We start from the raw sequence: 228,629 nt of genomic DNA on the forward strand, positions 1-228,629 counted from the left end.
GTTCCTCGGCAGAGGGTGGGTCGCTGAGCGGCCGGCGACACGAGTGGAGCACCATTGACGGTGTTGTGGACGACAGCGAGCATCGCCACTCTCGTCGCCGTCGCCCGTTCCCACCGCCTGACCGGAGGTCCTGGTGCCGCAGCACGATCCGTCGGCCGAGGGTCCGGACCGCAGCTCCGACCATCCGCCGGCCGGGAGCCCGTCCGCCAGGGACTCCGATGCGAGCACGTCTGCCGAGCGTCCGCAGGCGACCCCCGATGATCCACCGGTGCAGACGCCGCCACCGGTGCCGGTTCCCGCCCCGGGATTCGACCCGGACGAGCCTCCGGCGGTTCCGTCGGGGAAGTTCGGCACGCCGGGGCGTCCGCTGCGGCGCAGCAGTTTCCTCGTCGGCTTCACCGGCGCGCTGGGCGTGCTGCTGGCGTACACCCTCTATCTGGGGATCCGGAATGCCGGCGGCATTCTGGTGCTGGTGGTGATCGCGCTCTTCCTCGCGGTGGGCCTCAACCCGGCGGTCGTGCGCCTGCGCACCTGGGGTGTGCCCCACGGCCTGGCGGTGGCGGTGGTGGCGTTGACCGTGGTGCTGCTGCTCTGCGGCGGCATCGTGGCGCTGGTACCGCCGATCGTGACGCAGTCCGGGCAGTTCATCGACCAGATCCCAAGTCTGCTCGACGAGTTGCGCCGCAATCCCACGGTCAACGACCTGGTGGAGCGGTACGACGTGGTGGAGCGGGTGCAGGGCGCGGCCAACGCCGACACCATCGGCCGGGCGCTCGGCGGGGTGCTCGGTGGTGCCCAACTGATCTTCGGCACGGTGTTCCGGACGCTGACCGTGCTGGTGCTGACCATCTACTTCCTGGCCTACTTCGACAAGCTGCGTTCCCTGGGCTACGCGCTGGTGCCCCGGTCCCGCCGCGAGCGGGCGGCGTTGATCGGCGATGCCATCCTCACCAAGGTGGGCGCGTACATGGTCGGGGCGCTCAGCATCGCGGTGCTGGCCGGTGCGACCACGTTCGTCTTCGCGCTGATCGTCGGGCTGCCGTACCCCTTCGCGCTGGCCGTGGTCGTCGCGGTCACCGACCTGATCCCGCAGATCGGCGCGACTTTGGGCGCGGTGATCGTGAGCCTGGTCGGCTTCGCCGCCGACCTGCCCACCGGGATCGCCTGCGCGGTGTTCTTCCTGGTCTACCAGCAGGTGGAGAACTACCTGATCTACCCGAAGGTGATGCGGCGCTCGGTGGAGGTCAACGAGGTCGCCGCCCTGCTGGCGGCGCTGCTCGGCGTGGCGCTGCTGGGCGTGGTGGGGGCGCTCATCGCCATCCCCACGGTGGCCGCGCTGCAACTGATCCTGCGCGAGGTGGTGCTGCCCCGCCAGGAACGCAACTGAAGCCGCCGGGAGCGCAGCTGAAGCCGCCGGGAGCGGAACCGAGCAGGCTCAGTCGGCCGGGCCGGGGACGGGCGTGTCGGCGAAGGCCGCCACCGTCCGGTCGGCGTACGCGCTGACGTCGCCGGCCTCCATCGGCCCGTCCCAGGTCGTCGGCAGGGGCACCTCGACCGCAGGGTTGACCCGCTTGACGATCTCGTCGAGCACCGTCTCCGCGTCACCCACCCACAGGTGCTTCGCGCCGGGCACCCCGACCACCTCGGCCTGCGGCACCGCCCCGAACCGCTCCCGCGCCTCGGCCGGGCGCAGGTAGTCGTCGAACTCGGGTACCAGCGCCACCAGCGGTCGACCGGAGGTGGCCCAGGTCGTCAGGTCGTCCGGCGTCGAGAAGCGCAGCGGCGGGGAGAGCAGGATCGCGCCGGCCACCGCCGGATCGCAGCCGTACTTGAGGGCCAGGTCGGTGCCGAACGACCAGCCGACCAGCCAGATGTTGGGCAGTTCGGCGAACTCCGCGTACTCGATCGCGGCGGCCACGTCGTACCGCTCGCCCACCGCGCCGTCGAAGGTGCCCTCGCTGGTGCCGCGCACGCTGCTGGTGCCCCGGGTGTTGAACCGCAGCACGGCCAGGTCGGCCAGCGCCGGCAGCCGCCAGGCCGCCTTGCGGAACACGTGGCTGTCCATCATCCCGCCGTGCGTGGGCAGCGGGTGCAGGCAGACCAGGGTGGCCACCGGCGGCCGGTCGGCCGGTAGGGCCAGTTCGCCGACCAACCGCAGCCCGTCGGCGGTGTGCAGCTCGATGTCCTCCCGGCGGCCGGGCAGGATCGACGACGCGCGGATCGCTGTGCTCACCGCCCCAGTCTGTCGCGAAGTCACCACCGCCGCCCACCGAGGCACGAACAGGGTGATCCAGATCGCTCAGCCGTGGCGCGGGGCACCAGGGCGGACCGCTCAGTAGCGGGGCGCGCCCCGGCCGCGCTGCACCGCCGGGCCGCGCCGCTCCCGGGCCCGCCAGCAACCGCTGTGCCAGTGCCGGCGGTCGGTCAGGTCACCCAGGCCGTCGGCCGGCCAGGCCACCAGGTGCGCCACCCCGGGTCGGATCTCCTGGTCACAACCGGGGCAGCGGTACGTCTTGACCGACGCGCCCGCCCCGATCCCGCGTACCTGCCAGGCGCCGTCGGTCCACTGCTGCACCGAGGCGACGCCCTGGCGGACACGGTCGGCGTCCAGGTTGGCGTTCTCGTCCCGGCGAGGGCGGTTGCGACGGGGGCTCACAGTCACCAAGCGTACGGTCACCTCGGGCGGGGTGGTCCTTCGGCCGGCCCCGCCTGAGCCGGGGTCATTTCCAGCTCTCCGGCCGCGTCGGGTCCGCGGTGACCTGTGCCCCCGCCAGCACGGTGGTCGCGTCCGCCTCGGTGAAGATGTGCGCCGGCGGTTCCCCCTGCCAGGGCCAACCGAAGTCGGCGAGGACCATCGTCCGGGGAACGCCGACCAACTCCAGCCTCGTCCCGTTCGCGGTCAGCAGCGCCGGTTTGCCGGCGATGGTCCGGTCCGACGTGGTATAGGTACCCGCCGAGCTCGCGTACCGGTAGTCCACCGTCATGATCTCGGCCTCGGCACGTTTGACGGCGAAACGGGCGGTGATCAGTCGGGGATACGAGGCGATGTCGACCGCGCAGCTGGTGACCCGCGCGCCCTCGGGCAGGGAGGTTAGCCGAAGGGGCCCCGGGCACCGTCGGGCCTTGTTCCAGCGCAGGGCCTCGACCGTCCGCTCGAGCACTGCCGCGTTGCCCTGCGGCATGACGGCACGCGCGTAGAGGCCCTGCGCGGGCTGCCACATCTTGACCAGGCTGCGGGGCATACCGGTCGTCGGTCGGACCGTGCCGTCGAAGTGCTGCGGACCCGCTTCGGTCACGTCGAAGGACACGCCGTCGATCACGACGCTGGCGGGCAGCTCGGCTGTCCTGCTCACGTCGACGCGCACCTCCCCGCCGCCCGGCACAGCGACCCGTATGGTCTCGACGTAGCCCTGAATCACCTCCCAGCCCAGGTAGTGAGCCCGAGCCGGGTCGACGCCGACGTGCAGCACCTCCGGGTCAGCGCTCACCAGCGTCGGATCGGAGGCCGCTCCGGGCACTCCGTCGGCGCGCGGTGGCACTGGCGGAACCACCCTCGGCGTCGCGGTGGTCCAGGGCATACGGCCCGTCAACGCGTCGAAACGCGCCTCCGTCACCCCGACGAAGCCGAGGGCTCCCACCAGGGACAAAGCGGTGCCGGCAGCGACCCGGCGATGCAGTTGACGGCGCCGGCCCCGGGCGCGGGAGACCCGCACCAGCCGGTCGGTGTCCACGCGGCCCTCGGCGCGCTGGCGCAACGTCTGGTTGATCCGCTGATCGAGGTCGGTCACGGTCGGCTCCCGTTCGTCGCCGGTGCGCCGCAGCGCTCCCGCAGGTTGGCGAGCGCCCGCATCGCGTGGGTGCGGACGGTGACCGGCGAGCAGTCCAGGATCTGGGCGATCGTCGCGTCGTCGAGGTCCTCGTAGTAGCGCAGCACCAGCACCGCCCGCTGACGGTCGGGCAGGGCGAGGATCAGCCGCCACATCTCGTCCCGGTCGGCCGTCTCCCCGCCCACGTCGACGCGGAGCGGCCGATCTCCGACGGTGTCGACGACCAACTCCCGATTCGACCGGCGGCGCCACCAGGAGTTGTTGGCGTTGACCAGCATCCGTCGCACGTACACGTCGGGCCGGTCGGCGCGGGAGATCCGCTTCCACTGCACGTACGCCCGGGACAGCACCTCCTGGGTGAGGTCCTCGGCCCGGTGTTCGTCACCGGTCAACAGCCGGGCCAGCCGCATCAGGGCCGGGCCACGACTGCCGACGTACTCCTCGAAGGTCACATCCTCCTAGACGCGGCCGGGACCCTTCGGCGTTGACCCGGTCAGCGGTGCGAGTGGTCGCGGAAGCCGCGACGGGTCTTGCGGCCCAGGTAGCCGGCGGTGACCAGGTGTTCCAGCAGCGGCGCGGGCGCGAAGCCCGGCTCGCGCAGCTCCAGGTACAGCTCCCGCTGGATCGCCAGCGAGACGTCCAGCCCCACCACGTCGAGCAGTTCGAACGGGCCCATCGGGTAGCCGCAGCCCAACTTCATCGCGTGGTCGATGTCGTCGGCCGTCGAGTAGCTGGCCTCCAGCATTCTGACCGCGTCGTTCAGGTACGGGAAGAGCAGCGCGTTGACGATGAACCCGGACCGGTCGCCGCAGACCACACCGGTCTTGCCCAGCGCGGCGCAGACCGCCCGGGCGGTGGCGGTGGTCTCCGGGGAGGTGCGGATGGTCCGGACCACCTCGACCAGCGGCATGACCGGGGCCGGGTTGAAGAAATGCAGGCCCACCACGTCGGCCGGCCGCTGGGTGGCCATCGCCACGTCGATCACGGGCAGCGACGAGGTCGTGGTGGCCAGCACCACGCCCGGCTTGCAGATCTCGTCGAGGCTGGCGAAGAGCGCCTTCTTGACGCTCAACTCCTCGACGACCGCCTCGACCACCAGGTCGACGTCGGCGAGGTGGTCGAGGGTGGCCGTCCAGGTGATCCGGCCGAGCGCCGCGTCCCGGTCGGCTTCGGCGAGCTTGCCCCGGACCACGCCCTTGTTCAGCGACGTCTTCACCGCCTCGCACACCGCCGCCGACTTCTCCGCGCCCCGGGTCACCGAGACGACCTCGTACCCGGCCTTCGCGAACACCTCGATGATCCCGGTCGCCATCGTTCCCGAGCCGACCACGCCGACCTTGGTGATGGCGCGCGCGCCGTCGGCGAGCGCGGCGTCCGTCGCCGGCGGCGTGTTCTCGTCGGGTACGACCTTCGGCGAGCCGGGCCGCTCGTAGGTGTAGAAGCCGCGGCCGGACTTGCGGCCGAGCAGTCCCGCCGTGACCATCTGCTTGAGCAGCGGCACGGGGGCGTGCCGACGGTCCCGCCCACCGCGCCGGTACATCGTGTCCAGGATCTCGTACGCGGTGTCCAGGCCGATCAGGTCCATCAACGCCAGCGGGCCCATCGGCAGACCGCAGCCGAGCTTCATGGCGGCGTCGATGTCCTCCCGGGTCGCGTAGTGCGACTCGACCATCGCGACCGCGTGGTTGAGGTAGCCGAAGAGCAACGCGTTGGCGATGAAGCCGGCCCGGTCGTTGATGGTGACGTCGACCTTGCCGAGCCGGGCGCACAGCGCCTCGACGTCGGCCACCACCTCGGGCGCGGTGACCACCGTGCGGACGACCTCGACCAGCTTCATCACCGGGGCCGGGTTGAAGAAGTGGATGCCGATCACCTGGTTGGGCCGGCTGGTGGCCACGGAGATCTCGGTGACGCTCAGCGACGAGGTGTTGGTGGCGAGGATGGTCTCCGGCTTGCAGACCCGGTCCAGCTCCGCGAAGATCCGCTGCTTGAGGTCCAGGTGCTCGGGCACCGCCTCGATGACCAGGTCCACCGAGTGCAGCGCGTCCAGCCCGACCGCGAAGTGCACCCGCTCGTGCAGCGCGTCCCGGTCCGCCACGGCGAGCTTGCCCTTGGCGACCGCGCGGTCGGTGGAGCCGGCGAGGGTGGCCCGACCGCGCTCCAGCGCCGGCTCGGAGATCTCGACCGCGACGACGTCGATGCCGTTCCGGGCGAAGACCTCGACGATGCCGGCACCCATGGTGCCCAGCCCCACCACACCCACGGTGCTGAACTCGCGCGCCACGACCGGCCTCCCCAGACACTCCGCACGGCCCTGAACGGCCGCTAAGGCTTTGCGCGCGAGTCTGCCACGTGCCGCAGGCTTGTCGAGACGCCGTGGGATATTTCACCCACCGTGCGGCCTATCCGGCCTGCGCGTCGGTCAGTGCCAGCAGCTCCGCCACGAACTCCCCCGGACGCTCGATGTGCGGGCTGTGCCCGCAGCCGGGCAACACCACCTCGCGGTACGTCCCGCCGGCCGCCGCGTACCGCTCCAGCACCGCCCGGGTCTGGCCGACCATCGGCTGCGGCGGGCAGGACTCCGCACCCGGCCAGCCCGGTACGACACCCAGCGAACCCAGGTACGGCAGATCGAACAGCGACGTGTCCGACACGATCACGTCGGCGTCCCCGCGCACCCAGGCGATCTCCGGCTTCTGGGCGACGGCCACCAACTCGTCGGCGATTCGGAACCAGCTCGGGGCGAGCGCGTTGAGGACGCCGCGTTCCCCCGGCGCGGTACCCGGCCAGTTCGCGGAGGGCACCGCCGTACCCGGATAGTTGTCGTCGCCGGTCGCCGTGGACAGCACGCTGTCCAGCAGCAGTTCCTCGTCGACGCCCAGCGAGGCCGGATCGGCCACGTACGCGGCACGCAGCACAGCGCGCGGGCTGGCCGGCGCGTCGGCGCCCCGGTCGCCCTCGACGAGCCGCGCGACGAAGTCCCGGTTGGCCGTGCCGGCGCCGGTACCGGCGAAGTCGGGCGTGGTCGGCGTGCCGACGAGGTCGCGCGTGCCACCGAAGCCGTACGGCGACACCGGCGCGGACAGCAGCAGCGCGCCCACCCGGTGGGGATGGTCGACCAGCAGCCGCATGGCCACTCCCCCGCCGAGGGAGTGCCCGACCACGACCGGTCGGACCGCACCACCGGCGTCGGCACTGCCGCTGGCGTCGACGCTGCCGCTGGCGTCGGCACTGCCGCTCGTGCCGGCCGGGAACAGCGTCGGGTCGTCCAGCAGGGCGGCGACGTCGTCGGCGAAGTCCCGCAGGCCCCGGGTGGCGTCCACCGCGGCGGTCGCCGAGTCGCCGAACCCGCGCAGGTCGGGCGCGACGACCCGCAGCGTCGGTGGCAGTCGCCGGATCAACGGCTCCCAGAACAGCGAGGAGGAGCAGTTGCCGTGGACCAGCAGCACCGGGGTACCGTCCGGCGGGCCGCCCACCCGTACCGCCTGGCGTATGCCGTTCGCCGTCACGATCCGCTGCTCGGTCTCCATCCGCGGCATGCTGCCACGCCGGTCCACGCCGGTCCAGGTGTCGGACGGCCACCCGCCGGCACCGCCGGAGTGTGGTCGACCGCCAGGATCGCCCCGGTGGAGTCAGCGGCGGGCGCCGGGTGGTGTGGCCAGCGGCAGCGGCAGCGTCGGTCGGACGTCTCGCCGGGACACCCCGAAGCTGAGCCCGACCGGATCCGTGTGGGCCACCCCCGGATCGAACAGGCGCAGCTCGGTACGGCCGAGCCGGATCACGTCACCGTCGCTCAGGCGTTCCACCTCGGTGATCCGGCGGTCGTTGAGCCAGGTGCCGTTGGTCGAACCCAGGTCGCGCAGCGACGCGCCCTCGGGGGCCAGCCACACCTCGGCGTGCCGGCGACTCAGATGCGGGTCGTTGATCACCACGTCGCCGGTCGGCGCCCGACCGATCACCTGTGGCTCGCCCCGCAGCCGAAAGCTCGCTCCGCGCATCGGCCCACCGGCGACCGTCAACAACGGCATCAGTTCCGGATGTTCCTCCATGGACAGTCAGCCCTCCACCCCACACCGTTACTCCGCGCGTCAGCTTGCCATCAGACAGTAATCGTCAATACCGACCAGCCGGTCAGCTCCTCGTCACCTCCCGGCCACCCGGCGTTCGACGATTCGGCCGGCCGCCCCCTGACATCCGGCACCTGACCTGCACTGATCAACGAGCGGGCCGACGGACCCGACGCCCACCCCGGCGACCCGAAATCGTGGCCTACCGGTGAGTAATGTTCGGGTCTAGACTTCCGCCATGACGGCTGTGCATGTCCCCGGCACCCCCCTCATCAAGGCGCACGAGCTGGTCTCCACCAGTCCGGCCACCGGCGTCGAGGCCGGCCGCCTGCCGGTCGCCACCGACGCGGACGTACGACAGGCCGTCGAGCGGGCCCGTGCCGCCGGCGAGTGGTGGGCCGGTCTGGGCTTCGTCGGCCGTCGCCAACGGCTGCTGCGCTGGCGCGCGCTGCTCGCCCAACGCGTCGAGCAGCTCGCCGAGTTGATGCACGTCGAGGGCGGCAAACCGGTCGCCGACGGCATCGTCGAGATCGCCAGCGCGCTCGAACACATCGACTGGGCCGCCCGCAACGCGCGCCGGGTGCTCGGCCCGCGCCGAGTGCGGTCCCGGCTCGTCCTCGCCGAGTTCTCCGCGCACCTGGAATACCAGCCGCACGGCGTGGTGGGTGTGATCGGGCCGTGGAACTACCCGGTCCTCACCCCGATCGGCTCCGCCGCGTACGCCCTGGCCGCCGGCAACGCCGTCGTGCTCAAGCCCAGCGAGTACACGCCCGTCGTCGGTCAGTGGCTGGTGGACACGTTCGCGGAGGTGGTGCCGGAGCAGCCGGTGTTCACCGCCGTACACGGGCTCGGCGACGTCGGTGCCGCGCTGTGCCGCTCCGGGGTCGACAAGGTGGCCTTCACCGGCTCCACCGCGACCGCCCGCAAGGTGATGGCCGCCTGCGCCGAGACGCTGACGCCCGTGCTGATCGAGGGCGGCGGCAAGGACGCCATGATCGTCGACAGCGACGCCAACCTGGACGCCGCCGCCGAGGCGTGCGTCTGGGGCGCGATGACCAACGCCGGCCAGACCTGCATCGGCATCGAGCGCGTCTACGCCGTCGAGCCGGTCTTCGACGCCTTCGTCGACAAGGTGGTGGCCCGCGCCGGCCGGCTGACCGTCGGGCCGGAGGGCGCCGACATCGGCCCGATCACCATGCCCGGCCAGATCGACGTGATCCGCCGCCACATCGAGGCCGCGGTCAGCTCCGGCGGTCGCGCCGTGCTCGGCGGCCCGGACGCGGTGCAGCCACCGTACGTACATCCGACCGTGCTCGTGGACGTACCGGAAGAATCGGCCGCCGTCCGCGAGGAGACCTTCGGCCCGACGGTGACCATCGGCCGGGTCCGCGACGCCGACGAGGCCGTCGCCCGCGCCAACGCCCTGTCGTACGGCCTGGGGGGTTCGGTCTTCGGCCGCCGACGTGCCGTGTCGATCGCGCGGCGCCTGCGCTCCGGTATGGCCTCGGTCAACTCCACGCTGACCTTCGCCGGCATGTCCACCCTGCCGTTCGGCGGCGTGGGCGACTCCGGCTTCGGGCGGATCCACGGCGCGGACGGCCTCCGCGAGTTCGGGCGTGCCAAGGCCATCACGCGACGTCGGGCGCGGTCGCTGCTGCCGTCGATGACCTTCGAACGCAGCCCGGCCGACGTGGCACGCCTCGTCAAGGCCATCAAGGTGATGTACGGCAGATGAGTGTCGGATAGCCGATCTGCGCCCGGATCGGTGTATCCACATGTTTAGCAGTTGTACGCGCGGCGGTACATTGCGTTAAATGGGCCCCAATCGATTGCGCCACCGCCTTGTCGACAGTGACCAGTCGTGGAGCGCTCGGCAGCGGCGCCGTCGTTCGGAATGGCTGGCGCGCACCTTTCCCGACATCGCCGACATGCACGTCGTCGACCTCGGTGGCCGGCTCGGCACCTGGCAGCGCGCCAGCGTCCGGCCGGCCCGCGTCACGGTGGTCAACCTGGAACAACCGCCCGCTGCAGTACCCGAGTGGGCCCATGTCGAGCAGGCCGACGCCTGCGACCTGCCACCCCAGGTCACCAAGGGCGCCTTCGACCTGGTCTTCTCGAACTCGGTGCTGGAGCACGTCGGCGGGCACGAGCGACGGCTGCGGTTCGCCGCCGCGGCCCGGTCGCTGGCCGACCGGCACTGGGTGCAGACGCCCTACCGTTACTTCCCCATCGAGCCGCACTGGATCGCGCCCGGGATGCAGTTCCTGCCGATCCGGATGCGCACGGCGCTCGCCCGCCGTTGGCCCCTCGGCCACAAACCGACCCGCAGCCACGAGGCCGCCATCCACCAGGTGCTCTGGACCGAACTGCTGGACCGTTCGCAGATGCGCCACTACTTCCCCGACTCGACGATGCTCGTCGAGCGGGTCTTCGGCCTGCCGAAGTCGTTGATCGCGGTACGGACCGGGCGGTGAGCCGGGGTCAGAAGAGGGTCAGCTCGTCCTTCTCGATCCCCCGCAACCGGTCGTAGTTGACCACCACGCACCGGATGCCCCGATCGGCGGCGAGCACCCGGGCCTGCGGCTTGATCTCCTGCGCGGCGAACACACCGGTTACCGGGCTGAGGAGCGGGTCACGGTTCATGAGTTCGAGGTAGCGGGTCAACTGCTCCACGCCGTCGATCTCGCCACGCCGCTTGATCTCGACGGCGACGGCGGCGGAGTTCGCGTCCCGGCACAGCAGGTCCACCGGGCCGATCGCCGTCATGTACTCGCGGCGGACCAAGGTGAACCCCTCACCCAGCACGGTCGGGTTGGCGGCCAGCAACTCCTGCAGGTGTGCCTCCACCCCGTCCTTGCGCAGGCCGGGATCCACACCCAACTCGTACGAGGTGTCCTGGAAGACCTCCTCCAGGGTGATCCGCAGCTCCTCGCCGGCCTTGTTGACCACCCGCCACACGCCGGGGGCCTCCTCCAGCCGGCACGGCGGACTCATCCAGTTCAGCGGCTTGTACGCCCGGTCGTCGGCGTGAATCGACACCGACCCGTCCGCCTTCACCATCAACAGCCGGGTCGCCGGCGGCAGGTGAGCCGAGAGCCGTCCGACGTAGTCCACCGAGCACTTCGCAATGACCAACCGCACCCGACGAGGGTAGCCGAGCAGCCCGCAACCGCCACCGAGCGGCACTGGCGCGTCGGTGCGATGCTGAGACCGTGTTCGAAGTACTCACCGGCACCGGCCTCGCCGCCTCGGCAGGGCTGAACGCCTACATACCCCTGCTCGTCCTCGGCCTGCTCGGCCGCTACACCAACCTGATCGACCTGCCCAACGGCTGGACCTGGCTCGGCAACGGCTGGGTCATCCTCATCCTGGCCGTCCTGCTCGCCGTCGAGATGGTGGCGGACAAGGTGCCGGTGGTCGACCACATCAACGACGTGGTGCAGACCGTCGTCCGACCCACGGCCGGTGGCCTCGCCTTCGGGGCCGGCTCGTCGTCGGAGACCGTGACCGTCAGCGACCCGGGGAGCTTCTTCACCTCGCACCAGTGGGTGCCCGTGGCCACGGGCGTGCTGCTCGCCTTCGGCGTACACCTGCTGAAGTCCGCCGCGCGGCCGGTCGTCAACGCCACCACCGCCGGGTTCGGCGCCCCGGTCGCCAGCACCGCCGAGGACGCGACGAGCGTAGTCATGTCCCTGGTCGCGGTCATCCTGCCGGTGCTCGTACTCGCCTTCCTGGTGGGCCTGGTCGTCTTCGTCTACTGGTTCCTCCGTCGACGCTCCGAACGCCGCCGGGAACGCGAGGCGGCCCGCGCCGCCGGCTTCCGCGTCTGACCTGCTTTTCTGTGCAGACGGCGATGGCCGGCACCCCGTGGTGGGGTGCCGGCCATCGGTGTGTTCGTCAGCTGTTCCAGTACTGGGCGACCAGGTCGGTGGCCTGCTGCTCCCACTGGGCGTACGCGTCGGGGTACGCGGAAACCTGCACGGTCTGCGCGGCGTCGGTCAGCGGCATGTCCTGCCAGCCGTCAACCTGCTTGAGGCCCTTGAGGAACGCGGTGGTGGAGTACTCGGGGTTGGTGATCTGCTCCGGGGTGCCCCAACCGCTGGACGGGCGCTGCTGGAACAGGCCAAGGGAGTCGTGATCGTTCATATCGCCGAGGTGGCCCAGGTTCTCCAACTTCGACTCCTGCAGGCTCGTCGCGATCGAGATGACCGCCGCCCGCTCCGGCAGACCCGCCTTCTTCGTGGCCGCGATGATGGCCTTGACGTTGGCGGTCTGCTCACCGTTGAGGGTGATGTGCGACTGGTCGCCCTGCGGCTTCGGAGCGGTGCTCTGCACGGCAACAGCGGCGGGCTTGGCGTCGACGGCCGGGGTGGCGGCGTGGGCGGCGATGGGGCCGGCGAAGACGCCACCGGCGAACGCGAGACCAGCAACAGACAGCATGCTCTTACGGAAGATCGTGTTCATCAGGGGTTGCTCCTTCGGGGGTAGGAAACACCCACGCGTTTCAGGGGGATGCGCGGGTGTTCAGCACCTCGTCCGGGCGCTTGCACAAAGTCTTTGAGGGGGGCGGCGGCCGGCGAGCCGGAGGGGCTCGGGCGCCGCGGACCGGGTTCAACGACCCGATGGCCGGGGTCATTCCCGGGGGCCGGGCGGCCTGCGGGCGGTTGCTCGTGGCGGCCGGTCCGGGTGTAACGACCCGACGGCCGGGGCCATTCCCGCAGGCAGGCGGCCCGGTGGGCTCGTCGCGCCGGGGCCGGGTGCAACGACCGGCGGCCCGGGGTCATTCCCCGGGGTTCGGTGACCGCCTGGTGAGGCGGTGCTCGTGCGGCCAGGCCCGGGTCCGGGTCCGGGTGGCGGTGCGGGGTCACTCCCCGGGGTCCTTTGCTCTGCTTCAACCCGCGCAACACCCGGTGTCCGGATATCGGACGCTAGCTGGTGCGTCCGTTGAAGCAGAGCAAAGGACCACGACGCCAACAGGCACGCCCCGCGGATGGGCATCGACCCCCGACCCGCGATGATCACGCGCCCACCCGCTCACCCCACATGACCCATCACCGGACACAGCGCCCAACCGGGCCGTCGGCGGCGGTCTGCGGGGTGCGTCCGAGCGGTGATCCACACGAGATCGCCGAAGTCGCGGTATCCGAGGCCGGTTGACACCCCCAGATCGGCGAAGTCGAGTCGATCACGCCGAGCGCGGCGCCACAAATGCCTAATATCGGGGCAAGACACTAGAGGAGGTCGACGTGACCGCTGCGTTGGAGATGCCCCGGGTGCAGGAGTGCGTGGTGGCCGCGTGCGCGTACAACCAGGGCGGTGACTGCCACGCCTTCGCGATCACCATCGGCAGCCTGGACCACGCGCACTGCCACACCTTCGTCGAGTCGCCCGTGCGGGGCGGGGTGGACGGCCTCACCGCGCAGGTGGGCGCCTGCCAGCGTGCCGACTGCCGGCACAACGAACAGTTGGAGTGCCACGCCTCCTCGATCAAGGTCGGGCCGGACAACGACCTGGCCGACTGCATGACGTACGCCGGTCGCTGACCCCGGCGACCACCCGTTCAGGGCAGGTCGTTGGCCTGCCGGATGACCGTCACCAGGTCGTCGATGATCCCGGTGAGGGCGAAGTCCTTCGGGGTGAAGACCCGGGCCACCCCACCGGCGAGCAGGGTGTCGGCGTCACCGGCGGGGATGATGCCGCCCACCACCACGGGCAGGTCCGCGCGGCCGGCGGCCCGCAGCCCGTCGAGCACCGCGGGCACGGCCGCCAGGTGCGAGCCGGACAGCACCGACAGCCCGACCAGGTCGACGTCCTCCTCGACGGCGGCGGCCACGATCTGCCCGGCGGTCAGCCGGATGCCCTGGTAGACGACCTCGAAGCCGGCGTCGCGGGCGCGTACGGCGATCTGCTCGGCGCCGTTGGAGTGGCCGTCCAGGCCGGGCTTGCCGACGAGCAACCGCAGCCGTCCGCTGCCCAGCTCGCGGGCGGTGGCGGCGACCCGTTCGCGTACCGCCGCGAGACCCGCGTCGCCGCCGCTGCCGGTGGCGCCGGACAAGCCGGTCGGCGCCCGGTACTCACCGAAGACCTGGCGCAACGCGCCCGCCCACTCCCCGGTGGTCACCCCGACCCGCACACAATCCAGGGTCGCCGGCATCAGGTTGGCGGTGGTCGCGGCGTCCGCGCGGAGCCGGGCCAGTGCCGCGTCGACCGCCACGTCGTCCCGCCCGGCACGCCATTCGCGTACGGCGGCGACGGCGGCCGCCTCGACCATGGGATCGACCTGTTCGACGGCCTCGGCGCCCGCCGCCGTCAGCGGGGACGGTTCGGTCTCGGCGAAGCGGTTGACGCCGACCACCACGTCGACGCCGGACTCCATCCTGCGTCGGCGCTCGGCCAACGAGGCGACAAGCGCGCTCTTGAGATAGCCGGTCTCCACGGCGGCCACCACGCCGCCCATCTCCAGCACGGCGTCCAACTCGACCCGCGCCCCGGTGACGATCTCGTCGACGAGCGAGGTCATGACGTGCGAGCCGGCGAAGAGGTCCGGGTATTCGAGCAGGTCCGACTCGTACGCCAGGACCTGCTGCATGCGCAGCGACCACTGCTGGTCCCAGGGACGGGGTAGACCGAGCGCCTCGTTCCAGGCGGGCAGTTGCACGGCCCGGGCGCGGGCGTCGCGGGACATGGTGACGCCGAGCATCTCCAGCACGATGCGCTGGATGTTGTTCTCCGGCTGCGCCTCGGTGAGGCCGAGCGAGTTGACCTGTACGCCGTAGCGGAACCGCCGTTGCCGGGCCTCGCGCACGCCGTACCGGTCCCGCGTGATCTCGTCCCACAGCACGCCGAACGCGCGCATCTTGGCGATCTCCTCGACGAAACGCACGCTCGCGTTGACGAAGAACGAGACGCGCTGCACCACGTCGCCGATCCGCTCGACGGGCACCTGACCGGAGTCACGGACCGCGTCCAGGACGGCGACGGCGGTGGCCAGCGCGAAGCCGACCTCCTGCACGGGCGTCGCGCCGGCTTCCTGGAGGTGGTACGAGCAGATGTTGACCGGGTTCCACCTCGGCATCGTGCTCAGGGTGTGCGCGATGACGTCCGCGGTCAGCCGCAGCGAGGCCGCCGGCGGGAAGATGTACGTCCCCCGCGACAGGTACTCCTTGATGATGTCGTTCTGGGTGGTGCCGGAGAGCAGGTCGGCGGTCGATCCCTGTTCTGCCGCCACGGTGCCGTAGAGGGCGAGCAGCCACATCGCCGGTGCGTTGATGGTCATCGAGGTGTTCATCTCGGCGAGCGGGATGCCGTCGAACAGCGCCCGCATGTCACCCAGGTGGGCCACCGGCACGCCGACCCGCCCGACCTCACCGGCGGCCAACTCGTGGTCGGGGTCGTACCCGGTCTGGGTGGGCAGGTCGAAGGCGACCGACAGGCCGGTCTGCCCCTTGCCGAGGTTGCGGCGGAAGAGCGCGTTGGTGGCGGCGGCCGACGAGTGGCCGGCGTACGTGCGCATGACCCACGGGCGATCTCGCTCGGGCAGCCGGCTCGACGTCTCATCCATGGCCGGAGTCTAAGTTACCGTTCAGTAGAAAGGGTTGTGGAAAACCACACAGGTCCATGTCGGGGACGCCCGGATGCGAAGCGCCCGCGGTGGCGCGGACCGCCACACCCCGGGCACCCGCCGCTTGCCGCCAGGACGCACACTTGACGTCATGGATGATGAGCTGGCCATCTCCGTCCGTGGGCTGCGCAAGGCGTACGGCGACAACGTGGCCGTGGCGGGTGTGGATCTCGACGTCCACCGGGGCGAGGTGTTCGCGTTGCTCGGCCCGAACGGCGCGGGCAAGACCACCACGGTGGAGATCCTGGAGGGCTACCGGCACCGGGACGCCGGCGAGGTGGCCGTGCTCGGCGCGGACCCGGCCCGCCCGGACGCCGACTGGCGCTCGCGGGTCGGCATCGTGTTGCAGGGCACCGGCGAGTTCGACGAGCTGACCGTGGCCGAGGTGGTCCGACACTTCTCCGGCTTCTACCCGGACGCGGACGACCCCGCCAAGGTGATCGAGCGGGTCGGGCTGGCCGCGAAGGCCAAGGCCCGTACCCACACCCTCTCCGGTGGGCAGAAGCGCCGCCTCGACGTGGCGCTGGGCATCATCGGCCGTCCCGAACTGCTCTTCCTCGACGAGCCGACCACCGGCTTCGACCCGGAGGCCCGCCGCGAGTTCTGGGAGCTGATCCGCGACCTGGCGGCCGCCGGCACCACGATCCTGCTCACCACCCACTACCTGGACGAGGCGGAGGCGCTCGCCGACCGGGTCGGCGTGATCGCCGGCGGCCAACTGGTCGAGGTGGCCACGCCGGACCGGCTGGGCAACCGGCAGGAGGCCCTGGCGACGGTCTCGTGGCGTACCCCGGAAGGGGCTTGGGAGAGCGCGCAGAGCGCGACGCCGACGGCCCTGGTGGCCGACCTGGCCGCGCGCTACGGCGGCGAGGTCCCCGGGCTCACGGTGACCCGGCCGACCCTGGAGGACGTCTACCTCACGATGATCGGACACGCGCGATGACGACCACGACGAAGCCGGCGACGCCGGTCGCCGCGACCCCGGGCCGGCGGCCGGGCGCGGGCGCGCTCGCCCTACGCCAGGGCCGCCTGGAGATCACCCAGTTCCTGCGCAGCCGGGAGTCCGTGGTCTTCACGATGGGCTTCCCCATCATCATGATCCTGATCTTCGCGTCGATTTTCGACGGGGCGATCGGCGGCGGGGTCAAGTTCACCCAGTACTTCATCACCGGCATGATCGCGACCGGCCTGATGACGGTGAGCTTCCAGAACCTGGGCATCTGGATCCCGGTCGAGCGGGACCGGGGAATGCTCAAGCGCTACCGGGGCACACCGATGCCGAAATGGGTCTGGTTCGCCGGCAAAGTGATCATGGTGGTGGCGATCGGCATCGCCGAGACGGCCGTGCTGCTGGCCTTCGCGGTGGCGCTGTTCGACCTGGACCTGCCCGGCACTGCCGCGAAGTGGATCACCTTCGGCTGGGTGTCCGTGCTCGGGGTGACCGCGTGCACCCTGTCCGGCATCGCCATCTCGTCGTTGGCCCGCACCGCCCGCAGCGGTTCGGCCGTGGTCACCCCGGTCTCCCTGGTGCTCCAGTTCATCTCCGGGGTGTTCTTCGTCTTCACCGAGCTGCCCACGTGGATGCAGCAGGTGGCGGCACTGTTCCCGCTCAAGTGGATGTGCCAGGGACTGCGGGCGGTCTTCCTGCCGGAGAGCTTCGGGGCGCAGGAGCCGGGCGGCTCGTTCGAGCTGGGCCGGGTGGCGCTGGTGCTGGCCCTGTGGTGCGTGATCGGCCTGGTCCTCTGCCTGACCACCTTCCGCTGGACCACCAAGCGCGACGGCTGAGCGGACGACCGGGGCGGGCAGCCCGCCCCGGTCGCCGTCACCACTCAGTACGTGTAGAAGCCCTTGCCAGTCTTGCGGCCCAGGTCACCGGCGGTGACCATGCGCTGGAGCAGCTCCGGCGGGAAGAACTTCTCGTCGGCCGTGTCGGTGTAGATGTTCTTCGAGGCGTGCAGCAGCACGTCCACCCCGGTCAGGTCGGTGGTGGCCAGCGGACCCATGGCGTGCCCGAAGCCGAGCCGGCAGGCGGTGTCCAGGTCCTCGGCGGACACCACGCCGGACTCGACCAGCTTGACCGCCTCCATCACCAGGGCGGAGATCAGCCGGGTGGTGACGAAGCCGGCGATGTCCCGGTTGACCACGACCACGGTCTTGCCGATCTCCTCGGCGAAGGTCCGTGCGGTGTCCAGCGTGGCGTCGCTGGTCTTGTAACCACGGACCAGCTCGCAGAGCTGCATCATCGGCACCGGGGAGAAGAAGTGGGTGCCGACGACCGCCTCCGGCCGCTCGGTGACCGCCGCGATCTGGGTGACCGGAATGGCCGAGGTGTTCGTGGCGAGCACCGCGTCGGACCTGCAGATCTTGTCCAGGGCCCGGAACACCTCGTGCTTGATCTCCAGCCGTTCGAAGACCGCCTCGACCACGATGTCCGCGTCCGCCGCGGCCTCCAGGTCGGTGGTCGGCGTGATCCGGGCGAGGGTCGCCTCGACCTCGGACGCCTCGATCTTGCCCTTCTCGGCGAACTTCTCCAGCGACTTCCGGATGCCGCCAAGTCCCCGGGTGGTGGCCGCGTCGTCCAGGTCGCGCAGCGTCACCTGCCAGCCCGCCTGCGCCGCTACCTGGGCGATGCCGGAGCCCATCAGCCCGGCTCCGACGACCGCGAGTCGACCCGCCATCTGCTTCTCCCTCGCTGCGATTGAGTGCCTGCCTGCACCCTAGGGGTCTGTATGAAACAGACCCTAGCCGCGAGACTGAACGATGGCTAAGTCGGTGGTCAGATCTCCAGTGCCGGCTCCTCGGGCGCGGTCCCCCGCTCCACCGCCACACCGAGCGCGCGCAGGTCGGCCACGAAGTCCGGGTATCCCCGGTCGACGTGGTGCACGTGCGACACCTCGGTGGGTCCGTCCGCGCAGAGCGCGGCGATGATCAGCCCCGCCCCGGCACGGATGTCGGTGGCCCGTACCGGCGCCCCGGACAGCCGCTCCCGCCCCCGGACCACGGCGTGGTGCCCGTCGGTCTTGATGTCCGCTCCGAGCCGCATCATCTCGTTGGCGAACATGAACCGGCCGTCGAAGATGTTCTCCGTGATCAGGGACGCGCCGTCGCTCACCGACGCCAGCCCGATCGCCATCGGCAGCAGGTCGGTGGCGAAACCGGGGTACGGCAGGGTCACCACGTCCACCGCGCGGGGCCGGTCGTCCATGCGTACCCGGAAGCCGTCTCCCCGCGTCTCGACCAGGCCGCCGGCCGCGACCACCTTGTCCAGCGCGACCTCCAGGTAGGCCGGGTCCAGCCCGGTCACCGTCACGTCGCCGCGGGTCATCGCGGCGCCGAACGCCCAGGTGCCGGCGACGATCCGGTCCCCCACGGTGGCGTGCCGCACCGGTCGCAGCCCGGCCACGCCGGTGATCCGCAGGGTGGACGTGCCGGCGCCGGAGATCCGCGCGCCCATCTGGTTGAGCATCGTGCAGATGTCGACGATCTCCGGCTCCCGGGCCGCGTTCTCGATCGTCGTGGCGCCCTGGGCCAGCACCGCCGCCATCACCAGGTTCTCGGTCGCCCCCACGCTGGGGAAGTCCAGCATGATGTCGGCCCCGCGCAGCCCGTGCGGGGCCTCGGCGATGACGAAGCCGTGCTCACCGGAGATCTCCGCGCCCATCCGGGTCAGCCCGGAGATGTGCATGTCCAGGCCACGCGAGCCGATCGCGTCGCCGCCCGGGTGGGCCACCCGCACGTAGCCCCGGCGGGCCAGCAGGGGGCCGAGCACGCAGATCGACGCGCGTAGCCGCCGAACCAGGTCGTAGTCGGCCTCCGCACCTGGCTGCTCGGGTACGTCGATGGTGACCGAGCGGGACCGGGCGACCCCGCCGTGGGCCACCATCGGGTCGACCGGATCGTCCGCGTCGAACCGGACGTCGCAGCCCAGCCGCCGCAGCACCTCCCCCATGATCGCGATGTCGGTGATCCGCGGGACGTTGGTGATCACACTGCGGCCGGGCGCGAGCAGCGCGGCGGCCATCAGCTTCAACGCCGAGTTCTTAGCACCGACGACGTGCACGGTGCCCGCCAGTCGGGCCGCACCGCAGACCCGGATGACGTCGACGTCGTTGACCGCCGGGTCACCGGCGTCGCCCGGACCCACCACCGCCGGCCAGCCGGGTGTCGGGTCCGGCCGAGCGGGGATCGTCAGTTCCGGTATCCGTAGGCTGTGCGTCATGGCCGTCCACCTCACGCGCATCTACACCAAGGCCGGCGACGCCGGCATGACCAGGCTGAGCAACAACGAGCAGGTCCCGAAGACCGATCCACGGATCGCCGCGTACGCGGACGTCGACGAGTGCAATGCGGCGATCGGTGTCGCACTCGCCCTCGGCCAGCTCGACGAGGAGCTGCGGGCCGTCCTGGCGTCGGTGCAGAACGACCTGTTCGACGTCGGCGCCGACCTGTCCACCCCCGTCGAGCCGGAGCCGAAGTATCCGCCGCTGCGGGTGACCGAGGAGTACGTCGAGCGCCTGGAGGGCTGGTGCGACGAGTACAACGCGCGCCTGAGCAAGCTGGACTCCTTCATCCTCCCGGGCGGCACCGCCGGGGCGGCGCTGCTGCACGTGGCGCGGACCATCGCCCGACGAGCCGAGCGGGCGGCGTGGGCGTTGGTCAGCCACGATCCGGACCGGACCAGCCCGCTCCCGGCAAAGTATCTCAACCGGCTCTCCGATCTGCTCTTTATCCTGTCAAGAACGGCAAATCCGGCAGGTGACGTGCTATGGGTCCCAGGCGGCAAGCGCTAAGCCTCGGCTTTCCCGCTCTCGCCGTCGTCACGCGTCCTGGAGGCGGGCACCTCGGCCGCCCGGCCAGCCTTGACCGACTCGGGTCCCAAGAAGTCGGCGTGTCCGAAGCCCTCGGACACCCCGACGTCAAGAAAGCCGAGTCGATCACCCCGAAGGCGAGACTCCGCGAAACCGGTAACGGCAGGTGATCAAAAACCCGGACCGGACCGACGCACCGCGCCGCAGACGGGTTTCCGGGGCAGCCCGCCCGGCGCAGGGATCAAGCCTGACCGCCCGGAGCCGGGTGGGCTGCCCCGGAAACCCCGAAGAGCGACCAGAAACAGACAGAGGCCTCAGGCGGCCGGCCAGTCCTGGGAGGCCAGACGCGGCGAGACCGCCCCCGGAGGGGCGGCCTCGAGCCAGGAAAGGAAACCGGTCACGGTCGACCGCGCCATGGCGATCTCCACCGGTGCATGGTGACTGGTACAGCGGAGGATCACCCAGTCGGCCGGCATGGAGAGCCGTTCCTGCCCCTCGGGCAACCGTCGGCGCTCGACCGCGAGACCCTTGCGGGACAGGACCCGCTTGGGACGGAGCGCGAAGCTGAACATCCGGTACCAGCGCAGTTCGTCACCGGCGAACCGGCCGAAACCCGGGGACCAGCCACGCCCGTCGAGCATGGTGGTCACCCGGACGCTGAGCCGGATGATGCCGCCGCTGCGGGTGACGACGGCCCGCCGGACGAAGAGTACGAGAAGTGCGACGAGGATGACGGCGACGCCGATCCCGATCCCTTCGACGATCTCCATCCCCGGTGTGGCTCAGCGGCTCTGCGCGGAAACCGGGGTAGCGCTCTCGGCCAGCACGGTGACGCCCTGGGCGCTCACCGAGAGGAAGCCGCCGGCCACCTCGTACGCCACCTGCTCGCCACCGGCGAGCTTGATGCGGACCTGGCCGGGCTCGGCGAGCTGGCCGAGCAGCGGCGCGTGACCCGGCAGGACAGCGAGCTCGCCCTCGGTGGTCCGGGCGACGACCATTTCGGCCTCGCCGGACCAGACCTTCTCCTCGACGGCGACGAGCTCGACGTGAAGCTGCTGTGCCACGCTGTCTCCTTGCTGCGGCGACGGATTGCCGAAAGTCTAGTCGTGCCGCTGGACCGCCCCCAACGCGGGTGGCGAGAGCTACGCCACGACTACTTGGTCTTGTTCTGGAATTCCGGGTGCTCGAGCAGGAACGGGTCCAGTTGTTCATTGTGCAGGGCGGTGAAGAAGTCCGAGACGCCTGCCTGGAACTGCTCACCCTTGTATGCCTTGCCATCGAAGACCGGGCCGCCCGGCAACTTGATCATCTGGATGGTGTTGGGCCGGATGTTCTTCAGGGCGAGCCCGAAGTCGACCACGCTGTTGCCCCGACCGTTGAAGATCAGCGACTGGCCGGCCGCACGGAGCACCTTGTCCAGCTTGATCGGGTTGGCCACGACGTCGGCGCTGAACGCCTGGCCGACCATCGCCTTGACGAACTGCTGCTGGTGACGCTGCCGGCCGTAGTCGGCGTCCGGGACACCGTTCTTCGGGTAGCGCTGCCGGACGTAGTCCAGGGCCTGCCATCCCTTGAGGTGGTGGTTGCCCTTCTTGTAGATCGCCTGCGGGCCGATGTAGCCCTCCCCGCGCGGGTTGCCCGGGCGGGGCTTGCCGTCGGGCTGCTTGTGCTCGGACTTCACGTCCCGTTCGACGTACATGTCGACGCCGCCCATCGCGTCGACGATCTTCTGGAAGCCGGTGAAGTTGATGATCGCGCCCGCGTCGAAGCGCTTGATGCCGGTCACCTTCTGCACGGTGCTGGCCAGCAGCTCGAAGCCGCGCGCCGCGTCCGGGTTGCCCCCCTGCACCCGGCTGCCGAACGACATGGCAGCGTTGATCTTCGTCGTCTCGCCGGGGAAGTTGGCCTTCTTGAACGCCGGGATGTCGACGTAGAGGTCGCGCGGCAACGAGAAGAGGTAGGCCCGGTCCATCGACGCCGGAACGTGCAGCACCATGATCGAGTCAGCCAGCGGCGCGGCCGTCGGCGTACGCGGGTCGATGCCGACCAGCAGGAGGTTGAGCGGACCCTTGATGTCGCTCTTCTTCTCCTTGGCGCCCGCCGCCTGGTCACCGAAGAGGTCGGCCTTGCCGACGGCGCCCTCGTAGCGGGCCATCAGCACCTCGGTGCCGACGAGTACGCCGCCGCTGAGCATGGTCAGCACCAGACCGAACACGGTGCAGAGCTTTGCCCAGCGGGGCACGCCCCGCCACATGGACGACTTGCGGCCCTTCTTGCCGGCCTTACCCACGCTCATCTCCGTTCGCTACGCCCACGCAGTGGAGACGGGCTCACGTCGTCGAAAGGTTGCACTCGTCGGCGTTCGTGAAAGGTGAACGCGCCGACCGACCGTATCTCGGCTGCCGCCCGAGCGACGACCACCAGTAACGGACCGCGACGATGGTAAGACGCGAAGATGAACAAAAGACTGCCCCGACATTGCCGGGGCAGTCTTTTGCGGTACGGATTCGATGCGGGCTGTCAGCCCTTCATCAGCTCCTCAGCCTTCTTCTCCAGGTCCTCGAGACCGCCGCACATGAAGAACGCCTGCTCGGGGAAGTGATCGTACTCACCCTCGCTGATCTTCCGGAACGCCTCGATGGTCTCCTTGATCGGGACCGTCGAGCCCGGCACGCCGGTGAACTGCTCCGCCGCGTAGGTGTTCTGCGACAGGAAGCGCTCGATCCGCCGGGCCCGGGCCACGGTGATCTTGTCTTCCTCGGAGAGCTCCTCGATACCGAGGATGGCGATGATGTCCTGCAGGTCCTTGTAGCGCTGCAGGATCCGCTTCACCTCGGTGGCGACCTGGAAGTGCTCCTGGCCGACGAACTCCGGGGCAAGGATCCGGGACGAGGACGCCAGCGGGTCCACGGCCGGGTAGATGCCCTTGTCGGAGATCGACCGCTCCAGGTTGGTGGTCGCGTCCAGGTGGGCGAACGTGGTGGCCGGGGCGGGGTCGGTGTAGTCGTCCGCCGGCACGTAGATCGCCTGCATCGAGGTGATGGCCTGGCCCCGGACGGAGGTGATCCGCTCCTGGAGCTCGCCCATCTCGTCGGCCAGGGTCGGCTGGTAACCCACCGCACTCGGCATCCGGCCGAGCAGGGTGGAGACCTCGGAACCGGCCTGGGTGAAGCGGAAGATGTTGTCGATGAAGAGCAGCACCTCCTGCTTCTTCACGTCCCGGAAGTACTCGGCCATGGTCAGCGCGGAGAGCGCCACCCGGAGCCGGGTGCCCGGCGGCTCGTCCATCTGGCCGTAGACCAGGGCGGTCTTGTCGATGACGCCGGACTCGGTCATCTCGGCGATGAGGTCGTTGCCCTCACGGGTGCGCTCACCCACGCCGGCGAAGACCGAGGTACCACCGAAGTTGCGGGCAACACGGGTGATCATCTCCTGGATGAGCACCGTCTTGCCCACGCCCGCGCCGCCGAACAGGCCGATCTTGCCGCCCTTGACGTACGGGGCGAGGAGGTCGATCACCTTGATGCCGGTCTCCAGCATCTCGGTCTTCGGCTCCAGGTCGGCGAAGGCCGGCGCCTTGCGGTGGATGCCCCACCGGTCGTCGGCGTCGATGGTCTCGCCCTCGGTGAGGTTGAGGCACTCGCCGATCGCGTTGAACACGTGGCCCTTGACCGCGTCGCCCACCGGAACGGTGATCGGCGAGCCGGAGTCACGAACCTCCGCGCCGCGGACCAGGCCGTCGGTCGGCTGCATCGAGATGGCGCGGACCAGGTTGTCACCCAGGTGCTGGGCGACCTCCAGGGTCAGCGTCTTCTCACCGCCGGACAGGCTCACGTCCACGTTGAGGGCGTTGAACAGGGCCGGCATGGCGTCGCGCGGGAACTCGGCGTCGACGACCGGGCCGATGACCCGGACCACGCGACCCGTGGCCGTCTTGGTCTCTACTGGGGCAGTCATCACACTTCACTTCCCGACGCGGCCAGCGCGTTCGCGCCGCCGACGATCTCGCTGATCTCCTGGGTGATCCCGGCCTGGCGGGCCGAGTTCATCTCACGCGTGTACTTCTCGATCATCTCTTCGGCGTTGTCGGTGGCGCTCTTCATCGCCCGCCGCCGCGCCGCCGACTCACTCGCCGCCGACTCGATCAACGCCGCGTAGATCCGCGTGTTGATGTACCGCGGCAGGAGCGCGTCGAGCAGCGCCTCCGCCTCCGGCTCGAACTCGTACGCCGGCAGTAGCCCCTCGGAGCGCGGCCGGTCCTCCACCTGCATCGGGCCGACGATCTTGGTGACCGGCGTCTGCGTCATCAGCGAGTGGAACTCGGTGTAGACGATGTGCAGTTCGTCGACGCCGAGCACCCCGTCCGCACCGGGACCACCGTCGAGGTCGTCCGCGCCGGCGGTGAACGCCTTGATCAGCGTCTCACCCACCGTGCGGGCGTCCTCGAACGACGGCTGCTCGCTGAAGCCCGTCCAGTTCGCCTCGATCGGCCGGTTGCGGAACCGGTAGAACCCGACGCCCTTACGTCCGATGACGTAGAGCACCGGCTCCTTGCCGTCCGCCTTGAGCCGCGCGATCAGTGACTCGGCCATCCTGATCGCGTTGGAGCTGTAACCGCCGGCCAGGCCACGGTCGCTGGTGACCAACAGGACGCCGGCCCGCCGCACCCGCTCGCGCGGGGTGAGCAGCGGGTGGTCGATCCGCGCGTTGGACGCCAGCGCCGTGAGCACGCCGGTGATGGCCTGGGCGTACGGCAGGGACGCCTCCACCCGGGCCTGGGCCTTGGCGATCCGGCTCGTCGCCACGAGCTCCATCGCCTTGGTGATCTTCTTCATCGACTTCGCCGAGCGGATCCGTTGACGAAGAACGCGAACCTGGGCCGCCATCGGATCAGCTCTCGGCCGGGCGGTCGGTCGCGCCGTCGCGGAAGCGGGTCACCGTCTCGCGGTTCTGCTCGCCCTCGAGCGGGGCGGCCGGCGCGTCGTTGATCGTGCGCTCGTCCTCCTTGCCGAGGAAGACCTGCTTGAACTCGCCGATCGCGGTGTCCAGCGTGTTGATGATGTCATCGCCCCACTGGTTGTCGGCGATCGCCGCGAGGACACCCTCGTGCTTGTGTCGCAGGTACTGCAGGAACTCCGCCTCGAAGCGCCGGATCTCGCCGACCGGAACGTCGTCCAGCTTGCCCTCGGTGCCGGCCCAGACGGAGACGACCTCCTCCTGCACCGGGTACGGCGAGTAGTTCGGCTGCTTGAGCAGCTCGACCAGCCGGACACCGCGGTCCAGCTGCGCCCGCGAGGCCTTGTCCAGGTCGGAGGCGAAGGCGGCGAACGCCTCCAGCTCGCGGTACTGGGCCAGGTTCAGCCGCAGCGAACCGGCGACCTTGCGCATCGGCTTCACCTGCGCGGCGCCACCCACCCGGGAGACCGAGGTACCGACGTTGATCGCCGGACGGACGCCCTGGTTGAACAGGTCGGTCTCCAGGAAGATCTGGCCGTCGGTGATCGAGATGACGTTGGTCGGGATGAAGGCCGAGATGTCGTTGGCCTTCGTCTCGATGATCGGCAGACCGGTCATCGAGCCGCCACCCAGCTCGTCGGAGAGCTTCGCGCAGCGCTCCAGCAGGCGGGAGTGCAGGTAGAAGACGTCACCCGGGTACGCCTCACGGCCCGGCGGGCGACGCAGCAGCAGCGACACGGCCCGGTACGCCTCGGCCTGCTTGCTCAGGTCGTCGAAGACGATCAGGACGTGCTTGCCGCCGTACATCCAGTGCTGCCCGATGGACGAGCCGGTGTACGGGGCCAGGTACTTGAAGCCGGCCGGGTCGGACGCCGGCGAGGCGACGATGGTCGTGTACTCCATCGCGCCCGCCTCCTCCAGCTGCCCCTTGATCGAGGCGATGGTGGAGGCCTTCTGGCCGATGGCGACGTAGATGCAGCGGACCTGCTTCTTCGGGTCGCCGCTGCGCCAGTTCTCCCGCTGGTTGAGGATGGCGTCCAGCGCGACGGTGGTCTTGCCGGTCTTGCGGTCACCGATGATCAGCTGACGCTGGCCGCGGCCGATCGGGGTCATCGCGTCGATGGCCTTGATGCCGGTCTGCAGCGGCTCGAACACCGACTGCCGGGCCATCACGTTCGGAGCCTGGAGCTCCAGCTCGCGGTAGCCCTCGTCGGCGATGTCGCCGAGCCCGTCGATCGGCTGGCCGAGCGCGTTGACCACGCGGCCGAGGAACGCGTCGCCGACCGGCACGGAGAGCACCCGGTCGGTGCGCTTGACGCGCTGCCCCTCCTCGAGCTTGGCGGAGTCACCCAGGACGACGACGCCGATCTCCCGGACGTCGAGGTTCAGCGCCACGCCGAGCGTGCCGTCCTCGAACTCCAGGAGCTCGTTGGTCTTGGTCGAGGGCAGGCCCTCGACGTGGGCGATGCCGTCACCGGTGTCGGAGACGGTGCCGACCTCCTCGCGGGAGACGTCGGACGAGTAGGAAGAGACGTAGCGCTCCAGCGCGCCGCGGATCTCCTCCGTCGAGATGGTCAGCTCGGCCATCCTCTGCTTCCTTAAAATTCAGGGGCCCGGGATACCTAGTACCAACCGGTCCGAATGGCGTCTGTCAATCCGGGCGCTGCGGCGGCGGAGCCGCCCAATGGTGAGGCGGCGGAACCACCGCATTGCTGGCGGCGAAGCCGTTCAGCGCTTCGCGAGCGCGTTGCGGGTCTCGTTGAGGCGGCGCAGGATAGTGCCGTCGTACAGGTCGGAACCGACCCGGACACTCACACCACCGAGAACGGCGGGGTCGACCGTCTGCTTGACGGAGACCTCTCGACCGTATATCGCGGCGAGGCTCGCACCCAGTCGACGCTCGTCCTCGTCACTCAACGGGGCCGCGACGGTCACGTACGCCACCTGCCGGTCACGCCGGTCGGCGGCCAACTCGACCAGCCGGGTGAGCGCTCCGCCGACGGAACGTCCGCCGAATCCGGCGAGCGCCGCCTCGACGAGGCCGACGGTGACCGGCCGGGCCTTGCCGGCCAGCAGCTCGCGGGCCAGGGTGGCCCGCTGCTCGACCGGGGCGACCGGGTCGGCGAGCGCGTTGCTCAGCGCCGGCTGACCGGACACGACCTGACCGAAGCGGAACAGCTCGTCCTCCACCTCGCCCAGCTCACCGGCGGAGTCGGCGCTGGCCAGCAGCGCCTCCACGCCGAGGCGCTCGGTGCCGTCGAGCAACTCCGACGGTGCCGACCACCGGCCGGAGACCAGCGTGACGAGCAGGTCGAGCGCGTCCGCGCCGATCCGCCCACCCAGCATGTCGCCGAGCAGCGCGCCGCGGTCCTCGCCGGACCGGGCCGGGTCGGAGAGCGCCCGACGCAGCCGCGGCTCACGCCGCAGCAGGGTCGCCACGGAGAGGATGGCGTCGGCGGTGGCGGCCACCGCCGACGGCTCCGCGCCGCGGACGTACGCGTCGAGGCGCTCGGCCGCGACCTTGTACGACTCCCGGCTGGCGGCCTGCATCAGCGGGCCCCCGTGCTCTCGAGACCGCTCAGGAACCGGTCGACGGTGCCCTTGCGCCGCGCCTCGTCGGCCAGCGACTCGCCGACGATCTTGCTGGCCAGGTCCACCGCGATGGTGCCGACCTCCGCGCGCAGCTCGCGCACGATGGTGGCCCGCTCGGCGGCGAGTGCGTCCTTGCCGGCCTGGATGACCCGGTCGGACTCCTCGCGCGCCTTGGCGAGGATGTCCTGCCGGATGCCCTCGGCGTCGGCCCGCGCGTCGTCACGGATCTTCGCGGCGTCGGTCCGCGCCTCGGCGAGCTGGGCGCGGTACTGCTCGAGCAGCTGGTTCGCCTCGGCCTGGGCGGCCTCGGCGCGCTTGATGCCGCCCTCGATCGCGTCGACACGCGCCTGGAACGTCTGCTCCATCCGCGGGAAGACGAACTTCATCAGCACGAAGCAGAGCACGGCGAAGGCGACCGTGCCGACCACGATCTCCTGCCAGATCGGAATGATCGGGTTGTGGTCTGACTCACCACCCTCGGCGGCGAGGAGGAACAACATGGGTGACCTCCCGGTCGGAAGGGGCGGAATCAGCCGGCCCAGATGAAGCCGAAGGCGATGCCGAACAGCGCGAGCGCCTCGATGACGGCGAAGCCGATCCAGACGTACGGCAGGGTCATGCGCGACGACTCGGGCTGCCGGGCGGTCGACTGGATGTAGGCGGCGAAGACCAGGCCAACGCCGATGCCCGGGCCGATGGCCGCGAGGCCGTAGCCGATGGCGGCGGTGCTGCCCTCTACCGCGGCGACGTAATCCATTAGTGGTTCCTCCTGGTTATCACGCGTGACTCTCACGCGGGACGACAACGGTTGGTGCGTAGATCAGTGCTCTTCGGCGAGCGCGCCCTGGATGTAGCTGGCGCTCAGGACGGTGAAGACGTAGGCCTGCAGGACGATGACGAGCGCCTCGAGGAGGGTCAGCGCCACGGTCATCACCCAGGAGACCACCGAGACCGGCGCCAGCCAGGCGTTGGCGTTGAGCATCGCGAAGCCGCCCAGCGTGAAGACCAGCAGGAGCATGTGGCCGGCGAACATGTTCGCGAAGAGACGAACGGCCAGTGAGAACGGCCGGATGATGAAGGTCGAGAACGCCTCGATCGGAATCAGCAGCGGCAGGATGTACCAGGGTGCCGGCGGGATCAGGGCGTGCTTGAAGTACTTGCCGAAGCCGTGGTGCCGGATGCCGATGTAGTTGAACAGCACGTAGCTGATCACGGCGAGGATCGCCGGGAAGGCGATGTGCGAGTTCGGCGAGATCTGGAAGAACGGGATGATCGCGAAGGCGTTCGTCAGCAGCACGAAGCAGAACAGCGTCGTGAAGTACGGGGCGAAACGCACGCCCTGGTGCCCGATCATGTCGACCGAGATGTTGTTGCGCACGAAGCCGTAGATCGACTCGGCGAACCACTGCTTCTTGGTGGGCACCAGCTTCGGGTTCCGGTAGGTCGCCAGGAAGAAGATGATCAAGGCGCCGACCGCGATCCAGACCATCAAGGTGAACTTGGTGAACCACGGCGCGTTCTCCGCGCCCCAGGGCACGATCGCGGGCAGGTAGAAGTCCTCCACACTGGGTGGGAATGCCGCCTGGCCCGCTGCCAGGACGTTCGCCTGTCCGAACACCGCGTCCCTTCCTAAGTAGGCGTGCCGAGTCGGCGGATGACCAGGATGACTCCCCCAGCCATGCCGAGCACGAAGCCGATCCCGGTGGCGACGCCACCGGTGTCGAGCCACTGGTCGACCAGCCAGCCGATGAAACCCCACACGAGCATGCCTCCGATGAGGTAGCTGAGCGCGGTCCAACCCTGACCGGCGCCGGACGGATAGTCGTCCGGTGAACCGGCGGGACGGGGGTTTTGGTCATCAGCCATGACGGGGCGAACGATATCAGCCGGGAAGACGAGGCTGTGCCTCACCCCCCGCACAACCGTCGTTGTGTGGGCTTCTCGTGGGCGCCGTCGTCTGTGGGCACGCTACTCCCCTTCCGCCCGTCGGAAAATGACCGGAGGCCGACACGTTGCCGCGCGTCCGATAGGTGGGACACCCCGGCCGATGACCAGGTCAGCCGGAGCGACGGGCGTGCACCGTGGTCAGCCACCATAGGTGCGCCGCTGTCCACACTGCCACCCCGGCGACGATGCCGAGGCAGAGCGGGATCAACCCCGCCCAACCGGTCGACGCCACGGCCACCAGCACGACACCCAACAGGGTGAACTTCAGCACGTAGAGCCCCAGCCCGAGCGGCAGCAGCAACTGCGGGTTGACCTTGTCGGCCCGCGCCAGCACCACGGTCGTGAGGGTGTAGCTGAAGACCGTCACAGCCACGCCGGCCGCCGCGCCGAGCGCGGCCGGCGTGCCGCCGGTCACCCCGCCCACCACGGCCGCGACCACGGCCAGCGCCGCCGACGCGGCCAGCAGCACCGGCAGGTGCCGCAACCGCCACCGTCCGTCGGCGGCGGGCTCGACCACCCCGGGCTCAGCCACGGGGGTACGCCGGGAAAGCCGCCGCCAACTCGGCCACCTCGGCGCCGATCGCGGTCAGCGCGTCGGCGCCACCGGGTTCACCCGGGTTCGTACGGACCGCGCGGGCGATCAGGGCGGCCACCTGGCGCAGCTCACCCTCGCGCATGCCCTGGGTGGTGACGCTGGGCGTGCCCACCCGGATACCCGAGGCCACCAGCGGCGGCTGCGGGTCGTACGGAATGGCGTTCTTGTTGAGCGTGATCGAGGCGGCGTCGCAGCGGGCCTCGGCCTCCGCGCCGGTCACCCCCAGCTCGCGCAGGTCGATCAGGGCGAGGTGGGTGTCGGTGCCACCGGAGACCGGGCGCATGCCCTCGTCGGCCAGCCCGGCGGCGAGCGCCTGCGCGTTGCGGACCACCTGGGCGGCGTACGTCTGGAACTCGGGCTGGGCCGCCTCGCGCAGCGCGACCGCTTTCGCCGCGACGGCGTGCATCAGCGGGCCGCCCTGGGTGAACGGGAAGACCGCCTTGTCGATCCGCTGGGCCAGCGACTCACGGCAGAGGATCATGCCGCCGCGCGGACCGCGCAGCACCTTGTGGGTGGTGGCGCAGACGACGTCGGCGTACGGCACCGGAGACGGGATGGCCCGCCCGGCCACCAGGCCGATGAAGTGCGCGGCGTCCACCATCAGGTACGCGCCGACCTCGTCGGCGATCTCCCGGAACCGCTTGAAGTCGATCAGCCGGGGGTACGCGGTGGCCCCACAGATGATCAGCTTGGGCCGGTGCGCGCGGGCCAGATCGCGTACCTCGTCGTAGTCGATCAGCTCGGTGTCCGGCCGGACCGGGTAGCCCACCGGGTGGAACCACTTGCCGGAGAAGTTCACCCGGCTGCCGTGGGTGAGGTGCCCGCCGTGCGGCAGGTCCATCGCCAGCACCGTGTCGCCCGGCTGCACCAACGCGGCGTACGCGGCCAGGTTGGCGCTCGCCCCGGAGTGCGGCTGGAGGTTGGCGTGCTCGGCCCCGAACAGCTCCTTGGCCCGGGCGATACCGATCTCCTCGGCCCGGTCCACCTCGGCGCAGCCGCCGTAGTAGCGCCGCCCCGGGTAGCCCTCGGCGTACTTGTTGGTCAACGTCGAGCCGAGCGCGGCCAGCACCGCCGGCGAGGTCAGGTTCTCGCTGGCGATCAGTTGCAGGCCACCCCGCAACCGGTCCAGCTCGCCGAGGACCACCCCGGCGATCTCCGGATCGGTGGCCCTGAGCTGGGCGAAATCCGGCCCCCAGAAGGTGCTCGTCTCGGTCTCCACAGCGAACGAGTCTAGGCGGACGCACACTAAGAGCCGTGAGATGCCTCGTCACCGGTGCCACCGGATACATCGGCGGGCGGCTGACGCCGCTGCTGCTCGCCAACGGGCACACCGTGCGCTGCCTGGCCCGCAAGGCCGTCCGCCTGCGCGACGTGCCGTGGGCGGCGGCGGCCGAGATCGTCGAGGGCGACCTGAGCCGGCCGGAGACGCTGCCCGCCGCGTTCGCCGACGTCGACGTCGCGTACTTCCTGGTGCACTCGCTCGGCCGGGCGGACTTCGAGGCGGCCGACCGGACGGCGGCCACGAACTTCGCGGCGGCGGCCCGCGCGGCCGGCGTACGCCGGATCGTCTACCTCGGTGGTCCGGAGCCGGCGGCCGACGCCGAGGTCCCGTCGCCGCACCTGCGGTCCCGGGCCGAGGTGGGCCGGATCCTGCTGGCCAGCGGCGTACCCACGGCGGTGCTGCGCGCCGCGGTGATCATCGGCTCCGGTTCGGCGTCGTTCGAGATGCTGCGCTACCTGACCGAGCGGCTGCCCGCCATGGTCACGCCGCGGTGGGTCCGCAACCGGATCCAACCGATCGCGGTCCGCGACGTGCTGCGCTACCTGGCCGGTTGCGCCACCCTGCCACCCGACGTCAACCGCGGCTTCGACATCGGCGGACCGGACGTGCTGACCTTCCGCGACATGATGCAGCGCTACGCCCGGGTGGCCGGGTTGCGGCGGCGGGTCATCGTGCCGGTCCGGCCGCTCACGCCGTCGCTCTCGTCGCACTGGGTCGGCCTCATCACCCCGGTGCCGAACAAGATCGCCCGGCCGCTGGTGGAGAGCCTGATCCACGAGGCGGTGGCCCACGAACACGACATCGCCCGGTACGTGCCCGATCCGCCGGGCGGCCTCACCGGCTTCGACGAGGCGGTGCGGCTGGCGCTGGCCAAGGTGCGCGACGCCCAGGTGGAGACGCGCTGGTCCACCGCGAGCGGCCCGGACGCGCCCGCCGAGCCGCTGCCCAGCGACCCGGACTGGTCCGGCGGCACGGTCTACACCGACGTACGCGAACGGACGGTGCACGCCTCACCGGCGGCGCTCTGGCGGGTCATCGAGGGCGTCGGCGGCGAGCACGGCTGGTACTCGTTCCCCCTCGCCTGGTCGGTACGCGGCTGGCTGGACCGACTGGTCGGCGGGGTGGGGCTGCGCCGGGGCCGACGCGACCCGCACCGCCTCCAGGTCGGCGAGGCGCTGGACTTCTGGCGGGTCGAGGAGATCGTTCCGGGTGAGCTGCTGCGGCTGCGCGCCGAGATGCGACTGCCCGGCCGCGCCTGGCTGGAGATGCGGGCGCTGCCGGACGACGACGGCCACAGCCGCTACCAGCAACGCGCCGTCTTCCTCCCCCGCGGCCTCGCCGGCCACGCCTACTGGGGCTCGGTGACCCCGTTCCACGCCGTGATCTTCGGCGGCATGGCCCGCAACATAGCCCGCAACGCCGAACAACCCCCCTAACCCCGGCCCGCGGTCCCCACCCCCTCCGCCGCGCCGATCTTGCACTTTGTGTTGACGATTCACGGCCTTTGCACCCAAAAGTTCCAACAGAAAGTGCAAGATCGACGGGGCGTGGCGTGGGCGTGGGCGTGGCGTGGGGGTGGGGTGGGGTGGGGTGGGGGTCAGTTTGTGGTGCGGGCGCCGGTTGGTTGGAAGGCGGCTCGTTCGCTGGGGGGGACGAAGTCGCGTACCGGCTGGTCGCGTAGGGCCACGCCGAGCACTTGGCCCACCGCGGTCACCATCCGGGCCTGCACGGCCTGACCGACCGCGTCGCGCGGGTCGTCGGGGTTGGCCGCCATCGAGGCGACCACCAACTGCGGGGTGAAGGCCACCACCGTCTCCGTCTCGTACCGCTCGGAACTGCCGGTCTTGCCGGCCACCGGACGGCCCAGCCGGGCTCGCAGGTCAGGAGCCGTGGCACCGTCGCACCGCCCGTACATCGACTGGTCGCCCACCGGACAGCGGGCCGCGTCGGCCGCCGCGCGGGCCACGTCGGTGTCGAGCACCTGCCGGCAGTCCGGCTTGGCGGCATCAACCGGACGACCGGTCGAGTCGTTGATCGAGACCACCGGCAGCGGGGCACACCACGTTCCCTCGGCGGCCACTGTGGCGTACGCCCCGGCCAGGTCCAGCGGGGTCGTCGCGGCGACCCCCAGGGTGAACGGGCCCCAGTCCTTCGCACCGTAGCGGGCCAGCCGCTCGTCGGAGTCGGCGCGCAGCACGATGCCCAGCCGCTCGGCCATCTCCACCACCCGGTCGGCGCCGACCCGCTCGGTGAGCCAGGCGAAGTACGTGTTCACCGACCGGCCGAATCCGGTCCACATCGTGCGGGGGCCGTCCATCGACGACGGGCTGGCGTTCGCCGGGCACCAGCGACCGTCACAGCTACCCGCGCCGGTCGCCGGGAAGCGGGTGAGCAGTTGCGTGGGCGCGGTGAACTCGGTCGACAGCGGCATGCCGGATTCCAGCGCGGCCAGCATGGTGAAGAGCTTGAACGTCGAACCCGCCTGGTACCCGTCGATGGCCCCACCACCGGCCACCAACTGGTTGACCGTGTTCGGGTAGTTCTTCTGCCCGACCGGGTTCTCCTTGACGCTGTAGTTGCGGTTCACCGACATCGCCAGCACCCGGCCGGTGCCGGGCTGGACCACGGCGGTGGGTACCGCCCGCGCCTCGGTGGGCCGGTAGATGCGCAGGATCTGCTCGGTGGTGGCCTGCTGCACGGCCGGGTCCAGCGACGAGACGATGGAGAAGCCGCCCCGACGCAGGGTGCGCTGCCGCTCGTCGGCGCTCGTCCCGAACGCCGACTGGCTGCTCCACCAGCGGGTGAACCAGTCGCAGAAGAAACCCCAGTCCTGGTGCCCGTCGGGCACGCCCGTGCAGTCGTTCGGCGTCTCGCTGGGCCGCAACTGCAACGGCTCGGCCCGCGCCGCCGCCGCCGCGTCGGCGGGAACCTGGCCCGTCTCGACCAGGCGTTCCAGCACGTACGTCCGCCGGCGCAGGGCGCTGTCGGCGTCCCCGTTGATCGGGTCGTCGCTGTCCGGCGACCGGACCAGACCGGCCAGCAGCGCGGCCTGGGACAGGGTCAACTCCGCCGGCGAGACGGAGAAGTAGCGCTTGCTGGCCGCCGCGATCCCGTACGCCCCGGCGCCGAAGTAGGCGATGTTGAGGTACCGGGTGAGGATGTCCTCCTTGCTGAGTTCCCGCTCCAACGCCAGCGCGTACCGCATCTCCTGGAGCTTGCGGGCGGTGGTGACCTCGGTGGCCGCCTGGCGCTGCCGCTCGGTGAGCCGGGGATCGCTGCTGAGCACGTTGCGGACGTACTGCATGGTCAGGGTGGAGGCGCCCTGCCGGGTCCGGCCGTCGCGCTTGTTCACCGTGAGGGCGCGCACCACGCCGCGCAGGTCGACCCCGCTGTGCTGGTAGAACCGGACGTCCTCGGCGGCCAGGATGGCCTGGCGCATCACCGGGGCGACCTCGCGCAGCGGCACGTCCACCCGGTCCTCCTGGTAGAAGGACGTGATCAGGGTGGTGCCGTCGTTGGCGTAGAGGTTGGAGCGCTGCGCGGTGGGCGGCGTCCGAAGCGTGTTGGGCAGCTCCGAGTACGGCGTGGAGAGGGCGCTGAAGCCGATCCCGAAGACCAGGGCGGCGGGTAGGGCGGCCCCGGCCAGCACCAGTCCGGCCAGCACGCCGGCGATCACCACGGTCAGCAGTTTGTCGAGTCGGGCCCGGATCATCAGCTCTCCCCGCAGGAGCCGGTCACACTAGGACCCGTTCAGAATGACCCGGAACACCCCTTTCGCCCCTGGTTTTCCCCAAACCCGGAGGAAACTCGCACGGCGCTCAGGGCAACAGCGCGGCGGCCAGCGGGTGGACCGTCTCCTCGATCTCGTCCGCGACCCGGGTGAAGCACTGGTCGCCCCGCCCCCACGGATCGTCGAGATCGTCGGTGGGCAGCGGCGAGGCGCCCAGCCGGTGGTCGTGCGCCGCCGCCACCAGGGCCACGCCCCGCGCGTACACCGCCTCCGGGGTCGCCTCGGCCGCCGGCAGCGCGGACACGTCCACCGCGCCCAGCAGCCGACCGAACTCGCCCAGCACGAAGGTGCGGGCCGCCGCGTCCGGGCGCAGCGCCACCACGTACTCCTGCTGGTCGGCGGTGGCCGTCAGGACCAGGTCCGCCGCGTCGATGTGGTCCGAGCGCAGCTTGCGCGCCGCGAACCCGTCGACGTCGCCGCCACGGTCGACGACCTGCCGGGCCGCCGGCGGATTCATCTCCTCGCCGGCGTGCCAGCCCCCGGTGCCGGCGCTGTGGCTGTACAGCAGCCCCTCGGCGCCGGCCGTGTCCTGCGCACGCCGCGTCAACCGCTCCCGCACCGCGAGGGCGAGCAGCCGCTCGGCCATCGGGGAGCGGCAGATGTTGCCCATGCAGACGTGCAGGACGGTGAACGGGGGCACTCAGGCCCCCTGGAGGTCGAGGAGGTCCGGTACGACGTCGCGCAGCTTCTCCAACGGGATCGCCCCGGCCCGCAGCAACTGCGGCACCTCGCCGGTCAGGTCCACGATCGTGCTCGGCACCGGATCGGGACAGGGCCCGGCCTCCAGGTAGGCGCGCACCGAGTAGCTGAGCTGGTCGCGCGCCTCCTCGGCGGTCACCGCCGCCGGCTGGCCCGTCTTGTTGGCCGAGGAGACCGCCATCGGGCCCGTCTCACGCAGCACCTCCAGCGCCACCGGGTGCAGCGGCATGCGTACCGCCACGGTGCCGGTCTTGTCGCCCAGGTCCCACTGCAGGCTCGGCGAGTGCTCGACCACGATGGTCAGCGCACCAGGCCAGAACGCCTCCACCAGGTCCCGCGCCGCCGAGGGCAGCGAGAAGACCAGGCCGTCCAGGGTGTGCCGCGAACCGATCAGGACCGGCGGCGGCATCTGCCGGCCCCGGCCCTTCGCGTCCAGCAGCGCCTTGACCGCGTACGGCGTGAACGCGTCCGCGCCGATCCCGTAGACGGTGTCCGTCGGAAGGACGACCAGCTCGCCGTTCTTGACCGCCTCGATGGCCGCAGCGATGCCGCGGTCCCGATCGGCGGGCGATCGGCAGTCGTAGAGCATCACGAGGAGTCAGTCTGCCACGCCGGCCCGGACGCGGTGTGCTGGCCGTCCGCCCGTCGGGACGCGGTGGCGTAGCGGGGCCGACCGGTGAGGTCCGGATGCGCCACGACGGCGTCGAAGCGGCCGTCGAGGGCGAACAACTCCGGCACCGCCTCGCCGTGCGTGTCGTCGTGCTCGACCCCGATCACGCCGCCGGGTCGCAGCAGCGCCGCCGCCCGGTCGATCACCGGCCGGATCACCGCCAGACCGTCGAGGCCACCGAAGACCGCCTCCGCCGGATCGTGCGCGGCCACCTCCGGCGGCACCACCACGGCCACCGGAACGTACGGCGGGTTGCAGAGCAGCACGTCCACCCGACCCACCAGGTCGGCGAGCAGGTCGGGCGCGGTCACGTCGGCCTCGACCACCTCGATCGGCCGGTCCCCCGCCGCCGCCCGCTCGGCCGCGTTGCGGCGCAGCCACGCCAGCGCCGCCGGGGACCGCTCCACCGCGACCACCCGCGCCCCGGGCAGCTCCTGCGCCACCGCCAGGGCGATCGCGCCGGTGCCGCTGCACAGGTCCACCACCAGCGGCTCGGATCTGCCCCGGCCCTGCTCGACACCCCAACCGGCCAGCAACTCCGTCTCCGGGCGAGGCACGAAGACGCCCGGGCCGACCGCCAGCTCCAGGTGCCGGAAAGCCGCCCGACCGGTCAGGTGCTGCAACGGCTCCCGGCCGGCGCGCCGAGCGACCAGCTCGTCGAGCCGGGCCAGTTGGGCGTCGTCCAGGTCGTCGGCCAGGACCAGCCGCCCCCGGGGCACGTCCAGCACGTACGCCACCAGCAGCTCGGCCTCCACCCGCGCCGGGCCCACGCCGGCCTCGGCGAGCACGCGGGCCGCCCGGGCCACCGCGGCGGACGGACGGGTACGGCCTGTCCCTTCGGGGGGGTGTTGCGGCAGAGTGGTCACACGATAATCATGGGGCGTCGCGGGGCGATGCCATGAACGGGTGCGTCGAGGCGCACACGACAGGAGGTTGTGGGTGGGCTGGCTCGACCGGGTCCATGACCAGGTTGACACTCTCTCGCACGCCCGCGCTTTGCAGGAAGCAAGTCGCTCCGCGGAGTCGTACACCCTGCTGGAACGTGTGATCCGCACCACGTCGGACCCGGCGGCCCGCGCGGATGCCATGGTCCAGCGGCTCTCCGCGCTGATCAATCTCGGTCGGACGGCGGAGTTCACCCGGGCCATCGAGGAGGCGTCGGCGGCCGTCCGGGACCTCGCCGAGCCCTACCTGCACGGGCACCTCAACGCGCTGGCCGCGCTCGCCGCCCACCACCAGGGCGCGCTGGACCGGTGCGTCACCCACCTCGTCAAGGCGGCCCGGGCGCTGAACGCCGTGGAGGACCCGGACCGGGACACCGCCTGGGGCTGGCACGACCTGGCGATGGCCTACAGCTACCTCAGCTTCCACGGGTACGCACTGGGCGCGATCGAACGCGCACGGCAGCTCGGGTTGACCGCCGGGATCCCGGAGGAGACGTTCGCCGCCCCGGGCATCCGGCTCCGCAACGCCGTGGCGCTGGACCACAACGGCGACAGCGACGGGTGCCTGCGCGTGCTCCGGGACGTGGCGGCCGACCTGGCCCAGTTCGTCCAGAGCGGGCGGGCCGGCCGGCTACGGCCCAGCAGCCTCGCCGCGTACGGGTACTCGGCGGCCCGGCAGGCAGCGCTCGGCGACACCCTGGAACCGAACGGCGACGCCGTACCGTCCCGGCTGCTCACCCACGGCGGTGACAGCGCCCGCGCCCGGGACCTGCGGCAACTCGGCATGGTCTGCCTGGCCGTGGCGGACGGTCGGCCCATCGAGGCGGTCGCCCGGCTGGACACCATCCGGGTGTCCACCGAGACGCTCGGGGCGGCCGAGCCGGCCCGGCTGCGCAGCATCGCGCTCGCCCGCGCCGGTGACCATCCCGCCGCCCACCGGGCGGACCGGCTGGCGTTCCGGCTCGCCGCCCAGCGCAACGACCGGCTGCGCGACGTCTACATCGACGGCATCGCCGCCCGGATCGACCACGAGGAGATGCGCCGGGAGGCGGCACGGTACGAGGGCGAGGCGTTGACCGACCCGCTCACCGGGCTGCCCAACCGGCGTCGTCTGGAGCGGTACATCACCGCCGTCGTCACCCGGGGCGAGCGGGTCGTCATCGGCGTCTGCGACCTGGACGGCTTCAAGGCGGTCAACACCCGGCACGGCCACCACTCCGGTGACCTGGTGCTGCAACGCATCGCCGGAGTGATCAACCGGGTGATGCGCCGGGGCGACTTCGTGGCCCGCTACGGCGGCGACGAGTTCGTGGTGGTGCTCCCGGACACCGGCATGGCCGAGGCCGCCGAGGTGGCCCGCCGGATCGAGACGGCGGTACGCAACGAGGACTGGGAGTCGCTGGTGCCGGGCACCCCGGTCGGGGTGAGCATCGGCTTCGCCGAGGTCTCCGGCGGTAGCGGGTTGCGCGACGCGCTCAGCGTCGCCTTCGAGCAGGCCGACCGGGAGATGCTGCGCGCCAAGACCCGCCCCCGCGCAAGCTGACCCCCAGCGGGGTCAGCGGCGGGTCAGTTCGGTGTCGCCGGCCAGGCGGGCGGCGCGGTCGGCCTCGGCCAGGGCGTCCAGGACACCGTCGAGGTCGCCGGCGAGCGCCAGGTCCAGGTTGTACGCCGTGTAGCCGATCCGGTGATCGGTGATCCGGTTCTGCGGGAAGTTGTAGGTACGGATGCGCTCGGAGCGGTCCACGGTGCGTACCTGCGCCTTGCGGGCGTCCGAGGCGGCGGCGTCGGCCTGCTCCTGGGCGGCGGCGAGCAGCCGGGCCCGCAGGATCCGCATCGCCTGCTCCCGGTTCTGCAACTGGGACTTCTCGTTCTGGCAGGACACCACGATGCCGGTCGGTACGTGCGTGATCCGGACCGCCGAGTCGGTGGTGTTCACCGACTGGCCACCCGGGCCGGACGAGCGGAACACGTCGATGCGCAGGTCGTTCTGGTCGATGGTGACGTCGACGTCCTCGGCCTCCGGCAGCACCAGCACCCCGGCGGCGCTGGTGTGGATCCGGCCCTGCGACTCGGTCACCGGGACGCGCTGCACCCGGTGCACGCCGCCCTCCCACTTGAGCCGCGACCAGACACCGTTGCCGCCGTCCGGCACGCCCTTGGTCTTGATCGACAGCGAGACGTCCTTGACCCCACCGAGGTCGGAATCCTGCGCGTCGATCACCTCGGTGACCCAGCCGTGCCGCTCGGCGTACCGGGTGTACATCCGCAGCAGGTCGCCGGCGAACAGCGCCGACTCCTCACCGCCCTCGCCGGCCTTGATCTCGACGATCACGTCCTTGGCGTCGTGCGGGTCACGCGGGATGAGCAGCTCGGCGAGGCGTTCCTCCAGGGCCGGCAGGGACGCCGCGATGGCGTCCGCCTCGGCGGCGAACGACGGATCCTCGTCGGCCAGCTCGCGGGCCGCGGCCAGGTCGGCACGCGCCTGCTCCAGCTCACCGGCGGCCTTGTGCAGCGGCACCAGCTCGGCGTACCGGCGACCCACCCGGCGCGCGGTGCCCTGGTCGGCGTGGATGGCCGGATCGGCCAGCCGCTTCTCCAGCTCCGCGTACTCGTCGAGGAGTCCGGCCAGACGCTCGCTGCTCATGCTGCGGATGCTCCTTCGACGATGCGGCACCGGGAGGGCCAGAGGTGTTGCCGGGCAAAACGCGGACGGCGCCCGCGTCCGGTGGAAAACCGGACACGGGCGCCGAACGGGGAGTTACTTGGCCTTCTTGGCCTGAACCTTGGCGTACTTCTGCTGGAACTTCGCGACCCGACCGGCGGTGTCGAGAACGCGCTGCTTACCGGTGTAGAACGGGTGGCAGGCGCTGCAGGTCTCGACGTGGATCGCGCCGCCCTTGGCGGTGCTGCGGGTCGTGAACGTGTTACCGCAGGAGCAGCTGACCTCGGTGGTCACGTACTCCGGGTGGATGTTTGCCTTCATCTCGCCTCGGTCCTCTCGTTGGTGGTCGCCGGGTCGCCGTCATCGCTCGTCGCGCCGTACGCGACGGGCTCGGGCGTGAACCGGAACCGGTGTGGCCGATTGACCAGTGTGCCATGGGCCTGGGCCGACCCGGTAAGCGGGCCGCACACCTCGTCCGGCATCGTCAACACAGGTCTCCCTGTCCGCATTCCCGCCGTCCGGGCCGGCATTCGTCCGGGCCGGCGTGCCCGCCCGGAGCACGGCTGTGCCCTCACCGGCCCCACCAGCCTCCCCTTCGCCACCGTGTGGCGCACAGACGGGGTGGGACGGGGTGACGTCCGGCTGAGGCGGGGAACGAGAAGAGGCGCGGCCGTAACGGCCGCGCCTCTTCTCGTCGGCTGGTCAGCGACGGAGGTTCACTCCCCCGGCGTCGACTTCGCGATCTGCATCAGGAACTCGATGTTGGTTCGGGACTGCTTGAGGCGGTCCAGCAGCAGATCCATCGCCGCCTGCGAGTCCAGCGAGTGCAGCACCTTGCGGAGCTTGTGGATGATGGCCAGCTCCTCGGGCGCGAGCAGGACCTCTTCCTTACGGGTACCGGACGGGTTGATGTCGATGGCCGGGAAGGTCCGCTTGTCGGCGATCTTCCGGTCCAGCTTCAGCTCCGCGTTACCGGTGCCCTTGAACTCCTCGAAGATGACCGTGTCCGCCATGGAACCGGTCTCCACCAGCGCCGTGGCGATGATGGTCAGCGAGCCGCCGTTCTCGATGTTGCGGGCCGCGCCGAGGAAGCGCTTCGGCGGGTAGAGCGCGGTGGAGTCGATACCACCCGACATGATCCGGCCGCTGGCCGGCGCCGCCAGGTTGTACGAGCGGCCGAGCCGGGTCACCGAGTCGAGCAGCACGACGACGTCGTGCCCCAGCTCGACCAGGCGCTTGGCCCGCTCGATGGCCAGCTCCGCCACCGTGGTGTGGTCCTGCGGCGGACGGTCGAACGTGGCCGCGATGACCTCGCCCTTGATCGACCGCTGCATGTCGGTGACCTCTTCGGGCCGCTCGTCGACCAGCACCACCATGAGGTGGCACTCCGGGTTGTTGCGGGTGATCGCATTGGCGATCGCCTGCAGCACCATCGTCTTACCCGCCTTCGGCGGCGACTGGATGAGCGCCCGCTGGCCCTTGCCGATCGGCATGACCAGGTCGATGACCCGGGTGGTCAGGATGTGCGGCTCGGTCTCCAGCCGCAGGCGCTCCTGCGGGTAGAGCGGCGTGAGCTTGTAGAACTCGGGCCGACGCCGCGCCTCCTCCGGCTCCATCCCGTTGATCGTGTCCAGCCGCATCAGCGGGTTGTACTTGTCCCGCCGCTGGTCGCCGCTGTTGCCGCCCTCGCGGGCCGCCCGCACGGCGCCGGTGATCGCGTCACCGCGACGCAGGCCGTACTTCTTGATCTGGGACATCGAGACGTACACGTCGTTCGGGCCGGCCAGGTAGCCGGTCGTCCGGACGAAGGCGTAGTTGTCGAGCACGTCGATGATGCCGGCCACGGGGACGAGCACCTCGTCCTCGCCGACCTGCGGCTCACGGCCGCCGGTGTCCCCGCCGGTCTCGCCACGCTCGCCCCGACCACGCCGACGGTCCCGGAAGCGGCTGCGCCGGCCACGCCGACCGCCGCCCTCGCCGTCCTCGTCGTCGCTGTCGCGCTCGACCCGCTGACCACGGTCGTTGCGGTCGGCACGCTCCGAACGGTCGTTGCGGTCGCCCCGGTCGTTGCGCTCGGCACGCTCGTTGCGGTCGCCCCGCTCGGCGCGATCGCCCCGGTCGTTACGGTCGGCACGCTCACCGCGCTCGGCACGCTCGCCCCGGTCGTTACGGTCGGCACGCTCGCCCCGGTCGTTACGCTCGCCCCGGTCGGCACGCTCGCCCCGGTCATTGCGGTCGCCCCGGTCGGAACGCTCACCGCGCTCGCCCCGGTCGTTGCGCTCGGCCCGGTCGGAGCGGTCGTTGCGCTCGGCCCGGTCGCGGCGGTTCTCGCCACGTTCGGACCGCTCGCCGCCCTCGACCTCGTCGGTACGGGCCTCGGCGGCACGCGGCTCGGCGGTAGCGGCCTCGGCGGTACGGGCCTCCGCCGCAGCGGTACGGCCACGCCGCGAACGACCACGGCTCTCGGTCTCGGTGGCCGGCTCGGCCGGCGCCTGGTCGGTGCTGCGACCCTCGGCCGCCGGGCGGTCCACGGTCTCCCGCACCTCCTCACGGGCCGGAGCGGCCGCGGCGGCGACCTCGGCCCGCGGTCGAGGGGTTCCGGCGGCGTTGCCGCCCTGCCGCTCGGAGATCGCGGCGATCAGCTCACCCTTGCGCATGCGAGCAGTGCCGGAGATGCCGAGCGACGCAGCCAGGCTCTGCAGCTCTGGCAGCAGCATCGCCGACAGCCCGGTACCGCTGCGCCGACGACGGGCGGGAGCGGCAGCGGTGGCATCGCCAGCGACGTTGGAAACATCCGACGTCACGTCGGTGGTGTCGCTCAATGGATTCCTTCCCTCGATAAGGCCGGGACTGCCCGGAGTCGGAGCTCAGGTGGCCGGGCGGCCTCGGTGCACCCGCCTCGCAAGGACGCGTCGCGGGAGTCTGTGACACAGCAGCCGGTGGTTTCCCGACCCACCAAACGTCGGTGAGCAGGTCTCGCCGTCTGCGGCGACCTGTGGAGACTGCGGTGCGGCGTGGGCCTTGGCAGGGGTGACGGGCTGACCGCCGAGAGCTTCGGGGGTGCGCCGCCCCGCAGGAGATCGCGTGCTTCGCGGCTGTGCTAGGTCTAGAGCGTAATCAACTCTTCCGACCTGCGGCAACAGGGTCCCGCTCGGCGTGTCCCAGTCTACCCCGGGCGACCCGGGCACCGCTGACGTCTATCGGTAACTTCCAAATCTGCCAGTCTGTTCCCGCGTCGAGGCCCACGGGCGGCTCCCCGAATGCCAGCACACTCGGCCCGGCACCGGAGACCACAGCCGCCACACCCGCCTCTCGCAACGCGCTGACCAGCGCCGATGTGCCTGGCATCCCGGCCGCGCGGTAATCCTGGTGCAGCCGGTCGACGGTGGCCGGCAAGAGCAGCGCCGGGTCCGTGGTGAGCGCGTGCACCAGCAGCGCGGCCCGTCCCGCGGTCAACGCGGCGTCGGCGTGCGGCACGGTGGCCGGCAGAGCGGCCCGCGCGGTCGCGGTCAGGCCGCGCTCGGCGGGCACGAAAACCGTGGGTCGTACGGCGTCGGCGACCGGCAGGGACACCGCCCGGGCACCGTCCGGCTCGGTCCAGGCCAACGTGAAGCCGCCCAGCAGGCACGGGGCGACATTGTCCGGATGGCCCTCGATCTCGGCGGCCAGCTGGAGCACGGCCGACTCGTCCAGCCGCCGTTCGCCGTCGGCGACCAGGGCACGGGCGAGCAGGACCCCGGCGACGATGGCAGCCGACGACGAGCCGAGGCCGCGCGCCTGCGGGATCCGGTTGACGCAGTCGACGATCAGGCCGGTGGGCTGCGCGCCGAGCACGTCGAACGTGGCCCGCATGGCCCGCACCACCAGGTGCTGGTCGTCGTCCGGCAACTCACCGGCGCCCTGACCGGCTACCGCCACCCGGACCCCGCCGGAGGACACCTCGGCTGCCAGGTCGTCGTAGAGCCCGAGGGCGAGCCCCAGCGCGTCGAAGCCCGGACCGAGATTGGCGCTCGTCGCGGGGACCCGGACCCGGACCGGCCCGGCGGTGAAGTTCGTCGGCACGCGCTCATGCTAGGACCCGACACCGACGATCCGGCCGCTCGCCCGCACCGTGGGACCGGCCGGGTCTCAGCCGGTGGCGCCGGGGACCGGTTCGGCGGTCGGGTCGGTCAGCGAGAGACGGCGGGTGGCGATCCGCCAGCCGATCGCGTACACGACCGTGACCAGTCCGCAGCCGGCCAGCACCACCCGCTCGTCCACCACGTCCACGACCAGGGCCACCGCCAGTTGACTCACCGAGATGGCAAGCGTCGCGAGCATCATGTCGGTGGCGAACACCCGCCCGCGCAGCCGGTCCGGCACCTCGCCCTGAAGGGCGAAGTTCGACATCACCCAGTTGCTGCCGCCCGCGAAGTGCGCCACGAAGACCAGCAGCAGCACCAGCGGGAACCAGCGGACCACCGACGTGCCCACATAGGACAGACCGTAGAGCGACATGGAGAGCGCGAGCCCGGGCAGCAACCAGGACCGGTTGGTCAACACCCGGCGCATCAGGATGGGGCCGACCAGCGCACCCGCTCCGCGTACCGCGAAGAGCAGACCCGCGCCCAGCGAACCGACCCCGTACACGCCGGCGAGCAGCGGAAACACGGTCAGTACGCCGTTGCCCAGGCCGACCGCCGACTTGACCGTGACCAGCGCCAGCACCCGAGGCCGGTGCCCGATGTAGCCGAGCGCCTCGCGGACCGCCGTCCACGTCCGCTGCGCCGGCGCCAGCGGGTCGCGGGCCGCCTGCAACGGCCGGCGGATCCGGGTGGCGAGGCCCGCGGCCAGCGCCAGGCCCACCGCCGCCACCCAGAAGCAGGCGTACGGGCCGGCGGCCGAGCTGAGCACGCCGCCCAGGGACGCGCCCACCACCGTCATGGTGCCCCAGGCCGAGCCGGCCACGGCGTTACCGGCGGCCAGCTCGTGCGGCTCCAGCACGTTGGGCAGCGCGGCCTGCGCCGCGGGCGAGTAGAACGCCTTGGCGACCGCGACCGCCCCGATCGCCACCAGGGCCAACCAGGCCGTGCCGCGGTCCCGGACGCCGAGCAGCAGCAGCACACCGGCCAGCGCGGCCAGGTTCGCGGCGATCATGATTTTGCGCCGGTCGAAGCGGTCGGCGATGGTGCCGGTGTACGGCAGCAACAGCGCCACGATGCCGGTGTCCACCGCCAGCACCAGGGCACCCCAGACGCCGCTTCCGGTCAACTGCGGCAGCAGCACCAGCAGCGGCACCATGACGAACCAGTCGGCGCCGAAGACCACCAACTCGGCGAGGAAGAGGTTGCGGAAGCTCCGATTGCCGGTAAGGACCGAAAGGGTGGACGCCACGGACCGGCACCCTACCCGGTCGGCATGCCGGCCACACCCGCTGCCAGCAGCGCCGAGACGGTGACGAAGGTGTACCCGCGCGCCCGGAGGCCGGTGATCATGTCGGGCAGACCGCGCAGCGCGACCAGCCGCCGCCGCTGACCGACGTCGTGCCCGAGCAGGATCGTCCCGGGCCGGACGCCGTCCACGATCCGGCGGGCATGGCCGGCCGGGTCGCCGGGGAACTCCCGCTCGACCATCTGCAACGACCAGAGCACCAGCCGATAGTTCAACCGGGAGGCCGCGTGCAGCACCGCACCGCCCAGGTGGCCGTACGGCGGACGGACCAGCCGGGGCGCACGGCCCGTCACGTCGGTGATCACGTCGTGGGTGCGGCTCAGGTCGTCGTACACCGCGGCGGCGTCCAACTGCGCGAGGTCTCGGTGCGCCCAGCTGTGATTGCCGACCTCGTGCTCGCCGAGCCGGTCGCGTACCAGGTCGGCGTGCTTGCGCACCTGGGTACCGACCAGGAAGAAGGTGGCGGGCACCCGGTGCTGGGCGAGGGTGTCCAGCACCATGGGTGTCCACTGTGGCGCCGGACCGTCGTCGAAGGTGAGTGCGACCAGCCGCTGGGTGGTCGATCCCGACCACACGACCGGCAGCGCGCCGGTGCCGACGTCCTGCGCGCCGTTGCCGACCGTGGCGCTGGCCGGGCCGCCGGCCAGCGGGAGTCGCCGGTGGGTCAACCAGATGTCCGTGACACTCGCCCCGGCGGCCGCTCCGGTCACCACCAGGGCACCCCGGCGCAGCAGGTCGCGTCGGGACCACCCGCGCGCGCCCTCGCTCATCCGCCTGCCCCGCTCCTCAAACCTGACCTCTACCAGGAGTATGCAAGAGGCGACACAAAGTCGAGGTCCGGTCGCGCGATCGGTGTGTTCACGGGCGCGACGGGCAGCGCCCCCGGCAGGCGATCCTGCCGGGGGCGCTGTGTGTGATCCGTGCGACTACTCGGTCGGCTCCGACGGCGGCAGCGGAGAGGTGCGGCTACGGGGCAGCCGCAGCACCTCGAACTGGTCCGTCCCGTCCACCAGCGCACCCGACGGCGCGGGGCGCGTCGCCGACGGTTGCGCGCTCTCGGCCGACGTCGCCGCCGGTGCGCTCGCCGGCACCGACACCTGGTTGGGACCGTCCGGCTCGACGGTCTCCGACCCGCTCGGCGCGGCGTCGCCGGAACGCCGGCGGGTACGGCGTCCCCGCAGCGACTCCTTGGTGTGCTCCACCATCGAGTAGAGCGTCGGCACCAGGATCAGCGTCAGCAACGTCGAGCTGAGCAGGCCACCGATCACCACGACCGCCAGCGGCTGCGAGATGAAGCCGCCCTCGCCGGTCAACCCGAAGGCCATCGGCAGCAGCGCGAAGATCGTCGCGACCGCGGTCATCAGGATCGGACGCAGCCGCCGCCGGCCACCCTCGACCACCGCCTCCTGGACCCCCATGCCCCGTGCCCGGTACTGGTTGATCAGGTCGAGCAGCACGATGGCGTTGGTCACCACGATGCCGACCAGCATCAGCACACCGATCAGCGCCGGCACGCCCAGCGGCGTCCCGGTGATCAACAGCAGACCGATCGCGCCGGTCGACGCGAACGGGATGGAGATCAGCAGGATCAACGCCTGGGTGAGGCTGCGGAACGTCGCCACCATGATCAGGAACACGATGGCGATGGCGACGAGTACGGCCAGGCCCAGGTCACCGAAGGCATCCGACTGGTCGGCGCTGACCCCACCGATGGTGAAGGTCGCGCCCGGGACGTCGATGCCGTCGAGCCGCTTCTGCAGCTCCTTCGTGGTCGCCCCCAGGTTGGAACCGGTCGCGGCGCCGGTCACCGAGACGCTGCGCTCACCGTCGATCCGGGTGACCTGCTGCGGCCCTTCGGCCTGCGTGACGTCCGCGATGTCGTCCAACTTCACCGGTCCGACCGGAAGGGCCCGCAGCTCCTCCACCGACACCGGCGCGGTCGCGTTGAGCCGCAGCACCACGTCCTGCTGGCGGCCGTCGAGCGCCACCTGCCCCAGCGGAGCGCCACGGAACGCCTGCGACACGAGCTGACCGACGGCGGCCTCGGTGAGGCCGACCCGGCCGGCCGCGACCCGGTCGACGGTCACGTCCACCCGCGGCACGCGCGCGGCGAGGCTCGTGGTGACGTCCTCGACGTCCGGGACGTCGTCCATCGCCGTACGGGCCGCCTCGGTCGCGCGGGTCAGCACCTCCGGGTCGCTGGCCTGGACGATCACCTCCAGCTGACTGGTCGACGCGTCCTGGCCACCGCCGAACTTGACCTCGCCCACGCTGGTGCCGAGCTTGTCGAACTCCCGCCGCAGTTCCTCGCGTACCTGCTTGGCGTCCTTGTCGCCGCCGAGCGCCAGCGACCAGCTCGCGACGTTGTTGCCGCCGCCGCCCGCCCACGGCGTGTCGCCGCCGCCGGCCGTCACCTGGTACGTGTCGATCCCGTCGATCCGCCCGAGGACCGCCTCGACCTGCTTGGCCGCCGCGTCGGTCGAGGCCAGACTGCTACCCGCCGGCAGCTCCTGCCGGAAGCTGAGCGTGTCCTGGCCGGAGTCGTCCAGGAAGTTCGTCTCCAGCTTCTGTGCCAGCCCGAAGGTGGCGAAGAGCACCAGCAGCCCGAGCCCCACGGTGATCCAACGGGTCGACCGCTTGCGGGTGGCGAAGCCGATGACCGGCAGGTACGCCCGCTGCAAGGGGCTGCGCAGCTCCTTCTCCTCGGCCTCGCGGCGCACCGCCTCGTCGTCGACGGTGCCGCCGCGCGGCTTGAGGAACCAGTACGCCAGCACCGGGATCACCGTCAGCGAGACCAGCAGCGAGGCGAGCAGGGCCACCGTCACGGTGATCGCGAACGGCGCGAAGAGCTGCCCCACGAACCCGCCGACCAGCGCGATCGGGGCGAACACCGCCACCGTCGTGAGGGTGGACGCGGTCACCGCGCCAGCCACCTCACGGACACCGGTGATGATCGCGTGCTGCTTCTCCTCGCCGTACTCCAGATGCCGTTTGATGTTCTCCAACACCACGATCGAGTCGTCCACCACCCGGCCCACCGCGATGGTCAGCGCGCCGAGGGTCAGCAGGTTGAGCGAGTAGTCGCCGATCCACAGGGCGATCAGCGCCACCAGCACCGACAGCGGGATGGAGACCGCGGTGACCACCGTCGAGCGCACCGACAGCAGGAACACCAGGATGACGATGACCGCCATCAGCAGACCCAGCAGGCCCTCGGTGGTCAACGACTCGATCGACTTCTCCACGAACGGCGCCTGGTCGAAGACCACGGTCAACTCCGCGCCGGAGGCGTCCTTCAGGTCGGCCAGCCGGTCACGGATCTCGTGGGAGATCTCCACCGCGTTGCCGTCCGGCGCGGCGGTGACGGCGACGCCGAGGCTGTCCTTGCCGTTGGTGCGGGTGATCGCGGTGGCCGGGGCGAGCTGCTGCTCGACCGTCGCCACGTCGCCGAGGCGGACCGGGGTCGCGCCGGGCGCGACGATGATGCCGCGCAGGTCGTCCAGGGTGGCGACCGGCGTTCCGACCTGCACCGGCAGGGCCAGGCCGCCCGAGGCCACCGCGCCGGCCGGCACGGACACGCCGTTGGACTTGAGGGCGGTCCCGATCGCGGTCGGCGCGAGCTTCGCCGCGGCCAGCTTCGCCGGGTCCGGGGTGACCACCACGACGTCGTCGCGGGTGCCGGTCACCTCGACCGTGCGGACGCCCTCGATGCCCTCCAGCTCCGGCACCACCGTGGCGCGCAGCTTCTCGGCGAGCGCCCGCTCGTCCGCACCGCCGGCCGCGGCCAGCACCACCGCCGGCAGGTCGTCGGTGCTGCCCGCGATGACCTGCGGGTCGACGCTGTCCGGCAACTGGGCGTCGATCCGGCTCAGCGCGGTCTGCATCTTGTTGACCACGTCGTCCAGGTCGGTGCCGAACTCGTACTCCACCTGGACGGTGGCCGAACCCTCACGGGACGTTGAGGTGATCTTGTCCAGCCCGGGGATGCCCTGGAGGGCGTTCTCGATCGGCTCGGTCACCTGCGACTCGACGATCTCGGGTCCGGCGCCGGGGTAGGCGGCCACGATGAAAGCGGCCGGGAACTCGAGCGACGGCAGCAGTTGCTGCTTCAGCGACGGCACGGCGAACGCTCCGAACGCCGTGGTCACCACCGCGATGAGGGCGACCAGCCCTCGGTTGGCGAGGCTGAATCTGGCGAGCAGCGACATCGGCCTGGCTCACTCCTGGAAGAGAATGCGGGCGGGGATACGTGAAAGTGTGCCGGACTCGATCACCGGAACCCCCGCCGCCCCCAGGGGCGGCCCACCGCGCGGTGGCGCGCTCAGGCCAGGTCGAGGGCGCGGGCCGCGGCCAACGGGTCGTTGCCGATGGTCAGCGGGGCGGGCGCGGTGGAGATCGCCCACTCCGGGTCCTTGAGGCCATGGCCGGTCACCGTGCAGACCACCGTCGAACCGGCCGGCACCGCTCCCGCCGCGGCCTGCTGGAGCAGACCCGCCACACTGGCCGCGCTGCCCAACTCGACGAAGACGCCCACCTCACGGGCGAGCAGCCGGTACGCCGACAGGATCTCCCGGTCGGTCACCGCCGCGATGAGGCCGCCGGAGGCCTCCCGCGCGTCGAGCGCCTTGGTCCAGCTCGCCGGGTTGCCGATCCGAATGGCGGTGGCGATGGTGGACGGTTCCGGCACCACCTGACCGGTCACGATCGGCGCCGCACCGGACGCCTGGAAGCCGTACATCTTCGGCGCGCGCGTGGTGGCGCCGGCGGCCTGCTCCTCTGCATACCCCATCCAGTACGCGGAGATGTTGCCGGCGTTGCCGACCGGCAGGCAGTGGATGTCCGGGGCGTCGCCGAGCGCCTCGACGATCTCGAACGCGGCGGTTTTCTGCCCGTGCAGCCGGTCGATGTTGACCGAGTTGACCAGCGCGACCGGGTGGTCCTGGGCCAGCTTGGCGGCGAGCGCCAGGCAGTCGTCGAAGTTGCCGCTGACCTGGAGCAGCTTCGCGCCGTGCACCAGCGCCTGGGCCAGCTTGCCCAGCGCGATCTTGCCCTGCGGCACCAGCACCGCGCAGGTCAGCCCGGCCCGGGCCGCGTACGCCGCGGCGGAGGCGCTGGTGTTACCGGTGGAGGCGCAGATGATCGCCTTGTTGCCGGCCTCGACCGCCTTCGACACGGCGAGGGTCATCCCCCGGTCCTTGAAGGAGCCGGTCGGGTTGGCGCCCTCCACCTTCAGGTAGACGTCACAGCCCAACCGGGCCGAGAGCACCGGCGCCGGCAACAGCGGGGTGTTCCCCTCGTGCAACGTGACGACCGGCGTGGCCGCGGTGACGGGCAGCCGATCCCGGTACGCCTCGATCAGACCCCGCCACATGTCGCTCTCCTCGCCTCTCTACCGCCGCCTCGACCCGAGCACCTGGTCACCCTGGACCACCCTGCCGGAGCCATCGATGGCACACCCCGGGTTACCCACCTGGCGGGACGCCCGGGCCGTCTGATGGCCCAACGACTCAGGCGCCGCCCTCGACCCGCAGAACGCTCGTCACCGACCGGACGATGTCCAGGCCACGCAGCTCCTCGACGGTCGCGGCGAGCGCGGCGTCCGGCGCGACGTGGGTGACGATGACCAGCTCGGCGTCGCCGTCCCGACCGGGAGCACCACCCGCCGAGCCCTGGCGCACGGTCGCGATCGACACGTCGTGCCGGGCGAACACGCTCGCCACGGCGGCCAGCACACCGGATCGGTCGGCCACGTCCAGACTGACGTGGTAGCGGGTCAGCGCCTCACCCATCGGCCGCACCGACAGGTCGGCGTACGCGCTCTCGCTGGCCGCACGCACGCCGGCGAGCCGGTTGCGGGACACCGCCACCACGTCGCCGAGCACCGCGCTGGCGGTCGGCGCGCCGCCCGCGCCCCGGCCGTAGAACATGAGCTGCCCGGCGGCGTCGGCCTCGACGAAGACCGCGTTGAACGCGTCGCCGACGCTGGCCAGCGGGTGGCTGCGCGGGATCATCGCCGGGTGCACCCGGACGCTGACCGTCTCCTGACCGGCCGCGTCGACGCCCCGCGCGGCGATGCAGAGCAGCTTGATCGTGCAGCCCATCGCCTGGGCGCTCGCCATGTCCGCGGCGGTCACCTCGGTGATGCCCTCGCGGTGCACGTCGGCCGCGCCGACCCGGGTGTGGAAGGCCAGCGAGGCGAGGATGGCGGCCTTGGCCGCCGCGTCGAAGCCCTCCACGTCGGCGGTGGGGTCGGCCTCGGCGTACCCCAGCTCGGTGGCCTCCTCCAGGGCCTCGGCGAAGCCGGCGCCGGTGGCGTCCATCGCGGACAGGATGAAGTTGGTGGTGCCGTTGACGATGCCGGTGACCCGGTTGATCCGGTCGCCGTGCAGCGACTCGCGCAGCGGGCGCAGCAGCGGGATGGCACCGGCGACGGACGCCTCGTAGTAGAGGTCCCCGCCGCCCTCGGCGGCGGCCTCGTGCAGCGCCACGCCGTCCTCGGCGAGCAGCGCCTTGTTGGCGGTGACCACGCTCTTGCCGGCGCGCAGCGCCTCGACCAGCCAGCTCCGGGCCGGCTCGATCCCGCCGACCACCTCGATCACCACGTCCACGTCGTCGCGCTTGATCAGCCCGAGCGCGTCGGTGGTGAACAGGTTCTCGTCGATCGGCAGGTCACCGCGGTCGCGGCCGAGCCGGCGGACGGCGATGCCGGCGATCTCCAGTGGAGCGCCGATCCGGGCGGCCAGGTCGGCCGACTGCTCGTGCAGCAGCCGGACCACCTCCTGGCCGACCGTGCCGCAGCCGAGCAGAGCCAAGCGCACAGGTGACGTCATCCCACATCCAATGCCAGCAGGTCCTCTTCGGTTTCCCGCCGGACGATCAGGCGCGCCTGGCCGTCGCGTACCGCGACGACCGGCGGCCGGGGCACATGGTTGTAGTTGCTGGCCATGCTCCGGCAGTACGCGCCGGTGCCGGGCACCGCGACAAGATCTCCGGGCTGCACGTCGGCGGGCAGGAATTCATCCTTCACCACGATGTCCCCGGACTCACAGTGCTTTCCCACCACGCGGGCGAGCAACGGCTGCGCGTCCGAGGCGCGCGAGGCCAGCGTCGCCGAGTACGAGGCGTCGTAGAGGGCGGTACGGATGTTGTCGCTCATCCCGCCGTCCACGCTCACGTACGTCCGGATGCCGTCGAGGTCCTTGACCGTGCCGACCTCGTAGAGGGTGAACACGGCCGGCCCGACGATGGCCCGGCCCGGCTCGATCGACAGGTGCGGTACGGCCAGGTTCTCCGCGGCGCACTCCGAGTCGACGATCTTGCGGAGCCGCTTGGCCAGGTCCTGCGGGGCGGCCGGGTCGTCCTGGGTGGTGTACGCGATGCCGAAGCCGCCGCCCAGGTCCAGCTCGGGCAGCTCCACCCCACGGGCGTCGCGGATCTGCGCCTGGAGGGCGAGCACCCGTCGGGCCGAGACCTCGAAGCCGCTGGCGTCGAAGATCTGCGAACCGATGTGCGAGTGCAGGCCACGCAGCTCCAGCACGTCCTCGTCGAGGATCTTGAAGGCGGCGTTCGCGGCGGCCCCACCGGCCAGCGAGAAGCCGAACTTCTGGTCCTCGTGGGCGGTCGCGATGAACTCGTGGGTGTGCGCCTCGACGCCCACCGTCACCCGGACCAGCACCCGGGGCCGGACACCGCGCTCGCGGGCCAGGGCGGTGAGCCGGTCGATCTCGGTGAACGAGTCGACGATGATCCGGCCCACCCCGGCGTCCAACGCCCGGCCCAGCTCGGCGACCGACTTGTTGTTGCCGTGGAAGCCGATGCGCTCCGGCGGCATCCCCGCCGACAGCGCGGTGGCCAGCTCACCGCCGGTGCAGACGTCCAGGTACAGGCCCTCCTCGGCGATCATCCGGACCACCGCCCGGCAGAGGAACGCCTTGCCCGCGTAGTAGACGTCCTCGGTCGGGAAGGCCGCCCGGAAGTCGCGGCACCGCGAGCGCAGGTCGGCCTCGTCGAGGACGTACACCGGGGTGCCGAACTCGGCCGCGATGTCGCGCACGCTCAGGCCCGCGACGGTGACCGCGCCGTCCGCGCCGCGCCCCACCGACCGCGGCCACAGCGCCGGCACGAGGGCGTTGACGTCGACCGGGGTACGCAGCCAGGCCGGCCCCTGGTTGCTGATGTCCGCGTGCAGCGCGCCCGCCTCGTGAGCCCGCATGTCACATCCTCTCGGGGGCGGAGACGCCGAGCAGGCGCAGACCGTTGGCGATCACCGTGCGGGTGGCGTTGTTGAGCCAGAGCCGGGCCCGGTGCAGGTCGGTGACCTCCTCGTCGCCCAACGGCAGCACCCGGCAGTTGTCGTAGAACCGGTGGTAGGAGGCCGCAACGCTCTCCTCCAGGTAGCGGGCCACCCGGTGCGGCTCGCGCAGCTCGGCCGCCGTGGCCACCACCGCCGGGAACTCGGCGAGCGCCTTGAGCAGCTCGTTCTCCTTCTCGTGGTCCAGCAGCTCGGGGCGGAACGCGTCGGCGTCGCCCGGGACCAGGCCCACCTCGGCGGCGTTACGGGCCACGCCCGCCGTCCGGGCGGCCACGTACTGCACGTAGTAGACCGGGTTGTCGCGGGTCGCCCGGGTCCACAGCTCGATGTCGATGTCGATCGGGGAGTCGCTGGAGTAGCGGGCCAGCGCGTACCGGGAGGCGTCCACGCCGATCGCGTCGACCAGGTCCTCCAGAGTGATCACGGTGCCGGCCCGCTTGCTCATCCGCATCGGGGCGCCGTCGCGCAGCAGGTTGACCAGCTGCCCGATGAGGATCTCCAGGTTGCGGTCCGGATCGTCGCCGAAGCAGGCCGCCATCGCCTTCATCCGGCCGATGTAACCGTGGTGGTCGGCGCCCAGCATGATCACGACCCGCTCGAAGCCGCGCTCGCGCTTGTCGAGGTAGTAGGCGCAGTCCGCCGCGAAGTAGGTCCACTCGCCGTTGGACTTGCGCAGCACCCGGTCCTTGTCGTCACCGAAGTCGGTGGTCCGCAGCCAGGTCGCGCCCTCGGACTCGTACAGGTGCCCCTGCTCGCGCAGCCGGGCCAGTGCGAGATCCAGCTCGCCCCGGTCGTGCAGATCCTTCTCGTTGAAGTAGGTGTCGAACTCCACCCCGAAGTCGCGCAGCGACGACCGGATCTCGTCGAACATCAGCGCGACACCCTCGACCCGGAACACCTCCTGGGCCGCGGCGTCGTCGAGGTCGAGCACGTCCGGCCGGCGGGCCTGCACCTCATTGGCGATCTCCGCGATGTACGCGCCGCCGTAGCCGTCCTCCGGCACGGCCTCGCCCTTCGCGGCGGCCAGCAGCGACCGGGCGAACCGGTCGATCTGCGAGCCGGCGTCGTTGAAGTAGTACTCGGTGCCGACGTAGGCACCGGTGGCCCGCAGCAGCCGGCTCAACGCGTCGCCGACGGCCGCCCAGCGGACGCCACCGATGTGCACCGGGCCGGTCGGGTTGGCCGAGACGAACTCCAGGTTGATCCTCTCGCCCGCGAGCCGGTCGCTGCGGCCGTACTCCGGGCCGGCCTCGACGATCGCCCGGGCGAGCTGGCCGGCGGCGGCGGCGTCCAGCCGGATGTTGAGAAAGCCCGGCCCGGCGATCTCCACCGACTTGATCCCGGGCGCCCGACCCAGCTCGTCGGCCAGGGCGGTGGCCAGCTCACGCGGCGGAACGCCCACCTTCTTGCTCAACTGCAGGGCGAGCGTGGAGGCGTAGTCGCCGTGCTCGGGGTTGCGCGGTCGCTCCACCACCGTGCGCTCCGGCAGCGCGGCGTGATCCAGGCCACGGTCGGCGAAGACGGCGTGGGCGGCGGTGAGGACGACCGAGGCGAGTTCTGCAGGAGTCACCCAACCATGTTATCGGGGGTAGACTCGGGCACTCGGCGGCTACCCTGCGCGTCAACCGGCCCGCCATCTCCCCTGACCGACCGACTTGACGAGGCACGATGAGCATCAGCACCCCGGGTGGCCCAGAGCGCCGCCCGACCGTGGTCAGCACCGGCAAGAAGCCGGCTGCGGGCCGGCCGGCGTCCGGCGCCAAGGCCGGTTCCGGCAAGCCGGCGGGCTCCCCCCGGGCCGGCGGCAAGGGCCCCCGCAAGCCGGTGGCACCGGTCAAGGTGAGCCAGGGCCGGGCCTGGGGTCCGATCGCGCTCTTCGTCGCCGTGGGCGTCATCGCGGCCGGCATCATCGGCTACGGCTCCTGGGCGGCGTTCCAGGGCTCCAAGCCGTGGGACAAGCGGGCCAACGCCATCGACGGCATCACCAACATCCGCAAGTCCGACCCGGAGAGCCTCAAGTACGAGGCACACAAGGCCGGCCCGCTGACCTACAAGTACTCGCCGCCGGTGGGTGGCGTGCACAACGCGGCCTGGCAGAACTGCATGGGCGACGTGTACGACGCCCCGATCGCCAGCGAGCACGCCGTGCACAGCCTGGAGCACGGCGCGGTGTGGATCACCTACCGCCCGGACCTGCCCAAGGACCAGGTCGACAAGCTCGCCGGCAAGGTACGTGGCGTCGAGAAGATGCTGATGAGCCCGTACGAGGGCCTGGACAAGCCGATCTCCCTCCAGGCGTGGGGCTACCAGCTCAAGGTCGACAACGCCGACGACTCGCGGATCGACGACTTCATCAAGGACCTCCGGGTCAACGCCTCGGTCGAGGGCCCCACGGCACTCTGCAACCAGGGCGTCACCGCCACCGGCACCACCCCGCGTGAGCTCCAGCAGCAGCCGCCCACCCAGTAAGGACGCCGATGACAGCCCCCGCCACCACCGACAGCGAGTACGACGAGGCCCAGGCCGTCCCGGACGAGGACGGCCGGGCACCGGCGCGGCGTTACGGTGTGCTCGCGCTGGCCGCCCTGCTGGTGGTGGGGCTGTTGCTCGGGTACGCCGGCGGTCTGCTCACCCCGCGGCTCACCCGCCCGGGTGACGCCTCGGTCGAGGCCGGCTTCGCGCGGGACATGACGACCCACCACACCCAGGCCGTGGAGATGAGCCTGATCGCGTACCGGTCGGCGACGCTGCCCGAGGTCCGGCAGATCGCCGTCGACATCGCCACCGGCCAGCAGGGCGAGATCGGTGCCATGCAGACCTGGCTGCGCGAATGGGGGCTGAGCCCGACCGGCTCGGAGCCGCCGATGTCGTGGATGTCCGACGGCGCCACCGTCAAGGACGGGCTCATGCCGGGCATGGCCACACCACAGCAGATGGCCGCCCTTCGCGACGCCAAGGGCATCGAGGTCGACCGCCAGTTCCTGGCCCTCATGTACAACCACCACCTGGGCGGCATCCACATGATCGACGCGGCGCTCGCCGAGACCGACAACGCCGAGGTGGTACGCGTGGCCGAGACCATGAAGTCGACCCAGCAGTCCGAGCTGAACAACCTCCGGCAGCTCCAGGCGCAGGCCAAGGGCTGATCTACTCCGAGGGCGTACCGGGCCCGCGTCACCGCCACACCGAGGCGGGACGCGGGCCCGGCCCATGTACGGCCACTGCCCCAGGCCGTAGCCGGCCGCGACAAGGCCGAGCGGGCCGCAGCGCGACGTAGGCGGGCGCGGGGCGATGCGGCGGGGTGCGGGGCGACGCGGCGGGGCGCGGGCTCGATGATCGACTCGGTTTCCTGCAAGGTGGGCTGTCGGCGCGGCCGGGACACCCCGACTTCCGAGAACCCGAGACGATCACGGCCTCCCCGCCGTCGGGGCGCCGCTGATCGGCGATGTGGCGGTGTCCAGGCGTGCGGATGCCGCCACATCGGCGACCTGGTGACGTGCCACCTCAAGACGCCGCCGATCTGCGCCCTCGCCGCCGGGTCTGCGGGGCCATCCGACGGCTCCACGCCCTATAGATACCGTCTCGTCGCTTTCGGGAGCTTTGCGTTAGACAGGCGATTGCGTTGCTTAGAGAGTTTTCTCCACACATATCGTGACCAGTTGTGATTCGGGCTCGTTGCCCAAGACGTGGGGGTTGCACTCAGAGACGCACGGCGCTCGGTCACCAGTTGGTGCCGACGCCACACCATCGGCGGTGACGGGGCGGTGGCAGCCGTCCGTCGCGGACAGCGGCAGGGCGAGCCGGGAATGCTCAGCCGCGACCAGGAACTCGAACTGATCGACACACTCCGGGGTGTCCACCCCGACGAGTTCGGCCTGGACGAGGAGCTGTGGACACGGCAGAGCCTCACCACGCTCATCCAGCGCCGGTTCGACCTTCCGCTGGACGTGGGAGCGGTCGGGGCGTACCTGCGGGCCTGGGGGTTGGGTCCGCGCGAACCGCGCGAGCGGGCCTGCGGGCTCTGCGTCAGCGCGGTCGAACGGTGGGTACGCAGCGAGTACCCGGCGATCACCCGGACGGCCCAGGAGCACCTGGCCGAGGTCTACTGGATCGGGCGGGTACGGCTGCGCGGCACGATGCCGGCCGCCGACGTGATCTCCGCCGTCTCATCCCGGGGCCGGGTGCGCTTCATGATCACGACACCGACGGTCGACCCGCCGCTCCCCCGGGACTTCGTCCTGCGACTCAGCGGCGAGGAGCAGCGCACCGTCCATCTGATCGTGGACGGATCCTGGCCCCGCAACGAGTGGCCGCGCCGGCTGCCCCGGCGGATCGTCCTGCACCCGCTGCCCAGTTGCGGGCGGGCCGTCGCGGCCTGAGTGCCGGGTGGGCCGGTCGACGCGACACGATCGGCCCACCCGATACCGATTCGGCGTACGCCCGGGAGGTTTGCTAGTCTTCTCCCGTCGCTGAGCCCCCGTAGCTCAGGGGATAGAGCACCGCCCTCCGGAGGCGGGGGCGCAGGTTCGAATCCTGCCGGGGGCACAAGCTTTACGCGCTCCATGTCCGCTGAAGAACGCGGACCTGGGGCGCTTGTCATTTCTGCTCCGGGGCCGAGCCCCGGACCCCACGCTCCCGGTGCCCGCTCACGTCGACCCGTTCCGGGCCTGAGCCCTGGACCTACGTCCTCCGGTACCAGCTCACGTCAACCCGTCCCGGGCCTGAGCCCTGGACCCACGTCCTCCGGTACCAGCTCACGACAGCCCATCCCGGGCCTGAGCCCTGGACCCACGTCCTCCGGTGCCAACTCACGTCGAATCGTTCCAGGCCGAACCCAGACACGCGCCCTCGCCGGCAGCTCGCGCTGAACCACCCCGCCCCTGCCCCACCCCGAACCCCTTGACTCCGCGATCTTGCAGTTCCGGTTGTCGTTCTGGGGCGGAATGCGCCTTGTGTCGCCACAGAAAGTGCAAGATCGCGGGGTCGCGGGGCGCGGGGCGCGGGGCAGGGCGGGGCGGGGGCGGGTTAGGCGTTGACGTATTCGGCCAGGTGTTGGCCGGTGAGGGTGTTGCGGGCGGCCACCAGGTCGGCGGGGGTACCTTCGAAGACGATGCGGCCGCCGTCGTGGCCGGCGCCGGGGCCGAGGTCGATGATCCAGTCGGCGTGCGCCATGACCGCCTGATGGTGCTCGACCACGATCACCGACGTGCCGGAGTCGACGAGCCGGTCCAGCAGGCCGAGCAGTTGCTCCACGTCGGCGAGGTGCAGGCCGGTGGTCGGCTCGTCGAGGACGTAGACGCCACCCTTCTCGGCCATCCGGGTGGCCAGCTTGAGCCGCTGCCGTTCGCCGCCGGACAGGGTGGTCAGCGGCTGGCCGAGGCTGAGGTAGCCGAGCCCGACGTCGACGAGACGGTCGAGGATGGCGTGCGCGGCCGGGGTACGCGCCTCGCCCGAGCCGAAGAACGCCTCCGCCTCGGTCACCGACATGGCGAGCACCTCGCTGATGTCCCGGCCGCCGAACCGGTACTCCAGTACGGACGCCTGGAACCGCCGCCCCTCGCACTCCTCGCAGGTGGCGGCGACGCCGGCCATCATCCCCAGGTCGGTGTAGATGACGCCGGCGCCGTTGCAGCCGGGGCAGGCGCCCTCGGAGTTGGCGCTGAACAGCGCGGGCTTCACGCCGTTGGCCTTCGCGAACGCCTTGCGGATCGGGTCGAGCAGGCCCGTGTACGTCGCGGGGTTGCTCCGTCGGGAACCGCGGATCGCGCTCTGGTCGACCGACACCACCCCCTCCCGGGGCGACACCGAGCCGTGGATCAGCGAACTCTTGCCCGAACCGGCCACGCCGGTCACCACCACGAGGACGCCCAACGGAATGTCGACGTCGACGTCGCGCAGGTTGTGGGCGTTCGCGCCCCGCACCTCGAGCACACCCGACGGGGTACGCACCGACGACTTCAGTGCGGCCCGATCGTCCAGGTGTCGCCCGGTCAGGGTGTCGCTGGCGCGCAGCCCGTCGACGGTGCCCTCGAACACCACCTCACCACCGCCGGTGCCGGCGCCGGGACCGAGGTCGACGACGTGGTCGGCGATGGCGATGGCCTCCGGCTTGTGCTCGACGACCAGGACGGTGTTGCCCTTGTCGCGCAGGCGCAGCAGCAGGCCGTTCATCCGGGCGATGTCGTGCGGGTGCAGCCCGATCGTCGGCTCGTCGAAGACGTACGTGACGTCGGTGAGCGAGGACCCGAGGTGGCGGATCATCTTGGTGCGCTGCGCCTCGCCACCGGAGAGCGTGCCGGACGGCCGGTCCAGCGACAGGTAGCCCAGCCCGATCTCCTCGAACGAGTCGAGGAGGTGTTGCAACCCGCTGAGCAGGGGCGCGACCGACGGCTCCTCGATGCCCCGGACCCAGGCCGCCAGGTCGCTGATCTGCATGGCGCAGACGTCGGCGATGCTCTTGCCCGCGATCTTCGACGAGCGGGCCTCGGCGCTGAGCCGGGTGCCGTCGCAGTCGGGGCAGGTGGTGAACGTGACCGCCCGGTCCACGAAGGCCCGGATGTGCGGCTGCAACGTGTCGATGTCCTTGGACAGGAACGACTTCTGGATCTGCGGGATCAGGCCCGAGTACGTCAGGTTGATGCCCTCGACCTTGATCTTGGTCGGTTCCCGGTGGAGCAGGTCCTGCAACTCCCGCTTGGTGTACCTGCTGATCGGCTTGTCCGGGTCGAAGTAGCCGCAGCCCCGGAAGATCCGGCCGTACCAGCCCTCCATGCTGTAGCCCGGAATGGTGATCGCACCCTCGTTGAGCGACTTGCTGGCGTCGTAGAGCGCGGACAGGTCGAAGTCGGTGACCGCGCCCATGCCCTCGCAGCGCGGGCACATGCCGCCCAGGCGGTTGAAGGTCGCCTTCTCGGTCTTCGTCTTGCCCGCGCCGCGCTCGACGGTGATCGCGCCGGTCGCGCGGACCGAGGGGACGTTGAAGGAGAAGGCGTTCGGCGAACCGATGTGCGGCTGCCCGAGCCGGCTGAACAGAATGCGCAGCATGGCGTTGGCGTCGGTGGCGGTGCCGACGGTGGAGCGGGCGTTGGCGCCCATCCGCTCCTGATCGACGATGATCGCGGTGGTGAGCCCGGCCAGAACGTCGACCTCGGGCCGGGTCAGCGTCGGCATGAAGCCCTGCACGAAGGCGCTGTAGGTCTCGTTGATCATCCGCTGCGACTCGGCGGCGATGGTACCGAACACCAACGAACTCTTGCCCGAGCCCGAGACACCGGTGAACACCGTGAGCCGGCGCTTCGGCAGCTCGACCGTGACGTCCTTGAGGTTGTTGACGCGAGCGCCCTGCACCCGGATCAGGTCGTGGCGGTCGGCGACGTGTGCCGCGGGCGAGTCCGTGGCCTTGCTCATCGTCTCTCCATCTGCTCGGGTGGGCGGGCCCCGGTCACGCTACGGGTGGCGGCGTGACCTGCGCTTCTCGATTCCTGACGGGTCGGGTGACCTGCTTCGCCGTACAGGACGGCAGCCCGACCGTCGACAGCGCCGCCTCCCGGCGGTAGGTGCTGGGCGGCATGCCGACCAGTTCGGTGAAGCGGGTGCTGAAGGTGCCGAGCGAGGAGCAGCCGACCGCGAAACATACATCGGTGACGCTCATGTCGCCACGACGCAGCAGGGCCATGGCGCGCTCCACGCGCCGGGTCATCAGATAGCTGTACGGAGATTCGCCGTAGGCGAGCCGGAACTCCCGGCTGAGGTGCCCGGCCGACATGTGCACGCCCCGGGCGAGCGCCTCGACGTCAAGCGGCTGCGCGTACTCCCGGTCGATGCGGTCGCGGACGCGACGCAGCCGCGCGAGGTCGGCGAGGCGCTGGCTCTCGGTCGATCGGCTGCTCACCCGGAAAATCGTGCCACAGAACCCCGACAGAACCGGACCGCCGGACGGCCGAGCCGGACCCGAGCCGCGCGGCGGCGGGTGGGGTGGCCGTCCGGGGCGTACCGTCAGGTGGTTTCGCGGCGGGCGCGGGCCCGGCGCTTGCCCTCGTGCATGGCCTGCACGCGGGCCACCGGGATGGTGCGGCCCTCGGCGATCAGGTCGGCGGGGATCTGCTGGGGTTCCGGCAGCAGGGTGACCCACGGGTCGGTTCCGGCGAGCAACGCCGGGGCCGTCCGGATGGTGAAGTCCGCCGGGCTCACCTCGGTCAGGTCGGCCCAGTCGACCGGGAAGGACACCGGCATTCCGGGCCGCAGTCGCGGGCTGTACGCGGCCACGACCGTCGCCCCGCCGGAGCGGGTGGCGTCGACGAACACCTTCCCACCCCGGTCCTCGCGGATGTAGGCCGTGGTGGCGAGCGCCGGGTCGAGCCGTTCGGCGCGGACCGCGAGCGCCCGGGTGGCGGCGGCCAGCTCCTCGGCGGTGGCGTCGCCGGTGACCGGGACGAAGACGTGTACGCCCTTGGCGCCGCTGGTCTTGACCGCTCCGGCCAGGCCGGCGTCGGCGAGCGCCTGGCGGACCAGCAGCGCCGCGTCGACCGCCGCGCGGAACCCGTCGCCCTCCGGCGGGTCCAGGTCGAGCACGAGGTGGGTCGGTCGGTGCGGTTCGGTCGCGGTGGCCAGGGTCGGGTGGTACTCGACCGCGCGCTGGTTGGCGAACCAGAGCAGGGTGCGCCGGTCGTCGCAGAGGGCGTACGAGATTTCCCGGTGCGACGCCTCGGCCCAGACCGCCGTCCGGCGCACCCAGTCCGGGGTGTAGCGGGGCAGGTTCTTCTGCATGAACGGCGGCTGGCCGGGGCGCACCCGGATCACCGACAGCGGTCGGTCCCGGAGCTGGCCGATGATCGGCTCCCGGACGGCGTCGAGGTAGTCGACGAGGTCGCGCTTGGTGGCGTCGTTCCGGTCGGACAGCGGCTGGTCCAGGTTGGTCAGGGCCACGCCGTCGCGGGTCTCGTCAGCCTCACTCACCCGATCACCCTCGCCGCCCCGGCGTCGTCGGTCAACCGGACACGGCGCTTCGCCGCCCGCCGACCGCCGCGCCCGCCGCCGTCGACCGGCCCGTCCCCGTCGACCGGCCCGTCCGCGTCGACCCGCCCGTCCCCGTCGACCGGCCCGTCGCCGTCGGGCCGCGCGGCGGCCGGCTGTCGGGGCACCAGGCCCAGCGCCACCAGCAGGGCGGCGAGCACCAGGGCGGCGGCCACCGCGTAGGCGACCCGGTAACCGCCGGCCAGCGCGACCAGCTCGGCCTGGCCGGCGGCCCGTAGTCCGTCGCTGCGGGACGCCGCCAGGGTCGCCAGCGCCGCCAGGCCGACCGCCCCGCCGACCTGCTGGGTGGTGTTGGCCAGCCCGGAGGCGAGACCGGCGTCGGCGTCGGTCGCGCCGGCCATGGCCAGCGTGGTGACCGCGGGCAGGGTCAGACCGCCGGCCAGGCCGAACACCACCATCGCCGGGAGTACGTCGGCGAGGTAGCCGCCGTCGGCGGCCAGCCGGGCGAGCAGCAGGAACCCGACGGCGGCCAGGCCGAGCCCGGCCACCAGCACGGTTCGGGCGCCCCAGCGGGCGATCAGCCGGCCGGCCAGACCGAGCGACACGACCGCGATCACCACCGGGGTGGGCAGGAACGCCCAGCCGGTCGCCGCCGCGTCCAGCCCGAGCACGAGTTGCAGCTCCACGGCGAGCAGGAACTGGAAGCCGAAGAAGGCGGCCACCATGAGGAACTGCGCGGTGTTCGCCGCGAGCAGCCCCGGTACGCGCAGCAGTCGGCTCGGCAGCAGCGGGGTGGACGCCACGCGCTGGCGTACCGCGAACCCGCCGAGCAGCAGCGCGGCGAGCGCCACCGCGCCGAGGGTGCGTGGGCTGGTCCAGCCGTGCTCCCCCGTTCCCACGATGCCCAGCACGGCGGCCATGAGGCCGGCGGTGGCGAGCAGCGCGCCGGGCACGTCGAGGCCGGTCCACGGCCCGCTGCCCCGTTCGGCGGGGAGTCGGCGGACGGCGGCGAGCAGGATCGCCGCCCCGATCGGGAGGTTCACCAGGAAGATCGAGCGCCAGCCGGCCAGCTCGGTCAGCACCCCGCCGGCCACCGTTCCCACGGACGCGCCGGCCGCCCCGGTGAAGCTGTAGACGGCGATCGCACGGGCCCGCTCGGCCGGCTCGGGGTAGAGCCGGACGATCATGCCGAGGCTGACCGCCATGGCCAGCGCGCCGCCGACGCCCTGGCCGAACCGCGCGCCGACGAGCAGGGCCGGCCCGCCGGCGAGCGCGCAGGCCGCCGAGGCCAGGGTGAACAGCAGGACGCCGGCCAGGAAGACCCGGCGTCGGCCGAGCAGGTCGCCGAGGCGACCGGCGAGCAGCAGCAGCCCGCCGAAGGCCACCAGGTACGCGTTGACGACCCAGGCCAGTCCGGCGGCGGTGAAGCCCAGGTCGCGCTGGACGGCGGGCAGGGCCACCGACACCACGCTGCCGTCCAGAATGATCATGAGGCTGCCGGCGCAGAGCACCAGCAGCGCCGGCCAGCGGGACGGGGTGACACGGTCCACGGGACTCCTCCTTGGTGCACGGTTTGTTACCGACGCCATCGTCTGTGACCATGACCGGGAGCGGAAGGAGGCACTGTTGTGTCCCAGAGGAACAGCGATGTGTCCGCGCAGGTAGCGGCCGAGTTCACGTGCGCCGCGGGGAACGTGCCGTTCACCCCCGGACAGGCGCGCGCCTGCACCGTCCGCGAGGTGCTCGACCGGGTTGGCGGCAAGTGGAGCATCGGCATCCTGGTGGCGGCCTCGCACGGACCGGTCCGCTTCACCGAGCTGGAGCGGCACATCGAGGGCATCAGTCGCCGGATGCTCACGCTGACGCTGCGCAACCTGGAACGCGACGGGCTGCTGCACCGCACGGTCTATCCGACCGTGCCGCCCAAGGTCGAGTACGTGGCCACCCCGATGGCGCTGGAGCTGTACGAGTCGCTGGTGGCGCTGACGAGCTGGGCCGAGCGGCACCGCCGGGCCATCGCCGAGGCGCGGACCAGGTACGACGCGGAGCACGCCGCCTAAACAAGCGAGCGGTGTGGGGAACGCCACGCGGTTCGTCTGACCGATCGGTCAGGGTCTGACCGATCGGTCAGGCATGCTGGTTCACGGAGGTGGACCGGTGATGGCCAGAGCGGTGTCCGAGACGCACGGTGAGATCCTCGCCGCGGCGGCGCGACGGTTCGCGGTGACCGGCTACCGGGGCACTTCGTTGCAGGACATCGCCCGTGAGGTCGGCTGCTCCAAGGCCACCGTGCTCTACCACTTCGCCAACAAGGAAGCGCTGCTGGCCGAGCTGATGGCGCCGGCCATCACGGTGCTGACCGACCTCGACGACCAGCTCAGCGGCCTGACCGGCGCGGCCGCCCAGGAGGCCGCCGCGGTCGGCTTCGTCGACCTCGCGGTCCGGTTCCGGCGGGAGATCGCCGTCCTGCGCGGCGAGTTCCCGGAGCTGCTCTGCCAGCCGGCCTTCGCCCACATCCAGCAGATCTCCGAACGGCTGCGCGACGCGTTGGCCGGCCACTCCGACCGGCCCAGCGCCCGGATCGCCGCGCTGGTGCTGCTGGCCGGCATCTCCGAGGCGTGCGCCGAGTTCGTCGACGTTCCCGACGACGAACTGCGGCCCGCCCTGCTCACCCTCGCCCGACGGGCCGTCGAACCCGTCGGGTCACCCCTGCCCCAACCACCCACGACCGAGGACAAGGACTCCTGATGGCCACCCTGCTCTACCGGCTCGGCCGGGGCGCGTTGCGCCGGCGACGGCTCGTCGTCGCGCTCTGGCTCGTCGTACTCGTCGGTGCCGGCCTGGCCGCGGCGACCCTGCGCGGCCCGACGGCGAGCAACTTCACCATGCCCGGAACCGAGAGCCAGCGCGCGCTCGACCTGCTCGCCGAGCAGTTCCCCGCGGCCAGCGGCGCCACCGGCACGATCACCCTCAAGGCGCCCGGCGACGGCCAACTGGCCACCCCGGAGGGCCAGGCCGTGGTGCAGGAGCTGGTCCAGCAGGCCGGGACCCTGCCCGGCGTGGTCGGCGCGGTCAACCCCCTCCAGGTCGGCGCCGTCTCGCCCAACGGCCGGTACGCGCTGGTCCAGGTCCAGTTCGCCACCGGGGCGGACGAGGTGACCGACGCGCAGAAGACCGCGTACGAGGAGGTCGGCGCGGCGGCCAGGGCGAAGGGCTGGCAGGTCGCCCCGGGCGGAGAGGTGCTGGGCGGCGAGCCGGAGGTCGGCTCGACCGAGGCACTCGGCGTGCTGGTCGCCGCGATCGTCCTGATCATCACGTTCGGCTCGCTGGTGGCCGCCGGGATGACCATGCTCAACGCGCTGATCGGCGTGGGCGTCGGCATGGCCGGCCTGTTCGCGCTGAGTGGCGTCATCGAGTTGACCAGCACGGCGCCGATCCTCGCGCTGATGCTCGGCCTCGCCGTGGGCATCGACTACTCGCTGTTCATCACCTCGCGGCACCGGCAGAACCTGCTCGACGGCCTGCCGCCGGACGAGGCGGTCGGCCGGGCCGTGGGCACCGCCGGCTCCGCCGTGGTCTTCGCGGGCGCCACCGTCGTCATCGCGCTCGCCGGGCTGGCCGTGGTGGACATCCCATTCCTCACCGTGATGGGCCTCGCCGCCGCCGGAACCGTCACCGTGGCCGTCCTCGTCGCCATCACGCTCCAGCCGGCGCTGCTCGGCTTCGCCGGTCGCCGGGTGCTCCCCCGCCGGCTGCGGACGCCCGCCACCGACGGCACGCCGGGCACCGACGCGGTCGTCGACCGGCCCGCCCCGACCGAGGACCGGTCGGCGTTCGGCTTCCGCTGGGCCCGGTTCGTCACCCGCTTCCGGGTACCCGTGATCCTGGTCGGGCTGCTCGGCCTGGGGCTGCTCGCGCTGCCCACGCCGGACATGCGGCTGGCGCTGCCGGGCGCGGCGACGGCCGCCGTCGGCTCTCCCGCCCGGGTGGCGAACGACCTGACCGTCGAGGGCTTCGGCCCGGGCTTCACCGGCCGGCTCGCGGTGGTCGTCGCGGGCGATGACGCCCAGGCGACCTCGGCCGCCGTACCGCAGGTCACCGCGCTGCTGCAACGTACCGAGAACGTCCTCGCGGTCGCGCCCCCGCAGCTCAGCCCGGACGGCCGGACGGCGCTGCTCGGCGTGGTGCCCAAGACCGGCCCGACCGACGAGGCCACCGAGACGCTGGTGCACGACATCCGCGACTCGGTGGGCGACATCCGCGGCGCGGACGTGCTGCTCACCGGTGTCACGGCGATCGGCATCGACGTGTCCGAGAAGCTCTCCGACGCGCTGCCGGTCTATCTGCTGCTGGTCGTCGGGCTGTCGGTCCTGCTGCTGATGCTGGTGTTCCGCTCGCTGCTGGTGCCGGTCAAGGCCGCGCTGGGCTTCCTGCTCACCGTCGCCGCCACGTTCGGCATCACGGTGGCGGTCTTCCAGCAGGGGCACCTCGCCGACCTGGTCGGTCTGGACACGCCCGGCCCGCTGATCAGCTTCCTGCCGATCCTGCTCATCGGCATCCTGTTCGGGCTCGCCATGGACTATGAGGTGTTCCTGGTGTCCCGGATGCGGGAGGACTTCGTGCACGGCGAGACCGCCCGGGAGGCCACGATCAGCGGCATGGGGCACGGTGCCCGGGTGGTCACCGCCGCCGCACTGATCATGATGTCGGTGTTCGGGGGCTTCGTCTTCCTCGATGACCCGGTGATCAAGTCGATGGGCTTCGCGCTCGCCATCGGCGTGGCCATCGACGCCTTCGTGGTCCGCATGACCATCGTCCCGGCCGTGATGTCCCTGCTCGGTGACCGCGCCTGGTGGCTGCCCCGCTGGCTGTCCCGCGCCCTGCCGAACGTCGACATCGAGGGCGAGGGCCTCCGCGACCACCTGACGACCCAGGAGCCCGCGCGGGTCTAGGCCCCAGCTTCGTCGATCATGGAGTTGTGGTGCCCGTCGTGCCCCGACCCGGGCACTTCGTCCGGCACCACAACTCCATGATCCGCGTGCGCCGGCCCGGTCACACCCCGGCCGGGTAGGTCTCCATCTCGCCGGGGACGGCCGGGACGGCCAGCGGATGCAGGGCCGTCGTCTCGTCGCACCAGATCAGCGCGTCGTAGCGGGCACCCAGACGGGTCGGCACGTAGTTGCCCCAGGACTCGAAGGACGGGTCGTACACCACCCCGATCGCCCGATGGTCCGCCGGCTCGGTGACCCAGCCCGGTTGGTCGTCGCCGCCGAAGACGAGCACCGCCCGCTCGGGCATCAACTCGTGCAGCCGCCGCTCCACCGAGCCCTCCCGTGCCGGCGGCACCACCATCGCCTCCGACGGCGAACCCCAACGGGGCGCCGCGATCACCGTGCCCCGGTAGGTGCCGAACCCGATCAGCGCCACCGCGTCGTCGCCGTGCCGCTCGCGGGCCAACTGACCAATGTTGACCATCCCGTCGGCGGCCATGTCGGTGGCCCGTGCGTCCCCCACATGCGTGTTGTGCGCCCAGACGATCCCTCGGGCGTCCGGGCCGTAGCGGTGCAGCAGCCGGTCCAATGTGTCCTGCATGTGGGTGTCCCGGATGTTCCACGAGTCCGGGCCGCCGGCCACCATCGCCCGGTAGTAGCGCTCCGCGCCGGCCACGACCTCCGCGTTCTGCCAGGCCGAGAAGCGGTCCGGGCCGTCCGACATGGCCTGTTCCCGGGTACGCGCCAACAGCCGGATGACCTCCTCCTCGCACCGGGCGGAGACGAACCGGCTGGCGGCGCCGTACTCCTCGACCCGCTTGCCGTACGGCTCGAAGCACCGGTACGCGTCCTGCGCCGCCTCCAGCGAGGTCGGGTCCTCCTCCCCCAGGTAGTCGAAGATCGCCTGCATCGACTCCCAGAGGCTGTAGACGTCGAGCCCGTGGAAGCCGGCCCGCTCGCCCTCCGGCCGTTCCAGGTTCCACGCCCGCAGCCACCGGCAGAAGCGGGCCACCTCGGCGTTCGCCCACATCCAGGTCGGCCACCGCTCGAAGCCTTCCAACGCCGTCTGCGGATCGAGGGCCCCTCCGGGGGCGGCGGTGACCGAGCGGTGCACCCGGTCGCAGTCCGGCCAGTCGCCCTCGACGGCTACGAACGAGAAGCCGCACTCCGTGATCAGCCGACGGGTCAACTGCTCGCGCAGCCGGTAGTAGTCGTAACTGCCGTGCGTGGACTCGCCGATCATCACCACCCGGGCGTCCCGGACGCGCTCCAGCAACGGGTCGAAGTCGCTCGGTGCGCCGAGCCGCTGAACCAGCATGGCAGCGGCTACCCGGCGGTCGCGCCGACAAACCGTCGGCGCGTCGCGAGCCGACACGCCGTCCGCGTGTACGCCTGACACCACCGGGTAGCCAACCGACATGACCGTGTCAGGCGTGCAGTTGCAGGAGTACCTGGCCGGGCTCGACTACCCGGTCTCCCGCGAGGACCTCATCCGCTGGGCACAGGAGAACGGTGCCAGCACGGCCACACTGCACCTGCTCCAGGCACTACAACCCGAACAGTTCGAAACCCCCGAAGAACTGACCGAAGCCCTGACAACCCCCACCTGAAGACCCCAGCCGTGCCCCCTCCTCCCCTCCCACCCATCTCCGTTGATCATGAATTTATTGCCATGACACGCCGGCATCGATGGCAATAACTTCATGATCAACCGGGTGACACGAGGGCCCGGGGGCGGGACGGGGGACGGGGGACGGGGGACGGTTACGGGAGGGGGATGGTGCGGTTTTCGTGGCGGGCTGATTCGGCGGCGGCGATGATCGTGACCACCTCGCGGCCGAAGCGGACGTCGCAGCGGTGGTCGCGGTCGCCGGTCCGGACCTGCTCCAGGAGTTGGTCGATCGCCACACCGAACGCCGTTGCGGCGTCGTACTCGCCGTGCGGCACGGTCTCGATGCCGTTCTCGCCGTAGAACACGAACTCCCGGGCCATCGCCTCGGTCGGCGCGTCCAGGGAGAGCGAGGCGCTGCTGGTCGCGCCACCCTCGTGGGTGAGCAGCAGGTGCACCATCCCGCTCGGGCCGTCCATCGCGGCCACCTGGGTCACCCGCCCCAGCACCGGCAGGAGGATCGAGAGCGCGTGCGGGGCGATGTCCCAGAGCGCGCCGTGCTCACGACGCCACAGCGAACCGCCGTACGGGCTGCCCTCCTGGAAGATCGATGCGAACGCCGTGGTGCGGCCGTGCTGCCAGCCACCCGCGGCGGCGGTCGACGCGAGGAACGCGGTCACGTTCGGCTGGAACCGCTGGGTGAAGAACACCACGGAGGCGACTCCCGACGCCTCGGCGGCGGCCACCACCCGGTCGGCGTCGTCCACGCTGAGCGCCAGCGGCTTGTCCAGCAGCAGGTGCCGGCCGGCGGTGGCGGCCCGGACCGCGATGTCGGCCTGGACGTCCGGCGGCAACGCGACGGCGACCGCCTCGCACTGCTCGATGAGGGCGTCGACGTCGGCGTAGGCGGGCACCCCGTACCGCTCGGCCAGCGCAGAAGCCCGCTCCGGGTTACGCCCCCACACCCCGACCAGTTCCGCGTCCGGGTGTGCGTGCAGCGCCTTCCCGTGCGTCTCGATCGCCCAGTGACCGGTGCCGAACAAGCCGAACCGCAGCACGTGTACCTCCGCTGTTTCCCCCCACCGTGGCAACCCCACGGACGTGATCCACGCTAGTCGCCCCAGCAGGGCCGGCGGCGGCGGGTCGCCAACCGGAGCTGCTTGCGTACTGCGCCGGCCAGAGGGTGACCGTGGTCTGACCGGTGCCTGTCGAGCTGCCCCAGATCCGGGGCGCACTACCCGACCTCCGACGCCCCGTCCGACTTCCGATACCCGGCACCCGGCGCCCTGCCCCGACGCACCCCGAGACGTCCCACGCACCGCGAGACGTCCGACAGCGCGAGACGTCCGACGCACCGCGAGACGCCCGACGCACCCGAGACGCCCGACGCACCCCAAGACGCACGACGCACCCCGAGACGCCCGACGCAACGCCCCACTTCTGACGCAGGCTCCGTGATCGCTTGCCCCATTTCTGGGGCAGCTCGACAGTGCCTGCGCACCCCTCGGGCAGCCGGCCGCCCGCACGCGCCGGCCGCGCTACCGGACCCGGCGGGCGCGTCGGCCGGGCAGCGTGCGGTGGTTACTACGACGGTTAGTAGGCTGTGCCGGTGACCGAGGCGACGACCGGGTGGGGCCGATGACCAGCGCGGCGGCCGGCTCGCCGGTGGACGGGCTCCTCGCGACGGCGTCGATCGTGCTGTCGCTGCTCGTCGCCGGGTGGGCACTGGTCGCGGCGGTACGCCACCGGCCGCCGGACCGGGTGCAGTTCGCCGGTCTGGCCGTACTCGAGGTGGGGTTGCTCGTGTTGGGGGTGCTGGCCCTGGTGGCGGTCGGCGGCGGCGACCGACCGGGGGAGCCCGGCGCGTTCTTCGGCTACCTCGTCACGCTGGTCTGCCTGCCACCGCTGGCCTGGGTGCTGGCCCGGATGGAACCGACCCGGTGGGGGTCGGCGATCGTCTGCGCCGTCTGCCTGGTGACGCCGGTCGTGGTGGTGCGGTTGCAGCAGACCTGGGAGGTGCTCGGTGGTTGAGACCCAACCGGCCCGGCAACGCACGAACTCCGGCCCCGGCCGGCTGCTGATCGCGGTGTACCTGCTGTTCGCCATCGCGGCGACCAGCCGGGCGGGCCTACAGATCGCCACCAAGTTCGACGAGGCGCCGGTGGCGTACCTGCTCTCCGCCCTGGCCGCGCTCATCTACATCGTGGCCGCGGTGGGTCTGGCCCGGGCCGGGCACACCGGCCGGCGGGTGGCGCTGGCGTGCTGTTCGGTGGAGTTGGTCGGGGTCGTCGTGGTCGGCATCCTGAGCCTGGTCGACAAGGCGCTGTTCCCCGACGAGACGGTGTGGTCGCAGTTCGGTAGCGGGTACGGCTACATCCCGCTCGTCCTGCCGGTGCTGGGCCTGTTCTGGCTCTGGCGCACCCGCCGCGACCCGGCCTGAGCCGACCGGGCCGCGGTACGAGGGCGACCGCGCTCAGGCCCGTGGACCACCGGCGACGTAGATGACCTGACCGGAGACGAAACCGGCGCCCTCACTCGCCAGGAACGAGATGGTGTGGGCGACGTCCTCCGGGCGTCCTGGCCGGCGAACCGGGATCTCGGCGGCGGCGTGCTTCTGGAGGTCCTCGAAGTCGACCTTCATACGGGCGGCGGTGGCCGCCGTCATGTCGGTCACGATGAAGCCGGGCGCGACGGCGTTGACGGTCACCCCGAACGGCCCCAGTTCGATGGCGAGCGTCTTGGTGAAGCCCTGCAGCCCCGCCTTGGCGGCGGCGTAGTTCGCCTGGCCCCGGTTACCCAGCGCCGAGGTGCTGGAGAGGTTGACGATCCGCCCCCACTTGCGCTCCACCATGTGCTTCTGGGCGGCCTGGCTGAACAGGAACGCGCCCCGCAGGTGTACGCCCATGACGGTGTCCCAGTCGGCGTTCGTCATCTTGAACAGCAGGTTGTCCCGGAGCACGCCGGCGTTGTTGACCAGCACGGTGGGCGCGCCCAGTTCGGTGGCGACCCGCTCGACGGCGGCCTCGACCTGGTCGCGGTCGGAGACGTCGGCACCCACGCCGAGGGCACGACCACCCGCGCCGGCGATGGCGTCCACCGTCTCCTTGGTGGCCGCCTCGTCGATGTCGACCACGGCGACGGCCATCCCGTCGGCGGCCAGCCGCCGGGCGGTGGCGGCACCGATACCGCGTGCGGCTCCGGTGACGATGGCGACGCGGTGCTCCTCCGACATGATTACCTCCGGGTAACTTTGGGGTGATCGGAGGAGCTTAGCGTCAGAACCCCCGCCCCCGGCATAGGCGAATCCACCGGTATCCGTGCCCGGAGACCTTCACCGCGCCGAGCTTGCCCAGTTCGCCGTAGCCACGGTCGGTGAGCACGTCGATCGGCAGGTCGGCCTCGGGTTCGAGGCTGCTCAGGTCCACCTCGACGTCGTCGGTGCCCAGGTTGTGCAGGAAGACCATCGTGCCGGTCGGCCCGTCGGCCCGGTGCGCCAGCACTCCCGGCGGCATCGCCACGTCGATGTGCGTGGTGGAGCCGGAGCCGATCTCGGGGGCCTCCCGCAGGGTACGGATCATGCGCTCGAACCACGCCAACAGCGACTTCGGGTCGCCGCGCTGGGCGGTGACGTTGACGTTCTGGTAACCGAACTCGCCCTTGTCGATCACCGGGCGGACCAGCTTCTCCGCATCCGCCGTGGAGAAGCCGGCGTTCGGCTGGTACGACCACTGCATCGGGGTACGGATCGCCTCCCGGCCGGGCAGCGACAGGTCCTCGCCCATCCCGATCTCCTCGCCGTACCGCAGCACCGGAGTGCCACGCAGGGAGAACTGCAACGCGTACGCCAGTTCGATGCGCCGCCGGTCGTTGCCGAGCATCGGGGCGAGCCGGCGGCGGATGCCCCGGTCGTAGATGCGCATCTTCTCGTCCGGGCCGAACTCGGCGTACACCTGGTTGCGCTGTTCGGTGGTCAACCGGGACAGGTCGATCTCGTCGTGGTTGCGCAGGAAGGTGGCCCACTGCCCGCCGACCGGGAGCTTCGGGGTGTCGCGCAACGCGTCGACCAACAACTCCGGGTCCTGCCGCGCCAGGGCCAGGATGAGCCGACCGTTGAGCATGAAGTCGAAGAGCATGTGGATGCGGTTGCCGGAGCCGCTGGCGTCGCCGAAGAACGTCGGGAGCTGGTCCGGTTCGACGTTCGCCTCGGCGAGCAGGAGGGCGTCGCCGCGCCGCCACTGCACATGCTGGCGCAACTCGGTGAGGAACTCGAAGTCCTTCGGGGAGTCCGGGTTGCCCGGCTCGGTCAGCTCGATGATGAACGGCACCGCGTCCATCCGGAAGCCGGCGACCCCGAGCTGGAGCCAGAACGACATGATCTTCTTGACCTCGGCCCGGACGTCCGGGTTGGCGTAGTTGAGGTCCGGCTGGAACTTGTAGAAGCGGTGGTAGAACCACGCCTTGGCAGTGCGGTCGTAGCTCCACGTCTCGTTCTGCTCGCCGGGGAAGACCATGCCCTGGTGGCGGTCGTCCGGCTCGGTGTCGGACCAGACGAACCAGTCCCGGTACGGCGAGTCCGGCGAGGAACGGGCGGACTGGAACCAGGGGTGCTCGTCGGAGGTGTGGTTGACCACCAGGTCGATGATCACGCGGATGCCCCGGTTCTGCGCCTGGTGCAGCAGCTCGGCGAAATCGCCGAGGGTCCCGAAGCGGGGGTCCACGTTGTAGAAGTCGGTGACGTCGTACCCGTCGTCGCGGTTGGGTGAGGGGTGGATCGGGTTCAGCCACAGGCAGGTCACGCCCAGCCGGGCCAGGTAGTCCAGCCGGCCGATCAGACCACGGATGTCGCCGACGCCGTCGCCGTCGGAGTCGGCGTACGTGTCGATGTCGAGGCAGTAGACGACGGCTTCGGAATACCAACGGTCACCCATGCCGCGAGAAACTCTCCAGTTGATCTCCACGGCAAACCTGCCGGACGGCGGTCGGTACCCTGCCCGGCATGGACATCGACCTCGTACCACCGAGCGATGAGTTGGACTGGTCCCGGGGCGAGTGGTTGCACCCGCCGGTACGCGCCGAGCGGGGCGCCGCCGGTGAGCTGATCGTCGAGGCCGGGGCGGAGACCGACTTCTGGCGGCGGACCAGCTACGGCTTCGTCCACGACAACGGGCCGGCGCTGCTGGCGCCGCTGCCCGTCGGCGCGGCCATGGAGGTGAGCTTCGTCCTCGACTTCGCCGCACAGTTCGACCAGGCCGGTGCGCTGGTCCGGGTGGACGAGCGGACGTGGGTCAAGGCGGGCGTCGAGGTGAGCGACGGCGAGTCGCAGCTCGGCGCGGTGGTCACCCGGGAGTTCTCCGACTGGTCGGTGGCCCCGGTGCAGGGGTGGACGGGCCAGGAGGTCACCGTGCGGGTCAGTCGGGCCGGTGACGCGCTGACCGTGCGGGCGCGGGTGGCAGACGCGCCGTGGCGGTTGGTCCGACTCGCCCCGCTGGACCCGGCGGCCGAGGCGACGGCCGGCCCGTTCTGCTGCGCGCCGACGCGCGGCGGCCTCACGGTGACGTTCACCGCCTGGCGACAGGGCCCGGCCGACACCGCGCTGCATCCGGGGGACTGAACCGTCGTGGCGCGGCTCACCCGCAGGTGTGCCGCGCCGATCATTGGGTACGACAGTCCGATCCTCTCGTCGGCCACTCTCGGAAGGACGACCAATGGCGTACGCCCAGACCGGTGACCCGTCCGAGTTCACCGGCCTGACCGGGTGGGTGGCGTCCGTCATCGAGGCGATGGGTCCGGTCGGCGTGGCCCTGCTGGTCGCGCTGGAGAGCATCGTCCCGCCGATCCCCAGCGAGATCGTGCTGGCCATGGCGGGCTTCCTCGCCCACGAGGGTCAGTTCAACGTCGTCCTCGTCGTGGTGGCCGCGACGGTCGGCTCGCTGGTCGGCGCGCTGGTGCTCTACTGGCTCGGCGCGGCGCTCGGCGAGGAACGACTCAAGCGCTGGCTGGACCGCATCCCGCTGGTGGACCGCGACGACCTGGAGAAGGCCGACCGCTGGTTCGAGCGACACGGCCGCTGGGCGGTGCTGATCGGCCGGGTGGTACCGGTGGTCCGCAGCCTGGTCTCCGTTCCGGCCGGGGCCAACCGGATGCCGCTGGGCGAGTTCGTCCTGCTCACCACGATCGGAAGCGGCGTCTGGAACGCACTGATCGTCGGGGCCGGTTACGCGCTGGGCAGCCGGTGGCAGAACGTCGAGCGGTACAGCGACTGGTTCAACTACGCCATCGGCGCGGTCTTCGTCGTCATGGTGGTCAGCTGGGTGGCCCGTAAGATCCGCCGCCGCCGGCAACGCGACGACCGGCGGTCGGTGACCGCCGGTCGCTGATCCGCGTCCGCGCCGTGGTCAGGGCACCTGTTGCCCTGCGGCGGCTGTCGGCGCGGCCTGCGGTCGGCGCAGCACCACCTGCTCCAGCGCCGACCACGCCGTCGTCGTCACCAGGTAGATCACGGCGGCGAGCGGCAGCACCAGCGCCACCAGCACGGTCGTGAACGGCAGCAGGGGGAGCAGCCGAGCGAGCGTGGCCGCGCCCGGCCCCTCGGTGGGCGTACCGGCCACCGTGCCGACCGCCGCCGACGCCCGCCGTGCCCGCCGCGACGACCACCAGGCCAACGCCAGCAGCAGGACCAGCAGACCGGTGAAGAGCGGTCCGGCCGCGCCGGCCAGCCCGTCGCCGAGGTGGTGACCCAGGGGTACGCCGGCCAGCCGTTCGTCGAGCAGTCCGGTACCGCCCTCGTCGGTGGCGAACAGTCGGTACAGGACCAGCAGGAACGGCGCCTGGATCAGCAGCGGCAGGCAGCCGGCGACCGGGTTCGCGCCGGCCGAGCGGTACAGCGCGAACACCTCGCGCTGGAGGGTCGCCGGGTCGTCGGCGTACCGCTGCTGGAGCTCGTGTACCTGCGGGGCGAGCGCCGCGCGGCGCCGCTCGCCGCGGACCTGCGCGACGGTCAACGGTGTGATCAGCAGCCGGACGGCGACGGTGAGCAGCACAATGGCGGCGACGGTCGCCGCGCCGCCGGCCAGCGGTTCGAGCAGATCGGTGAGCCAGGACAACGCGGTGCCGGCGACGCCGACGACGGTGTGCAGTGGTGCGAAGGCGAGCATGGGAAACCCCTCGGTCCGATTCCGGTGGGTCCTTCAGCCGCAGCCGTTGCTGGACGGCACGAAGGACCGATGACGGTGGGATCGGCCGCGTGGCGACGGGTCGCTACGCGGCGAGGGGGCGTCCGGGTGCGCGGGGTCGGGGTCGTCCGGCGGCGTCCGGATCGATCTGGCGGGGCGTGCGGCGACCCCGGGCCCGGGCGCGCAGCCCGGCCCAACGTCGGGCGAACCCGGGCGCGCGTGCCGCGCCGAGCGGATGCGCGGCGAGCAGCGCGGCGACCAGGACCAGGGCGGTCAGCGCGGCCCCGGCCAGCAGGTCGGCCGGACGGTCGGCGAGCAGGCCGAGCTGGGCGAACGCGGACATCCACGTGGCCCAGAGGAATCCCAGCAGCACCGGCACGGGCTCAGCATAGGACCCGGTGTCACGTCTCCCGGCCGGATCGCTGACGCCCTGGGGCCGACACGCGGGGACGGCGTGCCGTCACCACGTTTCCGGGCGTTACCACCATGGGTAACCACACGTCCGACCGGCGCGGACGGACCGCGAGCGGCAGAAACGGACGGTGGTGCGCGATGACGGGGCAGGTGGCGGAGGCACCCGGCGGGACGACCGCGGGGACCGATGTGCTCACCGTTGGTGTCGAGGAGGAGTTCCTGCTCGTCGACCCGCACACCGGCGCCGCGGTACCCGCCGTCGACCTCGTGCTGGAGCAGGTCCCGGCGGAACTGCGCGGTCAGGTGGAGCGCGAGTTCCAGACCAGCCAGATCGAGATCGGCTCGCCGCCCGGGCTGGAGCTGTCGTCGATCCGGCACTCTCTCGGCGTACTCCGTAAGGCCCTTGCCGACGCGGCCGAGCGGGCCGGCGTACGGCTGCTGGCCATCGGCACCGGCCCGGTGGACGGCCCGGTGCCGCCCGTCGTGGACAAGCCCCGCTTCGACCGGATGATCGAACGGTTCCGGCTGCTCGTACCCGGCCCCGGCAACAACGGCATGCACGTGCACGTGGGCGTCCCCGACCCGGAGACCGGCGTGCAGGTACTCAACCACGTCCGGCCCTGGTTGCCGACGCTGCACGCCGTCACCACCAACTCGCCGTTCGCCGGGGGCGAGGACACCGGCTACGCGAGCTGGCGGTCGGTGGAGTGGGAGCGCTGGCCGTCGGTCGCGCCGACGCCCTGGTTGGAGTCGCACGAGCACTACCAGCGGCTGATCCGTCAGTTGATCTCCAGCGGGGTGATGCTGGACGAGGGGATGCTCTACTGGTACGCCCGGCTGTCGGCCAAGTACCCGACCGTGGAGCTGCGGATCGGCGACGTCTGCCCGACGGTCGACGACGCGGTGCTGGTCGCCGCGTTGGTCCGGGCTCTGGTGGCCACCGCCATGGACGACGTCGCAGCCGGCCGGCCGGCGCTGCGGACCGACCACCATCTGCTGGTCGGCGCGCACTGGCGGGCCGCGCACGACGGCCTGGAGGGCGACGGGGTGGACGTCACCACGGGCGAGGTGCGGCCCGCGTGGGAGCTGCTGGACCGGTTCGTGGAACGGCTACGGCCGGCGCTGGAGCGGCACGGCGACTGGGCCGAGGTGTCCGACCTGCTGGGTGGGCTGCGCCGACACGGCACCGGCGCGGCCCGGCAGCGGGCCGTGTACGCCCGTACCGGACGGCTCGTCGACGTCGTGCAGGACGTGGCGCGACAGACCCGCGGCTGAGCGCGCCCGCGTGACAGGATGATCCTGTGGCGCAACGACTGATCGTCATCGGTGGGGACGCCGCCGGCATGTCGGCGGCGTCCCAGGCACGTCGCCGCCGCGACCGGGACGACCTGGAGATCGTGGTCTTCGAGCGGGGTCACTTCACCTCCTACTCGGCCTGCGGTATCCCGTACTGGATCAGTGGGCTGGTGCCCGGTCCGGAGCATCTGATCGCCCGCACCCCCGAGGTGTTCCGCGACAAGTTCGACATCGACGTGCGGATGCGCCACGAGGTGACCGCCATCGACCTGGAGCGGCGCGAGGTGGTCGCCCGGGACCTGGACCACGGCGGCGAGATCCGGGAACGCTTCGACGACCTGATGTACGCGACCGGCGCGACACCGACCCGGCCCCCCTGGGCGCAGGTGGACGTGGCGGGCGTGTTCGGCATGCAGACCCTCGATGACGGCGCGGCGCTGCGCGACTGGCTGGATGCCGAGCCGAAGCCCCGCCGGGCGGTGGTGGTGGGCGGCGGCTACATCGGCGTGGAGATGGCCGAGGCGATGATGCAGCGAGGGCTGTCCGTCACGCTCGTCGAGCAGGCGTCGCAACCGATGTCGACGGTGGACGCCGACATGGCCGAACTCGTCGCCGAGGCCATGCGCGGCCTCGGCATCACCATCCGCAGCGGCCTGTCGGTGACCGGCCTCGACCAGCGGGACGGCCGGGTGTCCGCCGTGGTCACCGTCGAGGGGCCGATCCCGACCGACGTCGTGGTCCTGGGTCTCGGCGTACGCCCCAACGTCGGCCTCGCGGAGGCCGCCGGGCTGCCGCTCGGGCCGACCGGCGCGGTCCGGGTGGACCGGCGGATGCGGGTCCCCGGGTTCACCGGTGTCTGGGCGGCCGGCGACTGCGTGGAGACCCTGCACCGGGTCAGCGGCATGCCGGTGTACATCCCGCTGGGCACCCACGCCAACAAGCAGGGCCGGGTGGCCGGCATCAACATCGGTGGCGGGTACGCCACCTTCACCGGTGTGATCGGCACGGCGGTGACCAAGGTCTGCGAGCTGGAGGTCGGTCGGACGGGCCTGCGGGAGCGGGACGCCACGGAGGCCGGCTTCGACTTCGTCTCGGTGATCGCCGAATCGACCAACCGGGCCGGCTACTACCCCGGCGCCCGGCCGATGACGGTCAAGCTGATCGCCGAGCGCCCCAGCGGCCGGCTGCTGGGTGCGCAGATCGTCGGCTGGTCCGAGGCGGCCAAGCGAATCGACACGCTGGCCGTCGCGTTGTGGAATGGCATGACCGTGGACGACATGACCGCACTGGACCTGGGCTACGCTCCGCCGTACGCGCCGGTCTGGGATCCGGTGCTGATCGCCGCCCGAAAGGCGGTCGACACGCTCGCCGCCCTTGATCGCTGACCGCGCCCGCCGTGGAGGTCCACCCCGTGACCCAGACCCCGACCAGGCCCGCCGCGCGCCGACGTCCGACCATGGTCGACGTCGCCCGACACGCCGGGGTAAGCCTGAAGACGGTGTCCCGGGTGGTCAACGACGAGCCGGTGGGTCAGGAACTGCTCGGCCGGGTGCTGGCCGCCATCGCCGAGCTGGGTTTCCGCCGCAACGACATCGCGCGCAACCTGCGCTCCCGGCAGCTCAACGCCACCGTCGGGCTGCTCATCGAGGAGATCGCCAACCCGTTCTACGCCACGATCGCGAGCGTGGCGGCCGAGATCGCCGCCGCGCACGGCACGATGCTGATCACCGCCTCCTCGGAGGAGGACCCGGAGCGCGAACGCGCCGTCCTGCAGGACTTCACGCAGCGCCGGGTCGACGGGCTGCTGGTCGTGCCGGCCGGCCCGGACCACTCGTTCCTGCGGCGTGAGGTCGAGCTGGGCATGCCGGTGGTCTTCCTGGACCGGCCACCGCAGGGACTGCTCGCCGACACGGTGCTGCTGGACAACTCCGGCGGCGGCCGGGCCGGCGTCGGGGCGCTGCTCGACGAGGGGCACCGGCGCATCGGTCTGCTGCTCGGTGCGCCCAGCGTGCCCACCATGCGCGAGCGGCTGGCCGGCGCGCGATCGGCCCTGGCCGACGCCGGGATCGAGCCCGACGAGTCACTGGTACGCGACCGCCTGATCGCCCCCGAGGACGCCGGACGGGCGGTCGGCGCGCTGCTCGACTCCCCGAACCCGCCCACCGCCTTCTTCTGTGGCAACAACCGGCTCACCGTCGGCGCCTTGCAGGAGCTGCACCGCCGGGGCAGCGACGCGGCGCTTGTCGGCTTCGACGACTTCGAACTGGCCCACCTGATGCCCCGCCCGCTGACCGTCGTCGCCTACGACACCCGCGAACTGGCCCGGGTAGCCACCGAGCGCCTGTTCCAACGCATCGCCGGCGACGACAGCCCCCCGTCAACCACAGTCCTCCCCACCCGCCTCCTACGCCGAGGCCTCCCCTAACCCCCACGCCCCAGCCCAGCCCGCCGCGCCCGCCCCGGCCCCCGCGCCGATCTTGCACTTTCTGTCGTTGATTTGTGCACAAATGCACCCTTTGTCGCAGCAGAAAGCGCAAGATCGCGGGGTGAGCGACGTGCACGCGCCCCCACCCACTCGGACCCTCGCGATCTTGCACTTTGTGTCGCCGTTTTGCGCTGTTACGCGCGTTTTGCCGGGACAGAAAGTGCAAGATCGCGGAGGTCTCGGCGTGACGGCCCGGCGATCATGGACTTGTGGTGCCTCACTTATGCCGCAAAACACCACGGAACGCCCACCATAAGTCCATGATCGACCCGGGCGGGGCGGGCGGGGCGGGTAGGGCGCGGGGCGGGATTAGCGCGGGGCTGCCAGGAGGGCTTGCAGCTCTGCTCGGGTCGGGGGGTTGGCGCCTCGGCGGGCGCAGGTCAGGGCGGCGACCGTCGCCGCCTGCCGGAGCACCTTCGTCCACTGCTGCTCGGTCACCGCGGCGAGCCGGTCGGTCGGTCGGTCGCCGAGCGCGTCGATGTCGGCCAGGGCGGCCAGCAGACCGCCGGTGAACGAGTCGCCCGCGCCGACGGTGTCGACCACCGTGGTGGGTACGGCCGGCTGCTCGTGGAGCACGCCGTTCGGGGCGAGCAGCCAGGCACCGTCGCCACCCCGGGTCACCACCGCGCAGGACACCCCGGCCTCGCGCCACTCGGCCATCACGTCGGCGATCGAGCGGTCCGGGTAGAGCCAGGCCAGGTCCTCGTCGCTGGCCTTGACCAGGTGCGCGAGGGGTACCTGCCGGCGTACCCGCTGCTGCTCGGCGGCCCGGTCCGTGACGATGCTCGGGCGCAGGTTGAGGTCGATCGAGAGGGTGAGCGCGTCGCGTTCGCGTTCGCGGGCGAGCAGCCCCTCCAGCACCTGCGCGCCGGGGTCGAGCGCGAGGGCGAGCGACCCGGTGTGCAGGGCCGTCGCCGACGAGTCGGCCAGGTCGGCCAGTTCCTGCGCGGTCCACTGCCAGTCCGCCGCGCCGTCCAGCCGGAACTCGTAGCTGGCCTGGCCGGTGACGTCGAGGGTGGCGACCGCCACCGAGGTGGGCTCGGGCGCGCGGACGGCCCACCGCAGGTCCACCTGGTTGGCCGCCAGGTGCTCGGCGATCTGCTGGCCGTACTCGTCGGGGCCGAGCCGGGCGAGCAGCCGTACCGGCTGGTCGAGCCGGGCCAGGGTGACCGCCACGTTGGCCGGCGAGCCGCCGGGTACCGCGCGCTGCCCCTCGGGGGTGACCACCAGGTCGATGAGGGCTTCTCCCGCTACCACGATCATGCGGTCACCATGCCCGGGGCGAGCGGGCCGGGGCCACCGAGACCGTCGGCCGAGCGGGACAGCAGCACCGCCTGGTACGCGTGGTAGACGTCCGGTCGACCGTGCCAGACCGTGTCGGCGGGCAGGTTCCGCTCGTCCAGTTCGTGCCGCCAGCCGGTGCCGTCGATCAGGTAGCGGCGCGCGTACGCCCAGAAGACCCGGTACCAGTCGGCGTAGAGGGCGTCCCCGGTGCGGCGGTAGAGGGTGATTGCCGCGCCGACGGCCTCGGCCAGCACCCAGTGCATCCGGGAGCGGACCACGGGCCGGTCGTCCCAATCGATCGTGTAGACGAAGCCGTCCGCGCCGTCGACCGCCCAGCCGCGTCGCAGGGCGGCGGCGAAGAGGGTACGGGCGTCGGCGAGCAGCCAGCCCGGCGGCTGCGGCAGGACGGCTTCCAGTTCGAGCAGCAGACGGGCCCACTCCAGCCAGTGACCCATCGTCGAGCCGTACGGCCGGAACGGGTCCGCGGGCTGGTCCCGGTTGTAGTCGAGCAGGGGCGTCCAGTCGGCCGTGAAGTGCTCGGGCAGTCGCCAGTCGTGCCGGGCGGCCTCGGTGTGCACGAGGTGGGTGGCGATCCGCAGGGCGCGGTCGGTCCAGCTCGGGTCGCCGGTGGCGGCGGCAGCGGCGAGGTACGCCTCGACCATGTGCATGCTGCTGTTCGCCCCGCGGTAGTCCTCGGTGACCGTCCAGTCGCGGTTCCACGACTCGCGGACCGCGCCCGCCTCGTCGTCCCAGAACCGGTCCAGGACCACGGTGAGCGCGTCGGCGAGCAGCCGGTCCGCGCCGGGGCGTCCGGCCCGGGCGGCGCTCGACGCGGCGAGCAGCACGAAGGCGTGGTCGTACCCGGCCTTACGCTCGTTGATCGGCGTGCCGTGCTGGTCCACGGCGCTGAACCAGCCCCCGTACCGGTCGTCACGCAGCAGCGTGTCGAGCGCGGCGATGCCGTGGTCGACGATCGCGGCGGCGTCCGGGTCGCCGTTGCGGTGGGCGAGCGCGGCCACGTGGGTCATCCGACAGGTGATCCAGGTGTAGACGGCTTCACCCCGGTCCGGGGTGCGGTCGTCGGTCAGCCACCAGAAGCCACCTTCGGGCCGGACCGACCGACGGGCCGTGTCGAGCAGCGTGCGGGTCTGGTCGGCGAGGAACCCGTCCAGGTCGGGCAGATCGGGCACCCCTGCCGGGGCAGGGGTCGGTTCGGCGTCGAAGCGGGGCGCGTCGGTCATCTCAGCTGGTCACCGTCGAGGAGCGAAGGGGCATACGGCAAGGATCGGCAAACGGACCGGGTCCGCGCCGGAAAACCCGCTAACGGTACGCCCCGAACCGGTTCGCCGACGTGGGTACGGCGCTACGAAGATCATGAGGAACATCATCCCGTTTGTCCGTTGACATCGTTGTCACCCCCTCAACCCTGCTCCGGCGGCCGGCTCACTGTCAATTCGCGCCCAGATCCCTAGTAGTGGTCGTCGATCGGCCGACGCGCCTCCTCGAACAGCGCCGGCCCCTCGTAGCGCACCGGAGGCAGCGCCGGGGTGGCCGGCTTGACCGCTTCGAACTGCTCGCTGGAGAGCGCGTACACCACCCGGCCGAGGCCGGAGCGGTCGATCGCCGTCGCGCACATCGGGCAGGGCTGGCAACTCGTGAACATGGTGGTGCCGGCGGCCGCCTCGGTGGACAACTCCCGGGCGGCCCAGCGGGCCAACTTCAACTCCGGGTGGGCGGTGATGTCCGAATCCGAGACCACGGTGTTGTGGTCCTCGATGAGGACGACACCATCCGCGTCGACCAGTAACGAGCCGAACGGCCGTTCGCCGGACGCGCCGGCCTGGCTGGCGATCTCCACGGCACGGCGGAGGAACTTCTCGTCGTCGGGTGTCACGGGGCCTCCTGGGTCACGTCCTGCTGCGGAACGGTGCGAGCGTGGCGCGGATCTGGTCGGCCGCGCCCCAATCGTCGTCGAACTGGGCCAGCACCGCGAGGTGCTGTCGCAATTGGACGATCGGCATCCGGGCCTGCCAACCGTCGTCGAGCGACGTCAGTTCGGCGTAGACGTCGAAGAACCGCCGCGCCTCCGGCGGGGGCGACGTCGTCCAGACGTGCGCGAGGTCGACCTCGGCCCACAGGTACGACACCGCCGGGTCGATCAGCGCCGGCTCCCCGTCGGGGGTGGCCAGGATGTTCTGCGCCCACAGGTCACCGTGGGTGAGGCAGGCCGGCCGGGCCGGCAGCAGCTCGGGCAGCCGGGCGCAGAGCCGTTCCAGCGCGTCCCGGTCCTCCCGGTCGAGTGCGGCGTCCACACGGGGCTCGCCGAGCCAGCGGAGCAGCCGGTGCTGCGCGAAGAACGCGAACCCGTCGTCGTGCCAGGTGTTGACCTGCCGGCGACGCCCCAGCCAGTTGTCCCGGTGCCAGCCGAAGCGCGGATGCGTCGTACTCAGGTGCAGGTGGGCCAGCACCTGCGCGAACCGCTCCCAGAACGCCTCACTGCTCGGCCGTGGTCGCAGCATTGACAGCACCAGCACGTCCCGGTCCGCGCGGATCACGTCGGGCGTGGCCACACCGCCCAGGTCGCGCAGCGCGGCCAACCCGTCGGCCTCGGCGTGGAAGACGTCGTCGGTCGGCGTCTCGGCGAACGCCTTGACGAACACCGGCGGCGCATCCCGGCGGGTGGCGATGCCGGCGAGCGCCGCGAGCCCGCCCGCCGCCGGCTCGACCGCGACGACATCGCGCATCCCGGCGCGCAGCAGGGTCTCCCGCAGGAACGGTCCCGGTCGCACCACGACAGGCTCCCGGATCTCCGATCAGGTGTCCACCCCGTATGACGCACTCCCCCGGCACGGGCAGGATGGCGGGATGGAGCTGCCCGAGGGACTTGGTTGGGTACGCGCGTCGGCGGTCGGCCGGGCCTGGCTGACCGCGCTACCCAAGCTGGTGGCGGAGTGCGCCGAGCGGTGGTCGCTGCGCCTCGGTCCGCCGTTCCGGTACGCGTACGCCTCGGTGGCGCTCCCCGCCGACCTGCCCGATGACACGCCGGCGGTGCTCAAGATCCAGTTCCCGGACCAGGACAGCCGGCACGAGGCCCACGCGCTCGCCCACTGGGACGGCGACGGCGCGATCCGGCTGCTCGCTCACGACGTCGAGCGGCGCGCGCTGCTGGTGGAGCGCTGCCGCCCCGGTACGCCCCTGCACGAACTGCCGACGGACCGGGCCCTGGACGCGGCGGTCGACCTGCTGCCCCGGCTCTGGCGACCGGCCGGCGCGCCGTTCACCCCGCTCGCCGAGGAGGCCGCCGGCTGGCTGGACCGGATACCGCGGAGCTGGGAACGTGCCGGCCGACCGTACGAGCGGCGGCTCCTCGACGCGGCGCGCGCCCTGCTGGTCGACCTGTCGGCGAGCCAGGGCGAGCAGGTGCTCGTCAACCAGGACCTGCACGCCGGCAACGTGCTCGCCGCCGAGCGCTCCCCCTGGCTGGCGATCGACCCGAAGCCGCTGACCGGTGAGCGGGAGTTCTCGGTGGTGCCACTCGTACGCGGTCCGGAGCTGGGGCACTCGCCGGCCGCCGTCCGGCACCGACTCGACCGGCTCAGCTCCGATCTCGGGCTGGACGTCGAGCGCGTCCGGGGCTGGACGATCGGCCACTGCCTGGCCTGGAGCATCGCCGACAAGGTCGTCTTCACGCACCAGATCGAGGTGGTCCGCTGGCTGCTCGGCGGCGAGTGACGTCGAGGGTCAGCCGGCCTGGCAGGTGGGGCACCAGTAGAGGTTGCGGCCGACCAGGTCGCCACGACTGACCGCGGTGCCACAGATGTGGCAGGGGTCGCCGGCGCGGCGGTAGACGTACACCTCGCCGCCGTGGCGGTCGACGCGCGCCGGCCGACCCATCGCCTCGGGCAGGTGGGCGTCGCGGACGGTGTCGATCCGACCCTGCGCCAGGGCGAGGCGCATCAGCGCGACCAGGTCGGCCCAGAGCGCGTCCCAGCCGGCCCGGGTGAGCGCCCGACCGGGCATCGTGGGCGGCAGCCCGGCCCGGAACAGCACCTCGGTCACGAAGATCAACCCGGTGCCGGCCACCACCGACTGGTCCAGCAGCAGCGCCGCGAGGGGCGTCGAACTGCGGGAGATCCGGGCGTACGCCCGCTCGGGGTCGGCGTCGGCGCGTAGCGGATCCGGACCGAGGCGGGCGCGCAGGGCGTCGACCTCGGGCGGGGTGAGCAGTTCACAGGCGGTCGGACCGCGCAGGTCAAGCCAGTGCCGGTCACTGGCGAGCCGCAGCCGCACCTGGCCGACGGGCTCGGGTGGCGTTCCCGAACCGTCGGTGAACTTGCCGTACAGCCCGAGGTGCACATGCAGGGTCACCTCGTCGGCGAAGTGGTGCAGCAGGTGCTTGCCGTACGCCTCGGTGCCGTCCAGGACGGTGCCGGAGAGCCGCGCGGCGCCCTCGGCGAAGCGGCCCTGCGGGCTGGCGGCGTGCAGCTTGTCACCGGCGAACAGCTCGGCGTGCCGGGCCGCCAGGCGGTGGATCGTGTGTCCCTCTGGCACGGGTGCCAAGGATAGCCAGCCGTGTCGGGGCGGCCGCCACGCCGGGGATCGGCCGGCCGTACCCGGAATCGGTGTCAGGAAACACCCAAGTGGGTATTTCGGGGTCGCAGCGCGTGGGTGCCACCCCTGAACGTCGGCCACCACGCAGTCAACAGGAGGTGTGTAGTGGTCAGGATTCCTTCGCTGTCCCGGCGGTCCGAGCAGACGCCGACCCGGGACGAGAACATTGACAACGGCGATACCCCGGGGCGGGACGCCGACCAGACGACGTACCCCAGCACCACGGCGACCGGCGACGCCACGGCGACCGCCGGACGGACCGGGCGCACCGGCGAGGCCGAGCGGCGGGCCGCGGAGCGCGCGGCCGTGGCCCGTGCCGCCACCGCCCGGCCGGCGGAGACCGAGACCGCCCGCACCACGGAGGGTGAGAACCGGTCCGCCGCTGCACGGCCGGTCGACGGCAAGGCGGGCGCCGCCGCGACGGCGGTCGCGGCCCCGACCATCGAACGCGACAAGGACATCGACGGTACGACCACCCGGCGGCCCGAGCGCGACACCGACGTCGACCGGACGACGACCACGCGGCCCGACGCGACCGACCGTCCGCTCGACACCACCCCCGGCCGCGACACCGAGCCGACGCCGGTGACGCGCGGTCCGAAGCCGCGGGCCAGCCTGCTGGCCACCTTCGGCCTGATCGTCTCCGTGGTCGGCGCGCTGTTCGTGCTGAGCGGCACCCTGGCCGGGTACGGCATCGGGCTCGGCGCGCTCGGCGCGGTGCTCTCGGTGCTCGGCCTGATGGCGACCCGCCGCCGGCACGTCGCCGGCAAGACCGACGCGCTGTTCGGCATCCTCATCGGGCTCGCGGCCGTGGTGATCGGCGTGCTGGCGATGACCGGTCAGTTCGTGTGGCCGACCACGGACGGCGACTGGGTGCAGCGCCTCCGCGAGTGGCTTGACTCACAGTTTGTCGACCGTTTCTAGCGGGCACTGTTCGGCTCGCCGGTGGTGCACCGGCGAAAGGCCGGCGGTTCGCCGGCAGCCCGAAGGTGGTTCACCAGCCGGGCGACACCCTTTCAGGGGCGGCGATTCGCCGCCCCTGAAGTGTGTCCGGGGTCCGCACGTCGGCTCGCATGGTCGACTTCCGGAGAAGACCTCGTGGGCACCCCTCCCTCCCCCTTTCCGTCTTTGCTCTGCTTCAACCGGCGCAACGGCGAGGCACCGAAACTGTTGCGCCGGTTGAAGCAGAGCAAAGGGTGTGCGCGCACCCCTCGCGCCCCGCGCCAGCCGCGGGCCGCCGGCCTGTCCACACAACGAATCGCAGCCGAGCACCCCTCATACGCAACGAATCTGCGATCTGCGCAACCCTCAGTGGTGGATCCTGCCGCTGACGCCGCATAACGTTGAGCAACGGCGCCAGCCCGTGGGCCACGGTGGCCGGGCGCGCCCGACCCCTGGGAGCAGGACAATGACGATGGACGCCACCAGCCAGCGTCTCCTGATGTGCCGGCCGACGTACTTCGCCGTCGACTACGCCATCAACCCCTGGATGGACCCGAGCGCGCCGGTCGACGCCGCGCTGGCCGTCCGGCAGTGGGAGCAGCTTCGCCAGACGTACCTTGACCTGGGCCACACCGTCGAGGAGATCACTCCGGTGCCCGGCCTGCCCGACATGGTCTTCGCCGCCAACGGTGGCACGGTGATCGACGGCAAGGCGATGGCCGTGCAGTTCCGCGACCCGCAGCGCGCCGACGAGGCGCCGGCCTACCGGGCCTGGTTCGAGGCCGCCGGCTTCGAGATGTACGACCCGAAGCACGTCAACGAGGGTGAGGGCGACGTCCTGCTGGCCGGCGACCACCTGCTCGCGGGCACCGGCTTCCGGACCGCGCACGCCGCGCACGCCCAGTTGCAGGAGGTCTTCGGCTACCCGGTGATCACCATGCAGCTCGTCGACCCGCGCTTCTACCACCTGGACACCGCGCTGACCGTCCTGGACGAGCGGACCGTGGCGTACCTGCCGGAGGCGTTCTCCCCCGGCAGCCAGGCCGTGCTGCGCCGGCTCTTCCCCGACGCCGTGCACGCCACCATGGCCGACGCCGAGGTGCTCGGCCTGAACGCGGTCAGCGACGGACGGCACGTGGTGCTGCCCGCGCAGGCCACCGACCTGGCCGCCAAGCTGCGCGACCGGGGCTACGAAACCATCGGGGTCGACCTCTCCGAGCTACGCAAGGCCGGCGGCGGGCCGAAGTGCTGCACGCTGCGACTCCGTCAGGGAAAGGCAAGCAAGTGATCGTGGACGACAAGCTGCGTACGCCGGGAGCGGTCCGGGACGCCGAGCGCTGGACGGCGCACAACTACCACCCGCTGCCGGTGGTGATCTCGTCGGCCGAGGGCGCGTGGCTCACCGACGTGGACGGCAAGCGCTACCTGGACTGCCTCGCCGGCTACTCGGCGCTCAACTTCGGCCACCGGCACCCGCAGCTCATCGCCGCCGCGCACGCCCAACTGGACCGGCTGACGCTGACCAGCCGCGCGTTCATCCATGACCAGTTCGCCGACTTCTGCCGGGAACTGGCCGAGCTGTGCGGCAAGGACCTCGTGCTGCCGATGAACACCGGCGCCGAGGCCGTGGAGACCGGCATCAAGGTGGCCCGCAAGTGGGGCTACCAGGTCAAGGGCGTACCGGCCGGCCAGGCGAACATCATCGTGGCCGACGGCAACTTCCACGGGCGGACCACCACCATCGTCAGCTTCTCCACCGACGAGGACGCCCGCGCCGACTTCGGGCCGTACACCCCGGGCTTCACGGTCGTCCCGTACGGGGACCTGGACGCGCTCGCCGCCGCGATCGACGACAACACCGTCGCCGTGCTGCTGGAGCCGATCCAGGGCGAGCAGGGCGTGGTGGTGCCGCCCGAGGGCTACCTGCCCGGCGTACGCCAGGTCTGCACCGACCGGAACGTGCTGTTCATCGCCGACGAGATCCAGTCGGGTCTGGGGCGTACCGGCCGGACCTTCGCCTGTGACCACGAGGGCGTCGTACCGGACATGTACCTGCTGGGCAAGGCCCTCGGCGGCGGCATCGTGCCGGTCTCCGCGGTGGCCGCGAACAGCGACGTGCTCGGTGTGCTCAAGCCCGGCCAGCACGGCTCCACCTTCGGCGGCAACCCGCTGGCCTGCGCGGTGGCCACCGAGGTGGTCCGGCTGCTGGCGACGGGCGAGTTCCAGCGCCGCTCGGCCGCGCTGGGCGAGCGGCTGCGGACCGGCCTGGAAGGGCTGCTCGGCAAGGGCCTCGTGGGCGTACGCGTCCGGGGCCTCTGGGCCGGTCTGGACATCGACCCGGCGCTGATGAGCGGACGCGAGGCGTGCGAGCGGCTGATGGCGCGCGGCATCCTCGCCAAGGACACCCACGGCTCGACCATCCGCCTGGCCCCACCCCTGGTCATCACCGAGGAGGAGATCGACCAGGCCATCAAGACCCTCACCGAGGTCCTGGCCGCCTGACACCCGCCCCGTTGATCATGAAGTTATCGCCCGCCACATCGGCGTGTCGTGGCGATAACTTCATGATCGACGGGGGTGTCCACGCGCCCGGTTGGCGCGGGGTGGGTCAGGGGCGGGGTAGGCGCATCGCCATGGTGGGGGCCTCGGCCATCACTGAGGTGGGGGTGAACGGGGCGCCGGTGGGCAGTTCCTCGGCGCGGCCGATCTGCACGCCGGGGTACAACTCGATCATGTCGTTCTCGCCCAGCACCCGGGACTGCTGCGGCGCGAGCGGAATCCGGTCCGACTCGGTCATCGAGCCGGCCGGTCGGATGCCCGAGCCGTTGGTGCTGATGTCGGTCACGATGACCTCGCCGACCCGCAACTCGAAGCGGACGTGACCCCGGCTGATCCACCGCCGGGCCTCGTCGTTGAGCCACTGCCCGAGCATGATCCCGCCCTCCTGCTCGGGTGCCCGGCCGGCCACGATGGGCTGCTCCTCGCTCAGCACGAACCGTCGCCGGACCAGGCCGCCGACGCGTACCGCGAGCACCTCCGTACGCGGACGCGGACCGACGTCACCGAGCCGCGCGCCGTGCCGGGGGCAGGTCGGTACGCCGTTACGCAGCGAGGGTGGCGGCTGCGCGGCCGGGCTGCGGTCGGCGCCGCCGGCGAGGTCGGCGAACGCGCCACCCCCGCCACCGCTGCCGAACAGCGCGCACCCCGACTCCGGGCACCGCCACTGGCGGGCCAGCAGCTTCGCCCCGGTGGGCGAGCGCTTGCCGGCGACCGGGGCGTGCCCGCCGCCGACGTGCGCGATGAACACCGGACCGCCCGCTCCCGGCACCGGGGCGACCACCCGGCCGGGCTGCTCGACCAGCCACGGGAACCGCCCGCGCAACCCGTCGAACCGGACCCGGGTGAGCACCGGCACACCCAGCAGGTCGGCCACCTCCAGCATCCGGTCGCCGGGATTGTCGAGCACCTCGACCAGCCCGTCGTCCGCCCAGCGGCGCACCACCATCCGCTCGTTGGAGGTCAGGTCGGCGTCGGAGAGCAGCGCCCGGTGCACGATCGCGTACACCTGGACGCTGTCCTCCTCCATCTCGCGGGAGAGCGCGTCGATGACCATGCCGAGGCGCAGCAGGCTCGCCGGCCGACCGCCGTCGATGTCCTGGTAACGGATGATCTCGGCCAGGTCGAGTACCGCCCTTGCCAGCGACGGATCGGTGCAGACCCGCCCCTCGATGGCGTCCAGCACCTTGCTGATCTCGAATCTCATGCCGCGCTCCGGACGATGTCGTCAATCCGCCTGGCCAGCTCGAAGTCCCGGTGGGTGACCCCGCCGGACGAGTGCGTGACACAGCGGAAGGTCAGGGTCCGCCATCGGATGTCGATGTCGGGATGGTGGTCGAGTGCCTCGGCCACCGCCGCCACCCGGTCAACCACCGCGATGGCCTCCAGGAAACTGCTGAGCTGGGCGGTACGGCCGATGCCGGTCGGGTCGCCCGACCAGTCGGACAACCCGCCCAGCTCTTTCCGCACCGCGTCCGCGGTGAGCAGGTCTGCCATGACCAGACCCTACCGGTGGCGCGTCCGACGGGTCGGACGCGCCACCGGTAGACGGCACAGCGGGACGCGTCAGCCGCGCAGCGGCCGGCCCACCTCGTGCAGGTGAGCGAGCGCCTGCCGGTACGACTCGACCAGACCCGTCTCCGCGTACGAGATGCCCTGCTCGGCGCAGTAGGCGCGCACGATCGGCTGCGCACGGCGCAGGTTGGCCCGGGGCATGTTCGGGAACAGGTGGTGCTCGATCTGGTAGTTGAGCCCACCCAACGCGGTGTCGACCAGCCGGCTGCCCCGCACGTTGCGCGAGGTCAGCACCTGCTTGCGCAGGAAGTCCAACTCGTCCTCCGCGGTCGGCATCGGCATACCCTTGTGGTTCGGCGCGAACGCGCAGCCCATGTAGAGGCCCCACAGCCCCTGGTGCACGGCGGCGAAGAGCAGCGCTTTGCCCGGCGACATGACCGCCAGCAGCAGCCCCGCGTAACCGACGGTGTGCGCGACGAGCAGCGCCGCCTCGGCCGCACGGTGCCGCATCGGGGTGGCGTACCGGCCGTCCCGCCCCCGGCCGACGATCGCCCGGATGCTCGCCACGTGCAGGTTCAGGCCCTCCAGCAGCAGCATCGGAAAGAAGAGGTACGCCTGCCGGCGGGCCAGCCACCGACCGAACCCCCGGGTGCCCAGCGCCTGCTCGTACGACCACACCAGGGCGCCCGCGCCGACGTCCGGGTCCTCGTCCTCGTGGTTCGGGTTGGCGTGGTGCCGGTTGTGCTTGTCGACCCACCAGCCGTAGCTGAGCCCCACCGCCGCGTTGCCGGCGACCAACCCGACCAGTTCGCTGGGGAGGCGACGACGGAACATCTGGCGGTGTCCCGCGTCGTGGCCCAGGAAGGCGACCTGGGTGGTGGCGACCGCCAGCACGGCCGCGAGCGCCACCTGCCACCAGGAGTCGCCGACGAGCGCCACGGCGACCCAACCGGCCACGAACACGCCCAGGGTGAGCACGATCCGGGCCACGTACGAGGCGGGCCGCCGTTCCAGCAGGCCGGCCTGACTGACCCGTCGGGACAACTGTGCGTAATCACTGCCCCGCCGTCGCACCGGCCGTTCCGCCACCGCTCCGAGCGCCATCGCTGTTCCCCCGTTCGACGTTGGGCCCTCACCGGCTGGTCCGGGCGCACTGTCAACTCTCGCCGGATCCGTTGCGCTGCGTAACCCTGGGAACCCCCGAACCGGGGGTAGGGCGGGCCCTACCCCCGGCACCGGGCTCAGCCCAGTCGGGCCACCGCGGAGCGCAGCCGGGCCAGGTCACGCCGCCGCCGCTCGTAGCTGGCCGCCAACCCGATCAACGCCAACCCGCCGACGCCCAGGTAGATCCACCGGGGCAGCAGATCCCAACTCCGGGCCAGTTCGTGCAGCGCCAACACCGCCAGCACTCCGCCCCCGACCAGCACCGGCGCCTGCCAGCGGCGGCGGGCCCCGGCCAATACCACGCCCAGCGCCGCCACCCCGAGCAGCAACCGCCGCCACGGCTGCGGGTCCGAGCCGGCCAGCACCGACGCCAGGCTCGGCAGCAGCGCCGCGGCGAGCCCCGGACCGAGCGCCGGCCAACTGGTCAGCCCCGGCCGGGTCCGCAACGCCACCAGCCCCGCGCCGACGGCGAGCGCCCCGGCCGGCAGGGTGTACGCCTCCAGCACGGTCACCCCGCCCGCCGCGAGCAGCACCCACGCCCCGATCAGCTCGCTACCGGCGGCGATGGCGGCGAACCGCCACCGTCGACCGGCCGGCTCGCCCCGCCGCAGCAGCCGCAGCGCCACGGCCGCCCCCCACAGCACGCAGACGGTCGCGAGAGGCCGGGCCGACTCGACGGCGAGCACCGCCGCCACCAGCGCCACCGCCTGCGCGGCGGCGTCCAGCACCCGACCGACCGCCACCCGCCGGCCGCTCGCGAGCGCCGCCGCGGCCAGGACGAGCACGGCCACCCCCAGCAGCGGGTACGCCGCCGCCCGCACCGGCTGCCCGGCGGCGAGCGGCGCCGTCACCGCCAACGCGCACGCAGCGCCCACCGCCGCGACGCTGCCGGCGACCCGTACCGCGCCGACCCGCGCCCCCACGGCGACGACCACGGCCGCCACCAGGAGCGCGCCCTCGGCGGCGAGCGTGCCGGGCCGGGTGGCCAGGAGCCCGGTCACGCCGGCCGCGACGAGCACCCCTCCCGTCGGCACGACGATCGACGCGAGCGCCGGCCGGGGCGTGACCAGAGCGGCGAGCAGCAGCGCGGACACCCCGGCGAGCAGGGTGGCGGCCGGCAGCACCGGCCAGGGCGCGCCCAGCGCGACGAGCAGCACCGGCAGCGCGGCGGCGGCGAACGGCACGGCGGTCAGCACCGGTGGGCGTACCCGCGAACCGGCCGCCGCCGCCACCGCCAGCGCGACGAGCGCCAGCCCGGCGGGGAACAGTCCTCGGTCGGCGGCGGCGGTCGGCGCGCCGGACCAGACCGGCCCCGGGATGCCGTACGGCACGAGCAGCGCCTTCCCGATCGCCGGCAGCGCGGCCAGCACCACGACCCCCGCCAGCACCACCCCCGCCGCCGCCAGCAGCCCCGCGGGGCCGACCGCTTCCGATCCCCCGATGGTTGCCGGCCCCCCGACCGCCATCCCGCCGGCCCCGGCCGACTCGCCCGTCGACTGCTCCACCGGCGCGGCCGGCTCGTCGGCGGACGTCGACGGGTCGCCCCACCGGGCGACGAGCGCGACGCCCAGCGCCGCCAGCGCGGCGTACAGCGACACCGGCTCGTCCCCCGCCGCCAGCAGCGGCGCGACTCCGGCCGCGAGCACCGCGACCACCCCGCCCGTCACCGCGTACCCCAGGAGGTCGGCCCGACGACCACGCACCGCGAGCGTCGCAACCAGCGACAGCCCGGCGGCGGCCAGGGCCACCCGGGCCTGCCACCACGGCGGCGCACCGGCCGCGAAGAGCGCCACCGCTGCCAGACCGGGCAGCGTGAGCTGCGCGACAAGCAGACCCCCGCCCGCCACCGCGCGGTACGCCCCGGTCCCCCGCCGCACCGCCACCGCGACCCCGAGCACCGTCCCGACGCCCAGCACCACCACCACGCCGATCGGGTCGGCAAACGCCACCAGCAGCGCGTGCCCGAGCAGGACCGCACCACCGGACGCCCAGCCGAACAGGATCGCCGGTCGGGCGGCCGGACGGGCCAGCACGGCGAGCAGCAGCACGGACCCACCCACCAGGTCCACGGCCACCACCGTCGCCCACGACGCCGTCCAGCCGGCCGGGACGGCGAGCAGCACCGCCACCGCGCCCGCCGAGGCCAGCGCCACCCACGCGCGCCGGGGCAGCAGCGAGACGGTCGCGACCAGCGCCAGCGCCACGGCGGGCGCCACCTGCCAACCCCAGCTCAGGTCCGGCCCCAACCGGGCCCCGTGCCACGGCGGCAGCGACCGGGCGGCGGCGGCCACCGCCAACCCGCCGGCGATCAACACGGCGAGCTGCGCCGTACCGGCCGCGACCAGCAGCGCGCCGGCACGCGGCCCGGTACGCCAGCCGACCGGCAGCAACCACACCGCCCCGGCCAGGGTGAGCGCCACCGCCGACGCCGCGAGCAGCAGCAGCGACGGACGCAGTTCACCCACCGGGCGCAGCAGCGCCGCGGCGAGCACCGGAACCAGCAGCCCGCCGGCCACCGCGCGCAGCGCCGGACCGCCGATCAGCCACGCCGCGCCGACCCCCGTCACCGCGACCAGCAGCAACGGCGCGCCGGCCAGCAGTGGTGAGCCCGCCGCGCGCCCCAGCAGCAACGGCACCAGCGCACACGCGGCGGCGGCGACCAGCGCGCCGCCGTGGCCCAACCCGGCGAGCACCCGACCGGCGAGCCGGACACCGCTCTCCCCGTCGCCCAGCGCGACCAGCACCACCAGGTCGAGCAGGGCCACCCCGAGCAGCACCAGCGCCCAACCGGACGCGCCGACCTCTGCTTCCGCCGCGAGCAGCGGCAGCACCGGCTGGCTCACCAGCAGGGCGGCGAACCAGGGACCCGCCAACCCGCTGAGCCGCCCGTACCCGACGGCGACCGCCGCGCTGGCCGCCCCGGCCAGCGCGGCGTAGCGGCTACCCGGCCAGTCGGCCACCCCGCCCAGGTTCACCGACCAGGCGGCGTACCCGTCCAGCAGCACCAGCAGCAGGCCCACCGCGGCGAACGTCTCCGCCGTCCCCCGTAGACCCCGCCGGACCGCCACCAGCGGGCCGGCCAGCACGAGAGCGGTGACCGCCGCCAGGATCAGCGCCCGGCCACCGACCCCCACGGCCGCCCAGGCCACCGCCGTGAAGACCACCGCCGCCGTACCGAGCAGGAGTCCACCCAGGACGAACAGCAGCCCCTGGACCGTCCGCGTCGAGGTCTCCGGCATGCCGTGCGGCAGCGCCCCCACCGCGCCACCCACCGGCGTCGGCGGAACGACCGCCGCCGGCACGCTCGGCGTCCCCGCCGCCACCTGCGCTTCCGGCGTCCCCGCCGCCACCTGCGCGCGGACGACCGCCGCCAGCTCCGCACGCCGCCGCGACGTCGCCGTCAACACGGCCGCCAACTCGGTGTACGTCCGGCGGGCCCGCTCGACCTCCGGTTCGAGTCGAGCCACCTCCCGGCCGAGTCGAACCACCTCGGCCGCGACCGGGTCGGGTGGGCGGCGGCAACCGGCACAACCGGCACTCAGATCGGCCGGGGCGCCGCAGGCGGGGCAGGGATAGCGGGTGTCGTCCACCCGGTCATCATCGAGAAGCCGGTGGGGTACGGCCCAGAGTAGGCGTACCTAGGGTCGGGTGTGGTCGTGCACCCAGGCCGCGTAGCCGGGGTCGCCACACTCCACCCTGGACACCAGGATCTCCGGCACCTCGTACGGATGGCTCACCCGGATCTGGTCCACCAGCGCGGCCAACCGGTCCGGTGCGGTCTTGAACTGCACGGACCACTCGGTGCTGGTCTCCACCCCGGAACGCCACCAGTAGGTGCTGTCCACCTGACCGCCGACCTGGGCACAGGCGGCGAGCCGCCCGGCGACGGCCGCGGCCGCCAGCACGTCCGCGACCGAACGCGCATCCACCACCGTCGTCACCACGCAGATCTGGTCCACGAGCGCACCCTACGCGGAGACCTCGCGATTAGCCGCGATCCACGTGTCGATCTGCGCCCACCAGTCGAAGAGCCAGTCGATGCGCTGCTGCCGTTCGGTCGGCACGTCCTCGGGCGGCACCGACCAGAAGCGCATCACGATCCGCTTGTCCATGGGCAGTTCCCGCCACACGTCGGCGATGGTCAGCATCCGGTCGAGCCCGGTGTGTGCGACGAAGATGACCCCGGCGTCCGGTGCGGCGTCCAACGCGGCGAGCACCCCACCGGGCTGCGGGGCGAGCACGTGACGCATCCGTTCGGCACGCCGTGCCATGCGTTCGAGGCCCAGCGAGCGCAGCCGGGCGATGGCGCGCAGTCGCCGCCGTGGGGTGAAGTTGCCGCCCTCCGGGAAGATCACGAACGCGTCGTTGTCATCCAGGCCGGTGGCCAGGTGCCCGACCTGACGTACGGTCTCCTCGCCGCGATCCGCGGTGGGCGCGATGAACCGGTTGGGCAACCGGTTGAGCAGCACGTCGATCGCCGGATCCCACTGGAGACTGTCCTTCAGGACGATCCGCGGCTCCCGCTTGAACCAGTTGACCAGCCCGTGGATCAGGATGAACGAGTCGCCCGGCCCCGCGTGTCGACACAGCACCAACTCGGGTCGGCCGGGCAGGGCGGTGTCCGGGTCGGTGCCGACCACGTCGATGGTCAGCCGCAGCGACCAGCGGGCCTGCCAGAACAGCACCCGCAGGAACCAGCCGGCCAGCACGTAGTGCGCGCGCTGGAAGGCCGGCGACCGGCTGCGCCAGCCGAAGCCGGAGGCCAGCCAGAGGACGAAGAGGGCGAGCAGCGCGGCGGCGTCCCAGACCAGGTAGACGCAGCCGATCCAGAGCAGCCGCAGCGGGCGGAGGCGGCCCGGGACCAGCGGTGACGCGGCTGCGGCCAGCAGCGCCCAGACCGGCAGCGTGGTCACCACGACGATCGCCAGCAGCACCACGGCGGGAGCGATCAGCAACCGCCGCAACCACCTGGGAGGCAGCGGCATCAGCGTGCCACGTGGGTGGCGAGGTAGCGGCGGGACGCGGTGTACGCGCGACTGATCCGGCGGCCCACCGCCGCCATGTCCCGGTACGCCCACGGCGTGTCGTCGCGCGGATTCAGTCCGCCGGTCGGCAGGACGTGCACCTCCACCCCCTCGGGTAGCGCGGCCATCTCCCGGAAGAACCGGTGCCGGCGGGAGATCTCGAACGCCACCTGCGCGATCTCCCACGGTCGACGCGGCGGCGTCAGCTCCCGTTCGATCCGGCCCACCTGGAGGACGAATATCTGGCCGGCGCCCGCGGCCACCGCCTCGCCGATCGGGATGGAGTTGACGATGCCACCGTCGATGTAGTGCGCGCCGTCGATCTCCGTGGGCGGGAGCAGGCCCGGCACAGACGCCGACGCCAACACCGCCGGCACCACCGGTCCGCTGGTGAACCAGTGCTCGGCGGCCCGCTCGATGTGCGCGGCGCAGCAGCGGAACGGCACCCGCAGGTCGGCGAAGGTGGTGTCCACGCCCAACTCGGATTCCAGCAGCCGGCGCAGCGGCCGGGGCGAGTGCAGGTGGGTACGGGCGGCGAAGCGGCGCAGTTGCCGGGCGACCGAGTCGCCGTACACCTCGCTGGCCTCGGGCGACGCCCAGAGCCGGACCAGCCGGTCGGTCACCGCCTCGGACGGGTCGGCGGCGACCAGCGCGCCGTTGACCGCGCCGATCGACGTGCCGAGCACCATGTCGGGCTGGATGCCGGCGCGGAACAGGGCGCGCAGCATGCCCACCTCGACGGCGCCGAGCACTCCGCCGCCGCCGAGTACGAACGCCACCGGTCCCGGAGCCATGTCCTCATCCTGGCACGGGCCCGCTGCCCACCTCACAGGCCGCCGTCACCGGACGGTCGGCGCACCCCAGCCACCGTCCGCCGACGATCCGTACCGTCGGCGTTGACAGGGTGGACACATTCGCGCAACCTGATACCGCTCCCACCCCGAGGGCAGGTGCGATCCGTGAAGGCAGCACTGCATCCGGGCCGCTTGCTGGCCCGCAGGTACCGACTCATCGACCAGATCGGTGCCGGCGGCATGTCGGTCATCTGGCGCGCGCGGGACGAGGTGCTCGACCGCTTCGTGGCACTCAAGGTGCTCGCCGCCTCGCTGGCCGCCGACGCGCGGTTCCGCGACATGGTGCGGGAGGAGGCACGCGCCGCCGCCCAACTGGTGCACCCGCACGTGACGTCGGTGCACGACTACGGCGAGACGGTCGACCCGGACGGCTCCATCACCTCGTTCGTCGTGATGGAGTTGCTCAGCGGCGAGGAGTTGGAGCTGCGGCTCACCGAGGGGCCGCTGCCGTGGCCCGAGGCCGTCGAGGTGGGCGCGCAGGTCGCCGACGCGCTGGCCGCCGCGCACCGGCTGGGCATCGTGCACCGGGACATCACCCCGGCCAACGTCATGATGACGGCGATGGGGGTGAAGGTCCTCGACTTCGGCATCGCCACCCGGATCGGCGCACCCGACGAGGACGAGGACGGCGGCACGTTCGGCACCCCGGCGTACGTCGCCCCGGAACGCCTCGACGGCGCGCCCGCCCAGCCCGCCACCGACGTCTACTCGCTCGGCGTCCTGCTGCACGAGGCGTTGACCGGGCGGGTGCCGTATCCGGCGGACACCTGGGAGCAGCTCACCGCCGCGCTCGCCGAGGGTCCCGCGCCGACGCTGGCCGGCGTGCCGGAGCTGCCCGTCGAGGTCGCCCGGATCTGCCTGCGCAGCCTCGCCCGCGATCCGGCCGACCGGCCGACCGCCCGACAGGTGGCCAGCGCCCTGCGCGGCCACCTGCTGACGCCCGACCCGCCGACCGCCACGATCGCGGTGCCGACCCCGCCCCTGCCGGCGCAGCCGCCACCGCCGAGCGAGGCTCCGGGCGCGGCCGTCGGCGTCGTGACGGCGGTCCGCGCTGGCGACGTGCCCCGACCGCTGACGTCACCCGACGATCGTCCCGGCCGGTCCCTCCGGCGACCGGCGCTGCTGCTGATCCCCGTGGTCCTGGCGGTCGCGGTGGCGCTGGCCGGCGTGGCCCTGCTCCCCGATGATCAGCCGGTTCGTCAGGCCGAGCCCACGGCCGTCCCGTCGACGCCCCCACCCAGTGCCCCGCCGACCGACCCGCCGACCACCGCACCGCGCCAACCGGCGCCCTCATCGGCACCGCCCACCGTGGCGTCCACCGCCGGGCCGGGCACCCTCGCCGAGGCCGCCAACCGGATCAACGGGTTGGTCGACGACGGGGTGCGGGACGGGGAAATCCGCAGCGACGTCGGCCTCGACCTGCGCCAATCGCTGGGCCAACTGGTCGTCGCCGTCGGTTCCGGCCGGGACGAGCTGGCGCCCTCGGTGGCCCGACTGCGCGAGAAGGTCACCGTCCGGCTGGGCGAGGGCGGAATCAGCCCGGCGTACGCGCAGCGGCTCGACGCCGCGATCGCCGAACTGGGCGCGGCACGGGTCTGACGCGGGGCGCGACCCGTCAGCGCACCGCGACGGTGGCCGTCCGCCGGACGTCCGGCCGCCCGAGGGCGAACCGCTGGAAGACCTCCTCGTAGCCGTACGCCATCCGCTCGACCGAGAAGTTCTCGGCGACGTGCGCCACGCAGTCCTGCGGGTCCAGTTCCCGTGCGGCCAGCAGTGCGGCGGGCAGTTCCGCGGGCTCCCGGCAGACCAGCCCGGTACGTCCCGGACGTACCAGCTCGGGCACCGCGCCCCGGTCCAGCGCGACCACCGGCGTGCCGGTCGCCATCGCCTCGAGCATCACCATTCCGAACGGCTCGTCCCACTGGATCGGCATGATCAGGCAGCGGGCGTCGACGAGCATCCGTAGGGTCTCGGCCCGGTCGGCGTTGAACACAACCGTCACGTCGTCGTCGACGAGTGGCGCCACGACCTGCTCGAAGTAGCGCCGCTCGGCCGGCTCGTTGCACTTGCCGGCCAGCAGCAGCGGCAGGCCCGCCTCCCGGCAGGCGCGGATGGCGACGTCCGGGCCCTTGTCCGGGCTGAACCGGGCCAGCCACAGCACCGGCCCCGGGCCGGGCGTGGTCTTGCGCGGAAAGCCCCGCAGGTCCAGCGCGTTGTGCACGGTTCCGGCCCAGGGCAGGCTGGTGTTGAGTCGACGTTGGGCGTGCGAGATGGCCACCAGGGCGACGTCCTCGTCGGCGTCGCCGAGCACGTCGCCGTACTCGCCCACCGGGTTGCCGTGCACCGTCGCCACCGTCGGTACCGACCGCCGGCCGGCCACCAGCGGGCCGATCGTGCTGTGGTCGTGGATCACGTCGAAGTCGGCGGGCGTGATCAGGCGGTTCACCCGGGCCAGGTGCGCCAGCTCCGGCAGTGACTCGCCGAGCCGCTCGTACTGCACCTCCGGCACGGTGGAGACGAAGCCGCCGGCGGCGGTCCCGTGGTGGTCACCGGCGCCGAACAGCGTCACCGCGTGGCCGTGTGCCGTCAACGCGTCCACCAGGCCGGCCACCACCTGTTCCAGGCCGCCGTAGCCGGGCGGCGGCACGGACAGCCAGGGCGGGACCACCATCGCGATGCGCAACGACCGCTCCGGCGGGCGGTCAGCGGACGGGTGGTTCACGGCCACGAGTCCTCCCCGTTGGTCCCCCGGTCGGCATGGTTCGCGGCGGGTTCCCCAGGCGGCTCCCAATAAACCGGACAAGACGGACGCTTACCCGCCGACCAGGAGATGGTCGTGCACGACCCGGACACCCGGCGTCGACCACGCCACCCGCTCCACCTGGTCCCGTTCCCACCACGACCGGACCACGCCGGCCAGGACCAGCGTGTCGCCGTCCACCTCCACGGTCACCCGTTCCCCGCCGAGCGTCCGCGCCAGCGCGCGCTGGACGTCCTGTCGCGCCCGCTCGTCCGGCGGTGGCGTCGACGGTCGCACCTCGACGAGGTTCGTGATCCCCCGGACGCCGTCGAGGCGGCGCAACTCCCCCTCGGCGGCGCGGCGCTGCCAGCCGAACTCGACCTCACCGCGCAGCATCAACCAGCCGTTGGCCACGCTGACGTCCAGTCGCTCGGCGGGCACGAAACTGTCCCACTCGAGGGCGCGGGACGCGGCGAGGGCGATGTCACCGTCGGTACGCCCCGGCGTCCCCGGCAGCCGTACCTCGATCCCGTCGACCACCACGCGTACCCCCCGGACCCGCTGGGCGCAGCGGGTGGCCGCCCACGCCTTGGCAGCGCCGTCGACGTACCCGGTCAGGGTGACCACTCCCTGGTCGACGATCACCCCGATCTCGTTCGGCAGCACCTGCGGATCCCAGGCCAGTTCGGCCAGGACGTCCCGCTGGATCCCCTGGTCATCCACCCCGTTCATCGGCCCACCCCCGTACGCTCGCCGGCTCGCCCGCCGAGCCTGCCGGGTGCACGGGTGACGGCGGTTCACCCTCTCCGGGTGAACGTGGAAAAAGCGGCGGGTGACGGAGCCAACCCCCTTGGCTCCGCCACCCGCCGCCGGAGGGAGGCAGGTTCTGGTGTCGGTCAGGACGTCTCGGCGAGCGTCACGGTCGCCGTCTTCTCCGCACCGTTGCGCTTGAAGTGGAGCTCGACCCGATCACCGACCTTGCCGGCCTGCACCGCGCCGACCAGGTCGTCGGAGTCGTTGATCGGCTTGTCGCCGAAGCGGGTGACCACGTCGCCCTGCTGGAGGCCGGCCTTCTCGGCGGGACTGCCCGGGGTGACCGAGGCGACCAGCGCGCCGCCGCCCTCGGCCTGGTTGACGCCGACTCCGAGCGACGGGTGGCTGACCTTCTCGCCGCGCTGGAGCTTGCCCGCCACGTCCTTGGCCTTGTTGCTGGGGATGGCGAAGCCGACGCCGATGTTGCCGGTGCTCTGCCCGGAGGTGGCGATGGCGGTGTTGACGCCGATCACCTCACCCCGGGTGTTGACCAGCGCGCCACCGGAGTTGCCCGGGTTGATCGGCGCGTCGGTCTGGAGCAGGCCGGAGATCGAGCTGACGGCCTGACCCTGCTGCCTCGGGTCCTGCTGCTGACCGTCGCCGGCCCGGATGGTGCGGTCCCGGGCGCTGAGGATGCCGGCGGTCACCGAGCCCTGGAGGCCGAGCGGGCTGCCCAGGGCGAGGACCTGGTCGCCGACCTGCATGGCGTCGCTGTCGCCGAACTTCGCCGGCTTGAGGTCGTTCACCCCGTTGGCCTTGACCACCGCCAGGTCGGTCTTCGGGTCGGTGCCGATGATCTTCGCCTGGACGTTCCTGCCGTCGGCGAAGACCACCTGCACGGTGTCCCCGCTCGCGGAGGCGACCACGTGGTTGTTGGTGAGTACGTACCCGTCGGAGGTGAGCACCACGCCGGAGCCCTCACCACTGTCGGTGGCGATGGAGACGACGCTGTCCTGTACGGCGGCGGCGATCTTCGGCAGGTCCGCGCTGTTGAGCACCGGGGCGGCCGTGTAGGTGCGGGTGACGCCACCGCGGTCGCCGTCGAGGGCGAGCGCGAGGGCCCCACCAGCCACGCCGGAGCCGAGCATCAGGGCGAACACCGCGACACCGGCGCCGGCGAACTTGGCGATCCGACCCGGGCGCGGGCCGGCGCCGGGCGGCGTGACCTGCGGACCCCAGGGCGGCACCGGCTGTCCCGGGTGCGGCGCGTGCTGGGTGTGCTGCGCGTGCTGCGGATAGGCCCCGCCCGGCTGGCCCCCGCCGGCCCAGCCGGACTGCTGGCCCGCGTACCAGGGGGCACCCGGGTAGCGGCCGGCGGTCGGCTGCGGGTAGCCGTGCTGGCCGGGCGTCGGGTGGCCGGAGACCGGGTACGGCGGCGCGGACGTGCCGGCGGCCGGTGGCTCGTACCCGGTGGGCTGCGCGGCGGCCGGCTGGTACCCGGCGGTCGGCGGCTCGTACCCGGTGGGCTGCGCGGCGGTCGGCGGCTCGTACCCGGTGGGCTGGCCGACGGGCGTGGTCGGCGTGTCGGAGGCGGCGGGGACGGCCGGGTTGGCGGCGGTCGGCGTCGCGTCCCCGTCGGTCTGCACGACCGGAACGGGGGTGGTCGGGGAGTCGGACTGCGCGCGCTCGTCGCGCGGCAGCTCGGCGGTGGGGTGCGACGGCTCGGCGTCGGTGGGGGCCGGCCGGCGCTGCGGGTCGGACTCGAACTCGGTCATGTCCCTACCTTCTCCCTCGGCACTGCGATCAAGCTGGAACCGTCCTGGAAGTTGGCTGAAAGTCACTCGCCGCTTCCCTCGTCCGACGGCAGCAGCGGCAGCCGGACCCGGAAGGTGGCCCCGCCGCCGGGCGTCTCGGCGACCTCGACCGCCCCGTGGTGGGCGGTCACCAGAGCGGCGACGATGGCCAGGCCGAGGCCCGTGCCGGTGTTGCCGTCGGCGCGTCGGGTCCGCGCCGCGTCGGCCCGGTAGAACCGCTCGAACACCCGCTCCGCCTGCTCCGGGGTGAGTCCGGGGCCGGTGTCCGCCACCTCGATGACCGCGATGTTGCCCGGTTCGGCGCGCAGTCGCAGGCGGACCTCGGCGTCCGGCGGCGTGTGGGTGAGGGCGTTGGTGACGAGGTTGCCGATGACCTGGCGCAGGCGCGCGTCGTCGGCGAAGACGACGAGCGGACCCGAACCGGGCTCGATGTCCAGGTCGATCCGGCGGTCCGGAGCCATCGCGCGGGCCGCCTGCACCGCGTCGGAGGCGAGCACCGGCAGCTCCACCGGGGCGAGCGAGAGCGGGCGTTCCCGATCCAGCCGGGCGAGCAGCAGCAGGTCCTCCACCAGCAGCCCCATCCGGGCCGCCTCGTCCTCGATCCGGCGCAGCAGTCCGGCGGTCTGCTCCGGCGCCCGGGCCGCGCCCTGCCGGTACAGCTCGGCGAAGCCACGGATGGTGGTCAGCGGGGTCCGCAGCTCGTGCGAGGCGTCCGCCACGAACTGCCGCATCCGTTCCTCGGAGCGCCGGGCTCGCGCCTCGGACGCCTGGGCGGCGGCGGCCGCGTCCCGGGCGCTGCTCTCCGCCGATCGGGCGGCCGTCTCGGACGCCGCCCGGGCGGTGAACGCCGCCTCGATCTGGGTGAGCATCGCGTTCAGGGCGCGGGACAACCGGCCCAGCTCGGAGGTGGGATACTCCTGGCCCTGCTCGGGGTCCGGCACCCGGCGGGTGAGGTCGCCACCGGCGATGGCGGCGGCGGTCTGTTCGATCTCGACGAGGGGTTTGAGGCTGGTCCGGACGATCGCCGCGCCGACCGAGGCCAGCATGATCAGCACCGCGCCACCGACCAGCAGGTCGATCCAGACGAGTTGCTTGACCGCCCGGTCCACCTGGGTCAGCGGCTGCCCCACGGCCAGGACGGACCCGTCCGGCTGAGCCGCGTAGTAGACCCGCCACCGGGTGAGGCCGTCATGCGACGGTACGGTCCGCGGCTCGCCCTCCAACTCCTCGAAGCCGTTGCGGCTGCTCGGGAAGGTGGGCAGCTGCTCGGGGTCGAGACTGATGTCGTCGTAGATCGCCGCGTAGACCCGCTGCTCGTCGGCCAACGACACGACGTAGTCGCTGGGCAGCATCGCGTTGACCTGCCCGGTACGCAGCTTCGGGAGCAGCTGACCGAGACCCTGTGCGGTCGACCGGATCTGGCCGTCGACCTGCCCCTGGAGGTAGTTGCGCAGGAAGTAGGCGGTCAGCGAGCTGATCACCAGCAGTGCGACGGCGACCAGCGTGAGCACCGAGGTAACCAGCTTCAGCCGCAGCGGCACGCTGCGGACCCGCACCTTCGCCTGCTGGACCGGGTTCACGCCGCCGGCTTGCGCAGCACGTACCCCACGCCACGGAGGGTGTGGATCAACCGGGGCTGACCGGTGTCGACCTTGCGGCGCAGGTAGGAGATGTAGGACTCGACGATGTTGTCGTCGCCCCGGAAGTCGTAGTTCCAGACGTGGTCGAGGATCTGCGCCTTGGACAGCACCCGGTTGGCGTTGAGCATCAGGTACCGCAGCAGCTTGAACTCGGTGGGCGAGAGCTGCACCCGCTGCCCGGCGCGGTGCACCTCATGGGTCTCCTCGTCCAGCTCCAGGTCGGCGAAGGTGAGCCGGGACGGGGCCTGCTCGCCGGTGCTGGTGCGGCGCAGCACGGCGCGGATCCGGGCGGTCAACTCCTCCAGGCTGAACGGCTTGGTGACGTAGTCGTCGCCGCCCAGGGTGAGCCCACGGATCTTGTCGTCGGTGGCGTCCCGCGCGGTCAGGAAGACCACCGGGGTACGCGTACCGCCCTCACGCAGCATCCGGATGACCTCGAAGCCGTCCAGGTCCGGCAGCATCACGTCGAGCACGACGAGGTCGGGCCGGTGGTCCTTGGCGGCGTTCAGGGCCGCGCTGCCGCTGGTCGCGGTCGCCACGTCGAAGCCCGCGAAGCGCAGGCTCGCGGAGAGCAGTTCGAGGATGTTGGGGTCGTCCTCGACGACGAGAAGTCGCGCCTCGGTCTGGGTAGCGGGCATGGGCCCAATCATCGGTGACCTCACTGCACCGGCGCTGGACACTTCCTGGAAAAATCCTGTGAGTCGCCGACCGGTCAGCGCAGCAGCCGACGCAGCCCGTCCAGGGCACCGTCGAGCAGCCGGATCGCCGTACGCAGTTGAGTGTCGCTGAACTGCCGTCCCCGCGCCAGCCGGCTCACCTCGGCGGTGAACGAGGCGAGCCGCTGGTCGAACTCGTCGAGCAGGGCGGCACGCGGCGCGTCCGCCGGCGGAGACCGGTGCGGCGACGGAGGCGGCATCCACCGCGCACGACGGGTCTGCCGAGCGGCCTCGCTCAGCTCCCGCTTGAGGTCCCGCGTCGAGCCACGCACCTCGCTGCGGATCTCGCCGGCCAGGGTGGATAGGTCCGCCACCGAGGCCGCGATGTCCGCCTCCAACGCGGCCAGCTCACCGGCGCGCTGGCGCAGCTCGTCGAGGCCGGAGTCGGTGATGGCGTACGTCTTGCGTCCCCCGGCGGCGGTGTGGCTGACCAGCCCTTCGGCCTCCAGCCGTTGCAGGCGGGGATAGATGGTGCCGGCGCTGGGCGCGTAGAGCCCGAGGAACCGGTCCTCCAGGAGGCGGATCAGCTCGTAGCCGTGCTTGGGACCGTCGTCGAGGAGCTTGAGCAGGTAGAGCCGGAGCCGTCCGTGGCTGAACACGGCGGTCACGGCAGCTCCTCGGAATCGTCGTCGACCGCTCGGGCGAGCAGGGCGATGCTGCCCGAGGTCGCGGAGGCCCAGAGCTTACCGGCACCGCTGCCGAGCACCCCCTCGCTGCTCGGCAGCGGGTACGTCGCGTTGCGCACCTGGGGAAAGCCGCTGGTGATCCGGCCGGCGGCGGTGTTCAGCCGGACCGAGAGGTCGCTGTCCTCGCGGACCCGGACGGTGATGCTGCCGGAGATCGTGGCGAGCCGGATGTCACTGCCCCGGGGGTTGTCCAGGTCGCAGGTGATGGCGCCGGAGACCGTCTGCGCCCGTACCCGCTCGGCGGCGCTGTCCGCGAGGATCACCTCGCCGGAGACGGTCTCCAGGGTGAGGTCACCGCGCACCCCGAGCGCCTCCACCGGCCCCGAGGTGATCTTCGCGGTGGTGGTGCCGCGCAGCCCCATCAGCGTGATCTGACCGGCGGCGAGGTCGACGGTGGTCTGCCGACGCAGCCCGGAGACGACCACCGAGCCGGCGCCCAGGCCCAGGTCGGCGAGGACGTCGGCGGGCACGGCCACCGAGACGTCCACCCGGGGGAAGCGGTGGATCGCGCGAAGTCCGCGCAGGAAGCCCGACCAGCCCCACTCGCGTTCGTGGCGGATGCTCAGGCGGCCGTCGGAGTGGTCGATCAGGACCGGCCGGCGGCCGACCTCGGTGATGTCGATCCGGGCCGGCCCGTCGGCGGCGACCACGTTGAGCCGCCCGCTGACGAGGCGGACGTCCAGCCGGTCGACCGGGCCGTCCAGGGTGAGCCGCTGCGGTCTCTCGACCGTCCATCCGGCCATGGCTGTGCTCCTCTCGACGGCACGCCGCAGCGCGCCTCCCGGAGAAGACACTAACGCGATACATCGCGATACGACAAGACTGTCGCGAGATGTGGGCGACGCCCGCCAAGATCCGCGCAACTTCCCGGATGTTGCTGCCTCAGGCGCACCGGAAGCAGCAACATCCCTGTTGTTGCGCGGATCTTGACGGGTTCCCGCCCGAGCACGGCGCGGGTAGGCGACGCGACGCGGCGGGCTGACGCGGACGGCCAGCGAACGCGCGGCACGGCGTCCAGCCGGGCGGGCGCGGCACGCCGGGCGCGGCAGCGCCGGGTCAGGCGGCCAGGTCCAACTCCCGGGCGAGGTCGGGCGTCGGGGCCGGGATCGTCGCGGACAGGGGGGCGACCGGCTGCGGCCGGGTCCGCGTCGGGAGAGCCGCCACCAGGTGTACGGCTGACTCGGCGGCCCGGGCCAGCAACCGCCGGTCGGCGTCCTGCCCCGGGTGCAGCGCGGCGGCGACCGTCACCGAGACCACCAGGTCCCGGGCCGCGACCACCCGGGCCACCGAACGCAGGAGGGTGTCCGCGCCGAGGAACGCGGCCACTGTGGTGCCCGCCCCGGTGTCCCCGCTGCGGTACCCGAGCCGCAGCGGCACCACCGGTGCGCCCGCGTCGATGGCAGCCTGGAACATGGCCGGCCGGAAGCCGCCCCCGGGGCGACACTCGGCCGCGCCGTCGCCGGCACACCAGGTCGTACCCTCGGGAAAGACCGAGACCGAGCGACCGGCGCGCAGCGCGTCGGCGAGCCGGCGCACGGTGGCCGGCAGCGCGCGCGGGCGCGACCGGTCCACGAAGACCGTGCCCGCGACGGCGGCCAGCACCCCGACCACCGGCCACGACCGGATCTCCCGCTTCGCCACCATCCGGGTGGGCGCGACCGCCAGGACGGCGAGGATGTCCAGCCACGACACGTGGTTGGCGACCAGCAACGCGCGCCGCCGGGGCAGCCGCCCCTTGATCACCAGCCGGACGCCGAAGGCGCGGACGGTGCCCCGGGCCCAGCCGCGCAGCAACGCCTGCCGCTCCGGCGCCGGCAGTACGGGCAGCAGCACCGCCACGCCCACCCCGGCCAGCAGCATGCCGCCCGCCGCGACCAGCCGGAGCACCCGGCGGGCCACCGGAACCGTGGGCACCTCGCCGACCGCCGGCAGGCAGTCGTCGTCGCAGCCCGACGAGGGCCGCCACAGGTCGTGCGCCGCGATGCTCACCGCTCGTCCCCGCCCAGGAAGTGCCGCAGGTAGCGCGGGTTCATCCGGTCGAGGGAGAAGAGCACGTAGAAGTCCGCGCACCGGAAGTCGGGGTCGTACGACGGCTCCCCGCAGATCCACGCGCCGAGTCGTAGGTAACCGCGCAGCAGTGGCGGCACCGCCACCCGGGCGGCCGGCTCGGCGGCGGGGGCCAGGGCGGCGGCCGGCTCGGCGAACCACGGACGCAGCGGCCGGACCCGCAACGGCGGCGGTGCCAGGTGCCGGCCCTGGGCCTGCGCCCACACCCCGGCGACCGTACGACCGCCGTCGTCGACCGGCACCGACGCGCAGCCGCCGAGCCAGCGCGAGCCGCGCAGGTGCAGGTAGCGGGTGAGGCCCGCCCACATCAGGTTGATGACCGCGCCCGAACGGTGGTCCGGGTGCACGCAGGACCGGCCCGTCTCGACGAGGTCGTCCCGCAGCGGGTCCAGCGCGGCGAGGTCGAATTCGCTCTCGGCGTACCGCCGGTCGGTACGCCCCGGCGGCAGCAGCCGGTACGTGCCGACCACCTGCCCGGTGCTGTCCTCCCGGACGATGAGGTGGTCGCAGTGGGCGTCGAAGGGGTCCACGTCCAACCCGGCCGCGCCGGGTGCGAGGGTGGCGCCCAACTCGGTGGCGAACACCTCGTGGCGCAGGCGTTGCGCGGCCGCGACCTGGGTGGGGTCGTCGGCGATCAGCAGGGTGTATCCGCTGGTCGTCAGTGGCGTGCCAGCGACATGCAGAACGGCCATGGGATCTGTGTAAGGGCCCCGGGTGCCATCGGCGGGCACCGCTGGTGTCGGACGGATGAACGCCGGCCGGCGGATGCTCGCGGAAGGTGACCGTGCGAGGCTGCGGGACGGACCGGCGACGACGCCGGGCCACGCCCCACGGAGGTCACCCATGCGCATCGAGTCCCGCTACAACGGGCCCACCGGCTCCGGCAACGGCGGTTGGAGCGCCGGGCTCTTCGCCACCGCGGCGGGGCCCGGACCGGTCGAGGTGACGCTGCGTCGACCACCGCCGCTGGACACGGAGTTGACCCTCGTCGACGGCGAGGTCCGGGACCCGGCCGGTGACCTGGTCGCCGAGGTCCGCCCGACGGATGCCGTGGACGCCGTCGTACCGCCGGTCGACGCGGCGACGGCGGCCGAGGCGGCCACCCGCTATCCCGGGTTCGCCGCGCACCCGTACCCCGGGTGTTTCGTCTGTGGTCCGGACCGGACCGACGGGTTGCGGATCTTCCCCGGACGGCTGCCGGACGGCCGGACCGCCGCGCCGTTCCGCGCGCCCGAGCAGGTCGACGACGCCACCGTCTGGGCCGCGCTGGACTGTACCGGCGGCTGGACGGTGCTCGCGCCGGAACGCCCGTACCTGCTGGGCCGGATCGCCGCCGTGGTCGCGGCCCGGCCGGCGCCCGGCGACGACTGTGTGGTGACCGGCGCGCTGATCGGTGTCGACGGCCGCAAGGCGCTGGTGCACACCAGCCTGTACGGCCCGGACGGCACACTGCTCGGCGCGGCCCGGGCCACCTGGATCGCCCGCTGAGGTCCGTCGTCGTGGCCGGTGTCATTCGCAAGGAGGACCACGCCGTAGGTACTCGGGCTGATTGACCTTGTTGCTCGGTACCGTCACGCTGTGCCACGGCGTACCTCGACGCCACACGGGAGGAGAACGATGACTGACGGGCAGCGAAGCCCCACCAGCGACGGTCAGATCGTGGTGTCCGGTCTGACGAAGCAGTACAAGAACGTGCGGGCGGTGAACAACCTGTCCTTCACCGTGGCACCGGGGCGGGTGACCGGCTTCCTCGGCCCGAACGGCGCCGGCAAGACCACCACGCTGCGCATGCTGCTGAACCTGGTCACGCCGACCGGGGGCACGGCCACCATCAGCGGCCACCGCTACGCCGACCTGAGCGACCCGCTGCGGCACGTCGGCGCGATCCTCGAGGCGTCCAGCGCGCACAAGGGCCGCACCGGCATCAACCACCTGCGGGTGATCTGCGCCGCGGCCGGCCTGCCCCGCAACCGGGCCGACGAGGTGCTGGAGCTGGTCGGGCTGACCCCGGCCGCGAAGCGCAAGTTCAAGGGCTACTCGCTGGGCATGAAGCAGCGGCTCGGCATCGCCGCCGCGATGCTCGGCAACCCCCGGGTGCTGATCCTCGACGAGCCGGCCAACGGGCTCGACCCGGAGGGCATCCGGTGGATGCGTGGGTTCCTCAAGAACCTCGCCCACGAGGGCCGTACGGTGCTGGTCTCCAGCCACCTGCTGTCCGAGATGCAGCTCCTCGCCGACGACGTGGTGATCATCGCGGCCGGGCAGCTCGTCCGGCAGGGGCCGGTCGAGCAGGTGCTCGGGTCGATGGCGCAGGGCGCCCAGGTCCGGGTCCGCACCCCGCAGGCCGAGGCGCTGACCACCGCGCTGAAGGCGCAGTCGGCCACGGTCACCACCGACGAGCACGGCGTCCTGCTGGTCTCCGGGGTGGACGCCCCGACGATCGGCCGCGCCGCCCTGGCCGCCAACGTGGAACTGCACGAACTGACCACCGAACGGCCCGACCTGGAACGGGTCTTCCTGGAGCTGACGGCCGGAAAGGCGGACATCCGATGAACCTGGTCCGATCCGAGCTGCTCAAGATCCGTACCACCAACACCTGGTGGATCTTCGCGCTGATCAGCCTGCCGCTGTGGGCGCTCACGCTGCTCATCAACTGGTTGCAGGCCGACGCCCTCACCAGCACCAACCCCGCCGACGTCGGCGACCAGGCCGCCCAGTTCGAGGCCGCAGCCACTCCGGACGCGCTCTCGTCGAACCTGTTCACCACCGGGCAGTTCTTCGGCCTGCTGATCATCATGCTGCTCGGCATCATCGTGGTGACCAGCGAGTTCTTCCACCAGACGGTCACCACCACGTTCCTCACCGCACCACACCGCACCGCGGTGATGCTGGCCAAGCTGGTCGCGGCGGGCGTGCTGGCGCTGCTGTTCTGGCTGGTCACCACGGTGCTCAACCTGATCGCCGGGTCGGCGGTGCTGAGCGCGGTCGGAGTGGACTCGCAACTGGGCAACGACGCCGCCTGGCGGGCGATCGGGTTGAACCTGCTCGCGTACCTGCTGTGGGCCGTGTTCGGCGTCGGCATCGGCGTGCTGATCCGCAGCCAGATCGGCGCGACCGTGACCGGCATCCTGCTCTACCTGGGCGGCTCGATCGGCGCGGCCGTGGTGATCGCCATCCTGGCCGACCGCTGGGGTGACTGGATCAACAACCTGCAACTGCTGGTGCCGTCGTTGGCGTCGTCGCTGATGGTCACCGGGACGGACATCCCCGGTAACCCGCCGCGCTGGGCCGGCGCGGCCGTGCTGATCGGGTACGCGGTGGTCACCGGCGTGGTCGGCTCCCTGCTGATCCGTCGACGCGACATCTCCTGACCGACCGGTTTCCGGGGTGGCGGCGGCACGGCCGTCACCCCGGGACCGTTTCGGGGTGCGGGCGGCATCGCCGCCACGCCGACGCGGCGTCGGGGGTGGCGGGGCATCGCCGGCAGCCCCGGAGGGCGCCCGTCAGCCGCCGGGACAGCCCCGGCCGCCGCTGACGGGGATGCACTGGGTGATCTGCGGGGCCGGCTCCTGGTCGGCGGGGACGTGCCCGATCAGTCCGCTGGTCGCCATGTTGCCCACCAGCGCGACCGCCACGTAGATCAGCGCCATACCGCCGAACGCCCCGGCGAAGTGCCGACGCCACATCGCCTCGCCGGCCAGTCCGGCCAGGAGCAGACCGATCACCGGCAGCACCCCGTTGAGCAGGAGCCCGGTCATGAGCAGGTCATCGGTGGTCGCGCCGAACGCCTGCGCCTCGGCGTGCGTCGGCGTGTACGGCCGGGACACGCGCCGGATCAGACCCACCAGCAGCAGGAACGGCACCCCGTAGAGCCAGGCGAAGAAGAGCCCTCCGAGGCCGAGCCGCTTCACAGCGACCGCGCGAGGACGGCACCACAGAGCGTGAGGCTGAGCCCCGCGGACGCGGTGCCAGCGACCACGGCCGACGGGATGAGCCGCGCGGCCAGCGCGGCCACCAGCGCCGTCACGAACAGCAGCCCGACGAGTACCGGTGCGCCCCACACCAGCGCGACGAACGCCAGCGACTCCCCCGGCGACAGGCAACCGAACCAGGCCGCGCAGTCGTCGCCCACCGGCCTGCTCGCCACGCTCGTGGTGCCCACCGCCACGGCCGCGACGGCGGTGACGTACCAGCCGGCCGCCACCGCCATGCTCCTGCCGTAGCGCCCCCCTGCCCCGTGTTCGTCCATGCGCCCGATCCTCGCGGTCGGGGGCCCTCGACACATCCGTCGGGATACTCAGTTCCGCCGTACCAGCCTGCGACGATCGCCGCAGGGGTTGCTGAACTTCTGGCATCTTCTGTGAATCCGGCCACCCGACCGAGGCGGAAATGCCGGGGCGATCTGTACGGCGTAGCCTGGGACTCGTCTGTCCGTTCTCCTTGATCGGGCGTGACGGACACCGCGTGACACACAAACCCGCGTGAAAGAGGCGATTACCGGCCGTGTCGACCCAGCAGACTTCGCAGGAGAACCCACTGGCGGGTTTCGGCCCGAACGAGTGGATCGTCGAGGAGATGTACCAGCGGTACCTCGCCGACCCCACGAGCGTCGATTCGGCCTGGCACGACTTCTTCGCCGACTACCGACCAGCGCCCGGCGCCGCCACACCGCGCCCGGCGGAGAGCGCCGGTAAGCCGGCCGCCGCGCCCGAGCCGGACGGCCAGCCGGAGGCGGCAGCCACGGTGAGCCAGCCCGCCGCGAAGCCGGCCGCCGCACCGGCCAAGCCGGCCGCCAAGGCCCCCGCGCCGACCACCGCCGCGCCGGCCAAGAGCACCCCGGCGCCCGCCGCCAAGGAGGCGCCGGCCAAGCCGGCCGCGAAGGCGCCCGCGCCGACCGCCGACGGCCCGCAGACCACGCCGCTACGGGGTGTCGCCGCGAAGATCGTCCAGAACATGGACGCCTCGCTGAGCGTGCCGACCGCGACCAGCGTGCGCGCGGTCCCGGCGAAGCTGCTGGTCGACAACCGCATCGTGATCAACAACCACCTCGCCCGCGGGCGGGGCGGCAAGGTCAGCTTCACTCACCTCGTCGGCTACGCGATGGTCCGCGCACTGGTCGAGCACCCGGAGATGAACAACTCGTTCGCCGAGGCCAACGGCAAGCCGGCCGTGGTCCGCCCGGCGCACGTCAACCTCGGTATCGCCATCGACCTGGCCAAGCCGGACGGCAGCCGCAACCTGGTGGTCCCCTCCATCAAGGGCTGCGAGCAGATGGACTTCCGGCAGTTCTGGCAGGCGTACGAGGACGTGGTCCGGCGGGCGCGGCGCAACGAGCTGACCATGGAGGACTACTCCGGCACCACGATCTCGCTGACCAACCCGGGCGGCATCGGCACCGTGCACTCGATGCCGCGGCTCATGCAGGGGCAGAGCGCGATCATCGGCGTCGGCGCGATGGAGTACCCGGCCCCCTACCAGGGCATGTCCGAGGCCACCCTCGCCGAGCTGGCGGTCAGCAAGATCATCACGCTGACCAGCACGTACGACCACCGGATCATCCAGGGCGCGCAGTCCGGCGAGTTCCTCAAGGTCATGCACGAGCTGATCCTGGGCGAGCACGGCTTCTACGACCAGATCTTCACCTCGCTGCGCATCCCGTACGAGCCGGTGCGCTGGATGCGGGACGTGGCCGTCAACTCCGAGGGTCAGATCAACAAGACCGCCCGGGTGCACGAGCTGATCCACGCGTACCGGGTGCGCGGCCACCTGATGGCCGACACCGACCCGCTCGAGTTCAAGATCCGCAAGCACCCCGACCTGGACGTCCTCCAGCACGGGCTGACCCTGTGGGACCTCGACCGCGAGTTCCCGGTCAACGGCTTCGCCGGCCGGCAGCGGATGAAGCTGCGCGAGATCCTCGGCGTGCTGCGCGACTCGTACTGCCGCCGGGTCGGCATCGAGTACATGCACATCCAGGACCCGGAGGAGCGGCGCTGGATCCAGGAGCGGATCGAGCGCAAGTACGAGAAGCCGTCCGCCGACGAGCAGAAGCACGTGCTCAACCGGCTCAACGCGGCCGAGGCGTTCGAGACCTTCCTGCAGACCAAGTACGTGGGCCAGAAGCGCTTCTCGCTGGAGGGTGGCGAGTCGCTGATCCCGCTGCTCGGCGAGGTGCTGGAGTCCTCCGCCGAGAACGGGCTGGACGAGGTCGTCATCGGCATGGCCCACCGTGGCCGGCTCAACGTGCTGGCCAACATCGTCGGCAAGCCGTACGAGAAGATCTTCTCGGAGTTCGAGGGCCACCTGGACCCGCGCTCCACCCAGGGCTCCGGCGACGTGAAGTACCACCTGGGCCAGAACGGCAAGTTCACCACCCCGGACGGCGAGCACGCCGTGAAGGTGTCGGTGGTGGCGAACCCATCGCACCTGGAGGCCGTCGACCCGGTGCTGGAGGGCATCGTCCGGGCCAAGCAGGACCGGATCGACCTCAAGCTGGAGGGCTACACCGTGCTGCCGCTCGCGGTGCACGGTGACGCCGCCTTCGCCGGGCAGGGCGTGGTCGCCGAGACGCTCAACCTGTCGCAGCTGCGCGGCTACCGCACCGGCGGCACCGTGCACGTGGTGGTCAACAACCAGGTCGGCTTCACCACCGCCCCGGAGTACAGCCGGTCCAGCCTCTACAGCACCGACGTGGCCCGGATGATCCAGGCGCCGATCTTCCACGTCAACGGCGACGACCCGGAGGCCGTGGTCCGGGTGGCCCGGCTGGCCTTCGAGTACCGGCAGGCGTTCAACAAGGACGTCGTGATCGACATGGTCTGCTACCGCCGGCGCGGCCACAACGAGGGCGACGACCCCTCGATGTCCAACCCGCAGATGTACAAGATCATCGACTCGAAGCGTTCGGTGCGCAAGCTCTACACCGAGGAGCTGATCGGTCGCGGCGACATCACCGTGGAGGACGCGGAGGAGTTGCTGCGCGACTACCAGGCGCAACTGGAGAAGGTCTTCAAGGCCACCCGGGACGCCGCCGCCGCACCGCGCCAGCTCAACCGGCCGCGCCGTGAGGAGGAGCCGGAGCCGCAGGTCGACACCGCCACCGACGCCGCCGTGGTCAAGGCGATCGGTGAGGCGCACATCAACCTGCCGGAGGGCTTCACCCCGCACAAGCGCATCCAGCAGCTGCTCGACCGGCGGGCCAAGATGTCCGTCGAGGGCAACATCGACTGGGGCTTCGGCGAGATCATCGCGTTCGGGGCGCTGCTGCACGACGGGGTCACCGTCCGGCTCGCCGGCCAGGACTCGCGTCGCGGCACCTTCGTCCAGCGGCACGCGTCGGTGGTCGACTCCCGCACCGGCGACGACTACCTGCCGCTGAAGTCGCTCACCGCCGACGGCGAGCGTTCGCGGTTCTTCGTGCACGACTCGCTGCTGAGCGAGTACGCGGCGATGGGCTTCGAGTACGGCTACTCGGTGGAGAACGTCAACGCGCTGGTCGCCTGGGAGGCCCAGTTCGGTGACTTCGTCAACGGTGCCCAGTCGGTGATCGACGAGTTCATCTCGTCCGGCGAGGTGAAGTGGGGCCAGCGCTCGGCGGTGACCCTGCTGCTGCCGCACGGCCACGAGGGCCAGGGCCCGGACCACACCTCCGGCCGCCCGGAGCGGTTCCTGCAGATGTGTGCCGAGGACAACATGCGGGTGGCCATCCCGACGACCCCGGCGAACTACTTCCACCTGCTGCGCCGCCAGGCCCTGTCGCCCAAGCGCAAGCCGCTCGTGGTGTTCACGCCGAAGTCGCTGCTGCGGCACAAGCTCTGCGTCTCGCCGGTGGAGGACTTCACGACCGGCACCTTCCAGCCGGTGCTGCGCGACACGGCCGCCCCGGCGCCGGAGGCGGTGAAGCGGGTGCTGCTCTGCGCGGGCAAGGTCTACTACGACCTGTTCCAGGCCCGGCAGGAGCGCGGCATCTCCGACACCGCGATCATCCGGATCGAGCAGCTCTACCCGCTGCCGGTGGAGGAGATCCGCGCCGCCCTGGCGCAGTACCCGAACGCGGAGGACTTCGCCTGGGTGCAGGAGGAGCCGGCCAACCAGGGCGCCTGGTCGTTCGTGGCGCTCAACCTGCTGGAGCACCTCACCGACGTCCGGCTGCGGCGGATCTCCCGCCCGGCCGCGGCGGCCCCGGCGGTCGGTTCGGCCAAGACCCACGAGGTCGAGCAGACCGCGCTCATCGAGGCGGCACTCCCCCGCCCGTGACCTGACCGCGCCACGCGAGCCGGGGCAGGGCCGTCGAGCACGGTCCTGCCCCGGCTCGCGTCGGTCCATCCGATCACCGAACCGCCCGGCCCGTGCCGGGCCGAGCACGAGGACGTACGCCGTGTACTTCACCGACCGTGGCATCGAGGAGCTGGTCGAACGCCGGGGCGACGAGCAGGTGACCCTGGAGTGGCTGGGCGAGCGCCTGCGCGACTTCGTCGACCTCAACCCCGAGTTCGAAACCCCCATCGAGCGCCTGGCCACGTACCTGGCCCGCCTGGACGACCCCGACGACGAAGACGCCTGACCAGCCGCCGACATCCCGTCAACTTCGGCGGGACGGGCTTGCCACTGCTGGCGAGGAGCTGACACCCGTCGTGCTCCCTTTGCTCTGCTTCAACGGACGCAACAGCGCGCGTCCGATATCCGGACACCGGCTGTTGCGTGGGTTGAAGCAGAGCAAAGGAGGGCTGAACCCCTCGCCGACCGGCCGCCGAAACACGCGATCCCGGGTCTCCCTTCTCAGCCCACCAGGCTTGTCACACTCGCGATCTTCTAGGGTGAGGCTGTGGCTCGCAGCGTTTATCTGACCAGCGTGGGTTCGGGCGGGGGTAAGTCGACCATCGCTCTCGGGCTGGCCGAACTGCTGTCGCGGCAGGTGGGCCGGATCGGCGTGTTCCGGCCGCTGGTCGCCGACAGCGGCCCCGATCCGATCCTCGCCCTGCTCAGCGAGCGGTACCGGGTCGAGGTGCCGATCGCCGAACTGGCCGGGGCGAGCTACGCCGAGGCGGCCGCGCTGGTGGCCGACGGCCGGCGCGAAGAGCTGATCTCCGCGATCGTGGAGCGCTACCGGGCGGTGGAGCGGCAGTGCCCGGCGGTGGTCGTGGTGGGCAGCGACTTCGACGAGCCGGGCGACCCGGCGCACCCCCGCGAGCTGGCCTTCAACGCCCGGCTGGCCACCGAGTTCGGCAGCGTCGTGGTGCCGGTGGTGGACGGGTACGAGCAGGAGCCGGCGGCCGTCGCGGCGGCCATGCGCGGGGCGTACCACGATCTGGCCGACCTGGGCGCGACCGTGCTCGCGGTGATCGCCAACCGGGTGCCCGGGCCGATGACGCTGCCGGAGCTGCCGGTGCCCGCGTACGCCATCCCGGAGGTGCCGAGCGTGTCGGCGCCGACGGTGGCCGAGGTGGCGGCGGCGCTGGGCGCGACCCTGCTGGCCGGGGACGACGCAGCGCTCGGGCGGGACGTGCTGGACTTCGTGGTCGGCGCGGCGCACGTGCCGACCCTGTTGGGTCACCTCACCGAGGGGGCGTTGGTGATCACCCCCGGCGACCGGGCCGACCTGCTCGTCGCCGCCAGCGCAGCCCACGTCGCCGGGCAGGTGTCGGTGGCCGGGTTGGTGCTCACCCTGGGCGAACAGCCCGATCCCCGGGTGATGCGGCTGGTGGAGGGGCTGAACACCGGCCTGGCGGTGCTCTCCGTGGGCAGCGACAGCTACGACACGGTCGAGGCGTCCAGCCGGATCGAGGGGCGGCCCAGCGTGGACAACCCGCGCAAGGTGGAAGCCGCGCTGGGCGCGTTCGAGCGCTGCGTGGACACCGACGACCTGGCCCGTCGGCTCCGGGTCAGCCGGTCCACCCGGGTCACCCCGTTGATGTTCGAGAACGAGCTGATCGACCGGGCCCGCTCGCAGCGCCGCCACCTGGTGCTGCCCGAGGGTTCCGACGACCGGATCCTGCGGGCGGCGGAGATCCTGCTGCGCCGGGGCGTGGCCGACCTGACCCTGCTCGGCCGTCCCGACGACATCGGCCGACGCACCCGTGAGCTGGGCATCGACCTCGGCGACGCGCGCCTCGTCGACCCGGCCGGGAGCGGGTGGCGCGACGAGTTCGCCGCCGAGTACGCCCGCCTGCGCGCCCACCGGGGCGTCACCGCCGAACTGGCGTACGACGTCGTGGCCCAACCCAACTACTTCGGCACGCTGATGGTGGCCACCGGGCACGCCGACGGGATGGTCTCCGGCGCCACGCACACCACCGCCGCCACCATCCGGCCCGCGTTCGAGATCATCCGTACCGTTCCGGACGTCACGGTGGCCTCCAGCGTCTTCTTCATGCTGCTGCGCGACCGGGTGCTGGTCTACGGCGACTGCGCGGTGAACCGCGACCCGGACGCCGCCCAACTCGCCGACATCGCGATCTCCTCGGCCGACACCGCGGCCCGGTTCGGCATCGAGCCCCGGGTGGCGATGCTGTCGTACTCCACCGGCAGCTCCGGCGCGGGCGCCGATGTGGAGAAGGTCGCCGAGGCCACCGCGCTGGTCCGGGAACGCCGGCCCGACCTGCTGGTCGAGGGACCGATCCAGTACGACGCGGCGATCGACCCGGCGGTGGCAGCCACCAAACTGCCGGACAGCCCGGTCGCCGGGCACGCCACGGTCTTCATCTTCCCGGACCTGAACACGGGCAACAACACGTACAAGGCGGTGCAGCGCTCTGCCGGGGCGGTCGCCGTCGGACCGGTGATGCAGGGCCTGCGCCGGCCGGTGAACGACCTGTCCCGGGGCGCGCTGGTGCCGGACATCGTGAACACGGTGGCGATCACCGCCATCCAGGCGGCCGCCGGGGAGGCGTCATGAGTCGGGTCCTGGTGCTCAACTGCGGGTCGTCGTCGGTGAAGTGGCGGCACTACGACGGGGACCGCACGCTCGGCCAGGGCACCGTCGAGCGGGTCGGCGAGCCCGGTGGCGGCCCGGCCGACCACGCCAGCGCGGTCCGCCAGATCCTGGACGGGCTGGACCGGACCGGACTGACGGCCATCGGGCACCGGGTGGTGCACGGCGGTCGGACGTTCACCGCCCCGACGCTCGTCGACGACGCGGTGCTGGCCGCGATCCGTGACCTGGTCCCGCTCGCCCCGCTGCACAACCCGGCCAACCTGGCCGGCATCGAGATGGCGAGGGCGGCCCTGCCGGACGTACCGCAGGTCGCCGTCTTCGACACGGCGTTCCACCACACCCTGCCCGAGGCCGCCGCGACCTACGCGATCGACCGGGACACCGCCGAGCGGTACGACATCCGCCGGTACGGCTTCCACGGCACCTCGCACGCGTACGTCTCCCGGCGCACCGCCGAGTTGCTGGGCCGCCCGTACGACCAGCTCAACACGATCACGGTGCACCTGGGCAACGGAGCCAGCGCCTGCGCGGTGGCGGGTGGCCGCAGCGTCGCCACCTCGATGGGGATGTCACCGCTCGAAGGGCTGGTGATGGGCACCCGCAGCGGCGACCTCGACCCGACGGTCATCTTCCACCTGCGCCGGGAGGGCGGGATGTCGGTCGACGAGATCGACGACCTGCTCAACCATCGCAGCGGCCTGCTCGGCCTGACCGGCGCCAACGACATGCGCGAGGTGCTGCGACGCCGGGCCGACGGCGACCCGGCAGCCGCGCTCGCCTTCGACGTCTACTGCCGGCGGATCACCGGGTATGTCGGGGCGTACTACGCGCTGCTCGGCCGCGTCGACGCGATCGCGTTCACCGCCGGGGTAGGCGAGCACGCCGCGCCGGTGCGGGCCGCCGCGCTGGCCGGCCTGGACCGGCTCGGCATCAGCGTGGACGACACCCGCAACGGCGGCGAGGGTGACCGGGTCATCTCGCCCGACGACGCCGAGGTGCGCGTCTGCGTCATCCGCACCGACGAGGAGCGGGAGATCGCCCGGCAGACCCGGGACGTGGTGGGGAAGCTCTAGGCGAGCCAGACGACCAGGGCCACCAGCAGCACCACGACCACCGCCGCACCGACGATGAGCGGCAGCCGGGACGGCGTGTCGGCCGGGCCGGTGGCCTCCGGCGTCTGGGTGAAGGCGCGGAACGCCTCGGTGTTGCCGCTGGGGTCGGTGTAGTTCTCAGCCATGTCGGTGACCCTAGCGAAGCCGTACCCGACGCACCGCCCCCGCCTCCGCGATCGGGTCGGGTCGGGCCGCGCGGCGGAGGCGACCCGACCGGGTGGCGGGCAGAGCCGGGCCGGACGGCGGGGTCGGCGGGCACGTCCCGCCGCCTACGGTGGGACCGTGGGGGCGGGACGGCTGGTCGCCGTACTGGTGACAGCGCTGCTGGCGGGGTGCGCGCCGGCCTCCGCCGTGGCCGTCGGCGGGTCCACCGCGCCGCAGGCCGCGCGCCGAGCGCCCGAGGGGTCGTACACCGTCGGCGTGCGTACGCTCACCCTCGATTCGCGCTCGGCGCGCCCCCTGCCGGTGACCATCTGGTACCCGCTGGACGCGGACCGGGTGGCCGCCGGGCGGTTCCCGGTGGTCGTCTACAGCCACGGGCTGCACAGCCGGCCCGAGCTGCACGCCGGGTTGACCACCCGCTGGGCGGCGGCCGGTTTCGTGGTGGCCGCGCCGGCGTACCCGCACACCCGTACGGACGCCGCGCACTTCACCCGCGCGGACGTCCGCAACCAGCCCGCCGACGGTTGGCGGCTGATCCGGTACCTGAGCCGCCTCGACCGCGACCCGGGCGATCCGCTGGCCGGTCACCTGGATCTCACCTCGGTCGCCGCCGCCGGTCACTCGGCGGGCGGATTCACCACCTCCGGCATGTTCACCGAGGGCCATCCGAGCCGACTGCGCGCGGGCATCGTGATCGCCGGCGGCGGCCTGCCCGGTAGCTTCGCCGGGCCGAGCGCCCCGGTGCTGTTCGTGCACGGCACGGCCGACCCGGTGGTGCCGGTGACGGTCGGCCGGGCGGCGTACGCGCGCACCCGGGGTCCGGCGGTCTTCCTCAGCGTCGTCGGTCAGGGCCACGGCGAGTACCTCACGCCGGACCGCCCCGGGTTCGCGCCGGTGCTGGCCACGACGACCGACTTCCTGCGCTGGACCCTGTACGGCGACGGCGCGGCCGGCGCGCGCCTCCCCGTCGACGCCCGCACCCCGCTGACCCGCTACGAGTCACGCCCGGCCCGCTAGCGTCCCCTCCCCCGGCCGAGCCGTCCGATCACACCTTGCGGACGTCCACGTCGTACTGCGCTATCGACACGTCGCGCGAGGCAAGGGTCAACCCTTCGGTGATTGCCTGTGCCACCAGCATGCGGTCGAAGGGATCGCGGTGATGCGGTGGCAGGCGGCTGGCGGCGATGGCGTGGGCATGGGTCACCGGGAGTTCCCGGAAGCCCATGTCTCGTACCCGCTCGGCAAGGTCAGGTGGTCCGGCGAGTTTCCCGGTGCGCTGTTTGATGGTGATCTCCCACAGGCTGACCGGGGAGAGGAAGATGTCCGGCTCGTGGCGTAGTTGGTCGAGCAACTCGGGGCCGAGGGCCGGATCGCCGGTGATGGCCCAGAGCGCGACGTGCGTGTCCAGCAGCAGGTTCATGCGCCGATGCCGAAGTCCTCGGCGATCTCGGCGTTGGTCTGTGGTGAGTCCCAGTCACCCGAGAGGTCCACCTGGCCGGAGAGAGAGCCGATCGCGGTGCGGTTGGCCCGCCGGACCAGCGGTACGACCTTCGCCACCGGAGTGCCCGCCCGGTCGATGATGATCTCCTCGCCGCGTTCCACCCGTTCGATGATGCGCGAGAGGTGGGTCTTGGCATCATGCATGTTGTAGTGCACGGCCTCAGCCGACATGGCGCAGCCTCCTCGCTTAGCTAAGGGATTAGTCTAGCCTGCCCGGCCGCCTACGTCAGCGGCCTCGCCGGCTCGGCGTGGGGGTCGGACGGCACCCCTCCTCGCCGGTACCGTGGCCCGGTGGACGACCTCGGGCAGCGTCAGTTGGCGAGCATCGCCGAGCTGGTCGAGGTGGCCGCCTCGGTTGGCATCGCGGTGTGGCTGCGCGGCGGCTGGGCGATGGACTTCCACCTCGGCGCGGTGACCCGCCCGCACGTCGACGTCGACTGGTACTGCTGGCGCGAGGACGCGCACCGACTGGCCGCATTGCTGCTGGCCCGGGGCTGGCGTCCCGACCCGAGGGTGCCGGCGGAACGACAGCTCGACCTGTTCGCCGGTGACGTGGAGGTCAGCGTCGCGTACCTGGGCCGGGACGAGAGCGGACGGCCGACCGTGGGCGCCGGCCCCTGGGCGGGCACCCCGCTGCCGGCCGGGATGCTGGACGCGCCGCCGGGCCGGATCGGCCCGCTCACCGTGCCGACGATCTCGGTGGCGGCCCAGATCGAGTTCAAGCAGATGTACCCGGTGTGGATACCGGAGCGTCCCCGCCGTCCGAAGGACGCGGACGACCTGGCTCGACTGCGCGCCGGGCCTCGTCGAGCAGGTCCTCGTACAGCCCGACCTTGAAACCGATCAGGTCCAGGCACTGCGTGAGTTTGCCGATCTGGCCGGTGACGCGCTCGCGGTGTTCGCGCAGCAGCGCGAGCCGTTCCTCCTCGTTGCCGGCGCCCGCCCGGACGAGGTCGGCGTACCGGCGGAGCGCGGGCAACGGCATGCCCGAGGCGCGGAGGATGATGCAGACGGTCAGCCAGTCCACGTCGTTCTGGCTGTAGACGCGACGGCCACCGGCACCCCGGCGTACGGGGTCGACGAAGACGCCCTCCTGCTCGTAGAAGCGGAGGGCGTGCACGCTCAGCCCGGTGCGTTCGGCGACCTGCCCGATGCTCAGACTCGCGATGTCCTCGGCCATGTGGAGCAGGGTAGCGAGGCTTGACCTAGAGCCGACTCGAGCTCCTAGGGTCCCCCTTGATCGTTACGACATCGCCAGGGGAGTTTCGGCATGCGCTACCGCACGCTCGGCGGCACCGGCATCGAGGTGAGCACCCACTGCCTCGGAACCATGATGTTCGGTGCCGTCGGAAACCCGGACCACGACGAGTGCGTCCGCATCATCCACGCCGCGATCGACAGCGGCATCAACGCCGTCGACACCGCCGACATGTACGGCCAGGGTGAGTCCGAGCAGATCGTGGGGAAGGCACTGCGGGGGCGTCGCGACGACGTCGTCCTCGCCACCAAGGTGCACTTTCCGATGGGCGAGGGGCCCAACCAGGGCGGCAACTCGCGACGGTGGATCCTCAAGGCGGTCGAGGGGAGCCTGCGGCGTCTGGGGACCGACTGGATCGACCTCTACCAGGTCCACCGCCCCGACCCCTCGACCGACATCGAGGAGACACTGTCGGTGCTCACCGACCTGGTGAGCCAGGGAAAGATCCGTGCCTTCGGGTGTTCGACGTTTCCCGCCGAGGAGATCGTCGAGGCACACCAGGTGTCCGAGCGTCGCGGCCTCGGCCGGCTGCGCACCGAGCAGCCGCCGTACTCGATCCTCGCCCGCGGGGTGGAGACGTCGGTCCTCCCGGTCTGCCAGCGCTACGGCATGGGGGTGCTGGTCTGGAGCCCGCTCGCCTTCGGGTTCCTCAGCGGCAGGTACCGCCGGGACCGGGCCGTCGACCTGTCGACCGGGCGGGCGGTCCTGCGGCCGGCGCAGTTCGATCCCACGATTGCGGAGAACGCGGCCAAGCTCGACATCGTCGAGCAGCTCGTCGAACTCGCGGCGGACATCGGGTGCACGCTGCCCCAACTCGCCATCGCCTTCACCGTGGCCCACCCGGCGGTCACCTCGGCGATCATCGGCCCACGGACCATGCAGCACCTGGATGACCTGTTCAAGGGCGCGACCCTCGTCCTGGACGACGCGGCCCTCGACCGGATCGACGAGATCGTGCCGCCCGGGACCAACCGGTACGAGCCCAACGCGGCTTTTCCCCCGCGCTCCCTGACCGAGCCGGCGCGGCGGCGTCGTCCGCTCCCCGAACGCGCCGCAGCCTGAGACGACCGGCAACAGCGTGGCCGTGGCGCGTCGGACCGCGCCGCGACGCCGGCCCGGCAGGGCACAATTGCCTTCATGTCGCGTCGTGTCACCCCCACGCTGCTGGCCAGCGCCCTGCTCCTGGCCGGCCTGGTCGGTTGTTCCACGAACGCCCCCGAGAAGGAGAACCGGCCGGTCGCGGTCGAGCCGTCATCGGCCGCCACTCCGACACCGCAGGTACCGGCCGGGTCGGCGCCGAAGAACACCTTCGGTGTCGGCGTACGCCAGCTCAAGCTGAACCGGGACGGCCGTGCGTTGCCGGTGACCATCTGGTATCCGGCGGCCGGGAAGGCCGGCGGCGCGGTCAAGCGGTCCGCGGCGGCGGCGGACGGCCGGTTCCCGGTGGTGATGTTCAGCCACGGTCTCGGCGGGCGGCCGGAGGACTACGCCGCGCTGCTGACCCGCTGGGCGGCGGCGGGTTTCGTGGTGGCCGCGCCGGCCTTCCCGCACACCTCTCAGGGCGGCGACGGCAACATCCTCGACGTGCTCAACCAGCCGGCCGACGTGTCGTACGCGCTGACCCAGGTGCTGGCGCTCGACGGGAAGACCGGCGACGGGCTGCGCGGCCGGCTGGCGACCGACCGGGTGGCCGCGGCGGGGCACTCGGCCGGCGGGGTGACCACCATCGGCCTGTTCACCGCCAGCCGGGACGAGCGCCTGGACGCCGGGGTGGTGTTCGCCGGCACGGCGGTCGGTGTGGGTACGGCGTTCGCGGGCGCGTCCGCGCCGCAGTTGTTCGTGCACGGCGAGTTGGACGAGGTGGTCGACTACGCGGCGGGCAAGGAGGCGTACGACAAGGTGCCTTGGCCCAAGGCGATGCTCAGCCTGCCCAAGGGCGACCACGGGCGGGCGCTGCTCGGCGACGCCGCGACGCTGCGGGTGGTCTCGGACACGGCCGTGGAGTTCCTGCGCTGGACCCTGTACGGCGACCCGGAAGCCAAGAAGCGCATGGCGACCGAAGCGACCCGCGACGACATCGCCACCTTCGACGACCACCTCTGACCGTCGCCCCCCGTCTGCGCGATCTTGCACTTTCTGTGGCGACACAGCGGGACTTAGGCCGCAAAACGACAACAGAAAGTGCAAGATCGCGGAGAGCGGCGGGGTGGGGCGGAGGGCGGGGCGGGGCGGGGCGGTGGGGGGTCAGGCTTCGTGGTTGATGACGATCTTGCCGAAGGCCTTGCCGGAGTGCAGGCGGGCGAAGGCGTCCTCGACCCGGCTGAACGGCACCACGCTGTCCACCACCGGGCGGACCTCGTTCTCGGCACAGAACGCCAGCAGCTCGTACAGCTCCCCGGGGGTGCCCATCGAGGTGCCCAGGATCTCCAACTGCATGGCGAAGACCCGGCGCAGGTTGACCGAGGGCTGGTGGCCGGCGGTCGCGCCGGAGACCACGATCCGGGCCATCGGCGCGGACGACTTCATCGAGTGCTCGAAGGTCGCCGCGCCGACCGTCTCGATCACCACGTCGACCCGCTCCGGCAGCCGGGCGCCGGTCTCCACGGCGGTCGCCCCGAGGGCGGTGATCCGCTCCCGCTTGTCGGCGTCGCGGCTGGTCGCGTACACCCGCTTGCCCATCGCGACGGCGAGCGCGACGGCCGCGGTGGCGACGCCGCCGCCCGCGCCCTGCACCAGCACGCTGTCGGCGTCCGCGACGCGGCCCTTGGTGGTCAGCATCCGCCACGCGGTCAGCCAGGCCGTGGGCAGGCAAGCCGCGTCGGTCGCCGCCATGCCGTCGGGCAGCGGGACCAAATTCGACCGGGGTACGGCGACCCGCTCGGCGAGGGTGCCGGCGAAGTGCTCGGAGAGGATGGAGACGCCGCGCGGGTCACCGGGAGTGACGACGACCGGATAGACGACCACGTCGTTGCCCTCGGGGTCCACACCCACCGCGTCGCAGCCGAGGATCATCGGCAACTGGGCCTCGGTGAGCCCCACCCCGCGCAGCGACCACAGGTCGTGGTGGTTGAGCGAGGTGGCGCGCACCTGCACGGTCACCCAGTCGTCCTCCGGGTGGGTCGGCTCGGGCTGCTCACCGACGGTGAGGGCGGCGAGCGGATCGGCGTCGTCGAAACGGGAGGCGAAGGCAGCACGCATGATCGGCACGGTAACAAGCTGAGCGTTCGTTAAGAAGGGCTCACCGTCGGGCCACGCCGTCCCGGCGGGCGGCCTCGGCCACCGCCTCGGCGACGGCCGGGGCGACCCGCGGGTCCAGCGGCGACGGGACGATCGCCTCGGGAGTCAGCGACTCGGCCACCACCTGGGCGATGGCGTCCGCCGCGGCGACCTTCATCGCATCGGTGATCCGGGTTGCGCCGGCGTCCAGCGCGCCGCGGAACACGCCGGGGAACGCCAGCACGTTGTTGATCTGGTTGGGGTAGTCGCTGCGGCCCGTGGCGACCACCGCGACGTGCCGGGCGGCCACCTCCGGGTGCACCTCCGGCGTGGGGTTGGCCAGCGCGAACACGATCCCACCGGGGGCCATGCCGGCGATGGCAGCCTCGGGGATCTGGCCTCCGGAGACGCCGATCAGCACGTCCGCGTCGCGCAGCGCCTCGGTGATGTCGCCGTGCCGGCCGTCGGCGTTGGTGCTCGCCGCCAACTCGGCCTTGCCGCCGGTCAGCTCGGTACGGTGCGCGCCGATGATCCCCTTCGAGTCGCAGACGACCACCTGGTCGGGGTTGACGCCGCCGGCGATGAGCATCTTCGTCACGGCCACCCCGGCCGCGCCCGCGCCGCTCACCGCGACCCGCAGGTCGCCGAGCTTGCGGTTGAGCAGGGTGGCCGCGTTGCGCAACGCGGCGAGCACCACGATGGCGGTGCCGTGCTGATCGTCGTGGAAGACCGGGATGTCCAACGCCTCGTCCAGGCGACGCTCGATCTCGAAGCAGCGCGGCGCGCTGATGTCCTCCAGGTTGATCCCGCCGAACGAGGGGGCCAGCGCCCGCACCACCGCGACGATCTCGTCCACGTCCTGGGTGTCCAGGCAGACCGGCACCGCGTCCACCCCCGCGAACTGCTTGAACAGCACCGCCTTGCCCTCCATCACCGGCAGGGCGGCACGCGGGCCGATGTTGCCGAGCCCCAACACGGCCGAGCCGTCGGTCACCACCGCGACGGCGTGCGCCGCCCAGGTGTACTCGTCGGCGAGGTCGGGGTCGGCGGCGATCGCCTCGCACACCCGGGCCACCCCCGGGGTGTACGCCAGGGAGAGGTCCTCGCGGCTGGTGAGCGGCACCGTCGAGGCGACGGCCATCTTGCCGCCGACGTGCAGTTGGAAGACGGGATCAGCGGGGTCCACGGTGGATGCAGACATGGCGGTGACTCCAGGATCTGTCGAGCAGATGTGAGGCGGCGGGCCCGGCCGCGAGGTGGGCGGCGAGCGATGGCACGCGGCGCGGGGGGTCACCCGGCACTTTCCGAGCATAGTGTCGACCCCGCCCCTCGGATGTGAGCAGGGTCATATAACCCGACGAGGCACCCGTCCGGGGCGCGGCCAGTACCGGGCCACCACCCGGCCGTGCACGTCGGCCACCCCGTACGCCCGGGAGTCGTCGGTGATCAACTCGTTGTCACCGCGCAGCCACCAACCGCCGTCCTGCGGCCGGACCGCCCGCTTGACGACCAGCAGCTCCGGCCGGGTCCGGAAGACCGCGACCACCACGTCCCCGGATCGGATCGGACGCCCACCCGAGCGCACCAGCACCGCGTCCCCGTGCCGCAACGTCGGCGCCATGGACGGCCCGGTGACCGCGACCGCCGTCAGCGGACCACGCAGGCGAGGCGGCTCACCCGGGTGATCGGTGTCCACTGGTTTCACCTCCACCCGGTTCGGGGAGCATTCCCAGGAGTAATGTCGCCTTTGATCATCGCAAACTTCCCATGGAGGATCCCGATGCGACTTCCGCGCATCCTTGCGCCTCGCGTCACCGCGAGCGCTCACTGCGACCTGCCGTGCGGCGTCTACGACCCGGCCCAGGCCCGGATCGAGGCCGAGTCGGTCAAAATGATCTGCGAGAAGTACCAGGCGAACACCGACCCGGAGTTCCGTACCCGGGCGGTCATCATCAAGGAGCAGCGCGCCGAGCTGGTCAAGCACCACCTGTGGGTGCTCTGGACCGACTACTTCAAGGCTCCGCACTTCGAGAAGTACCCGAACCTGCACACCCTGTTCAACGAGGCCACCAAGCTCGCCGGCGCCAGCGGCGTCAAGGGCAGCCTCGACCCGGCCACCGCCGACCAGCTCCTCGCGAAGATCGACGAGATCGCGAAGATCTTCTGGGAGACCAAGAAGGCGTGACCAACCCGGTCACCCCGACGATCCGGCCGGTACGTCCCGAGGACGTACCGGCCGTCGTCGCCATGGTGCACGAACTGGCGGCGTACGAACGCGCCCCCGACCAGTGCCACCTCACCGAGGAACAGCTCACCTCGGCGTTGTTCGCGACCGCTCCGGCGCTCTTCGGACACGTCGCGGTCGACGAGCACGACGCGCCGCTCGGCTTCGCCCTGTGGTTCCTCAACTTCTCCACCTGGGCCGGCGTGCACGGCATCTACCTGGAGGACCTCTACGTCTCCCCGGCCGCCCGGGGCACCGGCGCAGGTCGACTGCTGCTCGCCACGCTGGCCGACATCTGCGTACGGCGGGGTTACCAGCGGCTCGAGTGGTGGATGATCGAGTGGAACCCGGCCGCCGGCTTCTACGCATCGATCGGCGCCCAGCAGCTGAACGAGTGGGTTCCGTACCGGCTCAGCGGTGACGCCCTGCGGGATCTGGCCACCCAGGCGGAGGCCGCCGCCACGCACCCGGGCGACTGACCGGGTAGAGTCCCCGACCGGGGGGATGAGCGTGACTCAACTGACCGGCCAGCCAGCGACCGACGACGACGTGGTGCACCTCACGGTGCCCGCCGACGGCGGTTACCTCGGCGTGCTCCGCACCGCCACCGCCGGCCTCGCGGCCCGGTTGCAGTTCGCGCTCGACGAGATCGAGGATCTGCGGATCGCCGTCGACGAGGCGTGCGCCATGCTGCTCGCCATCGCCACTCGCGACGCCGAGTTGGAGTGTCGCTTCGCTGTCACCAACGACGCGCTGACCGTCGAGGTGACCGTGCCGACCGTCCGCGGTGCCACGCTGCCCGCCGAGTCGTCCTTCGCCTGGAAGGTGCTCACCGCGCTGACCACGTCGGCGTCCGCCACGGCCACCGACGGCCGGGCGACGATCTCGTTGCTGACCCGCCGCTCCGGCGGCTACTGACCGACGGGCCCCGCGCGGAGCTGGGCCGCGAGGCGCGGTGTAGCGGGCGGGTTGACCCCTCGCGTCAGCGCCGCGACGGGCCGCTGAGCCCGCCGCACGACATCACTCGAAGCCGAGCGCCTTCGTTGTGGGCGGGCTGACCAGCAGCCAGCCGACGCCCAGGCCGAGCGCCATCAGCGGTACGCCGAGCCAGCCCATCCCGCCCTGGATCATGAACCAGCCGATCGGGAGCAGCATCAGCTGAAGGACGATCGCGGGGGCCCGTGCGCCGGCCCGGCGGCGCAGCAGCGCGCGGCCCAGAGCCCAGAGCGCGACGGCCGCCCCGACGGCGAACGCGGTCACCAGCAACGCCGACGCGAGGTCGGTGGTGGTGGCGGTCAGGTCGGCCCAGACCAACCAGACCGCGATCAGCCCGACGGCGACCGCCTCCGCCCACAGCAGCCACACCGCCCAGCGGAGGGTGCTGGGAATCCGGGCCGAGTCGATGGTCACGCGCGCCACGATACCTGTGCTACCGAGAGGTACAGTGCCGCCCATGCGGGCCGTCCTGGTGGTCAATCCGAAGGCCACCACCACCAGCGAACGCAGCCGGGACGTGCTTGTCCGTGCGCTGCGCAGCGAAGTCGACCTCAGTGTGCGCTACACCCGCCGCCGGGGGCACGCCATGGCGCTGGCCGCCGAGGCCGCCGCCGAGGGCGTCGATCTCGTCGTCACCCTGGGTGGCGACGGCACGGTGAACGAGGTGGTGAACGGCCTGATGACGGCCGAACCGCCGGCCGGTGCCGACGGCGCGTCGATGGCGCAGCGGCTGCCCGCGCTGGCCACCGTCCCGGGCGGTTCGACGAACGTGTTCGCCCGCGCGCTGGGTCTGCCCCGGGAGTGGCCCGACGCCACCAGCATGATCCTGGAGGGGCTGCGTCTGGGCCGGCAGCGCACCGTCGGGCTGGGGCGTGCGGACGACCGCTACTTCACCTTCTGCGCCGGATTCGGGCTGGACGCCGCCGTGATCCATCGGGTGGAGCAGGCCCGCCGCAAGGGGCGGGTCTCGACGCCCGGGCTCTACTTCCGCTCGATCATGAGCCAGTACTTCTTCGCCTCCGACCGGCGGCATCCGGCGATCAGCCTGGAACGGCCGGGTGAGGCGGCCGAGGAGGAGCTGGCCACCGTCATCATCCAGAACACCGCCCCGTGGACGTACCTGGGTGACCGGGAGGTCAACCCGAATCCGGAGGCATCGTTCGATCTCGGCCTCGACGTGCTGGCGCTGCGTCAGCTCCGGGTGGCTAGCACAACACGGACAGTCACTCAATTCATGTCCCGGCGGCCGGATCCGAGCGGACGTCAGGTGTTACGACTCCATGACACTACGGAGTTCACCCTGGTCTCCAGCCGCCCGCAGGCGTTCCAGCTCGACGGCGACTATCTTGGCGAGCGGGAGAAGGTCAGATTCACCTCCATTCCGGCCGCACTGAGAGTAATCTGCTAGGTCTCGGGTACTGCCCTTGGTCGACGCGGCACCGCAACCGCACCGACAGGCGCCGCCACACCGAGGGGCAGGTGCCGGAAATGTCAGCAATGTCACGCGGACTGTACTATATTGATCCTCGACTGTGGCACGGCGGGTAACCAGGAAGGCACTGGAACCCGGACAAATGGGTTGTGGGCTTGCTCACCGCGCGGAGTTTTTCCGAGCGTCACCCTTGACATCGCGAGCGTTCGTGAAAGTATTCACAAGCGAACTTGAGTTACCGGGACATTGCCTGGATATGCTCGACAGGTTGAGCTGTTCCAGCAGGTCCCCGGGGCTGACTGCCTGCTCACGCACTGCCGAATGGTCAGACGCGAACGGTCACCATAGGCACTGCGGATGCATATAGGAAAAGCACTACCCGCAATAAATTGCCACCCATCCAGAATGAGGAGTGTTGCCGCCATGGACTGGCGTCACCATGCTGTCTGCCGCGACGAGGACCCGGAGCTGTTCTTCCCGATTGGGACGTCCGGACCGGCTCTCCTGCAGGTCGAGCAGGCCAAGGCCGTCTGCCGGCGCTGCTCCGTCACCGACCAGTGCCTGCAGTGGGCGCTCGAGTCGGGTCAGGACGCCGGCGTCTGGGGCGGGATGAGCGAGGAGGAGCGGCGCGCTGTCAAGCGGCGCGGCGGCCTCCGGGTGCTGCGCGCTCACTCCGCCTGATCCCCCAACGACACCGCGGTAAGCCCTGGCAGGCGACTGCCGGGGCTTACTGCTGTCCGGGGCCGGCCCGGGTCGACCAGCGGTCAGGCCGGCTCGTCGACCCGACGCAACACCAGCTCGGCCAGCTCGGGCGCATCGGTCAACGGGGCCGCCACCGCCACCGCGCCGGCCGCCCGCGCCGACTCGGTCACCGCGTCGTGGAACAGGCCCGGCGCGAGGAAGTACGCGGACACGGCCACCCGGCGTGCGCCCGCCGCCCGTAGCCGGGCCACCGCCACCCCCGCCGCCGGTGGAGCCGCCGAGGCGTACGACACGCGGCAGGGCAGCCCGAAGCCGACACCGAGCGCGTCGGCCACCCGGCCCACGGACCCGCGCGCACGCGCGTCACGGGTGCCCGCGGCAGCCAGCACCAGGGCGTCGAAGCGGCCCGGAGCAACCTCGTCGAGCCGCCGCCGCAGACCCGCCAGCAGGGCCGGGGCCACCGTCCCGTCCGCCGGGCCGAGAACGTCGGTCACCCGTACTGTCAGCGCCGATCCGGCGGCGGCCACCGCCGCCGGAATGTCCACCCGCCGGTGGTACGCGGCGGTCAGCAGCAACGGCACCACCACCGCGCTCCGGTGCCCGGCCTCGGCCAGCGTGCGCAGCACCTCGGTCGGCCCCGGCTCGGTGTGGTCCAGCCAACTCGCCCACACCGACAGACCAGGTCGGGCCGCCGACACCGCCCGGGCCAGCGCCCGGGTGGCCTCGGCGGCCCGCGGATCCCGGCTGCCGTGCGCGACCAGCACCACCGGGGCCGCCCCGCCGGCCACACCGGGGCCGGTCGGGGTGGTCGACGACGAGGTCAGACGTGCAGCCCGCACTCGGTCTTCTCGAACATGGCCCAGCGGCCGGCGCGCGGATCCTCGCCCGCCTTCGTCCGCCGGGTGCACGGCCAGCAGCCGATCGAGCCGTAGCCCTGCTTGAACAGCTCGTTGACCGGCACGTTCCAGCGGGCGATGTAGGCGTCCACGTCCCCCTGCGACCAGGCCGCGATCGGGTTGACCTTGACCTTGCCGCGCCGGGCGTCGAAGGTCACCACGGGCGTGTTGGCCCGGGTCGGCGACTCGTCCCGGCGCAGCCCGGCGGCCCAGGCGTCGTACCCGGACAGGGCCCGCTCCAACGGCTCCACCTTGCGGAGCTGGCAGCAGTCGTCCGGCGACTTGTTGAACAGCCGGGGGCCGTACTGGCCGTCCTGCTGGCCGACGGTGAGCCGGGGTCGGATCGACCGGACGTTCACCGGCAGCGTACGGGCGACCTCGTCGCGGACCCGGAGCGTCTCGGGGAAGTGCAGACCGGTGTCCAGGAAGACCACGTCCACGCCCGGGGCGACCCGGGACACCAGGTGGGCCAGCACGGCGTCCGCCATCGAACTGGTGACGCAGAACCGGTCGCCGAAGGTCTGCGCCGCCCAACGGGCGATCTCCAGCGCGGGAGCGCCCTCCAACTCCCGGCCGGCGTCCTCGGCCAGCACGCGCAGCTCGTCCGGGCTGCGCCCGGCCGAAGCGGTCGACGTCTGCGCGCCCGGACCGACCAGGCGCAGGCTCGCGGCGGAGACGAGGCTCACCCGAGCCGGCTCTCCGCTCGCGACTGCGGGGCTCGCAAGCTCACTCCTCGCGCTCACCGGGTCACCGCCCGCGAGAGCAGCCCGGTGAACTTCACCGAGAAGACCCGGGCGCAGGCGTGGCACTCCCAGGCGCCGTGCCCCGCCTCGTGCGGCCGCAGGTCCTCCTCGCCGCAGTACGGGCAGTACAGGGGTGCCGCTCGGTTCTCGCTGCTCACCGCAACTCCTCCTCGTCGACTCTGATCACCCAGTTGGCGAACGTCTCGCCCGCGTCCCGCCCGGCCAGGTAGCGGCGGGCCAGTCGTTCCACGTACTCCGGAAGCTCTTCGGCGGTGGTCTTCAGGCCGCGCAGCTTGCGGCCGAAACCGGCGGTCTGCCCCTGCGCCATGCCCAGCCCGCCGCCCAGGTGCACCTGGAAGCCCTCCACCTGCCGGCCGTCCGGGCCGACCACCAGCTGGCCCTTGAGACCGATGTCGGCCACCTGGGTACGGGCGCAGGCGTTCGGGCAGCCGTTGATGTGGATCGAGATGTCCGCGTCGAAGTCGCGCAGCCGCTGCTCCAGCCGGGCCACCAGCTCCTCACCGCGGGCCTTGGTCTCGACGATGGCGAGCTTGCAGTACTCGATGCCGGTGCACGCCATGGTGCCCCGCCGCCAGGCCGACGGCCGGGCCTCCAGGCCGATGCCGCGCAGCGCGTCGACCAGGGCCTCCGTCCGCGCCGGCGGCACGTCGAGCACCAGCAGCTTCTGGTACGGGGTGAGCCGTACCCGGCCGCTGCCGTGCGCCTCCACGACGTCGGCCAGTTGGGCGAGCTGGGTGCCGGAGACCCGCCCGACCACCGGGGCGGCGCCCACGTAGTGCCGCCCGTCGGCCTGCTCGTGCACGCCCACGTGGTCGATCGGCTTCGACGGCAGGGTCGGCGCGGGACCGTCGAGCAGCGTACGGCCCAGGTATTCCTTCTCCAGCACCTCGCGGAAGCGCTCGATGCCCCAGTCCGCGACCAGGAACTTCAGCCGGGCCCGGTTGCGCAGCCGGCGGTAGCCGTAGTCACGGAAGATGCCGACCACTCCGGCCCACACGTCCGGCACCTCGGCCAGCGGCACCCAGACGCCGAGTCGCTGGGCGAGCATCGGGTTGGTGGAGAGGCCGCCACCGACCCAGACGTCGAAGCCGGGGCCGTGCTCGGGGTGGTCGACACCGAGGAACGCGATGTCGTTCGACTCGTACGGGGTGTCCACCAGCCAGGAGATCGACGTCTTGAACTTGCGGGGCAGGTTGGAGAACTGCTTGTCGCCCACGTACCGGGAGACGATCTCGTCGATCGCCGGGGTCGGGTCGAGCAGTTCGTCGCGGGCCACCCCGGCGACCGGGCTGCCCAGCACGATGCGCGGGCAGTCACCGCACGCCTCGGTGGTCTGCAGGCCCACCGACTCGAGCCGACGCCAGATCTCCGGCATGTCCTCGACCCGGATCCAGTGGTACTGGATGTTCTGCCGGTCGGTGATGTCGGCGGTGTCCCGCGCGAACTCCCGGGAGATGTCCGCGATGACCCGCAGCTGGGCCAGGCTCAGCTGGCCGCCGTCGATGCGGACGCGGAGCATGAAGAACTCGTCCTCCAGCTCGTGCGGCTCCAGCACGGCGGTGCGCCCGCCGTCGATGCCGGCCTTGCGCTGGGTGTAGAGGCCCCACCAGCGGAACCGGCCGCGCAGGTCCTGCGGGTCGATGGAGGCGAAACCGCGGTGCGCGTAGATGTTCTCGATGCGGGCCCGGACGTTGAGCGGGTCGTCGTCCTTCTTGATCCGCTCGTTGGGGTTGAGCGGCTCGCGGTGGCCGAGCGCCCACTGGCCCTCGCCCCGGGGCCGGCGCGGCGGCCGGGCGGGCCGGGCCGTCGAGTCCTCGGGCCGGGACGGGATGCTGCTGACCGCCATCGCGGCGTCCTCCGTTGTCTGCTGTGCCTCGGGGCACGCGCGGGGCGCGACGGCCGGCCCGACGAAGCGGGCGGACAACGGTGTCTTCAGACAGCCGGCGCGGAGCGCGCCCGAGACAGATTGGTCGGGCGTCGTCAGTGAGCCGGACAGATGGCGCTGCGCACGCGGCCGTAGTCGACGTGGCGACGAGCCACGAAGCGGCGGACGACTGCGGCGGTCATGCAGTCATGCTGCCACACCGCGTAGGGCCCGGCCAATGTCCGCGTGCCGGATCCCACATCACGGGCTCGCCCGCTCCCCTCCCCGCGATCTTGCACTTTCGGTGGCGACACAAGGGGCACCGCACCCATTTCGGCGACCGAAACTGCAAGATCGACGCGGGTGGGTGCGGCCAGGTCACCCGGCAGTTCGCGGGGTTCGCCCGGTGGGCTTGGCGGGGTGGCAGGCTCGGGCTGTGGGCGTGGTGTTCGGGAGGGTGGTCGGGGTTGCGCGGAGAGTGCCCGTCTGGCTTCCCCCGGCGCTGCTGACCCTGGCGGTCACGCTGACCGGGATCGGCTCGGCCCAGCTCTGGCGCGACGAGCTGGCGACCTGGAGCGCCGCCACCCGGTCACCGGAGGAACTCGCGCGACTGGCCGGGACCATCGACGCCGCCACCGGGCCGTACTACCTGTTCATGCACGTCTGGGTGCTGGTCGTCGGGGACTCCACGATCGCCCTGCGGGTGCCCGCCGCGGTGGCGATGACGGTCGCCGCCGGGTTGCTCGCCGTCCTGGGCGCCTGGCTGGTCGATCGACGGGCCGGCCTGTTCGCCGGGCTGCTGTTCGCGGTGCTGCCCAGCACCTCCCGGTACGGGCAGGAGGCCCGCCCGTACGCCCTGGCCACCGCCCTCGCGGTGCTCGCCACCCTGTTGCTGGTGGCCGCGCTGCGCCGGCCGGGCTGGGCCCGTTGGGCCGGGTACGCGGCAGCCGTGGCCGCGCTCGGGCTCACCCACCTGATCGCGCTCACCCTGCTGGTCGCGCACGCGGTGGTCGTGCTGATCTGCTGGTGGAGAGGCCCCGCCGTGGCCGGCGTCACCGGGCCGACCGGCGCGCAGACCGGCGGACCCGGGACGATCTCCGCGACCGGCGGTCGGGACCGGCGGATGTGGCGCTGGGCGGTCGCGCTGGTACCGGCCGTGCTGGTGGTGACTCCGCTGCTGTTGCTCGCCCGCGCGCAGCGGTCGGAGCAGTTGAACTGGGTGCACCTGGTCCGGCCGGACGACCTGAGCGCGCTGCCGGGCGGGGTGGCCCAGAGCAGCGTGGTGGGCGGCCTGCTGGTCGGGGTCGCCGCGCTCGGCGCGGCCCGGCTCGGACGGCGTGCCGTGCTACCGCTGGGCGCGGTGCTGCTGCCGGTCCTGCTGCTCTTCGGGGCCGGCGCGGTCGTACCCCTGTGGGTCCCTCGGTACCTGGTCTTCGTGGTGCCGTTCGCCTGCCTGCTGGCCGGCGCGGCGCTGGCGTCGGTGCCCGCGCCGGCCGCGCCGGCCGCGCTGGCCGTGGTGGTCCTGGCCGGGCTCCTCGGCCTTCCCGACCAGGCCGCACTGCGGCGGACCCACGAGTGGCCGCGCAGCGCGCCGGTGGACTACGCGGGGGTGGCACGGGTGATCGCCGACGGCCAGCGCCCCGGGGACGCCGTGGTCTACTCCCCCCGGCACAGTTGGCTCTTCCTCGACCTCGGCATCGAGTACCACCTCGACGACCCGCCACGGGACGTGCTGGTCACCGAGGACGAGGTCGCCCGGGGCGACCTGTGGGCCGCCGAGTGCCCGCAGCCGGCACAGTGCCTGGGCGGTACGACGCGCGTGTGGCTCGTCGTCGCCGGACGGCACGCCGAGCCGCTGGCCGCCGTGCCGGGCGCCAAGGGCGACGCGCTGCGCGCGCGGTTCACCGTCACCCAGGTCTGGCCACGCCCGGGCCTGACGGTCGCGCTGCTGACCAGCCGGTGATCGACGAGCCACCGGGCGGACGGGCGCGTCGGCCTGATCGCTCGGCAGGCGGCGCCGGGCCCGACGGCCCACCCACGCGGCGTCGCCTGACGACCTCATCGCCCAGGAGGCGCGGTCGGCCACTGCGAGGAGGTTGATGCCGGTGAGTCATCTTGATGACTCACCGGCATCACGCTCATTCCGCTATCCGCTCCCCGAAGGGGCCGCCGGCAGTGGGCGGCTCAGACCTGGGAGCGGCCGTCAAGACCGCTGCGGCCCAACGGCACCACGAGCAGCGCCTCGGTGCCACCGTCGACGCCCGCGCGCAGCTCGATGGTGCCGCGCAACTCCCCCGTGACCAGGGCCCGGACGATCTGGAGGCCGAGTCGGCTGCCGCGTTCGGCGTCGAACTCCGGCGGCAGCCCGCGTCCGTTGTCGGTCACCGAGACGTGCAGCATCTTGCGGAACCGGTGCGCCGAGACGACCACCTCGGGCCGCAGCGCCGGGTCGACCTCGGGTGCGGCGACCGGCACCATGCCCGAGGCGGCCGGCACGGGCTCGTCGGCCTCGTCCGACGGTGGGAACCCGTGCTCGACGGCGTTGAGCAGCAGTTCGTTGAGGACCATCACCAGCGACGTGGCGATCTCGGCGGGCAGTACCCCGAAGCTGCCCTGGCGGCGCATGCCGACGCTCACCTCGGTCGCGGCGACCTCGGTCGCCGCGCTGGCGACCCGGTCGACGATGCCGTCGAACTCGACCGCCTCGTCGCTGGACATCGAGAGCGTCTCGTGCACGAGGGCGATCGAGGCGACCCGGCGGACGGACTCCTCCAGGGCGACCCGGGCCTCCGGCATGGCCACCCGGCGGGCCTGCAACCGCAGCAGCGCGGCCACCGTCTGGAGGTTGTTCTTCACCCGGTGGTGGATCTCCCGGATGGTGGCGTCCTTGGTGATCAGCGCCCGGTCCCGGCGACGGACCTCGGTGATGTCCCGCACCAGCACCAGCGCACCGATCGGTACGCCGGCGGGCATCAGCGGGAGCGCACGGGTGAGCATGGTGGCCCCGCGCGCGTCGATCTCCCGACGGGGTGGGGCCTCGCCCCGCAGCGCGGCCAGGATCCCGGTCGCCGCCTCGGTGCCGTCCAGCGGGTCGCCGGCCAGCCGGCGGTGCAGCGCGGCCAGGTCCTCACCCACCAGGTGTGCGGCGTAACCCAACCGCCGGTACGCCGACTGGGCGTTCGGGCTGGCGTAGGTGACCTTGCCACCGGCGTCCAGGCGTACCAGGCCGTCACCGACGCGGGGCGCGGACGTCGTCTCGCCCGGGTGCCGGGGCGGCGGGAAGGTGCCGTCCGCGATCATCTGGGCGAGATCGTCGGCCGTGGTCAGGTAGTTGAGTTCGAGCTGGCTGGGCGTCCGCGCGGTGGAGAGGTTGGTGTCCCGGCCCACCACGGCGATCACCTCGCCGGCCTCGCCGTCGGCGGTGCGCAGCCGGACCGGGATCGCCTCGTGCCGGGCCGGCACGTCGCCGTACCAGACCGGGTCGCCCTCGCGCCAGATCCGCCCCTGCGAGTAGGCGACCGCCAGGTGGGCCACCTCCGAGCCCCCGATGATCCGGCCCACCTGGTCGTCCTGGTACGCGGTCGGCGCGGTCGTCGGGCGCACCTGGGCGACGCAGAGGAACGTGCCGTCGGCGTCGACCGGCACCCAGAGCAGCAGGTCGGCGAAGGACAGGTCGGAGAGCAACTGCCAGTCACCGGCGATCCGGTGCAGGTGGTCGATGTCGGCCGGACGGAGGTGGGTGTGCTCCTCGGCGAGGTCGCGCAGCGTGGACACGGTGACCAGGGTGCCACGCCGCGCCACCCCTCACATCGTCGCGGTGACCTTCTTCAGGCCACGCGGCGCGTCCGGGTCCTCACCACGGGTCAGCGCCAACGCCAGCGCCAGCCGCTGCAAGGGCAGGATGTCCAGCAGCGGGGCGTACCGCTCGTCGACCTCCGGAACGGCGAGCCGCGCGGTGCCCGGCACGTCGGCGGAGCCGACCACCACCACGTCCGCGCGGCGCTCACCGAGGCGGGGCAGCACCTCGCCCATCGACCGGCCGCCGGGGCCGGACCCGACCACTGCGAGCACCGGAACCTCCGGGTCGGTCATCGCGAGCGGGCCGTGCAGCAGGTCGGCGCCGGAGAAGGCAAGCGCCGGCAGGTACGAGGTCTCCATCAGCTTCAGCGCGGCCTCGCGGGCCGTCGGGTAGGCGTACCCCCGGCCGGTGGTGACGAGTTGGCGGGCGAAGCGGTACCGCGGCGCGAGCTGGGCCGGGGTGTCGTCGGCGAGGGTGCGGGCGGCCAGGTCGGGCAGTGCGGCGAGCGCCTCGCGCTCGACCGCCGGGAGCGCGCCGTCGCCGGCCCGGATGCCCTCCACCAGCATCAGCAGGGCGAGCAGTTCGGCGGTGTACGTCTTCGTCGCCGCCACCGCGCGCTCGTGCCCGGCGGCGATGTCGATGCTCAACTCGGCCGTCTCGACCAGCGGGGAGTCGGGGGCGTTGGTCACCGCGAGGGTGAGCGCGCCGGAGGCCCGCGCGGCACGCAGCACCTCGGCCAGGTCGGGTGAGCCACCGCTCTGGCTGACCCCGACGACGAGCGCGTCGGACAGGTCGGGACGCGCGCCGAAGAGGGTGACCACGCTCGGCGAGGCGAGCCCGGCGGGCAGGCCGAGCCGGATCTCGGTCAGGTACGCCCCGTAGAGGGCGGCGTGGTCGGAGGTGCCCCGGGCGGTGAAGACGACGTGCCGAGGCCGACGCTCGGCGACCACCGCGGCCACCTCGGCGATCGCCGCCGCGTTGGCGCTGTCGAGCAGGCGCGCGTAACCGGCGGGTTGCTCGTTGATGTCGGCGGCCATCCCGGACCCTGCACGTGACACGGACACTCCCCTCCTGCGCGATTGCCGCGCGTTTCCTGCTCAGTCTTGCACCCTTCTGCCGTTCACAGCAATTATTCGAGCAGTAGTGCGCAGTTGATCACTTGATCATCTCAATATCAACTACGCTGGCCCCGCCGAGAAACTGCGACGAGAGGACACCGTGCCCGAGGGAAGGGACAACCCCGCGCTCTCCGCGACGGAGGAGCTGGCCCTGGCCCGGCTGGCACTGGGCGAAGGTGACCTCCACCACGCCGCCCGCCACCTCGCCGGTGCGCTGGCCCGCGCCCCCACCCTGCCCGAGGTACACGAGACGCTGGCCCACCTCGCCGCGGCCGACGGCGGAGGTCTCGACCTCTTCCCGATCAACCACCACACCTTCGTGGGCGCGGTCGTCGCCCGCGCACACCTGCTGGCCGCCGCCGGCCGCCCCGCCGAAGGACTGGAACTGCTCGCCGCCGCGACCGGTCACGCGCCCGGCGCCGAGTGGGCCGGCGTGCCCTGGGTGACCGCGCCCGAACTGGCCGAACGGCTGGATCCGGACCGCCTGGCGCGCGTCCTCATGCAGGTCTGCGCGGGGCTGGGCGACCCGGTGCCACGCGCCGGTCGGGCCGCCCTCACGCCGTACCTCACGCTGGCCCGCAACGCCGTCACCGTCCATCCGGACAACGGGACGCTGCTGGGCGCGGCGTCCGCGCTGGCCCGGCGTCTCGGCGAGGTCGCGCTGGCGATCCGCTGGGCCAGCCGAGGGGTACGGAGCCAGCCGTCGAAGATGGGCGAGGTCTGGCTCGGGTACGCGTACCGCAGCGCGGGCCGGACCCGCGACGCCCTCGCGGCCCTGTACCGGGCGGTCGACCTGGACCCCGACGACCTGGCCGTCTACGCCGACATCGCCGGCACCCTGGCGGACATCGGGCGGCTCGACGACGCGCTGGAGTGGACCGAGCGAGCGCTGGCCCGGGACCCGACGTTCGACTGCGCGGTGCACACGACGCACCGCCTGCGGCACCTGCGCGACGGCGACGTGTCCCACCTCGTCGCGCTCGCCGACTTCATCCGTGACCACCCGGACGACAGCCACGAGCACGGCGATCTGGCCCAGTGCTGCCGGGGACGGCCGTGGCTCGGGCAACTGACGCCGGCCGGCGGCCCGCTGCTGGACGCGCTGCGCCGGGCGGTCGCCGACGACGACAACGGTCTCGGCGGCGTCGTACGCCTCGCGGCGGCAGCCCCACCGAGCGCCCTGCGGACCGCGACGTCGGTGGCGCCCGGGCTGCGGATCGAGGTCGAGGCCGAGAACGCCGTCGATCCGGACCCGCGCGAGCCCAGGCGCGCGTCCGGGCGGCGGCTCTGGACCTTCACGGGGCACCTGCCGACGCCCGCGCTCGCGGCCCCGTCGGCGACGGCGGTCGAACGGATCGGTCAGGTGACGCAACCGGCCTGGCCGCACCCACCGGCCGCCTACGACGCGGCGGTGGGCCTGGCCGGTCTCGACGTGGACGACCTGCTCGGGCTGTTGGTGCACCCGCCCGCCGCGCCGGCCAACGCGCTGGGCCGGCTGCTGGCCGCCCAGGACCCGTCGATCTGGGTACGCGGGGTGCAGGTGTGGGCCTGTCTGGGGCTGCTGCACCAGCGCACCGACGAGCCCTGGGACGGCTCGACGAGACGACAGGTGCTGCTCGACCTGGTCTGGGGTGTGGAGGACTGGGTCACCGAGGCGGCGCTGTTCGCCCTGGTCACGGCCGCCTGGGTGGACCCGGCGGCACGGGCGGACGTGGCCCGGGTGGTGGCGGAGCGGTTGGCCGACGCGGCGACGGTGACCCGGACGCGGCCGGTGCCGATCGCGACCTCGCTGGCCCACCTCGCGCTGGCCGCCCCCGCCATCGACCCGGCCACCACGGCCCTGGCCACCCGGATGCTCGGCGAGCGGGCACCCCGCCTGCCCCGGCCCCGCAACCCGCTGCGCCGGCTCTGGCAGCGTCTGACCCACCGCCGCTGAGTCTTCCGCCCGTACGCGAGAAGCGCCCCGCCACTGTCGTGGCGGGGCGCTTCTGGTGGAAGGTCAGGCCACCGGGGCCTTGCCGAGGGCCACCTCGGCCTCCTCCTCCGGAGTCGCCTGCGGCGGCGCCTCGTTGGCGGTACGCAGCGGGATCTCCTTGATGAACCAGGCGAGCACCGGGATCACCACGGTGAACAGCACGGCCCAGAGGAACACGTGCGAGATCGCGTCGGCCAGGCCGCTGAGAACCAGCTCGCGCGCCTGGGCGGGCAGCTGCTTGAGCTTCTCCAGGTCCATCCCGCCGCCGCTGGACTCGCCGCCGAAGGCCGCGCCGGCGGCGGAGTCGGCCAGCCGGTTGGCGAAGATCGCGCCGAAGAGCGAGATGCCGAACGAGCCGCCGATGGACCGGAAGAACGTGGCCGCGCCGCTCGCCGCGCCCAGGTCCTTCTGCTCCACGCTGTTCTGCGCGATCAGCATCGAGGTCTGCATGAGGAAGCCCATGCCGACGCCGAGCACGACCATGTAGAGCGAGGACGTCAGCTTGCTGGTGTCGGTGTCGAGCATCGACAGCAGCGCCATGCCGCCGGCCATCACCACACCACCGATGATCGGGTACGCCCGGTACTTTCCGTTCTTGGTGATCGCCCGACCGATGGCGAGCGAGACGACGAGCATGCCGAACATCAGCGGCAGCAGCAGCAGACCGCTGTTGGTGGCCGAGGCCCCCTGCACGGTCTGCTGGTACAGCGGCAGGAAGTTCATCGCGCCGAACATCGCGAAGCCGAGCAGGAAGCCGATCACCGAGATCAGCGCGAAGTTACGGTTGGCGAAGAGCGTCAACGGCAGGATCGGCTCCGGTACCCGGCGTTCCACCAGGCCGAACGCCACCAGTGCGACAAGTGCCAACGCGGCCAGCCCGAAGATCTGCGGCGACGTCCAGTCGTACTCGTTGCCGCCCCACGTGGTGATCAGGACGATCGCGGTGATGCCCACCGAGAGCAGCCCGGCGCCGAGCCAGTCGATCCGGTGCTCGGTCCGGTACTTGGGCAGGTGCATGGTGGTGATGAGCACCAGCAGCGCGAGGCCACCGAGCGGCAGGTTGACGTAGAACGCCCACCGCCAGGAGAGGTTGTCGGTGATGAAGCCGCCGACCAGCGGACCGGCCACCATCGCGATGGCCATGATGCCGGCGATCATGCCCTGGTAGCGCCCGCGCTCGCGGGGCGGGACCAGGTCACCGATGATCGCCATCACGCCGACCATCAGACCGCCCGCGCCGAGGCCCTGCACGGCCCGGAAGGCGATGAGCTGGACCATGCCGTCCTCGGGCCCACCGAACATCGAAGAGCCGGCCATACCGCAGAGGGCCGAGCCGACGAGGAAGATGCCGACCGAGGTCAGGAAGACCGACTTGCGGCCGTAGAGGTCACCGAGCTTGCCCCAGATCGGGGTGGAGACGGTCGTGCCCAGGACGTACGCGGTGACCACCCAGGTGAAGTGGTTGAGACCGCCGAACTCGCCGACGATCCGCGGCAGCGCGGTGCTGACGATCATGTTGTCGAGCATCGCGAGCATCATCGCGATCATCAGCCCGAACAGCACGACCCGTACATTGGGTCGCACGTCGGCCTGGGTTGCCTGAGTCATGGGTAAGCTCCCCCCGAGGATTGTCGTACTTACTTGCCGCCCGGCTAGTCACCTTACTAGCCGCACGGTAAGTTGGGTACCAACTAGCGGTCAACCGAATTGGAGGGCGTGGGTGAGGGAGAGCACAGGCGGCACCCGAGAGCGGATCAAGGCCGTCGCGTTGGAGCTCTTCACCGAGCAGGGCTACGAGAAGACCTCGCTGCGGGAGATCGCCGAACGCCTCAACGTCACCAAGGCCGCGCTCTACTACCACTTCAAGAGCAAGGACGACATCGTCGCCAGCTTCGTGGAGGATCGGCTCGACCAGATGGACGCGCTGACCGCCTGGGGCGAGTCCCAGCCGGCGACCCTGGAGACCCGCCGCGCGCTGATCTCCCGCTACGCCGACACGATGTTCGGCGGCGACATGCCCTCGGTGATGCGCTTCTTCGAGCAGAACCAGACCGTGCTCAAGAGCCTCTCCTCCGGCCAGCAGATGCGCGGCCGGATGATGCAGCTCGCCAACGCGCTCTGCCGCGGCGACGACTCTCCCGCCGCACAGCTCCGCGCCGCGCTGTCCCTCTTCGCCGTGCACACGAGCTGGTTCGCCGTACGGGCACCCGGCATCACCGACGCCGAGCGCCGCCGGCTCGCGCTGGAGGTCGCCGACGAGTTGCTGGCCGCCATCGGCACGCCACGAGACGAGGACGCGACCCCGAGCAGCACGGCCGACGCTCGCGGCTGACCGCGGCACTCAACCCTGGGGCAGTTCCCGCCGCAGGCCGAGCAGGTCCACGCCCGGCACCGGCGACCAGTCCCTCTCCGGGGTCCGGACGAACCCGAGCCGCTCGTAGAGCCGATGGGCCGGTACGGCCATCCCCGCGCGGACGCAGATCACGACCGCCGTGCAGCCCAGCTCGGCCGCCCGGTCGACACACGCCTGGGCCAGTGCCGCGCCGACGCCCCGCCCCTGGGCCGCCGGGTCGACGGCAAGCATGCGGAACTCCGCCTCACCCGGCCCGGACAGCTCGGCGAACGGGGTGCCCGGCAGCACGAAGGTCACCGAGCCGAGCACCGCGCCGGTCGCCTCGTCCACCGCAACCAGCATCGCGCCGGCGGCGGCCCGGGTCGACACGTCGGACAGCACCGCCGCGTACCCGTGCTCGCCCTTGAGCTGACCGTCCGCCTCGTACGCGGCCACGGTCAGGCGGGCGACCGCCGGGAAGTCGGCCGGATCGGCCAGTCGGACCAGGATGCCGGTCAACCGATCACCGCGATCAGGTCACCGTCCTGCACGACGTCACCCTCGTGCACGGCGAGCTGCTGGACCACGCCGTCGGCCTCCGCGACGACGGGGATCTCCATCTTCATCGACTCGAGGATCACCAGGGTGTCGCCCTCGGACACGGTGTCGCCCGCCGACGCGACGACCTTCCAGACGTTCGCCACCATCTCGGCGCGGATCTCCTCGGCCATGTCCACGGCCCTCCCTTTTCGCGATGTGCCTGCCGACGTATCCAATCACGCGAGGCTGGGGCGTGGGTGCGCAGCGGCGCGGTCGGCCCCGGGGGGAGGGACGAGGTGCCGGTCGCACTACCATCAGCGGGTCGGACCCGACGCCGGGCGGCCGGTGGGTGCAACCGGCGCGCGGCCGCGCGCGAGACGGATCCGACCCATCACGAGGAGGTCAGTATGGCGAAGAAGGCCCGCAAGAAGAAGGCCCGCAAGAAGAGCAGCGCGAACCACGGTAAGCGCCCCAACTCCTGAACGCGCCGACGGGCGGACAGCCCGTCGACGGTCAGCTCAGCCCCGGCCGAGGCCGGGTACACCGGTGGCCCGGGTCGGCATCGACCCGGGCCACCGGTGTACGTGCTTCGGTACGCGCCGAGGCTCAGTCGGCCAGCTCGCGCGAATCGCTGGTCTCGAAGACCACCAACTCGGTGAGCTTGACCCGCAGCCGCTCACGCAGCTGATCCGGCGCGGTCTCGTTGCCGCAGCAACGCGCGACCAGCGCCCGCACCTCCTGCTCGAGCCCGTACTCGCGCAGGCACGGCCCGCACTCGTCGAGGTGGTGCCGGATCAGCGCGCGCCGCTCGTCGGCGCACTCGAGATCCAGGTAGAGGTAGACCTCCGCGAGCACCTCGCGGCAGTCCGTCTCGTGCGGCTCTCCACAGCTCACGTCACACCTCCCGGCCGGCAGCGGCAGCGGTCGAGCCCTTCGCGGACCGGGCCGGGCTGAAGCCTCGCTCCGCGGCGTACTGCTCGAGCAGCTTGCGCAGATTACGACGGCCACGGTGCAGACGCGACATCACGGTGCCGATCGGCGTGCCCATGATGTCGGCGACCTCCTTGTACGAGAAGCCCTCGACGTCGGTCAGGTAGACGGCCAGGCGGAACTCCTCCGGCAACTGCTGGAGGGCCTCCTTCACGTCGCTGTCCGGCAGCCGGTCCAGTGCCTCGGTCTCCGCCGAGCGCAGACCGCTGGAGGTGTGCGACTCGGCCTCGGCGAGCTGCCAGTCGGTGATCTCCTCGGTCGGCGCCTGGATCGGCTGGCGCTGCCGCTTGCGGTAGGAGTTGATGTAGGTGTTGGTCAGGATCCGGTAGAGCCAGGCCTTCAGGTTCGTGCCCTGCTCGAACTGGTGGAAGGCGGCGTACGCCTTCAGGTACGTCTCCTGGACCAGGTCTTCGGCATCCGCCGGATTACGCGTCATGCGCAGCCCAGCAGCGTAGAGCTGATCGACGAATGGCATCGCGTCCCGCTCGAACCGGGCCCTGCGCTCGTCCGTCTTCTCGGTGGTCAACCGCACATCCCCTCGCGTCGGATGCTTTCCCGCCGAGGATACGCGCACGGACCTGCCCACAGATTCACTTCCGGCCGGTGTGCTCGTGCTCACCGCACCCAACCCGCCCGGTCCCGCTGTCACGGGCCAGTCCGGACCAGCCAGCAGCCGCCGTAGCTGCCGGGCGTCCCGCTCGTCCCGTTCCAGGCTTCGTGTCTCGGTCGGCACCGGTCACCCCCCTCGCAGAAAAGTCGTCCGGGGTTAGTAACGCGAGATGACCACTGGGGCATTCCGTCCGGCTCTCCCGTTCCTGGTCCCGGCCCCGGTGACGCCGGCGCTGGGACCAGGAAGGGCCTGGGAGGACTGGCACCACCTGTCCGGATCGGACCGGCGGCACCATCGGATGCAACGACCCGCGCCCGGCACCGGAAACGGTCGGCCGATCAGTCCGAGGTCCACCCGTGGGAGCGCAGCCAGTCCCGTACCACCGCGCCGGTCCCGGCCGGGTCCCGCCGCAGGTCGTGCGTCTCCCCCGGCCGGGTCACCACCTGCACACCCGGCCCGGACTCCGGAACGCCGAACGGGTCCCGGTCGCCGTTGACCACGAGCGTGGGCAGGCCGGTGGCGAGTTCGGCGGCCCGGGACCGCTCCGGCTTGCCGGGCGGGTGCAGCGGAAAGGCCAGCGCGAGGACACCGGCCGCGCCGACCGCGCCGGCCGTCCGGCAGGCGACCCGCGCGCCGCTGGAACGGCCGCCGACCAGGATCGTGGGTACGTCGGCGTACCGCTCGCGCAGCGCGGCCAGCACCGCGGTCCAGGCCTCGTCGAGGTGCCCGGCGGGAGCCGGCGCGCGACGACCGGCGACCCGGTAGGGCTGTGTCACCCGGATCACCGTCAGGCCGGCGGTCACCGCCGCGTCCCGCACCGCGAGCAGGTCGGGCGCGTCCACGCTGCCGCCGGCCCCGTGCCCGAGCACCAGCAGGGCGACCGGCGGCCGAGCCGACGCCGCGCCGGCCGGACGGCCCGGTGCGTCGGTCGGCCCGGCCGGCGGGTCGGTGTCGATCCGCGCCGGACCGCGCGGGGTGTTGATCTCTTCGCTGGGCGGCACCGGCCCATTCTGCGCCGACCGGACCGGTCAGCGCGCTCGGTTCACCACCATGGTCAGCTCAGCGGCACCAGGGTGAGCAGGCGATCGCGCACCGGAGGCCCGGCGTCGTCGGCCGCGTCCGGATCGGGCTCGACCTCGCCGCGCCAGGCGACAAGCATCGCCCGCCGCTCGCGGGGGGTGGTCGCCCCCCACACGCCGTGGCAGTCGCCGACCTCCAGTGCCCATGCCAGGCAGGAACCCTGCACGTCGCAACTGCGGCACAGCGCGACTGCGGCATCCGCCGGTTCGTTCGGCGCCGGAAAGAACGTCTCCGGATCGACGCTCTGGCACGTCCCTCTGGTGCGCCACGCCTCGTCCTGCCGACGTTCCCGTAGCGCCCGTAGCAGCCGCGGATCTCTGCGTGCCGCCGCAACCTCGTGCGGGCGGGGCATACGCGCCCGTGTCATTTCACCCACCTCCCCCGTGGGACCGGCAGGATCGGTGAAGTCGTCCGCCCCGTGCGAATCGACAGCCACTACCGGCGCTGTGTTGTATCGCACTTTCGGACACCGGGACAAGGGGCTTTCGAGAACATGACTGAACGGCCAGGCGACGAATCGATCAGAACCTGGCAAATCGGCGCTCGACGATGCCTCTCATTGTCAGAACAGAGTCAACTCCGGTGCGGACGACATTGACGGAACGGACACCCGGGCGGTCAACTCCGGGCCGTCGTTGCGGACGTCACCCACCGCCGGCCCGACCGGGCGGATCTCCAACCCGGCGAGAAGGTCGGATGACACGGGCGCGAGCAGACGCTCCGGCTCGTCGCACGGCGTCAGCCACGACGACCACCGGTCGGGGGCCAGCAGCACCGGCATCCGGTCGTGCACCTCGGCCAGCTCGCCGCGCGCCGCTGTGGTCAGCACGCTGAAGGTGAGCCGCCTGTCCGCGCCGGACTCCCAGAACGACCAGATCCCGGCCAGGGCGAGCACCGAACCGTCGGTCGGGGTCATGAAGTACGCCTGCCGGCCACCGTCGGGGCGGCGCACCCACTCGTACCAGCCGTCGGCCGGCACCAGGCAGCGGCGGCGGGCGAACGCGCCGGCGTACGCCCGGCTGGTGGCCACCGTCTCGGCCCGCGCGTTGATCATGCGGGCCGCGCCGGCGGCGGACCGCGACCAGTGCGGCAGCAGGCCCCAGCGGGCGACGCAGAGGCTGCGGTGTCCCTCGGCGCTGAGCCGGACCAGCGGCACGCGATCGGTGGGCGCGACGTTGTGATCCGGCCGGAGCACCCCGTCGGTGTCGTCGGACGACTCGAACAGGGCGCTCAGCTCACCGGCGCCCCGGGTCGTCGCGTACCTGCCGCACATGCGCTCACGCTAACCCGTGAAGGGCCCCGCCTGCTGTCCCGCCAACCGGGAGTACGCAAGCCGGTCGACGTCACCCACCCGCCGACACGGCAGAATGTAACCGTGGGGAATCTGACCGCGACCCGGCCGCCACAGCCGTGGTCCGCACCGACCGCGTCCGATCCGGTGGCGGCGACGCTGCGCCTGCCCGGCTCCAAGTCGATGACCGCCCGCGCCCTGGTGCTCAGCGCCCTGGCCGCCGGGCCGTCGACCCTGGCCGAGCCGCTGCGCGCCCGGGACACCGAGCTGATGTCCGCCGGCCTGCGCGCGATGGGCGCGCATGTCTCGATCAGTGACGACGAGCGCTGGCTGGTCCGGCCGCACCCGCTGGTCGGCCCGGCCCACGTGGACGTCGGCCTGGCCGGCACCGTGATGCGGTTCCTGCCGCCGGTGGCCGGGCTGACCGACGGGCAGGTCACCTTCGACGGCGACCCGTACGCCCGCACCCGGCCGCTCGGCCGGCTGGTCGACGCACTGCGCTCGCTGGGCGTGCGGATCGACGTCGCCGGCACCGGCAGCCTGCCGCTGACCGTGCTCGGCGCCGGCGGGGTCACCGGCGGAGAGGTGACGATCGACGCATCCGTGTCCAGCCAGTTCGTCTCCGCGTTGTTGCTGGCTGCCCCGCGGTTCGACCGGGGCGTGGTGGTCCGCCACGTCGGCCCGCCGGTACCCTCCGCGCCACACCTGCGGATGACCGTGCAGATGCTGCGCGCCGCCGGCGCGGCCGTCGACGACACCACCCCCGACGTGTGGACCGTCGAGCCCGGCCCACTCACCGGGCGCGGCTGGGAGATCGAGCCGGACCTCTCCGGCGCGGTGCCGTTCTTCGCCGCCGCCCTGGTCACCGGCGGTGAGGTGACGCTCCAGGGCTGGCCGCACCGCAGCGCACAGCCGGTCGAGCAACTCCGCTCGCTGCTCCAGCGGATGGGCGCCGAGGTCACCCTCTCCACCGGCGGGCTGACCGTCCGGGGCACCGGGGTGGTGCACGGGCTGACCGCCGACCTCTCCGACGTCAGCGAGCTGACCCCGGTGCTGACCGCGCTGGCCATGCTCGCCGACTCGCCCTCGGTCTTCACCGGCGTCGAGCACATCCGCGGCCACGAGACCGACCGGCTCGCCGCCCTCGCGCAGGAGTTCGCCGCGCTCGGCGCGGACGTCACCGAGTCGCGGGACGGCCTGGCCATCCGGCCCCGGCCGCTGCGCGGCGGGGTCTTCCGCACCTACCACGACCACCGGATGGCGCACGCCGCCGCGGTGGCCGGGCTCGCCGTGCCGGGTATCGAGGTGGACGACGTCGGCTGTACCTCGAAGACCATGCCCGAGTTCCCGGCACTATGGTCAGCGATGGTGACCGGCAAGTGAGCGTCCCGGCGCTCACTGAGCGCTGACGCGGAGAAGGGGACGGGTTCTGGCGACCAAGCGGCGGGAGTACGACGAGGACGACGTACGGGTGCGGCCCGGCAAGTCCTCGCGCCCGCGTACCCGCACCCGACCCCGGCACGATGACGCGGTGGACGGCTTCGTCATCGCCGTCGACCGGGGGCGCTACCAGTGCGTGCTGGCCGGCGCCGAACGGGGCGTGGTCGGGGCCGAACTGCCGACGGTGACCGCGATGCGAGCCCGGGAACTGGGCCGCAAGTCGGTGGTCGTCGGCGACCGGGTCAGCCTCGTCGGGGACACCTCCGGCGCGCAGGGCGCTCTCGCCCGGATCGTCCGGATCGCCGAGCGCCGCTCGGTGCTGCGCCGCACGGCCGACGACGACGAGACCACCGCCGAGGGCCGGCTGGAGCGGGTCGTCGTGGCCAACGCCGACCAGTTGGTGATCGTCAGCGCGCTGGCCGACCCGCCGCCGCGCACCGGGTTCATCGACCGCTGCCTGGTGGCCGCGTACGACGCGGACGTCGACCCGCTGCTCTGCCTCACCAAGGCCGACCTCGCCGGGCCGGAGGAGGTGCTGGGCTACTACACGGAGCTGGAGCTGCCGTACGTGCTCAACCGCCCCGACTCCGACCTGGACGCGCTGCGCGCGCTGCTCAGCGGCAAGGTTTCGGTGCTCGTCGGGCACTCCGGGGTGGGCAAGTCGACGCTGGTGAACCGCCTCGTCCCGGACGCCGCGCGCGCGGTCGGGGTGGTCAGCGCCATCGGGCGCGGCCGGCACACCTCCACCAGCGCGGTGGCGCTGCGGCTACCGCCGGTACCCGGCGTCGACACCGACCCGGGCTGGATCATCGACACCCCGGGCATCCGCAGTTTCGGGTTGGCGCACGTCTCCGCCGACAGCCTGCTGCACGGCTTCCCCGACCTGGTGGAGGGCACCGTCGACTGCCCGCCCAACTGCCCGCACACCGCCGACGAGGCCGACTGTGGGCTGGACGCCTGGGTGGCCGCCGGCAAGGCCGACCCGCGCCGGCTGGCGTCGTACCGCCGGTTGCTGGCCTCCCGGGCGGGCGACGGCGACGCGCGCGGCGAGAGCGACCAACGCGGGCCTGGCGAGGGCGACCGGCGTGGGCCTGACGAGTGACCCGGCGTCGGCTAGGTTCCCGGCATGACCGGGTATGCCGACGACCTCGCCCTCGCCCACCTGCTCGCGGACCGCGCCGACGTCATCGCCACCGCCCGCTTCCGGTCGCTCGACCTGCGGGTGGACACGAAGCCGGACCTGACACCGGTCTCCGACGCGGACACCGCCGTGGAGCGGGAGATCCGCGCCCTGCTGGCCGAACACCGCCCCGACGACGGGCTGCTCGGCGAGGAGTACGGCGTACAGCCGGCCGGCGGGCCGGGTGACCGCCGGTGGATCGTCGACCCGATCGACGGCACCAAGAACTTCGTCCGAGGGGTGCCGGTGTGGGCCACCCTGATCGCGCTGTACGACGGTGACCGGCCGGCGGTCGGTGTGGTCTCCGCCCCCGCGCTGGGCCGGCGCTGGTGGGCGAGCGCGGGCGCGGGCGCGTACGCCGGTCCCGGTCCCGCCGCGGGCGAGCGGATCGGCGTCTCCGCGGTCCGCGACGTCGCCGACGCGAGCGTCTGCTACTCGTCGCTGACCGGCTGGGAGGACGCCGGGCGGCTCGACGCGATGCTCGACCTGCTGCGGGCCGGCTGGCGCAGCCGGGCGTACGGCGACTTCTACGGCTACATGCTGCTGGCCGAGGGCGCGTTGGAGGTGATGGTCGAGCCGGAGCTGTCCCTGTGGGACGTGGCGGCGCTGGTGCCGATCGTGACCGAGGCGGGCGGCACGATCACGGATCTGACCGGTCGACCCGCGCCGACGGGCCGGCCCGGCACCGAGAGCAGCGTGGTGGCCACCAACGGTGTGCTGCACGCCGACATCCTCGCCCGTCTGGATCGACCAGCCGAGCGCTGACTCCCGACAACCTCTATCCTCGCCAGGTGGTCTCCTCCGGCTGGTGCTTCCTCGCGGCGATGATCGTCGCGTACGGCTTCGCCAACCTGCTCCAGTCGGTGGCCGCGGCCCGGACCACCGTGCACCACACCTTCGACCCGGGTCTGCTGCTGAGACTGGCCGGGCACCGGACGTACCTGGTCGGGCTCACCTGCCAGATCGGCGGTTTCGTGCTCGCCTTCCTGGCCCGGCGCGACCTGCCCCTGTTCCTGGTGCAGGCGAGCGTGGCGGCCGGGCTCGGCGTGACCGCGATCATCGGGGTGCTGGTGTTGAAGTGGCGGCTGCCGATGGCGGAGGTGGCCCTGTTGGCCCTGCTCTTCGCCGGGATCACCGCGCTGGTGCTGGCCGCGCGGCCGGCGCCGTCGAAGCAGCTCGGCACCGCCGGCTCGGTGGCGCTGCTGGTGGCGCTCGGCGTCATCGCGGTGCTCGGCATCTTCGCCGTCCGGCTGCACGGCGCCCCCGGCTCGGTGGCGCTGGGCTCGTTGGCCGGCTTGGCGTTCTCCTCGGCCGCGGTCGCGGCCCGACCGCTGGCCTCCGCGCCGTCGGCCGAGGCGTTCCTCGCCGACCCGCTGTTCTACCTGCTGATCGGTCATTCGATCGTCGGCCAACTGCTGCTCGGCCTGGCCATGCAGCGCGGCTCGACGACCGCCGCGGTCGCCGCCATGGACGCCGCCGGCGCCGTGCCCGCGGCGATCGTCGGTCTGCTGCTGCTCAACGACAAGATCTGGCCGGGGCGCGAATGGCTGGCCGCCGCCGGTTTCCTGGTCACCCTGGCCGCCGTGATCGGCCTGACCCGGTACGCCCAGCCGCAGCAGCACCGGGCGTTGGCACGACGCCGTGACCGGGACATGGTCGGCGCCGGCCGGCCCGCCTGAACAGAAGACCCACGCCGCGTCGCACCGACACGGCGTGGGCTGCTGTCGCAATCTCAGGCCTCGACCGGCTTGCGGCGACTCACCACCCGCTCGTAGAGGCGTTCCAGCGCACCGGCGGTCCGTTCCCAGGTGTAGCTGCTGCGGACCCGGTCCACGGCGGCGTGACCGTAGGCGAACCGGCCGGCGTTGTCGGCGAGCAGCCGGCGCAGGGACAGCCCCAGCGTCCGGACGTCACCGGGTGGCACGAGCCGACCGGTGACCTCGTCGACGACGGCGTCCGCCAGGCCGCCCATCGCGTAGCCGACCACCGGCACCCCGCACGCCATCGCCTCCAGGGAGACGCGTCCGGCCGAGGAGTAGTGCGGGGTGCAGGCGACCACGTCGGCCGAGCGGTACCAGGTCGCCATCTGGTCGTGCGGTACCGCGCCGACGAGGCGTACCTGCTCGGCCACCCCGGCACGCTCGGCCAGCTCGCGCAGGCGGCGTGCCTCCGTGTGGTGGGACAGTTGCTCGGCGGGTGGGCCACCGGCGATCACCAGTTCGGCGTCGCCGACCAGCCGCATCGCGCGGATCAGGTCGTCCTGGCCGTGCCCGGGGGACAGTCCACCGACGGAGAGGATCCGGGACCGCTGTTCGCGGGGTGCCGCCTCGCCGTCCGGATGGAACTGCGCGGTGTCCACCCCGGCCGGCACCATCGCGACGGAGGTCCGTTGCAGACCCATCCGGGTCAGCTCGTCCACCTCGTCGTTGGACTGGGCCACGGCGATGTCCACCGCCCGGGTCAACGCCCGTTCCAGTGGGATGCGCTCCCCCGGACCGTCGTACCCGCCGCCGAGGTGGCGTAGCTGCTCCACACCGAGCGAGTGGAAGGTCTGGACGACCGGGATGTCGGTCTCCCGGACGGCGTGCGCGGCGGCCAGCCCGCCGATCCAGTAGTGCCCGTGCACCACCTCGGGACGCCAGGCGCCGCCCCACTCGTCGGTCAGCCAACGCCCGAACTCGGTGACGTGCGGGATGAGTCCGGCGGTGGGCAGGGCGTTCGGCGGACCGACGGGTACCCGATGCACGCGGTAGCCGTCGACCTCCGCCGTCGCCGGCAGCTCGGGATCGTCCCGACGCTCGTAGATGCGGACATCATGGCCCCTGCCAGCAAGCTCGGCGGCGACCCGGGCGATGTGTTGTCGGGTGCCTACCGGCGGGCCGTCGGCGTGCCGGTACGAACTGCTGTGCGCGCAGACGAGGCCGACGCGCATGGGTCACCTCCCTGCGAACTCTTCCTCGGCGGTCCCGGTCAGAGCGTCCCATTAACCTGGGGGCCCCGAGCCGAAACCTGGCAGATCGGGAACAGTCACCGCAGGTGCCACCGACACTTGCGCCACGGCAATCACAACGGTCCCGAACCGGATCGTCGGCGGCCGGGGGTATGACCGGCCCCGCCCCGGGGTACCGCTGGAGAACGCCGCTGACCCGGAGCCTCGACGACTCGACCGTGGTGATCACCGGCGCGTCCAGCGGGATCGGCACCGCCACCGCGTACGCGCTGGCCCGCCGTGGTGCCGCCGTGGTCCTCGCCGCCCGCAGTGAGCAGGCGCTGGAGCAGGTCGCGCAGCGCTGCCGGCAGTTGGGCGGCCAGGCGTTGGCCGTACCGACCGACGTGACCGACCTCGACTCGGTACGCCGCCTGGCCGAACGCGCGGTGGTCGAATTCGGACGGGTCGACGCCTGGGTGAACAACGCGGCGGTGAGCGCGGTCGGCCTGTTCGACGAGATCCCGGTCGCCGAGTTCCGGCGCGTGCTGGAGGTCAACCTGCTGGGCACGGTGCACGGCATCAAGGCCGCGCTGCCGTACCTGGAGGCGGCCGGCGGCGGCGTGCTGGTCAACAACGCCTCGGTGCTGGCCGAGGTGGCGATGCCGTACCAGTCGGCGTACAACGCCGCCAAACACGGCATCCGTGGCCTGGCCGACACCGTCCGGCAGGAACTGCGGGTCACCGGTCGTGGGCAGATCTCCGTCTGCACCGTGCTGCCGGCCACCATCGACACCCCGTTCTTCCGGCACGCGGCGAACCACAGCGGTCGGGAACTGGTACCGCCTCCGCCGATCTACCCGCCGGAGGTGGTCGCCCAGACGATCGTGCGGCTGCTGCGCCGGCCGCGCCGGGAGGCGTACGCCGGTGGGGCCGCCCGGCTGCTCGGCCTCCAGTGGCGGCTGGCGCCGGCGCTGGTCGAACGGACCCTCGGGTGGTACGCCCACCGCACCCAGTTCGGCCCGGGGACGCGGCTGGACAGCACGGGCAACGTGTTCCACGCCGACGGGCAGGCCAGCCGGGACGGTGGCTGGCACGGTCGACGGCGTCAGTTGGTACGGATGACGGCGGCGTTCGGTCTCGCCGCGGCCGGCACCGCCGTCGGCACGATGGCGGCGATCAACCGCCGCTCCCGGTCACCGCGCTGATGATGGGCTCGCCCTTCCGGTTATGGCCGGAGGGCAGCGGGTAGTGATCAGACATGCGCGACAACGAGTACCCGACCCCCGTGTCCGACACCGAGGCGGAGGGTCTGCCCGACACCGCCGATGACGACTCGACCGCCTACGACGACGTCCTGACCGGGCGCGAGGCGGACGGCCCGGAGCCGGCCCAGATCCCCGGCGACCGGACGCCGGTGGCGGTGGACCGCTTCGGGACGACCGCCGAGGAGCAACTGGACGGGGAATCGTTGGACTACAAGCTCGACCGGGAGATGTACGAGCGTCCGGTGGACGATCCGCTGGCCGGCCCGGTCGACCCGAAGATCGCCTTCGAGGCGGAGAACGAGGCCGCGGCGGCGGAGGCCCAACTCGACGCCGACGTGATGGACCCCGGTCCCACCTCGGACCCGAACTCGCCGGTCTCGCTCTACGACCACGGTCAGCTCGGCACGGTCGCCGACGCCACGGTGGGTCGGCTGGTGGAACCGGACGAGGGGGCACACACCGACCAGGAGACCGACTCGGTGGCGTACGACGCGGGTTCGGCGGGTGGCGGGGCCACCGCGGAGGAGTTGGCCATCCACGAGACCGAGCCGCCACGGTCGGTCTGAGCCGGTCAGGTGTCCAGGCCCCGCTCGATGGCGTAGCGGGTCAACTCGACCCGGTTGTGCAGGTGCAGCTTGCCCAGCGTGTTCTGCACGTGGTTCTGCACCGTCCGATGCGACAGGCCGAGCCGCTGGGCGATCTGCTTGTACGACATCCCCTTGGCCACCAGACGCAGCACCTCCGTCTCCCGACCGGTGAGTCGGGGCGTACCCGGCTCACCGTCGTCGGCGGCGTCCGCCGCCGGCCCGGCGGCCAACCGGCGGTACTCCCCCAGCACCAGCCCCGCCAGGCCGGGCGTGAAGACCGGATCGCCGTTGGCGGTGCGGCGTACCGCGTCGAGGAACTCGCTGGGCGCCGTCGACTTCACCAGGTAACCGGTGGCGCCCGCCTTGACCGCGTCGAGCACGCTCTGCTCCTCGCCACTGGCACTGAGCATGAGCACCCGCACGTCGGGCAGGGCGGCGCGCAGCCCGACGACCACCTCGACCCCGGAGATGTCCGGTAGTTGCAGGTCGAGCACGACCACGTCGGGTCGGACGGCGGTGGCGACCCGGATCGCCTGCCGCCCCTCGCCGCTTGTCGCCACGACCAGGAAGCCGGCCTCGGTCAGGTCCCGGGCCACCCCCTCACGCCACATCGGATGGTCGTCGACGACCATCACGCGTACGGCGGTCACCGCCGGGTCCTCGGCACGGTCAGCTCGACCTCGGTGCCGGCGTCGGGGCTCGACATGATCCGGACCGTCCCGCCCAGGTCGGTCACCCGGCCCCGGATCGACTGGGTGACGCCGAGCCGCCCCTGTGCGGCGGCCTCGGCCAGTCTGCCCTCCTCGATGCCCGGCCCCTCGTCCCGGATCGACACGGTCACCGTCTCCCCCTCGTCCTCGACCAGCACCCAGGCCCGTCCCCCGGCGTGCCGGCCGACATTGTCCAGGGCCGCCCCGGTGGCGGCCGCCAACTCGCCGGCCACCTGCCGGGGCAGGGTCACCGGGGTGGCGGGCGCGGAGAGCGACACCGCTGTCGAGGCGTACCGGCCGAGCAGGTCCCGCAGGTCCACCGCGTCCGTCCCGGTGACGGCGGCGGGTGTGGTGCCGGCGATCAGGGCGCGCAGCGCGGCCTCCTGCTCACCGGCGAGCCGGGCCAGCTCGCCGGCCTCGCCGGGCAGGTGCGCGCCACGCCGCTGCACCAGCGCCAGCACCTGGAGGACCGAGTCGTGGATGTCCCGGGCCAGCCGCTCCCGCTCGCGGGTGGCCGCCTCCAACTCCACCGCGTGTTGCAGTCGCTCCTCGGCGGTCACGGCGAGCCGGGCGACGTGCCCGACCACCACCCCGGCGAGCAGCAGCAGAATCACCCCGGTGAAGGAGGACTGGCCGATCCGCTCCCGGGTGGCCAGGTCCGCGCCGGCCACCAGCAGCGCGGCCACCGTGCCGCGCCGCCGGCCACCGGAGACGGCCCAGGCCAGCACCGGTCCGGCCATCCAGGCCACCCCGAGAGTGGGTACGCCGTGCCCGAGCGCCTGCCGTCCCACCACCCACGGGCTGGACAGCACGATGGCGATCACCAGGCCGAGGTCGACCAGCAGCAGCGGCCAGCGGCGCCAGGCCGGCCGGGCGTACGCGACGGCGGTCACCCCGGTCCAGACGACCATCACCAGCACCAGGGCGCCGACGGCGATCGGATGGGCGTACCGGTCGGCGTCGCGCACGGCGAGCACGCAGACGTACCCGAGGGAGGCCAGCCGGAACACGGTGAGCGCCCGCCAGAGCGGCACCTCGAACCCACCCGGCGGCGACGGCATGGCGGTCAGGATGCCACAGTCGGGTCGCCGACGCGGGGGCCACGTGGTGCGCTCCGAGAAACCCTGACGTACGGTGGAAAAGCCGCGAAATACTCCGAGATCCGCTGCCGGGACAGGGCCATGACGAATGCAGATCCGCACGCACCGCGTACGGTTGTGCCCATCGAACCGTCCCTGCTGATCGCCGAGGCCTTCGACCAGGCCCAGGTGACCGAGATTCGACACTCGGTCACCTCCTGCGCGCATGCCTGCGGGCTGGACGGGCAGCGGCTGGACGACTTCGTGCTCGCCGTCAACGAACTGATCACCAATGCGGTCCGGCACGGCGGCGGTCGAGGGTGGCTCCGGCTCTGGCAGGAGCCCGGCGAGTTGCTCTGCGAGGTGGCGGACCACGGGCACGGCATCACCCCGCAACGGCTGGGCGACCGGAGCCGTCCCGCCCCGGACACGGCCGGCGGATGGGGCCTCTGGCTGGCCCGCGAGCTGACCGACGCGATGGAAATCGCCACCAGCTCCTCCGGCACCACCGTCCGCATAACCGCAACCCTCCCCCGCACCTGACCCCACCCCCTTTCGCGTCGATCTTGCACTTTGTGTTGACGAAATGCTGCTTTAGGTCGGCTTTGTCGCCACAGGAAGTGCAAGATCGACGGGAAAAGAGGGGCGGGGACGGGGGCGGGGCGCTCAGCCGAAGAGGGCGGAGACTGACTCGCCGTTGTGGATCCGGCGCATCGCCTCGGCCAGGGCCGGGGCGACCGAGAGGACCTGGAGCTTCTCCACCCGCTTCTCGGCCGCGATCGGGACGGTATTGGTGCAGACGATCTCCAGCACGCCGTCCTGTTCGCTGAGCCGGCGCAGCGCGTCGCCGGAGAACAGGCCGTGCGTACAGGCCAGCCGGATCGAGCGGACCTTCAGGTCGCGCAGGTGCTCCATCAGCTCGATCACCGTGCTGCCCTTGGCGATCTCGTCGTCCAGCACGATGACGTCCCGGTCGGCGACCTCACCGATCACCGCGCTGATCTTGACGAGGTCGTCGCTGAACCGCTGCTTCGCACCGGCCGCCACGGGCGTGCCGAGCAGCCGGGCGAACGCGGCGGCCTCCTTGGCGTTGCCCAGGTCCGGCGAGACCACCACGGTGTTGCTGAGGTCGTACCGCCGGAAGTGGGTGGCCAGCTCCCGCAGCGCGTGCAGGTGGTCGACGGGGACGCTGAAGAAGCCGTGCACCTGCGGCGAGTGCAGGGTCAGCGCGAGCACCCGATCCGCTCCCGCCGAGGTCAGCAGGTCGGCGACGAGCCGGGCGCCGATCGAGATCCGGGGCGCGTCCTTCTTGTCCGAGCGGGCGTAGGCGTAGTGCGGCAGCACCACCGTGATCCGGCCGGCGGACGCGCCGCGCGCCGCGTCGATCATCAGCAGCAGCTCGACCAGATTTTCCTGTACCGGTGGCACCAGCGGCTGGATCAGGAAGACGTCCCGCTCCCGGCAGTTGGCCTGCAACTGCACTTCGAGACAGTCGTTGGCGAACCGGGAGACCCGGACCGGGTGCAGCGGCACCCCCAGGTGTGCGCAGATCTCGGCGGCGAGGTCGGGATGGGCAGTTCCACTGAAAACGGCGATGTCACGCACGTTCGCACATCGTAGGCGACGTGCGGGCCGACGTGACGCGTGTCGCACCGCGCGGCGGCTGCGGGTACGGTGCTGCCGTGACCCCCCAGTACGTCGCCGCCATCGACCAGGGCACCACCTCCTCGCGGTGCATCGTGTTCGACTCCGCCGGGGAGATCGTCGCCGCGGCCCAGCGCGAGCACCGGCAGATCTTCCCCCGGCCCGGCTGGGTGGAGCACGACGCCGAGGAGATCTGGGACAACGTCCAGCAGGTGGTCGGCGAGGCGCTGCGATCGGCCGGCATCGAGCCGTCGGGGCTCGCCGCCGTGGGCATCACCAACCAGCGGGAGACCACCGTCGTCTGGGACCGGGCCACCGGCCGGCCGGTGGCCAACGCCGTGGTCTGGCAGGACACCCGCACCGGGCCGCTGCTCCGCGAGCTCGCCTCGGCGTACGGCGAGGAGTGGTTCCGGGCCCGCACGGGTCTCCCGCTGGCCACCTACTTCGCCGGCCCGAAGCTGCGGTGGCTGCTCGACGAGGTGGAGGGCCTGCGCGAGCGGGCGGAGCGCGGCGAGGTGCTGTTCGGCACGATGGACAGCTGGCTGATCTGGAAGCTCACCGGTGAACACGTCACCGACGTGACAAACGCCAGCCGGACCCTGCTGATGGACCTCACCACCCTCGACTGGGCCCCGGAACTGCTGGACGCGCTGGGCGTGCCCGCCGCGATGCTGCCCGAGATCCGCTGCTCCGCCGAGGTGTACGGGACGGCCGGCGGGGTGCTCGCCGGAGTGCCGGTGGCCAGCGCGCTCGGCGACCAGCAGGCCGCCCTGTTCGGGCAGACCTGCTTCCAGCCCGGCGAGGCCAAGTGCACCTACGGCACCGGCAGCTTCCTGCTGCTCAACACGGGTGCCACTCCGGTGCCGTCCACGCACGGCCTGCTCACCACGGTCGCCTACCGGATCAAGGACCAACCACCGGCGTACGCCCTGGAGGGGGCGATCGCGGTCACCGGATCGCTGGTGCAGTGGCTGCGGGACAACCTCGGGTTGATCTCCTCCGCATCCGAGGTGGAGGACCTGGCCCGCACGGTGGACGACAACGGCGGCTGCTACGTCGTGCCGGCGTTCTCCGGCCTGTTCGCCCCGCACTGGCGCAGCGACGCGCGCGGGGTGATCGCCGGCCTGACCGGTTACATCACCAAGGGGCACCTGGCCCGGGCGGTGCTGGAGGCCTCGGCGTGGCAGACCCGCGAGGTGGTCGACGCGATGGACGCCGACTCCGACGTGGCGCTGCGCCGGCTCCGGGTGGACGGCGGGATGACCGCCAACACGCTGCTCATGCAGTTCCTCGCCGACGTGCTCGACGTCCCGGTGGTCCGCTCCCGGATCACCGAGACCACCTGCCTCGGCGCCGCGTACGCCGCCGGCCTGGCGGTGGGCTTCTGGCCCGACCTGGCCACCCTGCGCGCGCAGTGGCGCTCCGACGCGCAGTGGGAATCGACAATGGCCCCCGAGCTGCGCGAGGCGGAGCTGCGCCAGTGGCGCAAGGCCGTCCAGCGCACTCTCGACTGGGTGGAGTGAGTCATGCCGCTGGTGGTCCTGGTCATAGTGGCGGGCCTTGGCCTGGCCGGGATGGCGTACGCCCTCGTCCGGTTCCGGCGCGACCTCGCCCTGCTGCGTCGTGGCGTACGGACGCCGGGTGAGGTGGTGGAACTTCGTCCGGTCACCCGGGGGAACGGTCCCCGCACCTACTACCCGGTGGTGCGGTACCGCACGTCCGACGGCGCCGTGGTGACCGCGACGCCGGGCCGCTTCCGGCAGACCCCGCTGTCGGCCGCGCCCGGACCGGTCACCGTGGTGTACGAGCCTGAGCGTCCGAACCGGATCCTCGTCGAGTCGCCGAGCATCGTGGGAAGGTCCTCGGTGCTGGTGCCGTTCGTCTCCCTGCTCACCGTCAGCGTGGTGGTGCTGGTGGTCGGCGTCGGGATCTTCCTGAGCCTGGGCTGATCCCCGCTCCACAGTGGTCCGGCCCCCCAACGGTTGGTCGCGGTGGGTACCGTCGGCCGGTCAGACCGACGACAGCGGGAGGGGCACGATGAGCGGGCCGATCGGCGGCACACCGAACCCGGACGTGATGGCGCAGTTGGCCGCACGGATGCGGGAGCAGTTGGGTCGCGGGGAGGAACTGCGCGGCCGGTTGACCGGGCTGACCGGTCACGCGGAGAGTGAGAACGGGTTGGTGCGCGTCACCTGCACCGCCGACGACCCGGCCCGGGAACTCCACATCGACCCACGGGCCCTGCGCCTGCCCGCCGCCGAGTTGTCGGAACTGGTCGCCGGCCTCCTGCGCGAGGCGCGGGCCGACCTGGCGCGGGCCACCACCGAGGTGATGCGTGAGTTGGGCGGTCCGGCCGGGCCCGCGACGCTCGTGCACGATCCGGCGGCGGCGCAGGCCAAGCTGGCGCAGCTCAACGACATGGTCAGCGGGCCGCTCCGGGAGAGCACGGAGATGCTGGAACGGCTGCGGCGTCAACTGGGGGTGTGACGGACGCCGGCCCGGGAGCGGGTCAGCGGCCGCGCCGCACCCGCTGCACGGCCGCCCGCAGGAAGACGACGGCGAGCGCCACCATGGCGGCCAGCAGGGCCAAGCCCACCAGCAACGGGGCGATGGCCCAGGCCATCAGGCTGACGGTGGCCTGGTCGTCGTTGGCCCAGCCGTCGACCCGATCGCCGGTGTGCAGCGAGCCGCCGCCCACCGGGCCACCCACCACCCTTCCGTCGGACATGGTCCAGGTGCCCCGGCACCGCTGGGTCCCCTTGGCGCCACCGTTGTCACAGGACTCGACCTGGATGCTCGCCCGCTCGGCGCCGATCAGATTGCGGCCGAGGCCGACGGGCAGCACCAGGAGGGCCAGGAGCAGCAGGATCGGCAGCAGAATCCGCTGCCAGCGCGGCCGGCGGGCCATCCGGGCCGCGTAGTTGTCGGGGGGCGTCGGCGGTCCGGCTGGCATGGGTCGCAGGCTACCAGCGACGGGCACTCACGCCCATCCATGATCCTGTTAGGCTGTCCGCGCTCCGGCACCATGAACATCGATCGCGTACACGGGGAGAGTCGATGATCGAGGTTGACCCGCCGGCGATCCGTGCGCTCGGCGAGACGATCGAACGTCAGGTCGGGCCGCCCCTCGACGCCTGCGCCGAACTGCTGGCGTCCGCCCGCCTCATCGAACACAGCAACTTCACCTCGGTGGTGCCACAGCTCGCGGTCGCCTACGTCGGCGCCGTCGAGTTCGTCGAGGAGCAGTTGCGCACCAAACGCGAGCACCTCGCCGAGGTCCGTTCCCGGTTGGCCCGCACGGCGGACAACTGGGAGGCCGCGGAGACCGCCAGCACCATCGCTCCCCGCTGAGACCGCCGGAGACCGACATGGCAAACCCCAGCTACCCCGCGGCCGCCGCGAAGATCGCGATGGCGGAGATCAGCGTGGCCGCCTCGGTCATCCCCGCCGCCTGGCCGATCGCCCAGATCGTCTACTTCAACCAGTGCGACCCCGAGACGATCATGCGCAAGGGCGGTGACTGGTTGTCCATGTACGACCAGCTCGGCACCGCCCACGGCAACCTCGACGACGCCCTCGCGACCCTCACCCCGGCCCAGTGGAGCGGCAAGGACCGCGACGCGTTCGGAGTGCACATCAAGGCGTACGGCGTCCAGGTCGTCGGCACCCAGGTGCTGGCGGTCACCGTGGGCGTCACGATGCTCTGCGTCGGCGCCGCCCTGCTCTGCCTCGTCGTGGCGTACGCGGTGGTGTCCACCATCCTGCTGGCCTTCGCCACCTTCATCGTGGCGGCCTCGGCGACCGTCGTCGGAGCGCCCGCCGCGGCGTCGGCCGAGGCCACGGCAGCCTCCTTCGCCGCCTCGGCGCTCAGTTTCCTCAAGGGCATCGAGACGATGGCCGAGGCGATCGCCACCGGCGGGGCGGCGGCCATCGCGGGCGCCGCCTCGTTCGACGTCGGCGCCCACCTGGGCAGCGGCGACACCCAGGTGCTCAAGGACCTGGTCCAGGCCACCGTCGACGGGCTCGACAACGTGGCCGCCGGGTTCCTGTCGAAGTGGGAGCGCGACTTCGTCGGGTACGGCATCCACAGCAGCGCCCGGCACGCGGTGGGCTCCCCGACCGGGCCGGGCTACCTGGTCTACGGCGGCGGCACCCAGCTCGCGCCGGCCGGGACGGACGACGACGGGGACACCGTCTGGGGCACCTCGGGCGTGGTGGACAACCTGTGGTCGCGGCTGTTCGGCAACGACGCCTGGAACCACTGAGCGGGTCGCCGCGCCGCCGGGTCACTCCCAGCGGTTGCCGGTGAGCTTCTCGTACACCTGGACGTAGCGGGTGCGGGTCGCCTCGACGACCTCGGCGGGTACGTCCGGCGCGGGCGGCAGCTTGTTCCAACCGCTGCCGGTGGCCCAGTCCCGCACGTACTGCTTGTCGTAGGAGAACTGCACCCGGCCCGGCTGGTACGACTCGGCGGGCCAGAACCGCGACGAGTCGGAGGTCAGCAGCTCGTCGGCGAGCACCAGGGTCCCGTCCGGCGCCCAGCCCAGCTCGATCTTGGTATCGGCGATCAGGATGCCCCGGTCGGCGGCCAGTTCGGCCCCGCGCCGGTAGATGTCGAGGGTGATCTGCCGCAGCCGCTCGGCGGTCTCCCGACCCACCTTGGCCACCACGTCGTCGTACGTGATCGGTTCGTCGTGCTCGCCGGCCGGCGCCTTGCTCGACGGGGTGAAGATCGGCTCCGGCAGGATCGACGCCTCGCCGAGCCCCCGGGGCAGCGGTACGCCGGAGACCGTGCCGGTGCGCTCGTACTCGCGCAGGCCGCCGCCGGTGAGGTAGCCGCGGGCGACGCACTCGACGGGCACCATGTCGAGCCGCTGGCAGCGGATCGCCCGGCCGGCGAATTCGGCCGGCACGTCGGTGGCCGAGATGACGTGGTTCGGCACCAGGTCGGCGAGCTGCTCGAACCACCACAGCGAGAGCGCGGTGAGCAGTCGGCCCTTGTCCGGGATCGGGGTCGGCAACGGCACGTCGTAGATCGAGATGCGGTCCGAGGCGACCAGGATCAGGTCGTCGCCGTCCGCGTACACGTCCCGAACCTTGCCCGAGTGCAGAAGTTCCACGTGCCCTAGTACACCATGTGACGTCGCCGAGCCCGTTCCGGCCACCTATCCGCCCACGGGCCGACGGGCGTGACCGGACGGACGTTGACACCCTCCCGCGCCGCCTGCGTGAATGGTCCGGCCCCCGTCCGTTGGTGCCAGGAGACCCCGTGCCCGCTGTTCGTCCCCCGATCGACCGGTTTGACGCCGACCCGGGCCGACGCCGGGTGCTCACCGCGCTGTTCGGCGCTCCCCTGTTGGCGACCGGTGGACTGGCCGGATGCAGCGGCGGCGCCGACACCTCGACCGGGAGCGGACCGGTCGAGCTGTCGATCTTCTGGTGGGGAGGGGCGAAGCGGGCCGAGCTGACGGAGAAGGTCCTGCGGCTGTACTCGGAGCGCAACCCCGGGGTCACCTTCCGGGTGACCTGGCAGGGCGCCGACGGCTACTACGAGCGGCTGGCCACCCAGGCGGCCGGCGGCAACGTCCCGGACCTGATCCAACTCGACGACTCGATGCTGGCCGAGTACACCCAACGCCAGATCACCCTGGACCTGACCGAGCCGATCGCCGCGCACCGGCTGGACCTGCGCGGCCTGCCCGAGGGTCTGGTCCGGTACGGCACGGTCGACGGGCGGACGACGGGGGTGGCCGCCGGGCAGACCCTCGCGGCCGTGGTCTTCAACCGGGACCTGCTGCGTGAGCTACAGGTGCCCGAACCGCGTGGCGGGATGTCCTGGGCGGACTACATCGCGTGGGCGCAGCTGGTCACCGAGGCCAGCGACGGCCAGGTGGCCGGCACGATGGACGCGTCCGGCGACTACCGCGCCCTCTGGCTCTGGCTCCGGTCCCAGGGTGGCGAGTTCTACCGGGGGCGGGAGCTGGGCTTCGGCGCCGACGAGCTGATCGCCTGGTTCGAGCTGTGGCAGCGCGCCCGCGCCGGCCGGGCCACTCCGGGCGCGGCCCTCGTCGAGCAGGCCGACAGCGGGGAGCCGTCCCGACAGCCCGTGGTCACCGGGTTGACTGCCGCGTCCTTCGCCTGGTCCCACCAGCTTCCGGAGCTGCAACGACTGACCGACTCGGAGCTGGGCGTGGTGGGGTTCCCCGGGCCACCGGGCGCCCAGTGGGCGCGCGCGTCGATGTACTGGGCCGGGTTCCGGGGCACCCGCCACCCGGACACGGTGGCCGACGTGATCAACTTTTTGACCACCAACGGCGAGGCCGGGACGGTCCTCGGCCACGAGCGGGGCCTCAACGCCAGCCTCGCGGTCCGCCGGTACACCCAGGGCAGCATCACCGACCCGGCTCAGCTGCGTGCCGCCGCCCTCGGTGACAGCCTGGCCGACCAGCTCGGGCCGGCGCCGGCGCCGCCGCCGAAGGGCCACGCGAAGGTACGCACCCTGCTGGTCACCGCCGCCGAGCGGGTCCGGGTCAAGCGGGACGGCACCCGCGAGGCCACCGCCCGCTTCCTGTCCCAGGCCATCGGCGCCCTGGCGGGCTGAGCCCCGCCGGTCGTCAGCGCGGCGGGCCGCCGCGGCGGTTACGGGTGAGGCGCAGCACCAGGAACACGATGATCGCCACCACCACGAGGCAGCAGAGCAGACCGAGGAAACCGAAGCCGCCACCACGGGAGCGCCGCCGTGCCGCCTCCACCACCACCTCGCCGGTACCGGTGGACGCCCAGGCCGCGACCGGCACGAAGACCGCCAGGACGACGGCACCGAGGACCGCGCTGAGCCGGCCCCACCACTTTGCGAAGGAAGACATGCGCCCATCCTCGCCGAAGGGCGCAACCCCGGCACGGCGGTCCACGCCGAATTCACGGGACCGGGCGGTGCCGCCCGCGCAATAGAGCCGCAACGCGGCGGTAAAGAAGATGATCTTTACATGAATGCCTTCGGATGATCAGATTCGGCAACTGGTCATCTCTGGAGGCACTGTGCGGCTCTCTCTCACCCGAAGATCTGCGGCAGCAGCGGTGGGCGTCACCCTCGTCACCGCTCTCGTCAGCCCGACGACAGCCCACGGCGCTCCGGCGTCCCCACCACCGACGGCACCCACGGGCCGGGGCGCGGACGCCCACGGCACACCCGTGACGGTCACGCTCATCACCGGCGACCGGGTGACCGTCACCCCCGGGCGCGCCGGCGCGCCGCCCACGGTGGACGTCGCCCGGCCCTCGGGCGCCACCGGCTCCGTACGCGTCACCACCGAGCGCGGCGACACCTACGTGTATCCGGACGAGGCGCTGCCGTACCTGGCCGCCGGTCGTCTCGACAAGCAGCTCTTCGACGTCACCCAACTCGTCGCGCAGGGCTTCGACGACGCCCGGGCCAGCGCGCTGCCCCTGATCGTCACCCGCACCGCGGGCTCGGCGGCGCTCCGGACCCGCACCGACCTGCCGGGCGCGGAGACCACGCTGGACCTGCCGTCGGTCCGTGGCGAGGCGATCCGCGCCCAGCGTCCGCAGGCCGCCGACTTCTGGTCGGCCCTCACCGGTGGCAACCGGCCCGGCGCAGCGGGGTCGACCGCCCGTTCCGCCGATGCCGCAGCGCCCTCCTTCACCGCCGGCGTCGACAAGGTCTGGCTCGACGGCCGGGCGAAGGCGGCCCTCGCCGACACCACCGCGCAGGTCGGCGCGCCGGCGGCCTGGGCCGCCGGCGGGACGGGCGCCGGCGTACGGGTGGCCGTGCTGGACACCGGGGTGGACACGACCCACCCGGACCTCGCGGACCGGATCGTGGCGTCGCGGAGCTTCATCCCCGGTCAGGACGTCATCGACCGCGGCGGGCACGGCACCCACACCGCGTCCACCATCGCCGGGACGGGCGCCGCCTCGGATGGCAGGGAGAAGGGCGTTGCCCCCGGCGCCGACCTGGTGATCGGCAAGGTCCTCGACGACTTCGGGGGCGGATCGATCTCGGGGATCATCGCTGGCATGGAGTGGGCGGCACGGACCGAACACGCCAAGGTGATCAACATGAGCCTGGGCGTCAGCGCCTGGCACAGCCAGGACGATCCGCTGAGCCAGTCGCTCACCCAACTGACCGCCGAGACGGGCGCGCTCTTCGTCGTCTCCGCCGGCAACAGCGGCCCCGACGCGTACACCCTGGGAGCCCCCGGAACGGCGGACGCCGCGCTGACGATCGGCGCGGTCGACGGTGCCGACCACCTGGCCGACTTCTCCAGCGCCGGGCCCCGGATGGTCGACGAGGGCCTGAAGCCCGACCTGACCGCCCCCGGCGTGGACGTGCTGGCGGCGCGCTCGCAGTACATGGAGTTCGGCGAGGGCTTCTACCGGCTGGACAGCGGCACCTCGATGGCGGCGCCGCACGTCGCCGGGGCCGCCGCCCTGCTGGCGCAGAAGCACCCGACCTGGAGCGCCCGGCAGATCAAGGACGCCCTGATGGGCACCAGCGTGCCCACGCCCGACTACAGCGCCTACCGGGCCGGTAGCGGACGGTTGAACGTGGCCGCCGCCTACCACCAGGACCAGATCATCGCGACCGGCTCGGTCGACGCCGGTCTCGTCCCGTCGTCGCCCGGCGCGCAACCGCAACGGATCACCCGGAAGATCACCTACACCAACACGACCGACAGCGCGGTCACGTTGGCGCTCTCCGTCGACGGCGCCGATGCCCCCGCCACGACCTTCACGGCGGGTGCCGCCCAGGTGACGGTGCCGGCGCGGGGCAGCTCGACGGTCGACGTCGTGGTCGACCCGAAGGGGCTCGCACCGGGCCGCTACTCGGCCCGGATCACCGCCCGGCACGCGGGCGGCGTCGTACACACGGCCGTCGGGGTCAGCGTGGACTCCAAGAGGTACGACCTCACGATCAACCTGAAGGACCGCACCGGTCGGCCGGCGAGCGGCGAGGTCGAGGTCGTCAGCGCCGACGGCGTCTCCACCTTCATGTGGGTACGGGACGGAAAACTCGTGAGCCGCTGGGCCCCCGGCACCTACGCCCTGATCGGTGCCATCGACGTGCAGGGTCAGCACGGCGAGGCGTCGCTCGGACTCGCGATGCTGACCGCGCCCGAAGTCGAGCTGACGGCCGACCGGGTCGTCGACCTCGACGCCTCGAAGGCCCGCCAGGTGAAGGTGGCGACACCGCAGCCGACCAGCATCACCGACAGCCGGATCGACATCTTCCGCTCGTTCACCTCCCGCGAGCCGACGCCGAGCGACTTCGGTGCCCTGCGCGAGGTGTTCTTCCCCGGGGCCACCTACGACAGCCTGTGGGCGCTCCCGACCAGGGCCCCGGTACGACAGGGCAGCTTCGTCTTCACCACCCGGATCCGGGCCCAGCAGACGCCGCTGGAGATCACCCACAACGGCCGGCCCATCGGTGACCCGCTCACGCAGCCCGGTTCCCGCCCGCTGGCCGACGGCACCTCGCGCCTGGACGCCGTCTTCGCCGGCACCGGCGCGGCGGCGGACTACGCCCGCGTGTCGGCCCGTGGCAAGGCGGTCGTCGTCCGCCGCGACGATTCCGTACCCCCGTCGGAGCGTGTGCGGGCGGCGACCGCCGCCGGCGCGAAGCTGCTCCTGGTCGTCAACGACGGCAAGGGCCGGGCCAGCGAGTGGTACGGGAACTCCGACGGGAGGACGCCCGGGTCGCTGCCGGTCGCGTCGCTGGTCGGCGGCGAGGGCGAGAAGCTGATCGCCTCGATCACCGCCGCCGGCCGCAAGGGGGTACGGCTGACCGCCACCGCGCACCCCTCGCCGAGGTACCTCTACGACCTGGTCGACTACCACCCGGGCGGCGTACCCGACGACCCGTCGCCCCGGACGGACCCGAAGCACCTCGCCCGGATCGACCTCGTGTTCGCCCCACCGACCGGCAAGCCGGCCGCCGAGTCGCGGACCGACTTCCCGCCGTACTCGTACGTGGCCGCCCCGGCCTTCCCGATGCGGTCGGTGGCCCCCGGGCCGCGTACCGACTGGGTGTCCGCCGGTGACGGCGTCCGCTGGAAGCAGACCGCCGACGTGGTCGGGTGGGGGCGCTCGTACACGGAGGAGATCGCCTACCGGCCGGGCAGCGTCCAGCAGGACCGGTGGTTCGGGCCCGTCACCCGACCGCGCCTGCTGATGTACGACATCCCGTTCCGTGGTGAGTTCGGGATGAGCGCCTACATCCAGGGGTTCGGCGACGGTGGGTCCGTGCACAGTGGCAGCGGCAGCGGTGAGATGCGGCAGCGGATCTCGCTCTACCAGGGCGACAGGAGACTGACGCAGATGGAGAACGCCGCCGAGCTGTTCGTCGGCGACCTTCCCACGGAGACGGTGCCGTACCGGCTGCTCGTCGAGACGGAGAGCATTCCCGAGTACACCCCGTACTCGTCGAGCACGCGCACCGACTGGACCTTCTTCTCCGGCGCTGTCGCCGGTACGGACATCCAGGCGATGCCGCTGGTCCAGTTGGACTACGGCACCGAGGTGGACCTCGCCGGTCGCGCGCCGCGCCGGAACGACCTCACCATCACCCCGGTGGTGATGGGCAGCACGGCCGCGAAGGACGGGGTCTCCTCGCTCGACCTCGAGGTGTCGTACGACGACGGGCGCACCTGGCAACGGCAGAGCCTCAAGGAGCGCAAGGGTGCCTGGACGGCGGCCCTGAACGCGCCGGGCCGGGCCGAGTACGTGTCGATCCGGGTCACCGCCAAGCAGCGCAACGGCGGTGGCGTCACCCAGACCGTCATGCGGGCCTACGGCCTGCGGTGACCTGCGGGCGGGGGCCGGTTCGCGCCGGCCCCCGCCCACGGCGGCGGCGACGTCGACCGGGAACGACAGAACCCGGCCCCCATCAGGGGACCGGGTTCTGTCGTACGTGGTAGCGGGGACAGGATTTGAACCTGCGACCTCTGGGTTATGAGCCCAGCGAGCTACCGAGCTGCTCCACCCCGCGTCGGCTGTTAAAGCTTAACCCACCCGTCCCGGCGATGATCAGCCGGGGTCACCGCCGGGCAACCGCACGGGCGGGCACGACAATGACGAAAGCCCGCCTCCGGAAGATCGGAGACGGGCTTTCACTCTCGTAGCGGGGACAGGATTTGAACCTGCGACCTCTGGGTTATGAGCCCAGCGAGCTACCGAGCTGCTCCACCCCGCGTCGGCTCGATAACCGTAGCGCACCGACCCGGGACACCGCAAAGCGACTCCGATACCGCCGTCAGCCCAGCCAGTTCTCGATCGCCGCCACCGCCCGCCGGCTGTCGGCGTCGACCTGCGCACGCTCGGCGGCGGTGTACTCCCACCCCTGCTCCCAGAGCACCGTCACCACGTCGTCGATCCGGACCGCCCGGACCAGCCGCACCTCGTCCGCGCCCGGGTCGCCCATGCCCGGCGGGTACGGGGCCCGCAACTCGAACAACACCGACTCGTCGCCGTACGTCCCGGAGTCCAGCAGTCGCTGCCGCCACACCCTGGTGTCGTCCGACAACGTCTGCTCAGGGCACGCCCGGACGGCCTGCCGCAGCTCCCGCAGCGCGTCGTCGGCGCGGCCGGGACGGTAGATGGTGATGCTGTACCGGTAACTGCCGTCCGGCACGCTCCCGGCCCGGGTCTCCGGCCGCTTGTAGGCGATCGACCGGGCGCGGCGCTGCACCACCGCCGACTCGCTGGCGTACCGGGCGTCGCACAGCTCCGGGAGGACCGGCCCGGCAGCGGTCGATTCCAGACCGGTCCGGTTGGCGGCCGCCAGCACGAAGAAGGCCCGGTCCGGGATCGAGGTGGGCGGGTGGGCGGTCGTCTGACCGGTGGGCGCGACCGGCCGCGTACCCCCTGCCGTGGTGCGGGACGACGACTGGGTCGCGGACGGCGTGGGCGGCGTGGACGCCGACGGGGTGGGCGTGGGGTTGACCTGCGGCGACGGCGGGGCCGGCGTGTCGGCCGGTGGGGGCAGCGGCGCGGACCGGTCCACCGGAAACGCCAGGCGTCCGCCGACGGCGACCCCACCGAGCAGCAGCGCCACCGCCAGCGCGCTGCCGGCCGCTCGGACGTGGGCCCGCCGGTCGGCGTGCCGCCGGACCACCTCGGGATCCGCCACCGTCACGTCCTCGGCGGCGACGGTGAGCGACCGGTACAGGTCGGAGAGTTCAGTGGACATCGTTCGCCTCCAGTTCGTCGATGTGGACGTCGGGCAGCAGTACGGCCAGCCGGCACCGGCCGCGGGACAACCAGGACTTGACGGTGCCGACCGGCACGTCAGCCTCCCGGGCGATCTCCTCGACCGACATGTCGAAGAGGTAGTGCAGGGCCAGCGCCTGTCGCTGCGCGGCCGGCAGTTGGCGCAGCGCGCCCACCAGCAGCACCCCGTCCTCACCCGGTGGGGGCGCGCTCGGCGGCGGACCGCTGCGGCTCAGCAGCATCCGCCGGCGGCGCAGGTGCCGCCAACGGTCGTTCGCCAACCGGGACACCACCAACCGCAGCCACGCCTCGGGCGCCGGGTGCTCGGCCAGCCGCCCCCACTGCCGCCAGGCCCGCGCGAACGCCTCCTGCACGACGTCCTGCGCCTCGGTGTGGTCCCCGGTCACCGCGTAGCCGTACCGGATCATCCGCCGGACGGTCCCCCGGTAGAAATCGTCGAAGCTCTGTGCGTCCCTCACGACTGCCCCCTTGTCCGCGCCCCGATGCATCACTGACGGCAGGGGGCCGGGCCGGGTTGCGGGTCAGCCGGACAAAGCGTGTCGGAGAGGCGACAGGCCGGCATACCGTACGGACGCGACGGAGCCCCCGACGTGCGGACCCGGCGGGGTCCGACGTCGAGGGCTCCGGTTGCTCCTCGGGCGGCTGGTCAGCCGCCCGTTCCGCCACTCGGGGTGGCGGACGGTCCGGGCGGCGCGCCGCCGCCCGGGTTGGCCGCCTGCTGCGCCTGCTGGAACGCGGTCAGCGCCTCGTCCAACGCCTTCAGCGCACGGCCGTACCGCTCGAAGTCCCCGGAGGTCTGCGCGGCGCGGACCTCGGTGATGGCGGACTGCACCCGGTCCGCGGCGGCGGCCAGGTCGCCGGCCGGCGGGGTCGTGTTGCCCGGCGTCGGGGTCGTACCGCCCGGCGTCGGCGTCGCGCTCGGCGACGGGCTGGTCGGGTTGCCACCCGTGGTGGGCGGTGGCGACGTGCCCTGCCCGGCCTTCTTGCCCTGCTCGACCAACTGCTTGATGCCGTCGTTGATGTTGTCGGCGAGCGCCACGAACGAGCCGCCGTCACCGTAGGAGAGCAGCACCTTCTGCAACAGCGGGTACGCGTCCTGCTGGTTGCTCTTCACGTAGACCGGCTCGACGTAGAGCATGCCGTCGGCGAAGGGCAGCGACAGCAGGTTGCCGTACTGCACCTGCGCCTGGTTGCTGGAGAGCAGGTTGAGCTGCTGGCGGATGTTCGCGTTGTTGGTCATCTGCTGATGCACCTGCACCGGACCGGAGATCCGGGTCTGGTCCGGCAACTCCAGCACCTCGAGTCGGGGTTTCCCGTCGACGTACGACCCGGAGATCAGCGCCGCCAGGTTCTGCCGGCCGTTCGGGGTGACCGCCGAGGTGAGCTGGAACCGCGGGCTGTCCTGCCCCGGGAACTGGGTGAACAGGTAGTACGGCGGCTGCTTCTGGCCGCTGTCCGGCGCGTCCGGCACGTTCGGCACCTGCCAGAAGTCCTGCGCGGAGTAGAAGTCACCCGGGTTGGTCACGTGGAACTTGGTGAGCAGGTTGCGCTGCACCTTGAACATGTCCGCCGGATAGCGGAAGTGCTCGTTCAACTCGACCGGGATGTCCGCCTTCGGCTTGATCAGGTCACCGCCGAACGCCTTGTTCCACGCCTTGAGCACCGGGTCGGTGTCGTCGTACTCGTAGAGCGTCACGGTGCCGTCGTACGCGTCCACGGTCGCCTTCACCGAGTTGCGCATGTAGTTGACGTTCTCCCGGGCCAACTGGAAGGTGCCCCGGTTGGTCAACTCGTCGGTCGTCTCGACCTGGAGGTTGACCCGCTCGGCGTACGGGTAGGTGGCGGCCGTCGTGTAACCGTCGACGATCCACTGCACCCGACCGTCGACCACCGCCGGGTACGGGTCCCCGTCCAGGGTGAGGAAGGGCGCGACCTTCTCGACCCGGTCCCGCGGGTTGCGCACGTACAGCAGCTTGGAGTCCTTGTTGACCGCCTCGGAGAGCAGGAAGTTCGACTCCTGCTCCTTGATGGCGTAGAGCAGCCGCCGGGTGAAGGAGCCGATCTTGACGCCACCCTCGCCGGTGTAGGTGTAGGACTCGCCGCCACCCTCGCCGACCGGCCGGTCGAACTCGGCCTTCTTGTTGGGGTCGGACTGCCCGACGATCGCGTAGTCGTCGGCGGCCATCCGCTCGCCGTAGTAGATGCGCGGCTGCTTGGCCGGGATCTGCTCGGTCTGCGAGGAGCACGCCTCCTGGGTCCGTTCGCCGAGGAAGCCGGAGACGAAGAAGGGCTGCCCGCCGCACACCACCTGGTTCGCCGGGGCGGCCACCAGGCCGTACCCGTGGGTGTAGACGGTGTGCCGGTTGATCCAGGTGTTCTGCTGGTCGGTCAGCTCGCCGTAGTTGATCTCGCGGACGCCGACGACGTAGTCGGACGTCTTGCCGTTCACCCCGTACCGGTCGATGTCCAGCTTCGGGCCGAAGTCGTAGAAGCCGCGGACCTGCTGGAGCTGGGTGTACGTCTCGCTGACCAACTGCGGGTCGAGCAGCCGCACGTTGGACACCACGGACGTGTCGGTGGCCAGGTTCTCCGGTGGGGTGAGGTTGTTCGCCGCGTACGGGGTGGTCTCGGTGCCGCCCAGTCCGAACGCGGCCCGCGTCGCGTCGATGCTGCGCTGGATGTACGGCGCCTCCTTGTCCTTGGCGCTCGGCTTCACCTCGAAGGTCTGCACCGCCCAGGGGTAGATGCCGCCGATCGCCACCGCGGAGACGCCCAGCAGGGCCAGCGAGATGCCCGGCCACACCAGGTTCCGCATCCAGGCGTTGGAGAACACGATGATCGCGATGGCCACCACGACCGAGATGTACGCCAGGATCTCCTTCGCCGGCAGCAGCGCGTTGACGTCCGCGTAGCCGGCGCCGTACAGCTTGGCGCCCTCGTTGTACTCGAGCAGCATCGCCCGCCGGTCCAGCACGTACGCGAGGGCCTTGAGCAGGACGAACACCGCGACGAGGCTGCTCAGGTGCGCGCGTGCCGCGTTGCTCATCCGGTCTCCGACGCCCTGAAGGCGGACCCCACCGAAGAGGTAGTGCACCGCCAGCGCGCCGATCAGCGCCAGCACCACGGCGGTGAAGCCGACACCGAGCAGGTAGCGCCAGAACGGGAGCTGGAAGACGTAGAAGCCGATGTCCACCCCGAACTCGGGGTCCTTGACGCCGAAGTCACCACCGTTGCGGAACAGCAGCCACTGGTTCCACCGGCTCTGCGCGGACAGGCCGGCGAAGAGCCCGATCACGGCGGCGGTCAGCGCGATCCAGGTGCCGAGGCGCGGGCTGAGCGCCATCCGGTAGCGCTCCAGCGTGGCCTGCTCCACCGAGTGCGGTCGCAACCGCGGCCGCAGCCGGTACGCCAACCACAGGTTGCCGCCGACGACCACCGCCATGCCGAGGCCGATGACGAGGAAGAGCAGCAGCCGGGTGACGAGCACCCCGGTGAAGACCTCGGTGTAGCGCACCTCGTCGAACCAGAGCCAGTCGGTCCAGGCCTGGACACCCCAGCCGAGCAGGGTGAAGAGCACGAACACCCCGACCAGGACGGCGATGGTGACCCGGCCCCGCCGGCTCATCCTCGGCAGGGGGCTGCTGCTACGCATGACCACTGTTGGCTCCGCACGCTCGATGTGATCGGCTCCGATCAGGGACCCAGAGTACGGGGTGTTCCTGAGCGTGTCGGGGCACGGTCACACGGGTCAGCAGCGGGTCGGCTGACCACCGGCGCGCAGCGTCTCCAGCGCGGTCAGCGCCTCGTCCAGCGAGCCCACCTTCAGCAACGGCAGGTCGGGCTGCGGGTTACGGACCGCCTCGGCGCAGTTGTCGGCCGGTACCAGGAAGACCTTGGCGCCCGCCCGCTTCGCGCCGACCAGTTTCTGGGCGATCCCGCCGATCGGGCCGACGGTGCCCTCGTCGTCGATGGTGCCGGTGCCCGCGATGACCTTTCCACCGGTGAGGTCGGCCGGGGTCAGCTTGTCCACGATCCCCAGCGCGAACATCAGACCGGCGCTCGGCCCGCCGATGTCCTCCAGGTCGATGCCGAGCGTGAACGGGTGCGGCTGCTGCTGGTCGATCTCGACCCCGATCCGGGGCCGGCCGTCCTGCTCCCGGCTGGTCACCGTCGCGGTGGCCGGCGTGCCGTCGCGGGTGTAACCGATGGTCAACGCGGTGCCCGCCGGCTTGGCGCGGATCAGCTCGGTGACCTTGGCGGCCACCGGCACCGGCTTACCGTCGACCGAGGTCACCACGTCACCGACCTTGAGCACCCCGGCGGACGGGCCGTCCGCCGCCACCGTCTTGATCACCACCTGCACCGGGAAGCCCAGTTCCCGCAGCGCGGCGGTCTCGGCGCTGGTCTGCGACACCTTGAAATCCTCGGCGTTGCGCTGCTCGACCTGCTCGGTGGACTCCCCCGGCGGGTAGACCAGCTCGCGCGGCACCACCGCCTCGTCGTCGGAGAACCAGCCGGCGATCGCCGAGCGCAGCCGCACCGTCGGCTGCACCCCGACCGTGGTCAGCCGGAGCTGGCCCGCCGAGGTGGAGGTCTCCCGACCGGTGACCTGGATGACCTCCTTGCCGTCGGCCGTGCCGAGGGTGTTGACGGTCGGGCCCGGGCCGAGCACCACGTACGGGATCGGCACCCGGAGCACCCCGATGCTCAGCAGGGCGGTGAACAGGGCACCGAGCAGCACCGTCAGGCCACGACGTCTCATGCGCCAGAGCGTACCGATCGCCGGCCGCCGGTCCGACGGATGCGCCACGCGACTTCGCCCTCAGCGCAACGCCAGCGGCGACTACCTGGGGCGCGGCCCGCGTACCGTAGACGTCGTGCCTGATATTCCGTTCGGTTTCGCGCTCCCGGGTGGGCAACCACCAGACCCCAACGATCCCGCGCAGATGCAGCAGTTCATGTCGCAGTTGCAACACCTGCTCTCGGCGCCGGGCAGCGGGCCGGTCAACTGGGACCTGGCCCGGCAGGTAGCGGCCAGCCAGCTCGCCGCCGCCGGCGACCCGGCCGTGTCGCCGTACGAGCGCAACGCGGTCGAGGAGGCGTTGCGCCTGGCCGACCTGTGGCTGGAGCCCGCCACGGCGTGGCCGTCCGGCATCCAGTCCCCGGTCGCCTGGAACCGCAACGAGTGGATCTTCAAGACGCTCGACGTGTGGCGCAAGCTCTGCGACCCGGTCGCCAGCCGGATGGTCGGCGCGATGGGCGACCTGGTGCCCCCGGAGGCGCGCGCCCAGCTCGGCCCGATGCAGTCGATGGTCGCCACCCTCGGCGGCGCGCTCTTCGGCGGCCAGCTCGGCCAGGCCCTCGGCTCGCTCGCCGCGGAGGTGCTCTCCGCCGGCGACATCGGTCTCCCGCTCGGCCCGGCCGGCACGGCCGCGCTGATCCCCGCCAACATCCGCGCGTACGGCGAGGGCCTGGAACTTCCCGAGGACGAGGTACGCCTCTACGTCGCGCTGCGTGAGGCCGCCCACCAGCGGCTGTTCCAGCACGTCCCGTGGCTGCGCGGGCACGTGCTCAGCGCGGTCGAGATGTACGCCTCGGGCATCCGGGTCAACCGGGAGGCGATCGAGGAGGCGATGGGCCGGGTCGACCCGACCGACCCGGAGTCGATGCAGGCGATCGCCCTGGAAGGCATCTTCACCCCCGAGGACAGCCCGGCGCAGAAGGCCTCGCTGGCCCGCCTGGAGACCGCGTTGGCCCTGGTCGAGGGCTGGGTGTGCCACGTGGTGGACAGCGCCGCCAGCGACCGGCTGCCGAACGTCGTACGGCTGGGCGAGGCGTTCCGTCGCCGCCGCGCCGCCGGCGGCCCGGCCGAGCAGACCTTCGCCGCCCTCGTCGGCCTGGAACTGCGTCCGCGCCGGCTGCGCGAGGCGGCGGCGCTGTGGGCGGCGCTCACCCAGCACCGGGGCATCGAGGGCCGGGACGCCGTCTGGGGTCACCCGGACCTGCTCCCGTCGGACGACGACTTCGCCGACCCGGTCGCGTTCGCGATGAACGACATGGACCTGAGCGAGCTGGACAGCTTCGACTTCACCGCCCCGGGCGGCGCGCACGAGAAGGCGCCGGGCGAGTCCGACGACGACACCGGCACCGAGGGGAACACCGGTACGGACGGCGACGCCAAGAGCTGACCTGGACGGGTGCGGGCGCTGCGCGCCCGCTGGCGCTGTCCGCCGCGCGGTGATCGCCTCGCGGTGATCGCCTCGCGGTGATCGCCTCGCGGTGATCGCCTCGCGGTGATCGCCTCGCGGTGATCGCCTCGCGGTGATCGACTCGGTTTCCCGGGAATCGTGGTGTCCGCGCCACGCGGACGACCCGCTTTCCCGGAACCCGAGTCGATCATGCCGCCCAGGCTCGCTGGTCGGCTGGGCGGCGGGCGCTGATCAGGCCGCGACTCGCCGGGCGGCGGGCGGCCGGGCGCGGTTGTCGATCAGTCGGGGCGGCGGGCGCTGATCAGGCTAAGACCCGCCGGGCAGCGGTCGGGCGACGGCCGGCCAGGCGGGCGGCGGTCGGTCCCCGGGCGGGGGTCGGTCTACCGGGCGGCGGCTGGGCTGGCGCGGTCGGCGATCAGGCGGGACGGCCCGAGCCCGACAGCAGCGAGCGGGTCGCCTCCCAGCCCTCGAAGGCCGGGTCCAGCGCCGCCAGATCGGCCGGGCCGCGCTGGCGGCGCCAGCCGGCCGTGACGGCGACGTCGCCCGGCTGAGGGGCGCCGACCCGGGCGTCGGCCGGCATCGCCGTGTCAAAGTCGAGCGGTGGCAACCACTGCGGCACGGGCAGCCGTACGGCCACGCCGAGCAGACCCGGGCCACCGCCCTCGGCCGGCGCGACGGCGACCGGCCGGGTGGTGAGCGGGCGCAGCAGTTTGCCGACGCTCAGCGCCGGCAGGTCCGGTACGTCACCGGCGAGCACCGCCGCCTGGTCGTAGCCGTCCACCGTCGCGAACACCGCGTTCGGTGTCGGCTCGGGCACCTCGTGAACGGCGGTACCGGGCCAGACCAGCGCGTCCGCCAACGCCCGGTCGGCCGGGGTCACCGCGACCGCGACGTCCACCTCGTTGAGGGTCGCGACCAGGTCGATGACGTCCTCGGCGAGCGCCGCCCGCCACTGTTCCCGGTCGACGCCGGGCGGCGACCAGCGCACCGACCCGAGCATGACCACCACCACCCGCCGCGCCATGCCCCGACCCTAGCGCCCCGGCCCGCTGCCTCACCCACCCCGCCGAAACCCCCCGCGCCCGAACCGCCGAGCGCGCCAGCCCATACGAGCCGGTCAGCCGGCGGGCCAGCCACCCGACGGGCCAGCCGGCACGGGGGCCAGCCACCCGGCGGGCCAATCGGCCGGCGGGCCGGTGATCGACTCCACATCGGCGATGTCGGGGCATCCCCACTGCCAGGACACCGCAACATCGCCGACCTGGAGTCGATCAAAGCCGGACGAGGCCCCGCTGGGCCAGCAGACCGGACGCAGCAACGCCGCCGGCTGGAGTGCGGCAGGAAAGGTCAGGTGGGTACGGGCGCGCAGGAGGCGGCGGCGACGCCCTCCAGGTAGCCGCGAGCACGCTCCGACTTGGGGTACCGGCCGACGAGCGCCCAGAAGCGGGCGTTGTGGCTGGGCACGATGAGGTGGGTCAACTCGTGCAGCAGCACGTAGTCGATCACCCAGTCGGGCATGTCCTGGACCCGGTGTGAGATGCGGATGCTGCGGTCGGCAGGGGTGCACGAGCCCCAGCGGCCGTTCTGGTTGGTGACCCAGCGGACACTGGCCGGGACGGCCTTCTCGCCGTACCCGCCGAGGTACAGGTCGATCAGCCGGTTGGCCCGGGCGACGAGTTCGTCGTCGGAGCGGGCCAGTCGGCCCTCGCGGGCGGCGAGCCGCGCCAGCATGCGGTCGACCCACTCGCTCTCCTCGGCCCGGGAGAACTGGTCCGGGATGAGGACGACCACCCGCTCACCGTCACGGTACGCAGACACCGTGCGTCGCCGACGCTGGCTGCGCCGTACCTCGACGACCGGCTTACGCGTCCCCGCCATCACTGGGCCGCGCAGCCTCGGCTACGTGTCACGAGGGAAAGCTAATGCGTACTGACCAGGGGTCCGCAAGAGTCAACCGCACGACACGCGCCCAAAAAATGGTGATTGGTCGTCCGGCGTCCCGAAAATTTCTTGACTGGATCACCGCCAAAGCGTCATCCTGCCGCCTCGTCACCCACCGTGTACGCCGACGGCGGCACCGCGCGGTCCTCCGCTCAACGGTAGGTGATCACGGCCTCGGACGCTGTCGCGGGGGCACCCGCAGGGGTGGCTGTCAGGGTTTGGTCGGCGTGTCCCCGCCAAACTGACTTATCCGACCTAATTCGCCGTGCACACTCTCGACGTCGACTTGCTCACAGTGTCGATGCACAGCTGACATGGAACTGCCCAGACCTGGGTAGGGTCCGCGGACCAGCGGTCACGAAGGTGGCCGTGGAGTAAGACCCAGCGCCGGCGCCCCGTGTGGCCCGCCGCCGGGCATTCCGCCGGGACCGTATTGACCGGCGGACGAGACGAGGAGGGCACCGTGGCCGACCAGGCCCAGACCTACAACGGTTACTGCGTGAAGTGCAAGGAGAAGCGGGACTTCGAGGGGCACGTGGAGGTCTCGAAGACCGGCATGAACATGGCCAAGGGTAAGTGTCCGGTATGCGGCACAACAGTGAACCGGATTCTCGGTAAGGCGAAGGTCTGACCCGTACGGATCTGCGGGGGCGGGACGGCCGGGTGGCCGTCCCGCCCCCGTTGCCGTCCCGGACACAGGAGGCCGCCGGAGACCGCAGGCCACGACTGTCGGGTGGCCGACAGCACGCGTAGTGGCCTGTGGATAACCCGGCAGATCCTGTGGACAAGGCTGGATACGGCTTCGGCCGCCTGTGGACAACGATCGACCCAGCGCAGGGAAGCGGTCACGATTCGTCACCATGAGCCGTACGCCGCTGCCCCGCCCCACGCTGCTCCCCGGTCTCAGCCGGCTCTGGCGGGATCGGCACACCCTGCAGATCGGCCTGGGTCCCGGGCCTGCCGTGCTGGTGGAGCTGACCAACCCGCGCACCGCTCACCTGCTCGACCTGCTCGACGGCACCCGCAGCGAGCGGGACGTACTGGTCGCGGCCGGCGCCGCCCAGGTCGCCGCCGACGACGCCCGTACGCTGCTGGACGCGCTGCGCGCGGCGGGCCTGTTGGTGCCGGCGCACACCCTGCTCCCCCGCGACCTGGCCGGGCCGGTCCGGGCCCGGCTCGCCGCCGAGGCCGGAGCGTTGGCCCTGGTGGCAGCCCGGTTACCCGGCACCCCGGCGCAGGTCCTGCGGCGGCGGCGGGCGGCCCGGGTGCTGCTCACCGGCGGTGGTGCCCTCGGCGGGCCGCTGGCGCTGGCGCTCGCCCAGGCCGGCGTCGGCCAGGTGATACCGCACCTCGACGGCCCGGTACGGGCGATCGACCTGATCGGTACCGGCATCCCCGCCACCGAGTTGGGCCGGCCGCTGGCTCCGGCGATCCGGGCGGCGGTCGACCGGGTCGCGCCCGGCACCAACACCCACCCGGTGCGGGCCGCCCGCCTGGATCTGGTGATCCAGTTCGGCGCGGACCGGCCACCCGCGCTGCTCGCCGCCGGTCTCGCCCAGCGCCGGCAACCGCACCTGATGGTGACCGTCCGCGAGGGCGTACCGGTGATCGGGCCGCTGGTCCGCCCGCCCGCCGGCCCGTGCCTACGCTGCGTCGAGCTGCACCGCGCCGACCGGGACCCGGCCTGGCCTGGGCTCGCCGCTCAACTGGCGGCGGCGCGGCCGGTGACCGCCGGCGCGACCGGCACGTTGTTCGCGGCGATCGGGTACGCGGTGACGGAGGCTCTGGCGCACCTCGACGGGGGCCAACCCGAGACGTTGGGAGGCGCGATGGAGATCTCCGGCGCGGGTCGGTTCCGTCGCCGGTGTTGGCCGCCGCACCCGGCGTGCGCGTGTTCGGGGAGCCGGGCGTACGCACCAGCCCGGCCGCACGGCAGCAGCAGGGCCCTCCGGTCGGTAACAATGGCGAAGTGACCGACATCCCGCGCCGGGCCGTGTCCCGGACCGCCAAGCTCGCCGCTCTGCCGCTCGGCTTCGCCGGTCGGACCGTCCTCGGCATGGGTAAGCGTGTCACCGGGCTCGCCTCCGACGTCATCTCGGCGGAGATCCAGCAGCGCACCGCCGAGCAGTTGTTCAGCGTGTTGGGGCAGCTCAAGGGCGGGGCGATGAAGTTCGGCCAGGCGTTGTCGGTCTTCGAGGCGGCGCTGCCGGAGGAGATCGCCGCGCCTTACCGGCAGGCGCTGACCAAGCTCCAGGAGGCCGCGCCGCCGCTGCCGGCGGCGAGCGTGCACAAGGTGCTGGCCGAGCAGCTCGGGCCGGACTGGCGCGACCGGTTCGTCGAGTTCAACGACACCCCGGCCGCCGCCGCGAGCATCGGGCAGGTGCACCGGGCCCGGTGGCGGGAGCCGGGGTACGGCCCGTCCGGCGAGCCGAACAGCCGCGACGTGGCGGTCAAGATCCAGTACCCGGGGGCCGGTGACGCGCTTCTGGCCGACCTCAAGCAGCTCTCCCGCCTCGGCGGGATGTTCCGGGCCATCCAACCGGGCCTCGACGTCAAGCCGCTCCTGGTCGAGCTGCGGGAGCGGATCACCGAGGAGCTGGACTACGAGCTGGAGGCCGAGTCGCAGCGCACCTTCGCCGCCGCGTACGCCGACGACGACGAGATCTACATCCCGGAGGTCGTCTCCGCGTCGCCCCGGGTGCTGGTCACCGAGTGGGTGACGGGCACACCGCTGGCCGACATCATCCGCGACGGCAGCGAGGAGCAGCGGGACGAGGCCGGTCGGCTGATGGCCACGCTGCACCTGTCCGCGCCCCAGCGGGCGGGCCTGCTGCACGCCGACCCGCACCCCGGCAACTTCCGGCTCCTGCCCGACGGCCGGCTCGGCGTGATCGACTTCGGTGCGGTGGCCCGGATGCCGGAGGGCACCCCGGAGCCGATCGGCCTCATCGCCGGTCGGGCGTTGCGCGGAGACGCGGACGGCGTGGTGGCGGGGCTGCGGGACGAGGGGTTCATCGGCGCGACCGACGAGATCGACGCCGAGGGGGTCCTCGACTTCCTCCGTCCGATGCTGGAGCCCATCGCCGCCGACGGGTTCCGCTTCACCCGGGCGTGGCTACGCGCCGAGGCGGCCCGGCTGGCCAGCCCCCGGTCCCCCACGTACCAGTTGAGCCGGCAGCTCAACCTGCCGCCGTCGTACCTGCTCATCCACCGGGTGACGCTCGGGTCGATCGGGGTGCTCTGCCAACTGGAGGCGAAGGCCCCGTACCGGAGCATCCTGGAACGCTGGCTGCCCGGCTTCGCGCCGGTCGCCTGAGGACGTGCCGAAGGGCGGGTGCCGGTCGGCACCCGCCCTTCACTGTGCGGTGGTACTAGAGAACGCCCAGGTCGCGCGCCGACTGGAGGCGGCTGTTCATGGCGACGGTACGGGCGGAACGGGTTGCCTCAGTGCTCGTGGTGGTACGACCGGCCTGAGGCCGGCGCATTCGAGCCCTCGTCAACGCTTCGTGGAGTAGTTGCATCTCGTAGGCACCACTCGGAACGTTCAACATCGTCTTCTCACTCACTGCCGGTGTGACACCGGCGTCGTTGGAACGGGTCGGGAACATGTCAGGCTGCCAGCCGGACCGCGTTTCGCACCTCGGACAGCCCACTGGCCGCCAGGCGCGCCTCGGCCTCGACCCGGAGCGCGGCGTCACGAGCGACGTCCTCCTTGCGCGGGCGACCACGGGGCCGCTTGCGCGGGACGACCGCGCCACGCTCGAAGATCTCGCCGCCCCAGACACCCCACGGCTCCGCTCGCTCCACCGCACCGGCCAGGCACTCGACGCGCAGCGGGCAGTCCCCGCAGAGCGACTTGGCCAGCTCGAGCTCGGCAGGCGAGTCGGAGAACCACAGGTCGGGGTCGAACTTCCGGCAGGGCAGGTTCGCCTCCAACTCGACGCTCACGTCGAGGGGGGCCAACGCCAGACTCATCTCCCGGTCACCTCTCTCTCACTTCGATCTCGTGGATCGCATTCCGACGTACTTACGGCGGGCAAAAAACTGAGGCCGCGGATCCCGGTAGCGGGTTCCGCGGCCTCGAGGTGAGCCGGTGTCTGAGATTCAGACCGGTCTACCTCGAGGTGGAACGCCGCGGACATCCGTGCGCTTCTTGGTGCCATCGATATCCATGCCCGTGAAGCCACTGGTCCCCTCGACTCCGGCATTCGGCGCAACGGTCAGGTTCAGCTCGGCCTGAACCTGGTGCACCTGCGGAACCGACGGTCGTGGGGCCACGAGGGCCACCCGGACAGCCGACAGCGGAGCGAGGACAGACGGCATCGCCGTCAGACGCTCATAGGTGAAGATCTTCACGGTGGCCACCTCCCTCACGTTCCTCGGATCGACTGGACCAACCCCCGTGAGCAGCCGGAATGGCGCCGCTCGCGTGGTGTGTCCTGAGGCTATTCCTCGCCTGGGCGCGAGGGCAAACGAATTTACGACGAGATTTCGAAAGTTTTCTCCGGGCAGACGTCGTCCACCCCCGCGCCCGCCACGAGCGCCAGTACCGACTCGCCGTAGAGGCCCAGTTTGCGAGGGCCGATGCCGGCGATCGCGATCAACTCCTCCGACCGGCCGGGCCGCCGCTCGGCCAACGCGGTCAACGTGGCGTCGGTGAACACCACGTACGCCGGGACCTTCTGCGCGCCGGCCACCCGCTGTCGCCACTCGCGGAGCCGTTCGTGCAGCTCGTCGTCGATGTCGGACGGGCAGGTGGGGCAGCGGCCCAGCTTGCGGTCCGGGCCGGCGAGCAGGGTGGCGCCGCAGATCCGGCAGGACACGATCTGCGTCCGACGCCGCTCGGGTCGCCGGGGTCCACCCGGGGAGACGCCGGCCCGCTCGGTGCCGCCGGAGCGGTCCAGCTGGGGCAGGAACCGCGACGGCCGCCGGGCCCGACCGCCCGGCGAGCGCGCGGCGGCGTACGACAGCCAGAGCCACTGCCGGGCCCGGGTGATCCCGACGTACAGCAGCCGACGCTCCTCCTCCACCTGCTCGACGGTCTTGGCGTACGTGGTGGGCAGGGTCCCCTCGGCGAGGCCGACCAGGAAGACGGCGTCCCACTCCAGCCCCTTGGCCGAGTGCAGGGACGCCAGCGTGACCCCGTCCACCGTCGGCACGTGCTGCTGGGCGGCCCGACGGGCCAACTCCTCGGTGAAGTCGGTGAGGGTGACCGGGCGCTCCACCGACGCGGCCTCGCCGATCGGCACCAGCTCGGGAGTGGCCGCGTACTCCTCGGCGAGCTGGACCAGCGCGGCCAGGGCCTCCCAGCGCTCGCGGGCGGCCCCGCCGGCCGGGGGCGCGTCCGGCGCCCAGCCGACGGCGGTGAGCGCCTCGACGACGGCGGCCGGCAGCGGCGTCTCCCCGGGGATGGACCGGGTGGCGGAGCGCAGGGCGACCATGGCCTGCCGGACCTCGGCGCGCTCGAAGAAGCGCTCGGCGCCCTGCACCACGTACGGCACGGCGGCCTCGGTCAGCGCCTTCTCGTACGCCTCGGACTGCGCGTTGGTCCGGAACAGGACGGCGATCTCCTTCGCCGGGGTGCCGGCGTCGATCAGCGACCGGCAACGCGCGGCCACCGCGTTCGCCTCGGCGGGCTCGTCGGTGAAGATCCGCAGGTCGGGTTCCGGGCCCGGGGGCCGCTGCCCGGTCAACTCCAGTCGCAGCCGGGCCTCGGTGCCGCGCGCCTGGGAGATCACCGCGTTGGCGAGCCCGACGACCTGTGGCGTGGAGCGGTAGTCCCGGACCAGTCGCACGACCGTGGCGTCGCGGTGCCGGCGCGGGAAGTCGACCAGGTACGCCGAGGTCGCCCCGGTGAACGAGTAGATCGTCTGGCTCGCGTCACCGACCACGGTCAGGTCGGTACGACCGCCCAGCCAGGCGTCCAGCAGCCGCTGCTGGAGCGGGTTGACGTCCTGGTACTCGTCGACCACGAAGTGCCGGTACTGGCCGCGGACCTGCTCGGCGACGTCCGGGTGCTCCTCGATGCCCCACACCGCGGCCCGCAGCATGTCCTCGAAGTCGATCACCCCGTTGGAGCGCTTGAGCTGCTCGTACGCGGTGAACACCTCGGCGACCTTCGCCGGCTCGTGGGGCGTGTCACGCAGGGCGCGGGCCGCCGCCACCACGTAGTCCCCCGGCTCGACGAGCGACGACTTGGCCCACTCGATCTCGCCGGCCAGGTCCCGCGCGGCGGCCCGGTCGGCCCGCAGACCGACCCGGGCGGCGGCGAGGGTGACCAGCCGCACCTTGCTGTCCAGCAGCTCGGGCATGGCGCGGCCGGCCAGCAGGCGGGGCGCGAAGTAGCGCACCTGACGCAGCGCGGCAGCATGGAACGTCCGTGCCTGGACGCCCTGCGCCCCGAGCAGCGTGAGACGGTGCCGCATCTCGGCCGCGGCGCGCGCGGTGAAGGTGACGGCGAGCACGTGCCGGGGGGAGATCTCACCGGAGAGCGCCCGATGGGCGATCCGGGAGGTGATCGCGCGGGTCTTGCCGGTGCCCGCCCCGGCGAGGATGCAGACCGGGCCGGCCGGTGCGGTCACCGCGGAGCGCTGCTCCGGGTCCAGCCCGGCGAGTACGCCTTCCGACGCTGAGTGAACCCCCACAACCAGGAATCATCTCAGCTCCCCCGGGCGTTGTAGCGGACAGCCTCGGCTTGATCGGCAAGCCGGCGGCCGGAGCAGTTGGAGGATCCGATCATGCTGACGATGTATTCCACTCCCTGGTGCGGCTACTGCCACCGGCTGAAGTCGCAGCTCGACCGGGAAGGCATCGGGTATGAGGTGGTCGACATCGAGCAGGACCCGAAGGCCGCGGACTTCGTGATGAGCGTCAACGGCGGCAACCAGACGGTGCCGACGCTGCGTTTCGACGACGGCAGCGCCCTGACCAACCCGTCGATCACGCAGGTCAAGCAGCACCTGGCGACGCTGGGTGCCTGACTGACCGGCCGGCGCACCTCGACGAACGGCCGCCCAGCGGGGCGGCCGTTCGTCGTGTCCGACATCCGTCAACGCCGGAACGGCCGGCGGGCGACCGCGGTCACCGAACCGTCGATACCGGCGTCGAGCGGGTGGCGTGGCCCCGGCAGGGCCGGGGGTGGAGGTGTCGCGCCGCCGGACGGGGCGCTGAGGTGCCGACCGCGCCACAGGTAGCCGCCGGCGGCCAGGGTGGCCACCCCGACCAGGACGAACAGGGCCCGGTAGTCCAGGACGCCGACCAGCAGCGCGCCCGCACCGATGGAGATTGCCTGCGGCCCGCTGACCAACGCCTGAGTGGCGGCGGCCACCCGTCCGACGAGGGCGGTCGGGGTACGCCGCTGGATCAGGGTGTGCAGACCCACCATCGTCAGCGGCAGCGAGACGCCGGCCAGCAGCACCGCCCCGAACCCGAGTGGCAGTTCGGGGTACGCGAGGGCGAGCGCGGCCGGGGAGAAGAACGCCACGCCGGCGGCGAGCGTGCCGACCTCGCCGAGTCGCCGGACCAGGGCCGGTGAGCAGAGCCCGCCGCACAACCCGCCGACGCCCTGCACCATCACCAGCACGCCCACGAACGCGGCGTCCCGGTCCAACCCCTGGTCGACGTACGCGAAGATCAACGATTCGCTGAAGCCCATCACCAGCGACCCGAGTCCGTAGCCGACCAGGGCCCGGCGCAGCGCCGGCTCACCGGTCAGGTGACGCAGGCCGGCACCCAGCTCGGCGGGCCAACGCAGCCGTACCGTGGGCGAGGGCTGGGCCGGGCTCGGCACCGCGGTCACCACCACCGCGGCGGTCACGAAGCCGACCATGCCGATGCCGGCCAGCGCCCACCCGCCGAGCGCCGCGTAGAGCGCCGCGCCGACCAGCGGGCCGACCAGCCGCAACCCCTGGCGTACGGTCTGCAGCACGCCGTTCGCGTCGGCCAGCAGTTCCACCGGCACCAGTTGCCGGAGCAGCCCGCTGAGCGCCGCGCCGAGCGTGATGGACGAGAGCCCGTACAGGCCGGCGACCAGGTAGACCAGCCAGACGTCACCCGCGTCGCGGACGGTGAACAGCGGCGCGAGCAGTACGGCGGTGACCACGTTCGCGGTCACGAAGAAGGGTCGGCGCGGGTACCGGTCGACGAACCACCCGACGAGTGGCGCCATCGTCATCGGCGCGACGACGGCGAAGATGATGCCGCCGGCGAGCCCGTTGGAGCCGGTCAGGTCCTTGACCCAGATGGCGAGCGCGAGCAGCAGAATCGACTCGGCGGTCATGCTGGCCAGCAGGCCGCCGAAGAGCAGGCGGAAGTCGGGTCGGCGCAGGACGGTGCGCATGGGGTCCCTCCGGCAAGGTGGCGTGCCCGGCTGGGCGCGGTCGACGAGGCTGGGACCGCGGGTCCGTCATCGTCCGGCGTACCCGTGGTCCATTTTTGGCAAGACACGCCCCCGCCGGAACCTCCGACACCGGTCGCGCCGTCCATACTGGCCGTGGGGGGCGAATTTCATACAGTTACCGTCGCGTCTGCGGCGGACGACGGGAAAGAGGACACTGTGCCTCCTGCCGCACCCAGCCCAATCATGCGTCGCCGACGGTTGGGCATCGAACTGCGCAGCCTGCGCGAGAGCGCGGGCCTCACCGGCGACCAGGTCATCGAACGGATCGGTTGGGCGTCCGCGTCCAAACTGTCCCGCCTCGAGAACGGCCGCAGTAGACCGGACCCGCAGGACGTGAGCGTCCTGCTGGACCTGTACGGCGCCGACGCCGCCGCGCGCGAGGAGTTGCTCGGGATCGCCGGTGAGGCCGGCGACATGCGCGGCTGGTTGAAGAACTTTCCGGTGATGACGCAGCAGCAGCGCAGCTGGGCCGAGTTGGAGGCGGGCTGCGCGGAGATCTCCGAGTACAACCCGGTGCTGGTGCCGGGCCTGCTGCAGACGGCGGGGTACGCGCGGGTCCGGCTCCAGTCGGCCCGTCGAGTGAGCGAGCGGGCCGGCGAGCAGGAGCCGGCCGACGAGTTGGAGACCGAGGTGAAGGCGCGGTTGGCCCGTCAGACGCTGCTGACGCGGGAGCCGCACGCGCCGACCTACACCGCCGTGCTGGAGGAGGCCGCCCTCGGTCGCCGGTCCGGACCGCCCGAGGTGCTGCACGAACAGTTGCACCAGCTCTGCGAGTTGGCCCTGCTGCCGAACGTGACGCTGCACGTGCTGCCCCGGGACGTTCAGGTAGGAGATTGGTACCTTCCGCCGACCGCCTTCTCCCTCTATCGGTTCGCCGATCCACTCGATCCGGAGACATTGGCCATCGAAGGGGGGTTCACCGACGTCATGTCGACCGAGTCAATCACGCTAAATCGCTATAAAGTGGTGTTCGAGTGGCTATGCACGGCGGCACTAGACGCTTCGGACACCCTCTCCTGGCTGATCGAGGCGACGGGACGGCTGACCGGGGCGGCACCCGCATCCACAGTGGCGTTCGGGCCGGCAACGGCGCCGACCCAACGCCGCCGTGATTCGGGGCGGCTGACGGACCGGTGATCCACGGGGGACCCTCCGTCGGGGCGTGCGGCACCACTCGTCCCATCGGATCGGTTCACATCAGGAGCAGAACCATGAACGACATCCACCACACGCCGTCCGTCTCCGCCAGCCTGGCGGACGCCCCGTGGCGTACCAGCACACGTAGCCAGACCTCCAACTGCGTGGAGGTCGCGCCGCTGGGCACCGGCCCGTCGGCGGTCGCGCTGCGCGACAGCAAGGACCGGGGTGGCCCGGTGCTGCTGTTCAACCGGGCCGGCTGGCTCGGCTTCATCGCTGGGGCGAAGACGGGCCAGTTCGATCTGAACTGATCCTCCACCGTGGGCGGGGCCGTCGGCACAGTGCCGGCGGCCCCGTTGTCGTGTCCGCCGACGGCCCCGCTGACCAGGCATCCGCCGATCGGACGACGCTCGGAACCAATAGGCGCGTTTCACTTGCTGGGACGGACACGCGGCGTAACATGACCCACGAGAACGTGGAACTTCCACACACCGGCTCATCCGTCGCGGTTCATCCGGAGACCCTTATGCGGTTCCTGATCGTTCGCACCGACATCCGTACCGTCGCCGACGGCGACATCGCCGCCGCCTGGGCGGACGGCCACCGCCTCCGCGACGAGACGACCACGCCCGAGCCGCGCCGGCAGACCGTGCACGCCGAAGACCGGGACGCCGCGCTGCTGCTGGCCCGGGCCCTGTCCACCGTCGGCGCGGTACGGGCCGGCAAACAACGGGTCAAGGTCCTGCCGCTCAGCGAGCCGCAGCCCGTGTTCCGGCGCAGACCCGGCCGCACCGGCACCTGACCCACCAGACGTCCGTCGTGGTCGGCTCGGCTCCCCCGCCGCGTCATACCGCTCCCACCGACCACGGCGGCCCGTGTTCCCGGCTCGTGACCGTCGCGGCAACGGCGGCCACGGGCCGGGACCGTGCTCAGCGCCCGGCGTCCACCCAACCGTCCAGCCAGCGGTGGATGAGGAACAACGCGATCGACGACGGCGGCGGCAGGATCAGCCGGGCGCCGTCCCCCACGTCCACGGCCTTCCCGGCGCAGGCGGCCCCGATCTCCTCGCGCGTGAACCACCGGGCGTACGCGATCTCCGACGGGTCGACCCGTACCGGGTCCGCGGGGTCGGCGGTGGCCAGGAAGCCCAGCATCAGCGAGCCCGGGAACGGCCAGGCCTGGCTGCCGACGTACCCGATCCGTTCGACCGCGATGCCCACCTCCTCGCGGACCTCGCGCAGCACGGCGGCCTCCGCCGACTCCCCCGGCTCGACGTAGCCGGCCAGGCAGGAGTAGCGCCGCCCGCCCGGGGTGCCCGGCCAGCCGGCGTTGTTGCCGAGCAGGCAGCGACCCTCGGCGCCGTCGACGCCGTCGTGCACCAGCACGATCATCGCCGGGTCGGTGCGCGGCCAGATCCGCCCGCCGTTGCGATCCACCCGCGACCAGCCGGCCTCGTCCATCACCGTGGGCGCGCCGGTCGCCGTGGAGTAGCCGTGCCGGGTGTGCCAGTTCAGCAACGCGAGCGCGGTGGTGAAGATGCCGGCCTCCCGGTCACCGAGCAGGTGGCCCACCTCCCGCAGGTTGACCGCCCGGGTGCCGGGCAGCGCCGGCAACGGGGCGTCGACCGCGAACACCGGCACCCCGTCCGGCTCCACACCGAGGAACATCGCCGTCGACTCCGCGCCGGCCGGCGCGTCGGCCGCGCCGAACAGCACCAGCGTCGGGGGCGACACGTCGGTACGCGCCAGCGTCCGCCCGTCGTCGGTCGAATCAAGCAGGAGCACCCGGCCGCGCAGCCACGCCTCGGTCAGCCACTGCGCGTCACCCCGGCGGTGCGCGGCCCGATCCAGCGTCGAGCGCGCCAGCGGCGGCGCGGCCTCGCCGCTCACGGCTGCACCGGCTCGGTGTGCACGGGCGTCAGAGCGGCCAGCCCCGGGGCGATCCGCTCGGCATCACCGAGTACGACGACCACCGCCCTGGCGGGCGCGAGGTAGCGGGCGGCGGCGTGGGCAACGTCGTCGACGGTCGCCTTCGCGAGCCGGGCCGCGTACTCGGCGAGGAAGTCCAGGCGCAGGCCGTTGCCGGCATACGCGCTGGTCAGCGCGGCCAGACCGGCCTGCGTGGACATACCGAGCTGGAGGGTGCCCAGCGCGTACTGGCGGGCCTGCTCCAACTCCTCGGGCTTCGGCGGCAGCGAGGCCAGCCGACCCAGCTCGTACGTGGTCTCCAGCAGCGCCGGACCGGTGACCTCGGTGGCCACCTCGGCCCCGGCGACCAGCACCGATCCGGCCACCGAGTGCTCGATCACCGAGTGCGGGCCGTACGTGTAGCCCTTGTCCTCGCGGATGTTCTCCACCCAGCGGGACGAGAAGTAGCCGCCGAAGATCAGGTTGGCCAGTTGCAGCGGGGCGTGGTCGGGGTCGGTGCGCGGCACGGCGGGCAGCGCGACACGCAGCGAGGACTGCACCGAACCGGGCCGGTCGACGAGCAGCAGCGGCCCCGGTTCCAGCGGCGGGGTGGCCGGCAGGGTGGCCGTACGCCCGGCCCCGGTCCACCCGGAGAGCGCCCGCTCCACCGCGTCCAGTGCCTTCTCCGGCTGCACGTCGCCGACCACCACCAGCTGCGCCCCGGCGGGGTGCACCCGCTCGGCGTGCAGGCTGCGCAGCGCCGCCGGTCGGACCGCACGGAGCTGGGCCGGCTCCGGGGTCTGGGTGGCGTACGGGTGCCGCCCGTAGATCCTCTTCAGGAGCGCTTCGCGGGCCAGGTGCGACGGCTGGCTCTGCGCCACCTGGATCCGGTCGATGAGCCGGTCCCGTTCGGCGGCCACCTCGTCGTTCGGATAGCTCGCGCCGGTCAGCACCTCGGCCAGCAGCTCCAGCATCCGGTCCAGGCCGGTGACCAGCGCCGCACCGGAGATCATCAGCCGGTCCGGGTCGACGCCCGCGGAGAGACCGCCGCCCACCTTCTGCAGCTCGGCGGCGAGCTGCACGCTGGTCATCGACTCGGTGCCGGAGAGCATGGTCTGCGAGAGCATCGCGCCGCGCGCGAGGTGGGCGCGGCCGAACGGCACCCAGAGCCGCAGCTCCACCAGAGGTACCGCGGGCCGGCGTACCGCGATGACGGTGAGCCCGTTGCCCAGCGTGCGCTCGGCCTCCTTGGGCACCTTCAGCTTGCGGGTCGGACCGAGCGGGGGCAGCGTACGCGGCCCGACGGGAGCGGTGGTGGTCATCGGGCTCCTCCGGGGATGACCTCGACCGACGCGCGGCGCTCGGGGCGCAGGGCGGCCGCGGCGGCCCGGACCTGCTCCTCGGTGACGTCGCCGACCAGTCGGGGCAGGTCGTTGAGCAGGCCCGGCTCGCCGCGTTGCTGCTCGAGGACGGCCATCCGCAGCGCCCGGCCGAGCACGGCGTCGGTGTCGCGGAGCAGGTGGGTGGCCATCCGCGCCTGGGTGCGGGCCAGCTCGCCGTCGGTCAGCCCGTCGGTGGCCAGCCGGTCCAGCTCCTCGTCGACGGTGCGCAGCACCTTGTCCACGTCGCCGCCGGGCGGCAGGTGCGCCTGCAACAGCAGCGCCGTGGGGTCGCGCACGTCGAACGGGTCCCCCATGAAGCCGAGGTAGCCGCCCAGGCTGGTCACCGTGCGGTCGCGCTGCACGAGGCGTTCGACCAGACGGGACGCGTCGCCGTCGGTGAGCACCTCGGCCAGCACCACGTACGGCAGGTAGCCGGCGAAGTCGCCGACCGGGTCGGGCACCCGCCACGCGCCGGCAACCGCCGGCAACGGCGCCAGCGCGTCGGTGTACGAGCTGCGCCGCTCGGCGGTCAGGTCGGGCTCGGTGAAGTCGGGTCGCCGTGGCGCGGGACGGGCCGGCACGTCACCGAAGTGCCGGGTGACCAACTCGGTCGCCTCGGCCACGTCGATGTCCCCGCTGACGGCCAGGACCGCGTTGCCGCTGGCGTAGTAGTGGCGGAAGAAGTCGGCGGCGTCGGCGACGGTGGCCGACTCCAGGTCGTCGAAGGAACCGTAGCCGTCGTGTGCGTTCGGGAACGTGTCGAACATGACCGGCGGCAGGGTCAACCAGGGGAAGCCACCGTACGGCCGGCTGAGCACGTTGACCCGGATCTCCTCCTTCACGACGTCGACCTGGTTGCGCAGGTTCTCCTCGGTCAGTCGGGGCGCCCGCATCCGGTCCGCCTCCAGGAACAACGCGCGTTCCAGCGCGTTGCTCGGCAGCGTCTCGAAGTAGTCGGTGTAGTCCAGGTGGGTGGAGCCGTTGAAGGTGCCACCGGCGCCCTGGACGTGCCGGAAGTGGGCCAGCTTCTCCAGGTTCTCCGAGCCCTGGAACATCAGGTGCTCGAAGAGGTGGGCGAAGCCCGTCCGCCCCTGGGGTTCGGAGCGGATGCCGACGTCGTAGACCACCGCCACCCCGATCACCGGGGCACTGCGATCGGGGGTGAGGACCACCCGCAGGCCGTTGTCGAGGGTGAACCGCTCGACCGGATACTTCGTCGCTGGAATTCTGGATCTCCGCGCCGCCACGGGATCGACCCTAGCGCGTCGCAACCCCCGCCACCGGCGACCTCCGCGGAGCCACCGTCACCCGCGCGGCGAGCCGGGACGGCCGACGACGGCGAGCGGCCACCAGATGCCCTTCGAGCCTCCCGAACGCCGCGAGTTAACCCAGCAAGACAGTAGGAAATGCCGACATAACTGAGACGCCCTATCCCGGTATGTGAATCGCCCTTGACGCTGCCCACGGCCTGGCCCACTCTTCCTACCAACTAAGTAGGAATACTGCGGATTGGATGGACGATGAGACGTCTTCCCCTGCGCCGATTGGTCACCCTGGCCGCCCTCACCGCCCTCGGCGCGGCGACCCTGGGCAGCACCGCCGCGTGCGGCGACGACAGCGAGGGCGCGGGGGGCGGCTCCGGCCCGGTGACCCTGCGGCTCGGCTACTTCCCCAACATCACCCACGCGCCGGCCGTCGTCGGCGTGGAGAAGGGCATCTTCGCCGAGAAGCTCGGCGCCGACGTCAAGCTGGAGCCGAAGACCTTCAACGCCGGCCCGGCCGCCATCGAGGCCGTCTTCTCCGGCGCGCTGGACGCGACCTACATCGGCCCGAACCCCACCGTCAACGCGTTCTCCAAGTCCAGGGGCGAGGCGGTCCGGGTCGTCTCGGGCGCGGCCTCCGGCGGCGTGGCACTGGTGGTCAAGCCCGGCATCAACGGCCCGCAGGACCTCAGGGGCAAGAAGGTCGCCACCCCGCAGCTCGGCAACACCCAGGACGTGGCCGTCCGCTACTGGCTCAAGCAGCAGGGGCTGACCACCACCAAGGAGGGCGGCGGCGACGTGAAGATCGTGCCGCAGGAGAACGCCCAGACGGTGGAGACGTTCACCAGCGGCGCGATCGACGCCGCCTGGGTGCCCGAGCCGTTCGTGTCCCGACTGGTCAACGCCGGCGGCAAGGTGCTCGTCGACGAGCGGGACCTCTGGCCGGACAAGAAGTTCGTCATCACCAACCTGCTGGTCAGCACCAAGTTCCTCAAGGCACATCCGGATGTCGTGCAGAAGCTTGTCGACGGCCAGGTCGCCGCGAACGAGTTCGTCAACAGCAAGCCGGACGAGGCCCAGCAGGCCATCTCCGACGCGATCGGCAAGATCACCGGTAAGCCGCTGGACCTCAAGCTGATCAAGCAGGCGTGGCCGACGTTGGAGTTCACCAACGACCCGATCGCCACCTCGCTGAAGACCGGGCTCGACCACGCCGTCGAGGTCAAGCTCACCGAGCCCGTCGACCTCAAGGGACTGTACGACCTGACGTACCTCAACAAGGCGCTCAAGGCGGCCGGCAAGCCCGAGGTCACGCAGCCATGACGTCGACCACGACGACGCCGCAGAGCGCGACCACCGCGGTCGCGCTCTCCGGCGTGACCAAGGTGTACGGGCGCGGGGCGAGCGCCGTACTGGCCCTGGACGGGGTCTCCCTCGACGTCGCCCCGGGCGAGTTCGTCTGTCTCGTCGGCGCCTCCGGGTGCGGCAAGAGCACGCTGCTCAACCTGGTCGCAGGTCTGGACCGGCCCAGCGGCGGCGAGATCGGCATCGCCGGCGGCGCCGACCCGGGCCTGATGTTCCAGGAGCCGGCGCTGTTCCCCTGGCTGACCGTCGAGGCCAACGTGGAGGTGCCGCTGAAGCTGCGCGGCCTCTCCCGCGCCGAACGCCGCGACCGGGTGGCCCAGTTGCTGCGCACGGTGCACCTGTCCGAGTTCGGCCGCAAGCGTCCGCACGAACTGTCCGGCGGGATGCGCCAGCGGGTCGCGCTGGCCCGCACCCTGGCCCTGGACACGCCGGTGCTGCTGATGGACGAGCCGTTCGGCGCGCTGGACGCGATGACCCGCGACATCCTGCACGACGAGCTGGAACGCATCTGGTCCGAACGCCGGCTCTCGGTCCTGTTCGTCACGCACAACGTCCGCGAGGCCGCCCGGCTGGCCGACCGCATCATCCTGCTCTCCAGCCGCCCCGGCCGGATCATCTACTCCACCGAGGTGGACATCCCCCGGCCCCGCCGGATCGACTCTCCCGAGGTCGCCGCGATCGCCGCCGAGGTCACCGAACGACTTCGTACGGAGGTGGGCCGCCATGGCCAGTGACACTCTCACCAGCACGGCGCGTACCGACGCGGAGATCACCGGCCTGGACGCGCTGGAGATCGCCGGCCGGGAGAAGGAGGTCTCCCGGGGCGCCCGGCTCTGGGCGGCCACCTGGCCCAAGCTGGCCGCGCTGACCATCGCCATCCTGGCCTGGCAGCTCGTGGTCCTCTCCGGCTGGAAGCCGCCGTACTCCCTGCCCGGCCCGCTGGTCGTCGGCCGGGAGCTGGTCGCCCAGGCCCAGGGCCCGCAGCTCTGGGAGGGCCTGGTCACCACGCTGCGCCGGGCCGCCGTCGGGTACGTCTTCTCGGTCGCCGTCGGCCTGCTGCTGGGCCTCGCGGTGGCCCGCTCGAAGGTGCTGCGCGCGGCCATCGGCTCGATGATCACCGCGTTGCAGACCATGCCGTCGATCGCCTGGTTCCCGCTGGCCATCCTGCTGTTCGAGCTGAGCGAGAAGGCGATCTTCTTCGTGGTGGTGCTCGGCGCGGCGCCGTCCATCGCCAACGGCGTGATCTCCGGCGTGGACTACGTGCCACCGCTGTTGCTGCGCGCCGGCCGCAACCTGGGCGCGCGCGGGCTCAACCTCTACCGGTACGTGATCGCGCCGGCCGCGCTGCCGGCGATCGTCGCCGGACTCAAGCAGGGTTGGGCGTTCTCCTGGCGGAGTCTGATGGCCGGCGAGCTGATCGTGGTCGGCATCTCGCAGACCTCGCTCGGCGCTCAGCTCACCTACTCCCGGGAACTGTCCGACGCGCCGTGGCTGCTCTCCACGATGATCGTCATCCTGGTGCTCGGCCTGGTCGTGGACGCGGCGTTCGGCGCGGCCGACAAGGCGATCCGCCGTCGTTGGGGCGTACTGGACCAGGCCGGTCAGTGACGTGTACGTCTCCGCGCGCAGCGACTACGCGCTCCGGGCGATGCTCGCCGTCGCCGCCGCCGCACCGGGTGGCGACGGCGACGGCGAGCTGGTCAAGGCCGGCAGCCTGGCCGAGGTGCAGGACATCCCGCTCAGCTTCCTTCAGGGCATCCTGCTCGACCTGCGCCGAGCCGGCCTGCTGCACAGTCATCGCGGCGCCGATGGTGGGTACGCGCTGACCCGACCGGCAACCGAGATCACCATCGGGGACGTGCTGCGCGCGGTCGGCGGGTCACTGACCACCGTGCGCGGCCTGCCGGCCGAGCGGGCCGGCTACCACGGGGTGGCCGCCGGGCTCACCGACGTCTGGCTGGCGGTGCACGGGGCGATCGCCACCGTGGTCGACAGCACCACCCTCTCGGATCTGCTGGCCGACAACTAGCCCCGCGATCTTGCACTTTTTGCGGCGACAAAGGTGACTTATCACCGCAAGTCGACGACCGAAACTGCAAGATCGACGAGCTGGGGCGCACGAGGTGGGCGCGCGAGGTGGGCGCGCACGTTGGCGCGGTGGCGGTGTGGTCGGGCCGGTGCCCCGCCGGCCCGACCACACCTCGTACCGATCCCCACCGCGCCTGCCCCTCCGCCGGCGACGGTCGGCCGGTCGCTGCTCAGCCCCGGTGCTCGACCGTCGGGCCGGAGCCCGGGTCGCCAGGACTGCGCAGCTCCACCAGGCCGGCGGGAGCGTTGCCCGCCGTGGTGGCATGCCAGGGGCCGAAGGCCGCGACCATGGCGAGGAGCAACCCGGCGAGCCCTACCGCGACCACCAGGATCAGTTCACGCAGCGCCCCCGAGCCGGCTTCGCCCGCCATGGCCGCTCCTCCCCGTGCCGGGTCCCCCGCCCGGCTCCCCCCGCAGGTCAGCTTCGACCACCGTGGAGCAGGGCACAGTCGGCCAGCCGACCCAATGGAGGCTGATTACCGATTCAGCCGAACGGTCAACCGGCGGCGAAAACGAACCGACCCGCCCCGCCGGAGCGGAACGGGTCGGTGCTGTGCGAAGCGGATCAGACCGTACGCGGGCGGCGCGGACGGCGGGACCGGCCAGACGCGCGGTGCGCGGAGCGGGGTGCGCCGTCCGTGGCCGAGCCACCCGCGGCCCGACCCCGGGTGGCCGCCACCTGCGGGGCGGCGATGGTGACCGGCACGCCGGAGGGCTCACGGGCCCCGGTGACCCGGGCCAGCGCCTCGTCACCCGGGCGCACCTGGACCGACTGCGGGCGGATGCCGGCGGTGGCCATCAGCCGGGACACGTCGCGGCGCTGCTCGGGCAGGACCAGCGTCACCACCGAGCCGGACTCACCGGCGCGGGCCGTCCGGCCACCCCGGTGCAGGTAGTCCTTCGCCTCGGTCGGCGGGTCCACGTTGACGACCATGTCGAGGCCGTCCACGTGGATGCCCCGGGCCGCCACGTCGGTGGCGACCAGCGCGGTCACCTGACCGTTGCGGAATTGCTCCAGGATGCGGGTGCGCTGCGGCTGGGACTTGCCGCCGTGCAGCGCGGCGACGCGTACCCCCTTGGAAAGCAACTGACGGGCGAGCCGGTCGGCGCGGTGCTTGGTGCCCATGAACAGGATGGTGCGGCCCTCCCGGGCCGCGATCCGGGCCAGCGCGTCGGGCTTGTCGAGCGCGTCGACGTGCAGCACGTGGTGGGTCATCGCGGTGACCGTGGCGGTGCCCGGGTCGACCGAGTGGGTCACCGGGTTGCTGAGGAACCGGCGGACCAGCCGGTCGACGCCGCCGTCCAGGGTGGCGGAGAAGAGCATCCGCTGCCCCCGCGGGGCGACCTGCTCCAACAGCTTGGTCACCTGCGGCAGGAAGCCCATGTCGGCCATCTGGTCGGCCTCGTCCAGCACGGTGATCTCCACCTGGTCGAGCCGGACGTCGCCGCGGTTGATCAGGTCGTGCAGCCGACCGGGGGTCGCCACGACCACCTCGGCGCCGGCACGCAGCGTGTCCGCCTGACGCTGCAACGACAGTCCGCCGACGACGGTGGCGCAGCGCAGCCCGACGGCGCGGGCGTACGGGGACAGCGCGGTGGTCACCTGCTGGGCCAACTCACGGGTCGGCACCAGCACCAGGGCCAGCGGACGACCCGGTCGGGCCTTGCGGCCGGCGGTACGGGAGAGCAGGGGAAGCCCGAAGGCGAGCGTCTTTCCGGAGCCGGTGCGACCCCGACCGAGCACGTCCCGGCCGGCGAGCGAGTCGGGCAGCGTGGCCGACTGGATCGGGAACGGCTCGGTGATGCCCTGCGCGGTCAGCGCGCTCAGCAGCGCCGGGGCCAGACCGGTATGGGCAAAAGACGGAATAACTGTGGTCACGCAGAAGCCTTCCTCGACGCGGCACGTGTCGAGGGAGGGTGCCGAACTCGGCACTGTGTCAACCGGCGACGCAAGGCCGCCAGGACTCACAAGCACGAACCGATTGGAGTACGGGCCGGCCCGCCGCCGGGCCGGCGCCTGCGAAGGCAGGCGGCGGCGGGGCGGGCCGGTCCCGTCACCGTCACACCCGGAGGGCGCGACAGGTAATGCTGACCGATCCGAAGATCAGAGCGGGCGGATGTTCTCCGCCTGCGGGCCCTTCTGGCCCTGGGTCACCTCGAACTCGACCCGCTGGTTCTCGTCCAGGCTCCGGTAGCCGGAGGACTGGATCGCCGAGAAGTGGGCGAAGACGTCAGCGCCGCCGCCGTCCGGGGTGATGAAGCCGAAGCCCTTGTCAGCGTTGAACCACTTCACGGTGCCAATAGCCATGTGTTTCGTCTCCTTGACGGAACGTCGAGCCCGCACCTGTTGCGGACTCGAAGAGGAGCGCTCCGCGCGGGAATGCGCGAATCGCCTGTCGCTTCTGGTCGCCCCGCCCGGAGAACTCCGGACACAACAAAGAGCGCCTGGGGCCACAATCCCGCCAGGCGCACACAGAGTCTCTGGTAACCAAAACTGCAACCCGATCAACGTACCACGGATTTTCCCGTCGCGGTCAAACTTGGGCGGAATCCATCGGCAGGTGAGCGATCATGGCGGTGAGACCGGTCACGTCCAGCAGATCGGCCGGACGGACGGTCACCCCCTCCCGCACATAGTGGAACGCCGCGCCCACCCGCTCCACCGGCACACCGGCCAACTCGGCCCAGGCCAGCCGGTACACGGCCAGTTGGACCGCCGCCACCTGAGCCGCCGGTCCGGTGGGACGCGCACCGGTCTTCCAGTCGACCACGTCGAACCGGTCGCCCGGCCGGGCGAAGACCGCGTCCATCCGCCCCCGGACCACCACCCCCGCGATCACCGTGGCGAACGGCACCTCCACCTCGACCGGCACCCGGTCGGCCCACTCGCTGGCCAGGAAGCGCTCCTGGAGCTCGACCAGCGCCTCGTCCGGTGCGGCATCCGCGTCCGCGGCACCGGGCAACTCGTCCACGTCGAGCAACCGGTCGGCGCCGAAGCGCTGCTCCAGCCACGCGTGAAAGGCGGTGCCCCGGCGGGCGTACGGGTTGGGCTCGGTGGGCACCGGGCGGCGCAGCGTACGGGCCAACGCCGCCGGGTCACGCCGCAACGCCACCAGCTGGGTGACGCTGAGCTGCCCGGGCAGGGCCACCTCGACCGCGCCGGAGAGTCGGGTCAGCTCGGCCCGCTCGGCCAGCAGCAGGTCCGCCTCCTGCCGCCAGCGCGCCACCTCCGGATCGGCCTCGGGCTCGACCAGTTCCACCGGCTCGACGTCCGATCCGATCGACAGCACCGGCCCGACCGGCCCGGGCAGCGCCGAGGCCGGACCATCCGTCATCAGTCGGCGGACCAGCCCGGCCGCCTCGGCCAACGCCGGCCGGCGGCCACCCAACGGATCGGCCGGCCACTCCGCGCGGAGCACCACCTCGGCCGTCGGGTTCGTGGCGTCCGGGGTGGGCTCCGGCGTCCACGCGTCGACCAGGTGACCGGGGCCGCCGTCCAGACAGGCGTCGTACACCTCGGTCAGGAAGACCGACGGACCCCGCGGTCGCTTCGTGCCCTCCCCCCACCAGTACCCGGAGCAGAGCAGCAGCCGGCGCGGCCGGGTGACCGCGACGTACGTGAGCCGACGTTCCTCGCGCTCGTCGTGCGCCCGCCAGGCATCGGTGAAGTCGGCCACCGCCCGGGCCACGGCGCGCTGGTCGGCCGCCTCGTCGAGCGCCAACTCGGGCAGCCCGTCGGCGTCCCCGCGCAGCGGGAACGGCAGCACGCCCAGGCCGCCCAGCCAGTGGTCGGAGTTGCGGACCGGACCGGGCCACGAGCCACGGCATAGACCCGCCACCGCCACCACGTCCCACTCCAGGCCCTTGGCGGCGTGCGCGGTGACCACCTGCACCGCGCCCTCCACGACCTCGACCTCGCCCGGGGCGAGGCCGCGCTCCTCGTCCTCGGCCGCGGCCAGGTAGGACAGGAAACCGGACAGCGTCGCGCCGGGCGTCTCACCGCTGAACCGGGCCGCCACGTCGGCCAGCGCGTCCAGGTGACCCCGGGCCAGGCCGGCGTCGCCCGCGCCGTCCCGGCCGGCACGCACCGCGACCTCCACGTCCAGGCCGATGGTCCGCTCGATGTCCGCGATCAGATCCGGCAACGCCTGGTCCAGGCGGTAGCGCAACAGCGCCAACTCGGTGCCGTACGCCCGCAGCCGCGCGAACCCCTCCGCCGAGTACGCCTGCGCCGGCCCGAGATCGGCCAACGCCTCCACCAGGGTCGCCTCGTCCAGCAGGTCGGGGCTGATGTCCGAGTCCTCGTCGACGGCCACCTGTTGGCGGGCCTTCGCGATACCCCGCGCCCGTCGGTGCAGCGCCACCAGGTCACGCGGCCCGATCCGCCATCGGGCGCCGGTGAGCAACCGCAGCAGGGCGGCTCCGTCGGTCGGGTCGGCCAGCACCCGCAGCGTGCACACCACGTCCCGGACCTCGGGGGTGTCCAGCAGTCCACCCAGCCCGACCACTTCCACCGGCAGGCCGCGCTCACGCAGGGCCGACTCGATCGCCGGGATCTGGCTGCGGACACGGACCAGCACGGCCGTCGTCGGGCGCTGCGCCACCGGAATGTGCTCGGGTGCCGCGCCGGGCATCCGGGCCGCGCCACGCCACGCGGCGAGCACGCTGTCGGCGATCCACGCGGCCTCGTCGGCGTACGTGTGCAGCAGCGCGCAGTGCACCGTGCCCCCGGCCGCCCCGCCGGGGCTGCGGTGCGGAATCGGGTCCCGGACGGTCAGCGCGGACCGGAGCTCCGGGACCCGTGCGCCGGCCGCCCGCAACGGCGTGGAGAGCGCGTTCGCCACCCGCAGGATCTCCGGGCGGTTACGCCAACTGGTGGTCAACCCCAGTGCCCGCGCCGGCTCGCCGTCGGAGCGCGCGAACTCGGTGGGGAACCGGTCGAGGGTGCCGGCGCTGGCACCCCGCCAACCGTAGATCGACTGGCACGGGTCACCCACCGCGGTCACCGGGTGCCCGCCGCCGAACAGCGCGTTGAGCAGCACCACCTGGGCGTGGCTGGTGTCCTGGTACTCGTCGAGCAGCACCACCCGGAAGCGGTCCCGTTCGATCTCGCCGACCGCCGGGTGGTCCCGGGCCACCCGGGCCGCCCGGGCGAGCTGGTCGGCGAAGTCCATCGCCTCGAAGTCCAGCTTGCGCCGGGCGTACGCCCGCACCAGCGGCAGCAGACGCAGCCGGGTCTGTTGCAGAGTGAGCGCCTTGCGCACGTCGGCGTAGACCCGGCCGGGGCGCGACTGCACCTCGGCGAAGAACCGACCGGTCCAGGCCGCCAGCTCGTCCGGGCCGACCAGGTGCTCGTCCAGCTCCCCGGCGAGCGCCAGCACCGCGTCGGTGATGGTGCTCGGCATCCGGTCCACCTCGGACATGTCGCCGTCGTAGTTGCGCACCAACAGGTCGACCAGCTGCCAGCGGGACGCCTCGGTCAACAGCCGGGTGGACGGCTCGTACCCGGCCCGCAGACCGTGCTCCGTGACGATCCGCCCGGCGTACGAGTGGTAGGTGGAGACGGTGGGTTCACCGGCGAGCGGGTCGTCGAGCGGGTCGCGGCCGTGCCGGCCGACCCGGCGGATCAACTGGTCGAGTCGGGTCCGGACCCGATGGGCCAGCTCACCGGCCGCCTTGCGGGTGAAGGTCAGCCCGAGGACCTGCTCCGGGCGCACGTACGAGTTGGCCACCAGCCAGACCACCCGGGCGGCCATCGTCTCGGTCTTGCCGGAACCGGCCCCCGCGACGACGAGCAGCGGCTCCACCGGGGCGGCGATGATGGCAGCCTGCTCGCGGGTGGGCGCCGGCAGCCGCAGCAGCTTGGCCAGCTCCACCGGCGTGTACCGGGGCCCGGAGTCGGCGAGCCGGGGCGTCGGCGCGGGACCCGCGCCGAACAGGGTGGGCTGGGTCATGGATTCTCCGGGGGACGGACGGTCGGCGGCTCGACCACCTGGCGTCCCTGCCCGGAGACCGGACAGCTGGTCCGCACCGGGCAGACCCGGCACTTGGAGTTGGCCACCGCGGCGAACGTGGCGGCCGCCATCGTATCGGCGGTCCGCCGGACCAGCGCCGTCGCCCAGCCGGCCGCCGGCCCCTCCCCCGCCGCGGGCTGGTTCTGCTCCCGGGCGTCCTTCGCCGACGTACCGAGCTGCACCAGCGCCGCGCCACCGGACTCGTCGCCGAACTCGGCGAACGCTCCCGCCTCGACCGCCGCCTGGTACGCGCCGAGCTGCGGGTGCTCGGCCAGCTCGCTGCCGGTGACCGCGGTCGACTTGCCGGTCTTGAGGTCGATCACCACCAGCCGGCCGGCCTCGTCGACCTCCAGCCGGTCGACCCGCCCGGCCAGCTCGACCGGACGGTGCGGATCGTCCAGGCGCACCGCGAACTCGTGCTCGATGGCGAGCAACCGGCGCGGGTTGGTGGCCAGCCAGCGCAGCAACTTGTCGACCATCGCCTCGGCGCGCTCGCGCTCGGGGCCGGCCATCCAGCGGGCCGCCAGCTCGATCGCGTCGAACCGGGCGGCCACGTAGTCGAGCAGGGCCCCCCGGTCGGCGCTGGCGTCCTCGGCGAGCATCGCGGCGGCGTGCACCAGGTTTCCCACGCCCTGCGCGGTGCTGGTCGGGCCGCTGCCGCCGTGCCGTTCCAGCAGCCAGCGCAGGCTGCACCGCAGCGCGCTCTCCATCGCCGAGGGTGTCACCCGCACCGGCTCCCCGTCGTCGACGAGGGGTCGGTCGTCGGAGAGCGCGCGCAGCCCCCACCAGTCGTCGGGGTGCGCGCCGGGCACTCCGGCGGCGGCGAGCCGCGCCAGCTCGGCCGCCGCGGCGCGCCGCCGGGCAGCCGGCGCGGCCGGGTCGATGATGACGGTACGCAGCTCGGCGACCAGCGCCGGCAGGGTCAGCGCCCGGGGCGGCCGAGTGACCGGCAACGCACCCGGTTCGGCCGGCCCGTCGTCCTCGTCGGCCAGACCGTCAGCGCCACCGACGGCCGCGTCGGTGGTGGCCCCGCCGTTGCCGACCGCGCTGCTGGTGGAGGCGTCGGTGGCGGGCCCACCACCGGTCGGGCCGGTGCGCGGGGCGGGCGGGTTCGGCGGGGCGGTGGGCGGGGCGGGCGGGTTCGGCGGGGCGATCGGACCCAGCTCGTGCAGGAACCGGCTGGGCTGCTCCTCGTGGTCGTCGCCACCGACCGCTGCCGACGCCACCGCGCTGACCAGCAGGCGGTGCCGGGCCCTGCTGATGGCGACGTGGAACAGCCGGCGCTCCTCGTCGAGCAGCGCCGAGGTCTGGCCCACCACGTTCGCGGCCCGCGCGCCCCCGACGGACCGGCCGGCCAGGACGTCGACCAACCGTTCCGAACCGAGCAGGCTGCCGCGTAGGCGCAGGTCCGGCCAGATTCCCTCCTGCACGCCGGCGATCGCCACCAGGTCCCACTCGAGACCTTTCGCGGCGTGCGCGGTGAGCAGCCGTACCGCCGCGCCCCGGTCGGCGGTCGGCGCGATGGTGTCCGCCGGCAGGTCCTGCGCGAGCACGTGGTCGAGGAAGACCTCGGTACGCGCGCCGGGTAGCCGGTCGGTGAAGCGGGCCGCCGCGTCGAAGAGCACCAGCACGGCGTCCAGGTCACGGTCGGCCGCCTCGGCCCGCCGACGCCGGGCCAGGTCACCCTCGCCGGCCACCGGGCGCCCCTGGGCGATCGCGCCGGCCCAGCGCTCGGCCAGGCCACTGGCGTCCCAGACCTCCCAGAGGACGGTCTCGGCGGTGGCACCGGGTTGGGCGGCGGCGTCCCGGGCGGTGGCCAGCAGCCCGGCGACCGCCTGCGCCGGCTCCGCCCAGCGCCGGTCGATGCCGGCCAGCTCGGTGGGGTCGCGCAACGCCTCGACGATCAGCTCGCCGGACGGACGACGATCGCCCCCGGCCAGCGCCAGGGCGCGCAGCCCTTGCCGCAGCCGCCGTTCGGCAAGCGGATCCGCACCGCCCAGCGGCGAGTGCAGGAGCGCGACCGCGGCCTCCTCGTCGAGCCGGTCCGGCTCGAGCGCGCACCGCAGCAGGAGCAGCAGCGGCGCCACCGCGGGTTGCAGGTGCAGCGGCAGGTCCTCGCCGTGCACCACGGTCGGTACGCCGGCCGCGTGCAGCGCGCGTTGCAGGGTCGGCAGTTGCAGGGCGGTGGAGCGCACCAGCACCGCCATCCGCGACCACGGCACACCGTCGAGCAGGTGGGCCGAGCGCAGCATGTGGGCCAGCCAGGCGGCCTCGCTGGTGGCCGACCGGAAGGTGTGCACCTCGACCACGCCTGCGGGAGCGTCCGGCAGCGGACGCAGCCGGCGGTGCGCCGTCGGACCGCGTAACCGGCGGCCCAGCCGGGCCATCGCGTCGAGCAGGACCGGCCCGGCCCGGTACGAGGTGTTCAGCAGCACCTGCGCGGCCGGTGCTCCGGAGGCCGTCCGGAACCGGTGCCGGAAGGTGGACACGCCGGCCGGGTCGGCGCCCCGGAAGGCGTACGTGGAGGAGTCGGGGTCGGCGAACGCGACGAGCGACTTGCCACCGCCGGCGATGACCGAGAGCAGTTCGAGTTGGGCGGGGTCGGTGTCGGCCAGCTCGTCGACGTACACGTGGGCGAGGCGGTGGCGCTCGGCGGCCAGCAGCTCCTCGTCGTCGCGCAGCAGACCGGTGGCGGCCCGGACCAGCTCGGCCGGGTCGTACGCGATCGACCCCCGGTTGCTGACGTCGCGCAGCGCGAGCACCTCGACGTACTCCCGCAGGAAGCGCGCGGCGGCCGGCCAGTCGGCGCGGCCGAGCCGCTCGCCCAGCCGGGCCAGGTCGCCCGGGCCCACACCGCGTTCGGCGGCGCGCATGAGCAGGTCACGCAGCTGGCCGGCGAAGGCCCGGGTGCGCAGGGCCGGGCGCAGGTCGGTGGGCCAGCCGACCGGGTCGTCCTCCGGCGTCTCGCCCACCACGTCGAGCAGCTCGCGGATGATCAGATCCTGCTCCGGGCCGGTCAGCAGGCGGGGTGACGGTTCGCCGCGCTCGGCGGCGGCGCGGCGCAGCAGCCCGAAGGCGTACGCCGGGAAGGTACGCACCAGCGGCTCACGCAGCACCCGGTAGCCGTCCTGCGCGACCCGGGCCTCGATACGTTGGCGCAGCGCGGTGGCGCCACGACGGCCGAAGGTCAGCACGAGGATCCGTTCCGGGTCGACCCCCTCGGCGACCCGGGCGGCGACCGCCTCGACGAGGGTGCTGGTCTTGCCGGTGCCGGGACCACCGACGACGAGCATCGGCCCGTCGGTGTGGCCGACGATCTCGGTCTGGACGGGATCGGCGTGCCAGCGTGGGCCCGTCTGGCCGGTGGTGACGACAGCACCGTCACCGGACGCGGCCCCGTCCCCCAGCGCCGGCCCGTCGGGCCGCCGCACCAACCGGTACGCCTGCATCACCAAATCCCATCACCCCCCTACGACAGCAACCCCACCCCACGCCGTCGCGTCGGTCGTGTGGGTGGCGGCACGACACGCCGACGGCCCTGCCGCCACCCGCACGACCGACGCGGTGGCCCCGAGTCAGGGTAGGTGGGACTCCAGCGCCTTGAGCGCCTCGGGGACCGTGCCGACCACGGTCAGCAGGTCGAGGCCGGCCGGTTTGAGGAAGTGCTGGTCGGTGATGGTGTGCAGCCAGTCCAGCAGGGGCCGGTAGAAGCCGTCGGTGTCGATCAGCACCATCGGCTTGGCGTGCAGCGCGAGGGTGGCGGTGGTCCAGACCTCGAACAGCTCGTCCAGGGTGCCCAGACCGCCGGGCAGCGCGAGGAAGGCGTCCGACCTGTCGATCATCAACGTCTTGCGGTCGGCCATCGTGTCGGTCACCAGCAGTTCGTCCGAGGCCAGGTCGGCGACCTCCAGGTCGACAAGCGCCTGCGGGATGACGCCCACCGTGCGCCCACCGGCGGCCCGGGCGCCGTCGACCACCGCGCCCATCATGCCGACGCAGCCGCCGCCGCTGACCAGCGTGTGCCCGCGCCGGGCCAACTCCGCGCCGGTCTCGGTGGCGAGGTCGAGCCAGCGTTGGTCGAGGGTACGGGAGGAGGCGCAGAAGACGCAGACGGCGGCCATCAGCTCTCCCGGGGCCGGTCGGCGGACTGCTCGGCGGCGGCCTGCTGGTCGGCGCCGGTACGCGCCACGGCCTCGTCGCGGACCGCGTCCTGCTCGGCCGAGAGCGCCGCCTCGGCCTCGACGATGTGCCGGACGGCCGCGTTGACGTCGTCGGTGAGACAGATCAGGTCCAGGTCGACCGGGCCGATCTTGCCGGTGGCAGCCATCGTGTCGCGCAGCCAGTCGAGCAGCCCCTGCCAGTAGGCGACCCCCATCAGCACGACTGGGAACCGGGTGACCTTGCCGGTCTGCACCAGGGTCAGCGCCTCGAACAGCTCGTCCATGGTGCCGAACCCGCCGGGCAGCACCACGAACGCCTGCGCGTACTTGACGAACATGGTCTTGCGGGCGAAGAAGTAGCGGAAGTCGATGGCCAGGTCGACCCAGTCGTTGATGCCCTGCTCGAACGGAAGCTCGATACCGAGCCCGACGGAGAGCCCGCCGGCCTCGGTGGCGCCCCGGTTGGCGGCCTCCATCACGCCCGGCCCGCCACCGGTGATCACCGCGTAGCCGGCCCGGGCGAGCGCGCCGCCCAACTCCTCGGCCAGCCGACACTCGGCGGTCTCCGGACCGCTGCGGGCCGAGCCGAACACGCTGACGGCCGGCGGCAGGTCGGCGAGGGTGTCGAAACCCTCGACGAACTCGGAGAGGATGCGCAGCGCGCGCCAGGCGTCCTTGGTCTTCCAGTCGCCGCGTCCGCGCGAATCCAGCAGCCGCTGGTCGGCGGTGCTGTTCGGGATGGCGCCCCGACGCAGCGTGACGGCGCCCCGGTGCCGCTCCTGTCCGGGACCGCGGCCGGCCTCCCGCCCGTTGTTCTGGCTCATGCAGCAACCGTAGTGGAGCGGCACACCGTCGGGGTCCGGGGCGGGGAGCCGGAGAAATAGTTCGCGATCAAGGGCAACTATTTGGCGGTCCCGTACGTCTTACTATTCACATACCGGGTATGCCCCGGCGCGCGCCTTCGGGGGAGGAGACAGCGTGATCAGCAACAGCGAGATGATCCGGATCCGTCGACAGATGCAGCGACGGATCCGAGACGTGGTGGCCGAGCGCCGCCGCACCCGCGCCCTCGATCCCGCCTTCTCGCCCGCCGCCGCCCCCTCCGGAGCCGACCAAGAGGTTCGCGCCGCCGACAACGGGCCAGGCTGACGCGAACCTCTTGGTCACCGGCAACGGGGTGACCGGGATCAGGCGGGTGCGAGCCAGCGGTGCAGGGTCGCCGCGCCGTCGCGGATCTTGCTGATCTCGACGTGCTCGTCGGGGTGGTGGGCGAGGTTCGGATCGCCCGGGCCGAAGTTCAGCGCGGGAATCCCCATGGCCGCGAACCGGGCCACGTCCGTCCAACCCAGCTTGCCGATCGGGGCGGCGCCGACCGCCGCCAGGAACTCCTTCGCCGGGGCGGCGCTGAGCCCGGGCGGGGCACCGGCGATCGAGTCGGTGACCCGCACCTCGAAACCGGCGAACACCTCACGCAGGTGCGCCTCCGCCTCGGCCGGGGTGCGGTCGGGGGCGAACCGGTAGTTGACCTCGACCTCGCAGAGGTCCGGGATGACGTTGCCCGCCACCCCACCGTTGATCCGTACCGCGTTCATGCCCTCGCGGTAGTCGCAGCCGTCGATGGTGACCCGGCGTGCCTCGTACGTCTGGAGGCGGCGCAGCACCTCCCCGGCGGCGTGGATGGCGTTCACCCCGTGCCAGGAGCGCGCCGAGTGGGCGCGTACGCCGGTCGTGGTGACCACCGAGCGCATGGTGCCCTGGCACCCCGCCTCGACGATGCCGTACGTCGGCTCCAGCAGCACCGCGAAGTCCGCCTCCAGCCACTCCGGGAACGCCTGGGCGACCAGGTTCAGCCCGTTGTACCGGGACTCGATCTCCTCGGCCTCGTAGAAGAAGTACGTGATGTCGTAGCGCGGGTCGGGCAGCGTCACGGCCAGGTGCAGCGCGTACGCGACGCCGGACTTCATGTCGGAGGTTCCGCAGCCGTACATCAGGTCGCCGCGCATGGTCGACGGGAAGTTGTTGTTCAGCGGCACGGTGTCGAGGTGACCGGCGAGCACCACGCGCTGCGAGCGGCCCAGGTCGGTACGCGCCATCACCGTGTTGCCGTGCCGGTGGGTGGACAGGTGCGGTACGCCCCGCAGCACCTCCTCGACGCAGTCGGCGATCGCCTTCTCGTTGAGGGACACGGACTCTATGTCAACCAGTACGCGGGTCAGCTGCACCGGATCGGCGAGGACCTCGGGGGTCAGCGGGTTCTCCATGGTTCGCACGGTACCTTCAGGTCTGTCAGCGCGAGGAGCGAGCCGAGGCCGGCGTGGCCGCGACCGAGAGGGTTAACAGTGACGTCCGCAGATTCCGCGTGGGGCATCGGCCTGGCCACCGTCACCGCCGACGGGCAGGTGCTCGACACCTGGTACCCGACCGGCAAGCTGGGCCTGGGTGAGCTGCCGCTGGTCGCCGGTGAGGACAAGTCGGACGTGCTGGACCTGCCGCCGGGCGCGCTGGGCGACCGGCCGCTGCCCGGTCTGCGTACCGTGCAGGTGGTGACCGTGATCGGCTCGCTGGACGACCCGATCAAGGACGCCTCCGACGCGTACCTGAGGTTGCACCTGCTCTCCCACCGCCTGGTGCGGCCCAACCAGCTCAACCTCGACGGCATCTTCGGCAAGCTGGCGAACGTGGCCTGGACCTCCGCCGGGCCGTGCCCACCGGAGCGGGTGGACGAGCTGCGGGTGATCGAGCGGGCCGCCGGCCGGCATCTGTCGGTGTACGGGGTGGACAAGTTCCCCCGGATGACCGACTACGTGGTGCCCGCCGGCGTGCGGATCGCCGACGCGGACCGGGTCCGGCTCGGCGCTCACCTGGCGTCCGGCACCACCGTGATGCACGAGGGCTTCGTCAACTTCAACGCCGGCACCGTGGGCACCTCGATGGTCGAGGGGCGGATCGTGCAGGGCGTGCTGGTCGGCGACGGCTCCGACATCGGCGGCGGCGCCTCGATCATGGGCACCCTCTCCGGCGGCGGCACCGAGAAGGTCAGCATCGGCGAGCGGAGCCTGATCGGCGCGAACGCCGGCGTCGGCATCTCCCTCGGCGACGACTGCGTGGTCGAGGCCGGCTGCTACATCACCGCCGCCTCGAAGATCACGCTGCCGGACGGCCGGGTGGTCAAGGCCCGCGAGTTGTCCGGCGTCGACGGCCTGCTGTTCTGGCGCAACTCGGTGAACGGCGCGCTGGAGGCCCGCCCGCGCACCGGCCGGGGCATCGAGCTGAACGCCGCCCTGCACGCCAACGACTGACGTCCCCGCCGGGTCCGCGGCGGTAGGCCGCGGACCCGCCGGGGGTACGCCTCAACGCAACCGGTACGCCTGGATGATCCGCTGCGTCACCGTGTTGCCGGCGGCGTCCCGGGCGGTGGCCCGCAGGGACGCGTAACCGGGGCCGGCCGGGTGCCGGACGGTGGCCGTCCACCCGTGCCCGCCGTGCCGGACGCGGGCGGGTTGCCAGGTGCGCCCGCCGTCGTAGGAGACGTCCACGCTCAACCCGGTCAGGCGCGCAGCCGGCGCACCCGGCTGCCGCTGCACCTGCACCGGGATGACCAGGCTGGTACCGGCCGGTGCCGCGTTGTCCCGACCGAGCGGCGGCGTGAACCGGATCGCCGACACCGGCAGGTACCGGAAGTCGTCGCCCGGCACGTGCCCGGACCGGAACGTCCATGCCGCGCCGACCTCGGTGCTCAGGTCGGTGAAGCTCCGCTTCGCGGACACCTCCAACCGGTAGGTGGCCGCGCCGGGCGGCACGGTGAACTGCCCGTCCCCCGGGTCGGGTAGCTCCTGCACCAGGACACCGTCGCGGTAGAGGGCGGTCCGGCCGGTGTCGGTGACCGACCCGCCGAGGTGGCCGTCCGCGTCGCCGTGCAGCGGGATGCTCACCTGGATCTGGTCGCCCAGCCGCGAGACGCCCTGGCCCGGCCAGCGCGGCGGCGGGAAGGACGGCCCGTACGGCGCGGTGTTCCAGGTCTCCCGGACGTGCTGGCCAGCCCGGTACGCCGTCGATTCGGCGACCAGCATCGCCTTCGTGTCGGTCCAGCCGTCCTCGGTGGGCACCCCGAAGCTGAGCTCCGAGGACCAGCGCAGGCCGTTGGTGTTGTAGTGCTCGACCCGCTGTCCGGGTACCGCCGTCGGCAGGACCGTGGCCCAACCGCCGAAATCCGGTTCGAGGTGCGGGAAGACCACCCGCTCGGCGACCAGCCCGGCGTACCCGCCCCGGAACTCGTGGGTGACCGTGGCCAGGTCCCGGGCGCGGTAGTTCCGGTCGAAGCCGGTCGGCATCCGGCCGGGGACCTTCTCACTGAGCGCGTACAGGTAAGGGCTGCTGGCCACCTCGGGCTTGCGCCACTGGCTGCTCACCGTGGCGAAGAACCGTGCGCCGGAGACCGCCCGACCGAGGTTGCCGGTGGCCAGGCCGGTGAAGTCGAACGCGAGCAGACCGAAGCCGTACCCGCCGTCGTCGACGCCGACGAAGTTCGCGCTGATGTCGACCAGGTCCGGGACGGCCGTACGCTCCGGGACGGTGGTGCGCACCGGCCGGGCCCGGCGGGCGTCGACGGTGACCGTGACATCGCGGTCGAGCACCAGCTCGGGCTGGGCCAGTTGGGCCGCGCCGCTCTCACCGGCGAAGATGATGCTGGCCAGGCCGTACCGCCCCTTGGGTACCCGGACCTCGACGGTGCCGTCCGCGTCGTACAGGTTGCGGCTGGTGAGGGTGTCCAGGTCGACGAGCGCGGTGACGTAGTCCTCGGGCACCGCACCGCCGGCGTCGACGTGCCGGACGGTGAGCTGGTAACTCTCCACCTCCCGGTTCACGGCGACCGGGGTGACCGCCACGGCGGCTCCGGAGCGGGCCACGATCCGGCCGGTCCAGTAGCCGTCCGTACCGACCCGGGTGTCCACGGTGACCGTGGTGCCGGCGGTGCCGCCGGCGGGCACGGTGACCTGTCCCGCGCCGAGGGCGAACATGCCCGCCGGGGCGGGCTGACCGTCCGGACCGGTCACCTCCAGGCTCAGGTCCAGGGTGAGCGGGTCCGGGCCGTCGTTGTGCCAGTCGACCTTCCGGGTGACCGGGGTGTCGTCCCCGTGCGGCCAGGCCGGTTGCCCGAAGGAGACACTGACCGGCGCGCTGGTGACCCGCTGGGTGATCGCGCGTGCCACGTCGACACGGCCGGCGCCCTGCTGGAACGCGGTCTGGTCCGGGTGCGGCTTCGCCGAGGCCATCAGGGTCGCCTTGAGCTGGGCCGCCGTCCACCCGCTGTGCTGCTGGGCGAGCAGCGCCACCGCGCCGGTGACGTGCGGCGCGGCCATCGAGGTGCCGGAGAGGGTCATGTACTTCTCCCCCACCGGTTCGCCGAGCAGCGTGCCGTCGGCGCGGGCCGCGACGATCTCCACGCCGGGCGCGGTGATGTCCGGCTTCAGCCCGCCGTCGCCGACGCGCGGGCCCCGGCTGGAGAACTCGGCGAGGGCGTCGTCGCGGTCCACGGCACCGACCGTGAGGGCGGCCTCGGCGCTACCCGGTGAGCCGACCGAGCCGTCCGTACCGTCGTTGCCGGCGGCGAGGACGAAGAGCGCGCCGGTCTGCGCGGTCAGCGACTCGACCGCCTCCTCCAGCGGGTCGACGTCGGGGCTGTCCGTGCCGCCCAGACTCATGTTGATCACGTCTGCGTGCTGGTCGACGGCCGCCCACTGCATGCCGGCCAGGATCGCCGAGTCCGGGCAGCCGTACTCCTCGCAGACCTTGCCGTTGAGCAGCGTGGCATCCGGGGCGACACCGTGGTATTTGCCGCCCGACGCGGCGCCGCTGCCCGCGATGATCGAGGCGACGTGCGTGCCGTGGCCGACGGGGTCGCCGGTGTCGGTGGCCTCGGTGAAGTTCTCCGCCTGCGCGATCCGACCGGCCAGGTCGGGGTGGCTGGCGTCGATGCCGGTGTCGAGCACCGCCACGCGGACCCCGCGACCGGTGAAGCCGGCCTGGTACGCGGCGGGCGCGCCGATCTGCGGCACGCTGTGGTCGAGGCTGACCTGCCGCAGCCCGTCGAGCCAGATCCGATCGGCACCCCCCGCCGTGCCGATGCGGGCGCCGGTGCCGGTGAGAGCCGCCCAGACGGCGGTGGCCCGCTGCTTGTCGGCCGTGGCGGCGAACCCGCCGATGGCGGGCAGTTCGGTCGTGACGGTGAGCCCGGTCGGCGCCGCCGCCCTCCGCGCGCCCGCGCTCGCAGTGACCAGCACGGGCAGGTCGGCGCGGCGCGCGTCGTCGTAGCCGGCGGCGATCAGCCCGGTCACGTCGAACAACCGCCGGTCGACCCGGCCCTCGCGGACCAGGGGCAGGGCGTCCTGCGGCAGCACGGTCAGGTGGCCGTGGTCGCGGGTGGTGAGGAACCGCTGGTGGGTACGCCCCGGGCCGGGGCGTACCGAGGCGGCTCCGGAGTCGGTGACGGTGACCCGGTCCCCGGTGAGCAGGGTGACGGTCTTCCCGGCGGCCGGGCTCACGGCGGCCGGGGCGGCGGGAGTGGAGGGGGTACGCGGCGGGCTGGCCGTGGCGACCGCCGGGCTGCCCAGGACGAGGGCGGCCACGGCGATGGCGGCGGAAATCCTTCGACGTCGATGCAACGGATCCTCCTCGGTGGAGCGTCGATACCAGTGGAGACGCATTGACCACCGTCATGGTTGCATACTTGGTATGCAAAATTGGGGTCCAAAATATGACGGAGCGACCAACCGACCCGACGGCCAGCCGGCATCATCGACCGGGTGACCTCGATGAAGGACCGGATGCTGGCGGGTGAGCCCTACCTCGCCGACGACCCCGAACTCGTCGCCGACCTGGACCGGGCCGCCCGCCTGATGGAACGCTTCAACACCAGCTCGGCGGCCGACCCGGCGGCCCGACTCGCGGCCCTGGACGACCTGCTCGGCGAGCTGGGCGAGGACACCTGGATCCGGCCGCCGTTCTACTGCGACTACGGCTGGAACATCCGGATCGGGCCACGCACCTTCGTCAACTACCACGCGGTCTTCCTCGACGTCGCCCCGATCACCCTCGGCGCGGACGTCCAGGTGGGACCGAACGTGCAGCTGCTCACCCCGACCCACCCGGTGGAGCCGGGCCCACGCCGCGACAAGTGGGAGGCCGCCAGGCCGATCACCATCGGCGACAACGCCTGGCTCGGCGGCGGCGCGATCGTCCTGGCGGGAGTCACGGTCGGCGCGAACACCGTGGTGGGCGCGGGTGCGGTGGTCACCCGGGACCTACCCGCCAACGTCGTCGCCGTCGGCAACCCGGCCCGACCGGTCCGCGACCTCGACTGACCCGCGCGCGCAGCGCGGTCAGGGGGCCGGCGCCTCCGGCAGGCGGACCACCAGGTCGGCGTGCACGGCCGTCGGGCTGATGAGAGCGGCGTTGGTCTCGTCGCTGCCCAGCGCCCAGGCCCGGGCCTCCTCGGGTGTCCGCCCGTACGCCTCGTGCCGGGCGGTCAACCGACGCTGGCGCAGCTCGGCGTCCAGGTCGAGGAACCACACCTCGTGCAGCAACGTGCGGACCTCCTCCCAGGGCGGGTCCGGCACCAGCAGGTAGTTGCCCTCGGTCACCACGAGGCGAACCGACGGCGGCACCTCGATCGCCCCGGCCACCGGCTCCTCCAGCTCCCGGCGGAACTCCGGCGCGTACACCGAGGTCGGCTCCAGCCGACGCAGCCGGCGCAGCAGCGAGGCGTACCCGTTGGCGTCGAAGGTGTCGATGGCGCCCTTGCGGTCGGCACGGCCCAACCGTTCCAGCTGGGCCTGGGCCAGGTGGAAGCCGTCCATGGGCACCAGCCGCGCGGTCGCGCCGACCTCGGCCACGATCCGCTCGGCCAGGGTGGACTTCCCCGCACCGGGCGCCCCGGTGATGCCGAGCAGTTGCCGCGGACCGGCATCGGCCAGTGACCGCGCCCGCGCCACCAGCTCGTCGATGGCCAGCACCCGGGCCGGCGGCATCAGCCGAGCACCGGATCGCTGATCGTGAACCGGGCCTGCACCGCCGCCTGCACGGTCTGCGGCTGCGGATCCAACTCCAACTCGGGGACACCACCACCGGCACCGCCCCCGACGTCGTACGCCGCGCGGGCGAACATCGGGCGGTCGGCCGGACCGGCGTCGGCCAGCTCGACGAGCGCGGTGACCCGGGCGCCCAGCGCCTCGGCGTACTCCCGGGCGCGCAGCAGCGCGTCGCCGATCGCTGCGTGTCGCGCCTCGCGGTACGCCGGGCTGTCCGGGCGCAGCTCCCACCACGGGCCGGAAACCTGGACCTGGTCCTGGTCGGCGAGCCGGAGCATCAGCTCACCGAGCGCGGTGAAGTCCGTGACCGTCACCGTGGTGGTGACGCTGCCGAGCCAGCCCACCACGCGTTCGCCCGAGCGCTTGGTCTGCGGCCGGACCCACAGGTCGCCGGTCTCCCGCCGGGCCACCGCCGGATCGGAACCGTCCAGCAGCACCCGGACGGCGGCTGCTCCCTCGGCCAACTGGGTGAGCGTCGCCTCCCGATCCCGGCCGCGAGCCGTCACGGTGACCGCGAACCGGGCCAACTCGGGCGGCACCTCCCGGGTCGCCTCTCCGCGCACCTGTACCACCGGGCTGTCCGTCGCCATGCCTGCCAGCCTAGTCAGCCAGCGGCAGCAGCGCCGGATAGGAGACGACGTCCGGACCGACCCGGCAGCCCGTCAGGTGACCGCCGGCAGCGCCCAGCTCGCACAGCCAGGCCACCTCGTCGGTGTGGTCCCCGTCGGCCGGGAAGTCCCGGTCCGCCGGGGCGAACCGTCGCTCCCGCAGCGCCGACCGCGCCGCGCCGGCCTGCGCGTACCTCGCGGTCAACCCGGTCGCGTCGGCGGACCGCAGCGCGTCCGCCAGCTCGTCCAGGAGTACCCGCACCTCGGCCAACCCGTCCAGCACCCGCGCCCGGTTGCCGAGCAGCATGTTGGCCGTCCGCTCGGCCGGCGTCCCGGCGACCCGGGTGCCGTCGGAGAAGCTCCCGGCGGCCAGGGCCAACACCGCGTCGCGCAGCGGCGACCGCTGCGTCGCCCCGGCCAACGCGCCGGCCAGCAGGTGTGGCACGTGCGAGGCGAGCGCGGCGACCGAGTCGTGCGCGGACGGGGACATCGGCACCACCCGGGCGTCGAACAGCTCCACCAGCAGGCCGGTCAGCCAACGGAAGGCGGGCGTCGCCGCGCCCGGCGCCGGACACAGCACCCAGGCGGCACCGGCCAGCAGATCCGGCCCGGCGGCCGTCAGGCCCGCCCGGTCGGTGCCGGCCATCGGGTGCCCCGGCACGAACCGGTCCGTCAGGCCGGACGTGGCGGCGATCGCCGCCACCTCCTCCTTGGTGCTGCCGACGTCGGTCAGCACGCAACTCTCGCCGGTCATCGTCGCCATCTCGACAAGCGTCGCCGGCAGGGTGGGCAGCGGCCCGCACAGGAACACCACGTCCCGGTCGGCCACCGCCTCGGCCAGCAGGTCCGGAGCGGGTACGCCCATCCGGCGGGCCCGTCGCCGGGTCTCCTCGTCCGGATCCCAACCGGTCACGTCGACGCCCGCGGCGTGCATCCGGAGCAGCACCGAACCACCGATCAGGCCGGTGCCGACCACCGCCGCCCGTACCCGTGCGCCGGGCCTGTCCACCATCCGCACACCTCGACGTTCCTGCTGGGGTACGGGACCGGCACGGCCCCGACCAGGTCCGGCGCTGAGGATATCGCTCGGCGACCCGGACGCCGGTCAGTCCTCGGCGGCCATCGCGTCGTCCCGCCACGCGACGAACGGGATCACCGGATTTCTGTTGATGTACTGCCAGGGCCAGCTGGTCACCTGGTCGCCGATCACCTCGAACTGGCCGGCCGCGGAGCGCAGGTCCCCCACCTTCGAGAAGCCCATGGCGAAGGTGTTGTGCACGCTCGCCCAGCCGGGCCGGCGTCGGTAGTCGGGGTGGCGTACGGAGTGGTCGGCGGCGGCGTTGATCTCCGCGCGTACGGCGTCGTCGTCCAGGTACTCCTCGTCCTCGCCCACGGGCAGGTCCAGCCACTTCTCCAGGTGCGCGACGACGATCAGGTGCCCCAGCGGCGAACCGGCCGGCGACTTCGCCACGGCCTCCCGGGCGAACTCGAACATCTCCTCGTGGCTGCCGAACCACTTGTGGCAGCGGTACTGGAGCATCTGCTCGTGCGCGATCCGGTGCGCCGGGTGCCGGGCCACCACCTCGTCGAAGCGCCGGGTGGCCTCTTCCGGGTCCACCTGCCGGCCACGCGCCGAGGTGACCAGGAACGTGCGCGCGGTGGTGTCGTCCGGGTCGCGGTCGGCCACCTCGTCCAGGGAGTTCTCGGCCATCCGCAGCCGTCGCCAGAACTCCTTGAACTGATCCTGGCTCACCTGCGAGGCGCGGGCACCGCTGCGCGCCTCCCAGGCCCAGTAGACCGCGTGCGCCCCACGCACCAGCACCGGCAGCGTCGAGCGGGGCTCGGCCTCGACCCACTCGCCGATCCAGTCCTGGAGGCCGTCGGTGTCGGCGAGCGCCGAGACGTAGAAGGCGTGGTCGTCCGGGTCGGTCACCGGGGTGAGGAGATCACGGATGGTGCCCCAGTCCCGGCGTTCACCCGCCTCCCGCAGCGCCCGCGCGGTCGGGTCACCCTCCGCCGGGTCCACGAGCAACGTGGGAACGGCCGCCTGCTTGCCACTACGTCGGAACGGCCACATGCCGTGTTTCCTCCCACCCCGTCGAAGACCCGGCAGATCGTAGATCTTGCGAAGGCCGATCCGGAAGGGGGTTGTCCACTGCTGATCATCGTCGTACGGTCCGCTCCGCCGCCCGCCGTCTGGATGCGGGCGAACAGCGGGAGGAAATGAAATGTCCGCGACATACCGGGCGCTCGCCTCGGTGGTCATGCTGATCGGCTTCTACGTCGTCGCGCTCCTGCAGCTCGCCGCCGTCGTCGCGCTCGGGTTCTGGCTGTACGGCCACACCAACGGGCTCGTCACCGGGAAGCTGTTGCTGCCCCTGGTCGTCGCGCTGGGGGCGGTCGCCGCCGGGCTGTGGCGCGCGATCCGAACGAAGAACGAGCCGGCACCCGGCCTGGTCCTCACCGAGGATGCGGCGCCGGACCTGTGGGCCACCGTGCGGGAGCTGGCCACCGCGGTCGGTACCCGTGCCCCGGACGAGATCCGGCTGGTGCCCGAGGTGAACGCCGCGGTCGCCGAGCAGAGCCGACTGCTCGGCCTGGTCGGCGGGCGGCGCACCCTGTACGTCGGACTGCCGTTGCTCCAGGCGATGCGGGTGGACCAGCTCCGTTCGGTGCTCGCCCACGAGCTGGGCCACTACTCCGGCAAGCACACCCGGCTCGGCGGCGTGGCGTACCGGGGTCGGCTGGCCATCGCGGAGACGCTGGACCGGATCAGTTCGCGCAACCCGATCGGCTGGGTCTTCAAGGGTTACTCGAAGCTCTACCTGATGGTCGACAACGCCGCGTCGCGGCGGCAGGAGCTGGAGGCAGACCGTTCCTCCGTGCTGCTGGCCGGGCACGACGCCGCGGCCTCCGCGCTGCGTACGCTGCCGGCGCTGGGCGCCGCCTGGGCTTTCTTCATGCGCCGGTACGTCGAGGGAGGCTGGTCTGCCGGGCTCGCGCCGGACGACCTCTTCGGCGGCTTCGGCAAGCTGCTCGACGCCCGCCGGGACGAGCTGGCCGAGGTGCGGGAGAACGCCCCCGACCGGAAGCCGTCGCCGTGGGACACTCACCCGCCGATCGGCGTCCGCGTTGCCGCGATGGCGGACCTGCCGGCCGGGGCGGTCACGCCGGACGAACGGCCGGCCGCGCTGCTGCTCGCCGACATCGACGACGCCGGCCGGCAGTTGCAGGGTCTCGTGGTCGACCACGGCAGCCGTGAGGTGCTGCCCTGGACGCAGTTCACCGCCGCGGCGGTGGCGGCCATGGTGCAGCAGCGGGCGGACGGCATCTACCGGGCCGCGGGGCGCTTCACCGGTGTCACCACGCCGGGCCTCACGACCGTGCTGGAGCTGGTCAAATCCGGTCGGCTGGGTGAGTTCGCCGAGCAGTTCTTCGACGACGCGACCCGCAAGGAGGCGGCCGCCCGGTTCGCCGGACCGATGGAGACGCTGCTGGACAACGCGGCCGTCCGCTCCGGTGGGGCCCACTGGCAGCTCTCCTGGTCCGGTCCGGCGCAGCTCGTGGGCCCGGACGGGCAACCCTGGGACCTCGCCGAGATCGCCAAGCTGGCCGTCGCGCCGCAGACCCTGGACGTGGCGCTGGCCCGCCTGGCGGAGTTGGGCGTCGACCCGTCCGACGCGACGGTGGTGGAGGAGCGGGTCTCCGGGCGGGACGCCGACCTGATCGGCGCGCTGGCCAACATCAAGATCGACGGCACCGAGCACGACGTGCTCATCCTCGACCGGGGGCTGGTCCTGGTCGCCGACCCCGGCAAGGCGAGCCAGGGCGAGACGCGGCTGCGCACACTTGTCGAGTCGGTGCCGATCGCGGAGCTGGCGACCCGGCACACGTTCCTGCCGTACGAGGAGATCGCCTCCGTGGACGTCAAGCGGCAGGTGCCGCTGAAGGCGGAGCTGACCCTGCACGACGGCCGGGTGGTCGCCATGCAGGAGCTGATGAGCAGCGAGCTGCTGGAGAAGCAGAGCCGGGACACCCTGCTGCGCGTCTTCGGCCGGATCAGCGACTGACGCCCACCGGGCGGTCGACCGCACGGGGTCGGCCGCCCGGAGCGCGGTCAGGCTTCGGCGAGGCGTGCCGCGACCGCGGCGACGTGCTCGTCGGACTCGGTCAGCGCCACCCGCACGTACCGCTGGGCGGCGGGACCGTAGAAGACACCGGCCGCGACCAGGATGCCGCGCCGGGCCAGCCAGTCGACGGTCTGCCAGCAGTCCTCGTCCCGGGTGAGCCAGAGGTAGAGGCCCGCCTCCGAGTGCTCGATCGTGAAACCGGCCTCGGTGAACGCCGCGCTCAACACCTCACGCCGGGCGCGGTAACGCTCCCGCTGCTCGACGGCGTGGCCCTCGTCCCGCAGGGCGGCCACCATCGCGGCCTGCACCGGCGCGGGCACGATCATGCCGGCGTGCTTGCGGATCTTCAGCAGCTCGGCGACGAGGGCCGGATCGCCGGCCACGAACCCGGCCCGGTACCCGGCGAGGTTGGACCGCTTGGAGAGCGAGTGCACGGCGAGCACGCCGGTGTAGTCGCCACCGCAGACCTGCGGAGACAGCACCGACACCGGCTCGGCCGACCAGCCCAGCGGCAGGTAGCACTCGTCGCTGGCGACCACCGCGCCGCGTTCCCGGGCCCAGTCGACAACCTTGCGCAGGTGCGCCGCGGGCAGCACCCGGCCGGTCGGGTTACCGGGCGAGTTGACCCAGACCAACCGGACCCGTGAGGTCGGCCCGACCGAGGTGAGCGAGTCGGCGCGGACCACGATCGCGCCGGCCAGCCGGGCACCGTCCTCGTACGTCGGGTACGCGATCGACGGCACGACCACCACGTCGCCGGGGCCGATGCCGAGCAGGGTGGGCAGCCAGGCGACCAACTCCTTGGAGCCGATGGTCGGCAGCACGCCGAGACCGTCGACGCCCGCGCCACAGGCCCGGGCCACCCACACGGCGATGGCGTCGCGCAGCGCCGGGGTACCGGCGGTCATCGGGTAGCCCGGGGCGTCGGACGCGTCGGCCAACGCCTGCCGGATCACCGCCGGGACCGGGTCGACCGGTGTGCCCATGGAGAGGTTGATCAGGCCATCCGGATGCGCCGCGGCCAACGTGGCCGCGGCGTCCAGGGTGTCCCAGGTGAACTCGGGCAGCCGTGCCGAGACCGGCGCGGGCCGGTTCAGTGGCCCTCGCCGCGGGGCGGCTGCGCGGCGACGAAGGTGGCGTCCTTCTCCACCTTGCCGATCTTCGAGGCGCCCCCGGGCGAGCCCAGGTCCTCGAAGAACTCGTAGTTCGCGCCGGTGTAGTCCTTCCACTGCTCCGGGACGTCGTCCTCGTAGAAGATCGCCTCCACGGGGCAGACGGGCTCACAGGCACCACAGTCGACGCACTCGTCGGGGTGGATGTAGAGCATCCGGTTGCCCTCGTAAATGCAGTCGACCGGGCATTCCTCGATGCATGCCTTGTCGAGCACATCCACGCACGGCTCGGCGATGATGTAGGTCACCGGTCTTCTCCTCCGCAAGACGCGCCGCGATCTCCCGCGACGGTAAGAGCCTAGTATCTCGCCGGGGAGGGGGTCGATCGTGCTCCGACAGCAGGATGTGGGACATCGGATCGTAGTCCGCCGGATTGTGGGGATTCGCGAAGGCCGACCGCTGTTCTCCGACGCCCTCGGCGAGTTGGTCGAGCTGAGCGAGACCCATCTCACTCTCGCCACGGCGCAGGGCCCGCTCCGCGTCCCGGTGGCGCAGGTGCACCGTGCCAAGCGGGTACCGCCGACCCGCCGGCCGACGGCCGCGGCGGTGGTGGCGCTCGAGCGGGCCGCCGACGAGGCGTGGCCCGCCCCGACCCGCGGTCGGCTCGGCGACTGGCTGCTGCGCTCGGCCGAGGGTTGGACCGGCCGGGCCAATTCGGCGCTGCCGGTCGGCGATCCCGACCGACCGCTGCCGGCGGCCGTCGACGCGGTCGAACGCTGGTACGCCGAGCGGGGTCAGCCCGCGATCATCAACACGCCGCTGCCGCTCGCCGCGCCGGTCGGCGCCGAGCTGGACGAGCGCGGCTGGACCACCCGCCCACCGACCCTCGTCCAGACCGCCCCGCTGCCCCTCGCCGCCGCCGGGCTCGGCGGGCCGGACGCTGCCGTCGTCGAGGTGGTGGCCGCGCCGAGCGGGGACTGGCTCGCCATCGCGGCCGGCCGCAAGGGCGGGCTACCGGATGCCGCCCGGCACGTGCTGACCGCGGTGGGCCAGGTCCGCTTCGCCCACGCGTACGTCGACCGCACGCTGGTGGCTATCGGCCGGGGCACGGTGACCGGCGAGGGCCGCTGGTTGGGCCTCAGCCTGATCGAGGTGCTGCCGCCCGCCCGCCGGCAGGGACTGGCCCGGCGCGTGATCGGCGAGCTGGCCGCCTGGGGCGGCTCGGCCGGTGCGACCCGCGCGTTCCTCCAGGTGGAGCAACGCAACACGCCCGCCCTCGCGCTCTACCAATCCCTGGGCTTCACCACCCACCACACCTACCTAACCCGAGTAGCCCCGCACTAAGCCACCCGCCCTCGCCCCGCCCTCGCCCCGCCCTCGCCCTCGCCCCGCCGCGCCCTCGCCCTCGCCCCGCCGCGCCCTCGCCCCGCCGATCTTGCACTTTCTGTGGCGACGAAGAGGGCATATCTGCCCATGTCGGCGACCGAAAGTGCAAGATCGGCGGGGAGTTTGGCTCGGCGCGAGGTTCTGGCTCGGCGTGGGGCTGGCTCGCGCAGGGCTGACTCCTCGCTCCGCCGATCTTGCACTTTCTGCGGCGACGAAAAGGGCAGACCTGCCCAAGTCGGCGACCGAAAGTGCAAGATCGGCGCGAGGTTCTGGCTCGGCGCGAGGTTCCGGCTCGGCGCGAGGTTCCGGCTCGGCGCGGGGCTCTGGCTCCGCGCGGGGTTCCGGCTCCGCGCGGGGTTCCGGCTCCGCGCGGGCGGGGGTCAGCGGCGGACGACTCGGCGGGGCTTGGCGGCCTTGACCTCCGCGTAGCGCTTGAGCTGCTGCGAGCGGTAGTCGAGACCGAGGGCCGTCGCCACCAGGTAACCGCCCAGCGTCCCGAGGCCGGTGGCCAGCAGGTAGAGCCAGATCTGGGCGAAGAACGTGCCCGCGCCGCCGGCGAAGGGGTTGTGCGCGACGACCAGCGGCCCGACCAGCACGGTCAGGGCCATGGCGAGCACCACCGCGATGGTCACGTCACCCGCCCAGACGGCCAGCGGCCGGACGCGTCCCCAACGGAACGCGACCACGGCCAGGGTCAGCCCGATCACCACGAACATCGCCAGCGAGACCCGGTCGGCCGCAGCGTCGTCGCTGTCGAAACCGAACCGGGTGATGAGGCGGGCGACCACGTTGACCGCGAAGAGTCCTCCCGCGAGCACCCCGATGGTCCGCCACCGTCTGTCCATCGCACGACCTCCTGCCGTACGCCCCTGCCGCGGGGCCGCTTCCCTGGCAGGAATATCTACCACTCGGACCTGTGTGACGTCACCAGCCGCCGAGCGTCGCCGGTGGGGCGAGGATCTGCCGGAAGCCCATCACCGCGAACGTCATCGCGCCGGCCACGATCATCGCCAGGCCGACCCAGTTGTCGCCGGCCAGCAGCAGGTCGCCCTCGGTGGTGCGGATGGCCGCCACCGCCATCAGGGCGAACCACGGCACCGCCGGCAGCGCCACCGCCCAGCGTCGGCCGACCACCTCGTGCGCGAACCAGCTCAGCAGGATGTTCGCGCCGACGGCGAGCAGCGCGGAGACGCCGATGAGCTGTCCGCCGACCCGGAGGGTGGCGAGCAGCAGCTCCAACACCCCGGTCACCACGCCGGCCACCACCACCACGATCGCGCCGGCCACCCGCAGGCCCAGGTCCAGCAGTCGCGGCGGCGGCCCCGCCGGGGGCGGGGCGTCCTGGTCGTTCACGACCGACATCGGCGCGGCGGGCAACGTCACCGGAGACCGGCCGCCGCGACCGGGGAGCGGTCCGTGCCCGGCGAGGGACCGTCCGCTGCGGCCGAGGACCCCTGGGCGCCGGCCGAGGGCAGCCCGGCGAAGAGGTCGTCCTCCCAGCCGTACGGGCCGAAGCCCGGGCCCTTCGTGCCGACGGCGAGGGTGAAGAACTCCACGCCCATGAACTCGCCACCGAAGTTACCGGCGATCGAGTAGAGCCACGAGGAGGCCGGGATCTGGGTGGCGTGCGCCCGCATCGCCGCCTCCTTGGCCGCGTGCTGGTCGGTGCCGTCGATGCGGGCGGCGATCTGCTCGTCCGGGGTACCGAAGGGCAGCTCGGCCAGGTCCTGGATGCCGGCAAACGGATTGTCCGAGGATTCCGCGAAGTGCGACATGCCGGCCTCCAGCACGCTGAGCGGCATGGCCGTCCAGTAGACCTTGGCCGGGGCGCAGCCCTCGGCGGCGGCCAGCTCGACGGCGCGCATCGCCACCCGGTGCGCCTGGATGTGGTCGGGGTGGCCGTAGAAGCCGTTCGGGTCGTACGTGATCAGCACCTGCGGGCGTACCTCCCGCATGATCTCCACCAGGTGCCCGGCGGCCTCGTCGAGGTCGGCCTGCCAGAAGGCCCGGGGGTGCTCGTTCGTCGCGAGGCCCATCATCCCCGAGTCGCGGTAGCGACCGGCGCCGCCGAGGAAGCGGTGGTCGGCGACGCCGAGCGCCGCGCAGGCGGCGGCCAGCTCCGCGATCCGGTACCCGCCGAGCTGGTCGGCCTCGGCGGCGGCGAGCTGCGCGAGCGCCGGTACGTGGATCTCGCCCTCCTCGCCGAGCGTGCAGGTCACCAACGTGACGTGCGCGCCGGCGGCGGCGTAGTGGGCCATCGTCGAGCCGGTGCCGATCGACTCGTCGTCGGGGTGCGCGTGGACCAGCAGCAGGCGGCGGTTGGGCAGCGTCGTCACGACGGTCACTCTAACCGGCGGCCCGCCCCGGGAGTCGTTGGACGCGTCCGCCCAGGTCGGCCACATCAGGCCCGGCGCGGCTCTACGATTTGGCCTGTGGACTTTCCGGAGCTGGCCGCCCGTACCCGCCGGTTCAGCCACGGCGCGCCACGGGCTGTCTCCGTGGCCGCAGACGGCTCCCGGGTGATCTTCCTGCGCTCGGCCGGCCCGGAGGATCCGGCGGACGCACTCTGGCTGCTGAACGTGGCGACCGGCGAGGAACAACTGGTGGCCGACCCGGCGGCGCTGTTGGGCGACGAAGGCGACGTGCGGGCGCTCAGCCCCGGTGAGCGGGCGCTGCGGGAACGGCTCCGGCTCAGCGCCGCCGGCATCGGCTCGTACGCGCTTGACGCCGCCGGCCGGGTGGCCGTGTTCGCCCTGGCCGGCCGCCTGTTCCGCGCCGACCTGGTGCACGGCGACGTGGTGGAGGTGGCCACGGTCGGCCCGGTGCTCGACCCACGGCCGGACCCGACCGGCGAACGCCTGGCGTACGTGACCGACGCGGCCGACGGCGTGCGCCGGGGTGAGCTGCGGGTCATCGAGGCGGACGGCACCGACACCCTGCTGGCCGGCGAGGACGCGGGCGTGAGCTGGGGGTTGGCCGAGCACATCGCGGCCGAGGAGTTCGGCCGGTACCGGGGCTACTGGTGGGCGCCGGACGGGCGTACGGTGCTCGCCGCCCGGGTGGACGAGTCGCGGCTGGACCGCTGGCACCTGCACGACCCGGCCGAGCCGGGCAGCCCGCCGACCGCCGTTGCGTACCCCCGGGCCGGCGGTCCGAACGCCGAGGTGAGCCTGCACCTGCTGGACCTCGACGACGGTTGGGTCGACGTGCACTGGGACCGCGAGACCTACCCGTACCTGACCGGGGTGAGCTGGGCCGAGGGCAGTCCGCTGATCACCGTGCTGCGCCGCTCGCAGCAGCACGGCCTGGTCCTCGCAGTGGACCCGCGCACCGGCGAGACGCAGGTGCACGCCGAGCTGGCCGACCCGCGTTGGGTGGAGCCGATCGCCGGCACCCCGGCGCACCTGCCCGACGGCCGGGTGCTTGTCGGCGGCGAGCTGGCCCATGACGGGTACGACGCGCGGTGCCTGTTCGCCGACGGCACGCTGCTCACCCCACCCTCGCTCTACGTGCGGCGGGTGGTCGGTCGGCTGCCGACCGTCAGCGGTCCCGCCGACCTGCTGGTGGAGGCGAGCGACGGCGAGCCCAGCGAGCGGCACCTGTTCCGGGTCCGTACCACGATCGGCGGCGGGGTGGACGCCCGGCGGCTCACCACCGACTCGGGCTGGCACACAGCGGCCGTCGGCGGGGACGTGCTGGTGGTCGGGACTGCGTCGCTGGACCACGCCGGGGTGCGCTGGACCGTGTCGCGCGGCGGCCAGGAACTCACCGAGCTGCGGTCGTTGGCCGCCGAGCCGCCGTACTCTCCGCTGCCGCTGCTGGAACGGGTGACCGACCGGCGGCTGCCGGCGGCGGTGCTCTACCCGGACAACCATGTGACGGGCCGGCGGCTGCCGGTGCTGCTGGACATCTACGGCGGGCCGGGCCACCAGGAGGTGGTGGCGGCGCGGGCCGCGTGGTTGGAGCGGCAATGGTGGGCCGACGCCGGGTTCGCGGTGGTCACCATCGACAACCGGGGTACGCCGGGAGTGGCCCCCTCGTTCGAGAAGGCGATCCACC

General features: G+C 72.3%; 213 protein-coding genes, 3 tRNA genes and 1 pseudogene (1 of these 217 running past the window's edge). 82 read left to right on the top strand and 135 right to left on the bottom strand.

Annotated features, from left to right (window positions below; translation table 11 throughout):
• The first annotated feature begins 286 nt into the window (after positions 1-286).
• Complete coding sequence (locus ACN263_RS24320) at positions 287-1,387, top strand: AI-2E family transporter (protein WP_422740808.1); 1,101 nt, start codon at positions 287-289, stop codon at positions 1,385-1,387.
• Positions 1,388-1,435: 48 nt separating this feature from the next.
• On the opposite strand, the gene ACN263_RS24325 is transcribed toward ACN263_RS24320, so the two are convergent.
• From ACN263_RS24325 to ACN263_RS24355, 7 genes are all read right to left on the bottom strand, one after another.
• Positions 1,436-2,233, bottom strand: coding sequence for an alpha/beta hydrolase (locus ACN263_RS24325; RefSeq protein ID WP_422736631.1), 798 nt, complete (start codon positions 2,231-2,233; stop codon positions 1,436-1,438).
• 99 nt (positions 2,234-2,332) lie between these two features.
• Positions 2,333-2,656: a hypothetical protein gene (locus ACN263_RS24330; RefSeq protein WP_422736632.1), complete on the bottom strand. Its 324-nt coding sequence runs from the start codon at positions 2,654-2,656 to the stop codon at positions 2,333-2,335.
• Between the two features lie 64 nt (positions 2,657-2,720).
• On the bottom strand, positions 2,721-3,788 hold the full coding sequence (locus ACN263_RS24335; protein WP_422736633.1) for a hypothetical protein: 1,068 nt from the start codon (positions 3,786-3,788) through the stop codon (positions 2,721-2,723).
• Positions 3,785-4,279, bottom strand: coding sequence for a SigE family RNA polymerase sigma factor (locus ACN263_RS24340; RefSeq protein ID WP_422736634.1), 495 nt, complete (start codon positions 4,277-4,279; stop codon positions 3,785-3,787). Before ACN263_RS24340 ends, ACN263_RS24335 begins: the two co-directional genes overlap by 4 nt.
• Before the next feature lie 41 nt (positions 4,280-4,320).
• Complete coding sequence (locus tag ACN263_RS24345) at positions 4,321-6,111, bottom strand: 3-hydroxyacyl-CoA dehydrogenase family protein (RefSeq protein WP_422736635.1); 1,791 nt, start codon at positions 6,109-6,111, stop codon at positions 4,321-4,323.
• A gap of 118 nt (positions 6,112-6,229) precedes the next feature.
• Positions 6,230-7,366, bottom strand: a complete 1,137-nt coding sequence (locus ACN263_RS24350) for an alpha/beta fold hydrolase (RefSeq protein WP_422736636.1) — start codon at positions 7,364-7,366, stop codon at positions 6,230-6,232.
• Positions 7,367-7,459: 93 nt separating this feature from the next.
• Positions 7,460-7,876, bottom strand: a complete 417-nt coding sequence (locus ACN263_RS24355; RefSeq protein ID WP_422736637.1) for an FHA domain-containing protein — start codon at positions 7,874-7,876, stop codon at positions 7,460-7,462.
• 256 nt (positions 7,877-8,132) lie between these two features.
• Here ACN263_RS24355 and ACN263_RS24360 point away from each other — a divergent pair, with 256 nt between their 5' ends.
• Together ACN263_RS24360 and ACN263_RS24365 are read left to right on the top strand one after the other, a co-directional pair.
• Positions 8,133-9,629: an aldehyde dehydrogenase family protein gene (locus ACN263_RS24360; RefSeq protein WP_422736638.1), complete on the top strand. Its 1,497-nt coding sequence runs from the start codon at positions 8,133-8,135 to the stop codon at positions 9,627-9,629.
• Between the two features lie 79 nt (positions 9,630-9,708).
• The gene (locus ACN263_RS24365; RefSeq protein WP_422736639.1) at positions 9,709-10,368 is read left to right on the top strand and encodes a methyltransferase domain-containing protein; all 660 of its coding nucleotides are present in this window, start codon (positions 9,709-9,711) and stop codon (positions 10,366-10,368) included.
• A gap of 7 nt (positions 10,369-10,375) precedes the next feature.
• Here ACN263_RS24365 and nucS read toward each other — a convergent pair whose 3' ends face one another.
• Positions 10,376-11,035 carry an endonuclease NucS gene (nucS, locus tag ACN263_RS24370; RefSeq protein WP_422736640.1) on the bottom strand — a complete coding sequence of 220 codons (660 nt, stop codon included), beginning with the start codon at positions 11,033-11,035 and terminating at the stop codon, positions 10,376-10,378.
• 71 nt (positions 11,036-11,106) lie between these two features.
• On the opposite strand from nucS, the gene ACN263_RS24375 reads away from it, so the two are divergent.
• Positions 11,107-11,724 carry a DUF4126 domain-containing protein gene (locus tag ACN263_RS24375; RefSeq protein WP_422736641.1) on the top strand — a complete coding sequence of 206 codons (618 nt, stop codon included), beginning with the start codon at positions 11,107-11,109 and terminating at the stop codon, positions 11,722-11,724.
• A 67-nt stretch (positions 11,725-11,791) separates the two neighbouring features.
• Here the strand turns inward: ACN263_RS24375 and ACN263_RS24380 are convergent, their stop codons facing one another.
• Positions 11,792-12,358: a hypothetical protein gene (locus ACN263_RS24380; RefSeq protein ID WP_422736642.1), complete on the bottom strand. Its 567-nt coding sequence runs from the start codon at positions 12,356-12,358 to the stop codon at positions 11,792-11,794.
• A gap of 782 nt (positions 12,359-13,140) precedes the next feature.
• Between ACN263_RS24380 and ACN263_RS24385 the strand changes: the two genes are divergently transcribed.
• The gene (locus tag ACN263_RS24385) at positions 13,141-13,437 is read left to right on the top strand and encodes a DUF1540 domain-containing protein (RefSeq protein WP_422736643.1); all 297 of its coding nucleotides are present in this window, start codon (positions 13,141-13,143) and stop codon (positions 13,435-13,437) included.
• A gap of 17 nt (positions 13,438-13,454) precedes the next feature.
• Here the strand turns inward: ACN263_RS24385 and ACN263_RS24390 are convergent, their stop codons facing one another.
• Positions 13,455-15,455: a protein meaA gene (locus ACN263_RS24390; protein ID WP_422736644.1), complete on the bottom strand. Its 2,001-nt coding sequence runs from the start codon at positions 15,453-15,455 to the stop codon at positions 13,455-13,457.
• Positions 15,456-15,606: 151 nt separating this feature from the next.
• On the opposite strand from ACN263_RS24390, the gene ACN263_RS24395 reads away from it, so the two are divergent.
• On the top strand, positions 15,607-16,458 hold the full coding sequence (locus ACN263_RS24395; protein WP_422736645.1) for an ABC transporter ATP-binding protein: 852 nt from the start codon (positions 15,607-15,609) through the stop codon (positions 16,456-16,458).
• Positions 16,455-17,300 (top strand): ABC transporter permease, encoded by an 846-nt coding sequence (locus ACN263_RS24400; RefSeq protein ID WP_422736646.1) that lies wholly within the window; start codon positions 16,455-16,457, stop codon positions 17,298-17,300. Before ACN263_RS24395 ends, ACN263_RS24400 begins: the two co-directional genes overlap by 4 nt.
• Before the next feature lie 44 nt (positions 17,301-17,344).
• Here ACN263_RS24400 and ACN263_RS24405 read toward each other — a convergent pair whose 3' ends face one another.
• Both ACN263_RS24405 and murA read right to left on the bottom strand, forming a co-directional pair.
• Positions 17,345-18,193, bottom strand: a complete 849-nt coding sequence (locus ACN263_RS24405; RefSeq protein WP_422736647.1) for a 3-hydroxyacyl-CoA dehydrogenase family protein — start codon at positions 18,191-18,193, stop codon at positions 17,345-17,347.
• 98 nt (positions 18,194-18,291) lie between these two features.
• Positions 18,292-19,734, bottom strand: a complete 1,443-nt coding sequence (gene murA / locus ACN263_RS24410; RefSeq protein WP_422736648.1) for a UDP-N-acetylglucosamine 1-carboxyvinyltransferase — start codon at positions 19,732-19,734, stop codon at positions 18,292-18,294.
• Here murA and ACN263_RS24415 point away from each other — a divergent pair.
• Positions 19,733-20,305: a cob(I)yrinic acid a,c-diamide adenosyltransferase gene (locus tag ACN263_RS24415; RefSeq protein ID WP_422736649.1), complete on the top strand. Its 573-nt coding sequence runs from the start codon at positions 19,733-19,735 to the stop codon at positions 20,303-20,305. The genes murA and ACN263_RS24415 overlap by 2 nt on opposite strands.
• A 332-nt stretch (positions 20,306-20,637) precedes the next feature.
• Here ACN263_RS24415 and ACN263_RS24420 read toward each other — a convergent pair whose 3' ends face one another.
• The 13 genes from ACN263_RS24420 to glyA all read right to left on the bottom strand — a co-directional run bounded on the left by ACN263_RS24420 (position 20,638) and on the right by glyA (position 31,632).
• Positions 20,638-21,093: a DUF2550 domain-containing protein gene (locus tag ACN263_RS24420; protein WP_422736650.1), complete on the bottom strand. Its 456-nt coding sequence runs from the start codon at positions 21,091-21,093 to the stop codon at positions 20,638-20,640.
• 12 nt (positions 21,094-21,105) lie between these two features.
• On the bottom strand, positions 21,106-21,387 hold the full coding sequence (locus tag ACN263_RS24425) for a F0F1 ATP synthase subunit epsilon (protein WP_422736651.1): 282 nt from the start codon (positions 21,385-21,387) through the stop codon (positions 21,106-21,108).
• A gap of 89 nt (positions 21,388-21,476) precedes the next feature.
• Positions 21,477-22,619: an LCP family protein gene (locus ACN263_RS24430; RefSeq protein WP_422736652.1), complete on the bottom strand. Its 1,143-nt coding sequence runs from the start codon at positions 22,617-22,619 to the stop codon at positions 21,477-21,479.
• 224 nt (positions 22,620-22,843) lie between these two features.
• Positions 22,844-24,280, bottom strand: coding sequence for a F0F1 ATP synthase subunit beta (atpD, locus tag ACN263_RS24435; protein ID WP_422736653.1), 1,437 nt, complete (start codon positions 24,278-24,280; stop codon positions 22,844-22,846).
• Positions 24,280-25,209, bottom strand: coding sequence for a F0F1 ATP synthase subunit gamma (locus ACN263_RS24440; RefSeq protein WP_422736654.1), 930 nt, complete (start codon positions 25,207-25,209; stop codon positions 24,280-24,282). The genes atpD and ACN263_RS24440 overlap by 1 nt, the downstream gene beginning before the upstream one ends.
• Before the next feature lie 4 nt (positions 25,210-25,213).
• Positions 25,214-26,866: a F0F1 ATP synthase subunit alpha gene (gene atpA, locus ACN263_RS24445; protein ID WP_422736655.1), complete on the bottom strand. Its 1,653-nt coding sequence runs from the start codon at positions 26,864-26,866 to the stop codon at positions 25,214-25,216.
• A 141-nt stretch (positions 26,867-27,007) separates the two neighbouring features.
• On the bottom strand, positions 27,008-27,829 hold the full coding sequence (locus ACN263_RS24450; RefSeq protein WP_422736656.1) for a F0F1 ATP synthase subunit delta: 822 nt from the start codon (positions 27,827-27,829) through the stop codon (positions 27,008-27,010).
• Positions 27,829-28,368 carry a F0F1 ATP synthase subunit B gene (locus ACN263_RS24455; protein WP_112584053.1) on the bottom strand — a complete coding sequence of 180 codons (540 nt, stop codon included), beginning with the start codon at positions 28,366-28,368 and terminating at the stop codon, positions 27,829-27,831. Before ACN263_RS24455 ends, ACN263_RS24450 begins: the two co-directional genes overlap by 1 nt.
• 32 nt (positions 28,369-28,400) lie before the next feature.
• On the bottom strand, positions 28,401-28,628 hold the full coding sequence (locus tag ACN263_RS24460; protein WP_074314047.1) for an ATP synthase F0 subunit C: 228 nt from the start codon (positions 28,626-28,628) through the stop codon (positions 28,401-28,403).
• A gap of 63 nt (positions 28,629-28,691) precedes the next feature.
• A complete protein-coding gene (atpB, locus tag ACN263_RS24465) occupies positions 28,692-29,489 on the bottom strand; it encodes a F0F1 ATP synthase subunit A (RefSeq protein ID WP_422736657.1) in 798 nt (265 codons plus the stop codon).
• A gap of 11 nt (positions 29,490-29,500) precedes the next feature.
• Positions 29,501-29,737, bottom strand: a complete 237-nt coding sequence (locus ACN263_RS24470; RefSeq protein ID WP_422736658.1) for an AtpZ/AtpI family protein — start codon at positions 29,735-29,737, stop codon at positions 29,501-29,503.
• A 190-nt stretch (positions 29,738-29,927) separates the two neighbouring features.
• Positions 29,928-30,350, bottom strand: coding sequence for a hypothetical protein (locus ACN263_RS24475; RefSeq protein ID WP_422736659.1), 423 nt, complete (start codon positions 30,348-30,350; stop codon positions 29,928-29,930).
• Positions 30,343-31,632, bottom strand: coding sequence for a serine hydroxymethyltransferase (gene glyA / locus ACN263_RS24480; RefSeq protein ID WP_422736660.1), 1,290 nt, complete (start codon positions 31,630-31,632; stop codon positions 30,343-30,345). Before glyA ends, ACN263_RS24475 begins: the two co-directional genes overlap by 8 nt.
• Before the next feature lie 35 nt (positions 31,633-31,667).
• Here glyA and ACN263_RS24485 point away from each other — a divergent pair, with 35 nt between their 5' ends.
• On the top strand, positions 31,668-33,131 hold the full coding sequence (locus tag ACN263_RS24485) for an SDR family oxidoreductase (protein WP_422736661.1): 1,464 nt from the start codon (positions 31,668-31,670) through the stop codon (positions 33,129-33,131).
• A gap of 161 nt (positions 33,132-33,292) precedes the next feature.
• Here ACN263_RS24485 and ACN263_RS24490 read toward each other — a convergent pair whose 3' ends face one another.
• From ACN263_RS24490 to prmC, 4 genes are all read right to left on the bottom strand, one after another.
• Complete coding sequence (locus ACN263_RS24490) at positions 33,293-35,407, bottom strand: transglycosylase domain-containing protein (RefSeq protein WP_422736662.1); 2,115 nt, start codon at positions 35,405-35,407, stop codon at positions 33,293-33,295.
• Between the two features lie 106 nt (positions 35,408-35,513).
• Positions 35,514-36,125: a phosphotyrosine protein phosphatase gene (locus tag ACN263_RS24495; RefSeq protein WP_422736663.1), complete on the bottom strand. Its 612-nt coding sequence runs from the start codon at positions 36,123-36,125 to the stop codon at positions 35,514-35,516.
• Complete coding sequence (locus tag ACN263_RS24500) at positions 36,126-36,773, bottom strand: L-threonylcarbamoyladenylate synthase (protein WP_422740809.1); 648 nt, start codon at positions 36,771-36,773, stop codon at positions 36,126-36,128.
• On the bottom strand, positions 36,773-37,720 hold the full coding sequence (gene prmC, locus ACN263_RS24505; RefSeq protein ID WP_422736664.1) for a peptide chain release factor N(5)-glutamine methyltransferase: 948 nt from the start codon (positions 37,718-37,720) through the stop codon (positions 36,773-36,775). Before prmC ends, ACN263_RS24500 begins: the two co-directional genes overlap by 1 nt.
• 73 nt (positions 37,721-37,793) lie before the next feature.
• Here prmC and ACN263_RS24510 point away from each other — a divergent pair, with 73 nt between their 5' ends.
• On the top strand, positions 37,794-39,341 hold the full coding sequence (locus ACN263_RS24510; RefSeq protein ID WP_422736665.1) for a diguanylate cyclase domain-containing protein: 1,548 nt from the start codon (positions 37,794-37,796) through the stop codon (positions 39,339-39,341).
• Positions 39,342-39,353: 12 nt separating this feature from the next.
• On the opposite strand, the gene prfA is transcribed toward ACN263_RS24510, so the two are convergent.
• The 11 genes from prfA to argS all read right to left on the bottom strand — a co-directional run bounded on the left by prfA (position 39,354) and on the right by argS (position 55,771).
• Positions 39,354-40,442, bottom strand: a complete 1,089-nt coding sequence (gene prfA / locus ACN263_RS24515) for a peptide chain release factor 1 (protein ID WP_422736666.1) — start codon at positions 40,440-40,442, stop codon at positions 39,354-39,356.
• Between the two features lie 114 nt (positions 40,443-40,556).
• The gene (gene rpmE / locus ACN263_RS24520; protein WP_007464546.1) at positions 40,557-40,781 is read right to left on the bottom strand and encodes a 50S ribosomal protein L31; all 225 of its coding nucleotides are present in this window, start codon (positions 40,779-40,781) and stop codon (positions 40,557-40,559) included.
• A 395-nt stretch (positions 40,782-41,176) separates the two neighbouring features.
• Positions 41,177-43,282 (bottom strand): transcription termination factor Rho, encoded by a 2,106-nt coding sequence (gene rho, locus ACN263_RS24525; RefSeq protein ID WP_422736667.1) that lies wholly within the window; start codon positions 43,280-43,282, stop codon positions 41,177-41,179.
• A gap of 295 nt (positions 43,283-43,577) precedes the next feature.
• Entirely contained in the window at positions 43,578-44,522 is a 945-nt protein-coding gene (thrB, locus tag ACN263_RS24530; RefSeq protein ID WP_422736668.1) for a homoserine kinase, read from the bottom strand.
• A 66-nt stretch (positions 44,523-44,588) separates the two neighbouring features.
• Complete coding sequence (locus tag ACN263_RS24535; protein ID WP_422736669.1) at positions 44,589-45,833, bottom strand: MFS transporter; 1,245 nt, start codon at positions 45,831-45,833, stop codon at positions 44,589-44,591.
• Between the two features lie 11 nt (positions 45,834-45,844).
• Positions 45,845-46,660 carry a polysaccharide deacetylase family protein gene (locus ACN263_RS24540; RefSeq protein WP_422736670.1) on the bottom strand — a complete coding sequence of 272 codons (816 nt, stop codon included), beginning with the start codon at positions 46,658-46,660 and terminating at the stop codon, positions 45,845-45,847.
• 156 nt (positions 46,661-46,816) lie between these two features.
• Complete coding sequence (locus tag ACN263_RS24545) at positions 46,817-50,098, bottom strand: efflux RND transporter permease subunit (protein WP_422736671.1); 3,282 nt, start codon at positions 50,096-50,098, stop codon at positions 46,817-46,819.
• Between the two features lie 113 nt (positions 50,099-50,211).
• On the bottom strand, positions 50,212-51,261 hold the full coding sequence (gene thrC / locus ACN263_RS24550; protein WP_421472926.1) for a threonine synthase: 1,050 nt from the start codon (positions 51,259-51,261) through the stop codon (positions 50,212-50,214).
• A gap of 136 nt (positions 51,262-51,397) precedes the next feature.
• Positions 51,398-52,708: a homoserine dehydrogenase gene (locus ACN263_RS24555; protein WP_422740810.1), complete on the bottom strand. Its 1,311-nt coding sequence runs from the start codon at positions 52,706-52,708 to the stop codon at positions 51,398-51,400.
• 8 nt (positions 52,709-52,716) lie between these two features.
• Positions 52,717-54,102 (bottom strand): diaminopimelate decarboxylase, encoded by a 1,386-nt coding sequence (lysA, locus tag ACN263_RS24560; protein ID WP_422736672.1) that lies wholly within the window; start codon positions 54,100-54,102, stop codon positions 52,717-52,719.
• A 1-nt stretch (position 54,103) separates the two neighbouring features.
• Positions 54,104-55,771, bottom strand: a complete 1,668-nt coding sequence (argS, locus tag ACN263_RS24565) for an arginine--tRNA ligase (protein WP_422736673.1) — start codon at positions 55,769-55,771, stop codon at positions 54,104-54,106.
• Between the two features lie 98 nt (positions 55,772-55,869).
• Between argS and ACN263_RS24570 the strand changes: the two genes are divergently transcribed.
• From ACN263_RS24570 to ACN263_RS24585, 4 genes are all read left to right on the top strand, one after another.
• Positions 55,870-56,670, top strand: coding sequence for a DUF3105 domain-containing protein (locus tag ACN263_RS24570; protein WP_422736674.1), 801 nt, complete (start codon positions 55,870-55,872; stop codon positions 56,668-56,670).
• Positions 56,671-56,678: 8 nt separating this feature from the next.
• Positions 56,679-57,347, top strand: coding sequence for a DUF305 domain-containing protein (locus ACN263_RS24575; RefSeq protein ID WP_422736675.1), 669 nt, complete (start codon positions 56,679-56,681; stop codon positions 57,345-57,347).
• Between the two features lie 540 nt (positions 57,348-57,887).
• Entirely contained in the window at positions 57,888-58,580 is a 693-nt protein-coding gene (locus ACN263_RS24580; RefSeq protein ID WP_422736676.1) for a winged helix-turn-helix domain-containing protein, read from the top strand.
• Positions 58,581-58,674: 94 nt separating this feature from the next.
• Positions 58,675-58,746 (top strand) — tRNA-Arg (locus ACN263_RS24585).
• Positions 58,747-59,226: 480 nt separating this feature from the next.
• Here the strand turns inward: ACN263_RS24585 and ACN263_RS24590 are convergent.
• From ACN263_RS24590 to ACN263_RS24605, 4 genes are all read right to left on the bottom strand, one after another.
• The gene (locus tag ACN263_RS24590) at positions 59,227-61,608 is read right to left on the bottom strand and encodes an ATP-binding cassette domain-containing protein (RefSeq protein ID WP_422736677.1); all 2,382 of its coding nucleotides are present in this window, start codon (positions 61,606-61,608) and stop codon (positions 59,227-59,229) included.
• Positions 61,609-61,642: 34 nt separating this feature from the next.
• A complete protein-coding gene (locus tag ACN263_RS24595; RefSeq protein WP_422736678.1) occupies positions 61,643-62,092 on the bottom strand; it encodes a helix-turn-helix transcriptional regulator in 450 nt (149 codons plus the stop codon).
• A gap of 104 nt (positions 62,093-62,196) precedes the next feature.
• Positions 62,197-63,156, bottom strand: a complete 960-nt coding sequence (locus ACN263_RS24600) for a DNA polymerase domain-containing protein (protein WP_422736679.1) — start codon at positions 63,154-63,156, stop codon at positions 62,197-62,199.
• Positions 63,153-64,724, bottom strand: a complete 1,572-nt coding sequence (locus ACN263_RS24605) for an MFS transporter (RefSeq protein WP_422736680.1) — start codon at positions 64,722-64,724, stop codon at positions 63,153-63,155. The genes ACN263_RS24600 and ACN263_RS24605 overlap by 4 nt, the downstream gene beginning before the upstream one ends.
• A 144-nt stretch (positions 64,725-64,868) precedes the next feature.
• Between ACN263_RS24605 and ACN263_RS24610 the strand changes: the two genes are divergently transcribed.
• From ACN263_RS24610 to ACN263_RS24620, 3 genes are all read left to right on the top strand, one after another.
• Positions 64,869-65,234, top strand: a complete 366-nt coding sequence (locus tag ACN263_RS24610) for a winged helix-turn-helix transcriptional regulator (protein ID WP_422740811.1) — start codon at positions 64,869-64,871, stop codon at positions 65,232-65,234.
• A 100-nt stretch (positions 65,235-65,334) separates the two neighbouring features.
• Positions 65,335-65,922 (top strand): TetR/AcrR family transcriptional regulator, encoded by a 588-nt coding sequence (locus ACN263_RS24615; RefSeq protein WP_422736681.1) that lies wholly within the window; start codon positions 65,335-65,337, stop codon positions 65,920-65,922.
• The gene (locus tag ACN263_RS24620) at positions 65,922-68,126 is read left to right on the top strand and encodes an MMPL family transporter (protein ID WP_422736682.1); all 2,205 of its coding nucleotides are present in this window, start codon (positions 65,922-65,924) and stop codon (positions 68,124-68,126) included. Before ACN263_RS24615 ends, ACN263_RS24620 begins: the two co-directional genes overlap by 1 nt.
• A 100-nt stretch (positions 68,127-68,226) precedes the next feature.
• Here the strand turns inward: ACN263_RS24620 and ACN263_RS24625 are convergent, their stop codons facing one another.
• Positions 68,227-69,483 carry an erythromycin esterase family protein gene (locus ACN263_RS24625; protein ID WP_422736683.1) on the bottom strand — a complete coding sequence of 419 codons (1,257 nt, stop codon included), beginning with the start codon at positions 69,481-69,483 and terminating at the stop codon, positions 68,227-68,229.
• A gap of 100 nt (positions 69,484-69,583) precedes the next feature.
• Between ACN263_RS24625 and ACN263_RS24630 the strand changes: the two genes are divergently transcribed.
• A complete protein-coding gene (locus ACN263_RS24630) occupies positions 69,584-69,775 on the top strand; it encodes a DUF2795 domain-containing protein (protein WP_422736684.1) in 192 nt (63 codons plus the stop codon).
• Between the two features lie 154 nt (positions 69,776-69,929).
• Here ACN263_RS24630 and ACN263_RS24635 read toward each other — a convergent pair whose 3' ends face one another.
• On the bottom strand, positions 69,930-70,832 hold the full coding sequence (locus ACN263_RS24635) for a Gfo/Idh/MocA family protein (protein ID WP_422736685.1): 903 nt from the start codon (positions 70,830-70,832) through the stop codon (positions 69,930-69,932).
• 580 nt (positions 70,833-71,412) lie between these two features.
• Here ACN263_RS24635 and ACN263_RS24640 point away from each other — a divergent pair.
• Both ACN263_RS24640 and ACN263_RS24645 read left to right on the top strand, forming a co-directional pair.
• Positions 71,413-71,805, top strand: coding sequence for a hypothetical protein (locus ACN263_RS24640; RefSeq protein WP_422736686.1), 393 nt, complete (start codon positions 71,413-71,415; stop codon positions 71,803-71,805).
• Positions 71,798-72,214, top strand: coding sequence for a hypothetical protein (locus ACN263_RS24645; protein WP_422736687.1), 417 nt, complete (start codon positions 71,798-71,800; stop codon positions 72,212-72,214). The genes ACN263_RS24640 and ACN263_RS24645 overlap by 8 nt, the downstream gene beginning before the upstream one ends.
• Before the next feature lie 33 nt (positions 72,215-72,247).
• Here the strand turns inward: ACN263_RS24645 and fabG are convergent, their stop codons facing one another.
• Complete coding sequence (gene fabG, locus ACN263_RS24650; protein WP_422736688.1) at positions 72,248-73,006, bottom strand: 3-oxoacyl-ACP reductase FabG; 759 nt, start codon at positions 73,004-73,006, stop codon at positions 72,248-72,250.
• 43 nt (positions 73,007-73,049) lie between these two features.
• The gene (locus tag ACN263_RS24655) at positions 73,050-74,702 is read right to left on the bottom strand and encodes an alpha-amylase family protein (protein WP_422736689.1); all 1,653 of its coding nucleotides are present in this window, start codon (positions 74,700-74,702) and stop codon (positions 73,050-73,052) included.
• A 68-nt stretch (positions 74,703-74,770) separates the two neighbouring features.
• Here ACN263_RS24655 and ACN263_RS24660 point away from each other — a divergent pair, with 68 nt between their 5' ends.
• Both ACN263_RS24660 and ACN263_RS24665 read left to right on the top strand, forming a co-directional pair.
• Entirely contained in the window at positions 74,771-75,385 is a 615-nt protein-coding gene (locus ACN263_RS24660) for a DUF1349 domain-containing protein (protein WP_422736690.1), read from the top strand.
• Between the two features lie 94 nt (positions 75,386-75,479).
• On the top strand, positions 75,480-76,151 hold the full coding sequence (locus ACN263_RS24665; protein WP_422736691.1) for a DedA family protein: 672 nt from the start codon (positions 75,480-75,482) through the stop codon (positions 76,149-76,151).
• Positions 76,152-76,169: 18 nt separating this feature from the next.
• On the opposite strand, the gene ACN263_RS24670 is transcribed toward ACN263_RS24665, so the two are convergent.
• Both ACN263_RS24670 and ACN263_RS24675 read right to left on the bottom strand, forming a co-directional pair.
• On the bottom strand, positions 76,170-76,928 hold the full coding sequence (locus ACN263_RS24670) for a YidC/Oxa1 family membrane protein insertase (RefSeq protein WP_422736692.1): 759 nt from the start codon (positions 76,926-76,928) through the stop codon (positions 76,170-76,172).
• A gap of 103 nt (positions 76,929-77,031) precedes the next feature.
• A complete protein-coding gene (locus ACN263_RS24675) occupies positions 77,032-77,325 on the bottom strand; it encodes a DUF6412 domain-containing protein (RefSeq protein WP_422736693.1) in 294 nt (97 codons plus the stop codon).
• Between the two features lie 173 nt (positions 77,326-77,498).
• Here ACN263_RS24675 and ACN263_RS24680 point away from each other — a divergent pair, with 173 nt between their 5' ends.
• From ACN263_RS24680 to ACN263_RS24690, 3 genes are all read left to right on the top strand, one after another.
• The gene (locus ACN263_RS24680) at positions 77,499-78,635 is read left to right on the top strand and encodes a carboxylate-amine ligase (RefSeq protein ID WP_422736694.1); all 1,137 of its coding nucleotides are present in this window, start codon (positions 77,499-77,501) and stop codon (positions 78,633-78,635) included.
• Between the two features lie 26 nt (positions 78,636-78,661).
• Complete coding sequence (locus tag ACN263_RS24685; protein WP_422736695.1) at positions 78,662-80,041, top strand: FAD-dependent oxidoreductase; 1,380 nt, start codon at positions 78,662-78,664, stop codon at positions 80,039-80,041.
• A 71-nt stretch (positions 80,042-80,112) separates the two neighbouring features.
• Positions 80,113-81,081, top strand: a complete 969-nt coding sequence (locus ACN263_RS24690; RefSeq protein WP_422740812.1) for a LacI family DNA-binding transcriptional regulator — start codon at positions 80,113-80,115, stop codon at positions 81,079-81,081.
• A 369-nt stretch (positions 81,082-81,450) separates the two neighbouring features.
• Here the strand turns inward: ACN263_RS24690 and ACN263_RS24695 are convergent, their stop codons facing one another.
• The 4 genes from ACN263_RS24695 to ACN263_RS24710 form a co-directional block, all read right to left on the bottom strand.
• Positions 81,451-82,404: a carbohydrate kinase family protein gene (locus tag ACN263_RS24695; protein WP_422736696.1), complete on the bottom strand. Its 954-nt coding sequence runs from the start codon at positions 82,402-82,404 to the stop codon at positions 81,451-81,453.
• Positions 82,401-83,666 carry an AGE family epimerase/isomerase gene (locus ACN263_RS24700; RefSeq protein WP_422736697.1) on the bottom strand — a complete coding sequence of 422 codons (1,266 nt, stop codon included), beginning with the start codon at positions 83,664-83,666 and terminating at the stop codon, positions 82,401-82,403. The genes ACN263_RS24695 and ACN263_RS24700 overlap by 4 nt, the downstream gene beginning before the upstream one ends.
• 227 nt (positions 83,667-83,893) lie before the next feature.
• On the bottom strand, positions 83,894-84,319 hold the full coding sequence (locus tag ACN263_RS24705) for a nucleoside deaminase (protein ID WP_422736698.1): 426 nt from the start codon (positions 84,317-84,319) through the stop codon (positions 83,894-83,896).
• 13 nt (positions 84,320-84,332) lie between these two features.
• Positions 84,333-85,217: a fructosamine kinase family protein gene (locus ACN263_RS24710; protein ID WP_422736699.1), complete on the bottom strand. Its 885-nt coding sequence runs from the start codon at positions 85,215-85,217 to the stop codon at positions 84,333-84,335.
• 73 nt (positions 85,218-85,290) lie between these two features.
• On the opposite strand from ACN263_RS24710, the gene ACN263_RS24715 reads away from it, so the two are divergent.
• Positions 85,291-86,157 (top strand): aminoglycoside phosphotransferase family protein, encoded by an 867-nt coding sequence (locus ACN263_RS24715; protein WP_422736700.1) that lies wholly within the window; start codon positions 85,291-85,293, stop codon positions 86,155-86,157.
• Between the two features lie 9 nt (positions 86,158-86,166).
• On the opposite strand, the gene ACN263_RS24720 is transcribed toward ACN263_RS24715, so the two are convergent.
• A complete protein-coding gene (locus tag ACN263_RS24720) occupies positions 86,167-86,976 on the bottom strand; it encodes an Fpg/Nei family DNA glycosylase (RefSeq protein WP_422736701.1) in 810 nt (269 codons plus the stop codon).
• 165 nt (positions 86,977-87,141) lie between these two features.
• On the opposite strand from ACN263_RS24720, the gene ACN263_RS24725 reads away from it, so the two are divergent.
• The 3 genes from ACN263_RS24725 (at position 87,142) to rocD (ending at position 90,480) form a co-directional block, all read left to right on the top strand.
• Positions 87,142-87,960, top strand: a complete 819-nt coding sequence (locus tag ACN263_RS24725) for a thrombospondin (protein WP_422736702.1) — start codon at positions 87,142-87,144, stop codon at positions 87,958-87,960.
• A gap of 490 nt (positions 87,961-88,450) precedes the next feature.
• Positions 88,451-89,266 carry a dimethylargininase gene (gene ddaH / locus ACN263_RS24730; RefSeq protein WP_181518433.1) on the top strand — a complete coding sequence of 272 codons (816 nt, stop codon included), beginning with the start codon at positions 88,451-88,453 and terminating at the stop codon, positions 89,264-89,266.
• Complete coding sequence (gene rocD / locus ACN263_RS24735) at positions 89,266-90,480, top strand: ornithine--oxo-acid transaminase (RefSeq protein ID WP_422740813.1); 1,215 nt, start codon at positions 89,266-89,268, stop codon at positions 90,478-90,480. Before ddaH ends, rocD begins: the two co-directional genes overlap by 1 nt.
• Before the next feature lie 106 nt (positions 90,481-90,586).
• Here the strand turns inward: rocD and ACN263_RS24740 are convergent, their stop codons facing one another.
• From ACN263_RS24740 to ACN263_RS24770, 7 genes are all read right to left on the bottom strand, one after another.
• On the bottom strand, positions 90,587-91,741 hold the full coding sequence (locus ACN263_RS24740) for an FHA domain-containing protein (protein ID WP_422736703.1): 1,155 nt from the start codon (positions 91,739-91,741) through the stop codon (positions 90,587-90,589).
• The gene (locus ACN263_RS24745) at positions 91,738-92,031 is read right to left on the bottom strand and encodes a 4a-hydroxytetrahydrobiopterin dehydratase (RefSeq protein ID WP_422736704.1); all 294 of its coding nucleotides are present in this window, start codon (positions 92,029-92,031) and stop codon (positions 91,738-91,740) included. The genes ACN263_RS24740 and ACN263_RS24745 overlap by 4 nt, the downstream gene beginning before the upstream one ends.
• Positions 92,032-92,100: 69 nt before the next feature.
• Complete coding sequence (locus ACN263_RS24750) at positions 92,101-93,153, bottom strand: fatty acid desaturase family protein (RefSeq protein ID WP_422736705.1); 1,053 nt, start codon at positions 93,151-93,153, stop codon at positions 92,101-92,103.
• Between the two features lie 137 nt (positions 93,154-93,290).
• Positions 93,291-96,803: an SCO7613 C-terminal domain-containing membrane protein gene (locus ACN263_RS24755; protein WP_422736706.1), complete on the bottom strand. Its 3,513-nt coding sequence runs from the start codon at positions 96,801-96,803 to the stop codon at positions 93,291-93,293.
• A 48-nt stretch (positions 96,804-96,851) separates the two neighbouring features.
• Positions 96,852-97,172: a divalent-cation tolerance protein CutA gene (cutA, locus tag ACN263_RS24760; protein ID WP_422736707.1), complete on the bottom strand. Its 321-nt coding sequence runs from the start codon at positions 97,170-97,172 to the stop codon at positions 96,852-96,854.
• Between the two features lie 9 nt (positions 97,173-97,181).
• Positions 97,182-98,198, bottom strand: coding sequence for a 1-acyl-sn-glycerol-3-phosphate acyltransferase (locus ACN263_RS24765; RefSeq protein ID WP_422736708.1), 1,017 nt, complete (start codon positions 98,196-98,198; stop codon positions 97,182-97,184).
• Entirely contained in the window at positions 98,198-99,031 is an 834-nt protein-coding gene (locus tag ACN263_RS24770; protein ID WP_422736709.1) for a patatin-like phospholipase family protein, read from the bottom strand. The genes ACN263_RS24765 and ACN263_RS24770 overlap by 1 nt, the downstream gene beginning before the upstream one ends.
• Before the next feature lie 165 nt (positions 99,032-99,196).
• Here ACN263_RS24770 and ACN263_RS24775 point away from each other — a divergent pair, with 165 nt between their 5' ends.
• Positions 99,197-100,690 carry a protein kinase domain-containing protein gene (locus tag ACN263_RS24775; RefSeq protein ID WP_422736710.1) on the top strand — a complete coding sequence of 498 codons (1,494 nt, stop codon included), beginning with the start codon at positions 99,197-99,199 and terminating at the stop codon, positions 100,688-100,690.
• 16 nt (positions 100,691-100,706) lie between these two features.
• On the opposite strand, the gene ACN263_RS24780 is transcribed toward ACN263_RS24775, so the two are convergent.
• The 9 genes from ACN263_RS24780 to ACN263_RS24820 all read right to left on the bottom strand — a co-directional run bounded on the left by ACN263_RS24780 (position 100,707) and on the right by ACN263_RS24820 (position 110,199).
• Entirely contained in the window at positions 100,707-101,762 is a 1,056-nt protein-coding gene (locus ACN263_RS24780; protein WP_422740814.1) for a glycosyltransferase family 4 protein, read from the bottom strand.
• A gap of 141 nt (positions 101,763-101,903) precedes the next feature.
• Positions 101,904-102,563, bottom strand: coding sequence for a BON domain-containing protein (locus tag ACN263_RS24785; protein ID WP_422736711.1), 660 nt, complete (start codon positions 102,561-102,563; stop codon positions 101,904-101,906).
• 164 nt (positions 102,564-102,727) lie between these two features.
• Positions 102,728-104,359, bottom strand: a complete 1,632-nt coding sequence (locus tag ACN263_RS24790; protein WP_422736712.1) for a trypsin-like peptidase domain-containing protein — start codon at positions 104,357-104,359, stop codon at positions 102,728-102,730.
• A gap of 62 nt (positions 104,360-104,421) precedes the next feature.
• The gene (locus ACN263_RS24795; protein ID WP_422736713.1) at positions 104,422-105,978 is read right to left on the bottom strand and encodes a HAMP domain-containing sensor histidine kinase; all 1,557 of its coding nucleotides are present in this window, start codon (positions 105,976-105,978) and stop codon (positions 104,422-104,424) included.
• The gene (locus tag ACN263_RS24800; RefSeq protein ID WP_422736714.1) at positions 105,975-106,676 is read right to left on the bottom strand and encodes a response regulator transcription factor; all 702 of its coding nucleotides are present in this window, start codon (positions 106,674-106,676) and stop codon (positions 105,975-105,977) included. The genes ACN263_RS24795 and ACN263_RS24800 overlap by 4 nt, the downstream gene beginning before the upstream one ends.
• 74 nt (positions 106,677-106,750) lie before the next feature.
• Positions 106,751-107,362: a PadR family transcriptional regulator gene (locus ACN263_RS24805; protein ID WP_422736715.1), complete on the bottom strand. Its 612-nt coding sequence runs from the start codon at positions 107,360-107,362 to the stop codon at positions 106,751-106,753.
• Positions 107,359-108,183 carry a DUF4097 family beta strand repeat-containing protein gene (locus ACN263_RS24810; RefSeq protein ID WP_422736716.1) on the bottom strand — a complete coding sequence of 275 codons (825 nt, stop codon included), beginning with the start codon at positions 108,181-108,183 and terminating at the stop codon, positions 107,359-107,361. Before ACN263_RS24810 ends, ACN263_RS24805 begins: the two co-directional genes overlap by 4 nt.
• A 313-nt stretch (positions 108,184-108,496) precedes the next feature.
• The gene (locus ACN263_RS24815) at positions 108,497-109,429 is read right to left on the bottom strand and encodes a lysophospholipid acyltransferase family protein (RefSeq protein ID WP_422736717.1); all 933 of its coding nucleotides are present in this window, start codon (positions 109,427-109,429) and stop codon (positions 108,497-108,499) included.
• Positions 109,426-110,199: a GNAT family N-acetyltransferase gene (locus ACN263_RS24820; RefSeq protein WP_422736718.1), complete on the bottom strand. Its 774-nt coding sequence runs from the start codon at positions 110,197-110,199 to the stop codon at positions 109,426-109,428. Before ACN263_RS24820 ends, ACN263_RS24815 begins: the two co-directional genes overlap by 4 nt.
• Before the next feature lie 151 nt (positions 110,200-110,350).
• Between ACN263_RS24820 and ACN263_RS24825 the strand changes: the two genes are divergently transcribed.
• The 3 genes from ACN263_RS24825 (at position 110,351) to ACN263_RS24835 (ending at position 112,878) form a co-directional block, all read left to right on the top strand.
• Positions 110,351-110,995 (top strand): hypothetical protein, encoded by a 645-nt coding sequence (locus ACN263_RS24825; protein WP_422736719.1) that lies wholly within the window; start codon positions 110,351-110,353, stop codon positions 110,993-110,995.
• Positions 110,996-111,124: 129 nt separating this feature from the next.
• Positions 111,125-112,060: an ABC transporter ATP-binding protein gene (locus ACN263_RS24830; RefSeq protein ID WP_422736720.1), complete on the top strand. Its 936-nt coding sequence runs from the start codon at positions 111,125-111,127 to the stop codon at positions 112,058-112,060.
• Positions 112,057-112,878, top strand: a complete 822-nt coding sequence (locus ACN263_RS24835) for an ABC transporter permease (protein ID WP_422736721.1) — start codon at positions 112,057-112,059, stop codon at positions 112,876-112,878. Before ACN263_RS24830 ends, ACN263_RS24835 begins: the two co-directional genes overlap by 4 nt.
• Positions 112,879-113,010: 132 nt before the next feature.
• On the opposite strand, the gene ACN263_RS24840 is transcribed toward ACN263_RS24835, so the two are convergent.
• Positions 113,011-113,418, bottom strand: coding sequence for a hypothetical protein (locus ACN263_RS24840; RefSeq protein ID WP_422736722.1), 408 nt, complete (start codon positions 113,416-113,418; stop codon positions 113,011-113,013).
• Entirely contained in the window at positions 113,415-113,756 is a 342-nt protein-coding gene (locus tag ACN263_RS24845) for a hypothetical protein (protein ID WP_422736723.1), read from the bottom strand. Before ACN263_RS24845 ends, ACN263_RS24840 begins: the two co-directional genes overlap by 4 nt.
• A 254-nt stretch (positions 113,757-114,010) precedes the next feature.
• Between ACN263_RS24845 and ACN263_RS24850 the strand changes: the two genes are divergently transcribed.
• The 4 genes from ACN263_RS24850 to ACN263_RS24865 all read left to right on the top strand — a co-directional run bounded on the left by ACN263_RS24850 (position 114,011) and on the right by ACN263_RS24865 (position 121,513).
• A complete protein-coding gene (locus tag ACN263_RS24850; protein WP_422736724.1) occupies positions 114,011-117,763 on the top strand; it encodes a multifunctional oxoglutarate decarboxylase/oxoglutarate dehydrogenase thiamine pyrophosphate-binding subunit/dihydrolipoyllysine-residue succinyltransferase subunit in 3,753 nt (1,250 codons plus the stop codon).
• A gap of 121 nt (positions 117,764-117,884) precedes the next feature.
• The gene (locus ACN263_RS24855) at positions 117,885-118,070 is read left to right on the top strand and encodes a DUF6104 family protein (protein ID WP_139582193.1); all 186 of its coding nucleotides are present in this window, start codon (positions 117,885-117,887) and stop codon (positions 118,068-118,070) included.
• Between the two features lie 261 nt (positions 118,071-118,331).
• Positions 118,332-120,401: a phosphate acetyltransferase gene (gene pta / locus ACN263_RS24860; RefSeq protein WP_422736725.1), complete on the top strand. Its 2,070-nt coding sequence runs from the start codon at positions 118,332-118,334 to the stop codon at positions 120,399-120,401.
• A complete protein-coding gene (locus ACN263_RS24865) occupies positions 120,398-121,513 on the top strand; it encodes an acetate/propionate family kinase (RefSeq protein WP_422736726.1) in 1,116 nt (371 codons plus the stop codon). The genes pta and ACN263_RS24865 overlap by 4 nt, the downstream gene beginning before the upstream one ends.
• Here the strand turns inward: ACN263_RS24865 and ACN263_RS24870 are convergent.
• On the bottom strand, positions 121,510-121,677 hold the full coding sequence (locus tag ACN263_RS24870) for a hypothetical protein (protein WP_422736727.1): 168 nt from the start codon (positions 121,675-121,677) through the stop codon (positions 121,510-121,512). The genes ACN263_RS24865 and ACN263_RS24870 overlap by 4 nt on opposite strands.
• A 157-nt stretch (positions 121,678-121,834) precedes the next feature.
• Between ACN263_RS24870 and ACN263_RS24875 the strand changes: the two genes are divergently transcribed.
• Complete coding sequence (locus ACN263_RS24875) at positions 121,835-122,731, top strand: alpha/beta hydrolase family protein (RefSeq protein WP_422736728.1); 897 nt, start codon at positions 121,835-121,837, stop codon at positions 122,729-122,731.
• Between the two features lie 28 nt (positions 122,732-122,759).
• Here the strand turns inward: ACN263_RS24875 and ACN263_RS24880 are convergent, their stop codons facing one another.
• Both ACN263_RS24880 and ACN263_RS24885 read right to left on the bottom strand, forming a co-directional pair.
• Positions 122,760-123,134, bottom strand: a complete 375-nt coding sequence (locus ACN263_RS24880) for a type II toxin-antitoxin system VapC family toxin (RefSeq protein ID WP_422736729.1) — start codon at positions 123,132-123,134, stop codon at positions 122,760-122,762.
• Complete coding sequence (locus ACN263_RS24885; RefSeq protein ID WP_422736730.1) at positions 123,131-123,385, bottom strand: type II toxin-antitoxin system Phd/YefM family antitoxin; 255 nt, start codon at positions 123,383-123,385, stop codon at positions 123,131-123,133. The genes ACN263_RS24880 and ACN263_RS24885 overlap by 4 nt, the downstream gene beginning before the upstream one ends.
• 120 nt (positions 123,386-123,505) lie before the next feature.
• Between ACN263_RS24885 and ACN263_RS24890 the strand changes: the two genes are divergently transcribed.
• Positions 123,506-124,051, top strand: coding sequence for a nucleotidyltransferase domain-containing protein (locus ACN263_RS24890; protein ID WP_422736731.1), 546 nt, complete (start codon positions 123,506-123,508; stop codon positions 124,049-124,051).
• On the opposite strand, the gene ACN263_RS24895 is transcribed toward ACN263_RS24890, so the two are convergent.
• Entirely contained in the window at positions 123,933-124,394 is a 462-nt protein-coding gene (locus ACN263_RS24895; RefSeq protein ID WP_422736732.1) for a MerR family transcriptional regulator, read from the bottom strand. The two genes, ACN263_RS24890 and ACN263_RS24895, sit on opposite strands and share 119 nt — an antisense overlap.
• 90 nt (positions 124,395-124,484) lie before the next feature.
• On the opposite strand from ACN263_RS24895, the gene ACN263_RS24900 reads away from it, so the two are divergent.
• Both ACN263_RS24900 and ACN263_RS24905 read left to right on the top strand, forming a co-directional pair.
• A complete protein-coding gene (locus ACN263_RS24900; protein WP_422736733.1) occupies positions 124,485-125,534 on the top strand; it encodes an aldo/keto reductase in 1,050 nt (349 codons plus the stop codon).
• Positions 125,535-125,609: 75 nt separating this feature from the next.
• Positions 125,610-126,575, top strand: coding sequence for an alpha/beta hydrolase family protein (locus ACN263_RS24905; RefSeq protein WP_422736734.1), 966 nt, complete (start codon positions 125,610-125,612; stop codon positions 126,573-126,575).
• A 141-nt stretch (positions 126,576-126,716) separates the two neighbouring features.
• Here the strand turns inward: ACN263_RS24905 and ACN263_RS24910 are convergent, their stop codons facing one another.
• The 3 genes from ACN263_RS24910 to ACN263_RS24920 form a co-directional block, all read right to left on the bottom strand.
• Positions 126,717-127,679, bottom strand: coding sequence for a zinc-binding dehydrogenase (locus ACN263_RS24910; protein ID WP_422736735.1), 963 nt, complete (start codon positions 127,677-127,679; stop codon positions 126,717-126,719).
• Positions 127,680-127,710: 31 nt separating this feature from the next.
• Positions 127,711-128,889, bottom strand: a complete 1,179-nt coding sequence (locus ACN263_RS24915) for an NAD(P)-dependent malic enzyme (RefSeq protein WP_422736736.1) — start codon at positions 128,887-128,889, stop codon at positions 127,711-127,713.
• A 144-nt stretch (positions 128,890-129,033) separates the two neighbouring features.
• Entirely contained in the window at positions 129,034-129,384 is a 351-nt protein-coding gene (locus ACN263_RS24920) for a S24/S26 family peptidase (RefSeq protein WP_422736737.1), read from the bottom strand.
• 84 nt (positions 129,385-129,468) lie between these two features.
• Between ACN263_RS24920 and sodN the strand changes: the two genes are divergently transcribed.
• Genes sodN through ACN263_RS24935 form a run of 3 tightly spaced genes read left to right on the top strand, consistent with a single transcriptional unit; the run spans position 129,469 to position 130,830 of the window.
• Positions 129,469-129,873 (top strand): superoxide dismutase, Ni, encoded by a 405-nt coding sequence (gene sodN, locus ACN263_RS24925; protein WP_355050524.1) that lies wholly within the window; start codon positions 129,469-129,471, stop codon positions 129,871-129,873.
• Positions 129,870-130,391 (top strand): GNAT family N-acetyltransferase, encoded by a 522-nt coding sequence (locus ACN263_RS24930; RefSeq protein ID WP_422736738.1) that lies wholly within the window; start codon positions 129,870-129,872, stop codon positions 130,389-130,391. The genes sodN and ACN263_RS24930 overlap by 4 nt, the downstream gene beginning before the upstream one ends.
• Before the next feature lie 31 nt (positions 130,392-130,422).
• Complete coding sequence (locus tag ACN263_RS24935) at positions 130,423-130,830, top strand: ATP-binding protein (RefSeq protein ID WP_421472990.1); 408 nt, start codon at positions 130,423-130,425, stop codon at positions 130,828-130,830.
• 102 nt (positions 130,831-130,932) lie between these two features.
• Here the strand turns inward: ACN263_RS24935 and ACN263_RS24940 are convergent, their stop codons facing one another.
• A complete protein-coding gene (locus ACN263_RS24940) occupies positions 130,933-131,322 on the bottom strand; it encodes a hypothetical protein (RefSeq protein WP_422736739.1) in 390 nt (129 codons plus the stop codon).
• A gap of 43 nt (positions 131,323-131,365) precedes the next feature.
• Here ACN263_RS24940 and ACN263_RS24945 point away from each other — a divergent pair, with 43 nt between their 5' ends.
• Together ACN263_RS24945 and ACN263_RS24950 are read left to right on the top strand one after the other, a co-directional pair.
• The gene (locus ACN263_RS24945) at positions 131,366-132,316 is read left to right on the top strand and encodes a diacylglycerol/lipid kinase family protein (RefSeq protein WP_422736740.1); all 951 of its coding nucleotides are present in this window, start codon (positions 131,366-131,368) and stop codon (positions 132,314-132,316) included.
• 447 nt (positions 132,317-132,763) lie between these two features.
• Complete coding sequence (locus ACN263_RS24950; RefSeq protein WP_007072794.1) at positions 132,764-133,021, top strand: WhiB family transcriptional regulator; 258 nt, start codon at positions 132,764-132,766, stop codon at positions 133,019-133,021.
• 83 nt (positions 133,022-133,104) lie between these two features.
• On the opposite strand, the gene ACN263_RS24955 is transcribed toward ACN263_RS24950, so the two are convergent.
• From ACN263_RS24955 to ACN263_RS24970, 4 genes are read right to left on the bottom strand one after another with little or no spacing between them, the layout of a single operon-like run.
• Positions 133,105-133,881 (bottom strand): sirohydrochlorin chelatase, encoded by a 777-nt coding sequence (locus ACN263_RS24955; protein ID WP_422736741.1) that lies wholly within the window; start codon positions 133,879-133,881, stop codon positions 133,105-133,107.
• Positions 133,863-134,624, bottom strand: a complete 762-nt coding sequence (locus ACN263_RS24960) for a phosphoadenylyl-sulfate reductase (protein WP_422736742.1) — start codon at positions 134,622-134,624, stop codon at positions 133,863-133,865. The genes ACN263_RS24955 and ACN263_RS24960 overlap by 19 nt, the downstream gene beginning before the upstream one ends.
• Before the next feature lie 53 nt (positions 134,625-134,677).
• Positions 134,678-134,839, bottom strand: coding sequence for a hypothetical protein (locus ACN263_RS24965; RefSeq protein ID WP_167517323.1), 162 nt, complete (start codon positions 134,837-134,839; stop codon positions 134,678-134,680).
• Positions 134,836-136,548 (bottom strand): nitrite/sulfite reductase, encoded by a 1,713-nt coding sequence (locus tag ACN263_RS24970; protein WP_422736743.1) that lies wholly within the window; start codon positions 136,546-136,548, stop codon positions 134,836-134,838. Before ACN263_RS24970 ends, ACN263_RS24965 begins: the two co-directional genes overlap by 4 nt.
• A gap of 475 nt (positions 136,549-137,023) precedes the next feature.
• Between ACN263_RS24970 and ACN263_RS24975 the strand changes: the two genes are divergently transcribed.
• A complete protein-coding gene (locus ACN263_RS24975; RefSeq protein WP_422740816.1) occupies positions 137,024-138,529 on the top strand; it encodes a glycosyltransferase family 39 protein in 1,506 nt (501 codons plus the stop codon).
• 221 nt (positions 138,530-138,750) lie between these two features.
• Here the strand turns inward: ACN263_RS24975 and ACN263_RS24980 are convergent, their stop codons facing one another.
• Both ACN263_RS24980 and ACN263_RS24985 read right to left on the bottom strand, forming a co-directional pair.
• The gene (locus ACN263_RS24980) at positions 138,751-140,340 is read right to left on the bottom strand and encodes a histidine kinase N-terminal domain-containing protein (protein WP_422740818.1); all 1,590 of its coding nucleotides are present in this window, start codon (positions 140,338-140,340) and stop codon (positions 138,751-138,753) included.
• Positions 140,341-140,370: 30 nt separating this feature from the next.
• Positions 140,371-141,402 carry an SIS domain-containing protein gene (locus ACN263_RS24985; protein ID WP_422740819.1) on the bottom strand — a complete coding sequence of 344 codons (1,032 nt, stop codon included), beginning with the start codon at positions 141,400-141,402 and terminating at the stop codon, positions 140,371-140,373.
• A gap of 181 nt (positions 141,403-141,583) precedes the next feature.
• On the opposite strand from ACN263_RS24985, the gene ACN263_RS24990 reads away from it, so the two are divergent.
• A complete protein-coding gene (locus tag ACN263_RS24990; RefSeq protein ID WP_422736744.1) occupies positions 141,584-143,419 on the top strand; it encodes a tetratricopeptide repeat protein in 1,836 nt (611 codons plus the stop codon).
• A 63-nt stretch (positions 143,420-143,482) separates the two neighbouring features.
• On the opposite strand, the gene ACN263_RS24995 is transcribed toward ACN263_RS24990, so the two are convergent.
• The gene (locus ACN263_RS24995) at positions 143,483-145,066 is read right to left on the bottom strand and encodes an MDR family MFS transporter (RefSeq protein ID WP_422736745.1); all 1,584 of its coding nucleotides are present in this window, start codon (positions 145,064-145,066) and stop codon (positions 143,483-143,485) included.
• Between the two features lie 112 nt (positions 145,067-145,178).
• Between ACN263_RS24995 and ACN263_RS25000 the strand changes: the two genes are divergently transcribed.
• Positions 145,179-145,790: a TetR/AcrR family transcriptional regulator gene (locus ACN263_RS25000; protein WP_422736746.1), complete on the top strand. Its 612-nt coding sequence runs from the start codon at positions 145,179-145,181 to the stop codon at positions 145,788-145,790.
• A 9-nt stretch (positions 145,791-145,799) separates the two neighbouring features.
• Here the strand turns inward: ACN263_RS25000 and ACN263_RS25005 are convergent, their stop codons facing one another.
• Complete coding sequence (locus tag ACN263_RS25005) at positions 145,800-146,309, bottom strand: GNAT family N-acetyltransferase (protein WP_422736747.1); 510 nt, start codon at positions 146,307-146,309, stop codon at positions 145,800-145,802.
• The gene (locus ACN263_RS25010; RefSeq protein ID WP_007464729.1) at positions 146,306-146,527 is read right to left on the bottom strand and encodes a biotin/lipoyl-binding carrier protein; all 222 of its coding nucleotides are present in this window, start codon (positions 146,525-146,527) and stop codon (positions 146,306-146,308) included. Before ACN263_RS25010 ends, ACN263_RS25005 begins: the two co-directional genes overlap by 4 nt.
• A 210-nt stretch (positions 146,528-146,737) precedes the next feature.
• On the opposite strand from ACN263_RS25010, the gene ACN263_RS25015 reads away from it, so the two are divergent.
• A complete protein-coding gene (locus ACN263_RS25015; RefSeq protein WP_369752275.1) occupies positions 146,738-146,812 on the top strand; it encodes a 50S ribosomal protein bL37 in 75 nt (24 codons plus the stop codon).
• A gap of 124 nt (positions 146,813-146,936) precedes the next feature.
• On the opposite strand, the gene rsrA is transcribed toward ACN263_RS25015, so the two are convergent.
• From rsrA to ACN263_RS25040, 5 genes are all read right to left on the bottom strand, one after another.
• Positions 146,937-147,224 carry a mycothiol system anti-sigma-R factor gene (rsrA, locus tag ACN263_RS25020; protein ID WP_355050536.1) on the bottom strand — a complete coding sequence of 96 codons (288 nt, stop codon included), beginning with the start codon at positions 147,222-147,224 and terminating at the stop codon, positions 146,937-146,939.
• Between the two features lies 1 nt (position 147,225).
• Positions 147,226-148,053, bottom strand: coding sequence for a sigma-70 family RNA polymerase sigma factor (locus tag ACN263_RS25025; RefSeq protein WP_422736748.1), 828 nt, complete (start codon positions 148,051-148,053; stop codon positions 147,226-147,228).
• A gap of 215 nt (positions 148,054-148,268) precedes the next feature.
• Entirely contained in the window at positions 148,269-148,931 is a 663-nt protein-coding gene (locus ACN263_RS25030; RefSeq protein ID WP_422736749.1) for an alpha/beta family hydrolase, read from the bottom strand.
• A gap of 53 nt (positions 148,932-148,984) precedes the next feature.
• Entirely contained in the window at positions 148,985-149,377 is a 393-nt protein-coding gene (locus tag ACN263_RS25035) for a WhiB family transcriptional regulator (protein WP_422736750.1), read from the bottom strand.
• Between the two features lie 195 nt (positions 149,378-149,572).
• Positions 149,573-150,283 carry an SOS response-associated peptidase gene (locus ACN263_RS25040; protein ID WP_422736751.1) on the bottom strand — a complete coding sequence of 237 codons (711 nt, stop codon included), beginning with the start codon at positions 150,281-150,283 and terminating at the stop codon, positions 149,573-149,575.
• 102 nt (positions 150,284-150,385) lie between these two features.
• Here ACN263_RS25040 and aroA point away from each other — a divergent pair, with 102 nt between their 5' ends.
• From aroA to ACN263_RS25060, 4 genes and pseudogenes are all read left to right on the top strand, one after another.
• A complete protein-coding gene (gene aroA, locus ACN263_RS25045; RefSeq protein WP_422736752.1) occupies positions 150,386-151,684 on the top strand; it encodes a 3-phosphoshikimate 1-carboxyvinyltransferase in 1,299 nt (432 codons plus the stop codon).
• Positions 151,685-151,772: 88 nt separating this feature from the next.
• A complete protein-coding gene (rsgA, locus tag ACN263_RS25050) occupies positions 151,773-152,843 on the top strand; it encodes a ribosome small subunit-dependent GTPase A (RefSeq protein ID WP_422736753.1) in 1,071 nt (356 codons plus the stop codon).
• A gap of 24 nt (positions 152,844-152,867) precedes the next feature.
• Positions 152,868-153,686 carry a histidinol-phosphatase gene (gene hisN / locus ACN263_RS25055; RefSeq protein ID WP_422736754.1) on the top strand — a complete coding sequence of 273 codons (819 nt, stop codon included), beginning with the start codon at positions 152,868-152,870 and terminating at the stop codon, positions 153,684-153,686.
• Positions 153,687-153,745: 59 nt separating this feature from the next.
• A pseudogene (locus ACN263_RS25060) lies at positions 153,746-154,696 on the top strand (hypothetical protein).
• Here the strand turns inward: ACN263_RS25060 and ACN263_RS25065 are convergent.
• On the bottom strand, positions 154,654-155,853 hold the full coding sequence (locus ACN263_RS25065) for a glycosyltransferase (RefSeq protein ID WP_422736755.1): 1,200 nt from the start codon (positions 155,851-155,853) through the stop codon (positions 154,654-154,656). The pseudogene ACN263_RS25060 and the gene ACN263_RS25065 overlap by 43 nt on opposite strands.
• A 170-nt stretch (positions 155,854-156,023) precedes the next feature.
• Between ACN263_RS25065 and ACN263_RS25070 the strand changes: the two genes are divergently transcribed.
• Together ACN263_RS25070 and ACN263_RS25075 are read left to right on the top strand one after the other, a co-directional pair.
• Positions 156,024-157,055, top strand: a complete 1,032-nt coding sequence (locus ACN263_RS25070) for an SDR family oxidoreductase (RefSeq protein WP_422736756.1) — start codon at positions 156,024-156,026, stop codon at positions 157,053-157,055.
• Positions 157,056-157,108: 53 nt separating this feature from the next.
• Positions 157,109-157,681 carry a DUF5709 domain-containing protein gene (locus ACN263_RS25075; RefSeq protein ID WP_422736757.1) on the top strand — a complete coding sequence of 191 codons (573 nt, stop codon included), beginning with the start codon at positions 157,109-157,111 and terminating at the stop codon, positions 157,679-157,681.
• 5 nt (positions 157,682-157,686) lie between these two features.
• Here ACN263_RS25075 and ACN263_RS25080 read toward each other — a convergent pair whose 3' ends face one another.
• Positions 157,687-158,334 (bottom strand): response regulator, encoded by a 648-nt coding sequence (locus tag ACN263_RS25080; RefSeq protein WP_422740820.1) that lies wholly within the window; start codon positions 158,332-158,334, stop codon positions 157,687-157,689.
• Positions 158,335-158,348: 14 nt separating this feature from the next.
• A complete protein-coding gene (gene macS, locus ACN263_RS25085; RefSeq protein ID WP_422736758.1) occupies positions 158,349-159,473 on the bottom strand; it encodes a MacS family sensor histidine kinase in 1,125 nt (374 codons plus the stop codon).
• A 120-nt stretch (positions 159,474-159,593) separates the two neighbouring features.
• On the opposite strand from macS, the gene ACN263_RS25090 reads away from it, so the two are divergent.
• A complete protein-coding gene (locus ACN263_RS25090; RefSeq protein ID WP_422736759.1) occupies positions 159,594-160,034 on the top strand; it encodes an ATP-binding protein in 441 nt (146 codons plus the stop codon).
• 123 nt (positions 160,035-160,157) lie between these two features.
• Here ACN263_RS25090 and ACN263_RS25095 read toward each other — a convergent pair whose 3' ends face one another.
• Entirely contained in the window at positions 160,158-161,096 is a 939-nt protein-coding gene (locus ACN263_RS25095; protein ID WP_422736760.1) for a ribose-phosphate diphosphokinase, read from the bottom strand.
• A 77-nt stretch (positions 161,097-161,173) separates the two neighbouring features.
• Between ACN263_RS25095 and glpK the strand changes: the two genes are divergently transcribed.
• The 3 genes from glpK (at position 161,174) to ACN263_RS25110 (ending at position 163,622) form a co-directional block, all read left to right on the top strand.
• Positions 161,174-162,658 carry a glycerol kinase GlpK gene (glpK, locus tag ACN263_RS25100; RefSeq protein ID WP_422736761.1) on the top strand — a complete coding sequence of 495 codons (1,485 nt, stop codon included), beginning with the start codon at positions 161,174-161,176 and terminating at the stop codon, positions 162,656-162,658.
• Positions 162,659-162,661: 3 nt separating this feature from the next.
• Positions 162,662-163,084: a DUF3592 domain-containing protein gene (locus ACN263_RS25105; RefSeq protein ID WP_422736762.1), complete on the top strand. Its 423-nt coding sequence runs from the start codon at positions 162,662-162,664 to the stop codon at positions 163,082-163,084.
• Between the two features lie 88 nt (positions 163,085-163,172).
• Complete coding sequence (locus tag ACN263_RS25110; RefSeq protein WP_422736763.1) at positions 163,173-163,622, top strand: YbaB/EbfC family nucleoid-associated protein; 450 nt, start codon at positions 163,173-163,175, stop codon at positions 163,620-163,622.
• Positions 163,623-163,644: 22 nt separating this feature from the next.
• Here the strand turns inward: ACN263_RS25110 and ACN263_RS25115 are convergent, their stop codons facing one another.
• A complete protein-coding gene (locus tag ACN263_RS25115) occupies positions 163,645-164,088 on the bottom strand; it encodes a hypothetical protein (protein WP_422736764.1) in 444 nt (147 codons plus the stop codon).
• A gap of 104 nt (positions 164,089-164,192) precedes the next feature.
• Between ACN263_RS25115 and ACN263_RS25120 the strand changes: the two genes are divergently transcribed.
• Complete coding sequence (locus tag ACN263_RS25120) at positions 164,193-164,486, top strand: hypothetical protein (RefSeq protein WP_422736765.1); 294 nt, start codon at positions 164,193-164,195, stop codon at positions 164,484-164,486.
• A gap of 17 nt (positions 164,487-164,503) precedes the next feature.
• On the top strand, positions 164,504-165,400 hold the full coding sequence (locus ACN263_RS25125; RefSeq protein ID WP_422736766.1) for a hypothetical protein: 897 nt from the start codon (positions 164,504-164,506) through the stop codon (positions 165,398-165,400).
• Between the two features lie 21 nt (positions 165,401-165,421).
• On the opposite strand, the gene ACN263_RS25130 is transcribed toward ACN263_RS25125, so the two are convergent.
• Positions 165,422-166,255, bottom strand: coding sequence for a phosphoribosylaminoimidazolesuccinocarboxamide synthase (locus tag ACN263_RS25130; RefSeq protein ID WP_422736767.1), 834 nt, complete (start codon positions 166,253-166,255; stop codon positions 165,422-165,424).
• A 149-nt stretch (positions 166,256-166,404) separates the two neighbouring features.
• On the opposite strand from ACN263_RS25130, the gene ACN263_RS25135 reads away from it, so the two are divergent.
• Positions 166,405-167,736, top strand: coding sequence for an ABC transporter substrate-binding protein (locus ACN263_RS25135; protein ID WP_422736768.1), 1,332 nt, complete (start codon positions 166,405-166,407; stop codon positions 167,734-167,736).
• 13 nt (positions 167,737-167,749) lie between these two features.
• On the opposite strand, the gene ACN263_RS25140 is transcribed toward ACN263_RS25135, so the two are convergent.
• The gene (locus ACN263_RS25140; RefSeq protein WP_422736769.1) at positions 167,750-168,001 is read right to left on the bottom strand and encodes a hypothetical protein; all 252 of its coding nucleotides are present in this window, start codon (positions 167,999-168,001) and stop codon (positions 167,750-167,752) included.
• A gap of 211 nt (positions 168,002-168,212) precedes the next feature.
• Here ACN263_RS25140 and ACN263_RS25145 point away from each other — a divergent pair, with 211 nt between their 5' ends.
• Entirely contained in the window at positions 168,213-171,959 is a 3,747-nt protein-coding gene (locus ACN263_RS25145; RefSeq protein WP_422736770.1) for a S8 family serine peptidase, read from the top strand.
• A gap of 107 nt (positions 171,960-172,066) precedes the next feature.
• Here the strand turns inward: ACN263_RS25145 and ACN263_RS25150 are convergent.
• The 6 genes from ACN263_RS25150 to ACN263_RS25175 all read right to left on the bottom strand — a co-directional run bounded on the left by ACN263_RS25150 (position 172,067) and on the right by ACN263_RS25175 (position 178,146).
• A tRNA-Met gene (locus tag ACN263_RS25150) sits at positions 172,067-172,143 on the bottom strand.
• Positions 172,144-172,273: 130 nt separating this feature from the next.
• Positions 172,274-172,347 (bottom strand) — tRNA-Met (locus ACN263_RS25155).
• Positions 172,348-172,407: 60 nt separating this feature from the next.
• Positions 172,408-173,343, bottom strand: coding sequence for a hypothetical protein (locus tag ACN263_RS25160; RefSeq protein WP_422736771.1), 936 nt, complete (start codon positions 173,341-173,343; stop codon positions 172,408-172,410).
• Positions 173,333-173,842: a SigE family RNA polymerase sigma factor gene (locus ACN263_RS25165; protein WP_422736772.1), complete on the bottom strand. Its 510-nt coding sequence runs from the start codon at positions 173,840-173,842 to the stop codon at positions 173,333-173,335. The genes ACN263_RS25160 and ACN263_RS25165 overlap by 11 nt, the downstream gene beginning before the upstream one ends.
• 188 nt (positions 173,843-174,030) lie before the next feature.
• A complete protein-coding gene (locus ACN263_RS25170; protein WP_422736773.1) occupies positions 174,031-177,036 on the bottom strand; it encodes a UPF0182 family protein in 3,006 nt (1,001 codons plus the stop codon).
• A 96-nt stretch (positions 177,037-177,132) separates the two neighbouring features.
• Positions 177,133-178,146, bottom strand: a complete 1,014-nt coding sequence (locus ACN263_RS25175) for a YlbL family protein (RefSeq protein ID WP_422736774.1) — start codon at positions 178,144-178,146, stop codon at positions 177,133-177,135.
• Between the two features lie 115 nt (positions 178,147-178,261).
• Here ACN263_RS25175 and ACN263_RS25180 point away from each other — a divergent pair, with 115 nt between their 5' ends.
• Positions 178,262-179,572 (top strand): zinc-dependent metalloprotease, encoded by a 1,311-nt coding sequence (locus tag ACN263_RS25180; RefSeq protein ID WP_422736775.1) that lies wholly within the window; start codon positions 178,262-178,264, stop codon positions 179,570-179,572.
• A 436-nt stretch (positions 179,573-180,008) separates the two neighbouring features.
• Here the strand turns inward: ACN263_RS25180 and ACN263_RS25185 are convergent, their stop codons facing one another.
• The gene (locus ACN263_RS25185) at positions 180,009-180,617 is read right to left on the bottom strand and encodes a hypothetical protein (RefSeq protein WP_422736776.1); all 609 of its coding nucleotides are present in this window, start codon (positions 180,615-180,617) and stop codon (positions 180,009-180,011) included.
• A 323-nt stretch (positions 180,618-180,940) separates the two neighbouring features.
• A complete protein-coding gene (locus ACN263_RS25190) occupies positions 180,941-181,471 on the bottom strand; it encodes a M48 family metallopeptidase (protein ID WP_422736777.1) in 531 nt (176 codons plus the stop codon).
• 526 nt (positions 181,472-181,997) lie between these two features.
• On the opposite strand from ACN263_RS25190, the gene ACN263_RS25195 reads away from it, so the two are divergent.
• The 3 genes from ACN263_RS25195 to ACN263_RS25205 all read left to right on the top strand — a co-directional run bounded on the left by ACN263_RS25195 (position 181,998) and on the right by ACN263_RS25205 (position 184,850).
• Entirely contained in the window at positions 181,998-182,165 is a 168-nt protein-coding gene (locus tag ACN263_RS25195) for a DUF5679 domain-containing protein (RefSeq protein ID WP_007464795.1), read from the top strand.
• A 229-nt stretch (positions 182,166-182,394) separates the two neighbouring features.
• Complete coding sequence (locus ACN263_RS25200; protein ID WP_422736778.1) at positions 182,395-183,507, top strand: hypothetical protein; 1,113 nt, start codon at positions 182,395-182,397, stop codon at positions 183,505-183,507.
• Positions 183,504-184,850, top strand: a complete 1,347-nt coding sequence (locus tag ACN263_RS25205) for an ABC1 kinase family protein (RefSeq protein ID WP_422736779.1) — start codon at positions 183,504-183,506, stop codon at positions 184,848-184,850. The genes ACN263_RS25200 and ACN263_RS25205 overlap by 4 nt, the downstream gene beginning before the upstream one ends.
• 293 nt (positions 184,851-185,143) lie before the next feature.
• On the opposite strand, the gene ACN263_RS25210 is transcribed toward ACN263_RS25205, so the two are convergent.
• The 3 genes from ACN263_RS25210 to ACN263_RS25220 all read right to left on the bottom strand — a co-directional run bounded on the left by ACN263_RS25210 (position 185,144) and on the right by ACN263_RS25220 (position 188,178).
• Positions 185,144-185,509 carry a WhiB family transcriptional regulator gene (locus ACN263_RS25210; protein ID WP_422736780.1) on the bottom strand — a complete coding sequence of 122 codons (366 nt, stop codon included), beginning with the start codon at positions 185,507-185,509 and terminating at the stop codon, positions 185,144-185,146.
• A 129-nt stretch (positions 185,510-185,638) separates the two neighbouring features.
• Positions 185,639-185,890, bottom strand: a complete 252-nt coding sequence (locus ACN263_RS25215; protein ID WP_422736781.1) for a hypothetical protein — start codon at positions 185,888-185,890, stop codon at positions 185,639-185,641.
• Positions 185,891-186,012: 122 nt separating this feature from the next.
• Complete coding sequence (locus ACN263_RS25220; RefSeq protein ID WP_422736782.1) at positions 186,013-188,178, bottom strand: ATP-dependent DNA helicase UvrD2; 2,166 nt, start codon at positions 188,176-188,178, stop codon at positions 186,013-186,015.
• A 93-nt stretch (positions 188,179-188,271) separates the two neighbouring features.
• Here ACN263_RS25220 and ACN263_RS25225 point away from each other — a divergent pair, with 93 nt between their 5' ends.
• Positions 188,272-188,514, top strand: a complete 243-nt coding sequence (locus ACN263_RS25225; RefSeq protein WP_355050572.1) for a mycoredoxin — start codon at positions 188,272-188,274, stop codon at positions 188,512-188,514.
• A gap of 68 nt (positions 188,515-188,582) precedes the next feature.
• Here ACN263_RS25225 and ACN263_RS25230 read toward each other — a convergent pair whose 3' ends face one another.
• A complete protein-coding gene (locus ACN263_RS25230; protein WP_422736783.1) occupies positions 188,583-189,872 on the bottom strand; it encodes an MFS transporter in 1,290 nt (429 codons plus the stop codon).
• 216 nt (positions 189,873-190,088) lie between these two features.
• Between ACN263_RS25230 and ACN263_RS25235 the strand changes: the two genes are divergently transcribed.
• From ACN263_RS25235 to ACN263_RS25245, 3 genes are all read left to right on the top strand, one after another.
• Positions 190,089-191,069 carry a helix-turn-helix domain-containing protein gene (locus ACN263_RS25235; RefSeq protein WP_422736784.1) on the top strand — a complete coding sequence of 327 codons (981 nt, stop codon included), beginning with the start codon at positions 190,089-190,091 and terminating at the stop codon, positions 191,067-191,069.
• A 74-nt stretch (positions 191,070-191,143) separates the two neighbouring features.
• A complete protein-coding gene (locus tag ACN263_RS25240) occupies positions 191,144-191,380 on the top strand; it encodes a DUF397 domain-containing protein (protein ID WP_422736785.1) in 237 nt (78 codons plus the stop codon).
• A gap of 215 nt (positions 191,381-191,595) precedes the next feature.
• Positions 191,596-191,871 (top strand): hypothetical protein, encoded by a 276-nt coding sequence (locus ACN263_RS25245; protein ID WP_422740821.1) that lies wholly within the window; start codon positions 191,596-191,598, stop codon positions 191,869-191,871.
• A gap of 127 nt (positions 191,872-191,998) precedes the next feature.
• Here ACN263_RS25245 and nudC read toward each other — a convergent pair whose 3' ends face one another.
• Genes nudC through ACN263_RS25260 form a run of 3 tightly spaced genes read right to left on the bottom strand, consistent with a single transcriptional unit; the run spans position 191,999 to position 195,605 of the window.
• Positions 191,999-192,958: an NAD(+) diphosphatase gene (nudC, locus tag ACN263_RS25250; RefSeq protein WP_422736786.1), complete on the bottom strand. Its 960-nt coding sequence runs from the start codon at positions 192,956-192,958 to the stop codon at positions 191,999-192,001.
• The gene (locus ACN263_RS25255) at positions 192,955-194,298 is read right to left on the bottom strand and encodes a M16 family metallopeptidase (RefSeq protein ID WP_422736787.1); all 1,344 of its coding nucleotides are present in this window, start codon (positions 194,296-194,298) and stop codon (positions 192,955-192,957) included. The genes nudC and ACN263_RS25255 overlap by 4 nt, the downstream gene beginning before the upstream one ends.
• Positions 194,295-195,605: a M16 family metallopeptidase gene (locus ACN263_RS25260; RefSeq protein WP_422736788.1), complete on the bottom strand. Its 1,311-nt coding sequence runs from the start codon at positions 195,603-195,605 to the stop codon at positions 194,295-194,297. The genes ACN263_RS25255 and ACN263_RS25260 overlap by 4 nt, the downstream gene beginning before the upstream one ends.
• Before the next feature lie 273 nt (positions 195,606-195,878).
• On the opposite strand from ACN263_RS25260, the gene ACN263_RS25265 reads away from it, so the two are divergent.
• The 4 genes from ACN263_RS25265 to ACN263_RS25280 are packed head-to-tail and all read left to right on the top strand — an operon-like array spanning position 195,879 to position 199,014.
• Positions 195,879-196,943 (top strand): ABC transporter substrate-binding protein, encoded by a 1,065-nt coding sequence (locus ACN263_RS25265; protein WP_422736789.1) that lies wholly within the window; start codon positions 195,879-195,881, stop codon positions 196,941-196,943.
• Entirely contained in the window at positions 196,940-197,719 is a 780-nt protein-coding gene (locus tag ACN263_RS25270; protein ID WP_422736790.1) for an ABC transporter ATP-binding protein, read from the top strand. The genes ACN263_RS25265 and ACN263_RS25270 overlap by 4 nt, the downstream gene beginning before the upstream one ends.
• Positions 197,709-198,593: an ABC transporter permease gene (locus ACN263_RS25275; RefSeq protein WP_422736791.1), complete on the top strand. Its 885-nt coding sequence runs from the start codon at positions 197,709-197,711 to the stop codon at positions 198,591-198,593. Before ACN263_RS25270 ends, ACN263_RS25275 begins: the two co-directional genes overlap by 11 nt.
• Position 198,594: 1 nt before the next feature.
• Positions 198,595-199,014, top strand: a complete 420-nt coding sequence (locus ACN263_RS25280; protein ID WP_422736792.1) for an RrF2 family transcriptional regulator — start codon at positions 198,595-198,597, stop codon at positions 199,012-199,014.
• A gap of 229 nt (positions 199,015-199,243) precedes the next feature.
• Here ACN263_RS25280 and ACN263_RS25285 read toward each other — a convergent pair whose 3' ends face one another.
• The 7 genes from ACN263_RS25285 to ACN263_RS25315 form a co-directional block, all read right to left on the bottom strand.
• Positions 199,244-199,444, bottom strand: a complete 201-nt coding sequence (locus tag ACN263_RS25285; protein ID WP_422736793.1) for a hypothetical protein — start codon at positions 199,442-199,444, stop codon at positions 199,244-199,246.
• A 194-nt stretch (positions 199,445-199,638) separates the two neighbouring features.
• A complete protein-coding gene (locus ACN263_RS25290) occupies positions 199,639-200,952 on the bottom strand; it encodes a DEAD/DEAH box helicase (RefSeq protein WP_422736794.1) in 1,314 nt (437 codons plus the stop codon).
• A 225-nt stretch (positions 200,953-201,177) separates the two neighbouring features.
• A complete protein-coding gene (gene cspE, locus ACN263_RS25295) occupies positions 201,178-201,381 on the bottom strand; it encodes a transcription antiterminator/RNA stability regulator CspE (protein ID WP_007464836.1) in 204 nt (67 codons plus the stop codon).
• Positions 201,382-201,607: 226 nt separating this feature from the next.
• A complete protein-coding gene (locus ACN263_RS25300; protein ID WP_422736795.1) occupies positions 201,608-205,027 on the bottom strand; it encodes a UvrD-helicase domain-containing protein in 3,420 nt (1,139 codons plus the stop codon).
• Positions 205,024-208,536 (bottom strand): ATP-dependent helicase, encoded by a 3,513-nt coding sequence (locus ACN263_RS25305; protein ID WP_422736796.1) that lies wholly within the window; start codon positions 208,534-208,536, stop codon positions 205,024-205,026. Before ACN263_RS25305 ends, ACN263_RS25300 begins: the two co-directional genes overlap by 4 nt.
• 126 nt (positions 208,537-208,662) lie before the next feature.
• Positions 208,663-209,208: a TIGR00730 family Rossman fold protein gene (locus ACN263_RS25310; protein ID WP_422736797.1), complete on the bottom strand. Its 546-nt coding sequence runs from the start codon at positions 209,206-209,208 to the stop codon at positions 208,663-208,665.
• A complete protein-coding gene (locus tag ACN263_RS25315) occupies positions 209,208-210,071 on the bottom strand; it encodes a TIGR00730 family Rossman fold protein (RefSeq protein WP_422736798.1) in 864 nt (287 codons plus the stop codon). The genes ACN263_RS25310 and ACN263_RS25315 overlap by 1 nt, the downstream gene beginning before the upstream one ends.
• Positions 210,072-210,225: 154 nt before the next feature.
• Between ACN263_RS25315 and ACN263_RS25320 the strand changes: the two genes are divergently transcribed.
• Entirely contained in the window at positions 210,226-210,396 is a 171-nt protein-coding gene (locus ACN263_RS25320; RefSeq protein ID WP_422736799.1) for a hypothetical protein, read from the top strand.
• 38 nt (positions 210,397-210,434) lie between these two features.
• On the opposite strand, the gene dapE is transcribed toward ACN263_RS25320, so the two are convergent.
• Positions 210,435-211,508 (bottom strand): succinyl-diaminopimelate desuccinylase, encoded by a 1,074-nt coding sequence (gene dapE / locus ACN263_RS25325; RefSeq protein WP_422736800.1) that lies wholly within the window; start codon positions 211,506-211,508, stop codon positions 210,435-210,437.
• Positions 211,509-211,586: 78 nt separating this feature from the next.
• Between dapE and dapD the strand changes: the two genes are divergently transcribed.
• Complete coding sequence (gene dapD, locus ACN263_RS25330) at positions 211,587-212,546, top strand: 2,3,4,5-tetrahydropyridine-2,6-dicarboxylate N-succinyltransferase (RefSeq protein WP_422736801.1); 960 nt, start codon at positions 211,587-211,589, stop codon at positions 212,544-212,546.
• Between the two features lie 51 nt (positions 212,547-212,597).
• Here dapD and ACN263_RS25335 read toward each other — a convergent pair whose 3' ends face one another.
• Positions 212,598-215,873 (bottom strand): S8 family serine peptidase, encoded by a 3,276-nt coding sequence (locus tag ACN263_RS25335; protein WP_422740822.1) that lies wholly within the window; start codon positions 215,871-215,873, stop codon positions 212,598-212,600.
• A gap of 177 nt (positions 215,874-216,050) precedes the next feature.
• On the opposite strand from ACN263_RS25335, the gene ACN263_RS25340 reads away from it, so the two are divergent.
• Complete coding sequence (locus ACN263_RS25340) at positions 216,051-216,608, top strand: sugar O-acetyltransferase (protein ID WP_422736802.1); 558 nt, start codon at positions 216,051-216,053, stop codon at positions 216,606-216,608.
• Positions 216,609-216,626: 18 nt separating this feature from the next.
• Here the strand turns inward: ACN263_RS25340 and ACN263_RS25345 are convergent, their stop codons facing one another.
• The 4 genes from ACN263_RS25345 to ACN263_RS25360 form a co-directional block, all read right to left on the bottom strand.
• Positions 216,627-217,274 carry a nucleoside/nucleotide kinase family protein gene (locus tag ACN263_RS25345; protein WP_422736803.1) on the bottom strand — a complete coding sequence of 216 codons (648 nt, stop codon included), beginning with the start codon at positions 217,272-217,274 and terminating at the stop codon, positions 216,627-216,629.
• On the bottom strand, positions 217,274-217,924 hold the full coding sequence (locus ACN263_RS25350) for an SIMPL domain-containing protein (RefSeq protein WP_422736804.1): 651 nt from the start codon (positions 217,922-217,924) through the stop codon (positions 217,274-217,276). Before ACN263_RS25350 ends, ACN263_RS25345 begins: the two co-directional genes overlap by 1 nt.
• 10 nt (positions 217,925-217,934) lie before the next feature.
• Positions 217,935-218,954 carry a prephenate dehydrogenase gene (locus ACN263_RS25355; protein ID WP_422736805.1) on the bottom strand — a complete coding sequence of 340 codons (1,020 nt, stop codon included), beginning with the start codon at positions 218,952-218,954 and terminating at the stop codon, positions 217,935-217,937.
• A 93-nt stretch (positions 218,955-219,047) separates the two neighbouring features.
• The gene (locus tag ACN263_RS25360) at positions 219,048-220,019 is read right to left on the bottom strand and encodes a DUF4034 domain-containing protein (protein WP_422736806.1); all 972 of its coding nucleotides are present in this window, start codon (positions 220,017-220,019) and stop codon (positions 219,048-219,050) included.
• Positions 220,020-220,170: 151 nt separating this feature from the next.
• Here ACN263_RS25360 and ACN263_RS25365 point away from each other — a divergent pair, with 151 nt between their 5' ends.
• A complete protein-coding gene (locus tag ACN263_RS25365) occupies positions 220,171-222,012 on the top strand; it encodes a M48 family metallopeptidase (protein ID WP_422736807.1) in 1,842 nt (613 codons plus the stop codon).
• A 47-nt stretch (positions 222,013-222,059) separates the two neighbouring features.
• On the opposite strand, the gene dapC is transcribed toward ACN263_RS25365, so the two are convergent.
• Together dapC and fdxA are read right to left on the bottom strand one after the other, a co-directional pair.
• On the bottom strand, positions 222,060-223,169 hold the full coding sequence (dapC, locus tag ACN263_RS25370; protein WP_422740823.1) for a succinyldiaminopimelate transaminase: 1,110 nt from the start codon (positions 223,167-223,169) through the stop codon (positions 222,060-222,062).
• Positions 223,166-223,492 (bottom strand): ferredoxin, encoded by a 327-nt coding sequence (gene fdxA / locus ACN263_RS25375; RefSeq protein WP_007464872.1) that lies wholly within the window; start codon positions 223,490-223,492, stop codon positions 223,166-223,168. The genes dapC and fdxA overlap by 4 nt, the downstream gene beginning before the upstream one ends.
• 79 nt (positions 223,493-223,571) lie before the next feature.
• On the opposite strand from fdxA, the gene ACN263_RS25380 reads away from it, so the two are divergent.
• Positions 223,572-224,528, top strand: coding sequence for a GNAT family N-acetyltransferase (locus ACN263_RS25380; RefSeq protein ID WP_422736808.1), 957 nt, complete (start codon positions 223,572-223,574; stop codon positions 224,526-224,528).
• A gap of 422 nt (positions 224,529-224,950) precedes the next feature.
• On the opposite strand, the gene ACN263_RS25385 is transcribed toward ACN263_RS25380, so the two are convergent.
• From ACN263_RS25385 to mshB, 3 genes are all read right to left on the bottom strand, one after another.
• On the bottom strand, positions 224,951-225,415 hold the full coding sequence (locus ACN263_RS25385) for a hypothetical protein (protein ID WP_422736809.1): 465 nt from the start codon (positions 225,413-225,415) through the stop codon (positions 224,951-224,953).
• A gap of 79 nt (positions 225,416-225,494) precedes the next feature.
• A complete protein-coding gene (locus ACN263_RS25390; protein WP_422740824.1) occupies positions 225,495-225,932 on the bottom strand; it encodes a hypothetical protein in 438 nt (145 codons plus the stop codon).
• Between the two features lie 17 nt (positions 225,933-225,949).
• Entirely contained in the window at positions 225,950-226,915 is a 966-nt protein-coding gene (mshB, locus tag ACN263_RS25395; protein WP_422736810.1) for an N-acetyl-1-D-myo-inositol-2-amino-2-deoxy-alpha-D-glucopyranoside deacetylase, read from the bottom strand.
• A gap of 87 nt (positions 226,916-227,002) precedes the next feature.
• Here mshB and ACN263_RS25400 point away from each other — a divergent pair, with 87 nt between their 5' ends.
• Positions 227,003-228,629, top strand: partial view of a prolyl oligopeptidase family serine peptidase gene (locus ACN263_RS25400; protein ID WP_422736811.1) — the 5' portion only. Its footprint extends 518 nt past the window's final position; only the first 1,627 of its 2,145 coding nucleotides appear in the window; the start codon lies at positions 227,003-227,005; its stop codon lies off the right edge, out of view.

Origin of the sequence: Micromonospora sp. WMMD729 (assembly GCF_049315225.1) — a bacterium.
Taxonomy (GTDB): Bacteria; Actinomycetota; Actinomycetes; order Mycobacteriales; family Micromonosporaceae; genus Micromonospora.

Bases quoted from the DNA above. Each gene is read 5' to 3' on its own strand.
- ACN263_RS24350 (WP_422736636.1), bottom strand. From the start codon at position 7,366: ATGCCGCGGATGGAGACCGAGCAGCGGATCGTGACGGCGAACGGCATA.
- ACN263_RS24355 (WP_422736637.1), bottom strand. From the start codon at position 7,876: ATGGAGGAACATCCGGAACTGATGCCGTTGTTGACGGTCGCCGGTGGG.
- ACN263_RS24360 (WP_422736638.1), top strand. From the start codon at position 8,133: ATGACGGCTGTGCATGTCCCCGGCACCCCCCTCATCAAGGCGCACGAG.
- ACN263_RS24365 (WP_422736639.1), top strand. From the start codon at position 9,709: ATGGGCCCCAATCGATTGCGCCACCGCCTTGTCGACAGTGACCAGTCG.
- ACN263_RS24380 (WP_422736642.1), bottom strand. From the start codon at position 12,358: ATGAACACGATCTTCCGTAAGAGCATGCTGTCTGTTGCTGGTCTCGCG.
- ACN263_RS24390 (WP_422736644.1), bottom strand. From the start codon at position 15,455: ATGGATGAGACGTCGAGCCGGCTGCCCGAGCGAGATCGCCCGTGGGTC.
- ACN263_RS24395 (WP_422736645.1), top strand. From the start codon at position 15,607: ATGGATGATGAGCTGGCCATCTCCGTCCGTGGGCTGCGCAAGGCGTAC.
- ACN263_RS24400 (WP_422736646.1), top strand. From the start codon at position 16,455: ATGACGACCACGACGAAGCCGGCGACGCCGGTCGCCGCGACCCCGGGC.
- ACN263_RS24405 (WP_422736647.1), bottom strand. From the start codon at position 18,193: ATGGCGGGTCGACTCGCGGTCGTCGGAGCCGGGCTGATGGGCTCCGGC.
- ACN263_RS24415 (WP_422736649.1), top strand. From the start codon at position 19,733: ATGGCCGTCCACCTCACGCGCATCTACACCAAGGCCGGCGACGCCGGC.
- murA (WP_422736648.1), bottom strand. From the start codon at position 19,734: ATGACGCACAGCCTACGGATACCGGAACTGACGATCCCCGCTCGGCCG.
- ACN263_RS24420 (WP_422736650.1), bottom strand. From the start codon at position 21,093: ATGGAGATCGTCGAAGGGATCGGGATCGGCGTCGCCGTCATCCTCGTC.
- ACN263_RS24430 (WP_422736652.1), bottom strand. From the start codon at position 22,619: ATGAGCGTGGGTAAGGCCGGCAAGAAGGGCCGCAAGTCGTCCATGTGG.
- atpD (WP_422736653.1), bottom strand. From the start codon at position 24,280: ATGACTGCCCCAGTAGAGACCAAGACGGCCACGGGTCGCGTGGTCCGG.
- ACN263_RS24440 (WP_422736654.1), bottom strand. From the start codon at position 25,209: ATGGCGGCCCAGGTTCGCGTTCTTCGTCAACGGATCCGCTCGGCGAAG.
- atpA (WP_422736655.1), bottom strand. From the start codon at position 26,866: ATGGCCGAGCTGACCATCTCGACGGAGGAGATCCGCGGCGCGCTGGAG.
- ACN263_RS24450 (WP_422736656.1), bottom strand. From the start codon at position 27,829: ATGCAGGCCGCCAGCCGGGAGTCGTACAAGGTCGCGGCCGAGCGCCTC.
- ACN263_RS24460 (WP_074314047.1), bottom strand. From the start codon at position 28,628: ATGGATTACGTCGCCGCGGTAGAGGGCAGCACCGCCGCCATCGGCTAC.
- ACN263_RS24470 (WP_422736658.1), bottom strand. From the start codon at position 29,737: ATGGCTGATGACCAAAACCCCCGTCCCGCCGGTTCACCGGACGACTAT.
- ACN263_RS24490 (WP_422736662.1), bottom strand. From the start codon at position 35,407: ATGATCCGGGCCCGACTCGACAAACTGCTGACCGTGGTGATCGCCGGC.
- ACN263_RS24500 (WP_422740809.1), bottom strand. From the start codon at position 36,773: ATGCTCTACGACTGCCGATCGCCCGCCGATCGGGACCGCGGCATCGCT.
- prfA (WP_422736666.1), bottom strand. From the start codon at position 40,442: ATGAGCAGCGAGCGTCTGGCCGGACTCCTCGACGAGTACGCGGAGCTG.
- rpmE (WP_007464546.1), bottom strand. From the start codon at position 40,781: ATGAAGGCAAACATCCACCCGGAGTACGTGACCACCGAGGTCAGCTGC.
- ACN263_RS24540 (WP_422736670.1), bottom strand. From the start codon at position 46,660: ATGAGCGAGGGCGCGCGCGGGTGGTCCCGACGCGACCTGCTGCGCCGG.
- ACN263_RS24545 (WP_422736671.1), bottom strand. From the start codon at position 50,098: ATGTCGCTGCTCGCCAGATTCAGCCTCGCCAACCGAGGGCTGGTCGCC.
- thrC (WP_421472926.1), bottom strand. From the start codon at position 51,261: ATGTGGCGGGGTCTGATCGAGGCGTACCGGGATCGGCTGCCCGTCACC.
- lysA (WP_422736672.1), bottom strand. From the start codon at position 54,102: ATGCGGGCTCACGAGGCGGGCGCGCTGCACGCGGACATCAGCAACCAG.
- ACN263_RS24570 (WP_422736674.1), top strand. From the start codon at position 55,870: ATGAGCATCAGCACCCCGGGTGGCCCAGAGCGCCGCCCGACCGTGGTC.
- ACN263_RS24575 (WP_422736675.1), top strand. From the start codon at position 56,679: ATGACAGCCCCCGCCACCACCGACAGCGAGTACGACGAGGCCCAGGCC.
- ACN263_RS24590 (WP_422736677.1), bottom strand. From the start codon at position 61,608: ATGAGCAAGGCCACGGACTCGCCCGCGGCACACGTCGCCGACCGCCAC.
- ACN263_RS24615 (WP_422736681.1), top strand. From the start codon at position 65,335: ATGGCCAGAGCGGTGTCCGAGACGCACGGTGAGATCCTCGCCGCGGCG.
- ACN263_RS24620 (WP_422736682.1), top strand. From the start codon at position 65,922: ATGGCCACCCTGCTCTACCGGCTCGGCCGGGGCGCGTTGCGCCGGCGA.
- ACN263_RS24625 (WP_422736683.1), bottom strand. From the start codon at position 69,483: ATGCTGGTTCAGCGGCTCGGCGCACCGAGCGACTTCGACCCGTTGCTG.
- ACN263_RS24630 (WP_422736684.1), top strand. From the start codon at position 69,584: ATGACCGTGTCAGGCGTGCAGTTGCAGGAGTACCTGGCCGGGCTCGAC.
- ACN263_RS24640 (WP_422736686.1), top strand. From the start codon at position 71,413: ATGACCAGCGCGGCGGCCGGCTCGCCGGTGGACGGGCTCCTCGCGACG.
- fabG (WP_422736688.1), bottom strand. From the start codon at position 73,006: ATGTCGGAGGAGCACCGCGTCGCCATCGTCACCGGAGCCGCACGCGGT.
- ACN263_RS24655 (WP_422736689.1), bottom strand. From the start codon at position 74,702: ATGGGTGACCGTTGGTATTCCGAAGCCGTCGTCTACTGCCTCGACATC.
- ACN263_RS24660 (WP_422736690.1), top strand. From the start codon at position 74,771: ATGGACATCGACCTCGTACCACCGAGCGATGAGTTGGACTGGTCCCGG.
- ACN263_RS24665 (WP_422736691.1), top strand. From the start codon at position 75,480: ATGGCGTACGCCCAGACCGGTGACCCGTCCGAGTTCACCGGCCTGACC.
- ACN263_RS24670 (WP_422736692.1), bottom strand. From the start codon at position 76,928: ATGCTCGCCTTCGCACCACTGCACACCGTCGTCGGCGTCGCCGGCACC.
- ACN263_RS24680 (WP_422736694.1), top strand. From the start codon at position 77,499: ATGACGGGGCAGGTGGCGGAGGCACCCGGCGGGACGACCGCGGGGACC.
- ACN263_RS24690 (WP_422740812.1), top strand. From the start codon at position 80,113: ATGGTCGACGTCGCCCGACACGCCGGGGTAAGCCTGAAGACGGTGTCC.
- ACN263_RS24695 (WP_422736696.1), bottom strand. From the start codon at position 82,404: ATGATCGTGGTAGCGGGAGAAGCCCTCATCGACCTGGTGGTCACCCCC.
- ACN263_RS24700 (WP_422736697.1), bottom strand. From the start codon at position 83,666: ATGACCGACGCGCCCCGCTTCGACGCCGAACCGACCCCTGCCCCGGCA.
- ACN263_RS24715 (WP_422736700.1), top strand. From the start codon at position 85,291: ATGGAGCTGCCCGAGGGACTTGGTTGGGTACGCGCGTCGGCGGTCGGC.
- ddaH (WP_181518433.1), top strand. From the start codon at position 88,451: ATGGACGCCACCAGCCAGCGTCTCCTGATGTGCCGGCCGACGTACTTC.
- ACN263_RS24740 (WP_422736703.1), bottom strand. From the start codon at position 91,741: ATGAGATTCGAGATCAGCAAGGTGCTGGACGCCATCGAGGGGCGGGTC.
- ACN263_RS24745 (WP_422736704.1), bottom strand. From the start codon at position 92,031: ATGGCAGACCTGCTCACCGCGGACGCGGTGCGGAAAGAGCTGGGCGGG.
- ACN263_RS24750 (WP_422736705.1), bottom strand. From the start codon at position 93,153: ATGGCGCTCGGAGCGGTGGCGGAACGGCCGGTGCGACGGCGGGGCAGT.
- ACN263_RS24765 (WP_422736708.1), bottom strand. From the start codon at position 98,198: ATGCCGCTGCCTCCCAGGTGGTTGCGGCGGTTGCTGATCGCTCCCGCC.
- ACN263_RS24770 (WP_422736709.1), bottom strand. From the start codon at position 99,031: ATGGCTCCGGGACCGGTGGCGTTCGTACTCGGCGGCGGCGGAGTGCTC.
- ACN263_RS24780 (WP_422740814.1), bottom strand. From the start codon at position 101,762: ATGGTGGTCCCGCCCTGGCTGTCCGTGCCGCCGCCCGGCTACGGCGGC.
- ACN263_RS24785 (WP_422736711.1), bottom strand. From the start codon at position 102,563: ATGAACGGGGTGGATGACCAGGGGATCCAGCGGGACGTCCTGGCCGAA.
- ACN263_RS24790 (WP_422736712.1), bottom strand. From the start codon at position 104,359: ATGACCGAGTTCGAGTCCGACCCGCAGCGCCGGCCGGCCCCCACCGAC.
- ACN263_RS24800 (WP_422736714.1), bottom strand. From the start codon at position 106,676: ATGCCCGCTACCCAGACCGAGGCGCGACTTCTCGTCGTCGAGGACGAC.
- ACN263_RS24810 (WP_422736716.1), bottom strand. From the start codon at position 108,183: ATGGCCGGATGGACGGTCGAGAGACCGCAGCGGCTCACCCTGGACGGC.
- ACN263_RS24820 (WP_422736718.1), bottom strand. From the start codon at position 110,199: ATGGCCGTTCTGCATGTCGCTGGCACGCCACTGACGACCAGCGGATAC.
- ACN263_RS24825 (WP_422736719.1), top strand. From the start codon at position 110,351: ATGCGCATCGAGTCCCGCTACAACGGGCCCACCGGCTCCGGCAACGGC.
- ACN263_RS24830 (WP_422736720.1), top strand. From the start codon at position 111,125: ATGACTGACGGGCAGCGAAGCCCCACCAGCGACGGTCAGATCGTGGTG.
- ACN263_RS24835 (WP_422736721.1), top strand. From the start codon at position 112,057: ATGAACCTGGTCCGATCCGAGCTGCTCAAGATCCGTACCACCAACACC.
- ACN263_RS24845 (WP_422736723.1), bottom strand. From the start codon at position 113,756: ATGGACGAACACGGGGCAGGGGGGCGCTACGGCAGGAGCATGGCGGTG.
- ACN263_RS24865 (WP_422736726.1), top strand. From the start codon at position 120,398: ATGAGTCGGGTCCTGGTGCTCAACTGCGGGTCGTCGTCGGTGAAGTGG.
- ACN263_RS24870 (WP_422736727.1), bottom strand. From the start codon at position 121,677: ATGGCTGAGAACTACACCGACCCCAGCGGCAACACCGAGGCGTTCCGC.
- ACN263_RS24880 (WP_422736729.1), bottom strand. From the start codon at position 123,134: ATGAACCTGCTGCTGGACACGCACGTCGCGCTCTGGGCCATCACCGGC.
- ACN263_RS24885 (WP_422736730.1), bottom strand. From the start codon at position 123,385: ATGTCGGCTGAGGCCGTGCACTACAACATGCATGATGCCAAGACCCAC.
- ACN263_RS24895 (WP_422736732.1), bottom strand. From the start codon at position 124,394: ATGGCCGAGGACATCGCGAGTCTGAGCATCGGGCAGGTCGCCGAACGC.
- ACN263_RS24900 (WP_422736733.1), top strand. From the start codon at position 124,485: ATGCGCTACCGCACGCTCGGCGGCACCGGCATCGAGGTGAGCACCCAC.
- ACN263_RS24905 (WP_422736734.1), top strand. From the start codon at position 125,610: ATGTCGCGTCGTGTCACCCCCACGCTGCTGGCCAGCGCCCTGCTCCTG.
- ACN263_RS24915 (WP_422736736.1), bottom strand. From the start codon at position 128,889: ATGTCTGCATCCACCGTGGACCCCGCTGATCCCGTCTTCCAACTGCAC.
- sodN (WP_355050524.1), top strand. From the start codon at position 129,469: ATGCGACTTCCGCGCATCCTTGCGCCTCGCGTCACCGCGAGCGCTCAC.
- ACN263_RS24945 (WP_422736740.1), top strand. From the start codon at position 131,366: ATGCGGGCCGTCCTGGTGGTCAATCCGAAGGCCACCACCACCAGCGAA.
- ACN263_RS24950 (WP_007072794.1), top strand. From the start codon at position 132,764: ATGGACTGGCGTCACCATGCTGTCTGCCGCGACGAGGACCCGGAGCTG.
- ACN263_RS24970 (WP_422736743.1), bottom strand. From the start codon at position 136,548: ATGGCGGTCAGCAGCATCCCGTCCCGGCCCGAGGACTCGACGGCCCGG.
- ACN263_RS24985 (WP_422740819.1), bottom strand. From the start codon at position 141,402: ATGGCCGCCGACATCAACGAGCAACCCGCCGGTTACGCGCGCCTGCTC.
- ACN263_RS24995 (WP_422736745.1), bottom strand. From the start codon at position 145,066: ATGACTCAGGCAACCCAGGCCGACGTGCGACCCAATGTACGGGTCGTG.
- ACN263_RS25035 (WP_422736750.1), bottom strand. From the start codon at position 149,377: ATGACACGGGCGCGTATGCCCCGCCCGCACGAGGTTGCGGCGGCACGC.
- ACN263_RS25040 (WP_422736751.1), bottom strand. From the start codon at position 150,283: ATGTGCGGCAGGTACGCGACGACCCGGGGCGCCGGTGAGCTGAGCGCC.
- hisN (WP_422736754.1), top strand. From the start codon at position 152,868: ATGACCGGGTATGCCGACGACCTCGCCCTCGCCCACCTGCTCGCGGAC.
- ACN263_RS25065 (WP_422736755.1), bottom strand. From the start codon at position 155,853: ATGCGCGTCGGCCTCGTCTGCGCGCACAGCAGTTCGTACCGGCACGCC.
- ACN263_RS25070 (WP_422736756.1), top strand. From the start codon at position 156,024: ATGACCGGCCCCGCCCCGGGGTACCGCTGGAGAACGCCGCTGACCCGG.
- ACN263_RS25075 (WP_422736757.1), top strand. From the start codon at position 157,109: ATGCGCGACAACGAGTACCCGACCCCCGTGTCCGACACCGAGGCGGAG.
- ACN263_RS25080 (WP_422740820.1), bottom strand. From the start codon at position 158,334: ATGGTCGTCGACGACCATCCGATGTGGCGTGAGGGGGTGGCCCGGGAC.
- macS (WP_422736758.1), bottom strand. From the start codon at position 159,473: ATGCCGTCGCCGCCGGGTGGGTTCGAGGTGCCGCTCTGGCGGGCGCTC.
- ACN263_RS25090 (WP_422736759.1), top strand. From the start codon at position 159,594: ATGACGAATGCAGATCCGCACGCACCGCGTACGGTTGTGCCCATCGAA.
- ACN263_RS25105 (WP_422736762.1), top strand. From the start codon at position 162,662: ATGCCGCTGGTGGTCCTGGTCATAGTGGCGGGCCTTGGCCTGGCCGGG.
- ACN263_RS25110 (WP_422736763.1), top strand. From the start codon at position 163,173: ATGAGCGGGCCGATCGGCGGCACACCGAACCCGGACGTGATGGCGCAG.
- ACN263_RS25115 (WP_422736764.1), bottom strand. From the start codon at position 164,088: ATGCCAGCCGGACCGCCGACGCCCCCCGACAACTACGCGGCCCGGATG.
- ACN263_RS25120 (WP_422736765.1), top strand. From the start codon at position 164,193: ATGATCGAGGTTGACCCGCCGGCGATCCGTGCGCTCGGCGAGACGATC.
- ACN263_RS25125 (WP_422736766.1), top strand. From the start codon at position 164,504: ATGGCAAACCCCAGCTACCCCGCGGCCGCCGCGAAGATCGCGATGGCG.
- ACN263_RS25140 (WP_422736769.1), bottom strand. From the start codon at position 168,001: ATGTCTTCCTTCGCAAAGTGGTGGGGCCGGCTCAGCGCGGTCCTCGGT.
- ACN263_RS25160 (WP_422736771.1), bottom strand. From the start codon at position 173,343: ATGTCCACTGAACTCTCCGACCTGTACCGGTCGCTCACCGTCGCCGCC.
- ACN263_RS25170 (WP_422736773.1), bottom strand. From the start codon at position 177,036: ATGCGTAGCAGCAGCCCCCTGCCGAGGATGAGCCGGCGGGGCCGGGTC.
- ACN263_RS25175 (WP_422736774.1), bottom strand. From the start codon at position 178,146: ATGAGACGTCGTGGCCTGACGGTGCTGCTCGGTGCCCTGTTCACCGCC.
- ACN263_RS25185 (WP_422736776.1), bottom strand. From the start codon at position 180,617: ATGGCGCGGCGGGTGGTGGTGGTCATGCTCGGGTCGGTGCGCTGGTCG.
- ACN263_RS25190 (WP_422736777.1), bottom strand. From the start codon at position 181,471: ATGGCGGGGACGCGTAAGCCGGTCGTCGAGGTACGGCGCAGCCAGCGT.
- ACN263_RS25200 (WP_422736778.1), top strand. From the start codon at position 182,395: ATGAGCCGTACGCCGCTGCCCCGCCCCACGCTGCTCCCCGGTCTCAGC.
- ACN263_RS25210 (WP_422736780.1), bottom strand. From the start codon at position 185,509: ATGAGTCTGGCGTTGGCCCCCCTCGACGTGAGCGTCGAGTTGGAGGCG.
- ACN263_RS25225 (WP_355050572.1), top strand. From the start codon at position 188,272: ATGCTGACGATGTATTCCACTCCCTGGTGCGGCTACTGCCACCGGCTG.
- ACN263_RS25230 (WP_422736783.1), bottom strand. From the start codon at position 189,872: ATGCGCACCGTCCTGCGCCGACCCGACTTCCGCCTGCTCTTCGGCGGC.
- ACN263_RS25240 (WP_422736785.1), top strand. From the start codon at position 191,144: ATGAACGACATCCACCACACGCCGTCCGTCTCCGCCAGCCTGGCGGAC.
- ACN263_RS25245 (WP_422740821.1), top strand. From the start codon at position 191,596: ATGCGGTTCCTGATCGTTCGCACCGACATCCGTACCGTCGCCGACGGC.
- ACN263_RS25255 (WP_422736787.1), bottom strand. From the start codon at position 194,298: ATGACCACCACCGCTCCCGTCGGGCCGCGTACGCTGCCCCCGCTCGGT.
- ACN263_RS25265 (WP_422736789.1), top strand. From the start codon at position 195,879: ATGAGACGTCTTCCCCTGCGCCGATTGGTCACCCTGGCCGCCCTCACC.
- ACN263_RS25270 (WP_422736790.1), top strand. From the start codon at position 196,940: ATGACGTCGACCACGACGACGCCGCAGAGCGCGACCACCGCGGTCGCG.
- ACN263_RS25275 (WP_422736791.1), top strand. From the start codon at position 197,709: ATGGCCAGTGACACTCTCACCAGCACGGCGCGTACCGACGCGGAGATC.
- ACN263_RS25285 (WP_422736793.1), bottom strand. From the start codon at position 199,444: ATGGCGGGCGAAGCCGGCTCGGGGGCGCTGCGTGAACTGATCCTGGTG.
- cspE (WP_007464836.1), bottom strand. From the start codon at position 201,381: ATGGCTATTGGCACCGTGAAGTGGTTCAACGCTGACAAGGGCTTCGGC.
- ACN263_RS25300 (WP_422736795.1), bottom strand. From the start codon at position 205,027: ATGACCCAGCCCACCCTGTTCGGCGCGGGTCCCGCGCCGACGCCCCGG.
- ACN263_RS25305 (WP_422736796.1), bottom strand. From the start codon at position 208,536: ATGCAGGCGTACCGGTTGGTGCGGCGGCCCGACGGGCCGGCGCTGGGG.
- ACN263_RS25310 (WP_422736797.1), bottom strand. From the start codon at position 209,208: ATGGCCGCCGTCTGCGTCTTCTGCGCCTCCTCCCGTACCCTCGACCAA.
- ACN263_RS25315 (WP_422736798.1), bottom strand. From the start codon at position 210,071: ATGAGCCAGAACAACGGGCGGGAGGCCGGCCGCGGTCCCGGACAGGAG.
- dapE (WP_422736800.1), bottom strand. From the start codon at position 211,508: ATGGAGAACCCGCTGACCCCCGAGGTCCTCGCCGATCCGGTGCAGCTG.
- ACN263_RS25345 (WP_422736803.1), bottom strand. From the start codon at position 217,274: ATGCCGCCGGCCCGGGTGCTGGCCATCGACGAGCTGGTGGCGCGGGCG.
- ACN263_RS25350 (WP_422736804.1), bottom strand. From the start codon at position 217,924: ATGGCGACGGACAGCCCGGTGGTACAGGTGCGCGGAGAGGCGACCCGG.
- ACN263_RS25355 (WP_422736805.1), bottom strand. From the start codon at position 218,954: ATGGTGGACAGGCCCGGCGCACGGGTACGGGCGGCGGTGGTCGGCACC.
- ACN263_RS25360 (WP_422736806.1), bottom strand. From the start codon at position 220,019: ATGTGGCCGTTCCGACGTAGTGGCAAGCAGGCGGCCGTTCCCACGTTG.
- ACN263_RS25365 (WP_422736807.1), top strand. From the start codon at position 220,171: ATGTCCGCGACATACCGGGCGCTCGCCTCGGTGGTCATGCTGATCGGC.
- ACN263_RS25385 (WP_422736809.1), bottom strand. From the start codon at position 225,415: ATGGACAGACGGTGGCGGACCATCGGGGTGCTCGCGGGAGGACTCTTC.
- ACN263_RS25390 (WP_422740824.1), bottom strand. From the start codon at position 225,932: ATGTCGGTCGTGAACGACCAGGACGCCCCGCCCCCGGCGGGGCCGCCG.